Source organism: Nostoc sp. PCC 9305 (assembly GCF_963920915.1).
GTDB lineage: Bacteria > Cyanobacteriota > Cyanobacteriia > Cyanobacteriales > Nostocaceae > Nostoc.
Genome location: NZ_CAWUDN010000003.1, coordinates 1 through 166,527, shown reverse-complemented (window position 1 = coordinate 166,527; position 166,527 = coordinate 1). Strand labels below are relative to the sequence as shown.

Here is a 166,527-nt window from a genome sequence, read left to right as displayed (position 1 = left end):
GGGGATCAAAAGGCTGTGGTGCAACTCTAGAAGACTTGTGTGTACACCGTAGCCTCGCTTGCGGGGAGGGGGTTGGGGGTGGGGTTCTTGTACCTCACTCAATCCAATCAGGCCCTTTGAAGAAATCTCCGTCCTCCCAAAAAGTTTTACATACCAAAACACCTTCTCCGAGAGGAGGGAAATTTTTGGCTCCTCTAAAATCAGTTTTTATGAATTTGGCAGTACCACCAATCGCTGCCCTGTAGAGGTTAGCCCCATCAAATATAGCAGCAGTCAAGATAGCATCATTCAAACTGGCATTGGAGAAGTCAGTCCCTATGCAATCAGCACCACTCAAGTCAACTCCTCGCAAATTGGCATAACTGAGATTGGCATTAGTGAGGTTAACACAAAGCATTTTGGCTCCACTCAAGTTGGCATGGCTCAGGTTGGAGCCACTCAAATCAACACCTATCAAATCGGCTTCGCTCAAGTCAATTTCCCGCAAATCTTCTCCATCCAGTCCGCGCGAACTGATTCTAATCCCAGCAAAGTCTCTCTCGCCAGCCGCATATCTCTTAAGCAACTTTCTACGCTCGATAAACTTTCTTTCATCTTTCATAATTTACCTCTCGCATCTTTCAATACATATAATTACAGGGATACTAATAACGTTATTAACAGATGGTATATACACAGCAATGCTAACCCTTGTAAATTTGGAAACTTACAATGTATATGAAGCATCAGTGTAAGTAGTTCACTACAAAAAAAGAAGATATGCGAATTCTAATTGTGGAAAGCAGTATGTTGTTGCTCCTAACTGCAATGACAACTGGCTGTGTCGATTCTTCCTCTGTTACAAAACAGCCGCAAGCCTTACCAATAATCACTGAGCAGCCGACGAAAGAAGCTGTGTTGACCTCAACACCCACACCGGCTGCAAAACCTATAGAGCATTCTACCCCTGAAGCCACTATTGCCACCAATCCGACGCGCTGTGAAACTAGCCAATTGTCAGTGCGCCGAGTCTCTGAAGATGCTGGCGTGGGGAATGTTGCACTTACCTACGCCTTCACCAATAACGGCTCATCCCCTTGCACCCTCAACGGTTATCCGGGATTGGCACTACTGGATGCAAAAAATCAACCTTTGCAGGGGATTAAAGTTATTCGCTCCAAGGATACTTACTTTTCGAGTAAGCAACCTCGACAACAAGTAACTCTAGCTCCTGGAAAACAAGCCTCATTTCAGATAGCATATAACCACATTAGTTCCCCAGAGCAAAACTGCCCAATGTCTAGTAAAATTCAAATCACACCTCCTAATGCTTACGAGCACTTTACCCTTACAGAACAAATCAAACCTTGTACAGGCAAAGTTAGAGTGACTCCTGTACGATCTGCTGACATTCAACCCTAGTAAATTTCTGTAATTTACTCAAATACCCAGAAAAAGCATAAATTTAATCAAAGCCTCTGATAAGTTCAAGATTGTACTAATCAAAAAGGTTAAAAAATTCTATGGAAGGAATTGATGTTGCCGATCAAGACGGCAGAGTAGATTGGACGGCAGTAAAAAACTCTGGTAAAACTTTTGCGTTTGTCAAAGCCACAGAAGGAGTAAGCATTAAAGATTCTGCTTTTGCTCATCACTGGCAAACTATGAAAGCTGTTGGTCTGATTCGGGGTGCTTATCATTTCTTTCACCCTCATACATCTGACCCGGTTCAGCAAGCAAAGGAATTCTTAAAAACTTTGGGCAAATTAGAACCGGGAGACTTACCACCAGTCATAGATATAGAGGTAACTGATAAAGTAAATAGCCAAGCTGTAATTAATGCAGCGAAGTTGTGGTTAGCAGAGGTGGAAAAAGCCCTTTTGCAACAAACCAAAAAACCAATCAAACCAATTATTTATACCTTTCCCAGTTTTTGGACAGAACTTGGTAATCCATCTGATTTTGCTAGTTATCCGTTATGGATTGCCCACTACGGAACTAGGAACCCAACTATTCCTGGTGCTTGGCAGGGACAATACTTAATCCATCAATATGAAGGTGATATATCTGGTGTAACTGGTGTTAGCGGTCGAGCCGATTTGAATAGATTTAATGGATTGCAGCTAGGAGATTCTGGGCTAAGAGTAAAACAATTACAACAACAACTAAAAGATATTGGATTATATACTGATGCCATTGATGGGCGTTTTTCTGAATCAGTTAAGAATGCAATTGTTAGTTTTCAAACATCTAAGAAATTGCAAGCTGATGGAATTGTCGGTATAAAAACTTGGGTAGCTTTATTATGGATTTAGGTAAGTAGGTGTAAATAAACAGAGGCTTATAGTAAGGTTTGGAGCTTTGACTACAAACCTTTTATTAGTTTTGTATTGTATAATATAGTTTAATTTTTTCTGTCCACTATTTAACATCGTAATGCACAAAATTGGGATTTTACCTGAAAAAAACCTTTAAGGATTCGTTTGAGTGAATTAAACTTAACCCGCCTGATAGCTTTATTCACTTCTACCCACTGCCGTTTTCTTTTACTTGCTTCGGGATAATCTTCACTCAGCATATCGACTGATAGTAAATACATCTTGACGCAGTAAATTTTGCCTTGTTTGCGGTACTTGTAAGTTCCCAGTTCATTGGCATCTACTTGCCCAATTATTCCTGCTTCTTCCCACGCCTCTTTGGCTGCGGAATCAGGTGGACTCATGCCATTAGGAATATCTCCTTTGGGAATCACCCAGTGTTGAAAGTCACGGGTTGAAATTAGCAAGATTTCAACTTTACCATTGTTCACTCTGTAAGGAATCACCCCAGACTGTTTCAACACTTTGCTGGCTTTTCGACTCATGTAATTTACATCCTGTACTAACTAGCTTTTTGTACAATGCTTACTTCAGAAAGTCTAGAGCTGATACCGGATAAATTTTGGTTAATTTTAAGTTATGAAAAGGTTAAAAAATGATTTTTACTTATAAAAGTTAATTATTCAAAAAATTTCCAGCATCAGTGTTTGAGCGGGTGATGATGATTTTAATTCCGCAGTTACGCTATTATTATCACACTGGTTTTATCTTGAAGAGTCAGACTCGAATGGCACTAAGTTAAGATATAGCCCCTGCCCCAACTTCCAGCCTGGAGGCTGGGAAACTATTCTCGGAGGCTCCGCCTCCTCTTTGTTAACAAGAGGCAGAGCCTCTCGGAACTCGTTCCCAGCTTGGAGGCTGGGAACGAAAATACAATAAGTCTTTGGGCTTTTCTTAGTGCCATTCGAGTCAGATTCCTATTCGTCAGTTGTATCCATAAAAGTTGTGGATAATTTGGGCAGCACTGTTGTTCAACTAACTGTAATAACTGTTCCCGCACTCTCGTTAGCTAATCTATCCACTGCACACACGGCATAGCTTCCCGCTTGTTGAACGGTAGCGAAGGTTGTGCCAGCAGACAAAATTCGCTGAATTGTCCAAGTATCGCCACTCAGCCGATAAAGTGTCCAGGAACGAACTGGCTGATTATCTCCAGGCTGCCAACTCAGTTTGCGGTTATTGACTTGTAATCCAATGGGTGGAGGTGGTGGTGTTGTATCCTGCCAAGGCAAAGTTGGCGGTAGCGCAGGTTTGTTATACAGCAGACTTTGGAATTTATCAGCAATGCCCTGACTATTTTCTGTTAAAACACTGAGATTAAAGAAGATATTCCCCAGTGATAACTGTGCAGCTTGGCTACGACTAACTATCACCTGCTTTTCAATCTCATCACTCTCCCGACTCTTGTTGCTTGGTTCTGTCAGATTGTTGCCAGCGTAAACGTGTCTTTGTTTTGTATTTACCTGTGTCCACCATTTTAGTAATGCTGAATAACTTTGTTGTGCTTGGTCTGTGCGCCAGTAAAGTTGAGGAGCGATATAATCAATCCAGCCTTCTTCTAACCATTTCTTTGAGTCAGCATACAGCACGTTGTAAGCATCCAACCCAGTAATACCAGTGGGTTGGCCGGGGCGATAAATTCCAAAGGGACTTATACCAAATTTAACGTCGGATTTGGTTGTTTTAATTCCTTGCCAAAGGCGCTGTACCATTTTGTTAACATTGTCTCGTCGCCAGTCGCCAAGGCTGAGTGTACCACCAGCTGCTTTATATGCAGCGTAGGTTTTGTCATCGGGGAAAGACTGTCCCTCAATGGGATATGGATAGAAATAATCATCTAAGTGAATGCCATCAACATCGTAGCGCTTCACTACATCGAGAATTACGTTATACGCTCTATCCTGAACTATTTTTAGTCCTGGGTCCATCCAGCGTTGAGTTTTCCACAAATAAACGCTTTCTGGATTGGTAGCTGCGATGTGGGGACGGACTGTTTTAGCTGGGTCGGTGGAAGTGCTAGCACGGTAAGGGTTAAACCAAGCATGGAGTTCAAGATTATGTTTATGACATTCTGCGATCGCAAACGCTAAAGGATCGTAAAATGGTTCCGGTGCTTTCCCCTGAGTTCCTGTAATCCAAGCACTCCAAGGCTCTAATTGAGATTCATACAAAGCGTCTCCCTCTGGTCGCACCTGGAAAATCAGAGCATTGAAGTTTAACGCTTGTAATTTAGTAATAATCTCGGTAAGTTCTGCTTTTTGTTGAGCAACAGTAAGTCCCGGTTTGGAAGGCCAATCACCATTCCACACAGATACTACCCATGCTCCCCGGAATTCCCGGCTATGATTTACCCTAACGCTACCGATAGGTGTTGGCGTTGGCGTTGGCGTTGGTATTGGAATTGGAGTTGGAGTTGGAATTGGAATTGGAATTGGAGTTGGAGTTGGAGTTGGTGCTGGAATTGGTGTCGGTGCTGGAATTGTTGTCGGTGTTGGTGTTGGTGTGGGCGTTAATATTATTGGCGGCTGTACTAGGTAACTAGAGGTAATTTTTTCTGCCTGACCTAAATACACCAAGGCTTGATAAATAATCACTGCCACATCTGCACGAGTGGCTGCGAGATTAGGATTAAGTAATTTAATATTTGGAAAACTAACCACCAATCCAGCGCTGGTGGCAATAGCTACGTGATTTCTACCATACTCAGGAATCTGAACAGAATCCTGATAAATTTGTGAGAGTTTTGAGAGGAGGTCAGGTTTTACCTTGGTAGCAATTTCTAAGCCCGCTACCAAGGAAACTAAGACTTCTACTCTAGTAATTCGGTTAGCAAAACGGAAAGTTTTATCAGGAAACCCGCTAACAAATGCTTTTTCGTAAGCTGTTTTGATGGCTGCTGCTGCCCAATAATTCGTAGGTACATCAACAAAGGGAACATACTGCCGCTTCTTGGAAACTGTCCCAAATGCGTTGGCAATAATAGCGGCAAATTCAGCACGGGTAAGTGAATTATCGGGGCGATAAGTGCCATTAGGCAACCCACTGACAATACCGCGTTGGGCTAAGGCTGTAATAAATGAGCGTGCCCAATGGTTTTGAATATCCGAAAATGGAGTAGCAATAGATACCATTGTTAATTGCAGCTAGCTGGCCTTGATTTTGATTTCCTTTGTTAATTTAGCAATTTTGTTGGCGTAGGCATAGCCAGCTGTAGGCATCGCTGCTGCAATGTCTTGTAAACTTTTTTGGTATTGAGGATTGGGGATTAGGCATTTAGAAAACCTTTCCCTATCGTCTATTCTCTATTTAAGGTAGTTCTCCACTTAAGGTAGAACGCCCATTCAACGCCAGCATCACGCGTGAAATGCCGCTAAAAATAATGCTGACACCAACTAATGTCCCAATTAGCCAAGGCGCATTGAAGGGCCATTGGAACCAAATCATTGCACCTAACACAAGGGTAATAATGCCATTAGCTAATATCCACGTCCAGTTTTGTTGCGGACGCAACTTGAATGCCAGAATTAACTCGAATGTGCCTTCAGTCAACAAAAATGTGCCAAGTAACAGAGTCAGTGTCAAAACACCCGTATAAGGGTAAACAAACAGCATGATGCCGGTGGCAATGTAAAGCCCGCTCAAAAGAAGTTTCCAAAGAAAACCTCCTCGTTCGCGGGTTTGCGTTGCATAAACTAGTTTTGTAAATCCGGCGAAAATCAAAATCGCTGCAATCCAAGTTTCGGCGAATATGGTGGTGAAATTAGGGGCTGCGATCGCAATAACCCCTAAAATACTCAAGAGAACACCTGTTATCAGTGACCCATTCACATTCTTGTTAGTATCTCTAGAAATATCGGTTGTCATAAAAATCCTTTTCCTATTCTTAGACTAAACTCTACATTTAGGTTAGGGAATTTCTAAGTAACAGGGTATGAACCCTAAGATAGACTCTTTAGTATTAACTTAATCCTAATAGAGACTAAAATCTATCACTCTTGAGACACTAAACAAATCATCTCATGACAAATCTATTGTCTGTAAGTAATCCTTATAAGAGTTCTGCAAGACTACTAAGGCGTTCATAAACAGAGATGAGACGATCTCCTTCAAGTTCAACAGAAGTATTTGGATAATTCTGAATAGCTCCAAGTAGTGTAACTTCACCATTTTGTTGAATAGATGTACTTAAAGCGCTTCGCAATGCCTGCCGATCTAATTGTCCTCCAGGAGGGTGAACTACCTCACCAATTTGGTTAACTAAAATTGGCCCAGCCCAACTACCTAGTAAGCTATTTAAAAATGCAGCATCAGCTTTTATTGGTGCTTTCAGTGCCTTACGAGCTACTGCGGGATCTTGTTGCGCTGCCTGTAAATAAGCTCTTAATGTTGGAGTAGTTTTGCCAGTTTCTGTAAACTGACTTAATTCTTCAACCGATATTTGCCCCTGAAAAGTACCATACTTTAAAACAACTTGCTCGGCAGCATTAGCATTAGTAGTTGAAAATAGAACAATACCGCCTATACCTAAAGCTACTATCTGAGTGAGTAACTTAGTAAATTTTTTATTGTTTAATCGACTGAAAAGTTGAGAAATCTGCATTTTGTTAAACTTGATAATGGTATGGAGTAGACATAAGCAAAAAATGCCTATGTCTTAGGATTAAACTTTGTTATTAGGCGAAGCTGCATGAGGTAGTATTGATTGATCTTCGTCTAAAGTTGGTGCAGGTACGCCCAAATGCTTCCTTGTAGTTTCTTCAGCAAGCTTTCGGTCTTGTTCGTTCTCGAACTGATTCTCATCTAACAAATGAGGATTTTTTGCTGCTTCGTCTCGGTTTGGTCGATAACCATTTTTCCACCTGTACTTCCAGTCCATAATTTAAAAGGCAGATATACTATACTACTGCAATTTGATTTCCTAGTTGTCTATAGTAGACGCTGAATGGAAAGTGATACTCCTGCTATGGGTTGAAGAGGCTCATTCAGTGGGTATAAATTTAACATCTTAGAGTAAGAATACTTTGCTGCGTAAATTTTAATACTTTAATACGCAAATAACAAGTCATGAGTGGCGATCGCCAATGTAATAACTATTGTCATGACGAGCTGCGATCGCTACTGGTGTTACATAAAATTTTACAGTTGCAAGGATTTATTTGATTTTATATTTTTATTCAAAAATAGATATGATAAATATTATTTTAGATATTGCCCAAATACATAATCAGACAATTATGCTTAAAGAACAGATTACACAAGAACTAGAAAAATTACCTGAACCTCTGTTACAGGAAATTTTAGATTTTGTTCAATTCTTACAAGCAAAGTACCAAAAAGATAAAATTTTAGAAATCACCATTATGAGTGAATCATCACTGCAAAAAGATTGGTTAAGACCAGAGGAAGATACAGCATGGCAGGATTTGTAAAAGGAGATGTTGTTATTGTTCCATTTCCCTTTTCAGACTTAACTCAGACAAAACGCAGACCTGCTTTAGTTCTTGCTACACTTCAGGGGAATGACCTGATTCTTTGCCAAATTACTAGCCAATCAGTTAGTGATATCTATGCTATTGAACTGAATAATAGTAATTTTAGCTACGGTCGATTGAATCAGCCAAGTAATATCAGAACAAATCGAATTTTTACTGCCGATCAAGAAATTGTTTTATATCAAGCAGGTCAAATAAAACCTGAAAAATTAACAGAGGTGATTAATAAAGTTATTGAAATTATACAGCACTAAAGGCTGTAGTTATATGGAGTATTTGACTAAGTTGGACTGATGACAGTTGATTCGGTAACTGGCGGTTGTTTGACAGTTCTACATGGACTTGGGGCGTCTGATTGTAAAAGTCACTCTCAACCAATATCTCTATAGATATAGCGGTTCCCGATCTGGTGAGGTACGTTTTCAAAGTTACTAACCTTGCTCACAAAGATTTAGGTGTACCTCAGTTGCTTAGGAAACGCTATATAACTAAAAAAGCTATTTTTATTATAATTACACCTTTAGGCTCACGCAATTGAAACTAAAAAGGTTAATACTGAAAAATAACGGTATCAGCATTAAATCTGGTTGTAATCAAAAATTACAGCCCAGATAACAAATAGATAAATAGAGAAAAAAGTACAAACAATGACAACTTCTACAGACCGCGATCAACAGATTAAAAAACTGCATGAGCTAATCAAAGATATTGATTATGGTATGTTTACCACAGTCGATGATGATGGCAGCTTGCATAGTTACCCTATGTCAAAGAGTGGTGAGATTAACTCTGATAGTATACTCTGGTTTTTTACTTATGCTGGTTCCCATAAGGTGACTGAAATTGAACACCATGAGCAGGTCAATATTAGTTTCTCATCACCCGAACAGCAGCGATACGTTTCTATCTCAGGTACAGCACAACTTGTGAAAGACCGCAACAAGATGCGAGAACTATGGAAGCCGGAACTTCAAACCTGGTTTCCTAAAGGACTAGACGAACCTGATATTGCTTTGTTGAAGGTGAATATTAACCAGGTTAATTATTGGGATAGTGTATCGAGTTTCAAGCCACAAACAATTAGTTTTTTGACCCCATCACGTCTTTAAGTAATAAATAATTCGTAATTCGTAATTCGTAATTAACAATTGAATTACGAATTATTTCAGACTTGTAGACTGATTATTGTAGAGAAGGCGATTCATCGCGTCTCTTAACCGAACAGTATTTGAAGTGACTAGCCACCAAAATATCAATCATGGGACGATCGCCTCAAGAAAAGCGTAGGCGTAGCCCGCACTTCTCTACGTTCGCGCAGCGTGTCGCAGACAGACGCTCCGCGTAGCTTGCTTCCCCGGAGGGGTACAACAAGCTCAGTGACCATCGTAGACATCGCTCCATTTGTTTTCATGAAAATATGATGACTAATAAGGAATCGCTTTTGCTTTAATAGGATATAGTACAGTTTTAGAGATATGAGCAAAAATGAATGTAGAGACGTAGCGCTGCTATGTTTCTACAAGGGTTATGGGTAACACATATTTAATTTTACTCATATCTCTTTTATGTAAAATCGTAGTCTTTCTAAACGCACAGGGACGAAAAGCAAGCGCAGAGTGTTTTGGAAGCAATGTTGTATTTAGGAAGTATCAGATGTCGCACAAACAATTGATTTATTGCTGGCAAAAATGGTTACTTCCCATCTTGATGCCTGCCACTGTGCAAATAGTGGTTCTAACATTAGGGATGTTGAGCATCTTGGGAAGCACTGCTCCTATGAGTCATGCTCAAACTGTTTTTAGCACTAGGCACATCCAAGAGCAACAGACATCATCAAAATCGACAGTGCTAAATGCCACCGTATATCACAGTCCCGATTGTAACTGTTGTGGCGGGTGGATTGAGCACTTAAAGACACAGGGTTTTAAAATCACAGATTTTTCTACGCCTGACATCGAAACAGTCAAACAAAAATACAACGTGCCGGATAACTTGTCATCTTGCCATACAGCAATTGTTAATGGATATGTTATCGAAGGACACGTCCCCGCAGGCGACATCAAACGTCTGCTTCAAGAAAAGCCAAATGTTGTTGGTTTATCTGTTCCTCAAATGCCTGTAGGCACTCCGGGGATGGAAATGGGCAATCGAAAAGACCCGTTTTCTGTGCTTTCTTTCGCTCGCAATAACTCAGTTGCAGTATTCAATAAGTATCCTGGTGAGTCCTGAGTGAATTAAAGGGGTCTTTTAACTCAAAACTCAGCACTCTTTATTTAGAACCAGTTTTGATCGACTGCGACAAATGACTTAACCATCTCCTCAACCAGAAAGTAGATGGTGCGCTTGCAATATTTTGAGAAAGAAACTCAATGGCATGGTTACAATCTTGCAGGTTGGCATCGAGTCCCATTGCAAGATAAATTTCACGAGCATTGCAAAAGGCATCCATCGCTTCTGATTCGCGATTGATTTTTTCTAATACCAAACCCACATTAAACCAAGCGTTTGCTTCCCCGTTTGGGTCATTAAGATCGCTTCTAATCTCTAATGAATGCTGATAGAACTCCAACGCCCTTTGGTACTTTCCTAAAGCCTTATAAGCACCGCCCAATCCACTCAAGGCCATGCTTTGACCATTGCGATCGCTGATAAATTTTGCCAGCCCTAACCATTGTTGGTAAAATTCAATTGCTAGTTGGTAAGATCCCAATGATTCATAAGTGTTGCCCAAACTTCCCAGGCAAATGCATTCCCCAGTCCAGTCGCCTGTTTTCTTGGTTATACTCAACCACTGGTGATAAAATTCAATCGCTTGCTCGTACTTACGCAGATATTCATAAGTATTACCCAAGCTTCCTAAGCAAATACCTTCCCCAGTGCGATCGCCTATTTTCCTGGTAATACTCAACCACTGGTGATAAAATTCAATCGCTCGCTGGTATTTTCCCAGTGATTGGTAAGCGTTACCCAACCCAGATAAAGATTTAGCTTCTTCTAAGCGATCGCCTATTTCTTTAGCTATATCTAACCACTGCTGATAAAACTCAATTGCTAGGTGGTACTCACCTAGTGACTGGTAAGCATTGCCCAAACTTGCCAAAGAAATGACTTCTGCATTGCGATCGCCTGTTTCTCTGGCTTTTTCTAAGCACTGCTCTTCAAACTCAATGGACTCAATATTATTTAGGCCCCCGGATCTTATTACTTCTGTCATTCTCTATAGAAATTTTTGCTCGATAAGCTGTCGATTATACAATTTTCTGTGGCTTTAGCACAGGATAAGTGCAACTTATGTCCAAATCGAAAAATTCTTTTTCAATATCAAGCTTTCTTATATCTTTTCATACACAGCGATCGCTATGTATAAAAGGCTTTTATTTATCCTTAGTAATAAGCATACAAATATACCATACTGAAAAACTTAGCGTTCTCAAAAGGTATAAGAAAAACCAAATTAATCAGCAGCAGCATAATCTGGCAATACGTTGAGTTCTAAATTAACAGCACTTAAATAATTTTGATCGTTTAAAACTTGTGATGGTAATTTATCTGCATTCACAGCAGCTTTAACCAAATCTTTCGCAAGAATATTTCTATTCAAAGTTTTAAGTACTAGCTCTTCTCCGCTAGGAATACCATGTTGTTGCAGACCTCCTTGATAAGCAAAATTAACTAGATTCAAAGGCTGGAGGTAATTCGCAGAAGTCGAGTTAGTGGATAAATTATTAGAGTTAACAGCTATTGTTTCACTGTTGTTAGTAGTAGCTGTTTGAGCGCCAGCGATTCCAGGTACAAGAGTGATAGAAGCAAAAATCAGTGCAGAATTTATTAAGTTAGTAAGTTTCATAAGTTATATTTAGGTAAAATGCGATCGGTCTTCCTTAGTAATAGATTCCTCTTTATTATTAATCTCAGCTTCCTTCAGTCAGGTCATCTGATCGGTTGATCTATGACTCACCCAAAAGGGTGAGCTAATTGAGTGATACAAACAGCAATAGAGACTCAGTTAAGTCCAGACACAAAAAAGATTGGTTGAAATTTTCAAGTATGTAACTGAGGCGAGTTGAACATTTATGCAGTTTTTCAATTCGCCTCTTGAATTCCCCTAACAAAACAAAAATTTCTGCTGCTAAGGCGCATCTGCGGCTGATAACTCAAACACGCCCATTGGCCCAAGCCGAATCGTGAGTATTTCTACATCAGTGATTGCTATGTGGGGGCCTTGTTGGGTGTGGGCTGGGGTGAACCAAAAAATTCCACCAGAACAACTCTTTCCCCCAGTTTCTACAACTCCTTTCATCACATAGACATACTCATCGCAAGGATGAGTATGAATGGGAATCGTTGTACCTGCCTTCATTGTTAACAGGTGTATTGAACCCTGCGATACAGGCTCGGCTAGGGGTAAAAACTTAGCACCAGGAAACTGCTCAATGTCCAGCGATCGCTCAAAGTCGGTTTGAATAAAGGTCTGTTCTGACATCTTCTTTACCTCTTTTTAATTAATTAGTGTTCTAGCAAGCTTGACGGCAAAGCGTGTTTATAGTACAAATATACTATAAACACGCTTGATATTGCATAAAACTTTACCACTCCCGACTACACCAATAGGAGAGTACAAAATAAATGAAGCTATCTAAGGTAGACTTGAGCAGTTTAGTAGCGATCGCTCATTCTGATGGATATTTGCAATTGTTGCTCGATCGAGGCAACGAACTAGAGTTTTTGGAAATTCCGGCCCCGATACAAGCTTATGAAGGATTGCAAGAACTCAACGAGGCAATTGCCGAAACGACTGCATTACCCTTTGAAGAAGAACCAATTGTCATGCTACCAGTTGTCTCATCAATGGCTATGGCTGTAGGCTACGATCGCAACGAACAGATTTTGCAAGTTGAGTTTCAGAGTGGAGCGGTTTATCAGTACTTAGGCGTAGACGAGGATACTTGGGAAGATTTACATTCCTCGGACTCAATTGGCAGCTTTTTCAATCAAGAAATTAAAGGTAGATATGACTGCGATCGTCTAGATCGTGCAGATTAATGACTAATAACTGCATGTAGGGTTTTCAATAATTCTTGCGTTGTATAAGGTTTAGATAAAAAGGCTGTATACTCAGCCGTTTTATCGAGCGGTACTTGCTCACTTGTTACTAGTCCACTTACAGCAATAATCGGCAACAGCGGATTTATATTTTGCAATGTGCGAATGGTAGTTGCTCCATCCATCTTGGACATCATTATATCAATAATCGCCGCACTAATTGTCTCTTGATGCTCGGTGTAAATTTCTAATGCTTCCATGCCATCACCAGCAGTAATTGCTGTGTAATTATAGTTTTCTAGGGATGTTTTAGTAATTTCCTGAATGGCAGTTTCATCATCTACAACTAAAATGCATTCTCCCGATCCCGTTGGGATTTCTATATCTTTTAACGACTGGATTGGAACTTGATTAACTGCTGGCAAGTAAACTTGAAATTTTGTCCCTTCGCCTACACAACTTGATACATTAATAAAACCATCATGTTCTTTAATAATTGATATTACTGTTGATAGCCCAAGCCCTGTACCTTTACCCAACTCTTTTGTCGTAAAAAATGGCTCAAATATTCTATCTAATATTTCTTTGCTAATTCCCAATCCTGTATCAGCAACTGTCAAGGCAATGTAAGCACCAACTTTAGCTCCTATATGCATACTTGCATGAATTTCATCAATCCAAATATTCTCGGCAGATATTGTTAAAGTTCCGCCTGTAAGCATGGCATCCCGCGCATTGAGACACAAATTAATTAATACCTGATGCAGTTGGGTGCTATCAGCACAAATAGGTAACAATTCCTCCTGAATTTCTGTGTACACTGTAATTGATTTGGGAAATGTTTGTAAAATAATTTGCTGTATTTCTAAAATCAAGTGTTTGACTTGAAGTACAGTATGTTGAGGCGTAGCGGTTTGTCCTTGGATATCGCCTTCGATTCCCCTGGCGAATGACAGCACTTGCTTAACTAAATCAGCACCACGTTTAGCATTGCTTTCTATGATTGATAGCATCTGATTAATTTGTGGTTCGCGGTTTTTTGCTTTGAGCAGATGCACTGACATCAAAATTGGTGACAACACATTATTTAAATCGTGAGCAATCCCACTAGCGAGAGTGCCTATACTTTCCATGCGTTGGGCACGTAAAACTTGCTTTTCTAATTGTTTTTTCTGGGTAATATCAGTATCAATAGCAAGAATTGATTTGACTTGAGAATGCTCATCTTCAAGCAGCATCCAGCGACTTTCAACGATCAGTTTCTTTCCAGATTTGCTAGTTTTATGTAACTCACCTTGCCAAAAACCATTCTTTAAGACAGTTTGATAAATTTCTAAATATTGTGCCAAAGCTTCAGTGGATAAAAGTTCATCGAAGTATTTGCCTATAGCTTCTTCTGACTTCCATCCATAAAGTTCTTCAGCCTTTTTGTTCCATAATAAAATTTTGTTGGACAAATCTTGCACGAAAATTGCATCATTGACAAGATCCAACAATACTGCTTGTTCGTGAATTTGTTGTTCTACTTGTTTGCAACTGTCCAAAATAGATTCGCTTTGGTGTAATGCTTCTTGTACCTGCTTGTACTCCTGTTTGATGCTTGCCAGTTCAACTAAGTTCCGCCGATTCTCTAGTTGTCTAACTATCATGCGGCTAAGAGTTTGCAATGCTTCCACTTGTTGGGGATTGATTTGGTGTGGTACGCGATCGACTATACACAGAGTCCCGATCGCTTCTCCTTCCGGTGCTAACAAAGGAACACCAGCATAAAATCTCGCACCAAATTCAGCAGAAGTAACTAGGGGATTGGTCGCAAATCGTTTATCAGCCAAGGTGTCGGGAATAATCAAAACTTCACCACTTTCCATGCAAATAGAGCCGAAGCCCTTATTTCGTGGCATTTCCGGTACATCCAACCCCACCTTAGCTTTGAACCACTGACGGTTAGCATCAATTAGATTAATCAAGGCGATCGGTGTGTTACAAATCTGTGTGGCTAAAAACGCTAGATCGTCGAATGCTTCTTCTGGTGGAGTGTCGAGAATCTGGTACTGGTGCAGAGCCTCAAGCCTCGCTGATTCTTTGTTAGACACGAAAGATTTCATTAAATTGTTCCTAACTATTGCTGAATGACCACTTGCCCTCGTGTTACTAATAAACGTGGATTTATAGTGCTTTCTGGAGGTGAGCATTGCCACCAAAAATATCACACAGACTTTTGTGGGCAATTCAGCCTTGACTGCACTTGATAGCTCAATCAAATCACCATTGGATTATTGAAATAAGCGAACAAGCAGATAACTTGATTGTTCTAATTATAATAATATGTCTTAAGGGGGATAACAGTAAATTATGGTGATTTTAAACAGATTTTAGAAGATTTTAGTCACGAGTATTTTTTGCTAACAAATAAAATTACTTTTACTATGACAAGAGAATTTTAATCCTTAATTGCTATCCTGATAGACAACAAAATTTATCAACTTCAAAAATCCTCTTTTGCCCACAAGCATTAACTAAAGCCACTCAACATAGACTAGTAATGCTTTCTTCAGAGACAATAGAAAAAACCTATATAATATCAACGCAGTTATGACAACCACACTTACCTCTGCTGTTAAACCAAGAGCCGAAGATAGTTTTGCCATTACCTTTGCGCCATTATCTCTGGAAGAAATCTACGCCAAATCTGACGATCCAGCCAATGGTGCTGTGGTTGTGATGAGTGGTATGGTTCGCAATCAAACCGATGGTAAGCCTGTGATTGCTCTAGAGTATCAAGCTTATGAACCGATGGCGTTGCGGATATTTTATCAAATTGCTGCTGATATTCGCTTATCTATGTCTGATGTGAATCGAGTCGCGATTTATCATCGTGTTGGACGTTTGCAAGTTGGGGAAATCAGCGTTTTAGTAGCTGTGGGTTCTCCTCATCGGAGTGAGGCGTTTGAAGCTTGCCAATATGCTATTGATACCCTCAAACACAATGCCCCTATATGGAAAAAAGAACATTGGCAAGACGGTTCTAGCACCTGGGTGAGTATTGGTGCGTGTGAAACATCAGGAGAAAATTGTTGATTTGAAAAAGAATTCAGAATGGGCTACGCCCCGCTGCGCTAACAGGAGTCAGATTGACAAAATCTTGACAAGCATAGGTAAAATGCTATGCTCTTTTTCCAAATCTATTGAACTCATCGACACCACTCACCAGAACCTTGAAAACCGTGATAACTTCTCTACGAGACGCTGCGCGAACGTTGAATGGTGTCGATTGTTTCCACAGTAAGGGTTTCAGGCTACAACATCGATTGTTTGTCGCTGTGCAAAAGTACTCTTAACGAACTCTGCAATCTCTATACGATTCCCACCGGGATCTTGGAGGAAAAACCGCACGCATCCTGGAAGTGGTCGTCGATCGGGAATAATTTCTATCCTATGCTCTTTTAGGTGTTCTTCAAAGGCGTTCAAGTTATCGACTTGGAAACAAAAATGTCGTCTAGATGCTTGGTTATTGGCATTTTTCTCTCTACTAACGTGCAGTTCAATGTCTCCCAACTTGTACCACGCTCCTGAATCATTTTTGATGACATCAGGTCTGGGAATTTCACTCAATCCTAAAACTTTACTATAAAAAAACAGCATTGTATCCTCCACTTCCAGAGGATAGGTAACTTGAATATGATGAACTGCATTAAGCTTCATAAATTTTTCTCCTAATTTGGGTTAAATTTGGTAACGCTACAATCACCTTTTGCCCTAATACTGGCGTATTTCTAAAGTTTTTCTGTTCCGACTACCAAACATCTATACAACAAGCTTGCCCATACTGATGCGTTCTTCAATGAGATAGCCAAGTTTTCTATAAAACTCAACTACTTCTGCGTTGGAGACACGAACTTGGAGATTGATTTTGAGGCATCCCATCGCTATCAATACCCTCTCTGCGTGCTGCACTAGCTTGCTACCAATACCCTGCCGTTGATACTGAGGACTGACCGCAACTGTGTATAGCCAACCGCGATGCCCGTCATATCCTGCCATGATAGTGCCTACAATTACAGAGTTAATCTCAGTAACGAAAAACAACTCAGGCTGTACAGCAAGCTTCTGACTGATTACCAAGTTTGGGCTGCTGTGCGATGGGTTATTAGGAAACACCTCATCCCACAAAGCACTGACTAATTCAGCATCAGATTCTTGATATGGTCTTATATTCATCTACATCTCTAAATCAAAGGACTTGCCTTTGCACATTGTTTGTGAAATACTACTCTTAAAACTACGGCAAATCGATATATTTTAAGTAGTATTGTACAAAAATTACCATAAAACATCGCGTCCTGAAAGCAATTACAGGCTAATCCTAAGATGACAAACACAGAAATTCGCACTGCTCAAGTGAAAGTCCCTAACGGAGATTTGCAAATTGATGCTTACTTAGCTGAACCAGCCCAAAAGGGAACCTTCCCAGCCGTGATTGTGATTCAGGAAATTTTTGGGGTTAATATTCACATTCGGGAAGTTGCTGAAAAATTTGCCAAAGAGGGTTATGTGGCGATCGCACCGACTTTATTTCAACGCACCGCTCCCGGTTTTGAGGGTGGATACACTCCTGAAGATGTTCAGCAAGGAAGAGGATATAAGGAACAGACAACAGCCGATGAAATATTGAGTGATATTAAGGCTGCGATCGCTTATTTAAGAACTCTACCAAATGTGCAAGGAGATGCGATCGGCTCCATTGGTTTCTGCTTTGGTGGTCATGTCGTTTATCTAGCTGCCACCTTACCAGATATTAAAGTTACAGCTTCCTTCTATGGTGGCGGGATTCCCAACTCAACTCCCGGCGGTGGAGAACCAACCATCACCCGCACTCCAGAGATTAAAGGCCCCATTTACGCCTTCTTTGGTCTTGACGATCAGGGAATCCCCTTAGAACATACAGAACAGATTGAGGCTGAATTGAAGAAAAATCAGATTACTCATGCTATCTTCCGTTATCCCGGTGCGGGACATGGCTTTTTCTGCAATCATCGCGCTAGCTACAATGCCGAAGCTGCTGCCGATGCTTGGAAAAACGTTCAAGAACTATTCCAAAAGAACCTTCAGCTTCAAAAAGTTTAAATCTTTAGGTTACGAGCAATACAACACTAGAGGCGCACATCTGTGTGCATTGGTGTCAACTTAAGCAAAAAGCTTTGTCAAATCTCGTTTTCAGCCTCTGGGCTGGAAATGCTGCTCCTGGTGGCTCTGCCGCCAGCAAAGGAAGCTGAGCCTCTAAGACAGCATTCCCAGTCTGAGCAGGGGAACGAGACAATATCTAAAAGCTTTTTCTAGGCTGGCTTTCACGTTAAGTTGACACCAATGATCTGTGTGCCTTTACGACTGAAAATAGGCAAATATTAGCCAAATAAGTCCAAAAGCAAATAAAAAAATAAAGTATCACGTCCATGATTCCCGCCTTCAAACAGCCACGAGTTCAAATTTTTCAACGTTTTTCACTATTCCTTTTACCTGGATTATTAACAATCTCAACAACCTTAATCAGTTGCTCAGTCCAAACTCCAAATTCAGCAAATCAAACCACTGGCTTGAAAACCAAAGTTGTCCGAATGGGATATCAAAGTTCTGGGGATATTTTCAGACTTAAAGGATTGATCGAAAAACGTCTAAAGCCTTTAGGTGTTTCTGTAGAATGGGCGCAATTTGCCGCCGGGCCACAACTGATGGAAGCGATGAATGTGGGCAGGGTTGATATTGGCTCTGTAGGCGAGACTCCCCCGATATTTGCCCAAGCGGCGGGCACATCTTTAGTTTATGTTGCTAGTAATAAACCCAGTACTGGTAAAGGAAGCGGGATTATCGTTCAAAATAATTCACCGATTCGGACTTTAGCCGATCTCAAAGGTAAAAAAGTAGTTTTTCAAAAGGGTTCTGCGTCCCATTACTTATTAATAAAAGCTTTGGAAGAAGCTGGTTTAAAATATAATGATATTCAAGCTATTAGCCTCCCTCCTTCAGAGGCTCGTGATGCCTTTATTCAAGGAAAAATTGATGCCTGGGTAACTTGGGATCCTTATTTAGCTGTGGCTGAAAAAAAGGCCAATGCTCGTGTTTTGCGAGATGCTAGTGGCATTTCTACTCAGGGCGGATATTACATGGCAGCGAGAAAATTTGCCACAGAAAATCCGAAATTAGTACGATTAGTTCTTGAGGAGATAGACAACACAGGGCAATGGGCTGAGAAAAACCGAGCAGAAGTTGTAAAACTGACTATTCCTCACCTCAAAATTGATGAAGATATTTTAACAACAATGGTTGGAAGGCGAACTTACGGGTTAAGACCAATTACACCCGAAATCATGGAAAAACAACAGAAAATTGCCGATTTGTTTGCCAAAGAAAAAGTGATTCCTAAACCCATCAATATTAAGGAAGCGATGCTGACTAGCGAACAATATGCAGCTATAACACCGGAAACCATTAGCCAAAAATAGTGCCAGGAGATAAGAAAATGGAAGTTTTTTGGTATTTGCCGACACAGGGAGATGAGCGTTATTTAGGTACTACAATCGGCAGGCGACCAGCCACTTACCCCTATATGCAGCAAATCGCCCAAGCTGTTGATAAATTGGGCTATGGCGGGATGTTGATTGGTACTGGACAAAAACAAGATACTTGGATTGTCGCTACTTCATTAATTTCAGTTACAGAACGCTTGCGGTTTCTTGTAGCCTTTCGTCCGGCAATTATGTCGCCTTCTTTGGCAGTTAGAATGGCTGCTACTTTTGACCAGATTTCTAATGGTCGAATTATTCTGAATGTTGTCACTGGTGGCGACACCAAAGAACTTGCAAAAGATGGAATTTTCTTAGATCGTGACCAGCGTTATGAACTCACAGATGAATTTTTGACAATTTGGCGATCGCTAATGCAAGGTGAAGAAGTAACCTATAGTGGTCGCCATCTGAAAGTTCAAGGCGCTAAACTCCAATTTCCTCCCGTACAAAAGCCTTATCCCACTTTATATTTTGGTGGTTCTTCAGATGCGGCGCTCCAAGTTGCTGCCAAACACATTGATGTGTATTTAACTTGGGGTGAACCACCAGGTCAAGTTGCCCAAAAGATTACAAAGGTACGTCGATTAGCAGCAGAACAAGGTAGAACAGTCCGCTTTGGGATTCGGATGCACGTCATAGTCCGCGAAACTACGCAAAAAGCTTGGGATGCAGCTAATGAACTGATTCAGTATGTTGATGATGAAACCATAGCAGCTGCACATCAGCGGTTTGCTCAGTCGGAATCAGAAGGACAACGCCGCATGGCTCAACTGCATAATGGCGAACGCAAAAACCTAGAAATTAGCCCCAACTTATGGGCAGGTGTTGGCTTAGTGCGTGGAGGTGCTGGGACTGCCTTAGTTGGAGATCCAGACACAGTTGCAGCGCGAATGCTGGAATATGCCGATTTAGGAATTGATACCTTCGTTTTCTCAGGTTATCCCCATCTCGAAGAAGCTTATCGAGTCGCAGAATTACTGTTTCCTCGCTTACCAGTGCAAACCCCAGGCATCGCATTGCCACAGCAGGTTGCAAGTACATTCAGTGAATTTGTTACCAAAACAGATTTACTCAAACCACAGCCTGTGTAAGCAATTCAAAATTAAAAAAAGCATGAGTACTAAAAAACCTCAACTTAGACAGCCTAATTTTTCTAAAGCAAGTTTTGCAGCAAAAAGGCTCAAGCATTCCTACCTGAGCTATAACTAAATTCAATTTATAGACTAGCTTCAAAAGCTATATCTTTCGATCGCTAGTGGATAAGCTCAGTTAAAATTTATGGCTATAGTAATGTAAGATAATTATCTGGATGATGTCTGGTTAAAATCTATAACCTCAACAAAATCTAAATTACTAAAGCTGGGAGTTGGGAAACTCCGGTGAAATTCCGGGACTGTGCCGCAGCTGTGATGGGATTACCCAAGTCAGAATGCCAACTCTCAGGATGTCCTTAAGACACACTCACCGTCTACTCCCTGCGTTGCACGGGGAAGGAGTTCTAAGTTTGGTTTCTGGGTTTGCCACTTGTCCTGGCTTGTTTTATGCTACTCCCGCCGCAGATGGTATATTATCTCGCGTTAGAATACCAGGTGGGATTATTAGTAGTCAGCAGTGCCGTGCGATCGCAGATATAGCAGAACAGCACGGTGGCGGCTATATAGATGTGACTAATCGAGCCAACCTGCAAGTCCGTGAAATCCGCACGGGGATAAGTGCTGAGGTTCTGAAATACCTACAAAATATGGGATTGGGTTCTGACAATACTGTTGTAGACCAAATCCGCAATATTATGACCAGTCCAACTGCTGGTATCGATCCCCAAGAATTAATCGACACTCGCCCTTTTGTCCAAGGTTGGGATGATTATATTGCTGCACATCCGGCGCTTTCGGGACTGTCGGCCAAATTTAGCGTTTGCTTTGATGGTGGTGGGATAATTCAGGTGTGCGATCGCTTGAATGATATCACCTTTGCAGCTGTCTTAGTTAACGATAATGTTTATTTTCGCCTCTATCTCAGTGTCGGCGAGAAGGGTCAATCGCCCAGCGATACTGGAATTTTGTTACCACCAGAGGACTGTTTGCCCGTCTTAGCAGCTTTGGCGGATGTCTATCTAGCTTATAGTCATACTACGAGTAAGCGGCGGCTACGTCTAAGAGAGTTATTGAATACTTTGGGTTGTGAAAATTATCTCCAAGAAGTTGAGCAGCGTCTACCTTTTTCTCTTTTATTTAGTGAAATCAGAAAAGATCTAACCCCCCAACCCCCTTCCCTGCAAGGGAAGGGAGAGAAATTCTCCCCTCTCCTACAAGGAGAGGGGTTGGGGGAGAGGTCAGATGCGAAATATCAGCATATTGGCATCCATCCCCAACGTCAGCAAGGCTTATTTTACATTGGTGTCGTCTTGCCTCTTGGCCGATTGGAAAGTAGACAGATACGCGGTTTAGCAGATTTAGCAGCAAAATACGGCAGTGGAACTCTCAGGCTAACCCCTTGGCAAAATTTGCTCCTTACAGATATTCCTCAGCAATGGGTTGCTGATGTCCAAAGTGAAATTGCTTTATTAGGATTAGATTCTTCTGCAAGCAACATCAAGGGTGGATTAGTTGCCTGTTCTGGAAAAAAGGGTTGCGCCGCTTCTGCCACTGACACTAAAAGTCATGCATTGGCATTGGCAGAGTATCTTAAAACTCGCATTACTCTCGATTACCCAGTTAATATTCACTTCACTGGCTGCGAAAAATCTTGTGCCCAGCACAGCAAAAGTGATATTACTCTCCTCGGCCTCAGCATTGAGGCTGAAAATAGAACAGTGGAAGGATATCACATTTATGTTGGTGACAGCAATCAGAAATTCGGACGCGAACTATATCAATATGTAACTTTTGCCGAACTACCTGCATTAATAGAGCGGATGCTATATGTATATAAAATTCAACGCTTAAATTCTAATGAATCCTTTGGGGAATTTGCTAATGGATATCCAATAGCACAATTACAGCAGTTATTTGATAAACACTTAGAAAATGGAACCACAGATAAATACAGATGATTGATTCCTCCCTTTCTCTGACTCTGCGTTCTCTGCGTCTCTGTGGTTAATTAAATTAGGTATTTTTCTATTAAAAAAGAAGTATCTATACAGCAGTTTCGGCAGCTATGAGGTACATCCTAAAAGCTGAAAGCAATGATAGGAGAGGGGCAAGGAGAAAACTATATTGCATAATAGCCGGAAGCGCTGTAACTAACAAATCAATCCAAAATTTAAAATCTAAAATCCAAAATTGAATGTCCGACTATATCCGAGATGCCAACGAAATTTACCGTAATTCATTTGCAATTATCCGGTCAGAAGCAAACCTAGATGTGTTACCACCAGATGTAGCAAAAGTTGCTGTGCGTCTAATTCATGCCTGTGGGATGACGGATATTGTCACAGACTTAGGATATTCACCAACAGCAGTACAATCCGCAAGGGCAGCACTGGCCGCAGGAGCGCCAATTCTGTGCGATTGTCGGATGGTTGCCGATGGCGTTACCAGACGGCGGTTGTCTGCAAACAATCAAGTTATCTGTACCCTTAACGAACCGGAAGTGCCAGAACTTGCCCAGCGTATGGGTACTACAAGGTCGGCGGCAGCTCTAGAATTATGGCGATCGCACCTGGAAGGCTCAGTAATTGCAATTGGGAATGCGCCCACAGCACTATTCCGACTATTAGAAATGCTCGATGAAGGAGCGCCCAAACCTGCAATTATCTTGGGCTTTCCAGTGGGGTTTGTCGGTGCAGCCGAATCAAAAGCCGCACTGGCAGCAGATAGCAGAAATGTACCATTTTTAACCTTACACGGTCGGCGCGGTGGAAGTGCGATCGCGGCAGCAGCAGTTAACGCCCTGGCAACGGAGGAAGAATGAATATGCAACCCAAAGGTCGTCTTTATGGAATTGGTGTCGGCCCGGGCGATCCCGAACTATTGACTCTGAAAGCACTGCGGCTATTACGTGCGGCTCCTGTAGTAGCTTATCAATCAGCCACAGATAAAGAAAGTATCGCTAGAGCGATCGTGGCGCAATATCTTCCTGGCAATCAAATCGAGGTACTATTTCACCTCCCCCGCGCTTTGGAACCAGAAAAGGCCAAGTCTATTTATGACAACGAAATTCAACCAATCGCCGACCATTTAGCAGCCGGTCGAGATGTCGTAGTGTTATGCGAGGGCGATCCATTTTTCTATGGTTCATTTATGTACCTGTTCACGCGGTTATGCGACCAATACGAAACAGAAGTTGTCCCCGGAGTTTCCTCGTTGATGGCTTGTCCGGTAGCTTTGGGTGTACCTTTCACCTACTACACCGATATTCTCACTGTTCTACCCGCGCCATTGCCAGCAGAAGAACTGACTACACATCTGCTGATGACCGATGCAGCCGCAATTATGAAGCTAGGTCGTCACTTTACCAAAGTACGAGATATTCTGCATAAATTAGGGCTAGCATCACGGGCAAGATATATTGAGCGGGCATCAACATCACAGCAACGCATCATCCCCCTAGATGAAGTCGATCCAGCCGAAGTACCCTATTTCTCAATGATTGTGATTCCCACCAAGAATCGACTATAGACTGACCTTTTCTTTTTAGTTAAGGTATTGTTTAACTGATGATTGAGACTTTACCATAAAGAAATACTTCAAGAAAAGTTGATGGCTTCTAATAGCACCTTCACTCCTGATACGATCGCTGCTGGCTTTCATGCCCTGTCTGACCCCCTACGGATTAAGGTATTAGAACTGCTGCGCTCTCAAGAACTATGTGTTTGTGACCTGTGTGACCACCTGGGAACCACTCAATCTAAACTGTCATTTCATCTCAAAACCTTGAAAGAAGCGGGTTTAGTTCGCGCTCGTCAAGAAGGGCGCTGGATTTACTACAGCCTCAATCTACCGCAGTTTGTTGCCTTGGAGCAGTATTTAGCAGAATTCCGCCGTTTTAGCCCCATATTACCTATTCGTCCCCCCTGCGAGAGTTAAAAATCCATCAATTTTTTTTGTAATGTTTTATTTACTTATAGCTCTCTACGGATTGACAAATCAATTTTTTTTGAAATGATGGAGATATACTCTTGATATAACTCACAGGGGTGGGGTCAATGAACACAACAACAAAGGAATTGGCTCTCGCACTCGGAATGTTGGCTTTGACGACCAGTTGTACAGCACCATCCAACACATCTACTCAAACTCAGCAGTCACCGAAGGTTACTGAGGTCAGAGATTCTGGTAAGGCTGCAACAATTAAAATTGATGGTTCCAGCACGGTCTATCCGATTACCCAGGCGATGCCTGCGGCGGGCTACGCCTACGCTAAAGACTATCAAGCCAATCCAAAGAATCAGGTACAGGTTGCAGTTAACATTTCTGGTACTAGTGGCGGGTTTGAGAAATTCTGTAATGGAGAAACCGATATTAGCAACGCTTCTCGACCGATTTTGAAGGCAGAGATGGAAGCTTGCAAAAAAAATGGTGTGACGTATATGGAGTTTCCCATTGCTTTTGATGCGCTTACCGTTGCCGTCAATCCACAAAACAATTGGGCAAAAGACATCACAGTAGCAGAATTGAAAAAGATTTGGGAACCGTCAGCCCAAGGGAAAATCACTCGCTGGAACCAAGTACGTGCATCTTGGCCAGATCGCCCACTTAATTTGTATGGTGCTGGGAAAAAATCTGGTACTTTTGACTACTTTACAGAAGCGACTGTAGGTAAAACTAGAGTCAGTCGTAATGACTACACAGCCAGTGAAGACGATCGAGTATTGGTGGATGGCATTAGCAAAGATCCAAATGCTTTGGGTTACTTTGGCTATGCCTATTACGAAAAATCCCAAAATAAATTAAAAGCGCTGGCAATTAACAACGGCAAAGGTGCAGTACTGCCATCACGTCAAACTGTAGAGAAAGTTCAGTATCAGCCCCTTGCTCGACCTTTGTTTATCTATGTTAATTTTCGGGATAACCAAAACAAAAAATTAGTAAACAAATTTGTCGAATTTTACATTGATAAAGCCCCAACAATAGCAAGTTCTGTAGGTTATATACCTTTACCAGATGATAGTAAACGCCTCAATTACGTTCACTTATATCAAGGCAAAGTGGGAACAGTATTTGAAGGAGAAGCAGAGATGAACTTGACGATTGGAGAGTTATTACGGAAGGAAGGAAAGTTTTAGATATGGATAATCATCTAAACCAATCAACTTGTTCATTATGAAACTTTGAATGTAGCTGTATGAACCCCATGATGAACAAAAAGACTGCCAAACGCCTCTCTTTTATTGACCGTTTCCTAACCTTGTGGATTTTTTTAGCAATGGCGATCGGTGTTGCCCTTGGCTATTTCTTTCCTGGAGTAGAAGCCTTTATCAACCAGTTCCAGGTGGGAGCAACCAATATACCGATCGCCATCGGGTTAATTCTGATGATGTATCCGCCCTTAGCCAAGGTGCGGTATGAAGAACTAGGGGATGTATTTCGCAACGGAAAAATTCTTGGTGTTTCACTAATTCAAAATTGGATTATTGGGCCAATTTTGATGTTTGCTCTGGCGGCTATCTTCTTACACAGTTATCCAGAATACATGACGGGATTAATTCTGATTGGATTAGCCCGTTGTATTGCAATGGTAGTTGTGTGGAGTGACTTAGCACGAGGCAATACAGAGTATACGGCTGGATTGGTTGCCTTCAACAGCATATTTCAAGTTATCTTTTATAGTCCTTATGCCTGGTTTTTCATCACTGTATTACCGCCACTATTTGGATTACAAGGTAGTGTTGTGAATGTCAGCATTGCCGAGATTGCTGAAAGTGTATTTATCTATCTTGGCATTCCCTTTTTAGCTGGATTTTTCACTCGTTTCTTCTTAGTAAAGGTGAAAAGTAAGCAGTGGTATCATGAGGAATTTGTGCCTAAAATCAGCCCGATCACGCTGATTGCTCTGTTATTTACAATCGTCGTTATGTTCAGCTTGAAAGGGAATTTGATTGTTCAGATCCCCTTAGATGTAGTGAAGATTGCAATTCCGTTGATTGTCTACTTCATCATCATGTTTATGGTCAGCTTTTACATGGCTTGGCGCGTTAAGACGGACTATTCTAGAGCCGCAAGTGTAGCATTTACATCGGCAGGAAATAACTTTGAATTAGCGATCGCAGTGGCGATCGCAGTATTTGGCATTAATTCGGGTGTTGCTTTTGCCGCCGTCGTCGGGCCTCTTGTCGAAGTGCCTGTATTGATTGGTCTGGTTAATGTGGCTTTCTGGTTTGAAAAACGTTATTTTTCGCCATCTGAATCGAGAACCTTTTAAATTTAGTCAAATTATTCGGAGGAGTTGAACCATGAAACGTGTGATGTTTGTCTGCAAAAAGAATTCTGCGCGTTCCCAAATGGCGGAAGGTTTTGCTAAAACTCTTGGTAAAGGAAAGATTGCAGTGATTAGCTCTGGGTTAGAAGCAAGTCAGGTTAGACCAGAAGCAATCGCAACCATGAAAGAAATTGGTATCGACATTACCGATCAACACTCCAAACCCCTCAGTGATTTCCAAGCGAAAGACTTTGATGTAGTGATTTCTTTGTGTGGCTGTGGCGTGAATTTGCCGCCAGAGTGGGTTGTGCGGGAAGTATTTGAAGACTGGCAGTTAGACGATCCAGCAGAACAACCAGAAATTTTTCCGAGAGTCCGCGATGAAATCAAAGAACGGGTCACTCAATTAATTGAGTCTGTAAATAAAGAATTTACAACTGCTTGATAAATATTACTTGTAATACCGAGATTACACTAAAGCTCGAACCAATGGAGCAAGAAACAATTCAACCAATTTCAGAGAACCTCTACCAATTCGTAATTCGTAATTCGTAATTGAAAAATTCAGACTGTATCTAGGTTTTCAGGTTTGAATCTGTTGGCGAGTTTTAGAGAATTGGTATTACTTCTTGGAAATCCCTAAGCAATTATCATGACGACATTTGACCATCCCCCCAGAATTTTATTTTTGTATGGCTCCCTGCGTGAGCGTTCTTATAGCCGCCTTTTGGCAGAAGAAGCCGCACGCATCATTGAACAATTTGGGGCAGAGGTAAAGTTTTTCGATCCCCGCGAACTGCCGATTTACGGCAGCGTACTTGACACCCACCCAAAGGTGCAGGAGTTACGCCAATTAAGCTTGTGGTCAGAAGGCCAAGTCTGGTCTAGCCCAGAGTTGCACGGTCAGATTTCTGGCATTATGAAAAATCAAATTGATTGGATTCCGCTTAGTATTGGAGCCGTTCGCCCGACTCAAGGGAGAACTTTGGCTGTGATGCAAGTAAGCGGCGGATCTCAGTCTTTTAATGCCGTCAACACATTAAGAATTCTTGGACGCTGGATGCGGATGTTCACGATCCCCAATCAATCCTCAGTGGCTAAAGCATATCAGGAGTTTAATGAAGACTATACGATGAAAGATTCACTCTACCGCGATCGCGTTGTCGATGTGATGGAAGAACTTTACAAATTTACCTTGCTATTGCGTGACAAAGTTGATTATCTCACAGACCGCTATAGCGAACGTAAGGAAAAAGCTGCCAAAGAGACAATCAAGATAGCTTCTCAATCTCTTGAAATTAACTCTAATAAAACAAATTGACTATTGAGCATCAAAAAAAGATAACCTCCTGGCAGATTGAACCAGGAGATTTAAAAAAATTGATTCATCTTTACAAGCGTTGTAGCAGACTCAAACCGTGGCTATCAGTACCACAGGTATTGAAAAGAAAGTATTCATCAGCCAACTTTTGCACTTGTTCTGATTCCAAGGTGCTGGGTTTCCAAGGGTTAGGGTTATTGTAGGCGTAGAAAGTTTCCACACCATCAATGCCCTTTTCGGACGCAGCTGGAATTAAGTCAAAAAGCGATCGCTTGTAACGAGCTGGATGAGCCAGAACTGCCAATCCCCCAGCTTCATGAATAGCGGCAATCACGTTACTTGCCTGATATTCTTGCCCTGTAGTCGGCCTTCTTTGCAGATAGGGTTTCATACTAGGATGTTCTGTTGCAAAAGCGTAAGCCAAAATGTGAACTTCTATATTCAAAAGGTTGGCATTGATTTCCACGCCACTCCACAGGTGAGGAGTGGTTGCATGAGGATTATTCCACTTCCAATCTTCTAACCAAGCAAGGGCCGCTTGATAGCCGACAATACCATGATGATCGGTGATAGCTAACCCTTTTAACCCAATAGCGATCGCCTGCTCCATCAATGCACTAGGCTGCAATCTACCATCCGAGTAGACAGTGTGCATGTGAAAGTTGAATAACCTTGGACAACTATGTGCATCAATGTTACGGAATACTTGCTTTAAAAGTTCTGCCGAAGTTGTAGTACGGGCCAAATTTACAGCCATAACCCCCTCTGAAGAAAAATATATCCTTAACACACCAAAATGCTACATCTCTGGATGAGAAAGAACCAACACTAAATATTAGTATCGGCTGCTACTTTCTCAGCTTTCTCAGCAAATTTTTCAATATGTTAAGACTACGTTAGCAAATCTTAATCTCAGTAGTCATGGGTAATTTGCACTACTTTATTGTCAAGTAGTAGTAAATATTACACTTAAATTTTCATAAATGCGCCTATAACATCTGTGTTAAATGACTTATAAAATAAAGGTTTAGTAGATTACTTATTTCTAATAAGCCTGAAATACAAATTGATTGGGTGTGTAAAAAATATTATTTGTCTCAGTAATTACAGCTTTTTTCTAACCAATAATGACTTTAGCGACCGCATAAGTGAGTCTAAAATAGCTTCGAGAAAACTAGCGATGTCTACGACGGGCTATGCCTACGCTTGGGCTGCTGCATTATACCCCTCGCGCAATTCCAAAAGAATCTCCCTTCAAGGTGACTCCTAACGGTTCTATCACCACCTCACGAGAAAGGGACGCTTCAACTCTTCCGGCGATCGCAGCCGAAAGTTGATGTTCTCTTGCAAGCAGGACAATTCTCTCTGCATCCTGCTCCGACTCTGTATAAAATGCGAATCCTGCACCGTAATTGAACACTGAAAGCATCGTCTCGGCCCCGCCCTCAAGATGACTCTCAACAAATGTAAATATTTCTGGTACTGGGAGCATCGTTTCGATAACATATCGCAACGGCTTCACCGATCGCATCAGCTTTTGCCAGCCATGACCAGTGATATTCTCCATCGCTGTGGGACGAATTCCTTCGCCAAGCACCGCCTGTACAAGGGGCGTGTAAAGATACGATGCGGCATTCATCGCTTCCCAGAACTCCTGCCCACTGGGAAGTTTTGTTCTATAACCACCAGGAAGCGACTCGGCAAGCTTTCGCAGTGGGGTAAAACCGTTCTCATGGGGGCCCGAACTTTCGATGAGAACAATAGTATTTCCGGCATCCAGACGCGAGCTATCAATGGGAGCGACACCAGCAGGCATAACCCCAAAAACCGAGCCAGCGATGTCGAGCCGCCCTGGAATCATCTTGGTTTTTAGCTGAGGAGTTTCCCCTGAGAGATAGACACATCCGACTCGTTTGCAGCCCTCAACTACTCCATCCAGAAACCCATCAAGAAAAGCAGGGGTAAAGATTGTCTCAGGAGTACTCGACGGCAGATAAAGACCGAGAAGTATAGTCTGCATACCTGAAGTTGCGGCATCGTTCGTCAGACACGAGATGATTTTGATCCCAATATTCCACCAGAATCGTCGAAGTTCTTCTTCGGAAAGATCGTCAGGGCGGGTATCGTCTGCGGTGCCTAGTCCTTCCGGCACAAGTGTCATCGAAAGTTCTCTAGCACCCGCCTCTAGAAACGGAGCGAGGTTGAAGTTGAAAGCGTTGGCGCTTGCTCCCAGACCTGACGCGGGGACGATGCCATAAGCGCTTGCAAAGCCAAGTGTGCGTTTTGCGGCATCGATGAAGTGTCGTTTTGCAGCATCGAGAGTATCGTAATCGACTTGATCGAGAGCTTGAGCCATCAGGTTGTGTTTTAAGTTAGGAGTTAGGAGTTAGGAGTTAAAAGTTAGGAAAACTCATAACTCCTCACTTTAAAATACCTCAAAATACCTCATCTTCAATACCGCGCCACCATTCCCCTAAATTCATCAAGTCTTGGTAAATATCTTCTAATTCTTTGGTGTAGACATCATTTGTTAGGGTGGCTCGACGCTCTTGCAATTTTTTAAGGCGCAGTTGTACCAATACCCAAGGTTTAGAGATGCTATTCGTTGCTTCGATGTATTGCGCTAGTTCTTTGCTATCCATATATTTTGATTTATCCACCATCCCCCTGAACGCCTAACCAAAAACAGCCACGATACTAGTACAATGTCTAAGCTAGTTTTCAGGGTTTGTTTTCAGGGTTTGTAGTAAGCACTTTAGTGCTTAGAAAATAAGGACTAAAGTCCCTACTACGAACTCGCTTACCCATCAATTTAAACTTGACTGACTACTGTCGTGACTGCTGACAAGAGTGTTAACTGAATTATTTCTACTTTAGATATCTGGCACAAGCTACGTAGCCGCAAAGTAGCTGGCTAAAAGACATTGTAGCCAGTTCAAAACTGGCAAGTAATTAAGCTTTAGCCAAGTTTTCAGCAGCAAAGTCCCAGTTGACCAAGTTTTCTAGGAAATTCTTGATGAACGCTGGACGGGCGTTTTTATAGTCAATGTAGTAGGCGTGTTCCCAAACATCCAAGGTTAGGAGTGCCTTCTTACCATGAGCTAGGGGATTTTCTGCATTTGGTGTTTTGATCACCTTTAGCGTACCACCATCATCGATCAGCCAAGACCATCCACTGCCGAATTGAGTTGCAGCCGCGTTAGAGAACTCTTCCTTGAACTTGTCGAAGCTACCAAAATCTTTATCGATTTTGGCTGCGAGTTCACCAGTGGGTGTGCCACCACCTTGTGGTTTCAAAGAATTCCAGAAGAAAGTGTGGTTCCAAACTTGGGCAGCGTTGTTGAAAATTCCCACTTTAGAGGAGTCTTGGAAGGAAATTTTGATCACTTCTTCTAGGGACTTATCAGCAAGTTCTGTACCTTCAGTGAGCTTGTTGAGGTTGTCTACATAAGCTTTGTGATGCTTGCCGTAGTGATACTCAAAAGTTTCAGCTTTCATGCCAAAAGGCTCTAGAGCATCTTTTTCAAAGGGTAGTGGGGGCTGTACAAATGCCATTGTGTCAAATCCTCTCTTTACCGGTTTCCAGTTTTAAGCTATTGCAAAAATTTGGGAAATTAATAGCTTTTATTTGTAGGGGTTTTATGTCTTTGATTAGTGAAACATAAAACTTAACATCGTCATTCTACTACCAAAGTGTAGATAAAGTGAAGACGGAAACAAAGTACTTTGGTGATAAGTCAAATCAATAGTAATTCCTAACTATAAATAAAAATGACTAATATCTTCTACCGAAAGGCCAATAACTAACTAGCATTTAGCAATTAAAGCTTTAATACTTCTATCTTTAGTAAGATTAATTACGATTTGCAAAATCAGTCGAAAGCGAGATGACTTATTATTTAAATAAATGTAAAATAATTTTAAATTTAATAAGTGTTAATTTTCAAATTATATAGCTAACAGTCAAATTATCTCTTTTCTTTTTAAATAAATACAGTAAATACAGTTTTAAGGATGGTAAGTAAATAATCACTCACCCACCACCCTTTGAAACTAAAAAACTAACAGTAAATAGCAGTAATTAACGCTGAGATAAACGCTGTTGGTAATAGTTAACAATCTGTGCCGTGACTTCAGACACGTCCAAACCATCAGTTTGAAGTTCGATCGCATCTGCTGCTTTTTGCAAAGGGGAAACTTTGCGAGTGCTGTCTTTCCAGTCACGTTCGGCGATGTCGTGTTCCAACTGCTCTAAACTCACTTCAGGTTGACCTTGGGTGTTAAAGTCTTGCTGGCGGCGACGGGCGCGTTCACTTACAGAAGCGGTTAAGAAGATTTTAACTTCGGCATCGGGAAATACGTGAGTACCAATATCCCGACCTTCAGCAACTAAACCACCTCTTTTACCCCAGCTTTGCTGTTGTTTAACCAGTGCTTGACGGACAGCGCTTTGTGCCGCGATCGCAGATACAAGAGAAGTTACTTCAATGGTGCGAATTACCTGGGTAACATCAGTACCGTCAATCCAAACCCGCACAGATGATTGTAAATCCTCGGTGGGAGTCAGTTCAATTTTACACTGATTAGTTAATTCCGCGATCGCACATTCATCGTCAATCGCAATCCCCTTTTGTAGTACTAACCAAGTGACAGCACGGTACATTGCTCCTGTATCTAAATACACTAAATTCAGGTTTGCTGCCACTTGCCGCGCCACTGTGGATTTTCCAGCACCGGCTGGGCCATCAATGGCGATGATGGGTTGACGATCGCGCAATATAATATTGTCAATCAAACGTGTAGCACCAAGACGAGCTGCGATCGCCAACATTCCTTCCTCCTCAACTTTTTCTAAAGACATTAACGTAGTCGGTTCAACCAATTCAATATATTCCACTGAGATCGTGCTGACCATTGCCACTTCTTGCTGTACCACTGCTATCAACTTGTTGCTATTGCGATCGCCTGCAATGAATGCAGCTTCAGCTCGTTGCAAGCCACGATATAAGACTGCTGCTTGCTCTTTTGCCGTTGCAGTCAAATATTGATTGCGAGAACTGAAGGCCAGACCCGACGCTTCCCGTACTGTTGGACAAGCAACAATTTCTACTGGCAAATTTAAGTCAGCTACTAAGCGTTTAATAATTGCTAGTTGCTGACCATCCTTTTCACCAAAGTAGGCACGGTCAGGCTGTACCAAGTTGAAAAGTTTGGTAACAATCGTAGCGACACCCTGAAAGTGACCTTGCCGAGAACGACCACACAAGCCTGTCATCATAGCAGATGGGGGGATAACTTGTGTAACCTTTGATTCTTGTATACTCTTCTGAGGAACTGCCATTTCTTCCGGAGTCGGTGCAAAAATGGCATCTACCCCAGCTTGTTCGCAAAGTTGTTGGTCTTGCTCTAAAGTGCGGGGATAGCGTTGATAATCCTCATTAGGAGCAAATTGCAGGGGATTGACGAAAATACTCACAATCACCGTAGAATTTTCGTGCCGCGCCCGTTGGATTAAGCTTAAATGACCTTGATGCAAATTTCCCATCGTTGGCACCAGACCGACTGCCGTCTGATACCAGCCAGTCATCTCATCTAGTTTCAGATCCTCAGCAACCGCAATTAGCTTGTTTTCTGAGCAGCGTTTAGTTAAATAGCAGCGTAAAGCTGCGACTGTTGTCAGCAGGCGCACAAAAATACCCCTAGTTCTTATCGATCCCTCCCCCGTTAGTTTATATCTGAAATAGAGGGAAGAGTTGATTGAACTAGGGGAATTAAGTGATACGGAACTGGGATTGGGGTTAGGAGAAAGGTTATAGGTGACAGGCGATCGGGAATAATTTTTCCCCTGTAACCTGTAACCTGTAACCTACTCGATTATTTCCCCAAGACTTCAATATGCACTGGTGCAACACCACTGCCCATCATTCCCAAAATTCGAGCCGCGCCGGCAGACACGTCAATGACTCGACCCCGAATGTATGGGCCTCGGTCATTAATCCGCAGCACTACGGAACGACCGTTGCGGGTGTTGGTTACACGCACTTGCGTACCAAAGGGTAAGCTGCGATGGGCGGCAGTCATTGCTTCGGGATTAAATCTCTGACCGCTAGCAGTGCGATTACCAGAACCGTCATAGCCGTAATAAGAAGCCATGCCTCTCAAGGTAGCTTGCACTACTCCGACGGCAACCTGTTGAGGCAGCTTTGGTATTGATATTTGTTGACGTACTGGTAAATTTGCAATCTCTTTTAGGGGAGATGCATTGCCTAGTAGTCTTCGCAAGCGATTGGTTGCTTGCAATGCATCTTGCGCTAGATCGTTGGTAGTACCTGCTAATCGCGTACCTTCGCTGATTTCGACCAACTCTTCGCCATTAATTTTGATTACATAGCGATCGCCATTTTGTTGGACAGGGACGCTTTTGTTTTGCGCTTGATTGGCAGTAGATTTTTCCCCTGCTTTCCAACTGACGGTAATCTTACTGCCGTCTACGTTTTCCCGATTCAACTGGTTGATCTTAGCTGCTATTACACCAGCTATCTGAACCGGGTCATTGTCAGCGGAGCTAATCTGGTTACTCGCATCTGTTAGGTTCCCAGTATTTAATGCATTTGATGAATTGCTAGCAATAAGGGCGTACGATTGTACGCCCCCAGTATTGACAATTGCACCAACTTTTTTAGTCTCAAGATTTGTATTTGATACAGAACTCAAAAAGGTGAGAACAGGTATATTTTTGATAAAAAGGGTTGCCGCCTTACGTCCTCTAATGTTGTGAGGATGAATTTCTGTAATCACAGCATCCAAGGTTTGTTTCCCTGCTGTTGATTGGTACTCTCCCACCTTAACCACGTCAGGGGCAGGTGATTTTTGGGATGCTAGCGCATTTCCTTTGGTGGTTTGAGTGCAACCGACTGATGGTATTCCCAAAACAGTCAGAAACAGGGCAACAATAGTCCACAAATGTCTTTGATTCATGCGTCCGTTTTTGAAAGCGACTGTAGAACTTAAAGTTTTATAACTCGTGGGATTGATCGCTAATAAAAGTGATTTCCCTTTTGAAAAACTCGAACTCGTTCCGTTTTCACTTTGTTCTTTATAACTGCAACAGACTAACACGAACCTTTTGGCTTGGGGATCAGGGTTTTAGCGTAACTATCGTCCACTTTCTCAAATTCCCATTCCAATTTGAAGGTCGAAACCTTTCTCAAAAGCGGACTTTGGCTATGTAACGCTTTTTTCCGTAAGTCAAAAATTTCTTCAAAAAACTTTACGCTTATTTCACACTAAAGTAGCGATACCCTATTCACATCGCTTCTAAAGGCTCACAACTACTCGTGTATTCTAGATCACATTGCTTTTGGCTATTTCCTATAAGAAGATAATATAACTTTAATTAAATAGCATCGGCATAAATACTTAAAATCATTTATTTAATGAAATATTTAGATTTAACTATGAATAAGTCGTGATATGAGTTACATCTTAAAAAATTATGCAAATTAGCTTGAGTCTGATATATTTTTTCAAAGTTTTTTCTACTTACATCAATCATTACTTTTATTCTCCATAACTAGACTGATATTGGTGATAAATATAACTTCCAATAACCGTATTGCTGAGTATAAAAAAAAGGACAATACTCAAATGAATATTTTTCAGGATTAATGACTTAAAAATTAAGAAAACTTTGCGATCGCTTAAACAACAGATGTTGCATGTAATATAAATTACATATTGTCTTGTTTATCTTCAGTAATTGCTCAAGTATGATTTTTTAGAGCAAGCTATTTTTGACAAAATCTTTGTAACTGTAGGGATGTACAGCTGCACCTCTTCTATATATAGTAGGTATTTTGGGAAATGCCATCAGCCTAATGACAAATCAAGGAGATATAGAAATAGAACCATCGCCATTAAAAGCTGTTCTCAACGAGTTGCATTCCCAGTACAAGTCTCTGCGGGAGGGTGCTGTAGCGAAATACATTCCCGAACTGGCAAAGGCAAACCCGGATTTGTTCAGCATTTGCATTGTGACAGTAGACGGTCGGGTTTACAAAGTTGGGGACTACGAGCAACTCTTTACCATTCAGTCAATTTCTAAGGTGTTTGCTTATGGACTTGCCTTAGAAGATCATGGACTGGATTATGTTTTAACTAGAGTTGGTGTGGAACCGACGGGAGATGCATTTAACGCGATTGTTTTGGATGAGCAATCGAAGCGACCTTATAATCCAATGGTAAACGCTGGAGCGATCGCTACCACTAGCTTAATCAAAGGTTCCGGCCCAACCGAACGCCTCAACCGAATGCTGGATATGTTTCGGCGATATATTGGCCGTGACGTATTCGTTGACATTTCAGTTTTTACGTCAGAACGCAGTACAGGGCATCGTAACCGCGCAATGGCGCATTTGATGCTCAACTTTGGCATGATTGACCGAAACATTGAAGAGGCGCTGGATCTTTATTTCCAGCAGTGTGCTGTGATGGTGAATTGTCAAGACTTGGCGGTGATGGCGGCTACTCTTGCAAACAGAGGTATTAATCCCATCACCAAAGAACGGGCGGTAGATAAGCGTTACATCAAAGATATTCTGAGTGTGATGTATACCTGTGGAATGTACAACTTTGCAGGGGAGTGGGCTTATAAAATTGGGATTCCAGCGAAAAGTGGCATTTGTGGTGGGATTATTGCTGTTGTACCCAATAAAATGGGCATCGGAGTTTTTTCGCCCCTGTTGGATGTGCGCGGTAATAGTGTGCGGGGGGTAAAGGTTTGTGAAGAACTTTCCCAACGTTTAGGTTTACATCTATTTGATTGTTCTGGTCAAGAGGTGAAATTTGAGTAAATTAGAATATCTAAAAAAAAAACTTAGTAATGTTAAACGTTTAGCTTGGAAACCAATTGTTCAAGAAGGTGATGGAGATTTAACTGTATCAAAGTTTGGTGGTAAACCTTGGCTAAATGTTGATGAAGAATGGCCACGTTGTCCAAACTGCGGCAAGCCGATACAGTTATTTTTACAACTTAATCTAGACGAGCTTCCGCAAAACTTAAACACTAAATTTGGCAATGGAATACTTCAATTCTTCTACTGCACAAATGAAATTATAGTAGAGCATGATACTGGATTGTATGGAAGAACAGTTGAAGAGTGCGAAACTTTAATGATGAACTTACCTCATGATATGCCAATCAAAGGAAGAATTGGTGTACATGTGGATTGGCAAGGAGATATTGGAAAGGTAAAAATTTTAGCTTGCGAACAAGATTGTGTAAGTGATTGTGAAAGATGGTCTCCATTTTCTAGATGTCAACTTGTTAGAATTTTGAAGCCAAAAATTCCTTCTGCATTTTTTGAAATTCCAGAAATAAGAAATTTGTTTGAACCTAAATTAATTGTTGGATGGAAAGAGGTAGATGACTATCCTAATTGGTTAGAAATCGATGACTTTGAAACCACGCTAGATGAAGATGAAAAAGATTTTTTAGATGAAATTTTAATGGAAGAACTTCATCAAGGTAGCGATAAATTAGCAGGTTGGGCTGATTGGGTACAACACCCTGAATATCCAGATTGTCCAATTTGCAAGCATCCAATGAATGAATTTGTATTTCAGTTTGAGTCAGATGATAATATGCCGTATATGTGGGGTGATGGAGGAGTAGGCTATATTGTTCAGTGCCCAGAGCATAAAGAAACAGTGGCTTTTTTCTGGCAATGTGCTTAAAGATCAATACAGTTGAGTTAAACATTTCGGTTATTCTGTCTGTGTTCTCTGCGCCTCTGCGGCTCCTGCGTCGCTAACGCTGCGCTAACGTAATTAAGTTTTGCATTAGCGAACGCGAGCGCGTCTCGTTGAGCAGGATACGTTCTTTGTTGTTTCCACAAAGGGGCAGGGGGCAGAACCCCATACATAAATTTAGGGCTGCTGAAACCCTTTTTGCAGGGTAATTCCAGTATCTTTCTCCCCTGCTTGCTACAAGAACTGCCCCTGCCTCTTGGATCAAAATTCTTCTGCTTGGGGAAGCGGGAAGATTTCACCAGCTAAATAAGACTGAAAGTGCTTTTGAAAGTACAACCAGGAAGTCATATCTTCACCATCTATTAATGCTTTTGGGGCTTGTTTATATAAAGGGATACGGTTATTAATTTCGTCTTGTAGCACGGGGGGCAGTTCTGTTAAACCATTGACTTTGCTACCAACAGCACTGTAGATTAGCTGACCGGGACGATCGCCCATCTTCATCCAGGGAAGCCATTGACCAATCCGATCCCAACTCAGTTTGAGTTCAGAAACTGATTTAAGTGCTGGGTTGAATAAATCTGCGGTTGGCACAGTTAATTTAAACAATTCCGCTGCCTGATAAATTGGATTAGGGCTATATTCGGCAAATTTGCGATCGTCTGCTAAGGGATTGGGGTAATAAGGAAATATATCAAAAACGAAGGTTGTGCTTTCACCATCTACTTGGGCGGGAAAATTTCCCTCAAACTTTCCCTGCACAGGATTATTGGCAACGTGAATCACCGGAACTGTCTCGCCTGTCAAAGGATTCTCCCATTTGGATAAAACCTCATCTGTTTTTGGGTTGAGGTAGTAAGTTAGTTCCCTAGAAGTAAAATCCCAACTACCTTCTGCTGTGGGAATACATCGGCTAACGCTTAATCCCAGCATCTTAAACAGGAGTTGTCTCTTCTCACCGGGGATAAAAGCGTAAATTTTCCCTTTCCAAATCAGGAAAGTGGATTCGCTAGGGTCAAGGGAAGAACGAGTTTTAACCCAGTGCTGCGCTTCAAGTTCTTGAGTTTGGGCAACCATCTAAAGCATCCTTAGTATTTGGATAACAAAAGGATAAGCTAATCAGCATTCAAGTTGCATTTTTGTTATTAGTCATTTGTCAAAAACTAATGCCCCATTCCCAATACCTTTATCAATTAAACTGGTTCAGAAACTTGCTCATCCAGACGGCGAAACAGAAATACCCAAAGAGGTAGGGAACTGTTAATCGCAATTAGCCGCACCAAATGACCAGTTGTGACAATTTCAACATTATGATTCAATGTTAGGGAAACTAGGATCATTTCTGCCGATCCTCCTGGTGCTGTGACTAAAAGACAGGTTAACCAGTCCCAAGAGGTTAATTGCATCGCAAGTATAGCAGCGATCGCTCCGGCTACGAGAGTCATCCCCACAGACATCAAGGCATAGGCGACAGTCCGCTTTCTCAAGTTGGGTTTGTCTCCCCAATATTCACCAATCGTAATTCCCAGGAGCATTTGACCCAATAAGTTAATTAAAGGCGGCGGACTAAAGCTAATATCTCCCACAAAAGTCAGCCAATGTAGCAAAGGATTAAACCCGATACCAATCAACAATGCACCAAAGAAATCGCCCGCGGGAATTTTAAATAATATAGCTGGATAAACTACTAATCCAGTGATTAGGAGTACTAACAAGAGTAATTCTAGTTGAGATGGATCGAGATTGAGCCAAGCACCGTTGATTGGGAGTGTTTGCGGATAGTAATTACCAGCTGATGTCCTAGCGATGAAGGGAATTAGAATAACTACACAGGTGACGCGAATCGCCTGAACTAGGGCAACCAAGCTAACATTTTTATTGTAATCGGCTGCGATCGCAGCCATAATTCCTACACCACCAGGAACTGTAGCCAGCATTGCTGTAAATAGGTTGGTTTTGCTGACGCGGGAGTAAATGTAACCGATACAGCTTCCACTCAGCAACAGAAATAAGGTAAGAAAAATAAATATAGGAATACCAGAAGCAATACTAGCTAGATTAGCGTGGGAATTGGAAGCACCAACAGTTAAACCAACAAGTGCCATTCCCACTTTTCTAGCAGTGCGGTTAGGTTGGGGGGAATATTGATAAAAAATTCGACACCCTTGAAGAACCACTGTACCAGCAGCAATCCCGCCAAAAATCCAGGCAATCCTGCCAATTTGGAACTTTGCGAGGAGTAAACCCAGAGGTAATGCCAGAAGCATTTCTAAGACAAGAACAATTAGTTGCTTTCCAAATAGCTGCTGTTTGGTAACAACAGGATTTTGATGAGTGTGTTCTTCCAGGCTGGGAGTAGCACTTAGACTTTGATTCATCGATACTAAGCTTTTTTTTAAGTCTAAGCTATAGGTGCAAAAGTGGATCTCTGGTAACGTGCGATCGGACATTACCAGAAACAAGCAAAATGATACAGGTGAAGGATTTTAGTTCTATTGGTGGGTTTATTTTAGATTTAGATTTAAGTCAGGTTTGGTAGCTCACCTATTGCACCAAACAATTAAAATAGTGCCAGATATATTCTATATCCACGGACAACATTAAATATATGAACACAACTCCCTCTAAAAGAGAAACAGATGAAATACTCAAGTGGTTAAATCGTAACCGCCAGATGTTATTAGATTTATATAAAAATCAATATATAGTTTACAATGCAAATGGAATAATTGCTCATAGCGAAAACTTACGCGAAGTTTTCGCATTAGCTAATGCTTCAAAACAGCCTTTTTTAATTTACCTAGTTCCCCATCGCACTGCTTCTATAGAAATAAATTTTACCAATTCGCTTCCGCAGCGTCGCTCGTCATGATTGGCAACCAAATTATAGAGTTATTTTAAAACACGGAGATATAGAATCTAATACAAAGATGTTAGTTGGAACTGGTGCTGAATTAAGTTTAATTTCATTAATTGAATTGCGTTGTGAGAGAGATAAATAGCAAGTTTTGTAAGACAATATGGAACAGTATAAGGTACAAACACTTATATTTATGTATATAGAATTGAATACTTTACAAAACTTTCGGTAAATTACCCAAAAATTAATTATAACCACTATTTTACATAAGCATACAAAATTTTGGTGCAAGTTCAGTGTTTCTACAATTAAGTTTGTATGACGTTTTTTATATAGTTAGAAAACTAGGTCAAAACAAATAATTTATTTAGTTTTAGGTATTAACAAATCAATGTTTAAAAGAACATACAGGAAAGAGGCTCAACAGAGGCTACGCAGTGCAGTAGATAAATACGAAAACGCCTGTAAGTGTTTACAAGATGCGGCTGCAAGTCTTTATCAAAACCGAGTCAAGCATGGGGTTGAGACTATTAAACTTTGCGAAAGTTACATAAACACACTGGCAAATTCACCAAAAGAATTTAGCAAAGTTATTGCTGAACTTAAATTTCAGCTTAAAGAAATTACAGGTAAAGACTGGCAGTTAATTGATGCAAACACCAACAAAAACTTTGTAGCAGGTTCTACTGCTGGTGCTGGCTTAGTCGCTGGAGCAGGAGTTGCCTTTCTTGGCCCAACAGCTGCAATGGCGTTTGCAACCACTTTCGGTACAGCATCAACAGGTGTTGCAATATCTTCTCTTTCTGGTGCTGCGGCTACTAATGCTGCTTTAGCCTTTCTAGGTGGTGGTGCGCTTACTACTGTTGGAGGTACTGGCATGGCAGGTGGAAGTGCATTATTAGCAATGGCTGGGCTATTGGAGGTGCAGCTTTAGCTACTAGTGGATTATTTTTAGAGCATGAAAATAAGAAAATTGGCAAAGAAGCCAATAGCCGCGCCCTTGAAATTGAAGGTTTGATACCTAAAGTCAACGCATCAAAACAAGAAGTAGAACTTATTGAGAAGGAAACGATCAGATTAGCTGATCTCATTTCTAGCGAAATCCAATACTTCCAAAAGAATGCTCCTAAAGATTACCCAGGATTCAGTCAGCCTTTCAAAGAAAGACTAGCAGTTTTAATTAATTCTATCCATGCGCTGAGTCAGTCACTCAAAAAAACAGTAGACCTCAAGCTGTAGAAATAATTTGTAAGTTTATAGTGAGCTACTAACCTTGTTCCGTTGGTAGCTCAATTATTTTGCTAGGTCAACACATGAAAGGTTTGGTATATGGATAAATTGGAAAATAAACATCAGACAAATCAGTTTATTGCTGCAATTGTAGCAGAAGATAATCTGTATCAAGCAGAACAACTAGCTGCGGAACTCAGTAAACAAGATCAAGCCTTTTTTAGAGCTATTCAAGAAGTTGATAAAGTCCGTGATTTTTTAGCTACTCCTGAAAATATTTTGGGAAATACAAGCACAAAACACGGTGAAATAGCTGAACAAGTAGAAGTTGGTATTCGTAATGCTAAATCGCTCTTGAACTCTTCGACTCCTCGCGCCACATTTGAGGGAGTTGGAAGAACAGCACCAGAAGATTATTTAATTAACGGGGTTCAGGTACAGTCTAAATTTATCAATGGTACGGGAAATACTCTGGATAATGTTCTCGACCACATGAAAAAATATGACAATTTTGGAAGAGATGGGTCTTTTTACCATATACCTAAAGACCAGTATGAGACTATTCAAAAGATTTTGAATGGTGAAAATGTAGAAGGAATAACAACTCGTACTGCTCAAAAATTACAAGAAAAAGTTCAAGAAATAGAGCAAATGTCTGGTCATCCATTTAGCCAAACTGTTAGACCAGGATTATCTAATTATTCAGATGTACAAATAGGTAAAGTCGATGATACACTAGCTCACCATGAGAAAGCATTAAAGAGAGATAACGCAGAAATTAAAGACAGAATACGTACTGAAGCTCAACCTAACATAACTGATTTTGGTCGGGTTGCCGTTAAAGGTGCAGTTATAGGAGGTAGCATTAGATTTGCTACTAAAATTTATGGAAAATATAAGGAAGGAAAAAATGTTTTTAAAGGTGAATTAACACTTGAAGATTGGAAAGAAATTGGTATAGATACAGCTACAGGTGCAACACTTAGTAGTATATCAGCGACGGCAATTTATGGGTTAACTAATTTCGCTCAAATGTCCGCTCCTTTAGCTGGTGCATTTGTCAGTGCTGGTATGGAAGTTGCCAGTTTAGTCAAAAGTTGGAATCGCGGAGAAATTTCTTCAGAAGAATTTGTAGAACTGAGTTTATTTGCTTGTGCAGATTCTGCAATAGTGGCGACTGGAGCAGCGATAGGACAAGCATTGATACCTGTTCCTGTTATTGGTGCGGTTATTGGTTCAATTGCTGGTCGTATAGTTTCCGATTTCTGCAAAAATTTATTAGGAGAAAATACAAAACTGTGTAAGCAAGTAGAGCAGCACTATCAAAAGTTACTTGCTCAAATCGATCAGGATTATAAGACTACTGTCGCTAATATTATTGCTACTTATGAAAAATTGGGTAACTTAGCTCAAGCAGCTTTTAACCCTAGTTTAAATGTAGAATTGAGGCTGCAAGCTAGTATTAAACTAGCAGTCGCATATAATGTTCCTGATTCCAATATTATTCACAATGTAGATGAGCTAGACTTATTTATGTTTAGCTGAGTGCAACTGAAGGATAAAATTTTATAAAAATCGGGACTGAGATGTATTTCTCAGTCCCGATAAAAAAGCGGGCTAACCGCTATTTATATGGTTAACCCGTGCAGCTTTGGGAACGCGCAGAGAAATTGTTATTGCAATACCAACTTCACATTGGCGTTTTGCAGACCGCGCTGTTTCACTTCAGCCAAAGTTTTGTTAACGGCATACTTTTGGTTGATTGAGTTGATCAACTCGGTTTGGTTGTGCTTCTTAGCAACGCCCCACAAGTCAGCGATTAGGTCAAAAGAACCATCGCCATTGCGAGACCAGCCGAGGTCATATTCGCCTTCCAACACGGCAACGATGTCAGAACGGACACGCTGACCGTTATAACCACGGACATCAGCTTCAGTCTTTACGCTGATACCGAGGTCGCGCAAGGAAGCCTTGAGGATTTCGGCATCGGTGATTTTGGTACGCAGGGTGCTAAAGTGAGACATTTGGGTTTCCTCCAATGAGAAGATTGAGAAAAACGACAACGGTTTGTTTTGGGCGAAGCCGCGCTTAACAGGATGCGGCTTTTCTTATAACTGCTAGCATTTTCAGCTAGCCTTTCCCCCTGGGATGGCAGAGGAAAGCTTTTAAAACTCCATTCGCTGATATTCAGCTACGGAGGATGCTGCGGGGCGTGCGCGCTGTCTGGCCCAATCTCTCAGAGCCGTTACTTGTTCTTGCATCGTTCGAGACAGCGGCAATGTTGCCTTCAGTGCAGCAATAATATCTAGTTGGGTAAACTCCCGATCTTGGGCAAAAGCTTCATACATTGCCGCAACGATCGCTTGTTCAACTTCTGCTCCAGAAAAGCCATCAGACATCTTGGCTAATTGCTCAAGATCGAATCGAGAGATGTCTTCACGGCGCTTGGTCAGATGAATATTGAAAATATCTTGCCGTTCTTCCGGTGTTGGCAGATCGACAAAGAAGATTTCATCAAAGCGTCCTTTCCTCAAGAATTCCCCAGGTAAGCGTTCTACTCGGTTGGCAGTTGCCATCACGAACACTGGTGATTTCTTATCTTGCATCCAAGTGAGGAAAGAGCCGAAGATTCTACTTGAAGTACCCCCATCAGAATCAGAGGAACCTCCACTACCAGCAAAGGATTTATCTAATTCATCGATAAACAAAATCGCCGGGGAAATAGATTCTGCTGTTTTCAGGGCGTTTCGCAGATTTGCCTCACTTCGTCCCACCATTGAGCCGTCGTAGACTCGCCCCATATCTAACCGTAACAGTGGTAAACCCCACAGTCGGGAAGTAGTTTTGGCAATTAATGACTTACCGCAACCGGGAACTCCTAAAATTAGCATCCCCTTTGGTTGAGGCAAACCATACTCTCTCGCTCTTTCTGTAAAAGCGTTAGAGCGCTGCTTGAGCCATCTTTTTAACTCTTCTAAGCCACCTACAGCATCAATAGTTTCATCTTCTTCAATGTATTCTAAGATGCCATTGCGCCGAATTAGTTGCTTTTTCTCAGATAAAACGATGTCTACTTCATCTTCCGTCAAACGCTCTTTAGTTACCTGTGCCTTACGGTAGACTTTCTCAGCTTCATCTTTAGTTAGACCCAAAGCAGCTCTGAGAAGTTTTTCTCTGGCTTCTGTTGTCAGTCGCCGACCACGATTTTGCTCTATATGGTGAGTTAAGACTTTATTCAACTCAGCCATATCTGGCAATGTAAAGTCGAGAACAACAACTTCTTTTTCCAGTTCTATAGGTACTTGCTGCATTGGGGACATCAAAATGATGTTCTTTTGCATACCTTTGAAACTAGCGATCGCATCACGCAACGATCGGTTAGTTGCAGGCGCATCTATAAAGGGATGTAAATCTTTAAGAATAAATATACTTGGTTCTTTCTGCCGGATGATCCACTCAATCGCCGCCTCTGGAGACACGGTATTATGTTGGGTGACATTACGAGGTTGACCATACTCAACAATCCCGTGTGTTACTGTCCAAACAAATACTCGACGCTGGGGCTTTAATAACTGGGCGATTGTGGAAATTGCTTGCTCGGCCCGCTCTTCCTCGGAGGTCACAAGGTAGATTAAAGGGTATTGAGCTTGAATTAGGATTTTGAGCTCTTCGTTCATACTTCGACCTACTTGAGACCTTATAGAGACAGTAGAGACATTGCTTCTGGTAAAGACAACCGAATCATGAATATCTATTTAGCAAGGAACTAACTCTTCCTCACCCTTGGGATTGGTTTCATCTTCATCCATCTCATTAAGAGAAAGATGCTCTTGACCAACTACTCCTGGTTGATTGCCTAAAGTAACCAGTTCCCCATCACGTAAGACTAGTGAGCTATCACAAGTTGGGCATGAATAAACTCTATGAGTCCGCCCATAAGTAGAATCTTCTAACTCGTCAACTAACTCTTGATTAGATAGGTAAAAACCAAGGGCACGTTCTGCAAGTTCTGACATCGGCTCGGAATCAACTGCTGAACGAATCTTCAGTTTTCTGTGCAACTCTGGCGATAAATACAAAGTGACCTTTTGCTTAGTTTGCGTTTGCATATAACTCTTTAACGGTCTTACCCGGGTATGTATATCAAGTTATCGGTTCTTTTATTGGTTGTCAAGACAGTAAAACGTTTTAACGTCTATTTCGTTACATTTATTTACATTTTTAGGTTGTTGGCATCATCACTAGTGGCTCTAGCCCTTGAAATTGAGCGATAAATCGCTCACTACGAATCTCTTAAAATTGATGTGGCAGATTACTAGTTAGCTGATTGAGAATAGTGCAATATCAGAGTTTCTGGTATTTCTATGAAATCAGTGACTTTGGCAAAATGTGTGATGTAAATGGCTACTGCTAATAAAATCTCTAGTTTGGGGCGAAGAATTTATCGGTTTGCCGCCAGCGTTAGCGGAGTCATTGCCCTGTTAATCATGCTGTGGGGTTGTACTGTAAATGATTTTAATGCCGGAGCGATCGCCTGGAAAACTTATAGCAACTCTCGTTATGGCTTTGAATTTCCATATCCGAGTAATTGGGCTTCTTTAGTAGCCTCAGAAAATGGTGATGGAATTGCATTTATTTCACCACAGGATAACTCAGTGGAAATTCGCGGATGGGCAAGTCATCAGCTGCCAAACGATCCAGAGTCCATGAAAAAGATAAAATCCAACTTTCAGACCGCTCAAGGGGTAGCTGGGGTACTCCTTGTAGAAGTCGAACAACGAGTAAGTTCGATGACACTGACGCTAACTCAGAGTCAAGTGAAATACCATTTACAGGGACGGAGTAAGAGCCAGGAATTTCAAAATTACTATCGTTTGTTTTATTACATTGCCCAGCAGTATCGGATTTCAAAGTTTTAATGGGGCATTGGGCGTTAGGAGTGCTGTTAGCGGATAGCTAGGGTTCAGCCCGTGCTGAGTTAAGAGTTAGGAGTTTTGTTTATCTCCCTCATCTCCCTCCAAAATCCACATCTCCTCCAGAATAATGATTAAGAGGGTACAGAAACCTGATAGATTTAGCTATCAGCGAGTAAAAACTGGTGAAGATGAAAGTCCTGGTTATTGGTGGTGATGGATATTGCGGTTGGGCAACTGCTCTTTACCTTTCCAATCGAGGTTATGAAGTTGGAATTCTAGATAGTTTGGTGCGGCGGCATTGGGATAATGAACTTGGTGTCGAAACTCTCACTCCGATCGCACTAATTCAACAACGTCTCCAGCGCTGGCAAGATTTGACGGGTAAATCTATCGATTTGTTCATCGGCGATATTACAAATTACGAATTTCTCCATAAAACATTACAGCAATTTCAGCCAAATGCTCTGGTGCATTTTGGCGAACAGCGTTCGGCTCCATTTTCCATGATTGACCGAGAACATGCAGTTGTTACCCAGGTCAATAATGTAGTTGGGACGTTGAACTTGCTGTACGCCATGCGGGAAGATTTCCCCGACTGTCATTTGGTGAAGCTGGGGACGATGGGCGAATACGGTACACCCAACATCGACATCGAAGAAGGGTATATCACCATTGAACACAATGGACGCAAGGATACCCTACCTTATCCCAAGCAACCCGGTTCGATGTACCATTTAAGCAAAGTCCATGATAGTCATAACATCCACTTTGCTTGCCGGATTTGGGGATTGCGGGCAACTGATTTAAATCAGGGTGTAGTTTATGGCGTCTTAACCGAAGAAACGGGGATAGACGAACTATTGATTAATCGGCTGGATTACGATGGTGTGTTTGGTACTGCACTGAACCGCTTTTGTATTCAAGCAGCAATTGGACATCCGTTAACTGTCTACGGTAAAGGTGGACAAACTCGCGGATTTTTGGATATTCGGGATACAGTCAGATGTGTGGAATTAGCGATCGCTAACCCTGCCGAAGCTGGTGAATTCCGCGTATTTAACCAATTTACCGAACAATTCAGCGTCGGCGACTTGGCATTGATGGTGAAAAAAGCTGGTAACGCTATGGGATTGAACGTAGAAATCAATCACCTAGATAATCCCAGAGTTGAGAAAGAAGAACATTACTTTAATGCTAAAAACACAAAATTGCTCGATTTAGGTTTACAGCCTCACTTACTTTCTGATTCTCTACTCGATTCTCTGTTAAACTTTGCCATCAAGTATCAAACGCGAGTCGATCGCAAACAAATTCTGCCTAAAGTCTCCTGGCACAGAAATTAAAATAAACCCCAGTAAATCGTGGGTCTAAAAATGGTCGTCGTATTTTAGCACAATATGACGACCAAATATTTATTATTTATCAGGTGTATCTTCCAGCTACTACTAAGTTTACTGTTTACTGTTTACTACAGTTATTTTGATTGTGCAGAATTGATTACAGGACGCGAGACAGTTTACTCTGTGTTTAATAGCAAAATGCACTCTTAAGCTGAGATTATCTGCCTGGACTGAATAGTTTTTTATGAGAATTGCCCTATTTACCGAAACCTTTTTACCCAAGGTTGACGGCATTGTAACGCGCCTGCGTCATACTGTCGATCATCTCCAGCGCAGTGGTAATCAAGTATTGGTGATTGCCCCTGATGGAGGCATCACAGAACACAAAGGCGCTAAAGTTTACGGCGTTACTGGCTTTCCTCTGCCATTGTATCCAGAATTGAAAATGGCACTTCCCCGCCCAGCCATTGGTTACGCTTTAGAAGAGTTTAAGCCAGATATTATTCATGTCGTGAATCCAGCAGTTTTAGGTTTATCTGGCATATTTTATAGCAAAATCCTCAAAATACCCTTAGTGGCGTCTTACCACACGCATTTACCCCAATATCTCCAGCATTACGGCTTGGGGATGCTGGAAGGTTTTCTTTGGGAACTACTCAAAGGCGCTCATAATCAAGCTGCTTTGAATTTGTGTACCTCCACAGCAATGGTAGAGGAACTGACAGCACACGGTATTGAACGTGTAGATTTATGGCAACGTGGGGTAGATACAGAATTATTTCACCCCGATTTAGCTAGTGTAGAGATGCGATCGCGCCTATCACAAAATCATCCAGAAAGTCCATTATTACTTTACGTTGGGCGACTTTCGGCTGAAAAAGAAATTGAGCGCATCAAACCAATTTTAGAAGCAATTCCCGAAGCGCGGTTAGCATTGGTTGGAGATGGGCCGCACCGTCAAGCATTGCAAAAACACTTTGCTGGCACAAACACTTATTTTGTTGGCTATCTGATGGGACAAGAGTTAGGTTCTGCCTTTGCAAGTGCTGATGCCTTCATCTTTCCTTCCCGTACAGAAACACTAGGTTTAGTATTATTAGAAGCAATGGCTGCTGGCTGTCCCGTGGTAGCAGCCCGTTCTGGGGGAATTCCTGATATTGTCACAGACGGCGTAAATGGATATCTTTTTGAGCCAACAGCAGATGTTCAAGGAGCGTTAGCTGCTACTGTTCGACTATTAGAACAAAAACAACAACGAGATATCATCCGTCAAAATGCCCGCCAGGAAGCAGAAAGCTGGGGTTGGGCAGCTGCTACCAAGCAGCTACAAGATTACTATCAAAAGGTGATATTTTCTGAACAGTTGGCAAAATAGGAGGTAGGGAGTGGGGAGATGAGGGAGCAGGGGAGCAGGAGAGGCAGGGGAAGAAGAATTAATAAATCTATGCCCTATGCTCTATGCCCAAAATCTAAAATTCTTATGACCGAAACAAACTCATGATACAAGCCCATTTATTTATGGGGATTATTAATTTTGAATTTTGAATTTTTAATTCGGAGCGAAGCAACGTGACACTCCCCAACTCTGGCAGCGTATTGGCTACATTAACTGAACTGACTCAAGTTAATCGTGCTCATGCTCTACTGCGTCGTGTCAAAGACTTATCTGTTAATGAATTTGTTTGCTTACTCGACTTTATAACTGCTGAGTTCCAGCAATTTCTGAGAGCTATTGAACTAATCAATAATGAAGCTCTAGAAACTATGTTGGAGAAAGTATTAGAAGCTATCACACTCAAAATTGGTCAAATTCTCCAAGCAGAACATACAGCCATTTTTTTAGTTGATTATGACAAAGGTCAACTGTGGTCAAAAGTTCCTCAAGATAATACCCAAAAATTCTTAGAGATTCGTACTCCCATTACAGTGGGTATCCCTGGTCATGTTGCTAGTACAGGTCAATATCTCAATATATCTGAAACTTATACTCATCCCCTATTTAGCCCAGAACTCGAAAAACAAATGGGCTACAAAATCCGTAATATTTTATGTATGCCCGTTATCAGTAGTAAAAACCAGACTGTCGCGGTAGTGCAACTAGCTAATAAAACCGGGAACGTTCCGTTTAATCATGATGATGAAGAACGTTTTCGAGATTTTGCGGCTTCAATTGGTATTATCCTGGAAAGCTGCCAATCTTTTTATGTAGCGGCTCGTAATCAAAGAGGCGCAACGGCTTTGTTGCGGGCAACTCAGACACTGGGGCAAAGTTTAGATTTAGAAGCAACTTTGCAGATAGTCATGGAACAAGCTCGAATTTTAATGCAAGCAGACCGCAGCACACTGTTTTTATATCGTAAAGAGCTAAACGAACTCTCGACGAAAGTTGCAGTGGCAGCAGATGGCACAAACTTGATAGAAATTCGCATTCCTGCTAACCGTGGCATTGCTGGATATGTAGCTTCCACTGGTGAAGCCTTAAATATTTCCGATGTTTATAAAGACCCCCGCTTTGACCCAACTACAGATAAAAAAACTGGTTATATAACTCGCAATATCTTATGTTTACCAGTATTTAATTCTGCAAATGAATTGATTGGTGTTACACAATTAATTAATAAGCAACAAAGCAGTTTTACTGCTTCTGATGAAGAGTTTATGCGGGCTTTTAATAATCAGGCAGGAATTGCCTTAGAAAATGCTCGGCTGTTTGAAAATGTACTGTTAGAAAAACAGTATCAAAAAGATATTTTACAAAGTCTGTCAGATGCTGTGATTTCTACAGATATGGCAGGACAGATTGTCACGATTAATGATGCAGCCCTAGAGTTGCTGGGTTGTCCAATAGGAGACGCTAATAGTAAAAATAACAAGATTTTGTGGGAACAAAATTTGATTGGTCGCCTAGTTTGGGAAGTTGTGCCAATTGAAAATCTCCAAATGCGACTAGAAGATAGTCTCAAAACTGGAGCTAAACATTATGTGCCAGAGCAAAGTTTGATGCTGGGAGTGCATCAAGTTATGAGTGAGGAGTTAGGAGTTAAAAGTGAAACTCAATACTTAGCATTCAGTACTTATCACTCAATTTTAGCAGTGCGCGATCGCACGAACCCCGATATTTTTATTCCCTGGAATCAACCTCTGACTCCCCAATCTGAGTTTCTCACTTCTCATGAGGTACAAACATTAGAGCGCAATATCAATCTTACTGTTAATCCCCTGACTAACCCAGAAGGCGGTGTCCGCGGTGGTTTGGTGGTTTTAGAAGACATTACTCAGGAAAAACGGATGAAAACTACCATGTCCCGCTACCTGACGCCCCATGTCGCTGAACAAGTTATGGCACTAGGGGAAGATGCTTTAATGGTAGGCGAACGGAAGGAAGTAACTATCTTGTTTTCTGATATCCGGGGCTATACAACACTTACAGAAAATCTCGGTGCAGCTGAGGTGGTATTGCTGCTCAATCAGTATTTTGAAACGATGGTAGAGGCGGTTTTTAACCACGAAGGTACTCTCGATAAATTTATTGGTGATGCCTTAATGGCGGTATTTGGTGCGCCGCTACCATTGACAGAAAATCATGCTTGGAGGGCTGTACAGTCAGCGTTAGATATGAGACGCCGCTTAGAGGAATTTAATCAACGGCGAATTATCCAGGCCCAGCCGCAAATTCGTATTGGCATTGGGATTAGTTCTGGAGATGTGGTTTCGGGTAATATTGGTTCCCGCAAACGGATGGATTACACCGTCATTGGAGATGGTGTAAATTTAAGTTCGCGCTTAGAAGCGGTAACTAAAGATTACGGTTGTGATATTCTTTTGAGTGAATTTACTTACAAATTGTGCAGCGATCGCATTTGGGTGCGCCAGTTAGATAAAATCCGAGTCAAAGGGAAACACCAGGCAGTTAATATCTACGAGTTAATTGGCGATCGCACTACTGAGTTAGATGCCAACACTCAAGAGTTTTTGTTCCATTATCATACTGGACGCGCTGCTTATTTATCGCGCAACTTCTCACAAGCGATCGCTTGTTTCGAGTCCGCCAAATCTATCCAACCCCAAGACCAAGCTGTTGATATCCACCTAGAGCGTGCGCGTAATTACCAACAAACGCCGCCTCCAGAGTCCTGGGATGGTATCTGGACAATGCTTACTAAGTAGTCGTCATTTGTCAGTTCCCCATACCCAATGCCCCATTCAACCTTGAGTCTCTCCCTGGTCATCTTGAAACGGATCTTCGCCAATTCCTAGCTCTTTTTTTGAGCGTTTCAATTGTTTCCACAGATCCTTTATTTGTTCGTAAGCTGCACCTGGAGGCACTTTTCCGCCTGTTTCTAAGTTGCAAATGTAACTTACCCGTTGAGCAAATTCCTGTAAATTTGCATTAAAAACCAAGTTTTCTGGCTTAACTTGACCGTAGTAGCGACCGCGAGGGAAGAGAAAATCATCCTTGTTCACTATTTTTTTCTCCATTTATTCAATTCACCTTGTGTTTGGGTTTCTGAAGCTGAATTACTAGCTAACCTAATCTTTACTTTTGTCAGATTGGGGTAAATCAGATCATCCGACTCCTTTTCCAATTGTTGATCGAGAATTGTTTAATTCAGATTTTGAGACTAGACGATAAAGCTGGAAATATTTTGTGTTTTAAATGTTACAAAAAATTTTTCGCTCAAGTAACCAGAGAGAATATTTTATTTTCCTCACGGTTATCAATTTATCTCATCTTAATTTATGAAGTTCAAATTGTAATTAGCTTCAATCGAAACCTTTAGGCACAAATTATTATGACATATCAGTATGTCTTGGTAACTTATTCTTTCAAAACTAATTAAAATCCTGATAGTAAAACTACTTAGGTGAGGATACTAGATACGAAAGCTAATTGTCCTCTGTTAAAAGTTAGAGATTTAGTTTTAAATATTTGGCAATTAGCTATTAACCAGCGATCCAGAAGAGAAAATTGGGCTAGGTATTTGGTTATTAATTATTTTAACCTGCCCCTGCCTCCTCTTAAATAATCACCAATGGCTAATAGTTAATAACTAAAGATAAAATGGTGAAGCCTCAAAGGACAATTTTTGTCCATCGCCTAAAACACTACCCGCCACCATGTCTGTTAATTCCAAGTTATACGAAGGCAAAGCAAAAATTCTTTATACAACGGACGATCCAGAAGTCTTGTTGGCTGATTTTAAGGACGATGCCACGGCGTTTAACGCCCAAAAGCGTGGCAACATCGAAGGAAAAGGGAGCATTAATTGTAGCATTTCCAGCCAGCTTTTTAAACAGTTGGAGGCTTATGGTATAAAGACTCACTTTATCGATAGTCCTGCCCCGAATCAAATGCGGGTGAGGGCAGTAAAGATTTTACCCTTAGAAGTGGTGATCAGAAATATTGCTGCTGGCAGTTTGTGTCAGCAAACAGGTTTACCAGTGGGTACAATTCTGAAACAGCCTTTGGTTGAGTTCTATTATAAAAACGATCGATTAGGAGATCCTTTGTTGACACGCGATCGCCTGTACCTGCTAGAACTAGCAACTGCGGAACAAGTAGACGCAATTACCCATCTAGCATTGCAAATCAATGAATTTCTCAATCACTTTTGGCAGCGGTGTGGCATTACCCTAGTAGACTTCAAACTAGAGTTTGGTTTGGACTCACAACAGCAGTTGCTCTTGGCAGATGAAATTAGCCCCGACACCTGCCGTTTGTGGGATACCACAGAAAAGGACTCAAACCGCCGGGTAATGGACAAAGATCGCTTTCGCCGAGACTTAGGAAATGTAGAGGATGCCTACCAGGAGGTCTTACAAAGAGTGCTAAAAGCAGTAGAAACTATAAGTTAACCAGGTAAAAACCAAAAGGTCAGAAGGAATTATATTTAACTTTTGCCTTTTGCCTTTTGCCTTGTAAAGTAAAAAAGCAAAAGAAAAAAATTATGTTTTGAGTTTTACCTTTGAGATAAGGGCATTATTGCCTTGTGATGGTGTGTGTGTGGTCGTGAAGAGGAATATAAGTAAAATGCGTTTATCTCCCGTATTGCTGGCAGCAGTAGCAATTGCAGCCCCATTGGGTGGATCATTGAGTGCAAAAGCAGAAACCGCCAACAGTTCAAAACAGACAACAGAAGTTTTGACACTAGAAACAAATCAGCAGCCAGAAAAGGATACTGGTCAGGTTCACTCTAGTAAAAGTCTAGAATCTCGACCTAAATCCACAGGAGCTATAGAGGCAGAGCGTCCCCAATCCCGCGTCGTCGCAATTTACCCTGCCAATCCAGCAGCAAGCGCGAATCCAGAGGTAATTGTGCCAACCTCCACAACGCCAACAACTGCACAAACCCCTGAAATCAATCCCAGCCCTACTCAACAGCCGTCTCCGGCTCCAGACATTCCACCGCCAGAAATTCAAGAACCAACGCCTTCTCCAACTCCTGAGACCACTCCAGTTCCAGAAAATGTCAATCCACCGACAACGGAACCTTTATTACCCACAACTCCAGAACCATCAACTGCTCCAGAAATTCCCCCCCCAGCTAGTCAAGAAAGAACACCTGCGCCATTCCCAGGCACTACTCCCAGTCCCCAGAATGTTAACCCGCTCCCAGGCACTACTCCCAGTCCTCAGAATGTTAACCCGCAGACAACTCCGGGCAATACTCAACCCAACACAGCCCCAGAAGCCAACGATCCCCGCGTACTGGTATCGGAAGTAGTAGTTAGATCCCAGACTGGGCAACTATCACCAGAACTGGAAAGCCAAGTTTACAGAGTAATTCGTACCCAACCAGGGCAAACAACCACCCGCAGCCAACTGCAAGAAGATATTAACGCTATCTTTGGTACTGGCTTCTTCTCCAACGTCCAAGCAGCGCCAGAAGATACCCCCTTGGGAGTGCGGGTGAGCTTTGTTGTCCAGCCTAATCCCGTCTTGAGCAAAGTAGAAGTGCAAGCCAATCCTGGCACTGGTGTCGCTTCGGTACTACCAGCTAACACTGTAGATGAAGTATTTAAGGAGCAGTATGGCAAAATTCTCAATTTGCGTGACTTGCAAGAGGGCATCAAGCAGTTAAACAAACGGTATCAAGACAAAGGTTACGTACTAGCTAACGTGATTGGAGCGCCACAAGTCTCTGAAAACGGAGTTGTTACCTTACAAGTAGCAGAAGGGGTAGTAGAGAATATTAGAGTCCGGTTCCGCAATAAAGATGGTCAAGAGACAGACGAAAAAGGACAACCAATTCGCGGACGGACACAGGAGTACATCATTACCCGAGAAGTGGAGTTGAAGCCAGGACAAGTATTCAATCGCAACACAGTGCAAAAAGACCTACAGCGCGTGTATGGACTGGGACTGTTTGAAGATGTGAATGTATCCCTTGACCCTGGTACTGACCCCAGCAAGGTGGATGTAGTAGTGAATGTAGCTGAACGCAGCAGCGGTTCTATTGCTGCTGGGGCAGGGATTAGCTCTGCTAGCGGACTTTTTGGAACAGTTAGCTATCAACAGCAAAACCTGAACGGTAGGAACCAAAAACTGGGGACAGAAATACAGGTGGGAGAACGAGAACTGCTGTTTGACGTGCGGTTTACCGACCCCTGGATCGCAGGAGATCCTTACCGGACTTCCTACACAACCAATATTTTCCGTCGCAGTTCTATTTCGTTGATTTTCGATGGTAAAGATGAAGATATTAGGACATTTGATCCGGGTAATCCCACTGATGTGGATTCTCAGGATCGCCCCCGGATTCTCCGTGTAGGTGGTGGTGTCACCTTTACCCGTCCCTTATCTGCCAACCCTTATAAAACTTCTGTCTGGACTGCCTCAGCGGGTTTACAGTATCAACGAGTTTCCGCTCGTGATGCTGACGGCAATCTGAGAAAAACAGGAGCGGTATTTGATGATAATACTGGAAACCGCCTGAGTGATGAAATTCCACTGACTCTCTCTAGCGGCGGTCAAGACGATTTACTACTGTTGCAAGTGGGGGCACAGCGCGATCTCCGTAATAACCCCCTGCAACCCACTAGTGGTTCTTATCTCCGCTTTGGAGTCGATCAGTCAGTCCCTGTGGGGCTAGGCAACATCTTCCTGACCAGATTCCGGGGTAGCTACAGCCAATATTTACCCATTAAGCTGATTAGCCTCAGCAAAGGGGCACAAACCTTAGCATTTAACCTGCAAGCAGGAACCATCATTGGAGACTTGCCTCCCTACGAAGCTTTTACCCTTGGGGGTAGCAACTCCGTTCGGGGTTATGAAGAAGGAGCATTAGGTAGTGGACGCTCTTATGTGCAAGCATCAGTTGAGTATCGGTTTCCAGTTTTTTCAGTAGTTAGTGGGGCACTATTTTTTGATCTCGGTAGTGACCTGGGAACTAGTACTAGGGCTGCTGAAGTGTTGAACAAAAATGGCAGTGGCTTCGGCTATGGTCTTGGCGTTCGCGTCCAATCTCCACTGGGGCCGATTCGGATTGACTACGGTATCAACGATGATGGTGACAGTCGGATTAATTTCGGTATTGGCGAAAGATTTTAACCAGTTAGGAGTTAGAAGTTAGGAGTTATGAGTTTTAATTCCTCACTTTTCACTGTTAACTCATAACTTTTCTGGATTAGCTTGCTAATTGTTACATTTACCTCAATACTGTTCCGATAAAGGGATTAATGACATTTTTCAGGGAATATCATGGATTTTACCAAAACAGACGATGAACAATACTAAAGGAAATATATTAACTTTTCGGCTATGCGACAGCACACTCTAGCAGATCAAATCACCCAAATAGGGGTGGGACTGCATAGCGGTGTGAATACCCAGGTGCGGATACTACCAGCCGAGGCGGGAAGTGGACGCTACTTTGTGCGGGTGGATTTACCGGATTTGCCAATAATTCCAGCCCAAGTTGCAGCAGTTAATCACACTGTTCTCTCAACTCAGTTGGGTAAGGGTGAGGTATATGTTCGCACGGTAGAGCATTTGTTGGCAGCACTTTCGAGTATGGGTGTGGATAATGCCCGAATTGAAATTGATGGTGCAGAAGTTCCACTTTTAGATGGTTCAGCAAGTGTGTGGACAGCCAATATTGCCCAAGTTGGCTTAGTCTCACAACCCGTTAACAACCAAGTTCACTTGGCTATTACAGAACCAATATGGGTCAATCAAGGGGATGCCTTTGTATGTGCCCTTCCAGCAGCAGAAACCCGTTTTAGTTACGGTATTGATTTTGACCTGCCCGCTATTGGTAATCAATGGCATAGTTGGTCGCTAACCGCTGAACTAGAAAAAACTTCTGCTAGCTTTGCTGCGGAAATTGCTCCTGCTCGTACTTTTGGGTTACTACATCAAATTGAACACTTACAAAAAACAGGGTTAATTAAAGGTGGCAGTTTGGATAATGCACTCGTTTGTGGCCCAGAAGGCTGGCTGAATCCACCGTTGAGATTTGCAAATGAGCCAGTCCGTCATAAAATCTTGGATTTAGTAGGAGATTTGAGTTTACTAGGAACTTTTCCTCGTGCTCATTTTTTAGCGTATAAAGCCAGTCATAATTTACACATTCAACTGGCTCAGAAAATTTTAGATTTGATCTAAAGTTTACATTCAGGATTATTAAGGCTTTGGATATACGCCTGCCTACTCAACTTTTAGATAAAAAATCAACTACACGGCCAATGTCAATCCTCACTGAAGTGAATACCATCGATACGACTACACCTACATCTACCGAACCACAGGGTATAAATGAGATTACAATCAGTTCTGAGATAAAAACAACTTTCACATCTGAAGAAATTCAGAAATTGCTACCCCATCGCTACCCATTCTTACTTGTAGACAAAATAATTGACTACGTGCCAGGTAAAAAAGCTGTTGGGGTTAAAAATGTCACTATCAACGAACCCCATTTTCAAGGACATTTCCCTGAACGTCCACTGATGCCAGGGGTGCTAATTGTTGAAGCAATGGCACAAGTTGGAGGCATTGTCCTAACTCAAATGTCTTCGGTAGAAGGCGGGCTGTTCGTCTTCGCTGGTATCGACAAAGTTCGCTTTCGTCGCCAGGTCGTGCCGGGGGATCAACTAGTCATGACGGTGGAACTGTTATGGGTAAAACAACGTCGTTTCGGTAAGATGCAAGGTCGTGCCGAAGTTGATGGTCAACTTGCTTGTGAAGGGGAATTAATGTTTTCTTTAGTTAGCTAAAAGTTTGCTTTCGTGGTATGGGTATAGCCGTGAAATGCCCCTACTGAATCCTGAAATAGGATAACAGTTAAAAAATCCACAATAGCATCTGAATAATTTCTTGATTTTCGCCGCCCTCTCTACGAGACGCACTCACAAACACACTTAACTTGCTTTGCCCGACACTTTCGTTCACTGAAATATTTCACACTCAACAACGCCAGTCGCCTCAATGGGGCGGTAGTCGGTACAACTCTCTTAACCAGAGTAACGCGCTGCCTCAGAAACCCCGCCTGGCGCTGGATTATTAAGACAGTTCTGGAGATTCACCCTTGAAAACGCTAATTCATCCAACTGCTGTAATTCATCCGAAATCGGAACTCCACCATACAGTGCAAGTCGGTGCCTATGCTGTGATTGGAGCGCATGTCAAAGTGGGCCCTGAAACAATAATCGGTGCTCATGCAGTGCTAGAGGGGCCTTGTGAAATTGGGGCGCAAAATCAAATTTTTACAGGTGCAGCCATCGGCATGGAACCCCAGGATCTGAAGTTTGTAGGAGAACCAACTTGGGTCAAAATTGGTGATAACAACTTAATTCGTGAGTACGTTACCATTAACCGCGCTACCGGTGCCGGTGAAGCGACGGTAATTGGTGACGGTAATCTGTTGATGGCTTATGTCCATGTGGCTCATAACTGCGTCATTGAAGACCAAGTAGTGATTGCTAACTCTGTGGCGTTAGCTGGTCATGTCCATATAGAGTCACGCGCTAGGCTCAGTGGAGTTTTAGGTGTCCATCAATTTGTGCATATTGGTAGACAAGCAATGGTGGGAGGTATGGCACGTATTGACCGCGATGTGGCCCCATATATGCTGGTGGAGGGAAATCCAGCGCGGGTGCGAACCCTCAATCTTGTCGGACTCAAACGGTCTGGTATGGACTCAGCAGATTTACAAATGCTGAAAAAAGCCTTCCGCATTCTCTACCGTTCTGATTTGTCTTTTAAGGATGCTTTGGAACAGTTGGAATTATTAGGGGATAGCGAAGAATTGCAGCATCTGCGACGCTTCCTTCTACTTTCTCAGATGCCTGGAAGACGTGGTTTGATTCCCAGTAAAGGGAAAAAAGGCGCAAGTGATGAATCGTGAGTTAGGAGTTAGGAGTTAGGAGTTATGAGTTATGAGTTGATAAATTACATTTTTTAACTCTTCACTCCTCATTCCTAACTCTTCACTTTTAACTCCTCACTTTTAATTCCTAACTCCTAACTTTAATTATCAAATGCGGATATTTATCAGCACTGGCGAAGTATCTGGCGATTTACAAGGGTCGCTACTAATTTCAGCGCTGAAGCGTCAAGCTGTGGCGATTGGGTTGGAATTAGAGATTGTGGCACTGGGTGGCGAAAAAATGGTAGAGGCTGGGGCAACTTTGTTGGGAAATACCAGTAGCATTGGCTCAATGGGTATTCTAGAAGGAGTGCCTTATATTTTACCGACTCTTCAGGTGCAACGTCAGGCGATCGCTTCCTTAAAGCAAAATCCACCTGACTTGGTAGTGCTGATCGATTATATGACTCCCAATCTGGAAATTGGGACTTATATGAAACAGCATCTGCCAGATGTGCCTGTGGTGTATTATATTGCTCCCCAAGAGTGGGCTTGGTCAATAAGTTTGCGGAGAACTCATCGGATTGTTGGTTTTACAGATAAGCTGTTGGCAATCTTTCCACAAGAAGCCCGTTACTTTCGCGAGAAAGGCGCAAATGTTAGTTGGGTGGGACATCCTTTGGTTGACCGAATGCAAGATGCTCCTACTAGGGAAGCAGCTCGTGCAACATTGGGGATTGCACCAGAAGAAATTGCGATCGCACTCCTCCCCGCCTCTCGCCGCCAAGAACTAAAATACCTTTTACCAGTAATTTTTCAATCTGCCCAAACTATTCAAGCGAAATTACCTGAAGTTCGTTTCTGGATTCCCCTGTCGCTGGAAGTTTATAGACAACCAATTGAAGAGGCTATTGAGCGTTACGGTTTACGGGCTACAGTTCTATCAAGTCAACAAAAGGAAGTTTTTGCCGCTGCTGATTTAGCCATTAGCAAATCTGGTACTGTCAATCTAGAACTGGCTCTGTTAAATGTGCCACAGGTTGTTGTTTATCGCCTCAGTCGTTTAACTGCGTGGATAGCTCGTAAAATCCTCAAAGGTTCAATAACCTTCGCATCGCCACCTAATTTAATCGTGATGAAGTCGATTGTGCCAGAATTTTTACAAGAGCAAGCCACAGTAGAAAATATTACCCAAGCAGCGATGGAACTGCTACTCAATCCCAGTCGCAGAGAGCAAACTTTGCTAGATTATGAAGAAATGCGGCAAAGTTTGGGAGAAGTTGGGGTTTGCGATCGCGCTGCTCAAGAAATTTTGCAAATGCGACTAAATAATTCGTAATTCGTAGTTCGTAATTCGTAATTAAAAATAGAGAATCAATCAGTTTATTTATGAGTAAAATTAATTACGAAGCTACCTATTATTTGCCGAAACCCGCATTTATCTTTATGGTAATTACGAATTACGAATTAGAAATTACGAATTAGATTGGGGTGTCATGGCTTATGAGATGAAAAAACAAAGAGCGATCGCAGTTGATTTATTCGCTGGCGCGGGTGGTATGACTCTTGGCTTTGAACAAGCTGGTTTTGATGTGCTGGCGTCTGTGGAAATTGACCCAATCCACTGTGCAACACATGAGTTTAACTTCCCTTATTGCTCAGTGTTATGTAAAAGTGTTGTGGATACAACCGGGGAAGAAATTAGGAATCGGTCTAAGATTGGCGATCGCGAAATTGATGTGGTAATTTGTGGTTCACCATGTCAAGGTTTTTCCCTAATTGGTAAACGGGCTGTTGACGATCCCCGAAACTCTTTGGTGTTTCACTTTCATCGACTGGTTTTTGAACTAAAACCGAAATTCTTTGTGATGGAAAATGTCCGGGGGATAACAGTTGGCGAACATAAACAAATCCTCCAAACATTAATTAGCGAGTTTAGAATTCACGGCTATAAAGTAGAAGAAAACTATAAAATTCTCAATGCTGCAAATTACGGAGTACCACAGTCCCGTGAGAGATTATTTCTTATAGGTGCAAGAGAGGATGTAGAGTTACCGAAATATCCTCAGCCGATTACTAAACAAGCATTACCAAATAATTTAAATTCTAAAAAAATATCTGACATTCCATTGAGCCCTACAGTATGGGATGCAATTGGAGATTTACCTGAAATAGAAAAATATCCAGAGTTACTAACAAGAGATTGGGTTGTTGCAGACTACGAAAAGCCTAGTAACTATGCTCTTATACTTCGGGGTATCAAATGCCTAGATAATGATTATTCTTACAAACGAGAATATGATTTGCGAATACTTTCTTCAAGTTTAAGAACCAAACATTCTGCGGAAACTGTTAAACGTTTTCAGGAGACTCAACAAGGCGAAAGAGAAAAAATTAGTCGTTTTCATAAGCTACATCCTGCTGGTGTCTGTAATACTTTAAGAGCCGGAACAGATAAGTACAGGGGTTCCTTCACATCTCCGAGACCGATTCATCCATCTACGCCGCGCTGTATCACCGTCAGGGAAGCGGCGAGATTGCATTCTTACCCCGATTGGTTTAGATTTCATGTAACCAAATGGCACGGATTTCGACAAGTTGGTAACTCTGTACCACCTTTATTAGCAAAGGCTGTGGGGGCGGAAATTATTCGCAATTTGAATATTTCGCCTTTTAAGCTGAGTTTGCGATACAAGTTGGGAGACGAGAAGCTACTACAGTTTAAGATGTCGCAAGCGGAACAATATTATCAGCGTGACTGTTAAGTTAAGCAGATCTAGTGTATCAGACATTAGGTGCAAGCTAAAACGTATAGTTTAAACAATGAATTATACACACTCATTCTTTTCAAAACGTTGTTTTTATATGCTAAAAGTGAGTACAATATATATTTATTTTATATAGCGCTTTCCTAACTTTTTAATTTGGAGTTAATTAACACTCTTGTTATGTCAAATGAAGATTGGTACAACATCAAGAATGCTTACGAGTATGCATTAGAAAAAACATCAAGACATACTTATTTAGTTCATATGCCGTGGTTAGTTGAGCAAATTATTGAATCCAGGTTTATTTCATTTTTCGCAACAGCCTCGCATATGAACCTCATTATACACCCAACTATTGACTTAAATTCTAAGCATCATCGTATTACAATTTACCCAAAAGCTAGTTGGTTTACACTCCACTATATAGCGGTTCCTGCTTGAGTGAAATACAGTATGAGATAATGGAGTATATTAACGTCTAAGTATTTAGGGAATGAAACCTTACTCTTGTGATCTGCGCCAAAAAGTGATCAATGCATATAACAATCAAGAAGGCTCTCAACGACAATTGGCAATAAGATTCAGTGTCAGCTTGAGTTTTGTTCAAAGTTTACTGAGACGATATCGTAGCAGTGGGACAGTTGAGCCAAAACCTCATGGTGGAGGTCAAATCTCAAAGCTCAATAATGAGCATCTGGCATTGGTAGGGTTATTAGTAGAGTCAGATAATGATGCCACTTTGGTGGAATTGTGCGATCGCTTAGAACAACAGACTCAAGTAAAGATAAGCCGTTCCTCAATGGGCAGAATCACCCAAAAGCTGAATCTGACACGCAAAAAAAAACATTACACGCGAGCGAAAAGTATACAGAACGGGTGCAAAAATTGAGGGCAGAGTATTGGACAATCATCGGAGAAGTAAACTTAGCAGACTTAGTATTTATCGATGAAGCTGGAGTAAATATTGCTATGACCAGACGCTTCGCTCGTTCGCCTCAAGGTAGTCGTGCTTATGGTCATTGTCCTGACGGCCGGGGAAAAAATGTGACGATGATTGGAGCGATGTCAACTGAAGGCATCATTGCTGCGATGACTTTTACTGGTGGTACTAATGCATCGGCGTTTGAAACTGGAGTTACTCAAGTTTTAGTTCCTAGCATGAAGCCGGGTGCAACTGTTGTTATGGATAACTTCAGTTCTCATAAAGTTACAGGTATCCGTGAAGCCATTGAATCTGTGGGAGCAAAATTGGTTTATTTGTCTCCCTACTCTCCAGATTTTTCACCGATTGAAAACTGCTGGTCAAAGGTGAAAGAATTTTTACGTTCGCAAGCCGCTCGAACCTATCAAGAGCTAGATGAGGCCATTACAAATGCCTTAAATGCTGTGACTAAAAAAGATATTATTGGATGGTTCACGCACTGCTGTTACTATATTGCACCCAACTGAGAACCGCTATAGTTACTATGACTTAAAAGATATATATACATATGAGGAGTATAAGGTTGTACTTGAAGATGTGAACAATATTCTCTGGCAGCTAATGGAACGTCTTGATAAATGGAAAGTGAAAAATCTGCTTAATGATTAGCGATATAGTTAAACCCGCTATTACTATCAAGGCTACTCTAAATGGTTGCAGACATTGCAACTATGTCCAGGTAAGGAAGAATGTACTATCTTCCCAGACATTAGCAGCCGCCAGTGCGATCGCCTGTTGCCTGAGTCCATTAAGCATGATAATTTATCCTCTTTAGTGTCGAACATCCCATTTCATCAGGATAGGTGTAAATCAGAGCGATACTGAAGGCGGCAAGCTACACACTGCTTTTTCTAGTCTAGCTTTGAGGTGCGATCGCATTACTTGCCACCGACGGCATTTTTCTCAGCGTAGTTGAGATTTTTCTGATATTCTATGATTTTTTGTTGAGCTACTACATAATTTGGGCTAGAAGATGGCACAGTTTTCATAAGTGCGATCGCACCTTCCCACTGACTCACAACTGTCTTCCACTCATCTGGAGATTTTGCTGATTGAGTCAGGTTAGCCGCATTAATTGCTTTACTTACTGCCTCTCGGAATGTATCAGTTTGGAGTAACACAGTCGGCGATTCTGAAGCTACTGGTGAGGGTGTAACTAATACAGGCTTTGATGGTATTTGTGTTAAACTTTTAGAAGTTAGAGGAAGTATTTCTGAAAATCTTGAATAAAAGTAGATTCCGAGAGAAATTGAAAATATTATAAAAACGAACAACAACTTTTTATTTAAATTACGATCCTTCCGTCGAGACTCGATAATTGTATTTTGTCCCTGATTCGATAAAATATTTGATTTTATTGTGTGTAACCCCATTTCTCCACGCAATCTATTGAGTTCTTTTTCTGTATTTCTCTTTGTATCTAAATTAATGTTTGCTTCACTGGCATCTTTTTCTTTGTTGCCAGAATAAGCAGATATTATTCGGTGTTTTACTAAATATTCAATTTGATAAATCAGTGCCCCAGCAGAAATATAGAATAGCCCAAATATTACGATTTCATTATTGATATTGTCTAATTGTGTATAGTATTCAATTTGTCTGCCGTAGTTAGGATTAAATAATGGTAGAAGTATTATAGAAAACAAAAGTGCTATCAATGTAGAAATTACAATTACAAGCCAAGCGTACAATCCTTCCCACCAACTCATTATTCCTGGTAATAATCCGTGTGTTCTACCTATTTCAGGTGCTTGAGTTTCTGATATCAACTGACTAACAAGTAAGTGTAAGCAGTGATGAGTCAAAGAAATTATCGGAATTGGAGATAAAATTAACAATATTGTAAATATCAAAAATAATTCCGGGCTATGTACGAAATATACGATGTCATAACCTAGCTTTCCAGTATTTTGAACTATAAATATAATAACTCTCAAAAATAGAGTCAAAATCAATGCTTTTAACCAAGAGCTAGGATAAGGAAACCATAAAGGCCAGTAAAACTTTTGTAATTTTTGCTTAATAACTTCTTGATTATTCGGCTGCGTCATAACCTATAAGTGCAAAAGATAAATTATTTATTGTCTATATTATGATTCCCTCTTTACACGTATAATAAACATTTTCATAATTCTTGTATCCCTATATTTAAAGTTTAGCTGGATTTGTCATATCTCTTGTAAAAACTTAGATTGGAGACTGTTCCTACATAATTATGTAAGGTAAATTAAATACTAACGTTCCTTTGTAATCACAGAACTACCATTACTAATGCTTACTTTTTGAATAAAAACGTCAGTACAAGAGGATAAAATATCAGTACTTATTTGATTAGCAATAAATTCAAAATCTTGGTTTGTTAATCCCTGTGCCGTATCGCCACTTAAGTTAATACAAATAGTGAGAATTTGAGGATTGTTAGAAGAATGTTCATTATCTACTAGTTCTAAATCAGCTTCTATCATGCCCAAATCAAACTCTTTACTCCAAGCCGGAAACTCCTTACCTGTTTGTTGTCCATAAACTTTGACTTTTTCAACAGATGCAGCCCCTAAAGCTGTTAAACCTTTGCGGATAAATGCAACTAAAATTTGCTGATTTGGTACTTGGGCAGATTCTAGCATTACCTCTAAGCAAGCATCTTGTAAGGCAACTTTTGCATTGATCCCTTTGGGGTGTAAGTGGCGGTTCATCAGAGATGCGATCGCTTCTGCATCTCCCTGTTTTGCAAGTTTTAGAATATTTGGCTGTGTCATAACCAGTAAAAGAGAAAATCTGGGAAAATAAACTTATATTCTCAGGATTCCCTCTTGACAGCCTTAAGTAACATTGTGATGCAAGATATCAGCTAACCTGGGCTAAAATATTTAGTAGAAAGATAGTCATTCACAGACTTTTACAAAAATATATTTTCCCTGTCTCAACATCAAAAACTTTTGTTTTTGTACTTGCTAAATTAACAAGATTAATATTAATCAGTTAAATTCCAATTTTCAATATGAAATTTTACCGAGATCATGCTTGGCCCTCGACGCTAGAAGAAGCCATAGTTATCCAAGAAACGCTGCGAGATCGAGTAATTACTGAGGATCGACTGCAAGAACCTATCCAGTATGTTGCTGGGGTGGATATGGGTTTTGAAGCTGATGGAACAATTAGCCGTGCAGCAGTTGCAGTCCTGAGTTTTCCTGATTTGCAAGTAATCGAGACAAGCCTAGCACATCGTCCTACAACCTTTCCTTATGTTCCTGGGTTCCTCTCATTTCGGGAAATTCCAGCTGTCCTCGATGCCCTGGAAAAGATTAAAACAACACCAGATATCATTCTGTGTGATGGTCAAGGAATTGCTCATCCCCGCAGATTAGGTATAGCTAGCCATTTAGGGTTACTTATAGATATGCCGACAATTGGTGTAGCTAAGTCGAGGTTGATAGGTAAGCATGAAGAATTGGCAGAAACCAAAGGCAGCACGCAACCACTAATATATAACGGTGAAACCATTGGGGCAGTTTTGCGATCGCGCACAGGAGTAAAACCACTGTACATCTCCAGTGGTCATCGAATTAGTTTACCGACAGCCATTGACTATGTATTACGCTGCACGCCCAAATATCGGCTGCCAGAAACAACACGCATTGCTGATAAATTAGCGTCGGATAGATAAAGCTTGTTGAAGTTTTTTCTAAATACTTGCTTCCACCTACTCAATCATGTTAGGAATCGCACAGGAAGATGTTGAAGTAGCTAAATACGATTTACAAAGTTAGAACCATGAACGCACTAACTTTACAGTGGCACGATGCAGGTCAAGATAAAACTCAAAATATTTACGAACAACAGCCAAGTCAAAATCATGGCACTGTCCGCATTGGTCGCGACCCCCTGCGGTGCGATATTGTGCTGAGTCATCCTACTGTGTCTGGACTCCACGTTGAAATATTTTTTCATCACCAGCAACAACGCTTTTATATCAGGAATTTGCGATCGCAAAATCCCCCCCTTGTCGATGGACGGCAATTAGTCCAAGGTGAAATGCCTTTAACTGAGGGTACTAGCATCAATTTGGGACAAATAAAACTCAACGTTACAAGCGTTTCCACGGGTAGCATTCCAGCAACAATTTTGCTACCACCCAATCCAGCAGTAAATCTCGGACATCACCACCATCCACCAACACCCCCCGCACCACCGCTAGGAGTTTATGGCTTAGAATGCCCCAAATGTCATAAAGTTTCCCCTGGAGAGAATCTACAAATTGGCTGTCATTGGTGTGGGACATCTTTAGCTGCGGCTGTGAGTGTGTTGGTAGTTAGGAGTTAAAAGTTAGGAGTTAGGAGTGACAAGTAGAGACTGGAGAAGAGTTTTTTCCATGCCCAATGACCAATGACAAATGACCAATGACAAATGACTTACAAATACAATTAAGTTGGGACGAACCGGCGACGGGTGAACGGCGAGAACCACTGTTAAATGTGCCGATCGCTTTTGGTCGAGAATTTGCTCGCTTACCTGCTGAACTCAGGGGAGTGCGGGTTTCTCGGATGCTGCTTAACAGTAATGAAGTTTCTCGCTACCATGCCCTAATTGACTGGGAACAAGACCATTTAGTAGTGATTGACCAAGGCAGCGTTAACGGTGTCTATGTCAATGGTCAACCACAAACGCGCAGTGTTCTGGTTAATGGCGATACGTTGCAAATTGGCCCGTATCTGATTGCAGTGACATTTGGTGCTAACGCCTCTGCACCAGATACCAGCCCCCCTTCAACGATTCATTTCAACGCAAATACCAATCGCCCAGACCCCAGTTTGCCTGTAGTCCAGCCGCTAGCGCCCGTGGCAAGTAATTTCCCGCCATTGGCGTTTCAGGCACAAAAGGTCTCTGTGCAAGCACTTCATGCTACAGGATTACCAGTAGATGAATCTGATTATCTAGCGATCGGGGCGGGATTGGGTAGCTTTTTATGGGCTGATTTGTTGCGAATTAGTGGTGTACGTGCTGACAAAATTGTAGCTTTGGGATTAGAGGCGGAACCTTATGCCCGTTACAAGCGCCTCTGTCTGAATTCGCAAATTCCTTTATATGAAAGACTGCGTTCTAATTCTGATTCTTGTCCCGATAATATTTGGGGTTGGCCTAGTTATGCCTTGCGTGAAGCTTGGGGAGACTTAGCCAAGGGAGAGATAAAGTCAGCATTCAAGTATTTGTGGCAAGTTTTTGCTGAACCAACATTTGCCGAAACTTATACTCCCCGTGCGGGTAACGTCTTTGATTCTATAGATAGGGAAACGAAGCGCATAGGCTGGAATCAAATTTATCGCTATGGGCGAGTTAGAGTAATTCGTAAAACTGATGATGGCAGATATTGCGTAGCCTATTCTCGCGGCCCAGGAAATTATGCTTTTTTAGTTAGTCGTTATTTACATTTAGCTACTGGGTATCCAGCAATTCAGTTTCTCCCAGATTTGCAAGCTTATAGGGAAAAATATCAAGACTTTAAATCTGTTGTCAATGCTTATGAAGCTCACGATCATGTTTATGAGCAACTAGAGCAACATGGTGGTACGGTATTGATTCGGGGGCGGGGAATTGTGGCTTCGCGGATTGTGCAGCGGATTTACGAAGCCAGAAAACGAAATCAGAATATTGCAGTTTTGCATTTAATGCGATCGCCTAAACCTCAAGGCAACAAATTTCAAAATACCCAGCGCCTAGTCAAAAATCATTACGAATTTCAACCCTTTAACTGGCCAAAAGCCTGTTGGGGCGGCGAACTTCGGGCAATGTTAGAAAAAGCTAGTCCTGATGAACGCAAGCGTTTACTAGCAGACTGGGGTGGAACTACCACCGCCGACCGCCAAGACTGGCAGCAAATTACTGCCCAAGGGTTAAGCGAAGGCTGGTATCAAATTACCTTTGGTGAGGTGCTGGATGTGGAACGAGATGCCCAAAACCGAACTATTACCCGTATCCGAGAGCAAAGCTTTGGGGAAATGAAATTGCTAGCTGACTTTATTGTTGATGCTACTGGACTGGATGCCAAGGTAGATGCCAATCCCCTATTAGCAGATTTGGTAAAACATTACAATCTCCCAGTGAATCATCTGGGACGATTGACTGTAGCGAACAATTTTGAACTAGTAGAAATGCGTAGCGATAGAGGTCAAATGTATGCGGCTGGGGCGATTACTTTAGGTGGCCCTTATGCAGCAGTTGATAGTTTTTTGGGCTTGCAATACGCCGCATTAGTCGCCGTTGATGGACTTGCCGCCGCCCGTGCGCCTGGAGTTCAAAGGTTGAATACTATAAGTTCTTTTAGGCAGTGGTTGAAGTGGGTGTTAAATCAGTCACCTTAGTATTAGGAGGCAGGGGGCAGGGGGGATAGAATATTTATCTGGCTGTTTTGAGTAGCAAATCCCAACTTCGAGGATAAAAGGTGCAACTTTGAGGTTCAAAGACTCAAGTGCGATCGCTTATGAACTGAGATATAACTTAATGTTGTCATCAGAAATTTATTTTTATTTAGCTGGAGAGTTAAAAATGAGCAACTGGTATTTTAATTTTTAGCATTTCACTTTTTTGTTAAGAAAGATGTGACTAATGCATAGCACCTCAGCATCGAATAGGGAGGATGAGATAATTACTCTAATTTACTATTGGTTGAGGATCAAATGACTGAGCTATATGATACTATTGGCGGTGTTTACGAGCAGTTCAAAACTGTAGCCACATTGCCGATCGCCGAAAAATTTACACTATTTAAGATTCTTGGTAATTTTCAAGGGAAAACCATTCTAGACTTAGCCTGCGGTACTGGCTTTTATAGCAGATTGTTGAAAGAACAAGGATCTGCAAAAGTTGTTGGTGTAGACATATCAGAAGAAATGGTAAAAGTTGCACGCCAGCAAGAGATGAAAAATTCACTTGGAAATGAATATCAAGTGTTAGACATTGCCAAACTCCACAAAATTGGTAGTTTTGATTTAATTACTGCCGTTTATCTTCTTAATTATGCAGAAAACAAAGAGCATCTACTACAGATGCTTTCTAATATCCGCAGTAATCTAGCGTCAAATGGGCGTTTTGTTGCCATGACGATTAATCCGAATTTCTCTTGGAAGAAATCAAATCCGACAAAGTATGGACTTACCGTACTCAAACAAGAACCTCTGTCAGAAGGCTTTTATTCTGAAGCTGAATTTCACACAAATCCACCATTTATTCTTAAATACTTTGGATTGAGTCAATATATTTATGAATGGGCTGTAACAGAAGCCGGTTTTAAGAAGTTTTCATGGCATACTGTAGAAATTCCAAAGCAAGCAATAGAAAAGTATACAGAAGATTACTGGCAAGATTTTTTAGACAATTGCTTAATTATAGGTCTAAGTTGTGAGAATTAACCTGATTTTTTATGGGAACTTCTCATCCTAGTACTTTGTCACATCAACTTTAAATAAAATCAAGATTTAGGAGTAGTCAAAGCTCCGCTAAAGCCAGTCACCAAGCTCGATTTATCTCCTTTTCCTGTATCCTTTTGACAAACGTGCAATTACCTTAACCTCTCACGAATGCAATAGAGAGTGAGTATCAGCCTTTATGCGTAGCCTAGCAAGAACCGCAGGCATCGCACTCGATTACGATAGACATTTGTCATATACAATTATTTACATTTTCAGTCAATTCAAAATCGTGTTCAATGTGCCGCTCAACAATGTGCTAGCGAGAATCGAGTTGGGTAGTACTTATGGTGTAAGCCTATAGTTTAGCTACCTTGCTAAATGAATAATCTAGAATTATATTAGGGTGCTTATGGCACTAGCAGCGGTATTTCTAATTGTCGCGCTTTGTTATCGAATAGCGCAATTTTAATCTCTTTCTATAAAGAGAAATATATCTTTATCAATAGTTTAAATTACCAATTATGAACCTCAGAGACATATCCTCAACATTCCACCGTCGTCAAGTTCTAAAAACTGCTCTCACTTTTGTGACTGGCTTAACCACGACATCACTATTATCTTTTGTGATTACCAAATCCACCAAGCCAGCACAAGCAATTGTTGTGCAACGACCAAATGAATTTGAACTTAAAGGTAAAGATACTAACATCAAGTATTCAATTATCAATGGAGTTCCACAGCTTGATTACAAAACTCCAAAAATTTCTGAGCATTTTAGTGGCGATCAAATTCAGACATTAGCTACTGATATCGGTACGCTACTGACGATAATTATTAGCAGACCGCTAAACCCTGATTTGGGAGGAAATATAGTTAAACTAAGCTTACTCCTACCAATTATCAATCTAGCGATCGGCACACGAGAAACTCCTGTCCAAACCGAAGCCATTTTAACTACTCAAAAAACATCAGGATTTATTCGTACTCCCCTATTTGGACAATTACAGTCGTATCAAACTATAGCACTCACCGGAACTGCTAGATACCGCTAGATCCGGTCTAATTTCTGAAATTAATTTTTTTGGAAAACCAATTATCAATTAACCCTTAACTCGCAATACGGTTCAGTTAAGAATATTTGTAGGTTGAGTTGAACGTTTGCGTAGCGTCCAGTAGGGAAGTGAAACCCAACAAATTGTTTGTTGGGTTTCATTACTCAACTCAACCTACACATTTTCATTTTTTGGGCTCAATTGATTATTGTAGCGACGGCGATTCATCGCCTCTCTTGTCTTAATCGAATTAGCGTAGATTTTACAACTAGGCAATTTCCCAATTGCAAATCTCAAATCTTACAAAATCACACCAAATTGATGCCACATAATATAATAGTTGTAGCTTAAATTTTAGCAGCGATCGCTCCTTCTTCTCTCTTCCTCCGTGCCCTCAGCACCTCTGCGGTTAGATTCTCATGCTAAGTGACAAAGAGCGTAGACATAGCCCGCACTTTTCTACAAGACGCTGCGCGTAGCTTGCTTCCCCGGAGGGGTACGACAAGCTCAGTGACCATTGTAGACATCGCATAGCCATTTTGAGTACAACAGGACTTACGCAAAATACCTTTCAAACTCTTATTCCTCCGTGTACTCTGTGTCTCTGTGGTTCGATTTTCCGTTACCTGTGCGTAAGTCCTATACAAAACTCGAAACTTGAACTTCAGAGGCTCAAGTGGCGATACCCAAAGGCAAGCCACTGCTTTTAAATATTTTTATCCAAATGGTATTTTTACCCCAGAGAGAGAATATTTACTCATAAAGACAAAGCTAGAATAAAAATAAACTTCACAAAGCTGTTTATGCAATGGGCTAATTTTCTAGCCAAAGAAGCTGCTACGAATGGCTTATCTCTAGAGCAAACGGTAGCTTTTGCAAAATATTTTCAGACAGAAAACTTAGGTAAAACTAAAGTTAAACTTGCCAGCGAATTAAACGTTGATATTACTGCTTTCACAAAGTGGGTGGGTGAGGTATATGACAAGTTTGCCCAGAATTCTCCTGAGTTAGAGACTTTCAACAATCGAGACAAACTAGAAAAGTTACAAGCTTATCTGAGCCTAAAATATAATAGCGAATTAGATGCCCTCAAACCATTGGCGGCGATGAAACTATTAAAATCGCTAGTGGTTCGAGAACGACTGCAACAAGAAGCTTGGGTTGCCAGAAGAATTTGTAAATTTTTGGGATATTTACCTTTAGCGTTAGAGTTAGTGGGACGATATTTGGATAAAATGCCAGATTTGTCTCTGGAAACACTGCTGAAGCGGCTAGAGAAGAAACGAGTGAAACATGAACCAGTAGTCAATGCTAACTCATTGATGCCTGATGAATACGGTATATTTGAAGCTTTTGAATTGAGTTGGGAACAGTTGGATGAAAATGCTCAAAGCTTTGGCTGTTTGCTAAGTTTGTGTGCTTTAGCTGACATTCCCCTATCTGTTGAGACAATAGAAGATGACAAAAAACAAGAACTCAACGAGAAAGCCATAGCCGATTTACTGGAATTGCATTTTCTACAACAGAAAAGTAAAGAAATTTATCGTCTAAATCCACAGATTCGGCAACTTTTCCGAATGAAGTTGGATAAATCAAGTGAGGCGGATGAAGCAAAAGCTAAATTTGCAGCCATGATGTTAGAGGTAGCAAAGCTAATTCCGCAACAGCTTAACTCTGAAGATATTCTCAACCTCACTCCACATCTCCCGCACATTACAGAAGTTGCAACTCACCTATCCGAATATCTAGGCGATGACAATCTAATCACTCTGTTCACCAAATTAGCCTGGTTTTATCAAGTTCAAGGACTTTATCAGCAAGCAGAGCCTTGGTTGCAACGGTGTGTAGAACTAACTCAAAATCGTCTTGGTTCAGAACATATCCATGTCGCCACTAGTCTGAACAATTTAGCAGCACTCTACGAAACTACAGGACGCTACAGGGAAGCCGAACCCTTGCTTGAGAAAGCTTTAGCACTGAGAAAACGCCTGCTAGGAGAAGAACATAACGATGTCGCCACTAGCCTGAGCTATTTGGCATTAATCTACGAATATACAGGACGCTATAGCGAAGCCGAACCTTTGTATCAGCAAGCTTTAGAACTGTGGAAACGCCTAGTAGGAGAAGAACATCCCCATGTTGCCACGAGTCTGAACAATTTAGGAGCATTGTACTGCTATACAAGACGCTACAGTGAAGCCGAACCCTTGTTCAAGCAAGCATTAAAACTGAGAAAACGCCTGCTGGGAGATAACCATCCCGATGTTGCCACCAGCCTGAACAATTTAGCACAACTTTACGAATCTACAGGAAGTTACAAGCAAGCGGAACCTTTGTATGAGCAAGCTTTAGAACTGAGTAAACGCCTGCTGGGAAATAACCATCCCGATGTCGCTATTAGCCTGAACAATCTAGCAGCACTCTACCGTCATACAAGACGCTACAGGAAAGCCAAACCCTTATTTGAGAAAGCTTTGAAAATTTGTGAACGAACTTTAGGTATAAGCCATCCGACAACTATGACAGTTCGGGCAAATTATGCCAGCTTTTTAAGAGAAGCATATCATTAGCGATCGCTGCGCGTAATTCGTAATTCGTAATTCGTAATTCGTTAAAAAAATATCCCCCTCTCCACTAACGAAGAGGGGTTAAAATTTACTTACATCCTAGAGACTTGCGAGTTTCCACACCAGTTTTAGAATTTACACCACTTGCTTTAATACAAAGCTTTTTCACTTGTATTCCATCTAAAATTGCATTCGTAAAATCAGTCCCGGTGACATCCACGCCATCAAAAGTAGAACGTAGCATCATCGCATCAGTCAACACAGCATCACTTAAATCAGCATCCTTAAACCTTGTTAGATAGGCTATGCCTTCACTAAAATCAGCACCATGCAGATTTACCCCCTCCAATACGCTACCGTTAAATACGCCACCACGTAAGTCAGCATTGCTAAAATTAGCATTCTCTAATTTGAGATTGGTAAACTCAGTACCAATTAAACTTTGACCAGAGTAATCCTTGCCCTTGAGTTCATCATTACCCACAGAACGGGTAATACTAGAAGAACTTGCGGCTTGCGCCGATAGGGGAAACAAAAAAAGAACCATAGCTAAGACAAAGCTACCTAACAGTTGCCAATATTTCATAATGTGTTCTTAATAAATCTCAACACTTTCACCATTAACTATTAAACCTTACAGAAGGGAATAGGGTGCAGGTTACAGGGTACAGATTATTTCCTATCACCTGTCCCCTGTCACCTCTTCCCTATCACCTGTCCCCTGTCACCTCTTCCCTAATCTCTCGTAGGATGATAGATGTTGAGGTGCGATGCCTAACGGCAAGTTGCTCCGCATCTACGCAATAATTACCTGTGGCTAATCAAGAAGACAACGCCCAATCTCTGGCGCGAACCCCTTTATATCAACTGGGTGTAGAACTCAAAGCACGCCTTACCAGCTTTGGCGGCTGGGAAATGCCTGTGCAATTTAGTGGAATTAGCCGCGAACACGAGGCTGTAAGAAATACAGCCGGAATGTTCGATATTTCCCACATGGGCAAATTTACCCTCCAAGGTAAAAACCTGATTTCCCAACTCCAGCCGCTAGTACCTTCCGACTTGAGTCGTTTGCAAGCTGGTCAAGCACAATACACCGTATTGTTAAATCCCCAAGCGGGAATTATTGACGACATCATTGTTTATTATCAAGGTGAAGACACCAGTGGTACACAAAAGGCATTCATCATAGTTAATGCGGCAACCTCCAATAAAGATAAAGCATGGCTATTGCAACACCTTGACTTGGATAACGTGCAATTCCAAGACCTTTCACCAGATAAAGTCTTAATTGCCGTCCAAGGGCCAAAAGCGATTAAATATCTCCAGCCATTAGTGCAAGAAGACTTACAACCAATCAAAGCCTTTGGACATTTAGAAGCAACTCTACTAGGTAAACCTGCCTTTTTGGCCCGCACAGGTTACACCGGCGAAGATGGCTTTGAGGTGATGGTAGACCCAGATGTGGGAGTAGAATTGTGGCGAAGTCTCCATAAAAGTGGTGTTATCCCCTGTGGACTCGGTGCGAGAGACACTCTGCGCCTAGAAGCAGCGATGGCACTTTACGGACAAGATATAGATGACACCACCACACCTTTAGAAGCAGGTTTAGGGTGGCTAGTTCACTTAGATACTAAAGGCGATTTTATTGGTCGGGAAGTTTTAGCAGAGCAAAAATCCAAGGGAGTGCAGCGCCGATTGGTTGGTTTGCAAACCCAAGGACGCAACATTGCCCGTCATGGCTATCAAGTGTTATCCACAGGTAAAGTTGTGGGAGAAGTTACTAGTGGCACCTTGTCACCTACACTTGGTTATCCTGTTGCATTAGGCTACGTTCCCACCCAGCTAGCAACGATTGGTCAGCAGCTAGAAGTCGAAATTCGCGGCAAAGCTTATCCAGCAGTTGTAGTTAAACGTCCCTTTTATCGGTCAAAAAATCGTGTTGCCAACTGATAAGCGCTGAGGTTTTTGAGGAATAATGTGTTGTGAGTTATTCAATCTACAGTCAGGTTCATTACCGGATATGGCTTGCATGACTATTGGGGCAATAATTTTTTTAATAAGGGAGAGGAAGTGATATGTCTTTTGAATATCCTCAAGATTTCAGATACCTGGATTCTCATGAATATGTGCGAATAGATGGTGAAATTGCCACCATTGGCATTACTGAGTTTGCCGTACATGAATTGGGTGATATCGTCTTTTTGGAACTGCCAGAAATTGGCGACGCTCTTACCAGGGGAGAAAACTTTGGCACAATCGAATCAGTGAAAGCCGTTGAGGAACTAAATTCGCCAGTGACAGGCACCGTGATAGAACGGAATGAAGCTTTAATTAGTTCTCCCGAAGAAGTGTCAGAAGACCCTTACGGGGAAGGGTGGTTTTTGAAAGTGCGCGTCAATGACCCTGGCGAAGTTGAAGATGCCTTGACAGCAGATGAGTATCGCGCCCAAGTAGAAGGGGAGTAGGAGTGCTGAGTGCTGTTAGCAGATAGCTAAGGTTTAGCCCGTGCTGAGTGGAAGAGTAAGGGAGTAGGTGAGTGGAGGAGGTAATTAACAATTACTCTTATTCACCTATCCAATATCTTCCGAATCCCTAGTCCTCAGCCCCCAGTTTAAGAATATTTATTGCAAAATATGAAATAGTACCATCTGGAGAGTAATTTGTGGTATTGAACGCCCCTATTCTCAAGTCTAATGAGCAGCAAGTGCTGGACGAAAAAAGTCAAAAGTTAAGTAGTTTTGTGCCAAGACATATTGGCCCTAACTCCGATGACATCCAACAAATGCTTAAGGTTTTGGGATTTCCCAGCCTGGATGCCCTAATCGACCAAACAGTTCCACAGGCAATTCGGCTGAAGCAACCGCTAAAGTTACCAGCAGCAGAAAGCGAGTATGCAGCACTGGCATCGTTAAAAAAAGTTGCTGCCAAAAATCAGGTTTTTCGCTCATACATTGGTATGGGCTATTACGACAGTATTACCCCACCTGTGATTGGGCGTAATATCTTAGAAAACCCTGGTTGGTATACTGCCTACACTCCTTATCAGCCAGAAATTGCCCAAGGGCGATTAGAAGCGCTGCTGAATTTCCAAACTTTAATTATCGACCTTACAGGTTTAGAAATTGCCAATGCTTCATTACTTGATGAAGCCACAGCAGCAGCAGAAGCGATGAGCCTAAGCTACGGTGTCTCTAAAAATCAGGCAGATGCTTATTTTGTCTCTCGTGATTGCCATCCCCAAACCATTGATGTGTTGCAAACACGCGCTAAACCATTGGGGATTAAAATTATTGTCGGCGATCATCAAACATTTGATTTCGATCGACCAATTTTTGGGGCTGTTCTGCAATACCCTGCAAGTGATGGCACTATTTACGACTACCGCGCTTTTATCGAAAAAGCCCATGCTAAGGGTGCATTGGTGACGGTAGCAGCAGATCCTTTAAGTTTAACTTTGCTGACCCCTCCTGGAGAATTTGGCGCTGATATTGCTGTCGGAAGCACTCAGCGGTTTGGTATTCCTTTGGGGTTTGGGGGGCCTCATGCAGCATACTTTGCTACGAAGGAAGAGTATAAACGGCTGGTTCCAGGGCGAATTGTGGGAGTATCAAAAGATGCCCAAGGTAAACCTGCATTACGTCTCGCCTTGCAAACCCGCGAACAGCACATCCGCCGCGAAAAAGCTACTAGTAATATCTGTACTGCACAGGTGCTGCTGGCGGTAATGGCGAGTATGTACGCCGTCTATCATGGGCCTGATGGACTGAAGCAAATTGCCGAAAATATCCACTCTTTGACGGTGTTATTGGCGGAAGGACTGAAGCGTTTGGGTTACAGCATCAGTTCCAAAGATTTCTTTGATACGCTGCGAGTAGAACTGGGAAGACGCAATTTAAAAGATATCTTGGCAGCTAGCGAACAGCTTCAAATTAACCTACGGGTTTTTGATGCAACTACCGTTGGTATTTCACTGGATGAAACAACTACAGCAGAAGATTTAATCGACCTTTGGCAGATTTTCGCTGGTACAGATGATTTACCCTTCACTTTAGAAGAATTAACTTCTTCCTCATCCTCACATCTTCCTCTCTCCCGTACAAGTACATATCTCACCCACCCAGTCTTTAACCGCTATCACTCAGAAACTGAGTTGTTGCGCTATCTGCACAAACTTGAAAGCAAGGACTTGTCGCTAACAACATCGATGATTCCTTTAGGTTCTTGCACAATGAAGTTGAATGCAACTGCTGAGATGATTCCGGTAAGTTGGGAAGAATTTGGCAAGATTCATCCATTTGCCCCCGTGTCGCAAACGCAAGGTTATCAAATCTTGTTTAAGCAACTTGAGGCATGGTTAGCTGAAATTACTGGTTTTGCGGGAGTTTCTCTGCAACCAAATGCTGGTTCTCAGGGCGAATACGCTGGACTTTTAGTAATTCGTCAATATCACGAAAATCGGGGCGAAGCACACCGGAATGTTTGTTTGATTCCGACTTCGGCACATGGGACAAACCCAGCAAGTGCGGTGATGTGCGGAATGAAGGTGGTGGCTGTTGCCTGTGACTCACAAGGTAATATTGACGTTGATGACCTGAAGGCTAAGGCAGAAAAACACAGCAATGAACTCGCCGCCTTAATGGTGACATATCCCTCAACTCATGGTGTTTTTGAGGAGCCAATTCAGGAAATCTGCGCTGTTGTCCATAGTCACGGTGGACAAGTTTACATGGATGGGGCAAATATGAATGCCCAAGTGGGAATTTGCCGTCCTGGAGATATTGGCGCGGATGTCTGTCATTTAAACTTGCACAAAACCTTTTGTATTCCTCATGGTGGCGGTGGCCCTGGTATGGGGCCCATTGGCGTTGCATCTCATCTTGTACCGTTTTTGCCTGGACATCCTGTTGTTACTATCAACGACTCAACTCAGCACTCACATATTGGTGCTGTGGCAGCTGCGCCTTGGGGTAGTGCAAGTATCTTGGTGATTTCTTGGATGTACATCGCCATGATGGGTGCAGATGGTTTAACCCAAGCTACTAAGGTGGCGATTCTCAACGCTAATTACATTGCCAAGAAACTGGAATCGTATTATCCGGTTTTGTATCAGGGGAAAAATGGTCTAGTTGCCCATGAATGTATTTTAGATTTGCGATCGCTCAAAAAATCAGCTGGGATCGAAATCGATGATGTCGCCAAGCGTCTGATGGATTACGGTTTCCATGCGCCGACTGTCTCCTGGCCTGTAGGGGGTACAATCATGGTGGAACCTACAGAAAGTGAATCTAAGCAAGAGTTGGATCGTTTCTGTGATGCCTTGATTTCTATTCGCCAAGAAATTGCCCAAATAGAAGTTGGCAAGGTGGATATCCAAGATAATGTTTTGAAGAACGCACCTCACACTGCCGAAAGTCTCATCACCGGAGAATGGCAGCATCCTTATTCTCGCGAACAAGCTGCCTATCCTGCGCCTTGGACTCGTGAGTATAAATTCTGGCCTGCTGTTGGTCGCATTGATGCAGCCTTTGGCGATCGGAATTTTGTTTGTTCTTGTCTGCCAATGGATACTTATTCGTAGTACTTCAGCGCTAACCGCCTTTCTATAAACAGAAAGGCGGCTACTATTTGGAGTCTCGGAATATGGTATGAATTTTGTTTCGTCCCAAGACGCAAGATGAAAGATTGCTTTATTAATACTAATTCTCCATGAAGATGCAGGTAATATTTATTAAACGAACTACAAAGGAAGAGATAAATTAAGTAATTATCCAGTGTAATTTTACTAAAAATTAGTATAATATTTTATAGCTATTGATATTTTTTACTTAGCTATGGAATTTAGTATATATGGTTCGATACGCATTAAATAAGAACCGTATTTTTGTTGATGCTCAAGTGAGCCTCTACGATAAGGATGAAATTTTCACATGTATATTCTGCGATCGCCCACTTTTCTATAAAAAAGCGCACCATAAAACACGTAAAGAAACATCATTCTGGGTTTGTGGACATTTTTCTCATAACGTTAATATAGAAGAAGTACAAGAAACAGAAATTGATTGTATCAGCAATCAATTTGTCAGTACTAGAAGCGAAAGTGCAGTACATAAATATGCCAAAAGTCGAGCAGAAAATATACTTAATGCAACGACTCAAACCTACTTTAAACAAGACAAATTTGAGTCAATTCAAGAATACCAATATCCTGGCAGAAGGACTGATATTGCACTTGTTAATAAACAGGGAGCAGGTTTTCTAAATTACGAAATACAGACTTCTCCTACAAGTTTTAATTCTATTACCACAAGGGTAGAGAAAGACAAAAGCAACTATGTAGGAGCAACAATTTACGCAATTGGAGAAATCAGCAGAAGAGGATCTGCTGATGAATGGGGTAAAGGTGTTGGTGGTCTGGGTGCAACTCAGGCAGTACTGTTAACCTCATGCCTAGAAGCTTATGGAATGGCTCAGGATATTCAAAAAGTTGCAACTTATCATGAAATAACACATTTGGAAGATACTAGAACCGGATTCATCTATATAGAGGAAAAAGATATATATGGAGACATTCAATTTAATCAGCATAAGCTTATAGGCAGACATAACGAAATCAGTAATGTAACTACAGACACAACAGCCGAAGTTATATATCAAGCAATACTTGAACATGAGAAACTACTCAAAGCCCCTATAATATTTGACATGGGTTTTGCTGGCAACCCTTCTATTTCAAATGTGAGCGATACAGTCGAACGATTTGATGGTGATGACGATAATACAAAGAGATATGAAACACCTTTAGCAAAATTAGATTTAGAGTTACTTCAGAAACTCAAGCTACTGTGTCAAACACATCAGGGAGATATAGGGGCTGCAATAGAGTTTGATATTGATACCCATAGAGCAAAAGTTGTCTTGCTATGGCAAAGTGTAGAGCGTTATGAGTGGATAGACTTTAAAAACTTATTTATCTCAGAAGCAGATTTTATATCTACGACAAGCTCATGCAAAAAGACTGAATTAGAAAAAGAAGAAGGGAATACCACCTGCATAAAGATAATTAAAACAGAAATAATTCCTTACAATATACTCAATCCAATACAAAATTGGAGCCAGGAAACTGCAAGTAGAATACAAAGACTCAAAATAGGTGACAGATGCACCTGGATGGATGCACCCAATTGGTGGAATCCCAAGGGAGAAGAAATCAATGATATTGCCCAAGATGGAAAAGTGCGTCTTGCTTATAGCGGTAGATATATTCCTAGAGAGGAAGTGATTCTTATTGAATCTGCGGAATAAAAACCAAGCAATTGATCGCCAATAGTCTAGAAACTGTTTCCGCTTATTGATGAGCTGAATTTTTGTCTAAGTCGTATTATTTAAGTGCAAGTACCTGTAGCATTTCTAATTCTTCCCTTACAGATAAAGGCTGATAACCCAATGCAAAAGCTTTGGAACTATCTAAAGAAACATCTGCCGGTCTAGGTGCTGCCATTTTCACATCTTGTTGTCGGCAGGATTTAAGTCCGGTGACGGGAAGCTGAAATACTTCTACTAATATCTTTCCAAAATCATAACGTGAAATCCGCTCTTTGCCACCTAAGTGAATGATGCCGTTAACTTTTTCTAATGCTAATAAAAGTCCTTTGGCGGCAGTTGTTCCACTTACTGGTGTGCGAAATTCATCTATAAATAAACTTAGTTCTTCTTCGGCTTGTAAAGTCTGAATAAATGGCTGAATAAAGCTTTTAGCTGTGGGTGTTGCTGCACCAAACATCAACGGCATTCGACACACTGCGGTCATGGGATATCTTTCTAGCATATCTGCTTCTGCGATCGCCTTTTGCTCACCGTAAAGATTGACAGGACACACGGCATCTGTTTCTTGATAGGGAGCATTTAAGCCATCAAAAACTAAGTCGGTTGAGGTAAAAGCACAAGGAATAGAATTATCCGCGCAAAGTGCGGCAATATTGCAGGATGCTATAACATTAATTGCGTGCGATTCCTTGGGGTTGGTTTGACAAAAATTTGGTTGCGAATGTGCAGCAGTATGAATAACTGCTTCTGGTTTAACATCATTAAAGATACGTTTCAATTCCTGAAAATTTGTTAAGTTCGCTTTTAAAATTTTCATGCCAGGAATCTCTAAAGGATGGGATAAATAAGTGCCATAAATATCCCATTCTTGTTTTGCAAGCTGGCAAAGATGCCATCCTAAAAAACCACTTGCCCCGGTGATTAACAATTTTTTCATGTCTAATCGCAAACCGCTCAAGAAAAAATCCTTTCTACAGCAGGCTTATATTCTACACTGAGTAGTGGTGGTAAAATACTATTGCAGTAATACCTGAAACTGCTTTTCACTACGTACTTTGCTAAAGTCTGGGTCAGTTTTTGCTAATTTCTTATATTTATCAGGAACAAGCTTGATTGCTTTGTCTAGGTTCTCAAGTGCCAATTCTAAATTGCTTTGTAAAGCATAAGAGCAAGCTTTGTTGTAATATGCTTGGTGCAAATCTTGCTTAATGGCGATCGCTCTATTATAAGATGCGATCGCATCTTGGTAGCGGTGCAGCTTTGTCAGAGCTATACCTCGGTTAATTAAGGCTTCATATTTGTCGGGTTTGATGGCGATCGCTTTGTCGTATGATGTAACAGCATCTTTGTAACGTTGCAACGATGTCAAAGCTATGCCACGATTATACCAAGCTTCATATTTATCGGGTTTGATGGCGATCGCTCTATCATAGGATGCAAGAGCGTCTTGGTAGCGTTGCAACGATGTTAAGGCTATGCCACGGTTAATCCAAGCTTCAGGACTCTCAACTTTGATGGCGATCGCTTGATCATAAGCTTTTATGGCATCTTCATAATTTTGTCTATCTAATAAATTGTTACCTTGATGAAAGTAATCTTCTGCTTTTTGCGTAGCCTTCGCTTCTATAAAAAGTTGGGTTACATTGCTTTCTTGGACAACCTGTGTAGTATTTTCTGCCGATGAGTTTGCCCCACCACTACAGCCAAATGCCAAGAAAGCTATCAAGCCAGATGCAACGAAGCAGTGCCGAAAAACCATGCTGTACCTACAAAAATTATTAGATGATGTTAAAATTTGTTAGTTTTTTGAGTATTATCAAAATACACTAGTTTTTACCCATTAATTTACTTATATTTATTTTCTCAAAGAGCCTTGTTGACGATGCATAAAACTTTATTAAAATCAAGTGGGTATAATATTATCATATTAAATACACATAAAGCAATCGCTTAGAACCTACTTTACTCAAAAAACAATTATTTGTGTTGCTATATATATTGCATAGCTGTGACTCGTCGTAAACATCGCATTCGTGTAGTAATTCACCCCGATCAAAACCTTCTTCAATCCGCCAATGCCGACGATATAAATCAGTCAGGATCGTAGGAAGGTAGTCACAGAATTGATAACAAAAGTAATGTCATAATAGCTAGATTTTCCAATCTTTCTCTCTATTAATTAGTTTTATTTGCCTTCAAATAAAATTTAAATTATACTCTACGTTATTGATATTGATAAATTGTAGACATACTTGATATTAAGCATATGGCATTCTTAGATTTGATATTACCTAAAAGTTTAGGAATATAGGACTTACGCACTTTACACATTTACCATTATGTGAAAAGTCAGCTTGTTAAACTAAAAGTCTTACCATGCCTCGTTCCCAGGCTGTGCCTGGGAATGCGATCGAGTAGGCTCTGCCTACTTGTTTGACGGGAGACAGAGCCTCCCATAAGAGCATTACAAGGCTCTGCCTTGTAACGAGAGGTAATCATCCACAATTGGCTGTCTTTGTCAATGCGTAAGTTCTAGAATAGTAAAAAAATATTCATATGAATTGCTGCTGAGATGCTCATACCATGAGCTAATTTATGGCATTAAGATTGGATATTTTGTATTCATTATTGTTCTATTAAGGATATAAAATTATGTCTATTTTCTCCCCTGATGGTCGGACAAAAGTTAGCAACACGACAACTTTTCCGTTTAGTGCTATAGGAAAGATGAGAATACATTGGAAAGGCCCAGATGGGGTTATTGATACTGCTGATGATATTATCATCAACGGTTCTGGCGCTATGATTGATTCCTACCATTTTTTAACGGCAGGACACTGTGTGTATGACACGAGATATGGGGGTTGGGCAGATAAAATTGAGGTGATGCTTGGTTCTAAAGGAAATATCATTGCTGGTACAAATCGGGCTGATTATGAATACTATAGTGAAGCCAAATCTGTTTATACACGTTCTTTTGAAGGATGGACTAAAGGAGATCAAACTAAAAGCGAAACTTTTCAATACGATATAGGATTGGTTACTCTTGATCGCAATATTGGAAACTTCACTGGCTGGTTTAACTATGGATATGACGATAATCTCAGTAGTGGAACTTTAATGAATGTCACTGGATACCCTTCTGATAAGTTTGATTCCAATAGCGATGGGAAATTTGATAACTATGATATGTGGACTCAGAGTGGAAAAATCACAAGTACAACTGACTCGATCTTGCGTAGTAATGAGCTAGATATCTTACCTGGAAATAGTGGAGGCCCTCTCTGGCTTAATAATTCCAACACAAATAAACCGACTATTTATGCAGTAGCTTCAAATGAGACAACCACCAATCAAACTCCGCTTTACAACGAGTTTACCCGAATTACAAGCACTCGATATAACGAGATTCAAAACTGGATCGACGAAGATACAGCTACACGCAAACCCACTGACAAAGCTGATTTAGTAGATTCTGATGTTTGGTTTAACACAACTCTTGGAAGTTTTAATAATAACATTATTAAAAATGGGGAAAATTTCAGCATTACGGTCTATCCTCGCAACAATGGTACAGCCGCAACAGGTAATTTCTCGGTTTATTTTTACGCTTCTACTGATGCCAATGTCACTGATAGTATTGGCTCTCATTACTTAATTGGTAATACAACTATTTCTTCGATTAATCCATTCAATTCGGGAACAGCGACTTGGAACGGTGCATTCCCCAATATTCCAATTGGAAATTACTACGTTATTTCATTTCTAGATCCAACTAATTCAATCCAAGAGTTTGATGAAAGTCTAACCAGCAACCAAAAGGTATTTAGAACTTTACTCACTGTTACCAATAGTGCGATATTACCTCTGACCATTTCATCAACTCTTAGCTCCCCTTTATCAGCCCGTGAAGAAAATATCATCACAGATACAGCCAATATTAATGTGACTGGTAATAACCAGCTAAATGGTGGAAATAGCAATGACATCCTTATTGGGGGAAGTGGTAACGATACTTTTGTTGGAGGTTTAGGTAATGATACCCTAACAGGAGGAACTGGATCTGATGTTTTTATTATTAATACCCCTGCTGAAGGAATTGATAACATTACAGATTTTTCGTCCTTAGATGACACAATTTATGTTTCTAAAATAGGGTTTGGAGGTGGACTTAGTGAGGGTATACTTCAAGCTACGCAATTTTTTATTGGTTCAGTAGCACAAAATAGCAGCGATCGCTTTATCTACGACAATAATACAGGGGGTTTATTTTTTGATGCTGATGGTACAGGCTCATCCGGTCAAATCCAAGTTGCTCAACTAGGAATGGGTCTAGCCATGACTAATGCAAATATTTTCGTGATTGCCTGATCAATAAAGACGCGATAAATCGCGTCTCTACATGAGGGTTTTGGGTTTATCTGAACTGTATGTATTACTCTATTTTATCCGTGCAAGGCTTAATTAATGCCAAACACTGACTCGACAGTGGATTTAATTGAATCCCGCGCATCCTTCAAAGTTTGGCTAATGGGATGTTTTGCCTGCAAAAATGCCCGCGCACAATTGCGTCCCGGCATTCCTGAAATTGAACCACCTGGATGAGTTCCTGCACCAGTCAAAAATAGATTATCAATTGGCGTTTTGTAGTTGGCTATTTCTGGCAAGGGACGGAAAAATATCATTTGATCTAGAGTCATGTCAACATGATAATAATTCCCTTTGTACGCACCTAATCTTTCTCCTAGTTCTGCTGGACTTTCTACCCGACGGGCGATAGTTGCATTTTTGACATTGGGTGCATAGTCTGCCAACTTATCAATCACCCGATCTGCAACTTTGTTTTTCAATTCATCCGTCCAACCAGTACCTTTCAAACCAGTACCTTCTGCACCAGCAATTTGATAAGGGGCAAAAAACTCAATCCATACAGTGTGCTTGCCTGGTGGTGCTAATGTGGGATCTAAATAACTAGGCATCACCAAATACATTGATGGGTCAGCATCAGGAATTTCTCCTAAAGTGCATTTACTATGAGCCTGTTCTACATGAGCCACAGAATCAGCAATCAAGATAGAACCAACGAGATATTCATCTTTGTGAGCGTGGTGTGGAAAGCGCAGTGGTTCATCTAAAGCCAAATCTATCTTGAGGATGGTTTCGTTATTGTTAACAATGCGGCGTTCTAATCTTTCCCATAAATCTGGGTCGGCTGCATTAACATCGCTTTTATCTGTCATTTGTAAGAACAACCGCTTGGCATCAATATTAGAAATAACCCCGTATTTAGCGCGATATTCTTTCCCACCAGCAACCCGCACACCTACAGCTTTGCCATCATCAATTAAAACTTTTTCAACATGTTGGTCTGTGAGAATAACGCCACCTTTACTTGTGACTAAATTCACCAAAGCTTGCACAAGTGCGCCAGTTCCGCCGCGAGGTCTGGCCATCCCCGGATTATGACGCATTGCCATCATAATTGCACCAATGGCAAGAGTTTTTTGTGATGGCGGCGCACCCAGTTCTGATGCTAGTCTGGCTAGTGGCGCTTTCAGAAATTCCTCATCAAACCACTCGTTAAGTAAATCTTCAGCGCTGGTTAACATTGTGCGAATGAAGTCCAGCGTTTTGTTTGGGGAACCAATAACTGAAACTAAATCTTTCAGTTTGGTGATGTCGTAGTTACCAAGGATATCTATAATTGACTTTGGCGGTGCATTGAACATGGGAATCATTGCACCTAGCGATCGCTGCCAAAAGTTTACAAATTCTGCGTATTTTTTGGCATCACGTTCGTTGTAACGGGCGATTTCTGCACAAGTCTTTTCCACTGACTTATGTCCTAAGAAATACTTACCATCAGGATGAGGACAGAAAACAACTGGATCGCACTCCAAATAATGCAAGCCGTATTTTTCTAGTTCTAATTCTTCAACAACTGGCCCTAAGTGAATAAATTCATGGTCAATAGCACACAAATTGAATTTAAATCCAGGAGCTTCTTGCGGTAAACATTCTTCAGTTGTTGCTGCGCCACCTGGTACAGAACGCTTTTCTAGTAACAGAACGCTATAACCAGCTTTTAGCAAATAAGCTGCACAAACTAACCCATTATGTCCAGCACCGATTAGGACAACATCATACTCTTGCATAGTTGGAATTTAGAAATAAGTAGCTTTTAAAATGTTAGAAAACTTTTATGACATTGACATCATCCCTCAGTAACAAAAATTATCTTTAACTAGTGTCAATCCTACTAAGGAGAGATTAAACTTGGCAACGAGGGTATTTGCTTTATCTGAGCTTCTAACATAACTATTAAAGTACCTTTTTGTACTTCTATATCTTTGATAGAAAACGATATATCCTCCCATTTAAAAGATGGTATGTTCATGAGTTCTTTAGCTTTCTGCATGAACGCTGTAATTAATTCTATGGAAATTCCCTCTCCCTCAGTGCAGTTAAAACCCTCTAGCATCGCGGGTTGTGAATTAGTGCGTGGGCGAGCGATCGCAGTGTAAGCTAAAGGGTGAGTATTTCCCATTTCCTTTAACAACACCTTTCCCCTAAATTCTATTTTGCCATCACCAGGTAAAAATACCTGAATTTCTTCCGGCTCAAAACTGACAATTCCCCTATCTACATTCAACTCAAAGTTTTGCATCTGGCTACGAACAAACTCTGAGGTCAAGGCGCGGTTAATATCTACTTCTGTGAGTATAACCCTAGCAATGGTATTGACTGGCTCATTGAGTTTTATTTGACCAAAAAGAGCGCTAAAGGGATTGATGGCTATACTATCTGTTTGCAGTTTTATTTCCTGTATGCGAATGTCTTCTTTAATAACTAATCCTTGCCCTGCAACCGCAACTCCATCCGACTGTCCCTGAAGTATTTTTAACAGATCGGTTTTTACATCTATTTCTATTTGTTCTACTTCATCTAGCTGATTGGATACTTGTTTTTCAGCTTCTTGGGATAGAAATTGTTCTTCTAACCGATGCTCATCAGGCATGAATTACTAATTCTCCTAAATGTCCTCTTACTCGTAACTGTAAAGGCTAATTCTGGAGAGGAAATCTATATTGGGGTATAGGTAATTTGTGATTTAGAAATAAGACTGCGATCGTTATGCAGCGATCGCATTCTCTGCTCTATCTCGTTCCCATGCTCTGCATGGGAATGCCCTCGTTGAGGCTCTGCCTCCGGTCTGACATTGACCTGGATTTCTCACAAGTGAGAAATCCAAGGGGGGTGGGAGGTGTGGGAGGATGGGGAAGAAGTCCATACGTGTCAACTTAACGCGAAACCGCTTGTCCGCCGGGAATTGAAATTCCCGTCTCATAGCTAAAGTCATCTGAAGATGACTAAAAATCTCCAGTCTACTTCAGTAGACTTAAGCTATTAGCCCGAAAATTTATTTCCGGGCGGGCATGGAAGCCAAGAGATAAGCTATTTCCAGCTTAAATTGACACGAATGGGAAACGAGGAAAAACGAGGAAAAAATTTGCTGAACGCAACCATCAAACCCCCCAGCATCAAACAGTGGTTGTCTGTAGAATGGGAGACTTCACCTGACGTTGACTCCTGACAACCATCTCAATGGGGCGATCTGGGCCTGTCACCAAACCACGGCGTTTAGGTCGCACTTCACCTTTATTAACTAGTTCTAATTCCTTACTAGAAAGAATTTGAGCAAGTGCTAGCTTCATTTCCAACTGGGCAAATGCTAGACCAATACAGCGTCTAGCACCACCGCCAAAGGGTAAGTATTCATAAGCAGAAAATTGCCGTTCTAAAAAGCGTTCTGGCTTAAACTGCTTATGTTCTGGATAAATATCTTCCCGTTGGTGGGTTAGATAAATAGAACCAATTAGGACTGTACCCGGTTCTAGTTCGTAACCACCCAGCGATATTGGGGTTCTTACTTCTCTGGGAAAAGTTAGCATACCTACTGGGTAAATCCGCAATGTCTCGGAACAAACAGCGTTGAGATAGGGTAACTTGAAAACGATGCCAGGATCTGGATTATCGCCCAAGCTATCTAATTCTTGCAGTAGCTTTTGCCGTACTGATGGTATTTTGTGAATCCAGTATAATGCCCATGCTAAGGCTGTGGCTGTGGTTTCATGACCAGCGACTAACAGAGTCATCAATTCATCGCGCAATTCTTCATCAGTCATGGGTTGACCGGCTTCATCTCTAGCAGCCATGAGTAAGCTCAGAATATCTGTGCGTGATGCATCTGGTTGTTCTCGACGTTCCCGAATTTCCTCGTAGATGAGTTCGTCAGCTTCTTGCTGAAGGCGCATCTGGTTTCCCCAGAAGTTAATCGGGCCAAAATCTCTTTGTAAAGCTGGAAAATAAAGCAAAGCCACACTTAACCGAGAACTAGCCTTTTCTAAAAGATTGCCCAAAAAGTTTTGTAGTTTTTCGGCGCGAGGCCCTTCATGTAGCCCAAACACAGCTTGCATAATCACCCGCAGGGTAATAGCTTGAGTAGCAGACCGAATATTGAAGGGTTTACCTATCTGGTATTGGCTAATGACTTGCTTGGTGACATCGGTAATTACCTGACTATAATTCCGCATTCTTTCGCCGTGAAAGGGAGGCATTAATAACTGGCGGTGACGCTGGTGTTCTGCGCCGCTAATGCTAATTACAGAATGCTTGCCCAGCAAAGGTTCAAATACCTTATTCAGATCGCCAGGGGCTTCTAATTCCTTGGTATCAGTTGTCAAAATTTGTTGTTGCGCTTGGGGGTTGCTGACAATTACCAAAGGAGGCAGATTGTTGTCCAATCGGAGAGTAAAAATCTCACCATAGCTTTTGGCACAAGCTTCCATAAATGACATCGGATTAACAATCCAGCGCAGCATCTGTACAACTACTGGACTTTGCGGCCCATTTGGGAATTTCATAAATTTTTTTCCTACTTAATATTTTTTTGCTACTTCAACTAATTGAAATCTTGGTTGCGTGACCATTTAAAGTACTTATTCTAACGTTGCAAAAAAGCAATAAACTGTTACAACCTCGAAGATGTAAAATTTTGGTTAAATTCAACGAGCATCTACAGTTTCACCTCATCGTCAAAAGGTACTCAGCATGACTGCAATCTCCGCAAAGGCATCTTCAGCGCTTCCCAATTTTTCTGAAGGAATTCAATATTTTGGTGAAGCTTTACCAGATTTTGAAACTTATGGTGCAACTCCTGCTATTGAGTCGGGCAAAGTAGCGATCGCATTTCCCACAGATAAAGCAGCAGTGTATCAAACTTTACTTGCTGCCGATGCTTTACGCTACCTGACTTTGCAAGTTACTGGCAGTAAGGCTTCTGGCCATCCCGGCGGATTCGCCAGTCAAGCAGAAGCTTACGCATCTCTTGTCATGCTGGGATACAAGAACATTATTACCGAAGTCGGACACCACGCCCCCGGATTTTATAGTGCCATGTTCTTGGATCGTTCGCTAGAGGACATGGGAATTTTTACAGTCCAACAATTGCGCGATCGCTTCCGAGAAAAGCACGGACTTTTAGGACACCTTTCTGGTTACATTCCTGGTATTCTCGCACCTGCGGGGCCTTTGGGACAAGGGCAACACTTTGCAATGGCGGCTGCACTGTTGCACAAAGATAAGTTATTCCCCTTTACAGTTGGGGATGGTGGATTAGGTGAGCCTTATATTGTCAGTGCGATCGCACATTTTCATACTGCTTATCCTGCTGTCACCAACTTTTTACCGATACTGGTGTGGAACGGTTACAGCCAAGAACATCACAGCATGGTTTCCCTGAAAACCAACGAACAGATGCAAGCATATTGGCAAGGTAACGGTTTTGATGAAGTGGTGTTAGTGGATGCCAAAGATTTCGACGATCAGAACCAGCCAGGGGATTACGTTGATAGTACTGCCTTTTCTTTTGAGAAACGCCTAGCATTCACTCAAGCAGTACTTTCCGGTGTAGATAAAGCAGCGCGTTTTGCATTGGGTGGCAAACTTACCGTCTTCATTATTAAACAACTCAAAGGTGCAGGAGTCCACGCGCGGGGTGCAAAATCTCACAACCTCTATCCTAAAGATACGCTGGATGCGCCGCATATTATTAGTGCATTGCAAACCCGCGCTTTGTCAGCAGAAGCTTGGCAATTAGTTAGAACAAATGCCGAACGCGCCGGTGGTGGCCCAGCGGCGAAAACTGTGGTGACAGAATTTGAATTACCATTACCAGAATTAGGCGAATTACCTTTAGAAGAATATGCAGTCGGTGGCGAACCAAAAGTTTCTACAACTGCGATGGGACGATTGGTAGGAATAGTTGGAAATAAAGATCGGAATTTTCTTGTCACCAACGCCGATGGTAATGAAGCATCAGGAATTGCTAACATCAACCAAGCATTAAAGATTATCCACCCGACAACTGACGACTTATATAATCAAGCACCAAATGGACAAGTTTATGAACCATTGAGTGAAGATGCTTGTGCCGGTTTAGCTGCGGGTTTAGCGTTAATGGGTGCGAGAACTTTGTGGTGTTCTTACGAATCTTTTGCCATCAACGGATTACCAATTTGGCAAACTGTGACTCAAGCAATGGCAGAATTGCGCCGTCAAACTCCTTCGACTATTACTTTATTCACAGCAGGTGCATTAGAGCAAGGGCGCAACGGTTGGACTCACCAGCGTCCAGAAATTGAAGCTTACTTTGCTTCGTTGATGCGAAATGGTAATGTTTTCCCATTATTTCCGCCTGATGCTAATAGTATTCAAGTCTGTTATGATTGGGCGTTGAAAACTAAGAATAAGGGAGTTGTGATAACTGCAAGTAAATCGCCGTTGCCAATCCGCACAACTTTAGAACAAACTCGTCAAGGGTTGCGCGATGGTGCAGTGCTATTGCATGAAGTCGCTGGTGATAAACAAGTAGTGTTTGCTGTAATTGGCGATTTAACATTAATACCAGTATTTGAAGCTGCTGCTTTCTTAGAAACTGAAGGTATTGGCGTGAAGATAGTTACTGTGATCAATCCTCGGCAATTGTACCGTAGCAATGATACTGCGTGGGATACCTGTTCTGAACCCGAAGGCGGTTTCTTAGATGATGCGAAATTTGCCGAATTATTTGATGGCGATGCGCTAATTGCTGTTACTGGTGGTGCAGCGGGGATGCTGGAACCAATTTTGTTACGGAGTAAGGCGAAGCGCGACACCTTTGCGTGGAAGCGTGGCGAAACTACAGCCAGTGCTGGAGAGTTGATGGCGTTTAATGGATTGACTGCTGAAGCGTTGACAAAACGTGCGATCGCGTTAGTACATTAAGATAACGTAATACCCCATCTAGGTTTTGACTTGGGTGGGGATTATTTGATAAAGCAAAATTTTATGTTCTATAAATTAGAACCTGTGTAATTTGATCTAAAAAGCTATGATTAAGCCTATACCAACCAAATATAATGATGTTCAATTCCGTTCTAGATTAGAAGCAAGATGGGCTGCTTTCTTTGATCTTCTAGAATGGGAGTGGGAGTACGAGCCTTGTGATTTTGATGGATGGATTCCTGACTTTTTACTGAAGTTTGATTCTCCTATTTTTATTGAAGTTAAGCCCGTTTATAATTTTCCACAACATATTGCTGATGAAATAGAAAAGTCAGGTTGTACAGAAGATTGTCTAATTGTTGGCATGGCCCTAGATCCACCTAAAAATAGCTCATATTATGGAGTTCAGATTGGTTGGAAGAGAGTCGTAGACAATGAAGAGGCTTTTTTCTTGCAATCTTCTGATCTAGTTTCGCCAGTTTATAAGAATTGGTTTGAAGTTGTCTTTACTCTTGATAAATATAAGGAAATTACTTTTGATGGCGCACCTGGACACTCACCAGGAATAGTTCGATTTACAGAAGGATGGGAAAATTATGGTTCACAAGGCTTAGAAAAAGAAGTTCAAAGGCTGTGGAAGATGGCAGGGAACAAAGTGCAATGGAAAAGTTCGATTATTTCATAAATATTGAAAGGAGAAGTTTAGATCAATGTTTGGTTTTCTTCCTCAACCCAACCTACAATTTATTGCAACTATGGCCAGCGCTGGCGAGTTGATGGCATTTAATGGATTGACTGCTGAGGCATTAACCAAACGTGCGATCGCGTTAGTCCATTAAATGATGTTGCATAAATGCGGGATAATTTTATTGAATTTTCCTTTGCGTTTCATCTCTAGATTCAGCAACACCCATTAAATAAAGCTGGAATTAGTTTGTACTTTTATCGCATTTATACGTATAGAAACGCTGAAATTGCGTCGGAATGCGTATATTTGCGTTTTTTTATTGAAGAGAACTTAGCAAGCAGGAAAAATGAAAGTAGATTTGCTGAAATTCTTTGACAAAAGCTGGTTTTGGAGTCACAAAAGCTGGTTTTAAAGTCGCAAAAGCAAGTTTTGAAGTCACAAAAGCTGGTTTTGGAGTCGCAAAAGCAAGTTTTGAAGTCGCAAAAGCAAGTTTTGGAGTCACAAAAGCTAGTTTTGGAGTCGCAAAAGCTAGTTTTGAAGTCGCAAAAGCTGGTTTTGAAGTCGCAAAAGCTGGTTTTGAAGTCAGAAACTTAGTTTACAAGTCGCAAAACTTGATTTTTGTAGCTAGGACGAAGGGTGATATTTTTATCTGGAAGCGTGGGGAATGTGGAGACTTGAAGAAAAGTGCGATCGGGTTAATTTATTAAGGATTTTCAAACCACAGATGTAAGCAGTTAAACGCTGATAATTTGGCGTTTATTTACGTATATCTGCGGTTTTTATTATATAGCTTTTGATGTTTCTATAAAGCATAATTCAAAATATATATCTTTTATTTATGGGTGTCTAATTTTGCTAGAAAATATCAAATTATCTGAATTACCATCAGTTTATTTAGTTGACAAAGAGCGTCTTCCTAATTGTGCAGCTATCTACTTTGTCTTTGACAGTAAAGGTCAGATTATTTATATAGGTAGAACTATTAATTTAGTTGAAAGATGGAAAGCACATCATAGATTTAATCAGCTAAAAAGATTTAATCGGAAAAATACTCTTAGTATTAGTTGGTTGACTTGTAGTAGTGATATAAAAAATCTATCAAATCTCGAAAATGAGTTTATCAAGTTATACAAACCACCCCTTAATTGGTCTAAAGTAATAGTACCCATTAGAAAAATAACTCCAGCCGAAACTGCTTTACAGCAAAGTCTTCAGCAGTTAGCCAAGTTTAATGTTATGATAGTTGGCTTTGATCCAATATCAGATGGAGAGCCACCAACAATATATTTAGTATACCCTGTCTATGGAATGAAAGGATTATCTGGAAGTATTAGAACTGCATTAAAGAACATTAATAAAAAAGCTAGCTCACTAAAGTGGAAAGAATACAAAACTTATCCTAAATCTTCAGGTAAATTTGGTTTCTGGGAGACTGAATACAACGGGTTAAGAATAGATTTATCTCCATTTGATGGTTTAGTTTACTTCATGGAACATTCAAAGCGTCAAACTATCGCTGGAATAGAACTTATGGTATTTAGTAGGGAACAGCTAGAATTAATTTTAGATAAAAAAGAAGAAAATGATGAAAATACATCAGGTTTAGAAGCATTAGAAGATGATCCTATTCCAGTAGAAAATATTTATAGAAATCAACCTTTAAATAGTAACTATAAAAATATAGATGAAGTTGAACCTTGGGAGGAATTAGAACCAATGGCTGAAGGTGAAGTTAGAATAATGACTCGTCAGTTTGTTTATGTGGATGATATAGAAATAGAAGTATGTACTAACAACAATGGAAAGCATTTTGTTAGACATAATGTTTACTGGTGGATAATGCACAATCAGAAAAATCCTAGTCCTGAGTATAACAGAATAATAGAAAATGCTAAAAATTCAGTTGATAGACTACCTACTATCAGATGGTCTGGTTATAAATTTAGATTTGAAATGATTAGTTTTAGTGAAGATGATGTAGAAGTTGAAAGTATACTATTTCCACTAGCTATGTTTGAAGACCTCATGAAAGACAAGTCAAGGTTTAATAGTCAAACTCTAGAACAAATTTTAAAGGGTGAGTATAAATCAACTGGCTATGATACGGGAAGTATAAAACTATTTGTATGGCTACAATCTAATTCTATATCTTCGCTGCTTCAAACCAATAACAATAAGTAGGTTGAGTTGAGAAAACTCAACAATCAGGAAGTAATATCCTTACCTAGTCTAGAATAGTTTCCGCAATACTCATTTTCTTTAGCCTCTGGTATCAAATAATATATTTTAAAATTCAAAATATTATTTGACTGTATGCCATTCTAAATTAGATTATTAGCCGCGATCGCGCAATTTATCTTCTGCCGATTGGACGTACTTGTATGCTGTAGAGTGAAACAATTGCCACAGTTTCTCCATCTAATGTGACAAATTCAACCTCATATCCTTTGCCACCCTGATGTACTAAAACAACTGTACCTATATCACCCTCCTCTAAACTATATTCTGGTATATCACTAGTCAGAATAACCCTATCAAGTTCTTGAATCATTCTTCTCTCCATTTCAGTGGGTATGAAGTAACAAATTTAGGAATAGTTTCCCCTGTTTCAATAAACCAAGCCGAACGAATCATGGGGTTTCTGCCATCTGGTGAAAGCAGTGTACCTTCTACAGCATATCGAGTTCCGAATGGTGAATCTTCAATCTTTGTAACATCGTTATCAGCAACATGATTTAGTAATGCTTTAGCAAAAGTTTCCCAATCCTCTACTGAAAAACCAAACGCAGTGAAAAACTTTTCCTTGCTGCGTCCATCGGGGTGAGTTGGCGACAACAGATACTCAGTGATTTTTCGCTGTGGCACAACTGCCAGTTCATAATTCGGCAGTTTCAATCAGCCTCTGCTACCTTCTTATCTTTAATTTATCGCCTTTCTGAGCGTTATGGAAAGGCTTGATGTCATAAAATGGCAAAAACTGCCATAATGTAGAAAAACAGATTCAAAAACTAACCCTTGTGAAAAGTATCAATATTTCCTTACCTGACACCATGCGAACTTATATAGAAGAACAGGTAGCTCAAGGTGGTTATAGCAGTGTCAGCGAATATTTTCGTGAATTAGTGCGACAAGACCAAAAACAGAGAGCTAAAGAACGTCTAGAAACAATGCTTCTGGAAGGATTAAACTCTGGGAATGCAACAGAAATGACTGTTCAAGATTGGGAAGATATCCGTCAAACAATCCGAGAAAGAATCAACAAACATCAAGATGCAATTTAGCCGTGATGTTTGACATAAAAAAAAGACCTCAAGTTATCCGGGACTTAATAGACTTAGCAACGTACATAGCACAAGATAACTTAGATGTTTCAGACCGCTTTTTAACAGCAGCCGAAGCAACATTTAAACAATTAGCAAAAACCCCAGCTATTGGTAAACAATGTCAGTTTATCCATCCCAATTTAGCAGAAATTCGACAAATATCTATCAAAGGATTTCAAAAATATCTCATCTTTTACCGCATCAATGAATCAGCAATTGATATTCTACGAGTCATTCATGCTGCAAGAGACCTTGAATCAATATTTAATGAAGACTTAGAACTATAGCTTATTCTGCAAATCATCAATTTTTTTCATGTAGTTAATATTTTACACAAGGATGGAACCATGACTAATACTCAAAAGATGGTTCGCTTAAACTTAGATTTGTCACCTGAACTAAATCAGATATTAGACGAACTAGCAAATAAAATAGGCACAAATAAAGGTGATGTTCTGCGTCAGGCGATAACCTTGATGCAAATTATGGTTATAGCTAAAGAGGAAACCAAAAAATTAGGAGTTCCAGAAGCAAATCAATTGATATTGAATGAAATCATTCTCTCATCTGAACAGCAGCCAAAATCGCATCCACTAGACACATTTATGGAAAGGCTTGGCCCTTGGGAAGATGAACGTACTGCTGAAGAAATAGTCAAAGATATTTATGATAGCCGTACTATTTCTAACAATGACATTAGTCTATGACTTATTTACTTGATACCGATACTTGCATTTATTGGATTAAAGATATTAATCCAGTCAAAACTAAAGTTAGAGAAATAGGATGGGAGCAAATTTGTATTTGCAGCATCACGGTTGCTGAGTTGTATTTTGGTGCTTATAATTTTCAACGAGTCGTGGAAAATTTAACTCGTGCAGAAGAATTTATTCAAAACTTACCCGTTGTCCCTTTAACCGATCCTGCCCTTAGAAAGTATGGTGAATTAAAGGCAGAACTCCGTAGAATAGGACAAACTATTGCTGAATTTGATTTACTAATTGCTAGTGTTGCAGTTGCAGAAAATTACACTTTAGTAACAAACAATATTCGTCACTACAGCCGCATTTCTAATTTACAGTTGGAAAACAGGATTTCTTCTTAAAAAATATTAAATATTTTACACTTTTGACTTAACTGTTTGCTGTGATGCTTGTATCTGAGGCAAACTCCAGTCGGGACGCAAGCTAGCGGCGTTGCGTAAATAAATATGATGAATTGAGGCGGAGGCTGGCAGATAAGCGTGGATTAAGAAGCGAATACAGCGCTGTAAGCTGCCTTCGACGTGCATTTGCTGCACATCCAACATAGCCACATTATCCCAACCAGGACGCGCTCTGGCGATCGCAGCTGGAAAAACTGCATCCAAGTCGCGCGTCACTGAAAAAGTCACACTAATGATATCCGTTGGCTGGAATTGATTCCGGTTTTCCAGTTCATCTAGTAGTTCTGTAACTACCTCTTGGATTACCTCAACAGTATTTTCTGAAGCGGTTGTTGCTCCGCGAATAGCCCGCATTTGCCAGTCCACGCCAAAATCCTCCTTAAAACACAAAAGTGAGGAGTTAGGAATTGAGAATGAAAAGTTAAGATTTTTAACTCCTAACTCCTCACTCATAAACGCCAGTTGCTCCACTTGGGGAAACCCCAAGACCGCACTGGCTCCTCCTAACTCATATCAGGGTCGATATAACCACAGAGGTAAACCACTAGTAGACATTTCAAATTCGAGCCAATCAATACCAGCCCCAATTCCTGATGAAAATTGACGACTTCCTGGTATAAAGCGACTCAATAAAGGTTTACGTTCTTCTAGGGTATAGCAGAGAGTTTTTTCTGGATCGAGACCAACCAGTTCTGCTGTCCAACGACGGGCATCTTCTTCTGTGCCCAGGCGGTCTACAACACCCAAGGCTAGGGCTTGCTGTCCAGTAAAAATCCGGCCATCGGCGAAACTTTTCACAGCTTCCACCGTTAAAGAACGGCCATCAGCTACCGTTTGGACAAACTGCTGATAACTTGTATCAATCAACTCTTGCAGGATGTGTTCTTCTGGTTCGGTCAGTTGCCGATCGAAAGCCAAAATGTCTTTGTAAGGGCCAGACTTAATTACCTGGAAGGAAACACCGATTTTTTCTAGCAAGCGTTCCAAGTTATTTCCACGCAAAATCACACCAATGCTACCCGTAATCGTACCTGGGTTGGCAACGATGTATTCGGCTCCCACGCCGATGTATACTCCTCCAGAAGCCGAAATATTGCCAAAGCTAGCGACGATTTTGATTTTTTCGCGTAAACGCTTCAGGGCACTGTAGATTTCTTGAGAATCTCCGACTGTACCGCCGGGGCTATCGATACGTAGCAATAATGCCGGAAACTTTTTTTCTTCTACAGTTTTCAGAGCTTCTAGGACGCGTTTGCGAGTAGCACTGGCGATCGCACCAGTAATTTCAATCCGCGCAATTTGTTTTCTAAACTTGGGCTTAAACGGCCAAACCATGAGCTGTCAACATACCTCGTAATAAATTCAATATAAGATCCCCGACGGTCAGACGACCTGCTTTCCTCTGTTAAGAAACATGAGTAGGCATTGCGATCGTCAGAATTTTAAGGAAATTTTTATATTTTTCAGTGAGTTTTATTTGATATTCTCGATTAATACTAATCAAATCCTCAAAGATTGCAGCTAGCATAAAATGCCAAACTCTAGTTTAGCGTTAACCTGATGATTTAGAAAGGCTATTTTAGCTATTTTGCAAAATTAAAAGTTCTCAATGCCTTGTTATTCTGGCTTTTTAAATGTTTGAGGACTGGTTTTACTAAGGTCGCGCACGTTCACTAGTTGTCAGTAATTAATCACTAATAACTAATGAATATATAAATATTTAATTAATTACTTCGACACTCAATTTAATTAATACAAATTCATTCAGCAACACTAATCTCTATTTAGGTCAAGACTAGTAGTACTTTCACTCTGAGAAATATCACTTTTTCCTGTCTTCTACAGCCCAATAATCTACTGATGAAGCCATTCCACTACTCAAGAATCTATACGTAAAATTTGATACCGATAATATACGAACATATCAAACAGTGCGCCAACGAAACTAAAGGTCAAGCTAATTACAAATAATCCGCGTAGGGGAGTTCCACTGCCGAAGGTGGCAAGAAAATGCATAATCTGAGTTGTGATCGCCTCGGTTAACTCTTGTAAGCCAGGGATGTTACCAATGAGGGATAGAAAAAGGAATCCGCCGCCAACAAGGAACATGGGAACGACAAAACTAAAAATGATTGTGAGTAGTAGGGAGCGGAGAAAGTTGGTGAAAATAGTCATTTAAGACAAACTCCGTGAGTAGAGATGACAAAAGCCAGATAGCGGTTTGTCATTTTCTACAATACGAGCGATCGCCCCAGAGCAGCGAATCTGTCAAAAATCTTAAGTTTTCATTAAAATAAACGGGTAGCAGTTACAGCCTGTGCTGGGGATATATCAAGAGACTTAAATCTACAAAAGCCTTGCAGAATAGAGATTATAGCCAAGTGTACTACTTATTTATTGCTTTGCAGCACGTTTCAGAACAGCTTCATTTTCTGAGAACATCTTTAATCTAAGTTAATATTTAGCCGTCTTGAGGGAGTAGGGAGCAGAGGGGCAGGGGAGTAGGGGAGCAGGGGAGCAGAGGGGAGAAAAGTTTAGAAATTGCAACAAGTCTTTCCCCTTGTCCCCTTGTCCTCTTCACCATTCCCCATTCCCCATTCCCATGACTTCCGCTATTCTTAAGGCAGTTACCGAGTTAGCTACAGAACATTGAACCAGACTACATCCAAATCCAGTTTAGGGGAATGGAGTCAGCGTTTGCTGGCGGCGATTTTTCTGGGTGGGCAAGTACTAGTTCACCTATTGAGAGGCAAAATCCATCGGCGTAACACCTTAGAACAAATGGCAGCAGTTGGGCCAGATTCCTTATTTATTGCCCTATTGACGGCTATTTTCGTTGGTGCGGTGTTTACCATTCAGGTGGCGCGGGAATTTATCAACTTTGGCGCAGGAAACATTATCGGCGGAGTGCTTTCTATAGCGTTGACACGAGAACTCTCTCCTGTATTGACAGCAGTGGTTTTGGCGGGACGAGTCGGTTCTGCTTTTGCAGCAGAAATCGGTACCATGCGAGTCTCAGAGCAAATCGATGCCATGTTGATGTTAAAAACAGATCCAATCGATTATCTAGTTATTCCCCGCGTTATTGCTTGCTGTTTAATGTTACCAATTTTAACCCTCCTGTCTTTGATAACGGGGATGTTCGGAGGATTCATCATTGCGACAAATATCTACAACCTGTCTGATACAGTATTTTTAGACTCAGCCCGTAACTTCCTTGGTATCTGGGATATTTTAAGCGCCATGATTAAGGCGTGTTGTTTTGGCATTTTAATCGCTGTAATTGGTTGCAGTTGGGGGTTGACGACAACAGGAGGTGCTAAAGGTGTAGGACAGTCAACTACAACTGCTGTTGTGACTGCCTTGCTGATTATATTTGTGAGTAACTTCTTTCTTTCTTGGTTAATGTTTCAGGGGACTGGCAGTGCATTCATAGGGCTATAGAAGTTATGAGTTATGAGTTATGAGTTATGAGTTATGAGTTATGAGTTAATAATTCCTCACTCTTAACTCTTAACTCTTAACTTCTAACTTCTAGCTCCTGACTCCTAAAATAGGAGTGATGCCTACTAAACAAAGCAGGATTTAAGACTGTGACCAGTTCATTTGCTTCTAACTCCACATCAACTGTGGAACTCAAGCCTAGTTACAACATACCCATCGTGTTGGTAATTGCCGCGATTCCACTACTGTTGGTACAACCTTGGGTAGGCTCTGTTTTCACGCTGTTTGGTTTGTTTCTGATGTTTCAGGCGTTAACGCTGCGTTTGCAATTTACCGCTACCGACTTAGATATTTACAGAGGCGAAAAATTGATTCGGCGCTTTCCCTACCAAGAATGGCAAAACTGGCGGATATTTTGGAATAGAGTCCCCATTTTGTTTTACTTTAAAGAAATTAAAAGTATTCACTTTTTGCCGATTTTATTTGACCCCAACACCTTGAAAACTTGTTTAGAACAACGTTGTCCGCGTATTTAGTGCTGATTGCCATCTGTGCTTAGTCGTTTTGATATAGACTCAGAACTCAGCACTCATGCTCAGGACTTTTATGGCAGGTCAATTGTAATATTTCTGAAAGCTATTTATTCGCGTCATAGGAATTACACTATTGTTTATGAACCCAGAGGCATCTCAAACCCCAGAACCAATTGATGAGCAGTTGACAGCAAAACCAGAAGATAACAATGCAGTTGAACATCCAGTAAATCCATCAGTTGAGTCAGTGGTAGACACAAAAGCCATTAGCTCATCAGAAGACTACACAAATTTTGAGCCACTCATTTCCAATGCAGAAGTGGTAGATTCTACAGTAGAGCTAACAGAAAATTCAAATGGCGAGTTTGTAGCACAGTTAGAAGCGGAAAATGTCGCCCTGGGGTCTGAAATAGGATCGGGAAATCATTCATTATATGTAGAAGCAGAGCAGCGGATAGCAGAGTTGCAGAGTGCTGAAGTAGCTCTCAAGTTAGAAATAGCCAAGCTGCAAGCTTCTTACGAAAACCTTCAGACACAGGTGAGTGAAACTCAAACCTCACTGGGGCGACTCGTGCAAGAGTCGCTAGTGCAGTTAGAACAACGCAAACAAACTCTGCAAATTTCTGTAGAACAACTAGAACGCCGTCAAGAACGTATCCGCAATGAGATGCGAACCACTTTTGCCGGTGCATCCCAAGACTTGGCAATTCGGGTGCAGGGTTTTAAAGACTATCTCACGGGTAGTTTACAGGATTTGGCCTCTGCCGCCGAGCAGTTGCAACTAACGCCAAGTGTAGTAGAACGAGAAAAACCACCTGTAAAAGAGGCTAAACCAGCCGAACCCCAACCTGGAATACCCCAATTTGCCCAACAGCAGTTTCAAGATACTACAAAGCAAATTCGCCGCCTAATCGACCAATACCGCAATAAACCAGATTACTACGGGCCACCGTGGCAACTACGCCGTACCTTTGAACCAATCCACGCTGAACGAATTTCCAACTGGTTTTTTACCCAAGGAGGAAGGGGCGGTTTGCGGACAATGGGTAGCCGCTTACAGAATATTCTGATTGCCTCAGCTGCAATTTCGATATTACACAAGCTGTATGGCGATCGCGTCCGTACTTTAGTCTTAGCTAATACACCGGAGCGATTAGGCGAATGGCGGCGTGGCTTACAAGACTGTTTGGGAATCGGTCGCCCAGATTTCGGCCCAGACCGGGGTGTGGTATTATTTGAGGCATCTGACGCTCTCGCTCAAAAAGCAGAGCGATTGACGAAAGCCAATCAACTGCCCTTAATTATCATTGACGATTCAGAAGAACAAATCAGTTTGTCACTGCTGCAATTTCCCCTATGGTTAGCCTTTGCTCCTGACCCCAAAATAGTGAGAAACTATGATGATGACTTTTAAATAATTCGTAATTCGTAATTCGTAATTCGTAATTAAGTTTTGTAATGGAAATTTAACCCTAACACAAAACTTGCCGATTATAGAACCGGGGGACTTAAACCCACGAAACTTGTTAAATGAGTCATTGGTCACTTGTACTGAGCGTCTTGCCCTGAGCGAAGCCGAAGGGAGCCGAAGTATTGGTCATTAGTCATTGGTCAAGAGTAATACCTCTTGACTTTTTTAAATTTTGTTAGCGTAGCGTTAGCGAGTCTTCGAGCGTCATTTTGAATTTTATTATGGCTATTTGGTTAACTCTGTGCGGAGCAATTGTGGTCATAGCTTACCTGCTGGGTTCTTTTCCCACTGGCTACATTGCTGTGAAGCAGTTAAAAGGTATTGATATTCGGGCAGTTGGTTCTGGTTCCACTGGCGCAACTAACGTACTAAGAACCTTGGGCAAAGGGCCGGGAGCATTGGTTTTAGTACTTGATTCCTTAAAGGGAGTATTAGCGATCGCTTTAGTTTATTGGTTGTTCAACTTTGAACCAATTAAAAATTATATCCCTCAAACGGTAGATGTACAATCGTGGCAACCGTGGTTGGTAACTATAGCTGGGTTAGCTGCCATTCTAGGACATAGTAAATCAATTTTTTTGGGTTTTACTGGTGGTAAATCCGTTGCTATCAGTTTGGGGATTTTGTTGGCAATGAGTTGGCAGGTAGGTTTAGCAACAGCGGGTGTATTTGCCGTCGTTGTGGCGATATCGCGGATTGTCTCTTTGAGTTCAATTGCAGGTGCGATCGCAGTTTCCATTTTCATGGTAATTTTGCATCAACCCTTACCCTATATTCTGTTTGGGATTGCTGGTGGGTTATATGTGATTTTGCGTCATCGCCCTAATATTGAACGACTGTTTGCGGGAACGGAGCCGAAAATTGGGCAACCTGTAGCGACAGAACCCGAACAAACTGCATGATAGGTAATCGGGAGCCAAACTCAAAACTCTTCTCTCAGAAGGGGAGAGCTTCTTCCAGCATTAATGTTTTAGGCTTACGAACGAACATTGCCTTTAATTAAACGGTGGAAAAGGCGGCAAGGCCACAAAAAAGCTCCACAAATACTGACTGAGGCGATGGCGGCCACAACTCGCCAACTTGAACTAGACCCAGTTTGAGACTCTGAAGGATGAGCTTGTGTGTTTTTAGCTAGTTCTGGCATTGAATGAGATAGCTGACTGGCTGTACTCACCCCTTCAATCGCTGCTCCAATTAGATAAGCTACTAGGGCAATTACTAGCCAGTTATTCATAATATTCCACTGTTTCAACTCTGAGCGTATGCTTGGCAGCGAGCAATAATTTGATTTTTCGGACTAATGATTGTCGCCTTACCCTCAAGATAATCTACCTTCAGCCGTATCCCGAATTAGGGGCAGTTTAGATTTTATATAAGTATTGAGAGTGCTATCTGACTGAGCATCAAGCCCCTGCTTCGCTTTTAACTGCTGAAGAAGCAATTGTACTAAAGCAGCATCATCAAACTGGAGCAGAGTATTGACCTGAGTAGACTCGATTACAGCCCAAAGCTGTTGCATCATTTTCGCTGTCACCATGAGTCTGTAACCTCTTAAGCTTTTCTTTATATTTACACGATTTTTGAATTTGTGGTTAGTTTTTGTCTGAAGATTTATAAAGATGTAGGCTAAAAATGCCTGAGTCAGTTAAATTTGTTAAGTTATAGCGTTTTTCAATTGATTGCACTACAGTAGTAGCCCACACGTTATCTTAACCGTGCTATGTAAAGAAATAAAACTGCCCAAAGACTTAAATCTTCCCTAACCCTTTTTTATCAGCAGGGAATTATGGCAGGGCTTTCGATCGGCCACAATGCAGACATACGTAGGCATCAACGCTTTTTGTCGAGGCGAAACTTCTGTGGCTATCGGGTAATTTTGCTAGAACTTTATTGTAAAACTCTCGAACAAGCTCCTTCTTGACCAGAAGGATCGGGAAAAACTGCTAAGGTGTGGTATTCAGGAGCATCTGTTTTATATATTACTTTAAAAGTATACAATTTGTTTTTACCTTGCGCTTCGGTAACAACTGTTAAAAGTGTATTGCTAGTGGGAGGAAGTCCAGGTATATCCAGTTTTTGAATTCGTCTGAGTTGAATTACATTTGCTGAGGAGTTTTTACAATCTCCTGAACTACTATTAGCTTCTTGACCAAACTGCATACATACTGGCCCATCAAAATCCATAGTTACCTGTGATGGGTCATTTAACCAAACTTTTTTAATTACTTCTCCAGCCGGAATAAAACTTAAGTTTGTTCCTTGTTGATACCAGACATCAACCGTAGGTACGAGTCCCCCTAAACCTTGTGCTTGACAAGAAAAGATGGAACGTAGAACGGCGTTATTAGCTACAGCGCGACCTACCAAGAAGAACATAGCAACCGAGAAAATTAAGGAAGCTATAGGTAGGAAATAAAAATTTTTTTGGGTATTTCCTGACAATTTAATATTCTTTTTCATGGTTGCAAATATCTCAAATTGGTATAAATATTACCCCTTAAAATTGGGTTGCTTGATTAACATATATTTCAATATTTGTGCCAGCAGGCAAAAACCAAACACCACCTTGTTGAGACATTTGGGCGATCGCTTGTTGATTACGTTGGGCAATTTGGGGTACTACAGAGTTCATACCACCTTCTAGAACCGCAGCTCCAAGATTGCGTCTGTTGTCAGTCTCACTAACAAGGCCAGTGGAGGTGCTGCTGCTGGTATTGTTTGGGTCGTTTTCGGTAGGGTTGGGAGATGTTGATGTTATAGAATATGGCACGAGTTTTGTATCAGGGCGATTTACTAACTCTGCTGCTTTAGCAATACCTCCCAAAACGAATAGTCCTGCATCCATCGAGGCTATAGACGAACTTTGACCGGGATATTTATTTGCGATTAAAGGTTTACCTTGAGTACCGCGAAGAATAATTGCATTGTTGGGTAAGCTTCGTTCTATAGGGTTGCCATTATTTTGCGAGATAACCTTGACTACGTTCATCTGCAAAAGACCTTGTTCGGAAAGCGAACCAATTTCCGCTAGGAATTCGGTGTTTGCAGGTAGAGCGATCGCACCATCGGTAGATTTTAGTGGTTCTTTCAATCGGATTACAAATACGTTTTTCGCTTCATCTGCATCACCACCACCACCTGACTTGTTACTAGTTTCTCCAAAGATTGCTGTCGCCAACACAGCTTTGGCACTACTCCCAACTGCTACAGATTTCTGTCCCTGTGGTTGGGCTTGACTGACGGCAGAATTGTCCTGTTGTGGGGTTTGTGAGGTTTGTTCGGGATTGGAGTCGGGATTGGGGTTTGGTGTCTCTTGCGGTGGCTGCGCATTGTTTGCAGGTTCCAAAGTAGCTATATTACTAGTAGGTTGATTGCTAGGATTGACTTGACCATAGCTACCTAACTTTGCTAACCGTGCCCACTCTTCAAATGGGCTTGGTGGAGTTGGTGGAGTTATATTAACTGCCGATTGAGTGGGGTTCACAACTGGTGGTTGAGGTGATAGCGAAGGTTGAGAAGCAGGGGCAGGAATGAAGCGCTCAACTGTCACTGTCCGAGGGACATAAGCTACTGGTGGGGGTGTTGGGATCGCTTTCTGGCTAACTGAGGGTTGTCGTAAGGCTACTGTCGGCGTTGATTTTGCAATTCTCAGCTGTTGTTGGGCAGCTTTCACCATCTGTGCTTGTTCAGTCAGAGCTAATTTCGTTTTGAGAGTATCTACTTGGGCTTCCATCTGTTGAGATATGGATTCATCAGTGGGCTGCTCTGGCACTGGTGGAGAAACAATATTTTTTGGCTTTTGATTGCTGTTACTCATCAATTGAGACAAAAACACACCACCTACCAAAACGATCGCTAAGGTAGCAGCCCCTACCAAGCCTAACTTGGCAAAAGGATTAGATGAGAGTGCTTGCTTAGTCTGAACTTCTTGTGGTTGAGAAAGTGGCTCTGGCGGCGTTGCAGAGTCTTCCGATCCTTCGGTGTCACTAGAAGAAGATTCTTCTTCAAAGCCGACTAACCTTGACATCCGCGATTCCCAATCTACAGATTCTACTTCTGGTTGGCGATCGTCGGTAGTTAGAGTAAATCCATTTTGGGGAGGCGTTTGGGCAGGAATTGAGTATCGGGTCATGGTAGAGCCTTGTTTGGATTTCCAGAACAATTATTATCTTTAATTTCACATATATTATAAATTTCTAATCTGGCTTCTCCAAGGCGGTAAGCTGCAAACTGCGACGGTAGTGCTGCATTTGGTAGTGAAGTTACAGGTCGATCTATTGCTCTAACTAAAATTTGTTTATTAAAGGAAACTGATTTACCTAATTTATCATAACTGTTAAAAATTAATTGATTGGCTAGTATCTCTACTTGCCACTTTCCATTACTTATTTCTTTCGGTTGAGAAACTTTTTGGATTACTAAGACATTCTCGGCTCCTCTATTAACATTTTCAAATTGGCTATCTGGATTTAAATTAGTAATTTCTGACTTAAGTTTTTCTTTAAAATCATCAGCTACCAGTTGGGAAGTAATTTCCCAGACTTGTGTTGGTGGCTGTTGTTGTGACCAAGTAAGCATTAAACTCATAGTTTCACCCACAAAGCGCCGAATCGTCTCTGGTTGCCGCTCTAAATTGGGTTGGGGGTCTACCGTTATAGAATGACCATCAACAAGTTGCACTAAACTTTGAGGTGTGAGTTGTCGACCTAGCTGTTGTAACATAGACCAGTGAAATATTAGTAGCAACAAGGTAAATAGATGTAAACCAAATGTTCCTACTGCCAACAACGGTAAGGGGCTATTTTTCTTATTTTCTGGTTTGAGTATTTGCATTAATAATAAATCGCATAAAGTGAACTATCTTCACATAAAAAATCGATTATCTGATAAAACTATCAGATGTTTGCCCAGTTCCGCATTGTTTTGATTTATCTGCGTTCCGGTTATAGTCATCTAGCAAACATAAGTTACGAATTTCATAAATTTCTAGTCTATCAGTGCGGACACTATAAATTGCTTTTTGCAAGTCGGTGCTATTGTCGGCTTGGGGATTAGCGAAATAATCTGCTGCACGTACAAGGAAATCTTTATTAAAAGGAGTTATAAGTTTTGCACCACCAACTCGATTCTTTTGAACTAAGTCGGCTACCATACCCACTTGCCACTTACCTGGTGCAATTTGTTTTGGCGGATAAACTCTCTTAATTACTAGTTGTGATGTCATCGCTTGGTTGAGATTTTCCGAGAAAACTTCTGGCGGTGTCATTTCTGCAACTGTGCTTAAGAAACCTTTACGAAAGTCTTCTGATAAGGCAAAACTAGCTACCCAACTGCTGGTACTAATTTTTTGGCTACCACCTTGAGGTGTGTTAATCAGTATTCCTAAATCTGGTTTGGGGTTTGCGACTTCTTCAATATTTTGTGGTGGTAAGGTTCCAGACCAGGTAAACATTGATATCATCGTTTTGCTGATAAATTGGCGAATTGCTTCTGGTTCTCTTGCTAAATCATCAATATTAGCTACTGGTTTGCCATTGATTAATTGTACAAAGTTGGGAGGTTTTCTCAAACTGAGTTGGCGAATATTTAGCCCTTGTAATAAAAATAAAAATAAAACTAATATATGTAAACTGAAGGTTGCGATCGCAAAAAATGTCAAAACACTTCCCGTTCTTTGTCTTTTTTCTAGTAAACGCACCATTTCCTCACCTCCTCCTGCAAAAACTTCAGCTATTGTATATGATGTTTTGCATATACTTACTAGTTACAACACTTGCAACAATGTTATTCATTTTTCATTTATATCCTCTCCTTTACTAAAGAAGCCGTACTGCTGATAGCACTGAAGACTGCAAAACCACCAGCAGCAGCCACAAGTAAAGATAAAATTGGTGCTAAAATTCCCAGAAAAATTATGAACCACATTAAATCTGGATCGACATTAGCATTTTGACCGGGGCCATTGACAATTACTGCGGCAGTCAGCACAGCAATAATATTGAATGAAATTTTGGCGATTCCAATAGATAGAAATCCAGTCAGCCATGCAAAAATCGGTTTACCAGCTACAGGTAGCAAAGATCCACCTACAGCAATTGGCCCTAAAGCTGCTATTAATAACATAGTAGCTTCTATCAAATTCTGGAAGGCATATTGTAAGGAAACTAAAAAGTTTTTGATGCTCGTTTGCACTGTAGAACCTAACAGAGAATTAAAAGAGGTTTCTGATACAATGCCAGTGCCATATCTGATATTATCTACTTTAGTTTGTAGTCTATTTATCCAGCTTTTATTCCCATAAGTATTTCTATATTTCTGCCAGAGAACATTAATTTTTTCGGCAGCTTTCACAAAACATTGATTTTGTTGTTCGCCAGTTAACGATTGGCAAGGACGTAGTAAAGAACCAGCTACTTCTTCAGCAATACTCATATTCAGTGCTTGCTGATATATTTTATCTGCATCTGCTGATACCACTACTTGCTGATTTACAGTGTTTAAAAAATTCCGCACTCCCAGCGTCAGATTAGACAGTATACTTCCATTGCCTGAATTACTTAAAAGTACTACCACAATAAAAGGCCAAATTAAAGCTGATATGGGACGGGTGTATTCGTAGGATATTAAGTCTTTGAGGAATTGTATCATAAAAAATAACAGGGTTCCTACAGCAAAAAAAATACCCAGATTTGTCAGCGCTCCATACAAGTTATTACTGGTGTTATTTTGTAATAAATCCAGCCATTGTTTGTCCCAACCTTCGGCAATACTTTGGGAAGTTGCGGCACCAGTATCGAGAATCTGATCGATGCCTGCTTGGGCAAAAACTAGTTTAATAGCAAGTTGCATTTTGAGTTTATGGACTGTTTTTTAGATTTCCTGTTGGTTGGTTTATCAGAAGTTAAAGGATTTTAAAAGTTGTCTAGAAATTGAGAGTTGTTTTCTTAAAATCCTACTTATTAACTTTTCTGCCAAACAAATCTAGTTGAGAAGTCGCTCGTAAAAGTCGCGCCGCTTCTGTAGATGTTTCTACTCTCCGAGCGCGATTTGCCTCTTCTGTCTGCTGAGAAATGTTTGCTAAATTTAAGTTGGTATATTGCAAAGCCTGATTTGTTTGTAATGTCTGGCCAAATGTTTCAGCTACAATTTTTATTTGTTCCTGTTGAATTTTCATCATTTGCACTTGACTAACACCTAGCAATTCTGCCAATCCAGAAATAGCATTTACTGTTGGTTCAGCGGCTTTAGCTGCATCTCTAGTTGCATTAGCAAGACTGGACTTAATTTTTTCAAAGAATGTATTATTGTTAGTATCTAGTTCCTGGGCAAATCCATCAATATCTTCCAGACTTTTCTCGGTATTTTCTAACTTCGTTTTTGTCCGAATTTGTCCATTTTTACCAAGAACACCTACCGCTACTCCACGAGTAATGATACGATTAAGTTCGCTGCTAACTAAATTTCCCCGCACTGCTGAATTATTCTCAAAACGACTTGATTTCGCATCTGAATTATAAGAGTAGTTAATTATGTCATCACGAATTTTTTGTCCCGCCGCGACGGGGTTAGGTATCTTCAAATCTCCGTTAGCATTATCAATAGCAATTCGACCCTGACTTTGTTCTAAAGGGGTTAAGGTATCCTTCAAATTATATTGAAAGTAATCTTGCATATCTTTAGAATATGATTGAAAGTCACTCCAAACCTGACCTAATCCAGCCGTGTTAACTTGTGCAACTGCTGGTAGTATTGTTAGGGATAGCAAGGTAAAAGTGAAAATGGTAGTTTTTCGCATACATCTGTGCCTGAAAAAGGTAGACTACATTATATAGTGAGATGAAAATTTAACTTTTGAACCGTGCTGATTTTGGATGATAGAATGAGTTTTTTGGTTCAACCCCCGACGCTATTCTAAAATCTCTAAGCTGCAACGCATAATGGGTGCAGTAAATCTAAAAGACGTTGGAAACTAGCTAACATTACGCTATCGTAAATATAATAAAATCCAAACTTGTTTGATTCACTATTAACGACTTACATAACTCGCTTAACTACTACGCAGAGTGGCCACTAATTGACGTGCAAAGGCAGAAATTGCTTCATATTTATCGCTGTGAAGTTGCATCATTTGGCTACGTGCAGTTTGTTCATAAGGGTTATTAGCAACTGCTGCCAATTGTTCGTAACCTGGATAGTAACGGCAGAATGTATAAATGCCGTTATCATCTAATAACCATTGGCTATAAACGCCTTCTTTCCGAGGAAAAAAGCTTTCTGAGGCATTACGAGAAATAACTTGGCGGGGATATTTCAAGATGTCTGCAAAACTATCTACTGCAACTGGCTGAATGCGTCCAATCAACCGTGTTGTCAGGTTTTGCAATATTTTTGATGCAGCTTTAGATTTAGCAATGGTGTCAGGATCTTGTCCTGATAAGATGACTCTGATACCGGCTTTAGCACCGTTCGCACAAATTCTACCAACTAAGTCAGAAATTTGCTCGAACTCAAACAAAATTGGTGCTTCGTCGATAAAGAATATAGAAGCTGGACTACCTAATGCGCGTCGGAGTGCGGCTGAATAAGCACTCAAGGAGAGTACAGCTGCATCTTCACTATCTGATAGGTTTCTGAGAGCAAAAACTAAAAGTTGTGCATCGGTAGGAAAGCTGGATGGTGCAGAAATGGCTTGTCCGACGCGGCTAGAAAGCCAAAAACGTAAGCGTAACTGAATTTGACTCAGGGCATCTTCGACTCTGCCAGTTAATGAACTTAGCTGCAAGTGTTCTGGCGAGCAGAAAAACAGAAAATCCTTTAAAGTGGGGGTTTTCTGCCAAGCAAGAGTGCCAAATCCTCCCTCCATCGCCTGTCGATATCGCTCTTTAATGCCCTCATCTCTAAAGAAGGCTTCTAAAGCCAAGTTGAGCAGCGATCGCACGGTTTGCGATAAAATTTGACTTTCAGTAGACGATCCTAAAACCATTGTCATTAACGCTGATTCGAGGAAGGCGGTATAATCGTTAAAGCGATCGCGCTGTTGTTCTGCTTCTAGCGATCGTAAATCTGGCTGTTCAAATAAGTTATTCGATTGTTTGGAAATATCAAAATAGGCTCCATTCCCCTCCATAAACTCTGTATAATCGGTGAAAGTAGATGTGCCATCAGGTTTAGGGAAATCTAACGCCACAACCGGAATCCCATGCGCTAAAGCCTGAGTTAAAATCCCTGACACCAACACCGATTTACCAGCACGAGTTGTCGCAAACAAAGCTAAATTTTTGTGCTGATTAAATAAATCTAAATGTATGGGTGTTCCACCTTCTTCAGCAATCAACTCAAAGCCTTGTTTGTCACCTTTTTTGGTTAAAACTAGAGGCATTAATCCCGGAACTTCACTGGTTAAATATAGCTGGCGACGGTTGAAGGGTGTTGCTAATAAACCCTCCCAAACTATTGGTAGAGTTTGCAGCCAAATTTTCCAGGCATATTCAGTTTCCCTAATTACTCTGGCTGGACGTTGAAAACAGTTTTCAATATATCTTGTCGCCTCATCTAATTTTTCTAAAGTTGGACGATGTACTAAAATAGCGACACTCGTATAAATCGGGACTGCACCTTCAAATAACTGCTCTTGCGCTGCTACCGACTTCTTCAACTTTAATTGAGCGTTGACATCGATAGTTTTACTTTTTTCTTGAGCCATGATGGTTGTCATGTTTGACTGCTTCAGCACTCGTTGCAGAGTAGTTTTTACCAATGCTGGATTGGCAGCAGTCAACTCGCAAAAAATTTCTGTATCTACTACTGTTTCTCTGGCTAACAGTTCCCATAAATACCGCAGTTGAGACGATTTATTAACCCAACCACCGGGTTTTTCCAGAAATGACAGTGCGCCAATATAACGATTATTAACATTAACCCAGCGGCGATCGGCACAAGGTACACTAGATTCCATCAGCAAAGTTGTGCCGTGGATATTGTCTAGAAGTAATTTAGTACTAGCTAAATCTGAGTTAACTTGTTCGTGTAATCCTTCTTCATCTAAAGTCATTAACTGGGGAATAGCTATTGGCTGCGTATCATTAAACCTTTTCCATATTTCCCCCCAAAGTTCATCAGCATTCAAAGGTTTGACATCCAATCCCATCTTGTTAGATAAGATTTGTTCCCAGCGGAGAAACCCCTGGTTATAAGCATTTGTAATCAGGGTTTCAATACGTTGATTTTCTACTTCTAAAAGATCGCCTTTAAATTTCAACCACCAGGATTCAGCTTTGACTAAAAGCTTTTCTATCCAATCATCTGCGTGTTGCGAGTTAGATTCAATGGTGTAAGTTACATAAATCCGCAAAAATTTAGGTTTACGAATTCCAGAAATAGTCAGTTCTTTAATTCTGGCTCTCTCCGCCATCAACAAATATTTGATGTCTCGCGATGATGTATTTCTAATTAATGTTGCTAACTCTTTTTGGCGCTCTTTATCTGAACTAAAAGAACCCAAGTGTAGAGTCATCCTTTCACCACTAGGAATGTCTTTTAAGCCGGCCTCAATGTTATTAAAAAGTGTATCAATTTGTTCAGGTCTTAAGGTGGTATGAATTCCCTTACAATCAAAACCAAAAACAAAGCAGAACCGATCTTTTTGAGTACCTTTTGTCAACAGGTAAGCGCCAATATCACGTCCATTCATTGCAACACGCAGCATTGTCGCCAAGTGCAAGGCATCTTCAAATGGCGTTAATCTACTTTCATTTCCGGCGATGCCGACGCTTTGTTTTCCGATTTTTTGCTTCATGGTTAACTTCCAGTAAGCTTTGATAACGAGCAAAGCCTCTTGTCCAAGCGGGAACGCCAATAAATTTGCTTAAAAAACTCCAACTCCTACCACCAGTTAAAATCCACCAAGTTCCTATTCCCCAACCAGTCATTAGTACTGTCCACAACCATTTTTGAAACTCTTCTTCAAAAAGACCCCCAAAAATCCCATTGATAATAAAATAGGAGGCTAAGGCAATTACCGTCCAAGGAAGAATTTGATCGGCAGGAATTGGCCCTAATGAAGGTTGACTTCCCAGAACCTGATTGACTGGACGAAATTCTTGTTCCCGCTCTTGAGACATTTGAAATATCTGAATTATTTACTGCTATCGCCAATTACAAAGCGTGTGAGTACATCCGCGATGGTAACAGCAACAACCACTAATAGGGGAGTTCTGGCGATGCTTTGCCAATCTTCATCTTTACGCACTGCATTAATCACACCAACAAGGGAGATTGCAATATAAAGTAAGTAAATTGCCCGTAACACATTAAATATTAAGCTTACTGGTGTGTCGCTAGCACCAGCATTGTTTGCTGTTAAGGTTTTTTTGAAAAACTTTTCAGCTTCCCCAAAAAACTGTGCTTGTGCGGGGGCTGCAAACCAGTCTAACCAATATAAACTCAGAACGATCGCTGCTGCTAAAATTTGTAATAATATTAGCGATCGCTTTGGTAAATTTACTTGCTGACCAATTTGCTGGGTGATAACTGCAATTAAACTACCAACAAGTAAACAAAAGAGCAATATAGGACTTTTGAGGCTGATAACGCTAACTAATACAGCACAAGCAATCAAAAAAGGTACAGATTCAAGCAGAATAGTCAGACAGGATTTAAATGCCAGTCTTAACTTGTGAGATTCTTTCGCCGCACTAACAGTTAAAGCTTTGAAAAAGTTTCTCTCGTGAGAACTTTGTCTAAACATTTGCTAATTTTCCTATGGTGTACTATAAGGTGTCCTTGCTTGTATCAAATTTTACAACTACTACAATTCAACATACTTTAACATCATTTCATTATTAATCAAATTATAAACCTGTAGTAAAGTTCTATATTCTACATCAGTATTCTGAAGTTAAGTTAACATGATATTAAGATTTATCTAAAACTAAATTTCTCTGATTTGAGAAGCTGGATTGCAAATATCGAGATTGAACTGGTAGATTCTTCTCGACTTTGAGAATTTTCTCAATCTTCTCATACAGATAGCCTCGATCGACCAACTTCCAAGCCTTGACTTTCTCCACCTCATAGGTATCTGAGCGAAATGCTATAAATGTTTCAGACTTGTATGTACACCATAGGCTTGCTCTTAGGGCAGACCAAGCGTAGCTTTGGCTCTTTAGGGTTCTTCAGAGCGAACACGATATGAAACAATATTGAGTCACCAAAATTCAAATATCTGTCTTGAAAAGTTTAGATCGATTGTAGAAAAATGGTAGACGTTCAAATGTACGTTTTACCATTTTCTACACGCCGATTAGATTTAGAACTAGATTACAAACTTAAACACAGTTCCTAGATTAGAACTACCGCCAAAAGAGGCAGTACCGTAAAAAGCACCATTTGAGAGCTGAATTAGCGTCGACTCTGGCGTTGCCCCATTAGTACCATTAAAACTAATTAAGCCAGTGATGGTTGCCCCAGTCAGCTGATAGATAACTCCTTTGTTACTTGCCCCACCAGCAGAAGCTGTGCCATAAAAGTTACCATTGCTTGCTTTGATGAGTGCAGCCGTTGGGTTGGCCCCATTAGTGCCATTAAAACTGGCAACTAAAACGGGTGTACCGCCACCAACCGGAACCTTGAATACAGCTCCTTTATTGTTGGCTCCACCCAGTTTAGCGGTGCCATAGAGGAATCCACCAAATTCAATTAATCCAGACTGTGGATTTGCCCCATTGGTGCCACTAAAGCTATATGAAGTCAGTATTCCTGCGGGAGTTAACTTGAATACAACTCCTTTAGCACTTGCTCCACCGGCAGAGGCGCTGCCGTAATAGTTTCCATCGGTAGCCAGTTGCAATCTTGCTAATGGAGTTGCTCCATCAGTACCGCTGAAGCTTCTGATGGTGGTGAGTGCCCCGGTAGTGGGCGAAACCTTGAATATAGTTCCTTTATTATTGGCCCCACCTGTAGAGCTTGTCCCCCACAAATTACCATCAGTACCTGTAATCAGTCGGCCTGCTGGGTTAGCTCCATTAGTGCCTGTAAAATTTGCCAGAGTTGTCAGGGTAGTAAAAGCTGTTTTCGCCAACTTAAACACACTGCCGAGGTCGCTTGTACCGCCTGTAAAGCTTGCCCCATATAAGTTGCCATCGGCTGCTTGAAATAATCTAGCGACTGGATTAGTCCCTTTGTTGATTCCAGAGGTTCCGGTGAAGTTTATCAGTGTGGTCAGAGTAGTGAAAGCAGTAGGAGTTAACTTGAATGCAGTTCCTTTGCCAGAAGTGCCACCAGCAGAAGTAGTTCCATAAAGATTGCCATCAGTACCATTGCCTTTAAGTACACCAGCTCTTGGTGTAGCTCCGTTAGTGCCGTTGAAATTTACAACAGTGGTCAATGTTGCAGCAAAGGCTTGTTGGAAGGGTAGTACTAATGAAGAAGCCAAAACAGTCAAAGAAGTAAAAATCAATACCCTATTTTTGGTCTGGTGTTGTTTGTACAGATTAATCTTGTTCATTGAATACCTCAAAAAAGTTTGGTGGAGACGGAATCGTAGCTAGTTCTAACGGATTTTGTGATGGATGCTACTCATGACTAATACCAATTTGAAAAATGATTGCTACAAAGTAGGAAGCCACTGCTGTCGAAGGGTTTCCCAGCTTTTCTGCGTTTAAGCAAACTACGCCTAACCTCTGCCTTGGGGTGAAGGGAGAAGCAATTGGCGCTAATAAGGACGAAACCCAAAGCCCCAACATCTTGTATATGTTGAGTTTTATCCCGTAATCTACGAGATATTGCTACGACTCAATCTACGTATTGAGCGCATTCTTATCTAAAATTGGTATAATTTGTCGGCTTAGGCATTAACGAGAAAATGCCTTAAATGTTGGTATAGCCCTATTTGAAAAGGACTCAGAAAGCCTGTTTTACCTACACCACAAAAACCGTATTAGCACTGAGTCAATAACGTGAATGGCACGATTAATGATTTCGTTCGGTAGCATAAAGCATTATTTATGTTTTTGATGTCGTGAAAAACACAAAAAACAGGGGAAAATCCACGATTTTGACAGAATATAGCCACAAGACTCAACTGAAAAAGTTCATATAGTGGTTTTTTTGTCAAGCAATCAGTAAACTCTATTAAATACTGATTAAAAGCTCTAAAAAAATCTTAATAAGCAAAATCACATATTAAGTGAAAGGTTTTGATTTTTCTCTGGTGAAAGTAATAAAATTGCTATAAAAACTACTTTTCAAACAACTCTAAATTCCCAAAATATATTTAAGCTTTTTAATCATTTCATAATGGAATCATGACTTAAGCTTTACCTTCACATTATACTGTTGATTCCGTTGGCAAAATTTAACAGCTATGACCTTTAGCAGTTATAAAAAAATCGTGGAAGTCTGAATTTCTTTACTTCGCACTTAGCTGTAGTTTGTAATAAACTGCTGCATATCTACATTAAAGAAATTTATTTCCATAACTCAGATAAAATTGCCATCCTCAATAAGTAAGTGTGTAAAATTAAACATGGCTTTTTAAAAGTGAACAAGAGACTAATAATGGTAATTAAAGGATATTACCTTATAACTGCTCTTTTATAATAAAGCCACTGAATATTTATACAAACTTACTTTATGAATATAGAGTTTTTAACTAGCAAACAATCATGTATTAGAGTGGCTGTGCAATAGCTTAATGCCCTCTAATTCTTGAAAAACTTGCCTTATTTTGCTCTATATTTTTCATAATTTGGTGTCAATTTATAATTTGTCAATAACCTTTGGAATGCTAACTATTTATGCATATAAAAGGTTGTTTACAATCGTCAATTTGACACTTGATTTTGATTTTATAGGCGTTGAAGCGGAAATTAATTTGAAGGAGCTTGACATGACTTTTTATCCAAATCGTCAATTAACCTATTTAGCAAGTTCAATTTCTGTACTTGCCATAGCAACTGGTTTAGTAGTAGGTCAATCTGCTACTCATAAATCTCTAGCTCAGACCTCTACCAGTGCTCCGCCAACTGGAGTAACTTCCATAAATGGTGCAGGTGCAAGCAGTATAACTACTTTGTTTATAGGTACAGGAACTACCTCTCCTTTTGATCCGAAAGGCTCATGGTTTAACACTTACGGTGTTGGAAATCCTTCAAGCCTCAATCCTCCCGGCCCAGTAAATGCGGCTGTCACATTCAGATATGCTTCGGTTGGTAGTGGTAAGGGCTTAACAGCTTTTTTCACTCAAGCTGTACCAGCTGGTAGTCCTACTATCAATCGCCCTGTCTCTTTTGCAGCTAGTGACGACCCCGTAGTAGGAACAGAAAAAGTTAGTGGCAGTCCCAACAACGCTGGCACGCCCGCAAATGCATACGTCCAAGTACCTGCAATCACCGTTGGCATCGCCTTAGCTTATAACCCTACTGGTCTAAAGGTGCCAGCTGGTGGAATTAAGCTTTCACGAGCTACTTACCTTGGTATTCTTCAAGGCAACATCATAAATTGGAATGATGCCAAAATTAAAGCAGATAACGGCGGTGCAACAATAGCAAATAAGCCAATCGTTCTAGTCTATCGTAGCGACGATAGCGGTACTACTTTTGCTTTAAGCAGCCATCTCAAGGCGGCATTTCCTACATGGAACAGAGGAGCTGGTAAAAAAAGTATTGTTGGCTCTGTACCCTCAACAATACCAGGCGATACAGTTGTTTGGCCAGTCGGTTCCAAAGGCGCTACAGGAGGTGGAGGTGCAGCCACCACAATCGCTACCACTCCTGGTGCAATTGGTTATGTTGATAGTGCTACGCAGTTAGCTAAGAATCTGAAAGCTGCTGTCTTGCAGAACAAGGCAGGTACTTACAATGCCATTTCACCAACTACAATTTCAAATGCTTTTGTCGGTGCGAGTGACCAAGATGCAAATGCTCAACGGATTAAACTCGTAGTTACCGATCCAACAGCTGTAAATGCTTATCCCATTGTTACCGCAACTTACGTGCTATTTTATGATAAATACGCAGACGCTAAAGTAGCAGCTGGTATTAAAGGATTGATCGGTTGGGCTTTCGGAGCAACCGGGGACACTATCGCTAAAAATCGGGGATATGCTCCTCTTCCCGCTGCCATAAAAACCCTGTCTCAAAATGTTGTGAATACTTACGTCAAACCATAATTGGGTGAATACTGTTTTTGGTATTATCCTCCCTTGTATCCTTTAGATTTTTACATGTCTTGACAAAGATATGAAAGTTATACCCCAGGATTATATTTATAATCTTGGGGATTTATTAAGGCGATAATTTTATCTCAATAACTGCTAATAATGCTCTGATTTATCAAATTTAAGGCATTATTAGCATTATATAGTCAAGCGTTTTAGAAGTTTATCTCATTCAACTAGAGATAGTAAATTGAGTAACCTTGAAGTTTATAAGTTGATGGGTATAAATAAATATTCAGATAGTTTGCGATCGCGATCGCTTTTAGGCATTCACCAATGCTGTCAGATGGAGCGATCGCAGAATTTGGCGTCAACTATGTTATGATTTTATTATGTTGAGAAATATTTTCGGTTATGTAACTGACTATATAGACCCTCTCCGAATCTAAATCTCTACACCCTTTGATTCTGAAGGTGTTTGATGTCATAAGTATTTCAAAAATTAAAGTTTTAGTTAGTCGAAATGTATTGCAATGTCTCGCTTGACACTGATACATCAAACTGTCAAAAAAATGTGCTAAGAAGAACGGACAAGTCTAGTGTGTCACACACGCAGACAACATACGGATACTACTGGAACTTATGCCCACGGATATAATTACTCGTCCTGAATCCCTCACAGAAGATTGCTTTTTTACTTACGCCCTTGGGACTGATCTGCACGATACTAATTTAACAGCCAAATATTTACGCCGAATCAGAAAAGAAGATAAACCATATATCGACATAGCTGTTTCTCCCAGACCTGGCTATCGATTTGAGGTTTGTCTTATCCCTGTTGAAGGGTTCGCTCAAGAAAGAATATTGACAAAAGACGGGTTCGCCAAAGCTTTAGCGATTATTTGTGCTGTATCTAATAAAGCTAGGAAACGATTCCCTTCAGGAAATGGACAAGAAATAGTCCGGTGTCAATTTAGTAACTTAGCTGATGCAGTCGCTGTAGCGAATAGACTGTCTGCATTACCCTCTGATATGTATGAAACTCTCGTCAAGGTACCAAATGCTTTGTAATATATATTGCATCCCCTGAAATATTTATTATTAAAACTGACATCTGGACATTTTAATGGTAAGTAGCTAAATGGACTTGAGACAAAACTTCAATGGGTCATATTTTGTCTGTTGAGAAAAGACTTGTCATACAAGACTTTTAACCTTAATGTACAATTTTGACGTTTTTGTACGCTAACCTGTAAATTCAAAGTGAGTTTTTTTTATGCCTATAAGTCCTTTACGTGAAGAACCTCGTAATCAGCGAGCGCCTGTAATTCGTACAAGTAATGAGTTTATTCTCTTGGAATGGCTGAAGTCAACTGGTCGTCTAATAGAACGCGAACATCAAGAATCTGAGTATCTAACTGAAGTAGAAGAAATTTCCGAAATGATAGACCTTGACGATATCCCTTACGATCATGACGATGATGATGGTGAAATGGATTTGGAAGCCTAGCATACTAACTCGATTTTAAAGCCAGGGCAATAGAATTCGCGACTACACAAACTCTCGTCCTTAAAAATTTCGGGTTTTGACTGTGTAGACGCGGTTTCTAACCGCCGATTTCATTTGAGTAAGAGATAAAATAATTGTCCATTGCTGACTGTAACACCAGCGCGATCGCCTGCGATTTTCCCAGTACCTAAAAAATAATCCACTCTACCCGCACCTTTAATTGCACCTCCGGTATCTTGGTCAAGAACATAGCGGCTAATAATGCGCTCTTGCATTTTTCCGGTAGGATTAACGAAGGGAATAGAAGCGCGAATCAATGCTAAAGCACCGGGAGGCATGAGAGATTTATCTGTTGCAATAGAACGCTCTGCTGTTAATGGTACATCGATCGAACCTTGGGCTGGCTCACCGTGATTTTCTTGAAAAAAAACAAAGCTGCGATCGCGCGGTATATAAATATTTAATTCTTGAGGATGCTTTTGAAAATAGTCGAGAATAATTGGCAGAGTTATACCTTCTAGCGGTAATTTGCCATCATTGACTAATTCTCGCCCAATACTTTTGTAGCTATAAGCGGTATTGCCAGCATAGCCGATTGTTGTTTGAGTCCCGTCGGGAAGCTGAAGTCTCGCCGAACCTTCAATTTGAGCTAGATATGGTTCGAGGCGAGAGCGAAACCAAAACAACTCTAATCCTCGCAATTTCCCTTTTGAACTTTGTAAACCATCTGCTCCTTCTAACTCCTCGCGTGTCGGATGAGGCTTAGTCCAGGAGTTGAAATCAGGGGGTAAGCGATAAACAGGATAGCGATATTGTATTGTCGGGACGCGACTGGCTGCGTAAAGTGGCTCATAATAGGCGGTGAATAAAACAGAACCTTGGTTATCTTTACCGACTGACTGGTAAAGAACAAATTCCCGCTCAATGGCTTGATGTAATTCTGTTGCAGAATTGGTTTTTAATAGAAGTTCGCGGAATCTTTGCAAGCTTTTGATGACGCGCGAGCGCGTAATCCCAGCCACCGGATAGTTTTGATAAGCAGCCGCAGCATTAGCTGTTTGCAGATATTGGAGACTGCGAGCGATCGCACCGATCAGTGCCTTTTTCTCTGGTATTTTGCCATAAATTACTTCATCCAAACAAGAGCGATCGTTCTGACAACAAGTAACTGGTAGTCTCTCGATTAATGGTGCTTTTTGCTTTTGTGTAAAGGACACCGGTATATCCCACTTTTTCACGCGACATTCTGGCGGACTGAGTTCCCGATACGCCAAAGATTCCATACGCACTAAGAAAATCGACAGAAGCAGCGGTAGGCTGATGGCGATAAATTTGTTTAGCTTTCCTAACCCAGCAAGTGTCTTTTTCATCAAAATTTAAAATTTTTGAGATTATCCCACTTTACTCAAATTCAAAAATCAAAAACCAAAAATACAGTAGACCTAATATGTTTTTATATACTTTATAAAAAAAGACTAAAAAAACCCATCACTTTTTTCAAGCGTGAGTACATTTGAACTAAATTGTCTCAATTTGGTAGTAAGCCCTGACTCCATCAAACTATCTACACTCAAGAGTTCTAAGCGCCTCCCCCAGCGCACGAGCAAGGGAGAGGCAAAGAAGCACATAAAGTCCTATTTACTGTCCCTTCGTTTATTCTGTAACTAGTTGCTTGCGTTTGCGAAGAGAGGTGATGCCAAAAGCACCTAAGCCTAAGATACCGATGAGAGAAGTCGGTTCGGGAACAGCTTGGGTAACTACGTCAAATTTGAAATTTGGGCCAATCCTACCGTTACCTGCTGTCAGGGTTGAAGGAAAACTAAACCCTTGGGATGAACCATTTCTGGCGCTACCGGTGAGAGTAATTTCTGGAGCCGTATTTACTGATGCAGGAACAGTATAAATATCACTAAATGGACTAGTTATTGCTGCACCAATAACGTATGACATTCCAGCAAGAAGATTGACTGATGTAATATCCTGGTAACGAAAGCTTCCAGTTAGTGGACTGGTGGTTTGGACAGTTGTTGAAGCTAGTAAATTCCCGTCCGATGTCCACAACCCAACTAAGTGGGATTGTGATAGAGGATTCCCAGGAGTTTGATCGTAAAAACCTAATGCAGTAACTGAGAGGTTGTCATTAGCAGTAAATGACCAACCGATTGTTTGATTTGTACCATTAAAAGCTGGAAAGTTAGATCCACCTGCCAAACTCTGTATCGCTTCAGATGCGTATACAGATGGTGCAGAAACTAAAGCTGTTGTCAGGATAAAAGGAGAAGCTATTGATAACTTTTTTAGTACATTTACGATTGTCACAATCTTATTTCTCCGATAAACATTTAACATTCGAGACTCTCTACAGCAATATATTTATTTATACTCACAGCGTCAATACTTTTTCAGCAAATTTACTTAAACTTTAAATAAGGGCTAGTTTATTTAGCGCAATACCTTCGTCAAAAGAAGAAGATATCTGACTTTTCACGGCATATGGAAAAGCTCATTTTAAAGATTTCCTAAGCCCTGATTTTTCTGTTAGCTCTTTTCATTAACTCAAAGCTATTGAGAATTAGTCTGTGGAAAAAGCCACGCTTTTTCGAGGTTTGAGGGCTTACCGTGAAAAGTCAGGTCATCTCCTCTCAGATTTTCGTCTCCTTAAGGGATTTCCAGAAATTAAATTATGCAATTTTGGGAGCGAAGATGATTAATCGTTAGATTCTTCCTCCCCTGCAACGCCAGCTCGCCAGAGCGATGGGATTATTTTTTAAGTTGCTAGCAAAATCATCCCGCAAATATGCAACGCCGTTAATTGTTTTACTAAAATTTTTCCCACCCAATCCCTATTCATTCATATTACGGTAAGTAGCAACAGCAGAAGGCGATATCCGGTTCAAATATCGGAAAATCCAATATTTGAAAATGGTATCTAAAATCACTGGGAATGTGGCAATAAATAAGAAGATAAAATCTCGATTTGCTGGTAATCCCCAATGACGCGATACACCTTCTAGCAGTACTTCCCAGCCATGAGGAGAGTGGAATCCTACAAAGATATCAGTAAACAAAATAATGATAAATGCCTTCGCACTATCGCTAAGTCCATAGACAATATTATCAAAGAAATCTTTGAGCACAGCAATAGAAGACTTACTAACTAACAAAAGCCAGATAAAAGCAACCACCGAAAACATATCTGCAAAAACATTTTTGATAGCACCAGAGCTTTCGTGACGAAATTCTTCAGCAAGCTCTTTCGCCTTATTTTTCATTTCAGTCTCCATCTGCTCAGGTAACAGTGGAGGGGCTTTGATAATGAGATTTTCAAACTTGAGTTTTTCTTCAAACCTTTGTAATTCTAAAAGGGCTTCCTCTTCCATTTCGGAATTGAGAAATATCTGCATTTCTTGAGTGCTTCTAAACCGCTCAATAATTGGGCCAACTACAAAAGCTTTTGCTATTTGATGTGTTAAAAGTGGTACAATAATTAATAGTAAAATAAATCTGAGAGAGATTATTGTTCTTTTTTGAGTTTGACGAAAACTCTGAATTACTTCTTGTTCCGAATTAGGGTCTAATTCAACTTGCAGACGACTGATAGTACTTAAAATAGAGCGAGGTAAAACACCCATTGTATCGGTTTTACTCTTGGCTTTTGGTTTATGATTTAAGTCTTGATTTGGTATTTTGGGTGGTAATGTTGGAGTTTTGACGAGCAAAGATTTTTCGTCAGATGTGACAGAGTTAACTGGGAGATTTGGAGGTTGTACTACTAAAGCTTTGGAAGTTGTTTGCGCGGAATTCGTTGTGTATTTAGATATAACTTGGTCGATATAGTTTAGCTTTTCTAAAACTAAAGAAGGACTTAGATACTCTATACCTGCTTTCTCGGCAGCTTTGTGATTCTCTTCATTTAGAAACCAACGGCTTCCTCTAAACTCCGTCAGCCGCATCCTGGCAATTTTTAATAGCTTGTTGAGGTCTGACTCAAAATAATCCATCACACTGTTACTGTACATGGTTGAGTCAATGTCTATTTTATTACCATTGAAATGCTTATCTTCTATTTCCTGAATTTTTAATGCTGCATTGTAAGCTTCATCTAAAGAACGTTCAGGAGTCTGTAAGTACCATCGATAAGCAGCAAGTAAGAAAGAATAGATTTTTTGACTAAAAACAGAGTTTTTCATTGCAGACAATCATTCAGCATTGTTTGATGACTATTAACCTTAAGTTAACGCACGAGGTATACTAACAAATCTACAAGGAGAAAGTTTGTGGTTTCTCATTCGGTTTGGATTGTTGGCACTAGCCGCAGTGGTAAGACGGCTCGCTTGGTAGAGCAATTTTGTAATTGGGTAGTATCAGAAAAACAATATACTGAATCATTTTATACGAAAAAAACAGGACGTAAAAAAACTGGTCATATACCCGAATTTTTATATCTTAAACAAACAGAGCCGGGAGTTTTAGTTTTAGCTGCCAATGATGATAATCGTCGAGAACTAGGAGATATAATTGTTACCTCCACTTTGGGTAAATATCCGGTTCGTGCCAAGACGCCACTAGGTTTTTTTCAGGATGAAGTCATTTTATTTTGGCCGTTGCTGATTAACTCGTTGAACCTGAAAGCACAGTTTCCGGTAAGATTGCGACCAGAAACCGAACAAGAGTTAGCAACCAAACTTTGGCGTCCGCAATTAGACGAAGAAATTTTACGTCTGGCGGGAGTGAATGAATCTCGCTTGGTGCGTCGCATCTTGGACTTATTACAATTAGCAGCTTACAGTGGTATACCTTGTGAAGATATTGCCCAGATTTTAGCCAAAGGTCTAGGGGAAAATACCACAACTTTAGAGCCGGAATTTTTAGCATCTTTGCTGCTAGATTGGCGTAATTGGTGTTTAGAGAGGGGTTTACTAACTTATGGGATTATTACCGAACTTTATAGTCAGCACTTATTAAGCGATCGCAACTACCAACAGCACCTAACTAAACGCTATCAGGCAGTACTGGCAGATGATGTAGATGATTATCCTAGCGTAGCGCGTCTTTTGTTTGAGTTGCTATTAGATCGAGGTGCAGTTGGCGCATTTAGTTACAATCCTGACGGTGCAGTGCGATTGGGATTGGGAGCAGATCCCAACTATTTAGAAGGGTTAGCAGAGCGTTGTCGGGTAGAAATCTTGAACGGGCCGCCTCCAGAGTCCCTGAGCGAGCAACTGACTAAACAGATGGTGGAATTAGTCACAGAACCGATGGTAATGTTAAGTTTACCAAAAACAGTGTATTCAATTCAAACCACCTCCCGCGCCCAATTATTGCGGCAAACAGCAGAGGAAATTGCTGATGCCATTCAATCGCAGCAAGTGCAACCAGAAGAAGTGGCAATTATTGCACCAGGTTTAGATGCGATCGCTCGTTATACTCTAGTAGAAATCCTCGTTAAACAAAATATCCCAGTAGAATCGCTCAATGACCAACGTCCCCTAATTAGTTCGCCCGTCATTCGCGCCTTACTCACCATGCTGGCACTAGTTTATCCCGGCTTGGGACGACTCGTAGATCGGGATGCTGTGGCAGAAATGCTGGTTGTATTGAGTAGGAAACAACAACCACCAGAAAACTCTAGAGACGCGATGAATCGGGTATCTACAACAGACGCGATGAATCGCGTCTCTACAAATATTGATCCGGTACGCGCTGGTTTGATTGCAGATTACTGCTTTGTACCCCATCCCGATCGCCCCAACTTGCTACCAGTGTCAGCCTTCGAGCGCTGGGACAGAATCGGCTATGCAGCGACTACAGCTTATAATCAGATATTAGAGTGGCTAGAACAGCAGCGATCGCAACAAGAATTGCGGTTAATTCCTAGTCCTATTTCTCTGTTAGACAGAGCAATTCAGCGCTTTTTATGGAATGGTAGTAATCTCCCCTACGAACAACTAGCAGCACTCCGGGAATTATTAGAAACCGCCCAACACTACTGGGAAATTGACACCAGATTACGACAAATTGCCCCAGTGGAGACAACGCCTCACACAACTATTATTGAATTCATTCAACTACTGCGACGTGGTACGATTACCGCCAACGCTTATCCTGTGCGCCCCATTGGTGGAGCGAGAAAGGCTGTCACCTTAGCAACGATATTTCAATATCGATCTAGTAGGCGATCGCATCAGTGGCATTTTTGGCTGGATGCTGGTTCACCTCTATGGGCGAAAGGTGGTGCAGCAACTTTGTTCGGTGCGCCGTTTTTCCTGCGAGACAGGTTAGGCGAACCTTGGACAGCAGAAGATGAAAAATTGGCAGAAGAACAACGACTGCAAAGAATTTTGACAGATTTACTCTCTCGTGTATCCGAGAGAGTTTATTTGTGTCACAGCGATTTAGCCGTGAATGGACAAGAGCAATTAGGGCCGCTGTTACCCTTAGTGAATGCCTGTGTGACGGTTATTTCGGAGGCTAATGTTAATTGAGTGTTTTTATAGTAGCGGTTCTCGACAAGCGTGAAGTACAATTTTGACCTCACTTCCATTCCTCTCTCCTTTTAGCAGAGAGGCTTTGAATCTTTTACTAAATCAACCTAGCACTTGCTGAAATATCCGAGTAAATTAAAAATGATATTGCTGAAATAGTAAAAGTGGGTTGTTAAGTTAATGTCACTCGATTCGCTTAAGCAAGAAGCAAAAAATCATAACACTTCACCACAAAGATTACGAGAGCTAGCTGCAATTAATGATGAACTAACGAGATTAGTTGCTGCAAATCCTCTCGCGGAGAGTAGTTTATTAGGAGAACTTGCCATACAAGCCAGAACTAACAAAGATGTGGAAATGCAAAGAGCGATCGCAAGCAATCCCAATACACCAACACAATGGTTAATCAGACTAGCATATCTGTTTCCTGAAGAATTCTTTAGCAATCCGGCTTATGATTTGTCAATTCTGCAAAATGACAACTTTGCTGACCGTTTTGGGAAGAAATTACTCTTGAAGCTTATTTGTGCATCTAATGCACCAACCTCTTTTCTAGAATTTGCTGCTGGCATTTGTGAGACTAATCTTAAAATTGTTATAGCTAGTCATCAGAATACTTCTAGGAAAAAACTATTTGAGTTATCAACATCTGGGAAGGATATTATTGCAGAAGTTGCTCAGTTACGTCTTGATTGTCCCAATGATGACATTACTTTCTGGGATAAGGTGGCTTTAAATAAGAAACAAAATCTCATTCTTTTTATTCCTCATAGGCTGATGTTTAAATTGGTGCAATTGCCAGAAATATCCACAAATTTTCTAAAAGCGGCATCCCAGCTTGAAACATTGCCAGAAATTCTCAATATTATTGCTAATCATCCGAAAACACCCAAAGAATTACTCGATAAGCTTGCAAAAAATAGCCTTCATTTTATTGCTGAAGCCGCAAAGCTACATATTAATTATGCTGGAGAATTGGAAACTGGATGGCGCGATCTAGCGAAAAGTAAAATGAATAGATCGCAACTGCCTACTTTAAATAAAAATGATAATAGAATTGAACTGAGATTGCAGTACGCAGGAGCCATTTATGTAGCTAGTCATCACAATATTACTCAAAACTCTTTAGATAAGTTAATTGACGATCGCAGTCCAGAAGCTAGAGCAGCTGCTTTGGCTAATCCCAAACTTGATTCGATGCTTAGAGAACAATTAGCAAGCTTGGAAAATCCAAATTTATCTTTACTAGATTTACGAGAACTAGCAAATAGTGAGCATACTGCTGTCAGAGCGAAAGTTGTTCGACATCCTAACGTTGATGGTTCAATTCTGGCAAAACTAGCTGACGATAAGTTAATTGTCAAATTAGCTGTAGCTAAACATCCGAAAACTCCAGCCGAGATTCTAACTAGATTTACTGAGCATCAAGATCGAAGATTACCTCTAGCAGTTGCTCAAAACCCTGGTGCGCCGAAAGATTTACTAATTCAGTTAGCTACTCAACCCGCAGTACGTGGGGGATTTTACTTTAATCCACTCAATTTAGCTGCTGTTAAAAGTTTACTGACTCAAGAACCAGAAGCGGCGATTCCTTTCTTGGATCGATGTCTAAAATTTCCCGATCGCCCATCATTTTCTCGCTTTTTGGTTCTGATGAATCCTCATATACCGAGTTCATTTCTGGCAAGATACTATAAATCTTGGTTTTGGCCAGAAAGATATGCGATCGCTCAAAATCCAAATACTGACCGCGATATTTGCCAACAACTAACCCAAGACCCCAATCGTATTGTTCGTGCTGCCGCACGGGATAATTTAAAGTAGTAAGCTAATCAGCATTAAAGTTGCATAATCAGGGCGGGCAAGATGCCATTAGTGTCAAGTTAAGATGAAATCACTGGGGTAAACTAGTATAGCTAGGGACACTTCGGCAAGCTCAGTGCATCGCTGGGGACTGGATGAAAAGTCTTTTTGTGTTTAGGTTTTATCCTCCTCAAATTAAAATTGAACAAAAATAATAAACGGCTGCCCGAATTCAATAAACGACTGCCCGAATTCAATAAACGACTGCCCGAATTCAATAAACGGCTGCCCGAATTCGATAAACGACTGCCCGAATTCGATGAACGACTGCCCGAATTCAATAAACGGCTGCCCGAATTCGATGAACGACTGCCCGAATTCGATGAACATACCTTTGATATTTGGGCTTCTGCCTTAACTTGACACCAATGGCAAGATGCCCACCCCACAAGACATTGAGAAAATTTTAATATGCAAATTAAATGTGTTTTAGCTTATTCTCTTTTAGATGTTGGATTATAGCAGAAGTAACTTAACCTATTACGAATGAGCGTTTACTTAAAATAGGTTTATTAAACGCCGCGATCGCAGAAACAATGCTAAAGATGATTTCAGAGATTAGCTTCAATAGATAAGGCAAAATTCAGGTTGCTAAACCGTTACTATCGTCAAAATAGCCTGTATTAATACTTCTAGCTCAATTGGTTTAGAAATATGGTGTTGAAATCCGGCGGCTAGTGCTTGTTGTCGATCGATTTCTCCCGCATAAGCAGTCAGAGCGATCGCTGGAATTTCTCCGCCCCGATCGGGTGACTGGTTTCTAATTTGACGAATTAGGGTGTAGCCATCCATATCGGGCATACCAATATCACTAATTAACAAATCAAATTTTGTTTGCATTAAGCTGTTCAGAGCATCATGTGCTGAGTCTGCTTCAGTCACTTGTGCCCCGTACTGTTCTAGCACGAAGGCAATGAACTCCCGCGAATCTCTGTCATCGTCTACAAGCAGCGTTTGCAATCCATTGAGATTTAAATCTGAGCGATCGCGATCGGCTGTATTAACTTGATTCAATTTTGAAGCAGCGATGAGTGGAAGTTTGACTGTAAATACTGCTCCTTCCCCTTCTCCAGGACTCGCTGCTTGAACGGTTCCGCCGTGCAATTCAACCAAATGACGCACGATCGCTAACCCTAACCCCAACCCGCCAAATTTTCGCGTCGTTGTCCCATCGGCTTGGCGGAAGTAGTCAAAGACGTAGGGCAGAAAGTCACCCGAGATCCCCCTACCAGTGTCGCTGACAGTGATTTGAGTGTATTCCGCAGCATAAGTATCTCCTTCATCCTCGATCGTTTCTAATCGCACCTCTACTCGACCACCCGGTGAGGTAAATTTAATTGCGTTAGAAAGTAGATTCCAAACAACTTGTTGCAAACGACCAGAATCACCCAACACTTGTCCAACGTTCGGTTCAAATATTGTTTGAATCTGAATAGATTTAGCTTCAGCAGCCAGCCGCACGGTTTCAAGGGCAGCTTTGATAGTAAAAGTTAGACTAACTGGAACTGTGTTTAAAGCCAACTTACCTTGGAGAATGCGCGACACATCGAGCAAATCTTCGATTAGTTGTGCTTGCAGTTTCGCGTTGCGCTCGATGGTTTCGAGGGCGTACTGAGTTTTAGCTGCATCCTGGTGACTCTTTTGCAGAATTCTTGCCCAACCCAGAATCGGATTTAGGGGCGATCGCAATTCATGAGACAGCACTGCCAAAAACTCATCTTTGATGCGGTTGGCTTGCTGCGCTTGTTCAGTCTGTTGCTGCAAAGAAATCATCAGTTGATTGAGGCGATCGTTTTGCTCTTGCAGCAATGCTTCTGCTCGTTTACGTTCGGTGATATCAGACAAGATGAAAACCGCACCTGTGAGAGTCCCATCCCCATCAAGTACCGGATCGATGGTTTTGGCAAACCAGCGTTCTTGGGACTGAAATTCGAGAATTTGCCGTTGGTGAGTTTGTTTCGCACGGCGAAAACAAGTACCATCGCCGATTCCCAATTTTGCACCCATCAGCTCGTGGTGGGCATAACCTAAGATTTCGTGGGAGGGCTTGCAAAAAAGCTGCATCATCGCTCGATTACAGCGCATAACGATCCCTTCTCGGTCAACCAGAGAAACGCCGTCGTTCATGGAGTCAAAGGTGGTTTGCCACTCCCGCGCTGAGGACAAAGCAGCTTCTTCAGCGCGGCGAATTCGCAGCAGCGATCGCAAAGTGGCAAGCAGTTCAATCGGTTCAACGGGTTGCACCAGATAAGCATCGGCACCACTATCTAAGCCTTCCGCTTTATCCTGGCTTTGGACAAAACTTGCAGAAAGTTGTAGCACTGGGATAAAAGTCGTTTCGGGGTTTGCCTTAATTTGGCGACAGACTTCAAAGCCGCTGATATCTGGTAGTTGAACATCTAAAATTACTAAGTCAGGCTGAAAGTTAGCAACGGCTTCTAATCCTGTTGCTCCAGTTGCCGCTTCCAGGACACTAAAGCCCGCATTTTGCAAAATCCGGTTAACAACGTAGCGATTGGTTTCGTTATCGTCAACATGCAGGATTGTAACTCGTGGCTCAGACATGACTTTTCCCTGAAACCTCTAGAACAAGTCCGGCTTTGACGAGCGCATCTTGAAGTTGAGCGTAGACGCGTAGGGGCTTGTCGTCAGACATCGCTGTGGTTTGAGAGCCTATTTCTTTGGAAACAATGGCTATGCTTTGCGCCGCTAATTGGCTCTGTGCTTCTGCATCCAGTTGAGCAGATGAGTGAATAATCACAGGAATCGACTGAGTGACGGAATTGTTCTTAAGTTGCTTGAGTACATCAAACCCGTCGATCTCTGGCATCTCCAAGTCCAGTACGATCGCGTTTGGCTGCTCTTGTTGTGCCAAATTTAATCCTTCTTTTCCATTCGCAGCTTCTAAAATACTCAATGGTGTATTTATTAACAACTGTTTCACCAGATACCGATAGGCGGGGTCATCGTCAATTAACAAGATTTTTTGAGGCTTGTTCTCAGTAATTAGCCTATTAAGTTTATTCAACAGGGGCAATCTGTCTACCGGCTTAATTAGAAAACCGTCTGCTCCTAGCGCCAGTGCTTGCTTTTCGTTATCAATGATGGTAATAACGAGTATAGGTATAGTGCGGGTTGTTTCATCCCCTTTAATTTCTCGCAAGAACGTCCAGCCGTTTTGCCCCTCCAGCAGAATATCTAGCATAATTGCCGCCGGTCGAAGTTTTTGTAAGGCCAGCCTTGCCTGAGCTAAGGTACGGGTGGCAATCAATTGATAGATTGATTCCTGAAGGTGCTTTTCGTAAATAAATAGGGTTTCTGGATGATCCTCAACCACCAGAATGGGCAAGCGAGTTGGATCAACTGATGCGATTGGTTGCAGTACGGTAGTCAATTCGGTGGCATTTGGGTAGACGATGGGAATCAAGGCTGTAAAAGTAGAGCCTTCACCCATCTGACTTTTCACCGAAATGCTGCCGCCGAGTAGCTCCGCTAGCTTGCGCGATAACGGCAATCCTAAACCGGTTCCCTTCACCTGCTTTTGCAAAGGGGACTCAATTTGCATAAAATCTTCAAAAATCCGTTCTCGATCGGCGGGAGCAATGCCGATGCCCGTATCAGATACGGAGAAGGTGACGGTATGACCGATTTGCACAGCGCTGACGCGCACTTCACCCTGCTCGGTAAATTTGAGGGCATTCGAGACAAAGTTTCTCAGAATTTGAGCGACTTTCCCCTCATCGGTATAGAGCGGCAAAATACCTTCAGGTTCCTCGACAATCAGCGCCACGGAGGAGCCTTGAACTAATAAGGGGCGCAGCATCCCCCGCAGCGTGGCAAACAATTCACTAACTTCAAAGGAACTGGGATGCACTTCAATTTTTCCAGCTTCCACCTTTGCCAAATCCAGCAAGTCGTTAACCAATTCTGATAATCCGCTTGCCGCCTTTTGGATGAATGTCACCTGCTTTTCTTGCTCGATGGTTAAATCGCCATCCATCCGTGCCAACAGCATCCGAGAGAGGGACAAAATCGAGTTGAGCGGCGTGCGAAACTCATGGCTCATGTTCGAGAGAAAGCGGGTTTTTAGCTCGTTTACCTGTTGCAGGGAGCTGGCTTTCTCATCCAGTTCTGCATAGAGAGCAACCACACCGCGATTGGTATCTTCCAATTCCTGATTGAGTTGGCTCAATTCTTCCTCGCGCTTCCGTAGCTCTGCCATAGCCCGGAGTAATTCCTGGTTTTGCTGCTGGATTTCTTGATAGGGATTTTCAGGCGATCGCCCAATTACGGTTTCTCGGATTTGCTGCAATTGCGAATCGGTGAAAGTGGGTGTGCGCTTCGACAACCTTTTGCCGATTGTTACCGTTGTTCCTTGCTCCGGCAGCGATTCAATCTCGAAGAAATCCATCAATCTCCGAGTACCCACGATGCCTAGCCCCGCTCCCGTATCAGAGGTGTAGCGTCCGGCCAAAACATCTGCTAAATCAGGAATGCCCCCACCCCGATCCTGAATCCGAATCAGAAACGCTTGCGGCTCTCCCGCCACAGAAAATTCAACCGTACCGCCTTGGGCATATTGAAAGGCGTTGCGGGCAATTTCGGAAACTGCCGTTGCCAATCGCGCCCGATCTTGAGCATCAAAGCCCAACTGCTCGGCGATCTCACGAGTTCGTTGCCGAGCTTGCACAACATCCTGTTCGTACTGGATGGCGATCGCCAAAAGGATTGTCAAGTCGCTTCGCTCCAATTCAAAATTACACTTTCTTTGGGACTTCTATCTTTAATTACGAATTACGAATTACGAATTATTTCCCATTCCTTTCGCAACTAACACCGTCACATCATCCCGCTCTCGGTTAAAGTCTCGATATAGCACACCTGCAATCAGGCTGGGATGTTTTTGCATCAAGCCGGGATAGCGATCGATCTGCCACTTAGCGCTTAATCCGTCAGAATGCATAATTAAAATTCCGTTGGCATACCAGGGATAGCTAAACTCTTGAATTTTGCGGATTTCATGTCCCACCGTGCCATTGTGAGATAGCAGATGGCGATGTTCAGTAAAGGAGAAAATGCTGGCAGCTATGTTGCCAATGCCAGCAAAGCGGACAGACTGTTGTTCAAAGTCGATTTCGGCAATGGCGAGTGCTGCGCCTCGCGTACTTCGCAAGGCGGCGTGGGCAGCTTCGACGATCGCACCCGGAGAACGATGATGATGTTCTTGAAACATTCTCACGGCTGCGTCAGCAGCACTGGCTGCCGCAGGCCCATGCCCTAAACCATCAGCTACTAACAACAGACTACGGCAACAATTGACTTCCGATGCCCAGGTATCTCCTGAAACTTCTTCTCCTCGTTTGGGCAAACAGATCGCTCCAATTTCTAAAATCTTCTCCGGTAGATGGGGTGCTGAGTCTGTCCAGAGGTGAGCCAGGAGCGCTGTTCCTTGTTTGGGAATCGAGTAAATTTCCAATAAACCAGAAAGGCGACGAATTGCACCCATGCCATTGCCTAAGGTTCCGGCTGTGGAAAAGCCATCTTGCAAACACTCATCCACATCGACCATTCCTCGTCCTTTATCTAGCGATAAGATTTCAATGCCAATTCTGGAATCTTCCTTGAGCGATCGCAGCAACACGACTCCGCCGTGGGCGTGCTGTACCAGATTGTTCGCAATTTCTGTCACCACAATCCCAACCTTGCCCCGTTCTGTTTCCTGAAAACCGAGCCGAGTTGCTAAACCCATCGCTGCCCGTCTGGCTTCCCCAGTTTGGCTAGATTCAGTAATTGTGACGGCGACAGATTCTCTCATTTTATTTCCATCGTACAATTATTATCCGTGTTCCTTCTCCCACCGCAGACTGAATCTCAAACTCGTTGGCAAGTCGTTTGGCACCACCCAGCCCCATACCTAAGCCGTTGCCCGTGGTGAACCCATCCTTTAGCGCCAGTTCGATATCGGGAATACCCGGCCCCCGATCTTCAAAGGTCAGGCGGAGTCCTCGTCGTCGTCCTTCCTGAAGCGTTTCTACCTTGACTGTGCCGCCCCCTCCGTAGTCTAGGGTATTGCGGGCTAACTCACTGGCGGCGGTGATAATTTTAGTTTGATCTACTAAGCCAAAGCCAATTTCCACGGCTAGCTGGCGCACAGACTGCCGAACTAAAACTACATCTGTAGAAGATTGAATGTCGATAGTTTCAGTCTTCTGCATCATCATCTGCACGCCATTTCTTGGCAGTGATTTGATTTGTGGTTTCATTGAATGACGATGGCGTCCCGCCCGCTGGAAGCGATCGCAATAATGCCATCCCTTTTTCGACATTTAAGGCAGTGCGAATCCCCGTCAGTGACAGCCCCAATTCCACTAAGGTGATTGCCACAGCAGGCTGCATCCCGACGACAACTGTCTCAGCATCTAGCACCCGTGACATTCTGGCAATATTAGCTAAAACCCTACCAATGAAGGAATCAACAATCTCTAATCCGGAAATATCAATCAGGACACCGCGAGCGTGGGTTTGAGTGATGCGGTTTGTCAGGTCTTCTTGTAGCGTCATGGCGAGGCGATCGTGCATATCTACTTGGATTGTCACAAGTAGAAAATTGCCCATTTTAAGTATAGGAATGCTTTCCATTGCTTTCTTTCAGCTATTTGGATTGAGAGCGGGTAATGGTCGTTCCCAACCGTTTTAGCGCCGTCAGAAAGGCATCGGCTAAGGTTGCTTTTGTGACTACATTTGTCAAATCAATGCCGAGATAAACGATCGTTTGGGCAATTTGAGGGCGAATGCCACTGATCATACAATCAGCTCCCATGAGACGGGCGGCGGTAACAGTCTTGAGCAGATGTTGAGCAGTCAGGGTATCGACAGTGGGAACCCCGGTAATGTCAATGATGGCAACTTCGGAACTGGTTTCGACAATCTTCTGCAATAACGACTCCATCATCATTTGAGTCCGGGCACTATCCAGGGTGCCGATAATCGGCAATGCCAAAATTCCCTCCCAGAGTTTAACCACTGGGGTAGACAGCTCCATCAACTCTTCCTGCTGCCGTAAAATCACCTCTTCTCGCACCTTTTGATAGACTTCAATGGTCAGCAATCCTAGCTGATCTAGTAAGTTTGTGGCTAACCAGATATTTTCACCCAACTCAATCGGGTCTTGCAATTGCTGACGCATTTGGTTGAAGAGGGGTTGCTTGAACGAAAAGACGAATGTAGCCGTTTCTGAGGGTGTGAAACCATTTTGCGATCGCGATCGAGAAATGCTGTTGAGCATCTCCCGCATATCTTGCCACGTCGCTGCCTGAATATTGGTAAAGTTGCCCCGCCCAACGGCAATCCGAAACAAACTAAGGAATTCTCGGCACTCCTCCTTTAGCTGTGCTTCTTTAATCAAGCCTCTCCGAATATTCACAGTGGCTAGTTCTTGAGTCCACTCCGACAGCAAGTCTGCCTCGAAGGTTTCTAATATCTTTGATATCTTACTTTCGCTCATCGTTTCTGTAAGGGCAACCGCTTTCATTAGTTAAAAATCAGTGTATGACGATTCAGCCCAAGGTGAAAACGATGATGACAAAAAGCCTAAAAGCTTGCTAGATATGAACTGCAATAAATTGGGTAGAGATAGAGCGATGCCTGGGTTGGGCTACGCCTGCGCTAAGATTGATTGAGAATCGGCAAAAAAGTTACAAAAAAATGCCTCCCTATAAAAAGTGTATTTAATGCAAATTTCGGGACTGTGGTTGGATGGGAACCGGAGAACGAGAAGGTACTTTATCGCGCCATAGGAGCAAAGGAATACAGAAAAATCCCAAAATAATTACAACTCCAGCCATTATCCAAACCATTAATCTATTTGGTCTATAGTTCCCTGTTTCAATTTGCCAGAAAACTTGGTTGTATCGCCATACAGCTAAGGCAATAGTCAAAATTCCAAAAATTACCAAAGCAACACCCAAATTTTCCGAGCTAGATAATGGACTTACCGGAGGTTCTTGTTGAGTAATAGTAATATTCAACTGGCGCAGAAATATACCAAATCGCGCGATCGCAAAACCAAAGCCAATCAATCCAATAGAAGTGCGTAGCCAAGCCAGAAATGTACGTTCGTTGGCTTGATGCTCCCTTTGGCGGTCAATTTTCGGTATTTTATCCATGAGTAGCTTTTAACACCAAGTTCTTCTTTAAAAGTATTCGTAATATTAATGAAGTTTCGTAAAAGTCTAATCTAAAAGTGTCCTTAGATTTTGGGAAAACTCATTCTGTATCTATAAAAATCTTGATTATGCTTGATGACAACGATTTTGCATTAGCCTCGGCTGTTGACACTTCGGTTGTAGTGCTTGAGGAGCTATCTTTACATCCTCAGCCAGAAGTTCGTGAGGCTGTAGCTATAAATCCGAATACGCCTACTGAAGTGTTGCTGAAATTAGGTAAGGAGTTTCCAGAAGCGATGCCAGAATCTTTACAGCGTTAAAATAGTAAATAAGGTAAAGATATATATCAGAGTCAAAATCAATGGCACTATTCGGATTTGGCAAAAAGTCAGTTATGCCCACACCTGAAGAAGCTTTGTCAGGAAGGGCACAATCTATGTCAGTACCCGCAGCTCATTATGTCAACAAGAATCCCTTAAAACCTCCTTTTCCCGATGGATTAGAGAAGGTAATCTTTGGCTTGGGCTGTTTTTGGGGTGCAGAACGCAAATTCTGGCAACTTAAAGGAGTTTATACGACCGCAGTCGGTTACGCTGCTGGTTTAACACCCAACCCCACCTATGAAGAGGTATGTAGTGGGCGAACCGGTCACAATGAAGTGGTGTTGGTTGTGTTCGATCCCAAAGTGATTAGTTATGCCGAACTGCTCAAAGTCTTTTGGGAAAGCCACAATCCCACCCAAGGGATGCGCCAAGGTAATGATACTGGCACTCAATACCGTTCGGGAATTTACGTATATTCCGAAAACCAAAAGCAGCTAGCAGAAGCATCGCGGGAAGCTTATCAAGAAGCTCTCAACGGTGCAGGTTATGGCAAGATTACTACGGAAATCTTGGATGCGCCGGAATTTTACTACGCCGAAGCTTACCATCAGCAATACCTCGCTAAAAATCCTAACGGATATTGTGGTTTGGGAGGGACAAATGTTTCTTGTCCCGTGGGTGTAGTTGAATCGCAAGTTAGTAGTTAGAAGGAAGCAGGGGAGCAGAGGGGGAATTATTGAATAAGTTTCTCCCTACTCTCCCCCCTCTTCCTTGTCTACCTTGTCTCTTCTCCATGCTCAATGCTTCTACTTAAAATGCAGCTTTGAGCAAAGCGATCGCTCGCACCCATAACATAATACTAATAGGCGCTCCAAGTAGAATACCAGCGATCGCCCAGCCTCTCTGATGGGCTTTGAATTGTTCAATACTGCGCCACTGCCTACTTTTCCAAGCCCATTCATTGCCTTTTGCACCGAGTGCGATCGCCATTAACCACCAACCGTGTGGTACAAAACAGAATAGCCCATACCATACCTGATTCGGCCACATCCACAACCAAGGCATCAAAAACGCGCCCCAATTCCAACCGATAATTTCCTGTGGGACTGTTTCATTCTGATTACTTATGCCGCATCCAGAATTGTTGATTATTTCTTTTAGCGGTAAAAGCTGATTCTTGTTTGCAGATGTGACAGTCAAACCAGATTTGAGAGCATTTAGCGCTTGGGTGGCACTAGTAAATCTTTGTTCGGGAGCGGGTTCTATCAACTTTTGTAGCCAACTGACAAAACTGGGACTGAGGTTAACTCGGTCTGTAAATTGCAGTCGCAAATCCTGCTGGGGTAAATCAGAGGGGGAAGTTCCAGTGAGCAAATGAATCAAAGTCGCGCCCAGTGCATATAAGTCTGAAGCCGCAACCGCTCGACCACCAAATTGCTCCATTGGGGCATAACCATAAGTACCCACAACAGTAAAAGTAACGCCTTCTCTTGCCGCTTTATCTTGAACTGCGCCAAAATCAACTAAATAAATCCGATTATCGTCGCCCCAGATTAAATTACTTGGTTTAATATCTCTATGCAACACCCCAGGATTCAACTCATGTAGATAGGTGAGAATATTTAAAACCTCAACAGCAATTTTTCTCACTCGCTTTTCACTAAACCTTTTGCCAACAGCAAGTTTATCCTTGAGTGATTCACCAGGGATATATTCTTGGATTAAGGCAAACCAGAGTGTGCGATCGTCGATACAAAAATAATCTATATATTGAGGGATGCGGGGATGATTTAGCTGTTTAAGAATTTGTGCTTCTCTCTCAAAAAGTTTCAGGTCATCCCACTGTACAGTACCGCCAAAGGCCAAAAGTTTGACCACAACGATAGAATTTTCGCCATCAGAGGCTTGTAAATCCAATGCTTGCCAAGTTTGACGAATTCCATTGTTGCCGAGTTGGCGCTGGATTTGATAACGATCTTGTAATATCTGTTCTGGTTGCAGCATCTTACACCTGCTGGCAATTTACGTTGATCTGATTCCCTTATATTCAAGGATAGTCATTATCTACAAAAACTGTAGCAGCAATCCCTGACTGTCTTAGTAAGCTGTTGTGCATTTGATTTGTGTAACTGGGATGGACAAGACGCTTTGCATAACTTGCCTTTAGTTAGACTATATAGTACAATTGTACTATATAGCAATGATAGGAAGACGATCAAGCTCAAGCAAGATATGTTGTTGCAGGAAAATAGCAAAGCCCTTTACAGAATAGGTTTGCCTTAACTTTCAAGATTATCTAACAAACTTTACAATCTGCTTAAATCTCTTGTCACAATAAGATTTATAATTAAAATATCAGTCATTCACCCCAAGGCTGAAGCCATCTGTTATATAATGCAGAATCCAGTGCATTTAACTTGGGGGAAGCTTTGCGTTTTCAGTTTAAAAAAAAGAAACTCGAAGCACTTTACACAGCAGAAAAAGATGCTCATAAATACCCAGGTGTGGTTGATGACTTTTTTGAAGTCATGGCGATTATTGATGCTGCTGTAGACGAGCGAGACTTATATGCTCAAAAAGGATTGAGATTTGAGAAGTTGTCAGGAAAACGAGGAAAACAAGGACAGCGTTCTCTACGTTTGAATAATCAGTGGCGTCTAATTGTGACAGTGGATGAGGATGAGCAGGGAAATTATCTCACAATAATCGATATCGAAGACTACCACTAACTTTCGTCAGCAGGGGAGACAACAATATGAGCCAGAAGCTAGCACCAGCAAGAGTACCAACACCAGGAAAAATTTTAAGTCGAGAATTAGAAGCCCGTGGCTGGACACAGAAAGATTTAGCAGAAATTATGGGGCGTCCAGTTCAAACCATCAATGAAATCATTCGGGGAAGCAAGCAAATTACACCTGAAACAGCTATCGAACTCTCTCAAGCCTTGGGTACTTCTCCAGAGTTCTGGACAAATCTTGAAGCAAAGTATCGGCTTCATCTAGTAGGAAAAGAAAAAAAAGAGCAAGATATAGCTCGTAAAAGTCGATTGTATACAATTGCTCCCATCTCTGAACTAATCAAAAATAAGTGGATTCAAGCAGCAGATTCAATTGATGACTTAGAACGGCAGGTATGTGATTTTTTCGGCATATCTTCTTTAGATGAAACACTCCAGCTAGATGTTAATTTTCGTTGTTCCGAGCATCGAGAGCCAGAGGAAACTTCTCGCATAGCTTGGGTAAAACAAGTTGAGAACCTAGCGAAACAACAAGCAGTTGCTAGTTTTGAACGCAAAAAACTTGAGACTGCTATCCCTGAAATTCTTGCTTGTGCGAAACAAGTAGAAAGTATTGTGCAGATTCCTAAATTGCTGGCAGATTTAGGTGTACATTTTATAATTGTGCCGCATTTAAGCAAAACCTACTTGGATGGTGCAGCCTTATATTTAAATGGTAATCCCGTTATCGCGTTGACATTGAGATATGACCGGATAGATTCATTCTGGTTCACCCTCATGCATGAGTTAGCACATATTGTTTTAGGACATCAAGGAGCTTATTTAGATAATTTGGATGCGTTAGAAGAGAATGATGAGGAAAGAGCAGCTAACGAAAAAGCCGCTGACTGGTTAATGAATCCTCAGACATTAAATGAATTTATTATTACTAGTAAAAAAGTCTTTTCTCGGAAAGCAATTGAAGAATTTGCTCACAATCAAAATAGACATCCAGGCATCATTCTTGGTCGCTTACATTATGACAAATTAGTTCCCCATAAAAATTTGAGACCATTACTCGTTAAAGTTAGCCCAATTTTAGGTTATTCTACAGATAATTTTTGCGATAGTAAGCTTGATATTCCGTAGACAGCAGAGGCTCCCACCAATCACGATGATTGAGATACCATTCAACTGTTAAACGTAAACCCTCCGCAATTGTTACTGAAGGCGTCCAACCAAGCTGAGTTTTAATTTTGTTCGCGTTAATTGCATATCTCCTGTCGTGTCCCTGTCTATCCTTAACAAAAGTAATCAATTGCTTGGCTGGATATACTGGTAAATCAGGTGCTAATTCATCCATCATTTGACACAAAAGTTGGACGAGGTTGATATTTTCTACCTCATTATTGCCACCAATATTGTATGTTTCTCCTGGTTGACCATGATTGATTACTACATCTAAAGCACGGCAATGATCGCCCACATAAAGCCAATCCCGGACATTTTTACCATCACCATAAACAGGTAATGGTTTCCCGATCAAAGTGTTGATACACATTAGGGGAATTAGTTTTTCAGGAAACTGATAAGGGCCGTAATTATTAGAGCAATTTGTGATAATGGTTGGAAGTTGATAAGTATGATAATAAGCACGGACTAAATGATCGCTACCTGCTTTGGAAGCTGAATAGGGACTATTGGGCGCGTAGGGTGTGGTTTCACAAAAAGCTGCGTCATCTGCGCCCAGGCTACCGTAAACTTCATCAGTAGAAACGTGCAGGAAACGATAATCAGATGGTTGTGCTTTCGCTTCCCAATGTTGCCGAAAAGCTTCTAGTAGGGTGAAAGTTCCCACCACATTAGTTTGCACAAAAGCCGCTGGGCCAAGAATCGAACGATCGACATGAGATTCAGCGGCAAAATGGGCGATGGTATCAATATTTTCTGTTGCTAATAGGTTGTCTATGATGGTGCGATCGCAAATATCCCCCTGCACAAACCGAAAATTCTCTTTTCCCTCAACCAGCGCCAAATTCAGACGATTCCCCGCGTATGTAAGGGCATCTAACACCACCACGCGATCGTCTGGATAAACCTGACACCAATGATGGACAAAATTCGCCCCAATAAACCCCGCACCCCCAGTAACTAATAACCGCCGATTCATTCAATTTCCTCTCTTCTTTCTGCGATCTGTGCGCTTCTACGGTAGCCTGCGGCAAGCCTCTACGCGTCTACGTTTCCATTACTTAAAATATTTCTTCCTCAACTTCCCATATATCTTCTGAGCAAGTAATTTCGCCATTCGTATTTTCGTCAAACTCTTAATATTAGATGGTTGCTGAATCTTGTGATCGAAAAACTCATTTAACTCATCCAGAATAACTTGGAAACGCTTAATAATATTTTCAGTCCGATGCTCAACCAAAAAATCTTCAGGTAAGCTAAGGGCTACTGAAGAATTAATTACCTTCAGAATACGTTGGACATCATACTCTTGAGAATATCCAGCAATTTTATAGCAATTAAATCCAGGGTCTAAGTAATCAGCTAGTCCACCGTTGACACTAGAAAATACTTGACAACCACAAGCAAGAGCTTCCATTGGTTGTAGACCAAATCCTTCACTAACGCCCTGTTGTGCCCAGTACTCAGCAGAATCATAGAGATAAACTTTAGCTCGGTTGAAGAGTCCGGGTAAATCCTCTACATAAGAGTCAACAACCAATACTTTACAACGTTTTTGCAACGCTGGAATCAATTCTTTAATTAAATATTCCGAAGACTTCCGAGCTTGAACTAAAACATCAATATCTCGTTCCAAACCTAAATTTTGAAACTCATCAGAAATTTGATTGGGCAAATAATAAATTAGAGAATTGGGTGATTTTTCTCCCCAGTATCCCATTGTATAGCGGCTAACAGTCATGATTGGAATACTTGCAGGTAGTCTAAATGAATAACCTGGACTATGTGCATGATAAACAACATTGTATTGCTTAAGTTTAGCCACGAGTTGAGGTATATCAAATCCCCAACTGATCGCAAAAATTACATCATTTAAATTTTTCTCTTTTAGCAAATCATCAATAAAAAGCTTATCTTTTTCCCGTTGACGGTAAGTTACAACTTCAGCGCTACAGAAATTCTGAGCTAGATTAAGTGCTTTTAACTCAGCCCAAAGACCACCACAGGCAAATTTGCTATCTGTACCGGGAAGTAAGAAGTAAAGTTTTCTCATAATTTTTGTATGGGAGTGAGAGTAGGAAGTGTGGGGAGATGGGGGAGACAATAGAGAAAATTTTATCTTGTCTCCTCATCTCTTCTTGCTCTCTTCATTCTTGCCAGCCCACTTTAACAAAATGTGCCTCACGCCCCCAAACGTCGCGTGTACGGGTAATATTTTCAATTGCTAGGTTAAAAGGAATGGCAGTTGTTAGGTAACGCTGTGCCATAGAACCTACATCAGGTGCGAGTTCCGCGGCTGTCGTCGCTGCTAATCCTAAACCTATAAGTTGCTCAATTGGTCGAAATGGTAGCAACAGATGCACACCGACAGCTAGTCCAGCCGTTAAGAGCATTGCTACTGATAAATTTGTGCCACAACGGGGATGTACGGCCAAATCCCATTCTCCACTGGTAATGCGATGTCGAGCAAGTGTGACTGCACGCCGCAAATCACTAATATTTACCTCACCATAGAGGTAGAATCCCTTCTCAGTAGATAAACCGCCTAATAGTTCATTATCTAGTTGAACGTTAGTAAATTCTGATGGGGCAGAATAGGCGCTTTTTGATTCGCTAAGAACCCAAACAGTAGCATGTTCTAAAGCATGAACCTGCCGCAGCATCAAAATTTCTTTCAATCCTGGAATAAACGATAACTGTCTGAGTAAGTCGGCATCTTGTGTGGGTTGCGGAAAGTCTAAAGATTGATTTTCTAGACTTGGAACCTTCTCAGATACAGGTATCGTAAAATCAAAGTTAAAAAATTCAAAGGGAGACGAGCTACCCTGAAAAGAAGCGGAAGTATTCATTGGAACACTACTCCCAAAGCCGATGGAGCAACATAGATTTCTTTCAAATGTAACGCTTGCACCACTGAATTGTTGCTAATTTTTGTAGATGATTGTTTAGTTAGGGCATGGGGTATAAGAGACAGAGGTGCAGAGGGGAAGAGGGGAAAGACTTACTGCAACTTCTCCTCTGCTCCCCTGCTCCCCTGCTCCTCTGCTCCTCCAGTCCCCAATCCCCAGTCAATTTGGAAAGGAATTCTGATCTTTGATAGTTTCCGAGTCCGAGGGTCAGCTGGCTCCACTAACATAAACTCCGGCTGAGTGATGGACTCGGAACTTTTGGTAGAGTGTTCACACTGAAAACTTAGGCGTAAAGAGGGGAACAATCAGTAAAACTCAAAATTGGCTTGTAATTTACTAGACCAAAGCAATTACGCTTCTACTAATAAATCGTTTATTCAATCTGGTTAGGTAGAGTACAGCAATTGACATCATTCAAACAGACTTTGCCCCACTGTAAAGCCCAGCGGACAAGGGCTACTCGATTATCTGTCTCAGTCTTCGTGAGAATATTACTGATATGGTTATCAACTGTACGCTTGCTAATCTCCAGTTTTCCTGCAATCTCTTGGTTAGTTAAGCCAGCGGCCACTAGGTCGATAATTTGCAGTTCTCTGTCTGACAGACTAACGGGGGTCTCAGACTTGCCACCAGCCATGACTATTTCTATCCTCCCTTGGTATATGTACTTAATCGCTCTTTCTAATTCTAGAAGATTCTTTTCTTGGTAGGGGTTTCAAGTGTTAGCAGTAATATGATTGTCAATATTTTCTTTGGATTTCAAGTTGGCGAAAATATAAACTATGCGAAACTTTATGTAATAAATATAGCTTATTTTGATAAATATATTGTCTAAGCACTTAGTTAAAATAAGCGAGTATGAGAAGCATATATATGCTATGGGAGTAGTAAAAATTGCTATTTAATTCTATGAAGGACTGGCGACAGATTAGCAAAAACTATTGTAGATTTTATACTGTAAAATCCTAATCCCAAATCGAAATCTAAAATTGAAAATGAGATGAGCAATCCCCGTGTTTTGTGCCTTGGTGAAATTTTATTTGATTGTTTAGCCGATCAATTAGGGCTAAAGCTGGAAGAAGTGAAATCTTGGACTCCTTACCCAGGAGGGGCACCTGCTAATGTCGCCTGTGCTTTAGTCAAGCTGGGAATGTCAGCGGGATTTATCGGAGCTGTTGGCGAAGATGAGCCAGGAAATGCACTGGTCAAGCTATTACAAGATGTAGGTGTAGAGACTACCGGAGTACAACGCCATCCCACAGCACCAACGCGGCAAGTTTATGTTACACGGGATCTGGCTGGCGATCGCACCTTTGCCGGATTTGGTGAGTACGATACCGCAGAATTTGCCGATACTCGCCTGCAAGCTAAACAATTGTCAGATTCGCTATTTCAACAGGCAGATTTTCTAGTTTTGGGTACTTTGGAATTAGCCTATCCTGAAAGTGAAGCGGCAATAAACCGCGCTCTAGAGTTAGCAGAACATTACGACTTAAAAATTGTACTGGATGTCAACTGGCGTCCTGTATTTTGGAAGGAGCCAAACATCGCCCATCAAAAAATTCCAGAATTAGTTAAGCGAGTCGATTTCCTCAAACTCTCCAAAGAAGAAGCTGAATGGCTATTTGAAACCGCAGATCCCGGAGCCATTACTTATCGTCTAGCTTCGATTGAGGGAGTACTAGTGACAGATGGGGAAAACGGCTGCACTTATTGTCTGGGTGAGAACGAAGGCAAATTACCCTCGTTTTCCATCCCTGTAGTTGATACAACTGGTGCAGGAGATAGCTTTTTGGCAGGATTCATCCATCAACTGAGTCAGTATGGTATCCACAGCTTGCGGGATGCAGAAACAGCAAAACGCATTGTTACTTATGCCAGTGCTGTTGGGGCACTGACTACTATTAAAGCAGGTGCGATCGCTTCTCAACCTACTGCTGCTGAAGTCGAAGCTTTTCTCGCCGCACATCAACTCTAGAAACTAGCATAAGTCACTGGGATATCAGCCTTTAGTGGCTGATACTCCCGACTAGAAAATGTAAGAAAATCTTCATGCCATTCTGCGTTCATATTAAACAATAAACGCAGTTGGAGAAGTTTTGATATTAGGTTAATGCACTCAATTTTTACTTTTAGAAGTTCTGAATTATCCTCAGTGTATAAGAGCAATGCACTCAGGTCAGATAGATTTTGAAATTCGTTAGCTAAATACAGCATAATTCAGAATGGGCTACGTCCCGCTGCGCTAACAGGAGTAAAACACTCTTTATACCTGGGTAACAGACGAATCGTTGTGTACCTCACTTTCCTTAAAATCTGCTGTATAACAGTTCACCCGTTTGTAATTGATTAATCCGTTCAGTTGCAAAAACAGGAAGGTGTCGCAGTCTATGCACAAAAAACATTAAATCTTTACACTTTTATTATCTGCATAAACAGTAATACTGATATCTATAAGTGAATAGAAAGTATAAGTGAATAAAAAGTTTAGATTAGCTTAAGAAATTGGTGAAGCATTATGAAAAACATCACAAAATGGCTTTTGGGCTTGGCGATTGTTCCTGCAAGTTTGGTATTAGCATCTAGTCATGTTAAAGCCAGTCAAATTGCTGGTGAATGGTTCTTTGGTCTCTGGGATTGTAATATTGACGGTAGACCAGCGAAAATGCAGTGGAAAGTAGTCGACGATCCACAAACTAGTTGTAACGGTGATGTTTGCTCTACTACTTCTGGTGTCCGTCTCGTCGGGCGGTTTAGTGATAACGGTAGTGCGTGGGTTCCTCTAGGAAAACGTTTTTCCAGCAGACAAAAACAGGATTTAGGTATTCGTTATTTAGGTGCAGAACAAGATAACTGGTATCTCAAATATAACAGTCGTACTAAAATAGCAGATGGTTGGACGACATGGCGGGGTAAGCGTTATCCACTACAATGTCGTAATCGCAGATAAACATTTGCTATGCAAAATATGTAAATAAGCGATCGCTAACTTTGAGTAAGTATCTAGGCATAAATAAATTTATTGTTTGTAGTAAGGACTTTAGTCCTGATAATCCTTGCTCTGAGCGATAAATCGCTCACTACAAACTAGGAGTTCATTTTATATTTAATTATGTCTACCTACTTAGTAAACACTCCAGCACCACATTTTTATTTAACTTGACAGGCTAATACTTTAGTTAGCCTGAGTTTGCTGCCATAGAGTATCAACAGTTACAAATTCATAACCTTGTTGTAGCAGTTGTGGAATGAGAATTTGAATTGTGGCAGCAACATCTTGTCCACCGCAAGCACCATCATGCAAAACAATTATTGAACCATTTTTCACCTGCTGCATAATTCGCTGTACCACAGTGGTGACACCTGGACATACCCAGTCTTCTGGGACAACGCTCCACATTACTGGGCGGTAATTCCACTGAGAAAAGAAATTTAAAGTAGCAGGCGTAAATAAACCATTGGGGGGGCGGACATCTCGCACTTGTTCAGGTTGCAGGTTGCAGGCTTTATAAATGGCAATTTGGGTTTTTTCTAAACTGTCCTTCAGGTCATTTGGGGAAAGCATGGGGAAAGAGCGATGATCGTAGCCATGCAATCCGATCCAGTGTCCGCGATCGCTAACGGCTTTAGCAATGGCTGGTGAACGGTTAACGCAAACACCCAACCAAAAAAAACTCGCTGTAATCTTGTAACGGTCTAACACTGCCAAAACTTCGGGTGTGTATTGAGGATGAGGCCCATCATCAAATGTGAGTGCGATCGCTTTAGTATCGGGATTTCCACCCCAAAGGCAGTTGGGAAAACTTGGCTGGAGAATGCGGTAGAAAATTGGGAAGAGGGGAGCTAGTTGCATTTTGCGTTTATCTGCTGCTGACAACTTTTTGTAGGTGTTGTTTACGAAACTGCGTAGGCGTAGCCCGTCGTAGACATCGCACCGCAATGCCTCAATATTCTAGCCAAATTGGATGCCTTGGCAGACGGTTGCCACAGGAGGGGCAAGGAAGTACAGGATATCTTTCAGCAGCTCTCATAAGAGTGAAATGATCTTGATTGATCTCATCTCCAAAATATGGATCGATAACCATAGGATTAGCTGTTTTACCTCGCCAATTACAAGAATTACAGGTTAACGTTTCCAAGTGGACTCTTTGGAAGTTTGATTCTATTTCAACAAAAATATATGGCATCCATTTCTTCTTCCTCATCGATAATTTTCCAAGTCCCAAGTGAAGCTCAGGGTATTTCTGAGTAAATTCAAGCGCTGACCAAAGCAAATCTAAAACAGCCAGTGGCATCTCATCAATGAAGGCGTTTAATCGCAAACTTTCCCAGTCTTCTTGGCTGGGGAATAAAATTTTTTGACCGTCAATACAAGTGTGTTTGATGCTGGGCTGATCTGAGTTCATGAGCTTGTGACATACTTTTATACCAAACCTCTCTCCCTTTTACCAAGAAGACGCGGAGAGTGGGGACGCTTTGTAACAAAATCTGTAACAGCAATACTATTTGAGCTAACACTCGTCTAAATTAATGAGAAATCTAGGGGTAATCCCGGAATTTATAGATTAATGTTGCTCAAAGATATACGAGATTATCAAATACTATTTCTCGGCTTGTTCCTAGTCTTGGGAATCGGTACACGAGATTGGACGCTGCGACCAGAGTTGATTGGGGTAGCGATCGCCACAAGTCTAGCAACTCAATGGATATTGTCATCATTAACAGGCAAAGAACAAGTAGCGAATCTTCGCAGTGCTTTAATTACCTCATTGGGACTGAGTTTACTGTTGCGGGCTGACCACTGGACGACAATGGCAATAGCCGCAGTTCTGGCGATTGTCAGCAAATTTATCTTCCAAGTCGGCGATAAGCATTTCTTCAATCCCGCCAATTTTGGCATCATATCTGCCTTGATTCTCACCCCCGATGCTTGGGTTTCGCCGGGACAATGGGGTGAAGAGTGGTGGTATGGGCTATTATTTCTCGGCACTGGCGGCATGATTTTGCAGCGCATTGGTCGCTGGGACACCACAGCAGCTTTTTTGGGTTCTTATTCTTTGCTGGAGGCCATTCGCAATTTCTGGCTGGGTTGGACTTGGGATGTTTACTGGCATCGATTGATGAGTGGATCTTTGCTGCTGTTCGCCCTATTTATGATTACCGATCCGCGATCGATTCCCAATTCCCGAATTGGGCGCGTAGTTTGGGCAGTTTGCATCGCCGGATTAACTTTTATCCTGCGAAATTATTTCTTTGTTTCCACAGCAGTTTTCTGGGCGCTGTTTGCCCTTGCACCGTTGAGCATCCTCCTAGATGTTTTCTGGTTAGCCCCAAGGTTTACTTGGCAAGAGAAAGATAAAGAAGCAGGGGTAGAACTCCTAACTCCTAACTCTTGTACAGACGCGATTCATCGCGTCTCTAGTCTCTAGCACTAAAAAAGTAGAGGTATAAAATGAAGTTTTTCCGACTTTTAACACCATTATTGTTAGCAATTGTAGCTGTTTTGTGCTTTGCACCCGCAGCTTGGGCATTTTGTGGATTTTATGTAGCCAAAGCTGATACAAAACTGTATAACAAGGCTTCTCAGGTGGTTATAGCGCGGGATGGCAATCGCACTATCATGACAATGGCAAACGATTTTCAAGGCGAAGTCAAAGATTTTGCAATGGTAGTACCAGTACCAACGGTGCTGCAAAAAGAGCAAGTTCGCGTTACTGAACCCAAGATTATCGAGCGGCTAGATGCTTTTAGTGCGCCGCGATTGGTTGAATATTTCGACCCAGATCCTTGTGCCCCAGTTTACGAAAGAGAGTTATCAGCAGCACCAGCGCCAGCAGCAGCAAGAAGTGAGGCGGGGAATGCAAGGGACGATGCTAGTTTGGGTGTGACAGTCGAAGCACGTTTTAACGTTGGCGAATACGACATTTTGATCCTCAGTGCGAAAGAATCTGGTGGATTGGAAACTTGGCTAAAACGCAATGGCTACAAAATCCCTAGAGGTGCGAAACAGTTACTTCAGCCTTATATTCGCTCCTCAATGAAATTCTTTGTTGCTAAAGTCAACTTGGATAAATTCGAGCAATCTGGTTACCAGTTTCTCCGTCCGTTACAAATTTCCTACCAATCGCCTAAATTCATGCTGCCAATTCGTTTAGGCATGATCAATGCTAAGACAGAGCAGGATTTAATTGTCTACATTCTCTCGCCCCAAGGACAAGCAGAAATCACTAACTATCGGACGGTAAAAATTCCCTCCGATGCGAACATTCCCTTATTTGTCAAAGATGAATTTGGTGAATTCTACAAATCCATGTTTCAAACTATCTACACCAAAGAAGACAGGAAAGTTGGTTTTTTAGAATACGCTTGGGATATGGGTAGTTGCGATCCTTGTTCTGCCGAACCCCTGACTCCAGAAGAACTCAAGCAAGCAGGTGTCTTTTGGCTAGATGATAATTCTACAAGTAATGTGCCAGTACCCCCCAGCTTTCGTCGTCCCTCTCCTAGAAGTAACGTCTTCATCTCTCGATTGCATGTTCGCTATACCCGCGACAAATTCCCTGAAGACTTGATATTTCAACAAACTGCCAACAGTGAGTCTTTTCAAGGACGCTATGTTTTGCAACATCCATTCCAAGGGGAACTCAAATGTCAGGCTGGTAGAGAATATAAGCGGTCTTTGCCCAAGCGTTTTGAACAAGAGGCGCAAACTCTAGCTAAACTAACCAACTGGAAAATCCAAGATATTCGCAAAAAAATGAACTTGAGCGTAGGTAATCTAAGATATTCTTGGTGGGAAAATATCCTATCCTGGCTGGGATTATAGTAAAGAGAGTGATTTTCAAAAAGATCCAGTATCTTGACGAAAGGTAATTCTTTCGGGTGTTGTTATACGCAATACTAAGATATTCTTGCTTTCTTCGCCAAGATTGTCATGGTTCAATTCGATGAACAGCTACGCCGCTTAGTTACAGAAGCCTGTGGACACCAACCTGGAAGCCCTCAGCGTCAGAAGCTGCTCACGCAAATTATTCGCTTGACAGCAAGTAGACTCTGGAGGGAAACTACTCCTTACTATCAAGACGCACTACAACAAACTTGGTTGTATTTCTGTCGCAATGTTTGTGAAGGTTTGACAGGTCAAATCTACGATCCCAATTATGGCAGTGTGATCACCTGGCTGAATGCTTACCTAAAACGGAGACTACAAGACTTTTACCTTAAGCAGAACCGAGAACAAGCCACAACAGTCCCTCTGAGAATTCGTCAGTCTACATCTGGTGGAACAAGTGAAACCATCGATCCTGTAGATAATCTACCGGCTACCCCCCAAGCACCTCCGATTTTGGAAGACTTAGAGATATGGGCGAAGACAGATTCGGATGGGGAACTGCGCGCTACTTACATTAAAGGGCGTCGAGATGTGAATTGTCAGGTGTTAATTCTTAAACGCTTACCCCCAGAAGTTAGCTGGAAAGATTTATCTGAGGAATTTGGGTTGTCAATTCCGACATTAAGCAGTTTTTATCAACGCCAATGTTTACCGCGTTTGCGTAAGTTTGCAGAATTGGAGGGATTATTATGATTGGTGCTGTAAGCGAATAGCTAGGGTTGAGCTAGTGCTGAGTCAGAAGTAGTACTGATGAATCTTCCCATTTTCAGCCGAGGTATTGACTCCTCGGAATTGATTTAATGTCTAGACCTAGTTAACTTTACTTTTTACTTGGTACTGTTTCGGTGGGTTTTTGGTTAAGGTTAGCGATCGCTTTTTAACTATAGCTAATCAAGTTTCACTGCGATCGCCATAAATAAGAAAATTAGACCTCTTGCAAAAATATATTTTTGCACTCTTAGGGAAAAGGGAAAAGGTTAAAGGGAAAGGATTTTGAGTTTTTTTCCCCTTTTCCCCTTCTCCTTTACCCCGACTTTTGCAAGAAGTCTATTGTGGAAGCTCAAAGATTGGTGAGAGATAGGAATGGTAACATTACCCTGGTAGCCTAATATTTCATCCTATGTGTTTCTGGTTCTCACCTACCTCTCGTTATGCTTATGGCTAAAACAACTAGGATTTTTGGCGCGAATTCTCTAAAGTTTAAAAGCAGGAGTAGAGAAACGGCAAGGACGCGCTGGTTCACCCCTCTAGCTCACTTTTTACGTTTGCCTTTGTACTTTCTGGTCGCTTTGCTATGCATTGTCGGTTCACCAGTGCTAGCAAAAGTTCCTAGCTCAATCAATTCTTTATCCCAACTGCCAATAAATAGTACAATATCGCTGGCTGTGCCCACTGATGCCGCCTCACTCCTACAGCAGGGCAAAGTTTTATATAGTAATGGCAACTTTGCCAAAGCTGTAGAAGTGTTACAACAGGCTGTCCAAATATATAAGCAGCAAGGGGAAAGCCTTGCACTAGCAGCCACATTGGGTAATCTTTCTTTAGCTTACCAGCAACTCGGTGCATGGAGTCAGGCGCAGCAGGCAATTACAGAAAGCTTAAATTTACTCCAAGAACCGGATAAAAACCAAAATCTGCAAATATTTGCCCAATCACTAGATATTCAAGGTCGTTTGCAATTGGCAATGGGAAAGTCCGAGGCGGCTTTGGCAACTTGGCAGCGGACAGAAGAAATTTATAAACAAGTAGATAATCAAAGTGGCGTGGTGCGATCGCTAATCAATCAAGCACAGGCGTGGCGCACCCAAGGATTTTACCCGCGAGCGTTCAAAACACTCGATCGAATAAGTAAGACGTTAAAATCTCAACCAGATTCTCTAGAAAAGACAGTGAGTTTGCGATCGCTCGGTGATGCCCTTTTGGTATTGGGCGATTTGAAAAAGTCACGCAAAGCCTTAGAAGAAAGTTTGATAATTGCTCAAAATCTCCAATCAAGCGCTGATATTGGGGCTAGTCTGTTCAGCTTGGGGAATAATGCCCGTAAACAAAACCAAAAGGAACAGGCGATCGCCTATTATCAAAAAACAGTCACAGTATCTCCCTCACCCCTCACAAAAGTTCAAGCACAACTCAATCACCTGGGACTACTGATTAAAGATAAAGAATGGGCAAAGGTTCAAACTATTTTGCCGTCAATTGAGTCCCACCTCAAGCAACTTCCCCTCAGCCGTGCGAGTATTTACGCTCAGGTTAACTTTTCACAAAGTTTAGCAAAAGTCAATAGTGGTGTATTACAAGCATCCAGGCATAGTTTTTACTCAGGATTAAGTACAAAAGACTCAGCAAAATTACTCGCTAGTGCCATTCAGCAATCCCGCAGTTTAGGAGACAAGCGGGCAGAGGCTTATGCTCTAAAGAGTTTAGGCGGCTTGTACGAAGAAACCAAACAGTGGTCAGAAGCCCAAGAGCTGACTCGGCAAGGATTAGCTTTGGCACAGAGTAGCAATGCACCAGAAATTACCTATGCCTTGGAGTGGCAGTTAGGTAGATTGCTTTGGGCACAAAAAAATGTTAGTGGTGCGATCGCCGCTTATGATGCTGCTGTAGACACTCTTGAGTCTCTCCGCAGAGATTTAGTAGTCAATAAAGATGTAGTGAACCAAGATGTGCAATTTGACTTCCGAGACAGTGTAGAACCCGTCTACCGCCAGTCAGTAGAGTTACTGCTGCAATCTCAAAAAGGAAAACCAAATGAAAAAATATTGGAGAAAGCACGCGAGCGGATTGAAGCACTCCAACTAGCCGAATTAGACGACTTCTTTCAGGAAGCTTGTCTGCAAGGTCAGAAAGTAGCCCTCGATCGAGTAGTAGAGAAAGATAATTCCAAGGCTGCCATCCTTTATCCAATTATTCTTCGTGACGAACTTCAGGTAATTGTCAAAATTCCTACACAATCTCTGCAAAGCTACAGTACCAAGATTTCCCAAGGAGAAGTAGAGAAACTCTTAATAGAACTGCGAAGAAATCTTGTCGATCCAACTGCTACTAAAATCGTCCAAACCCAATCGCAAGAAGTTTACAACTGGCTACTTAAACCCATTGAGTCACAACTGCAACAAAGTCGCGTCGATACATTAGTGTTCGTCCTAGATGGGCCATTACGCAATTTACCAATGGCAGCTCTCTACGATGGTAAACAATATTTAGTAGAGAAATATGCGATCGCCCTGAGCGTCGGTCTACAACTCCTCGACCCGAAACCGTTGGTAAAACAGCAGCTAAGAGCGCTAACCGCAGGACTAACTATGCCGCCGCCAGGATTTCCCAAGTTTGCACCATTGCTGGCGATCAAATCTGAATTTGACGGTATTGCGAAAGCAGGAGTTTCGACAACCAGCCTACTGGATGGAGATTTTAAGAAAAAGAATTTGGAAAGTGAAATTGGTGCTGCTTCATTTAACATAGTGCATTTGGCAACCCACGGTCAGTTTAGTTCCCGCCTTGAAGACACTTTTATTTTAGATTTCGATGGTCAGATCAATGTCAAAGATTTTGATACTCTTTTTCGCAGTCAGGGTAAAACCGTAGTAGAGTTACTAGTTTTGAGTGCTTGCCAGACAGCAACAGGAGATAGCCGTGCAGCACTCGGTCTAGCAGGAGCAGCTGTCCGAGCTGGGGCACGTAGTACCATCGCTTCCCTGTGGCAAATTGATGATGAATCAACAGCGATGTTTGTTAGTGCCTTCTATCGAGAACTCAAGAGTGGCAAAATCACCAAAGCCGAAGCAGTCCATCGTGCCCAACTACAACTGCTAAAACATCCCAACTACAGAGCGCCAAGCTTTTGGTCTGCCTATGTATTGATTGGCAATTGGTTGTAATTGAACGCTCAAATTGTCCGCTCAAAATTTGACAAACTATCTGCTAGTTGATAAGCCGCTTTTAGCAGCTTGAAGCTATCTTCATAGAAGTATAAATACTCAAAATCTCTATTTGCCAGATCATTTCAATATACAATCTTTTAATTTTATGGGATATTTTTACCTAATCCCCAGTCCCCAATTCTCTTTTTCCAGTATTCAGTTTTTTTTCCAGTGTTCAGTTTTGTGGCATAAATTTATTGAATGCGGGTGATATATACATAGCAGCATTGAACCCTAGAAATTGACTTATGAATAACTCCACCTATCAGCTAGATGATTTCGCTTTAACATTGCCGATTTCCCAAACAGCCCGCATAACTGCCCAGCAATTTGCTAACCAGCAACCAAATCTTGAAAAAGCAGAGCAAGTCCGGCTGAATACTTTAGCTGTATGGGTGGTGAATGACTACTTGCAGATGATGGATATTCCTACCGATCTTCAAGCTAGTGACAGTTGGAACCCCATCATGCGCCTTTGTGGGGATATCGCTGATTTAGAACTGCCCTCAATTGGCCGTCTGGAGTGTCGCCCTGTCCATCAGCATCAGCAAATGTGTTTTATTCCTCCAGAAACTTGGGAAGAACGGGTGGGTTATTTAATAGTTCAATTTGATGAATCGCTCGAAGAAGCAAGGCTGCTTGGTTTTATCCCGACTGTAGCAACTGAAACAGTTGCTTTAGCGCAACTGCAACCATTGGAAGCGTTTATTGACCACATCTGGGAACTGCGTCAATCCCCACTTAATTCATTAGTGAATTTGAGTCAATGGTTTGCTGGTATATTTGAGACTGGTTGGGAGACTATTGAATCGCTGTGGAACGTGCCGGAACTCAGGCCAACTTATGCCTTTCGCAGTGTTGAAACTTTGGAATTAGATACCCTCAAACAACCAGAATCAATTACTAAACGGGCAAAAGTGATTGATTTAGGTATCCAAATCCACAACCAACCTGTGATGTTGATTGTAGAAATCAGCCCCGAAAAAGATCAACAAACTAGTATTCATCTCCAATTGCACGCCACTGGAAATCAAATCTATTTGCCACCAGGAGTTCATCTCACTGTTATAGATAGTTCAGGAGCAGTATTTCTAGATGCTCAATCTAGAAAATTAGACAACTACATTCAGTTGCAGTTTCGTGGGGAACCTACAGAGCAATTTAGTGTTAGGGTATCCTTGGATAATACCAGTATTACCGAATATTTCCGAATTTGAAATATGTAGCTATCTTCCTTCTTTGTCGGTAATTTATTAAGTGATAATTCATTAATTGAAAATTAAAAATTAAAAATCCAAGCTAGCTTTTGGGGATTTTTTTTAAAATCTGTAGACGCTTGTGAAGCTTGCGATCGGACATTAGAACAGGGCACGATCTTGCATGGGGAAATAGCGACGGTTATGGGTAAATTAGTGGCGATCAAATTTGGAGAGGGTAGTTTTGAGCAGGGGTTTGCTGTCACCCTCCAAATTGGTGAAGAACACGAGCGTGCTACAACCGAAATCACCGGGAGGCTCCCTTCATTCCCGGAAATGCCGCTCTATTATAGTCATTGGCAGTCTAGTTATCGGCAGATAGGCAATCGTTATCGCCTCCATGCTGACAAAATGCAGGTGACAAATGTATCAATGGTGCAAGACTGCGAAAACGCTTCTCATATTTTGCGGGCACGCTTTAATACCTGGCTGCGAGCAGAGGAATTTCGCCCGTTGAGGGAAAAATGGTTAGAAAGATTATCCTCCAGCGACGAAGTACGGGTGATTCTGCAAACAGAAAATAGCCAATTGCAGCTATTACCTTGGCATCTTTGGGACTTGTTAGAACGCTATCCCAAAGCTGAAATTGCCCTTTCTTCACCATCTTACGATCGCATTCAAAAGCCACGCATTCCCAATCAATTAGTCAATATTTTGGCAATTGTGGGCAATAGTAAGGGGATTGACACCCAAGCCGATCGAGCTTTACTGCAACAGTGTAGTAACGCAGAGGTGAGCTTTTTGGTAGAACCACAACGTAAGGAATTGACTGACCATCTCTGGGGAAAAAACTGGGATATTCTTTTCTTTGCCGGACACAGTTCTAGCAACAAAAATGGAGAAAGTGGAAGAATTTACCTGAATAGAACAGATAGTCTTACCATTGGCGAGTTAAAGTACGCTCTCAAAAAAGCCATTGAAAATGGTTTGCAATTAGCTATATTCAACTCTTGTGATGGATTGGGATTGGCGCGAGAATTGGCTGATTTGCAAATTCCTCAAATAATTGTCATGCGCGAACCCGTCCCAGACCAGGTTGCGAAGGAATTCTTAAAGTATTTTCTCCAAGGCTTTGCCGGTGGCGAGTCTTTATATCAAGCGGTACGCCAAGCGCGGGAACGCTTGCAAGGACTTGAAGATAGATTTCCTTGTGCGACTTGGCTACCAGTAATTTGCCAAAATCCGGCGCAGATACCACCGACTTGGGATCAATTAAGGTCTACAAAATCTAAAGAGGAAGAGCAAGCAAGTTTACCTTTGTCTAACAGACGCAAATTTAAGAGAACTGTGTTATCCAGCTTGGCAGTTACAGCCTTGGTTTTTGGCGTGAGATTAGTGGGATTGCTAGAAAATCCAGAGATTCAAGCCTTTGACCTGATGATGCGATCGCGCCCTGCCGAAGGACTCGATCCGCGACTGTTGATTATTACAATTGACGATGAGGATTTAGCAATTCAAAGACAAAATGGCGAGTCCTTGATCGGAGCTTCTATTTCCGAAAAATCTCTCAATAAACTCTTAGCAAAACTGAATCAATACCAACCCCGCGCGATCGGCTTGGATATCTACCGTGATTTTCAGGCCAAAGAGCCAGATTTAATTACTCGTCTCCAGCAAACTCAGAACTTGGTTGGCGTATGCAAGGGGAGCGATCGCACAGGAAATATCAAAGGTATTAAGCCGCCACCAGAAATCCCTCCAGGAAATCTGGGATTCAGTGACTTTATTCACGATCCCGATGGAGTTATTCGTCGGCATCTTCTGTTCATGAATCAAGAGACGACATCATCGTGTTTTACTCCATATTCCTTTAGTTTACAACTAGCATCCCTTTATCTGCGCCCTTTAGGAATTCAAACAAAGTTCACCCCTGAAGGAAATTTGCAGTTGGGTAAGACTATTTTTCCAAATCTGAAGTCTCGTACTGGTGGCTATCAAAATATTGATGCTAATGGCGGTCAAATCTTACTCAACTATCGTTCTTCAAAAGAAATAGCCGAACAGGTAACGCTAACGCAATTTTTATCTAGTCCGGTTAACCCTAACGCCATCAAAAACCGGATTGTTTTGATTGGTGTGACTGCAAAGGGGGATTCTCCAGACACTTGGTCTACACCTTATGGCATTCCTTTAGACGAGCAAATGCCAGGAGTACTGGTACAAGCTCACATGGTCAGCCAGATTCTTGGTGCAGTTCAGGATGGGCGGCCGTTGCTGCGGGCTTGGTCATGGTGGGCTGAGGTCGCCTGGATTTGGATCTGGTCTTTGATTGGGGGAGTCCTGGCTTGGCGCAGACTTTCGTTACCCTGGTTGACATTGGCAATCGGTATTACTTCTAGCCTTTTGTATGTACTTTGCTTTGGTCTGTTCATTTCAGGTGCTTGGGTGCCTTTTGTACCGTCGGCTTTATCGTTGTTAGCTATGGGGGTTTTGATGTCAATTTATAGTAATTCAAAAACAAAAGTGCGGACGGGGAATGGGGAATAGGGGCAGGGAGCAGGGGCAGGGGAGCAGGGGAGCAAGGGAGCAAGGGAGCAAGGGAGCAGAGGAGAAGTAGCAGTAAGTCTGCCCCTCTGCCCCTCTGCCTCTTTTAAATGCCCAATCTAAAATCTAAAATCTAAAATCTAAAATCCTATGAGGTCAGGTTTCTATGAATTCAAATTCACAACCGATAAAACTGTTTTTAGTAGTAGCTCTTAGCTGTACAAGTTTATTAGCTAGTCTGACTCCAGTACTGGCGAAACCAACCCCTAATCGCTCTGATACTAAAACAATCCTTGCTCAAGCTAAAACCTTTAATCAACCTCCAATTCCAGCTGGCTCCCCTCCTGGAGGTCGCGTTCGTGGTGGAGCGAAGCGCGGGGAACCTGGATGTCCTACACCTAAAATTGACTTGACTGCTTTAGTGCCCTTTACTCAGGAAGCTAACTCTGTAATTAATGTCTGGGGACAAACAACAGTAGAACACCCAAGTTGGTTTTTCTATGTGCCATATACCAAAAATTCCCCATATACAGTTGAATTTGTGCTGCAAGACCAGGACGATAACGAAGTATACAAAAAAGCGATCGCTCTCCCAAATAAGCCAGGAGTCATCCGCGTTTCTTTGCCTAGCAATGCACCCGGTTTAGCAGTAGACACACAATACCGTTGGTTTTTCACCATTAACTGTGACAAGGAAAAGAATGCTCCCCCAAGTTTTGTTGAAGGGGTAATAAAACGAGTTAACCTGAGTCAACCAACAGTCAAAGAAATAGAAACGGCTGAACCTCTAAAACGCTATGTTATCTATGCGCAAAATGGGATATGGTACGAGGCACTGACGACGTTAGCTGAACTGCGTCAACAAAATCCTCAAGATGCAGCCCTGAAAGCAGAGTGGCAAAATTTGTTAGGCAGCATCCGCTTAGATGATGTTGCCGGAGAACCCGTTCTTCCAGGAACACCTTAAACGAGGAAAAAAGAATGCAAAAAATAGACAACTTGTAGAGACGCGATTCATCGCGTCTTTACGCAAGGATGTGTTGTAATCACTAATTGAATTGGTATAAGCAAAAATTGATGTAGAGACGTTGCAATACAACATCTCTACAGATGTGTTGTTTAGTTTGCAGCAGCACTTACTAAACCATTGTGCCTGAGCAAAGCGATCGTACTTGGTTCGCGACCCCGAAAAGTTTTAAACACCTCCATTGGATGCTTGCTACCACCGAGTGCTAGCACCGTATCCCGATAACGCCGACCTGTAGCTTTTATCGCTTCTTCATTTTCTAGCCCAGCTTCTTCAAAAGCAGCAAAAGCATCAGCACTAAGGACTTCAGCCCATTTATAACTGTAGTAGCCTGCTGCATAACCACCCTCAAAAATGTGCCCAAAAGAACACAACATTGAATCTTCTGGAAGTGGTGGTAAAACAGTAGTAGTCTTAGCTATGCGATGACGCACATCTGCTGGAGTTTCATTACTGCCAGAACGATAGCGGTAGTGTAGTTCCAAATCAATACTGCTAAGGTGAATTTGCCGTAACATACCAGTACCACTCATATAATTACGCGCCGCTAGCAGCTTTTGATAATAATGCTCTGGTAGGGCTTCTCCAGTTTCGTAATGTTTAGCCATACCAAACAAAGTGGGTCGCTCATAACACCAGTTTTCCATAAACTGACTGGGTAGTTCCACTGCATCCCATTCCACATTATTGATACCTGCGGCTCCCGCATAGTCAACCTTGGTGAGCATGTGGTGCAATCCATGACCAAACTCGTGGAACAAAGTCTCTACTTCATAGAAAGTCATTAAACTCGGCTTGCCATCTACTGGGGGAGTTTGGTTGCATATCAAATAAGCCACAGGCAAACGGATAGCAGTTGCACCATTTTCAGTTTTGGCACGATTAATGCATACATCCATCCAAGCACCGCCGCGTTTTTCTGCTGGACGGCTATAGGGGTCTAAGTAAAAGTAGGCTATGGGAGAACCAGTTTCATCGGCTATTTGGAAATAACGGACATCTTCATGCCATATTGGGGCTTTACCATCGGCAGGGGTTACTGTAACACCAAACAGCCGCTTAACAAGTCCAAACAAGCCATCTAGAACTTGGGGAAGGGGAAAGTAGGGACGCAATTCTTCAGCGGTAAAAGCAAATTTGGCTTCTCGTTGGCGTTCTGCCCAAAAGCTGATGTCCCAATGTTTTAAATCCTGATATTCTTCTCCATGTGATGCAGCAAAAGCTTGGAGTTCTTTTAAGTCTTTGACAGCAGCATCATAACTGGCCTGGCGTAGTTCTTCTAATAGTGCTTCGACTGCTTCAACATTAGGAGCCATTTTACTTGCAAGGCTCAACTCGGCAAAACTCTTAAAGCCAAGTATATCTGCGAGTTCTTGCCGTAACTCCAAAATACGCACAATTAACGGGTTATTATCTAAATCGCCACTAGAAGCGCGAGTGATATGAGCTTTGTAGAGCTGTTCACGCAAATCTCTACGGGTGCTGTGCTGCATGAAAGGGCCGTAACTGGGGAAGTCTAAAGTGATGCGCCAAGGGCCATTTTCTGGTGTGGCGTTCTCTTCTTTTGCGGCTCGTGCAGCTTGAGCGGCTAAACTCACCAAACTTGGTGGTAAACCGTCAATTTCCGCTTTTGTTGTCAGGGTTAAGCTAAAGGCTTTCGTGGCATCAAGTACATGGTTAGAGAATTTAGTAGAAAGTTCTGCCAACTCCATCTGAATGGCGTTGAAACGGTCTCTTACCTCTCCTTTTAAGCCAACACCAGAAAGTTCTGCATCTCGAATGGCGGCTTCCACAATGCGCTGTTGGGCTAATTCTAAAGTTGCCCAACTATCACTACTACGGAGTGCCTTAAAAGCATTGTAGATGGGTTGGCTTTGACCGAGTTTGTTGATAAATTGTACAACTAGTGGCTGTACGATTTCATGAGCTTCGCGCAGTTCTGGGCTATTTTTAACACCCATTAAATGATTTACCGTCCCCCAACTCCAGGTAAGCCGTTCCGTCAGCTTTTCTAAGGGTTCTACTAAACCACTCCAAGTAGGCTGTACATTAGCCTCTAAGGTGGCAAGTTGCTGGTGAAGTTCTGCTAGCAACTGATTGAAGGCGGGTACTACTCGTTCTGGTTTAATCTCTGTAAAGGTAGGTAAACCAGTGCCTTGGAGTAAGGGATTATCGGAAATAATGGTACTTGCACTCATGATTTTGTGTGAACTGCGAACGAAAAAAAATCAACAATGATTTTTATTTATATATCTTCTAATGTAACGATCGCTGTGCTATTTATTATTGCCATTGTGGCAAAAAGGTAAAAAAAACGATAATTCCTCACAAAAGTATCCCGATATGACTATTTTGTTTGGTGTTTGAACAATAGACTTCTTGCAAAAGTCGGGGTAAAGGGGAAGGGGAAAAGGGGAAAAAAACTCAAAATCCTTTCCCTTTAACCTTTTCCCTTTTCCCTAAGAGTGCAAAAATATATTTTTGCAAGAGGTCTAATATTGTCGGGGACTGGGAACTGAGCAGGAAATCCTCCCCTCTGCTCCCTTTGTTTACTCGGCAGTTTTAGAAATGTTAGGGAAAATCTCTAAGATAATATAAATGCACCCATCCTCTTAATCAGGTGGCTAATTATGACTAGCCTCTTACCCAATTCTCAATCAACAGAAGTTTTTTATCCAAGCTCGGATGGTGAACCTTTGGCAGAAAGTTATGCTCATCTATGTGCTTTACTGGCAACTTTAGAAGTATTGAGGCAATATTTGCTGGATCGGCAAGCAACGGTTTTGAGTAACCAGTTTCTCTATTATGCTCAGGGTTTTCCGAGGTTACGGGTAGCTCCTGATGTAATGGTGATTTTTAATGTCGCTCCTGGAGGACGGGATAATTACAAGATATGGGAAGAGGGACAAGTGCCTGTAGTAATCTTTGAAATGACCTCCGAGGGTACTAAAAACCAGGACACGGGCTTCAAGAAGACGCTCTATGAACAGTTAGGCGTAATAGAGTACTGGTTATTTGATCCTAAAGGAGAGTGGATTGAGGAGCAATTACAAGGCTATCGGCTCAGAGGTGAGGTGTATGAGCCAATTACAGATAGTCGATGTGAACCTTTGCAGCTGCGCTTGCAAATAGAGGGGCAACTGATTGGTTTTTATCGAGAAGACACTGGAGAAAAGTTGCTGATTCCAGAGGAGTTGGCAGAGGCGCTGAAACAGGAAAGATTGGCGAGGGAACAAGCAGAGTCACAGGTGGAAAGGTTGAAGGAACAACTGCGATCGCTTGGCGTTGACCCTGATACTATCTAAAATACATTTGCGATCGCATGTGGCGGGTGTTTCGCACTGTCACAAAAAGACACGATAATGTAATATGTCAAACAGGTGACTCGTCCGTCAGCATGGGCGTTACCTAAAAAGCGCAGTTTCAACCGAAGAATTCCACATTTTCAAGGCGTGGAAGCGTACAAATTAACTGAGCATCAGCGAGCTTCCTTACAAACCGCAAAGGAAGGCTCTATATTTCTATATTTATGATATTATTTGGCAACTCATCTTTTTACTCGTAAAATCGAAGACAAGATCAAGGTCAGTAGAAAAGAGTCCCTAAATTAATGAATACGTTAATCAGTCAGGGTGGAAGAGCTATCACTAAATTTCAGATGGTAGACCGGATAAACGATATAGCTTGGCAAGCTCACCAAGGAAGCGTTGCGGCGATTATTCAGCTATTGAACGAAAAGCTAGCCCAGTCGTGTGTAAGAACGAGAGCCATTTTTTCTGATGGTGTCTTACAAATTCTGTGCGAGGCAGCTAAAGTAGAGCAACTTGAGCAATCTCCCCTGGTAGAACAAATCCAGCAAATTCTTGAGTCTATCGCCCCACGTCACATTCGCCGTGTTAAAATTAACAGTCGAATTGTTCGAGAACAACAATTGCTGTGGTTAAAAGAAATAGATAGCGATCGCGAAAACCAATTGCTTTGGTCACAGGAAATTACATTAATTCAGCCAAATATTGTAAAGCAATTAATTAAAGATTTCACAGAAGCTCAAGCTGAACTAGGAAAACCAAATTATCCTAAAACTCAAGTCTCTCGCCCTTTAGTACTCATTAACAAAGAAAAATACAAAAATAAACCTAAAACAAAGATATTAGCAGCAGCTAGTTTATGTTCGCTGTTATTGCTTAGTTGGGTTGTTTATGCCCAGCTAGGTAATAAATTTAAAAACCTAATACAACCAGAAACTTCCAAATCTTTAACTACAGAAAATACTAACGATAGGAAAGCCCAAACACCATCTCGCACTCCTAACAATAGCTTTTCTGAGCCTTCTGACGATCCATTTCAAATATCTGTGCGAATTGCCAACCAAGCTTCTGCATCTGGTAAAACAGCTACAACCTCAACTCAGTGGTTAGAGATCGCTGCTAAATGGCAACGAGCTTCAGATTTAATGAGTACGGTACCAAAAACTCACAGCCGTTATCAAGAAGCTAAGATTCGTACTCAACTTTATAAAAAATACAGTGAAGCGGCACAGAAAGAATCAGGTAAGAGTAAATCTTAGTTTTTTCTGATTGGAAGACTTCGATTAGTGATTAGTATTCCAGCAGTAGGAAATGGATTATTTACTTTACTTCTCGCACTTCACCCAAGCGCGTAAAACGAATTTAAATGCGTCGCCACTTTTCTTGGGGAATGGGAGTAAATTCCCCACTTGATAATATTTAGTTGTACCACCGAATAGGCGCGAAAGGATTCTGGATAACACATATTTAATTTCTGGATATGTCTAATAACCCCTAACCCAAGCGTATTGCCAATCACTAGAAGTTTCAAGGCTGACGATCAACTCAAGTAAAATTTGGTACTCTTAAACTCGGAATCACTGTAATTACATCCGTGACCGAGATGAGTCGTCGAACAGCCCGCTCCTACGCTTTCTTGTCGATTGCAGCGGCAATCGTCACTATTGGCATAAAATTTGGCGCTTACCAGCTAACAGGGTCAGTAGGTTTGCTTTCAGATGCTATTGAATCAATTGTAAATCTCGTAGCTGCATTGGTTGCTTTATGGGCATTGACCTATGCTGAGAAACCAGCCGATGCCGAACACGCCTTTGGGCATTCTAAAGCCGAATACTTCTCTAGTGGTGCAGAAGGTGCGTTGATTATAGTAGCAGCCATTAGCATTGCTGTTGAAGCATGGGGACGCTTGTTGCATCCAGAACCGTTAACACAACTGGGATTAGGGTTGGCACTCTCCCTATTTGCAACCGCAATTAACGGCGTTGTTGCCTTTATCTTGCTACGGGCAGGACGACGGTTGCGTTCCATTACACTCAGGGCTGATGCTCACCATCTGTTTACCGATGTGGTGACTTCGGGTGGTGTGATAGTTGGAATCTTACTCGTCAAGCTAACAGGCACTCTCGTACTCGATCCAATTGTTGCCTTGATAGTAGCAGCAAATATTACTTGGACAGGATTTCGTTTGCTGCGGGAAACCAGTAGCGCTTTACTGGATGCAGCTTTGCCTAAAAAAGAAATTGACGTAATTAAGAGTATTCTTAACGAGTACAAACGTGAGGACATCCAGTTTCATGCCTTGCGAACCCGCACTGCTGGAACCCGTCGCTTTGTTTCCTTTCATGTTCTTGTGCCTGGATCTTGGACAGTGCAACAAGGGCATGATTTGTGCGAGGCAATTGAGCTTGCTATTCTTGGGGTGCTACCTTCAACTCACGTTACGACTCATTTAGAACCTGTAGAAGATCCAGTTTCTTGGGACGATTTGGAGTTAGAGCGTTCGAGCAATCAGCAAATGCAAGATATGAAATAATAGATTAATTGCTGGCGATCGCATCTCTATATAACAATACGGTTCAATTAAGCTCTACTGGCAAAAATTTTGGGTTTTCGAGACGCGATAAATCGCCGTCTCTACAAGTGTTTTGGTCTTATCTGAACTGTATTGCTCTATATAAACCAATACAGTTCAGTTAAGCATTTTTTTCCTCTCTCTGTTCCCTCTGTGCCTCTGC

Annotated in this window: 154 protein-coding genes and 1 riboswitch; of the genes, 83 read left to right on the top strand and 71 right to left on the bottom strand. The window is 41.6% G+C overall.

The features are described from left to right. Positions 1 to 94: 94 nt before the first annotated feature. A complete protein-coding gene (locus tag ACM0OX_RS02295) occupies positions 95 to 601 on the bottom strand; it encodes a pentapeptide repeat-containing protein (RefSeq protein ID WP_414512725.1) in 507 nt (168 codons plus the stop codon). 158 nt (positions 602 to 759) lie between these two features. On the opposite strand from ACM0OX_RS02295, the gene ACM0OX_RS02290 reads away from it, so the two are divergent. Next, positions 760 to 1,401 carry a DUF4232 domain-containing protein gene (locus ACM0OX_RS02290; RefSeq protein WP_414512723.1) on the top strand — a complete coding sequence of 214 codons (642 nt, stop codon included), beginning with the start codon at positions 760 to 762 and terminating at the stop codon, positions 1,399 to 1,401. Between the two features lie 101 nt (positions 1,402 to 1,502). Further along, positions 1,503 to 2,294 carry a GH25 family lysozyme gene (locus ACM0OX_RS02285; RefSeq protein WP_414512721.1) on the top strand — a complete coding sequence of 264 codons (792 nt, stop codon included), beginning with the start codon at positions 1,503 to 1,505 and terminating at the stop codon, positions 2,292 to 2,294. 110 nt (positions 2,295 to 2,404) lie between these two features. Here the strand turns inward: ACM0OX_RS02285 and ACM0OX_RS02280 are convergent, their stop codons facing one another. From ACM0OX_RS02280 to ACM0OX_RS02260, 5 genes are all read right to left on the bottom strand, one after another. Then, positions 2,405 to 2,842 carry an NUDIX hydrolase gene (locus ACM0OX_RS02280; protein ID WP_414512720.1) on the bottom strand — a complete coding sequence of 146 codons (438 nt, stop codon included), beginning with the start codon at positions 2,840 to 2,842 and terminating at the stop codon, positions 2,405 to 2,407. A gap of 486 nt (positions 2,843 to 3,328) precedes the next feature. Continuing rightward, positions 3,329 to 5,488, bottom strand: coding sequence for a glycoside hydrolase family 10 protein (locus tag ACM0OX_RS02275; protein WP_414512718.1), 2,160 nt, complete (start codon positions 5,486 to 5,488; stop codon positions 3,329 to 3,331). A gap of 175 nt (positions 5,489 to 5,663) precedes the next feature. Further along, entirely contained in the window at positions 5,664 to 6,221 is a 558-nt protein-coding gene (locus tag ACM0OX_RS02270; protein WP_414512716.1) for an HdeD family acid-resistance protein, read from the bottom strand. A 184-nt stretch (positions 6,222 to 6,405) separates the two neighbouring features. Further along, on the bottom strand, positions 6,406 to 6,957 hold the full coding sequence (locus tag ACM0OX_RS02265) for an alpha/beta hydrolase (RefSeq protein ID WP_414512714.1): 552 nt from the start codon (positions 6,955 to 6,957) through the stop codon (positions 6,406 to 6,408). 60 nt (positions 6,958 to 7,017) lie between these two features. Then, on the bottom strand, positions 7,018 to 7,233 hold the full coding sequence (locus ACM0OX_RS02260) for a bromodomain-containing protein (RefSeq protein WP_414512713.1): 216 nt from the start codon (positions 7,231 to 7,233) through the stop codon (positions 7,018 to 7,020). Positions 7,234 to 7,543: 310 nt separating this feature from the next. On the opposite strand from ACM0OX_RS02260, the gene ACM0OX_RS02255 reads away from it, so the two are divergent. The 4 genes from ACM0OX_RS02255 (at position 7,544) to ACM0OX_RS02240 (ending at position 10,078) form a co-directional block, all read left to right on the top strand. Then, positions 7,544 to 7,786, top strand: a complete 243-nt coding sequence (locus tag ACM0OX_RS02255) for a DUF2281 domain-containing protein (protein ID WP_414512712.1) — start codon at positions 7,544 to 7,546, stop codon at positions 7,784 to 7,786. Beyond that, positions 7,771 to 8,103, top strand: a complete 333-nt coding sequence (locus tag ACM0OX_RS02250; protein ID WP_414512710.1) for a type II toxin-antitoxin system PemK/MazF family toxin — start codon at positions 7,771 to 7,773, stop codon at positions 8,101 to 8,103. Before ACM0OX_RS02255 ends, ACM0OX_RS02250 begins: the two co-directional genes overlap by 16 nt. Positions 8,104 to 8,496: 393 nt before the next feature. Further along, positions 8,497 to 8,958 carry a pyridoxamine 5'-phosphate oxidase family protein gene (locus tag ACM0OX_RS02245; protein ID WP_094350599.1) on the top strand — a complete coding sequence of 154 codons (462 nt, stop codon included), beginning with the start codon at positions 8,497 to 8,499 and terminating at the stop codon, positions 8,956 to 8,958. Between the two features lie 544 nt (positions 8,959 to 9,502). Continuing rightward, positions 9,503 to 10,078 carry a DUF411 domain-containing protein gene (locus tag ACM0OX_RS02240; protein WP_414512708.1) on the top strand — a complete coding sequence of 192 codons (576 nt, stop codon included), beginning with the start codon at positions 9,503 to 9,505 and terminating at the stop codon, positions 10,076 to 10,078. 40 nt (positions 10,079 to 10,118) lie between these two features. Here ACM0OX_RS02240 and ACM0OX_RS02235 read toward each other — a convergent pair whose 3' ends face one another. The 3 genes from ACM0OX_RS02235 to ACM0OX_RS02225 all read right to left on the bottom strand — a co-directional run bounded on the left by ACM0OX_RS02235 (position 10,119) and on the right by ACM0OX_RS02225 (position 12,332). After that, on the bottom strand, positions 10,119 to 11,063 hold the full coding sequence (locus ACM0OX_RS02235) for a tetratricopeptide repeat protein (RefSeq protein WP_414512707.1): 945 nt from the start codon (positions 11,061 to 11,063) through the stop codon (positions 10,119 to 10,121). Positions 11,064 to 11,303: 240 nt separating this feature from the next. After that, the gene (locus tag ACM0OX_RS02230; protein ID WP_414512705.1) at positions 11,304 to 11,696 is read right to left on the bottom strand and encodes a hypothetical protein; all 393 of its coding nucleotides are present in this window, start codon (positions 11,694 to 11,696) and stop codon (positions 11,304 to 11,306) included. Positions 11,697 to 11,978: 282 nt separating this feature from the next. Then, positions 11,979 to 12,332, bottom strand: a complete 354-nt coding sequence (locus ACM0OX_RS02225) for a cupin domain-containing protein (protein WP_414512703.1) — start codon at positions 12,330 to 12,332, stop codon at positions 11,979 to 11,981. A gap of 143 nt (positions 12,333 to 12,475) precedes the next feature. Here ACM0OX_RS02225 and ACM0OX_RS02220 point away from each other — a divergent pair, with 143 nt between their 5' ends. Further along, positions 12,476 to 12,892, top strand: a complete 417-nt coding sequence (locus ACM0OX_RS02220) for a KTSC domain-containing protein (protein WP_414512701.1) — start codon at positions 12,476 to 12,478, stop codon at positions 12,890 to 12,892. Here the strand turns inward: ACM0OX_RS02220 and ACM0OX_RS02215 are convergent. Continuing rightward, the gene (locus ACM0OX_RS02215) at positions 12,889 to 14,997 is read right to left on the bottom strand and encodes an ATP-binding protein (RefSeq protein WP_414512699.1); all 2,109 of its coding nucleotides are present in this window, start codon (positions 14,995 to 14,997) and stop codon (positions 12,889 to 12,891) included. The genes ACM0OX_RS02220 and ACM0OX_RS02215 overlap by 4 nt on opposite strands. Before the next feature lie 487 nt (positions 14,998 to 15,484). Here ACM0OX_RS02215 and ACM0OX_RS02210 point away from each other — a divergent pair, with 487 nt between their 5' ends. Further along, positions 15,485 to 15,970: a molybdenum cofactor biosynthesis protein MoaE gene (locus ACM0OX_RS02210; protein WP_094350603.1), complete on the top strand. Its 486-nt coding sequence runs from the start codon at positions 15,485 to 15,487 to the stop codon at positions 15,968 to 15,970. A gap of 213 nt (positions 15,971 to 16,183) precedes the next feature. Here the strand turns inward: ACM0OX_RS02210 and ACM0OX_RS02205 are convergent, their stop codons facing one another. Together ACM0OX_RS02205 and ACM0OX_RS02200 are read right to left on the bottom strand one after the other, a co-directional pair. Beyond that, complete coding sequence (locus tag ACM0OX_RS02205) at positions 16,184 to 16,594, bottom strand: VOC family protein (protein WP_414512696.1); 411 nt, start codon at positions 16,592 to 16,594, stop codon at positions 16,184 to 16,186. Between the two features lie 102 nt (positions 16,595 to 16,696). Further along, the gene (locus ACM0OX_RS02200) at positions 16,697 to 17,110 is read right to left on the bottom strand and encodes a GNAT family acetyltransferase (RefSeq protein ID WP_414512694.1); all 414 of its coding nucleotides are present in this window, start codon (positions 17,108 to 17,110) and stop codon (positions 16,697 to 16,699) included. Positions 17,111 to 17,260: 150 nt separating this feature from the next. Between ACM0OX_RS02200 and ACM0OX_RS02195 the strand changes: the two genes are divergently transcribed. From ACM0OX_RS02195 to arsH, 11 genes are all read left to right on the top strand, one after another. Then, positions 17,261 to 18,016, top strand: a complete 756-nt coding sequence (locus ACM0OX_RS02195) for a dienelactone hydrolase family protein (protein WP_334899878.1) — start codon at positions 17,261 to 17,263, stop codon at positions 18,014 to 18,016. Between the two features lie 326 nt (positions 18,017 to 18,342). After that, positions 18,343 to 19,389: a sulfonate ABC transporter substrate-binding protein gene (locus ACM0OX_RS02190; protein ID WP_414512692.1), complete on the top strand. Its 1,047-nt coding sequence runs from the start codon at positions 18,343 to 18,345 to the stop codon at positions 19,387 to 19,389. Between the two features lie 17 nt (positions 19,390 to 19,406). Further along, the gene (ssuD, locus tag ACM0OX_RS02185; protein ID WP_414512690.1) at positions 19,407 to 20,543 is read left to right on the top strand and encodes an FMNH2-dependent alkanesulfonate monooxygenase; all 1,137 of its coding nucleotides are present in this window, start codon (positions 19,407 to 19,409) and stop codon (positions 20,541 to 20,543) included. A 255-nt stretch (positions 20,544 to 20,798) separates the two neighbouring features. After that, positions 20,799 to 20,908, top strand: a riboswitch (cobalamin riboswitch). Further along, a complete protein-coding gene (gene cobG / locus ACM0OX_RS02180; protein ID WP_414512689.1) occupies positions 20,897 to 22,504 on the top strand; it encodes a precorrin-3B synthase in 1,608 nt (535 codons plus the stop codon). Its footprint overlaps the riboswitch before it by 12 nt. 236 nt (positions 22,505 to 22,740) lie before the next feature. After that, positions 22,741 to 23,367: a precorrin-8X methylmutase gene (locus ACM0OX_RS02175; protein ID WP_414512687.1), complete on the top strand. Its 627-nt coding sequence runs from the start codon at positions 22,741 to 22,743 to the stop codon at positions 23,365 to 23,367. Between the two features lie 2 nt (positions 23,368 to 23,369). Next, positions 23,370 to 24,074 (top strand): precorrin-2 C(20)-methyltransferase, encoded by a 705-nt coding sequence (locus ACM0OX_RS02170; protein WP_094350610.1) that lies wholly within the window; start codon positions 23,370 to 23,372, stop codon positions 24,072 to 24,074. An 81-nt stretch (positions 24,075 to 24,155) separates the two neighbouring features. Beyond that, a complete protein-coding gene (locus tag ACM0OX_RS02165; RefSeq protein WP_414512684.1) occupies positions 24,156 to 24,482 on the top strand; it encodes an ArsR/SmtB family transcription factor in 327 nt (108 codons plus the stop codon). A 119-nt stretch (positions 24,483 to 24,601) separates the two neighbouring features. Then, entirely contained in the window at positions 24,602 to 25,681 is a 1,080-nt protein-coding gene (locus tag ACM0OX_RS02160; protein ID WP_414512683.1) for a PstS family phosphate ABC transporter substrate-binding protein, read from the top strand. Between the two features lie 71 nt (positions 25,682 to 25,752). Continuing rightward, positions 25,753 to 26,817, top strand: coding sequence for an ACR3 family arsenite efflux transporter (gene arsB / locus ACM0OX_RS02155; protein ID WP_414512730.1), 1,065 nt, complete (start codon positions 25,753 to 25,755; stop codon positions 26,815 to 26,817). Positions 26,818 to 26,848: 31 nt separating this feature from the next. Then, the gene (gene arsC / locus ACM0OX_RS02150; RefSeq protein WP_414512681.1) at positions 26,849 to 27,259 is read left to right on the top strand and encodes an arsenate reductase, glutathione/glutaredoxin type; all 411 of its coding nucleotides are present in this window, start codon (positions 26,849 to 26,851) and stop codon (positions 27,257 to 27,259) included. A 207-nt stretch (positions 27,260 to 27,466) separates the two neighbouring features. Next, a complete protein-coding gene (gene arsH / locus ACM0OX_RS02145) occupies positions 27,467 to 28,135 on the top strand; it encodes an arsenical resistance protein ArsH (RefSeq protein WP_414512679.1) in 669 nt (222 codons plus the stop codon). Positions 28,136 to 28,205: 70 nt separating this feature from the next. Here arsH and ACM0OX_RS02140 read toward each other — a convergent pair whose 3' ends face one another. The 6 genes from ACM0OX_RS02140 to ACM0OX_RS02115 all read right to left on the bottom strand — a co-directional run bounded on the left by ACM0OX_RS02140 (position 28,206) and on the right by ACM0OX_RS02115 (position 35,113). Beyond that, complete coding sequence (locus tag ACM0OX_RS02140; protein WP_414512677.1) at positions 28,206 to 28,892, bottom strand: PHP domain-containing protein; 687 nt, start codon at positions 28,890 to 28,892, stop codon at positions 28,206 to 28,208. Between the two features lie 462 nt (positions 28,893 to 29,354). Then, the gene (locus tag ACM0OX_RS02135; RefSeq protein WP_414512675.1) at positions 29,355 to 30,296 is read right to left on the bottom strand and encodes an AIR synthase related protein; all 942 of its coding nucleotides are present in this window, start codon (positions 30,294 to 30,296) and stop codon (positions 29,355 to 29,357) included. A gap of 274 nt (positions 30,297 to 30,570) precedes the next feature. Next, positions 30,571 to 30,777 (bottom strand): hypothetical protein, encoded by a 207-nt coding sequence (locus ACM0OX_RS02130; RefSeq protein ID WP_069070599.1) that lies wholly within the window; start codon positions 30,775 to 30,777, stop codon positions 30,571 to 30,573. A gap of 310 nt (positions 30,778 to 31,087) precedes the next feature. Continuing rightward, entirely contained in the window at positions 31,088 to 31,690 is a 603-nt protein-coding gene (locus ACM0OX_RS02125) for a superoxide dismutase (protein ID WP_094350617.1), read from the bottom strand. A 526-nt stretch (positions 31,691 to 32,216) separates the two neighbouring features. Next, a complete protein-coding gene (locus ACM0OX_RS02120; protein WP_414512673.1) occupies positions 32,217 to 33,824 on the bottom strand; it encodes a bifunctional pantoate--beta-alanine ligase/(d)CMP kinase in 1,608 nt (535 codons plus the stop codon). A gap of 185 nt (positions 33,825 to 34,009) precedes the next feature. Then, positions 34,010 to 35,113 (bottom strand): septal ring lytic transglycosylase RlpA family protein, encoded by a 1,104-nt coding sequence (locus ACM0OX_RS02115; RefSeq protein ID WP_414512671.1) that lies wholly within the window; start codon positions 35,111 to 35,113, stop codon positions 34,010 to 34,012. A gap of 890 nt (positions 35,114 to 36,003) precedes the next feature. On the opposite strand from ACM0OX_RS02115, the gene glsA reads away from it, so the two are divergent. After that, on the top strand, positions 36,004 to 36,987 hold the full coding sequence (gene glsA, locus ACM0OX_RS02110; RefSeq protein ID WP_414512728.1) for a glutaminase A: 984 nt from the start codon (positions 36,004 to 36,006) through the stop codon (positions 36,985 to 36,987). Next, complete coding sequence (locus tag ACM0OX_RS02105; protein WP_414512669.1) at positions 36,980 to 37,870, top strand: DUF1963 domain-containing protein; 891 nt, start codon at positions 36,980 to 36,982, stop codon at positions 37,868 to 37,870. The genes glsA and ACM0OX_RS02105 overlap by 8 nt, the downstream gene beginning before the upstream one ends. Positions 37,871 to 38,146: 276 nt before the next feature. On the opposite strand, the gene ACM0OX_RS02100 is transcribed toward ACM0OX_RS02105, so the two are convergent. Next, positions 38,147 to 38,962 carry a DUF1838 domain-containing protein gene (locus ACM0OX_RS02100; protein WP_414512667.1) on the bottom strand — a complete coding sequence of 272 codons (816 nt, stop codon included), beginning with the start codon at positions 38,960 to 38,962 and terminating at the stop codon, positions 38,147 to 38,149. 116 nt (positions 38,963 to 39,078) lie between these two features. After that, positions 39,079 to 40,263 carry an AbrB family transcriptional regulator gene (locus tag ACM0OX_RS02095; RefSeq protein WP_414512666.1) on the bottom strand — a complete coding sequence of 395 codons (1,185 nt, stop codon included), beginning with the start codon at positions 40,261 to 40,263 and terminating at the stop codon, positions 39,079 to 39,081. Between the two features lie 230 nt (positions 40,264 to 40,493). Between ACM0OX_RS02095 and ACM0OX_RS02090 the strand changes: the two genes are divergently transcribed. From ACM0OX_RS02090 to ACM0OX_RS02080, 3 genes are all read left to right on the top strand, one after another. Then, positions 40,494 to 40,757 (top strand): DUF5678 domain-containing protein, encoded by a 264-nt coding sequence (locus ACM0OX_RS02090; RefSeq protein WP_414512664.1) that lies wholly within the window; start codon positions 40,494 to 40,496, stop codon positions 40,755 to 40,757. Between the two features lie 379 nt (positions 40,758 to 41,136). Further along, the gene (locus ACM0OX_RS02085; RefSeq protein WP_414512662.1) at positions 41,137 to 41,679 is read left to right on the top strand and encodes a hypothetical protein; all 543 of its coding nucleotides are present in this window, start codon (positions 41,137 to 41,139) and stop codon (positions 41,677 to 41,679) included. Between the two features lie 395 nt (positions 41,680 to 42,074). Next, the gene (locus ACM0OX_RS02080) at positions 42,075 to 43,520 is read left to right on the top strand and encodes a hypothetical protein (RefSeq protein WP_414512660.1); all 1,446 of its coding nucleotides are present in this window, start codon (positions 42,075 to 42,077) and stop codon (positions 43,518 to 43,520) included. 128 nt (positions 43,521 to 43,648) lie between these two features. Here ACM0OX_RS02080 and ACM0OX_RS02075 read toward each other — a convergent pair whose 3' ends face one another. The 3 genes from ACM0OX_RS02075 to ACM0OX_RS02065 all read right to left on the bottom strand — a co-directional run bounded on the left by ACM0OX_RS02075 (position 43,649) and on the right by ACM0OX_RS02065 (position 46,084). Further along, complete coding sequence (locus ACM0OX_RS02075) at positions 43,649 to 43,999, bottom strand: DUF1257 domain-containing protein (protein WP_094350625.1); 351 nt, start codon at positions 43,997 to 43,999, stop codon at positions 43,649 to 43,651. 141 nt (positions 44,000 to 44,140) lie between these two features. Beyond that, positions 44,141 to 45,652 (bottom strand): AAA family ATPase, encoded by a 1,512-nt coding sequence (locus tag ACM0OX_RS02070; protein WP_104906609.1) that lies wholly within the window; start codon positions 45,650 to 45,652, stop codon positions 44,141 to 44,143. Positions 45,653 to 45,730: 78 nt separating this feature from the next. Continuing rightward, complete coding sequence (locus tag ACM0OX_RS02065; protein WP_414512658.1) at positions 45,731 to 46,084, bottom strand: hypothetical protein; 354 nt, start codon at positions 46,082 to 46,084, stop codon at positions 45,731 to 45,733. 291 nt (positions 46,085 to 46,375) lie between these two features. On the opposite strand from ACM0OX_RS02065, the gene ACM0OX_RS02060 reads away from it, so the two are divergent. From ACM0OX_RS02060 to ACM0OX_RS02045, 4 genes are all read left to right on the top strand, one after another. Then, complete coding sequence (locus tag ACM0OX_RS02060) at positions 46,376 to 46,894, top strand: hypothetical protein (protein WP_414512656.1); 519 nt, start codon at positions 46,376 to 46,378, stop codon at positions 46,892 to 46,894. Between the two features lie 185 nt (positions 46,895 to 47,079). Beyond that, on the top strand, positions 47,080 to 48,234 hold the full coding sequence (locus ACM0OX_RS02055) for an NAD-dependent epimerase/dehydratase family protein (protein ID WP_335184941.1): 1,155 nt from the start codon (positions 47,080 to 47,082) through the stop codon (positions 48,232 to 48,234). A gap of 241 nt (positions 48,235 to 48,475) precedes the next feature. Further along, positions 48,476 to 49,606, top strand: coding sequence for a glycosyltransferase family 4 protein (locus ACM0OX_RS02050; RefSeq protein ID WP_414512654.1), 1,131 nt, complete (start codon positions 48,476 to 48,478; stop codon positions 49,604 to 49,606). A gap of 194 nt (positions 49,607 to 49,800) precedes the next feature. Beyond that, the gene (locus tag ACM0OX_RS02045) at positions 49,801 to 52,398 is read left to right on the top strand and encodes a GAF domain-containing protein (protein WP_414512652.1); all 2,598 of its coding nucleotides are present in this window, start codon (positions 49,801 to 49,803) and stop codon (positions 52,396 to 52,398) included. A gap of 36 nt (positions 52,399 to 52,434) precedes the next feature. Here the strand turns inward: ACM0OX_RS02045 and ACM0OX_RS02040 are convergent, their stop codons facing one another. Then, a complete protein-coding gene (locus ACM0OX_RS02040) occupies positions 52,435 to 52,710 on the bottom strand; it encodes a hypothetical protein (protein ID WP_104906616.1) in 276 nt (91 codons plus the stop codon). A 639-nt stretch (positions 52,711 to 53,349) separates the two neighbouring features. Here ACM0OX_RS02040 and purC point away from each other — a divergent pair. The 9 genes from purC to ACM0OX_RS01995 all read left to right on the top strand — a co-directional run bounded on the left by purC (position 53,350) and on the right by ACM0OX_RS01995 (position 63,757). Then, positions 53,350 to 54,087, top strand: a complete 738-nt coding sequence (purC, locus tag ACM0OX_RS02035) for a phosphoribosylaminoimidazolesuccinocarboxamide synthase (protein WP_414512650.1) — start codon at positions 53,350 to 53,352, stop codon at positions 54,085 to 54,087. Positions 54,088 to 54,262: 175 nt separating this feature from the next. Further along, positions 54,263 to 56,782 carry a BamA/TamA family outer membrane protein gene (locus ACM0OX_RS02030; RefSeq protein ID WP_414512648.1) on the top strand — a complete coding sequence of 840 codons (2,520 nt, stop codon included), beginning with the start codon at positions 54,263 to 54,265 and terminating at the stop codon, positions 56,780 to 56,782. A 210-nt stretch (positions 56,783 to 56,992) separates the two neighbouring features. Continuing rightward, a complete protein-coding gene (gene lpxC, locus ACM0OX_RS02025) occupies positions 56,993 to 57,838 on the top strand; it encodes a UDP-3-O-acyl-N-acetylglucosamine deacetylase (protein WP_414512646.1) in 846 nt (281 codons plus the stop codon). Positions 57,839 to 57,918: 80 nt separating this feature from the next. Beyond that, the gene (gene fabZ, locus ACM0OX_RS02020; protein WP_194046775.1) at positions 57,919 to 58,449 is read left to right on the top strand and encodes a 3-hydroxyacyl-ACP dehydratase FabZ; all 531 of its coding nucleotides are present in this window, start codon (positions 57,919 to 57,921) and stop codon (positions 58,447 to 58,449) included. A 311-nt stretch (positions 58,450 to 58,760) separates the two neighbouring features. Next, the gene (gene lpxA, locus ACM0OX_RS02015; protein WP_194046773.1) at positions 58,761 to 59,579 is read left to right on the top strand and encodes an acyl-ACP--UDP-N-acetylglucosamine O-acyltransferase; all 819 of its coding nucleotides are present in this window, start codon (positions 58,761 to 58,763) and stop codon (positions 59,577 to 59,579) included. Positions 59,580 to 59,712: 133 nt separating this feature from the next. Next, complete coding sequence (lpxB, locus tag ACM0OX_RS02010) at positions 59,713 to 60,879, top strand: lipid-A-disaccharide synthase (protein WP_414512644.1); 1,167 nt, start codon at positions 59,713 to 59,715, stop codon at positions 60,877 to 60,879. 169 nt (positions 60,880 to 61,048) lie between these two features. Next, the gene (locus ACM0OX_RS02005) at positions 61,049 to 62,305 is read left to right on the top strand and encodes a DNA cytosine methyltransferase (protein WP_414512642.1); all 1,257 of its coding nucleotides are present in this window, start codon (positions 61,049 to 61,051) and stop codon (positions 62,303 to 62,305) included. Positions 62,306 to 62,801: 496 nt separating this feature from the next. Next, positions 62,802 to 63,197 carry a helix-turn-helix domain-containing protein gene (locus ACM0OX_RS02000; RefSeq protein ID WP_245246076.1) on the top strand — a complete coding sequence of 132 codons (396 nt, stop codon included), beginning with the start codon at positions 62,802 to 62,804 and terminating at the stop codon, positions 63,195 to 63,197. After that, the gene (locus ACM0OX_RS01995) at positions 63,194 to 63,757 is read left to right on the top strand and encodes an IS630 family transposase (RefSeq protein WP_414512639.1); all 564 of its coding nucleotides are present in this window, start codon (positions 63,194 to 63,196) and stop codon (positions 63,755 to 63,757) included. Before ACM0OX_RS02000 ends, ACM0OX_RS01995 begins: the two co-directional genes overlap by 4 nt. A gap of 411 nt (positions 63,758 to 64,168) precedes the next feature. Here ACM0OX_RS01995 and ACM0OX_RS01990 read toward each other — a convergent pair whose 3' ends face one another. Together ACM0OX_RS01990 and ACM0OX_RS01985 are read right to left on the bottom strand one after the other, a co-directional pair. After that, positions 64,169 to 65,341, bottom strand: coding sequence for a hypothetical protein (locus tag ACM0OX_RS01990; RefSeq protein WP_414512638.1), 1,173 nt, complete (start codon positions 65,339 to 65,341; stop codon positions 64,169 to 64,171). 183 nt (positions 65,342 to 65,524) lie between these two features. Continuing rightward, positions 65,525 to 66,046: a hypothetical protein gene (locus ACM0OX_RS01985; protein WP_414512636.1), complete on the bottom strand. Its 522-nt coding sequence runs from the start codon at positions 66,044 to 66,046 to the stop codon at positions 65,525 to 65,527. Positions 66,047 to 66,288: 242 nt separating this feature from the next. Between ACM0OX_RS01985 and nfi the strand changes: the two genes are divergently transcribed. The 6 genes from nfi (at position 66,289) to ACM0OX_RS01955 (ending at position 74,315) form a co-directional block, all read left to right on the top strand. Next, positions 66,289 to 66,954 carry a deoxyribonuclease V gene (nfi, locus tag ACM0OX_RS01980; protein WP_414512634.1) on the top strand — a complete coding sequence of 222 codons (666 nt, stop codon included), beginning with the start codon at positions 66,289 to 66,291 and terminating at the stop codon, positions 66,952 to 66,954. A gap of 107 nt (positions 66,955 to 67,061) precedes the next feature. Continuing rightward, entirely contained in the window at positions 67,062 to 67,610 is a 549-nt protein-coding gene (locus ACM0OX_RS01975; RefSeq protein WP_414512632.1) for an FHA domain-containing protein, read from the top strand. Between the two features lie 77 nt (positions 67,611 to 67,687). Next, on the top strand, positions 67,688 to 69,646 hold the full coding sequence (locus ACM0OX_RS01970; protein WP_414512630.1) for an FHA domain-containing protein: 1,959 nt from the start codon (positions 67,688 to 67,690) through the stop codon (positions 69,644 to 69,646). Positions 69,647 to 69,961: 315 nt separating this feature from the next. After that, positions 69,962 to 70,693: a class I SAM-dependent methyltransferase gene (locus ACM0OX_RS01965; protein WP_414512628.1), complete on the top strand. Its 732-nt coding sequence runs from the start codon at positions 69,962 to 69,964 to the stop codon at positions 70,691 to 70,693. Between the two features lie 521 nt (positions 70,694 to 71,214). Then, positions 71,215 to 71,745, top strand: a complete 531-nt coding sequence (locus ACM0OX_RS01960) for a hypothetical protein (protein ID WP_414512626.1) — start codon at positions 71,215 to 71,217, stop codon at positions 71,743 to 71,745. 803 nt (positions 71,746 to 72,548) lie between these two features. Next, positions 72,549 to 74,315 carry a tetratricopeptide repeat protein gene (locus ACM0OX_RS01955; protein WP_414512624.1) on the top strand — a complete coding sequence of 589 codons (1,767 nt, stop codon included), beginning with the start codon at positions 72,549 to 72,551 and terminating at the stop codon, positions 74,313 to 74,315. Between the two features lie 85 nt (positions 74,316 to 74,400). On the opposite strand, the gene ACM0OX_RS01950 is transcribed toward ACM0OX_RS01955, so the two are convergent. Beyond that, entirely contained in the window at positions 74,401 to 74,898 is a 498-nt protein-coding gene (locus ACM0OX_RS01950; RefSeq protein WP_414512623.1) for a pentapeptide repeat-containing protein, read from the bottom strand. A gap of 227 nt (positions 74,899 to 75,125) precedes the next feature. Here ACM0OX_RS01950 and gcvT point away from each other — a divergent pair, with 227 nt between their 5' ends. From gcvT to ACM0OX_RS01930, 4 genes are all read left to right on the top strand, one after another. Beyond that, the gene (gene gcvT / locus ACM0OX_RS01945; RefSeq protein WP_414512621.1) at positions 75,126 to 76,262 is read left to right on the top strand and encodes a glycine cleavage system aminomethyltransferase GcvT; all 1,137 of its coding nucleotides are present in this window, start codon (positions 75,126 to 75,128) and stop codon (positions 76,260 to 76,262) included. A gap of 125 nt (positions 76,263 to 76,387) precedes the next feature. Further along, positions 76,388 to 76,777: a glycine cleavage system protein GcvH gene (gene gcvH / locus ACM0OX_RS01940; protein ID WP_289797706.1), complete on the top strand. Its 390-nt coding sequence runs from the start codon at positions 76,388 to 76,390 to the stop codon at positions 76,775 to 76,777. A 197-nt stretch (positions 76,778 to 76,974) separates the two neighbouring features. Beyond that, the gene (gene gcvP / locus ACM0OX_RS01935) at positions 76,975 to 79,890 is read left to right on the top strand and encodes an aminomethyl-transferring glycine dehydrogenase (protein WP_414512619.1); all 2,916 of its coding nucleotides are present in this window, start codon (positions 76,975 to 76,977) and stop codon (positions 79,888 to 79,890) included. 269 nt (positions 79,891 to 80,159) lie between these two features. Next, on the top strand, positions 80,160 to 81,614 hold the full coding sequence (locus tag ACM0OX_RS01930; RefSeq protein WP_414512617.1) for a hypothetical protein: 1,455 nt from the start codon (positions 80,160 to 80,162) through the stop codon (positions 81,612 to 81,614). A 76-nt stretch (positions 81,615 to 81,690) separates the two neighbouring features. Here ACM0OX_RS01930 and ACM0OX_RS01925 read toward each other — a convergent pair whose 3' ends face one another. After that, entirely contained in the window at positions 81,691 to 82,572 is an 882-nt protein-coding gene (locus tag ACM0OX_RS01925; RefSeq protein ID WP_414512615.1) for an SDR family oxidoreductase, read from the bottom strand. A 78-nt stretch (positions 82,573 to 82,650) separates the two neighbouring features. Beyond that, complete coding sequence (locus ACM0OX_RS01920; RefSeq protein ID WP_414512613.1) at positions 82,651 to 83,394, bottom strand: tetratricopeptide repeat protein; 744 nt, start codon at positions 83,392 to 83,394, stop codon at positions 82,651 to 82,653. An 893-nt stretch (positions 83,395 to 84,287) separates the two neighbouring features. On the opposite strand from ACM0OX_RS01920, the gene ACM0OX_RS01915 reads away from it, so the two are divergent. Further along, positions 84,288 to 86,006 (top strand): trypsin-like serine protease, encoded by a 1,719-nt coding sequence (locus ACM0OX_RS01915; RefSeq protein ID WP_414512611.1) that lies wholly within the window; start codon positions 84,288 to 84,290, stop codon positions 86,004 to 86,006. An 89-nt stretch (positions 86,007 to 86,095) separates the two neighbouring features. Here ACM0OX_RS01915 and crtO read toward each other — a convergent pair whose 3' ends face one another. From crtO to ACM0OX_RS01900, 3 genes are all read right to left on the bottom strand, one after another. After that, positions 86,096 to 87,790, bottom strand: a complete 1,695-nt coding sequence (crtO, locus tag ACM0OX_RS01910; protein WP_414512609.1) for a beta-carotene ketolase CrtO — start codon at positions 87,788 to 87,790, stop codon at positions 86,096 to 86,098. Positions 87,791 to 87,894: 104 nt separating this feature from the next. Then, entirely contained in the window at positions 87,895 to 88,653 is a 759-nt protein-coding gene (locus ACM0OX_RS01905; RefSeq protein WP_414512607.1) for a DUF2993 domain-containing protein, read from the bottom strand. A 523-nt stretch (positions 88,654 to 89,176) separates the two neighbouring features. Continuing rightward, positions 89,177 to 90,559 (bottom strand): cytochrome P450, encoded by a 1,383-nt coding sequence (locus ACM0OX_RS01900; RefSeq protein ID WP_414512605.1) that lies wholly within the window; start codon positions 90,557 to 90,559, stop codon positions 89,177 to 89,179. A 187-nt stretch (positions 90,560 to 90,746) separates the two neighbouring features. On the opposite strand from ACM0OX_RS01900, the gene ACM0OX_RS01895 reads away from it, so the two are divergent. The 5 genes from ACM0OX_RS01895 (at position 90,747) to ACM0OX_RS01875 (ending at position 95,829) form a co-directional block, all read left to right on the top strand. Next, the gene (locus ACM0OX_RS01895) at positions 90,747 to 92,960 is read left to right on the top strand and encodes a phosphoketolase (protein ID WP_414512603.1); all 2,214 of its coding nucleotides are present in this window, start codon (positions 90,747 to 90,749) and stop codon (positions 92,958 to 92,960) included. A 106-nt stretch (positions 92,961 to 93,066) separates the two neighbouring features. After that, positions 93,067 to 93,645 carry a hypothetical protein gene (locus tag ACM0OX_RS01890; RefSeq protein WP_414512602.1) on the top strand — a complete coding sequence of 193 codons (579 nt, stop codon included), beginning with the start codon at positions 93,067 to 93,069 and terminating at the stop codon, positions 93,643 to 93,645. 25 nt (positions 93,646 to 93,670) lie between these two features. Then, positions 93,671 to 93,799 (top strand): hypothetical protein, encoded by a 129-nt coding sequence (locus ACM0OX_RS01885; protein ID WP_414512732.1) that lies wholly within the window; start codon positions 93,671 to 93,673, stop codon positions 93,797 to 93,799. Between the two features lie 220 nt (positions 93,800 to 94,019). Continuing rightward, positions 94,020 to 94,355, top strand: coding sequence for a hypothetical protein (locus ACM0OX_RS01880; protein WP_414512600.1), 336 nt, complete (start codon positions 94,020 to 94,022; stop codon positions 94,353 to 94,355). 145 nt (positions 94,356 to 94,500) lie between these two features. Next, a complete protein-coding gene (locus tag ACM0OX_RS01875; RefSeq protein ID WP_414512599.1) occupies positions 94,501 to 95,829 on the top strand; it encodes a GIY-YIG nuclease family protein in 1,329 nt (442 codons plus the stop codon). A 172-nt stretch (positions 95,830 to 96,001) separates the two neighbouring features. Here the strand turns inward: ACM0OX_RS01875 and ACM0OX_RS01870 are convergent, their stop codons facing one another. Next, positions 96,002 to 96,199, bottom strand: a complete 198-nt coding sequence (locus tag ACM0OX_RS01870; RefSeq protein WP_414512597.1) for a DUF4926 domain-containing protein — start codon at positions 96,197 to 96,199, stop codon at positions 96,002 to 96,004. Next, a complete protein-coding gene (locus tag ACM0OX_RS01865) occupies positions 96,196 to 96,543 on the bottom strand; it encodes a DUF6883 domain-containing protein (protein WP_414512595.1) in 348 nt (115 codons plus the stop codon). Before ACM0OX_RS01865 ends, ACM0OX_RS01870 begins: the two co-directional genes overlap by 4 nt. A gap of 122 nt (positions 96,544 to 96,665) precedes the next feature. On the opposite strand from ACM0OX_RS01865, the gene ACM0OX_RS01860 reads away from it, so the two are divergent. From ACM0OX_RS01860 to ACM0OX_RS01845, 4 genes are read left to right on the top strand one after another with little or no spacing between them, the layout of a single operon-like run. Further along, positions 96,666 to 96,929 carry a type II toxin-antitoxin system ParD family antitoxin gene (locus ACM0OX_RS01860; RefSeq protein ID WP_292751009.1) on the top strand — a complete coding sequence of 88 codons (264 nt, stop codon included), beginning with the start codon at positions 96,666 to 96,668 and terminating at the stop codon, positions 96,927 to 96,929. Between the two features lie 5 nt (positions 96,930 to 96,934). Next, positions 96,935 to 97,258 carry a type II toxin-antitoxin system RelE/ParE family toxin gene (locus ACM0OX_RS01855; protein ID WP_414512593.1) on the top strand — a complete coding sequence of 108 codons (324 nt, stop codon included), beginning with the start codon at positions 96,935 to 96,937 and terminating at the stop codon, positions 97,256 to 97,258. Positions 97,259 to 97,318: 60 nt separating this feature from the next. Further along, the gene (locus ACM0OX_RS01850; protein ID WP_414512591.1) at positions 97,319 to 97,678 is read left to right on the top strand and encodes a hypothetical protein; all 360 of its coding nucleotides are present in this window, start codon (positions 97,319 to 97,321) and stop codon (positions 97,676 to 97,678) included. Further along, on the top strand, positions 97,675 to 98,076 hold the full coding sequence (locus ACM0OX_RS01845; protein WP_414512589.1) for a type II toxin-antitoxin system VapC family toxin: 402 nt from the start codon (positions 97,675 to 97,677) through the stop codon (positions 98,074 to 98,076). The genes ACM0OX_RS01850 and ACM0OX_RS01845 overlap by 4 nt, the downstream gene beginning before the upstream one ends. A gap of 15 nt (positions 98,077 to 98,091) precedes the next feature. Here ACM0OX_RS01845 and aroH read toward each other — a convergent pair whose 3' ends face one another. The 4 genes from aroH to ACM0OX_RS01825 form a co-directional block, all read right to left on the bottom strand. After that, a complete protein-coding gene (gene aroH, locus ACM0OX_RS01840; protein ID WP_414512587.1) occupies positions 98,092 to 98,502 on the bottom strand; it encodes a chorismate mutase in 411 nt (136 codons plus the stop codon). 147 nt (positions 98,503 to 98,649) lie between these two features. Continuing rightward, positions 98,650 to 99,471, bottom strand: coding sequence for a signal peptide peptidase SppA (gene sppA / locus ACM0OX_RS01835; RefSeq protein WP_094350670.1), 822 nt, complete (start codon positions 99,469 to 99,471; stop codon positions 98,650 to 98,652). A gap of 70 nt (positions 99,472 to 99,541) precedes the next feature. Beyond that, complete coding sequence (locus ACM0OX_RS01830; RefSeq protein WP_414512585.1) at positions 99,542 to 99,664, bottom strand: hypothetical protein; 123 nt, start codon at positions 99,662 to 99,664, stop codon at positions 99,542 to 99,544. A 350-nt stretch (positions 99,665 to 100,014) separates the two neighbouring features. After that, positions 100,015 to 100,311, bottom strand: a complete 297-nt coding sequence (locus ACM0OX_RS01825) for a hypothetical protein (RefSeq protein ID WP_414512583.1) — start codon at positions 100,309 to 100,311, stop codon at positions 100,015 to 100,017. A 474-nt stretch (positions 100,312 to 100,785) separates the two neighbouring features. Between ACM0OX_RS01825 and ACM0OX_RS01820 the strand changes: the two genes are divergently transcribed. From ACM0OX_RS01820 to plsY, 4 genes are all read left to right on the top strand, one after another. Beyond that, positions 100,786 to 101,580, top strand: coding sequence for an MlaE family lipid ABC transporter permease subunit (locus ACM0OX_RS01820; protein WP_094350672.1), 795 nt, complete (start codon positions 100,786 to 100,788; stop codon positions 101,578 to 101,580). Positions 101,581 to 101,729: 149 nt separating this feature from the next. Further along, positions 101,730 to 102,116: a DUF3119 family protein gene (locus tag ACM0OX_RS01815; RefSeq protein ID WP_104906734.1), complete on the top strand. Its 387-nt coding sequence runs from the start codon at positions 101,730 to 101,732 to the stop codon at positions 102,114 to 102,116. A gap of 136 nt (positions 102,117 to 102,252) precedes the next feature. Beyond that, positions 102,253 to 103,527: a DUF3086 domain-containing protein gene (locus tag ACM0OX_RS01810; protein WP_414512581.1), complete on the top strand. Its 1,275-nt coding sequence runs from the start codon at positions 102,253 to 102,255 to the stop codon at positions 103,525 to 103,527. 278 nt (positions 103,528 to 103,805) lie between these two features. Next, a complete protein-coding gene (gene plsY, locus ACM0OX_RS01805) occupies positions 103,806 to 104,486 on the top strand; it encodes a glycerol-3-phosphate 1-O-acyltransferase PlsY (protein WP_414512579.1) in 681 nt (226 codons plus the stop codon). A gap of 74 nt (positions 104,487 to 104,560) precedes the next feature. On the opposite strand, the gene ACM0OX_RS01800 is transcribed toward plsY, so the two are convergent. From ACM0OX_RS01800 to ACM0OX_RS01740, 13 genes are all read right to left on the bottom strand, one after another. After that, on the bottom strand, positions 104,561 to 104,818 hold the full coding sequence (locus ACM0OX_RS01800) for a hypothetical protein (protein ID WP_414512577.1): 258 nt from the start codon (positions 104,816 to 104,818) through the stop codon (positions 104,561 to 104,563). An 84-nt stretch (positions 104,819 to 104,902) separates the two neighbouring features. Next, positions 104,903 to 105,121 carry a hypothetical protein gene (locus ACM0OX_RS01795; protein ID WP_094350677.1) on the bottom strand — a complete coding sequence of 73 codons (219 nt, stop codon included), beginning with the start codon at positions 105,119 to 105,121 and terminating at the stop codon, positions 104,903 to 104,905. 350 nt (positions 105,122 to 105,471) lie between these two features. Then, complete coding sequence (locus ACM0OX_RS01790; RefSeq protein WP_414512575.1) at positions 105,472 to 106,044, bottom strand: hypothetical protein; 573 nt, start codon at positions 106,042 to 106,044, stop codon at positions 105,472 to 105,474. A gap of 37 nt (positions 106,045 to 106,081) precedes the next feature. Continuing rightward, entirely contained in the window at positions 106,082 to 107,716 is a 1,635-nt protein-coding gene (locus ACM0OX_RS01785) for a hypothetical protein (RefSeq protein ID WP_414512573.1), read from the bottom strand. Next, positions 107,713 to 108,417 carry a hypothetical protein gene (locus tag ACM0OX_RS01780; protein WP_414512572.1) on the bottom strand — a complete coding sequence of 235 codons (705 nt, stop codon included), beginning with the start codon at positions 108,415 to 108,417 and terminating at the stop codon, positions 107,713 to 107,715. Before ACM0OX_RS01780 ends, ACM0OX_RS01785 begins: the two co-directional genes overlap by 4 nt. 46 nt (positions 108,418 to 108,463) lie before the next feature. Next, positions 108,464 to 109,285, bottom strand: a complete 822-nt coding sequence (locus ACM0OX_RS01775; RefSeq protein ID WP_414512570.1) for a hypothetical protein — start codon at positions 109,283 to 109,285, stop codon at positions 108,464 to 108,466. A gap of 98 nt (positions 109,286 to 109,383) precedes the next feature. Next, positions 109,384 to 110,433 carry a hypothetical protein gene (locus ACM0OX_RS01770; protein ID WP_414512568.1) on the bottom strand — a complete coding sequence of 350 codons (1,050 nt, stop codon included), beginning with the start codon at positions 110,431 to 110,433 and terminating at the stop codon, positions 109,384 to 109,386. A gap of 103 nt (positions 110,434 to 110,536) precedes the next feature. Then, the gene (locus ACM0OX_RS01765) at positions 110,537 to 111,379 is read right to left on the bottom strand and encodes a hypothetical protein (RefSeq protein ID WP_414512567.1); all 843 of its coding nucleotides are present in this window, start codon (positions 111,377 to 111,379) and stop codon (positions 110,537 to 110,539) included. A gap of 252 nt (positions 111,380 to 111,631) precedes the next feature. After that, positions 111,632 to 114,379, bottom strand: coding sequence for a hypothetical protein (locus ACM0OX_RS01760; RefSeq protein ID WP_414512566.1), 2,748 nt, complete (start codon positions 114,377 to 114,379; stop codon positions 111,632 to 111,634). Beyond that, on the bottom strand, positions 114,333 to 114,704 hold the full coding sequence (locus tag ACM0OX_RS01755) for a hypothetical protein (protein ID WP_099101832.1): 372 nt from the start codon (positions 114,702 to 114,704) through the stop codon (positions 114,333 to 114,335). Before ACM0OX_RS01755 ends, ACM0OX_RS01760 begins: the two co-directional genes overlap by 47 nt. Before the next feature lie 14 nt (positions 114,705 to 114,718). Beyond that, positions 114,719 to 115,330, bottom strand: coding sequence for a hypothetical protein (locus ACM0OX_RS01750; protein ID WP_414512564.1), 612 nt, complete (start codon positions 115,328 to 115,330; stop codon positions 114,719 to 114,721). A 166-nt stretch (positions 115,331 to 115,496) separates the two neighbouring features. Further along, positions 115,497 to 115,652, bottom strand: a complete 156-nt coding sequence (locus ACM0OX_RS01745) for a hypothetical protein (protein WP_414512562.1) — start codon at positions 115,650 to 115,652, stop codon at positions 115,497 to 115,499. Between the two features lie 245 nt (positions 115,653 to 115,897). Beyond that, positions 115,898 to 117,088 carry a choice-of-anchor tandem repeat GloVer-containing protein gene (locus tag ACM0OX_RS01740; RefSeq protein WP_414512561.1) on the bottom strand — a complete coding sequence of 397 codons (1,191 nt, stop codon included), beginning with the start codon at positions 117,086 to 117,088 and terminating at the stop codon, positions 115,898 to 115,900. A 1,383-nt stretch (positions 117,089 to 118,471) separates the two neighbouring features. Between ACM0OX_RS01740 and ACM0OX_RS01735 the strand changes: the two genes are divergently transcribed. Next, entirely contained in the window at positions 118,472 to 119,752 is a 1,281-nt protein-coding gene (locus ACM0OX_RS01735; protein ID WP_414512559.1) for a substrate-binding domain-containing protein, read from the top strand. Between the two features lie 224 nt (positions 119,753 to 119,976). Here ACM0OX_RS01735 and ACM0OX_RS01730 read toward each other — a convergent pair whose 3' ends face one another. Further along, complete coding sequence (locus ACM0OX_RS01730; protein ID WP_414512557.1) at positions 119,977 to 120,114, bottom strand: hypothetical protein; 138 nt, start codon at positions 120,112 to 120,114, stop codon at positions 119,977 to 119,979. A 268-nt stretch (positions 120,115 to 120,382) separates the two neighbouring features. On the opposite strand from ACM0OX_RS01730, the gene ACM0OX_RS01725 reads away from it, so the two are divergent. Continuing rightward, on the top strand, positions 120,383 to 120,811 hold the full coding sequence (locus ACM0OX_RS01725; RefSeq protein ID WP_289797738.1) for a hypothetical protein: 429 nt from the start codon (positions 120,383 to 120,385) through the stop codon (positions 120,809 to 120,811). Positions 120,812 to 121,016: 205 nt separating this feature from the next. After that, positions 121,017 to 121,250, top strand: a complete 234-nt coding sequence (locus tag ACM0OX_RS01720) for a DUF3134 domain-containing protein (protein WP_292745509.1) — start codon at positions 121,017 to 121,019, stop codon at positions 121,248 to 121,250. Positions 121,251 to 121,360: 110 nt separating this feature from the next. Here the strand turns inward: ACM0OX_RS01720 and ACM0OX_RS01715 are convergent, their stop codons facing one another. The 3 genes from ACM0OX_RS01715 to ACM0OX_RS01705 all read right to left on the bottom strand — a co-directional run bounded on the left by ACM0OX_RS01715 (position 121,361) and on the right by ACM0OX_RS01705 (position 125,449). Beyond that, complete coding sequence (locus tag ACM0OX_RS01715; RefSeq protein WP_414512555.1) at positions 121,361 to 122,620, bottom strand: murein transglycosylase A; 1,260 nt, start codon at positions 122,618 to 122,620, stop codon at positions 121,361 to 121,363. 283 nt (positions 122,621 to 122,903) lie between these two features. Beyond that, positions 122,904 to 123,569 carry a DUF4082 domain-containing protein gene (locus ACM0OX_RS01710; protein ID WP_414512553.1) on the bottom strand — a complete coding sequence of 222 codons (666 nt, stop codon included), beginning with the start codon at positions 123,567 to 123,569 and terminating at the stop codon, positions 122,904 to 122,906. Positions 123,570 to 124,093: 524 nt separating this feature from the next. Beyond that, complete coding sequence (locus ACM0OX_RS01705) at positions 124,094 to 125,449, bottom strand: proton extrusion protein PcxA (protein WP_414512551.1); 1,356 nt, start codon at positions 125,447 to 125,449, stop codon at positions 124,094 to 124,096. Between the two features lie 78 nt (positions 125,450 to 125,527). Between ACM0OX_RS01705 and ACM0OX_RS01700 the strand changes: the two genes are divergently transcribed. Together ACM0OX_RS01700 and ACM0OX_RS01695 are read left to right on the top strand one after the other, a co-directional pair. Then, positions 125,528 to 127,735, top strand: a complete 2,208-nt coding sequence (locus ACM0OX_RS01700) for a recombinase family protein (RefSeq protein ID WP_414512549.1) — start codon at positions 125,528 to 125,530, stop codon at positions 127,733 to 127,735. Positions 127,736 to 127,915: 180 nt separating this feature from the next. Then, positions 127,916 to 129,559 carry a hypothetical protein gene (locus ACM0OX_RS01695; RefSeq protein ID WP_414512548.1) on the top strand — a complete coding sequence of 548 codons (1,644 nt, stop codon included), beginning with the start codon at positions 127,916 to 127,918 and terminating at the stop codon, positions 129,557 to 129,559. Positions 129,560 to 129,733: 174 nt separating this feature from the next. Here ACM0OX_RS01695 and ACM0OX_RS01690 read toward each other — a convergent pair whose 3' ends face one another. The 7 genes from ACM0OX_RS01690 to ACM0OX_RS01660 all read right to left on the bottom strand — a co-directional run bounded on the left by ACM0OX_RS01690 (position 129,734) and on the right by ACM0OX_RS01660 (position 137,129). Further along, positions 129,734 to 129,928, bottom strand: a complete 195-nt coding sequence (locus tag ACM0OX_RS01690; RefSeq protein ID WP_414512547.1) for a hypothetical protein — start codon at positions 129,926 to 129,928, stop codon at positions 129,734 to 129,736. Positions 129,929 to 130,189: 261 nt separating this feature from the next. Continuing rightward, on the bottom strand, positions 130,190 to 132,163 hold the full coding sequence (locus ACM0OX_RS01685) for a response regulator (protein WP_414512545.1): 1,974 nt from the start codon (positions 132,161 to 132,163) through the stop codon (positions 130,190 to 130,192). Then, a complete protein-coding gene (locus ACM0OX_RS01680; protein WP_414512543.1) occupies positions 132,156 to 134,333 on the bottom strand; it encodes an ATP-binding protein in 2,178 nt (725 codons plus the stop codon). The genes ACM0OX_RS01685 and ACM0OX_RS01680 overlap by 8 nt, the downstream gene beginning before the upstream one ends. A gap of 66 nt (positions 134,334 to 134,399) precedes the next feature. Then, positions 134,400 to 135,413 carry a SpoIIE family protein phosphatase gene (locus ACM0OX_RS01675; protein ID WP_414512541.1) on the bottom strand — a complete coding sequence of 338 codons (1,014 nt, stop codon included), beginning with the start codon at positions 135,411 to 135,413 and terminating at the stop codon, positions 134,400 to 134,402. Between the two features lies 1 nt (position 135,414). Further along, a complete protein-coding gene (locus tag ACM0OX_RS01670; RefSeq protein ID WP_414512539.1) occupies positions 135,415 to 135,861 on the bottom strand; it encodes an anti-sigma regulatory factor in 447 nt (148 codons plus the stop codon). Beyond that, positions 135,800 to 136,237, bottom strand: a complete 438-nt coding sequence (locus ACM0OX_RS01665; protein WP_414512537.1) for an STAS domain-containing protein — start codon at positions 136,235 to 136,237, stop codon at positions 135,800 to 135,802. The genes ACM0OX_RS01670 and ACM0OX_RS01665 overlap by 62 nt, the downstream gene beginning before the upstream one ends. A gap of 13 nt (positions 136,238 to 136,250) precedes the next feature. Further along, complete coding sequence (locus ACM0OX_RS01660; RefSeq protein ID WP_414512535.1) at positions 136,251 to 137,129, bottom strand: STAS domain-containing protein; 879 nt, start codon at positions 137,127 to 137,129, stop codon at positions 136,251 to 136,253. Positions 137,130 to 137,142: 13 nt separating this feature from the next. On the opposite strand from ACM0OX_RS01660, the gene ACM0OX_RS01655 reads away from it, so the two are divergent. Next, positions 137,143 to 137,277, top strand: coding sequence for a hypothetical protein (locus tag ACM0OX_RS01655; RefSeq protein ID WP_414512533.1), 135 nt, complete (start codon positions 137,143 to 137,145; stop codon positions 137,275 to 137,277). A gap of 48 nt (positions 137,278 to 137,325) precedes the next feature. Here ACM0OX_RS01655 and ACM0OX_RS01650 read toward each other — a convergent pair whose 3' ends face one another. Then, positions 137,326 to 137,763 (bottom strand): YidH family protein, encoded by a 438-nt coding sequence (locus ACM0OX_RS01650; RefSeq protein ID WP_414512531.1) that lies wholly within the window; start codon positions 137,761 to 137,763, stop codon positions 137,326 to 137,328. Positions 137,764 to 137,891: 128 nt separating this feature from the next. Here ACM0OX_RS01650 and ACM0OX_RS01645 point away from each other — a divergent pair, with 128 nt between their 5' ends. Beyond that, entirely contained in the window at positions 137,892 to 138,083 is a 192-nt protein-coding gene (locus tag ACM0OX_RS01645; protein WP_414512529.1) for a hypothetical protein, read from the top strand. A 41-nt stretch (positions 138,084 to 138,124) separates the two neighbouring features. Further along, complete coding sequence (gene msrA / locus ACM0OX_RS01640) at positions 138,125 to 138,793, top strand: peptide-methionine (S)-S-oxide reductase MsrA (RefSeq protein ID WP_414512527.1); 669 nt, start codon at positions 138,125 to 138,127, stop codon at positions 138,791 to 138,793. Positions 138,794 to 138,896: 103 nt separating this feature from the next. Here the strand turns inward: msrA and ACM0OX_RS01635 are convergent, their stop codons facing one another. Then, positions 138,897 to 140,090 carry a serine/threonine protein kinase gene (locus tag ACM0OX_RS01635; RefSeq protein WP_414512525.1) on the bottom strand — a complete coding sequence of 398 codons (1,194 nt, stop codon included), beginning with the start codon at positions 140,088 to 140,090 and terminating at the stop codon, positions 138,897 to 138,899. Between the two features lie 425 nt (positions 140,091 to 140,515). Between ACM0OX_RS01635 and ACM0OX_RS01630 the strand changes: the two genes are divergently transcribed. Together ACM0OX_RS01630 and ACM0OX_RS01625 are read left to right on the top strand one after the other, a co-directional pair. Beyond that, complete coding sequence (locus tag ACM0OX_RS01630) at positions 140,516 to 140,815, top strand: type II toxin-antitoxin system RelE/ParE family toxin (protein WP_322671337.1); 300 nt, start codon at positions 140,516 to 140,518, stop codon at positions 140,813 to 140,815. Between the two features lie 26 nt (positions 140,816 to 140,841). Continuing rightward, a complete protein-coding gene (locus ACM0OX_RS01625) occupies positions 140,842 to 141,951 on the top strand; it encodes a HigA family addiction module antitoxin (protein ID WP_414512523.1) in 1,110 nt (369 codons plus the stop codon). Here the strand turns inward: ACM0OX_RS01625 and rfbB are convergent. The 4 genes from rfbB to ACM0OX_RS01605 all read right to left on the bottom strand — a co-directional run bounded on the left by rfbB (position 141,911) and on the right by ACM0OX_RS01605 (position 145,539). After that, the gene (gene rfbB / locus ACM0OX_RS01620; protein WP_414512521.1) at positions 141,911 to 142,972 is read right to left on the bottom strand and encodes a dTDP-glucose 4,6-dehydratase; all 1,062 of its coding nucleotides are present in this window, start codon (positions 142,970 to 142,972) and stop codon (positions 141,911 to 141,913) included. The two genes, ACM0OX_RS01625 and rfbB, sit on opposite strands and share 41 nt — an antisense overlap. A 78-nt stretch (positions 142,973 to 143,050) precedes the next feature. Next, positions 143,051 to 144,046 carry a glycosyltransferase gene (locus ACM0OX_RS01615; RefSeq protein ID WP_414512519.1) on the bottom strand — a complete coding sequence of 332 codons (996 nt, stop codon included), beginning with the start codon at positions 144,044 to 144,046 and terminating at the stop codon, positions 143,051 to 143,053. Between the two features lie 94 nt (positions 144,047 to 144,140). Further along, complete coding sequence (locus tag ACM0OX_RS01610) at positions 144,141 to 144,842, bottom strand: DUF6391 domain-containing protein (RefSeq protein WP_414512517.1); 702 nt, start codon at positions 144,840 to 144,842, stop codon at positions 144,141 to 144,143. A gap of 433 nt (positions 144,843 to 145,275) precedes the next feature. Next, positions 145,276 to 145,539 (bottom strand): helix-turn-helix domain-containing protein, encoded by a 264-nt coding sequence (locus tag ACM0OX_RS01605; RefSeq protein ID WP_099103136.1) that lies wholly within the window; start codon positions 145,537 to 145,539, stop codon positions 145,276 to 145,278. A 363-nt stretch (positions 145,540 to 145,902) separates the two neighbouring features. On the opposite strand from ACM0OX_RS01605, the gene ACM0OX_RS01600 reads away from it, so the two are divergent. Together ACM0OX_RS01600 and ACM0OX_RS01595 are read left to right on the top strand one after the other, a co-directional pair. Then, on the top strand, positions 145,903 to 146,880 hold the full coding sequence (locus ACM0OX_RS01600) for a carbohydrate kinase family protein (protein WP_414512515.1): 978 nt from the start codon (positions 145,903 to 145,905) through the stop codon (positions 146,878 to 146,880). Between the two features lie 540 nt (positions 146,881 to 147,420). Next, entirely contained in the window at positions 147,421 to 147,852 is a 432-nt protein-coding gene (locus tag ACM0OX_RS01595; protein WP_292816760.1) for a DUF6006 family protein, read from the top strand. Positions 147,853 to 148,077: 225 nt separating this feature from the next. Here the strand turns inward: ACM0OX_RS01595 and ACM0OX_RS01590 are convergent, their stop codons facing one another. Then, positions 148,078 to 148,755, bottom strand: a complete 678-nt coding sequence (locus ACM0OX_RS01590) for a polysaccharide deacetylase family protein (protein WP_414512727.1) — start codon at positions 148,753 to 148,755, stop codon at positions 148,078 to 148,080. A 91-nt stretch (positions 148,756 to 148,846) separates the two neighbouring features. Then, positions 148,847 to 149,308, bottom strand: a complete 462-nt coding sequence (locus tag ACM0OX_RS01585; RefSeq protein ID WP_414512513.1) for a hypothetical protein — start codon at positions 149,306 to 149,308, stop codon at positions 148,847 to 148,849. 162 nt (positions 149,309 to 149,470) lie between these two features. Here ACM0OX_RS01585 and ACM0OX_RS01580 point away from each other — a divergent pair, with 162 nt between their 5' ends. The 7 genes from ACM0OX_RS01580 to ACM0OX_RS01550 all read left to right on the top strand — a co-directional run bounded on the left by ACM0OX_RS01580 (position 149,471) and on the right by ACM0OX_RS01550 (position 160,424). Beyond that, positions 149,471 to 150,331, top strand: coding sequence for an RnfABCDGE type electron transport complex subunit D (locus ACM0OX_RS01580; RefSeq protein WP_414512511.1), 861 nt, complete (start codon positions 149,471 to 149,473; stop codon positions 150,329 to 150,331). 23 nt (positions 150,332 to 150,354) lie between these two features. Further along, positions 150,355 to 151,728, top strand: coding sequence for a DUF2330 domain-containing protein (locus tag ACM0OX_RS01575; protein WP_414512509.1), 1,374 nt, complete (start codon positions 150,355 to 150,357; stop codon positions 151,726 to 151,728). Positions 151,729 to 151,836: 108 nt separating this feature from the next. After that, positions 151,837 to 152,487, top strand: coding sequence for a sigma-70 family RNA polymerase sigma factor (locus ACM0OX_RS01570; protein WP_414512507.1), 651 nt, complete (start codon positions 151,837 to 151,839; stop codon positions 152,485 to 152,487). A 464-nt stretch (positions 152,488 to 152,951) separates the two neighbouring features. Beyond that, entirely contained in the window at positions 152,952 to 155,675 is a 2,724-nt protein-coding gene (locus tag ACM0OX_RS01565) for a CHAT domain-containing protein (protein WP_414512506.1), read from the top strand. A 290-nt stretch (positions 155,676 to 155,965) separates the two neighbouring features. Beyond that, the gene (locus ACM0OX_RS01560) at positions 155,966 to 156,934 is read left to right on the top strand and encodes a DUF1822 family protein (protein WP_414512504.1); all 969 of its coding nucleotides are present in this window, start codon (positions 155,966 to 155,968) and stop codon (positions 156,932 to 156,934) included. Positions 156,935 to 157,117: 183 nt separating this feature from the next. Next, the gene (locus ACM0OX_RS01555; RefSeq protein WP_414512502.1) at positions 157,118 to 159,460 is read left to right on the top strand and encodes a CHASE2 domain-containing protein; all 2,343 of its coding nucleotides are present in this window, start codon (positions 157,118 to 157,120) and stop codon (positions 159,458 to 159,460) included. Positions 159,461 to 159,623: 163 nt separating this feature from the next. Continuing rightward, on the top strand, positions 159,624 to 160,424 hold the full coding sequence (locus tag ACM0OX_RS01550) for a DUF928 domain-containing protein (protein WP_414512500.1): 801 nt from the start codon (positions 159,624 to 159,626) through the stop codon (positions 160,422 to 160,424). A 152-nt stretch (positions 160,425 to 160,576) separates the two neighbouring features. On the opposite strand, the gene ACM0OX_RS01545 is transcribed toward ACM0OX_RS01550, so the two are convergent. Then, positions 160,577 to 162,682, bottom strand: a complete 2,106-nt coding sequence (locus tag ACM0OX_RS01545) for a M3 family metallopeptidase (protein WP_414512498.1) — start codon at positions 162,680 to 162,682, stop codon at positions 160,577 to 160,579. Positions 162,683 to 163,114: 432 nt separating this feature from the next. Between ACM0OX_RS01545 and ACM0OX_RS01540 the strand changes: the two genes are divergently transcribed. From ACM0OX_RS01540 to ACM0OX_RS01530, 3 genes are all read left to right on the top strand, one after another. Then, positions 163,115 to 163,789, top strand: a complete 675-nt coding sequence (locus ACM0OX_RS01540; protein ID WP_414512496.1) for a Uma2 family endonuclease — start codon at positions 163,115 to 163,117, stop codon at positions 163,787 to 163,789. A 305-nt stretch (positions 163,790 to 164,094) separates the two neighbouring features. Next, a complete protein-coding gene (locus ACM0OX_RS01535) occupies positions 164,095 to 165,051 on the top strand; it encodes a hypothetical protein (RefSeq protein WP_414512495.1) in 957 nt (318 codons plus the stop codon). A gap of 344 nt (positions 165,052 to 165,395) precedes the next feature. Beyond that, positions 165,396 to 166,325: a cation diffusion facilitator family transporter gene (locus ACM0OX_RS01530; RefSeq protein WP_414512493.1), complete on the top strand. Its 930-nt coding sequence runs from the start codon at positions 165,396 to 165,398 to the stop codon at positions 166,323 to 166,325. Positions 166,326 to 166,527 lie beyond the last annotated feature (202 nt).

Excerpts from the sequence above, each read along its gene's own strand:
- ACM0OX_RS02295 (WP_414512725.1), bottom strand. The coding sequence starts at position 601 with ATGAAAGATGAAAGAAAGTTTATCGAGCGTAGAAAGTTGCTTAAGAGA.
- ACM0OX_RS02290 (WP_414512723.1), top strand. The coding sequence starts at position 760 with ATGCGAATTCTAATTGTGGAAAGCAGTATGTTGTTGCTCCTAACTGCA.
- ACM0OX_RS02285 (WP_414512721.1), top strand. The coding sequence starts at position 1,503 with ATGGAAGGAATTGATGTTGCCGATCAAGACGGCAGAGTAGATTGGACG.
- ACM0OX_RS02280 (WP_414512720.1), bottom strand. The coding sequence starts at position 2,842 with ATGAGTCGAAAAGCCAGCAAAGTGTTGAAACAGTCTGGGGTGATTCCT.
- ACM0OX_RS02275 (WP_414512718.1), bottom strand. The coding sequence starts at position 5,488 with ATGGTATCTATTGCTACTCCATTTTCGGATATTCAAAACCATTGGGCA.
- ACM0OX_RS02270 (WP_414512716.1), bottom strand. The coding sequence starts at position 6,221 with ATGACAACCGATATTTCTAGAGATACTAACAAGAATGTGAATGGGTCA.
- ACM0OX_RS02265 (WP_414512714.1), bottom strand. The coding sequence starts at position 6,957 with ATGCAGATTTCTCAACTTTTCAGTCGATTAAACAATAAAAAATTTACT.
- ACM0OX_RS02260 (WP_414512713.1), bottom strand. The coding sequence starts at position 7,233 with ATGGACTGGAAGTACAGGTGGAAAAATGGTTATCGACCAAACCGAGAC.
- ACM0OX_RS02255 (WP_414512712.1), top strand. The coding sequence starts at position 7,544 with ATGATAAATATTATTTTAGATATTGCCCAAATACATAATCAGACAATT.
- ACM0OX_RS02250 (WP_414512710.1), top strand. The coding sequence starts at position 7,771 with ATGGCAGGATTTGTAAAAGGAGATGTTGTTATTGTTCCATTTCCCTTT.
- ACM0OX_RS02245 (WP_094350599.1), top strand. The coding sequence starts at position 8,497 with ATGACAACTTCTACAGACCGCGATCAACAGATTAAAAAACTGCATGAG.
- ACM0OX_RS02240 (WP_414512708.1), top strand. The coding sequence starts at position 9,503 with ATGTCGCACAAACAATTGATTTATTGCTGGCAAAAATGGTTACTTCCC.
- ACM0OX_RS02235 (WP_414512707.1), bottom strand. The coding sequence starts at position 11,063 with ATGACAGAAGTAATAAGATCCGGGGGCCTAAATAATATTGAGTCCATT.
- ACM0OX_RS02230 (WP_414512705.1), bottom strand. The coding sequence starts at position 11,696 with ATGAAACTTACTAACTTAATAAATTCTGCACTGATTTTTGCTTCTATC.
- ACM0OX_RS02225 (WP_414512703.1), bottom strand. The coding sequence starts at position 12,332 with ATGTCAGAACAGACCTTTATTCAAACCGACTTTGAGCGATCGCTGGAC.
- ACM0OX_RS02220 (WP_414512701.1), top strand. The coding sequence starts at position 12,476 with ATGAAGCTATCTAAGGTAGACTTGAGCAGTTTAGTAGCGATCGCTCAT.
- ACM0OX_RS02215 (WP_414512699.1), bottom strand. The coding sequence starts at position 14,997 with ATGAAATCTTTCGTGTCTAACAAAGAATCAGCGAGGCTTGAGGCTCTG.
- ACM0OX_RS02210 (WP_094350603.1), top strand. The coding sequence starts at position 15,485 with ATGACAACCACACTTACCTCTGCTGTTAAACCAAGAGCCGAAGATAGT.
- ACM0OX_RS02205 (WP_414512696.1), bottom strand. The coding sequence starts at position 16,594 with ATGAAGCTTAATGCAGTTCATCATATTCAAGTTACCTATCCTCTGGAA.
- ACM0OX_RS02200 (WP_414512694.1), bottom strand. The coding sequence starts at position 17,110 with ATGAATATAAGACCATATCAAGAATCTGATGCTGAATTAGTCAGTGCT.
- ACM0OX_RS02195 (WP_334899878.1), top strand. The coding sequence starts at position 17,261 with ATGACAAACACAGAAATTCGCACTGCTCAAGTGAAAGTCCCTAACGGA.
- ACM0OX_RS02190 (WP_414512692.1), top strand. The coding sequence starts at position 18,343 with ATGATTCCCGCCTTCAAACAGCCACGAGTTCAAATTTTTCAACGTTTT.
- ssuD (WP_414512690.1), top strand. The coding sequence starts at position 19,407 with ATGGAAGTTTTTTGGTATTTGCCGACACAGGGAGATGAGCGTTATTTA.
- cobG (WP_414512689.1), top strand. The coding sequence starts at position 20,897 with ATGTCCTTAAGACACACTCACCGTCTACTCCCTGCGTTGCACGGGGAA.
- ACM0OX_RS02175 (WP_414512687.1), top strand. The coding sequence starts at position 22,741 with ATGTCCGACTATATCCGAGATGCCAACGAAATTTACCGTAATTCATTT.
- ACM0OX_RS02170 (WP_094350610.1), top strand. The coding sequence starts at position 23,370 with ATGCAACCCAAAGGTCGTCTTTATGGAATTGGTGTCGGCCCGGGCGAT.
- ACM0OX_RS02165 (WP_414512684.1), top strand. The coding sequence starts at position 24,156 with ATGGCTTCTAATAGCACCTTCACTCCTGATACGATCGCTGCTGGCTTT.
- ACM0OX_RS02160 (WP_414512683.1), top strand. The coding sequence starts at position 24,602 with ATGAACACAACAACAAAGGAATTGGCTCTCGCACTCGGAATGTTGGCT.
- arsB (WP_414512730.1), top strand. The coding sequence starts at position 25,753 with ATGAACAAAAAGACTGCCAAACGCCTCTCTTTTATTGACCGTTTCCTA.
- arsC (WP_414512681.1), top strand. The coding sequence starts at position 26,849 with ATGAAACGTGTGATGTTTGTCTGCAAAAAGAATTCTGCGCGTTCCCAA.
- arsH (WP_414512679.1), top strand. The coding sequence starts at position 27,467 with ATGACGACATTTGACCATCCCCCCAGAATTTTATTTTTGTATGGCTCC.
- ACM0OX_RS02140 (WP_414512677.1), bottom strand. The coding sequence starts at position 28,892 with ATGGCTGTAAATTTGGCCCGTACTACAACTTCGGCAGAACTTTTAAAG.
- ACM0OX_RS02135 (WP_414512675.1), bottom strand. The coding sequence starts at position 30,296 with ATGACACTTGTGCCGGAAGGACTAGGCACCGCAGACGATACCCGCCCT.
- ACM0OX_RS02130 (WP_069070599.1), bottom strand. The coding sequence starts at position 30,777 with ATGGATAGCAAAGAACTAGCGCAATACATCGAAGCAACGAATAGCATC.
- ACM0OX_RS02125 (WP_094350617.1), bottom strand. The coding sequence starts at position 31,690 with ATGGCATTTGTACAGCCCCCACTACCCTTTGAAAAAGATGCTCTAGAG.
- ACM0OX_RS02115 (WP_414512671.1), bottom strand. The coding sequence starts at position 35,113 with ATGAATCAAAGACATTTGTGGACTATTGTTGCCCTGTTTCTGACTGTT.
- ACM0OX_RS02100 (WP_414512667.1), bottom strand. The coding sequence starts at position 38,962 with ATGGTTGCCCAAACTCAAGAACTTGAAGCGCAGCACTGGGTTAAAACT.
- ACM0OX_RS02095 (WP_414512666.1), bottom strand. The coding sequence starts at position 40,263 with ATGAATCAAAGTCTAAGTGCTACTCCCAGCCTGGAAGAACACACTCAT.
- ACM0OX_RS02090 (WP_414512664.1), top strand. The coding sequence starts at position 40,494 with ATGAACACAACTCCCTCTAAAAGAGAAACAGATGAAATACTCAAGTGG.
- ACM0OX_RS02085 (WP_414512662.1), top strand. The coding sequence starts at position 41,137 with ATGTTTAAAAGAACATACAGGAAAGAGGCTCAACAGAGGCTACGCAGT.
- ACM0OX_RS02080 (WP_414512660.1), top strand. The coding sequence starts at position 42,075 with ATGGATAAATTGGAAAATAAACATCAGACAAATCAGTTTATTGCTGCA.
- ACM0OX_RS02075 (WP_094350625.1), bottom strand. The coding sequence starts at position 43,999 with ATGTCTCACTTTAGCACCCTGCGTACCAAAATCACCGATGCCGAAATC.
- ACM0OX_RS02070 (WP_104906609.1), bottom strand. The coding sequence starts at position 45,652 with ATGAACGAAGAGCTCAAAATCCTAATTCAAGCTCAATACCCTTTAATC.
- ACM0OX_RS02065 (WP_414512658.1), bottom strand. The coding sequence starts at position 46,084 with ATGCAAACGCAAACTAAGCAAAAGGTCACTTTGTATTTATCGCCAGAG.
- ACM0OX_RS02060 (WP_414512656.1), top strand. The coding sequence starts at position 46,376 with ATGGCTACTGCTAATAAAATCTCTAGTTTGGGGCGAAGAATTTATCGG.
- ACM0OX_RS02055 (WP_335184941.1), top strand. The coding sequence starts at position 47,080 with ATGAAAGTCCTGGTTATTGGTGGTGATGGATATTGCGGTTGGGCAACT.
- ACM0OX_RS02050 (WP_414512654.1), top strand. The coding sequence starts at position 48,476 with ATGAGAATTGCCCTATTTACCGAAACCTTTTTACCCAAGGTTGACGGC.
- ACM0OX_RS02040 (WP_104906616.1), bottom strand. The coding sequence starts at position 52,710 with ATGGAGAAAAAAATAGTGAACAAGGATGATTTTCTCTTCCCTCGCGGT.
- purC (WP_414512650.1), top strand. The coding sequence starts at position 53,350 with ATGTCTGTTAATTCCAAGTTATACGAAGGCAAAGCAAAAATTCTTTAT.
- ACM0OX_RS02030 (WP_414512648.1), top strand. The coding sequence starts at position 54,263 with ATGCGTTTATCTCCCGTATTGCTGGCAGCAGTAGCAATTGCAGCCCCA.
- lpxC (WP_414512646.1), top strand. The coding sequence starts at position 56,993 with ATGCGACAGCACACTCTAGCAGATCAAATCACCCAAATAGGGGTGGGA.
- fabZ (WP_194046775.1), top strand. The coding sequence starts at position 57,919 with ATGTCAATCCTCACTGAAGTGAATACCATCGATACGACTACACCTACA.
- lpxB (WP_414512644.1), top strand. The coding sequence starts at position 59,713 with ATGCGGATATTTATCAGCACTGGCGAAGTATCTGGCGATTTACAAGGG.
- ACM0OX_RS02005 (WP_414512642.1), top strand. The coding sequence starts at position 61,049 with ATGAAAAAACAAAGAGCGATCGCAGTTGATTTATTCGCTGGCGCGGGT.
- ACM0OX_RS02000 (WP_245246076.1), top strand. The coding sequence starts at position 62,802 with ATGAAACCTTACTCTTGTGATCTGCGCCAAAAAGTGATCAATGCATAT.
- ACM0OX_RS01990 (WP_414512638.1), bottom strand. The coding sequence starts at position 65,341 with ATGACGCAGCCGAATAATCAAGAAGTTATTAAGCAAAAATTACAAAAG.
- ACM0OX_RS01985 (WP_414512636.1), bottom strand. The coding sequence starts at position 66,046 with ATGACACAGCCAAATATTCTAAAACTTGCAAAACAGGGAGATGCAGAA.
- nfi (WP_414512634.1), top strand. The coding sequence starts at position 66,289 with ATGAAATTTTACCGAGATCATGCTTGGCCCTCGACGCTAGAAGAAGCC.
- ACM0OX_RS01975 (WP_414512632.1), top strand. The coding sequence starts at position 67,062 with ATGAACGCACTAACTTTACAGTGGCACGATGCAGGTCAAGATAAAACT.
- ACM0OX_RS01970 (WP_414512630.1), top strand. The coding sequence starts at position 67,688 with ATGACAAATGACTTACAAATACAATTAAGTTGGGACGAACCGGCGACG.
- ACM0OX_RS01965 (WP_414512628.1), top strand. The coding sequence starts at position 69,962 with ATGACTGAGCTATATGATACTATTGGCGGTGTTTACGAGCAGTTCAAA.
- ACM0OX_RS01960 (WP_414512626.1), top strand. The coding sequence starts at position 71,215 with ATGAACCTCAGAGACATATCCTCAACATTCCACCGTCGTCAAGTTCTA.
- ACM0OX_RS01955 (WP_414512624.1), top strand. The coding sequence starts at position 72,549 with ATGCAATGGGCTAATTTTCTAGCCAAAGAAGCTGCTACGAATGGCTTA.
- ACM0OX_RS01950 (WP_414512623.1), bottom strand. The coding sequence starts at position 74,898 with ATGAAATATTGGCAACTGTTAGGTAGCTTTGTCTTAGCTATGGTTCTT.
- gcvH (WP_289797706.1), top strand. The coding sequence starts at position 76,388 with ATGTCTTTTGAATATCCTCAAGATTTCAGATACCTGGATTCTCATGAA.
- ACM0OX_RS01930 (WP_414512617.1), top strand. The coding sequence starts at position 80,160 with ATGGTTCGATACGCATTAAATAAGAACCGTATTTTTGTTGATGCTCAA.
- ACM0OX_RS01925 (WP_414512615.1), bottom strand. The coding sequence starts at position 82,572 with ATGAAAAAATTGTTAATCACCGGGGCAAGTGGTTTTTTAGGATGGCAT.
- ACM0OX_RS01920 (WP_414512613.1), bottom strand. The coding sequence starts at position 83,394 with ATGGTTTTTCGGCACTGCTTCGTTGCATCTGGCTTGATAGCTTTCTTG.
- ACM0OX_RS01915 (WP_414512611.1), top strand. The coding sequence starts at position 84,288 with ATGTCTATTTTCTCCCCTGATGGTCGGACAAAAGTTAGCAACACGACA.
- crtO (WP_414512609.1), bottom strand. The coding sequence starts at position 87,790 with ATGCAAGAGTATGATGTTGTCCTAATCGGTGCTGGACATAATGGGTTA.
- ACM0OX_RS01905 (WP_414512607.1), bottom strand. The coding sequence starts at position 88,653 with ATGCCTGATGAGCATCGGTTAGAAGAACAATTTCTATCCCAAGAAGCT.
- ACM0OX_RS01900 (WP_414512605.1), bottom strand. The coding sequence starts at position 90,559 with ATGAAATTCCCAAATGGGCCGCAAAGTCCAGTAGTTGTACAGATGCTG.
- ACM0OX_RS01895 (WP_414512603.1), top strand. The coding sequence starts at position 90,747 with ATGACTGCAATCTCCGCAAAGGCATCTTCAGCGCTTCCCAATTTTTCT.
- ACM0OX_RS01890 (WP_414512602.1), top strand. The coding sequence starts at position 93,067 with ATGATTAAGCCTATACCAACCAAATATAATGATGTTCAATTCCGTTCT.
- ACM0OX_RS01885 (WP_414512732.1), top strand. The coding sequence starts at position 93,671 with ATGTTTGGTTTTCTTCCTCAACCCAACCTACAATTTATTGCAACTATG.
- ACM0OX_RS01870 (WP_414512597.1), bottom strand. The coding sequence starts at position 96,199 with ATGATTCAAGAACTTGATAGGGTTATTCTGACTAGTGATATACCAGAA.
- ACM0OX_RS01855 (WP_414512593.1), top strand. The coding sequence starts at position 96,935 with ATGTTTGACATAAAAAAAAGACCTCAAGTTATCCGGGACTTAATAGAC.
- ACM0OX_RS01850 (WP_414512591.1), top strand. The coding sequence starts at position 97,319 with ATGACTAATACTCAAAAGATGGTTCGCTTAAACTTAGATTTGTCACCT.
- ACM0OX_RS01845 (WP_414512589.1), top strand. The coding sequence starts at position 97,675 with ATGACTTATTTACTTGATACCGATACTTGCATTTATTGGATTAAAGAT.
- sppA (WP_094350670.1), bottom strand. The coding sequence starts at position 99,471 with ATGGTTTGGCCGTTTAAGCCCAAGTTTAGAAAACAAATTGCGCGGATT.
- ACM0OX_RS01830 (WP_414512585.1), bottom strand. The coding sequence starts at position 99,664 with ATGCTAGCTGCAATCTTTGAGGATTTGATTAGTATTAATCGAGAATAT.
- ACM0OX_RS01825 (WP_414512583.1), bottom strand. The coding sequence starts at position 100,311 with ATGACTATTTTCACCAACTTTCTCCGCTCCCTACTACTCACAATCATT.
- ACM0OX_RS01810 (WP_414512581.1), top strand. The coding sequence starts at position 102,253 with ATGAACCCAGAGGCATCTCAAACCCCAGAACCAATTGATGAGCAGTTG.
- plsY (WP_414512579.1), top strand. The coding sequence starts at position 103,806 with ATGGCTATTTGGTTAACTCTGTGCGGAGCAATTGTGGTCATAGCTTAC.
- ACM0OX_RS01800 (WP_414512577.1), bottom strand. The coding sequence starts at position 104,818 with ATGAATAACTGGCTAGTAATTGCCCTAGTAGCTTATCTAATTGGAGCA.
- ACM0OX_RS01795 (WP_094350677.1), bottom strand. The coding sequence starts at position 105,121 with ATGGTGACAGCGAAAATGATGCAACAGCTTTGGGCTGTAATCGAGTCT.
- ACM0OX_RS01790 (WP_414512575.1), bottom strand. The coding sequence starts at position 106,044 with ATGAAAAAGAATATTAAATTGTCAGGAAATACCCAAAAAAATTTTTAT.
- ACM0OX_RS01785 (WP_414512573.1), bottom strand. The coding sequence starts at position 107,716 with ATGACCCGATACTCAATTCCTGCCCAAACGCCTCCCCAAAATGGATTT.
- ACM0OX_RS01780 (WP_414512572.1), bottom strand. The coding sequence starts at position 108,417 with ATGCAAATACTCAAACCAGAAAATAAGAAAAATAGCCCCTTACCGTTG.
- ACM0OX_RS01775 (WP_414512570.1), bottom strand. The coding sequence starts at position 109,285 with ATGGTGCGTTTACTAGAAAAAAGACAAAGAACGGGAAGTGTTTTGACA.
- ACM0OX_RS01770 (WP_414512568.1), bottom strand. The coding sequence starts at position 110,433 with ATGCAACTTGCTATTAAACTAGTTTTTGCCCAAGCAGGCATCGATCAG.
- ACM0OX_RS01765 (WP_414512567.1), bottom strand. The coding sequence starts at position 111,379 with ATGCGAAAAACTACCATTTTCACTTTTACCTTGCTATCCCTAACAATA.
- ACM0OX_RS01760 (WP_414512566.1), bottom strand. The coding sequence starts at position 114,379 with ATGAAGCAAAAAATCGGAAAACAAAGCGTCGGCATCGCCGGAAATGAA.
- ACM0OX_RS01755 (WP_099101832.1), bottom strand. The coding sequence starts at position 114,704 with ATGTCTCAAGAGCGGGAACAAGAATTTCGTCCAGTCAATCAGGTTCTG.
- ACM0OX_RS01750 (WP_414512564.1), bottom strand. The coding sequence starts at position 115,330 with ATGTTTAGACAAAGTTCTCACGAGAGAAACTTTTTCAAAGCTTTAACT.
- ACM0OX_RS01740 (WP_414512561.1), bottom strand. The coding sequence starts at position 117,088 with ATGAACAAGATTAATCTGTACAAACAACACCAGACCAAAAATAGGGTA.
- ACM0OX_RS01735 (WP_414512559.1), top strand. The coding sequence starts at position 118,472 with ATGACTTTTTATCCAAATCGTCAATTAACCTATTTAGCAAGTTCAATT.
- ACM0OX_RS01725 (WP_289797738.1), top strand. The coding sequence starts at position 120,383 with ATGCCCACGGATATAATTACTCGTCCTGAATCCCTCACAGAAGATTGC.
- ACM0OX_RS01720 (WP_292745509.1), top strand. The coding sequence starts at position 121,017 with ATGCCTATAAGTCCTTTACGTGAAGAACCTCGTAATCAGCGAGCGCCT.
- ACM0OX_RS01715 (WP_414512555.1), bottom strand. The coding sequence starts at position 122,620 with ATGAAAAAGACACTTGCTGGGTTAGGAAAGCTAAACAAATTTATCGCC.
- ACM0OX_RS01695 (WP_414512548.1), top strand. The coding sequence starts at position 127,916 with ATGTCACTCGATTCGCTTAAGCAAGAAGCAAAAAATCATAACACTTCA.
- ACM0OX_RS01690 (WP_414512547.1), bottom strand. The coding sequence starts at position 129,928 with ATGTTCATCGAATTCGGGCAGTCGTTCATCGAATTCGGGCAGCCGTTT.
- ACM0OX_RS01685 (WP_414512545.1), bottom strand. The coding sequence starts at position 132,163 with ATGTCTGAGCCACGAGTTACAATCCTGCATGTTGACGATAACGAAACC.
- ACM0OX_RS01675 (WP_414512541.1), bottom strand. The coding sequence starts at position 135,413 with ATGAGAGAATCTGTCGCCGTCACAATTACTGAATCTAGCCAAACTGGG.
- ACM0OX_RS01670 (WP_414512539.1), bottom strand. The coding sequence starts at position 135,861 with ATGAAACCACAAATCAAATCACTGCCAAGAAATGGCGTGCAGATGATG.
- ACM0OX_RS01665 (WP_414512537.1), bottom strand. The coding sequence starts at position 136,237 with ATGGAAAGCATTCCTATACTTAAAATGGGCAATTTTCTACTTGTGACA.
- ACM0OX_RS01660 (WP_414512535.1), bottom strand. The coding sequence starts at position 137,129 with ATGAAAGCGGTTGCCCTTACAGAAACGATGAGCGAAAGTAAGATATCA.
- ACM0OX_RS01650 (WP_414512531.1), bottom strand. The coding sequence starts at position 137,763 with ATGGATAAAATACCGAAAATTGACCGCCAAAGGGAGCATCAAGCCAAC.
- ACM0OX_RS01645 (WP_414512529.1), top strand. The coding sequence starts at position 137,892 with ATGCTTGATGACAACGATTTTGCATTAGCCTCGGCTGTTGACACTTCG.
- msrA (WP_414512527.1), top strand. The coding sequence starts at position 138,125 with ATGGCACTATTCGGATTTGGCAAAAAGTCAGTTATGCCCACACCTGAA.
- ACM0OX_RS01635 (WP_414512525.1), bottom strand. The coding sequence starts at position 140,090 with ATGCTGCAACCAGAACAGATATTACAAGATCGTTATCAAATCCAGCGC.
- ACM0OX_RS01625 (WP_414512523.1), top strand. The coding sequence starts at position 140,842 with ATGAGCCAGAAGCTAGCACCAGCAAGAGTACCAACACCAGGAAAAATT.
- rfbB (WP_414512521.1), bottom strand. The coding sequence starts at position 142,972 with ATGAATCGGCGGTTATTAGTTACTGGGGGTGCGGGGTTTATTGGGGCG.
- ACM0OX_RS01615 (WP_414512519.1), bottom strand. The coding sequence starts at position 144,046 with ATGAGAAAACTTTACTTCTTACTTCCCGGTACAGATAGCAAATTTGCC.
- ACM0OX_RS01610 (WP_414512517.1), bottom strand. The coding sequence starts at position 144,842 with ATGAATACTTCCGCTTCTTTTCAGGGTAGCTCGTCTCCCTTTGAATTT.
- ACM0OX_RS01605 (WP_099103136.1), bottom strand. The coding sequence starts at position 145,539 with ATGGCTGGTGGCAAGTCTGAGACCCCCGTTAGTCTGTCAGACAGAGAA.
- ACM0OX_RS01600 (WP_414512515.1), top strand. The coding sequence starts at position 145,903 with ATGAGCAATCCCCGTGTTTTGTGCCTTGGTGAAATTTTATTTGATTGT.
- ACM0OX_RS01595 (WP_292816760.1), top strand. The coding sequence starts at position 147,421 with ATGAAAAACATCACAAAATGGCTTTTGGGCTTGGCGATTGTTCCTGCA.
- ACM0OX_RS01590 (WP_414512727.1), bottom strand. The coding sequence starts at position 148,755 with ATGCAACTAGCTCCCCTCTTCCCAATTTTCTACCGCATTCTCCAGCCA.
- ACM0OX_RS01585 (WP_414512513.1), bottom strand. The coding sequence starts at position 149,308 with ATGAACTCAGATCAGCCCAGCATCAAACACACTTGTATTGACGGTCAA.
- ACM0OX_RS01580 (WP_414512511.1), top strand. The coding sequence starts at position 149,471 with ATGTTGCTCAAAGATATACGAGATTATCAAATACTATTTCTCGGCTTG.
- ACM0OX_RS01575 (WP_414512509.1), top strand. The coding sequence starts at position 150,355 with ATGAAGTTTTTCCGACTTTTAACACCATTATTGTTAGCAATTGTAGCT.
- ACM0OX_RS01570 (WP_414512507.1), top strand. The coding sequence starts at position 151,837 with ATGGTTCAATTCGATGAACAGCTACGCCGCTTAGTTACAGAAGCCTGT.
- ACM0OX_RS01565 (WP_414512506.1), top strand. The coding sequence starts at position 152,952 with ATGGCTAAAACAACTAGGATTTTTGGCGCGAATTCTCTAAAGTTTAAA.
- ACM0OX_RS01560 (WP_414512504.1), top strand. The coding sequence starts at position 155,966 with ATGAATAACTCCACCTATCAGCTAGATGATTTCGCTTTAACATTGCCG.
- ACM0OX_RS01555 (WP_414512502.1), top strand. The coding sequence starts at position 157,118 with ATGGGTAAATTAGTGGCGATCAAATTTGGAGAGGGTAGTTTTGAGCAG.
- ACM0OX_RS01550 (WP_414512500.1), top strand. The coding sequence starts at position 159,624 with ATGAATTCAAATTCACAACCGATAAAACTGTTTTTAGTAGTAGCTCTT.
- ACM0OX_RS01545 (WP_414512498.1), bottom strand. The coding sequence starts at position 162,682 with ATGAGTGCAAGTACCATTATTTCCGATAATCCCTTACTCCAAGGCACT.
- ACM0OX_RS01540 (WP_414512496.1), top strand. The coding sequence starts at position 163,115 with ATGACTAGCCTCTTACCCAATTCTCAATCAACAGAAGTTTTTTATCCA.
- ACM0OX_RS01535 (WP_414512495.1), top strand. The coding sequence starts at position 164,095 with ATGAATACGTTAATCAGTCAGGGTGGAAGAGCTATCACTAAATTTCAG.
- ACM0OX_RS01530 (WP_414512493.1), top strand. The coding sequence starts at position 165,396 with ATGAGTCGTCGAACAGCCCGCTCCTACGCTTTCTTGTCGATTGCAGCG.